General features: G+C 42.0%; 224 protein-coding genes, 4 tRNA genes, 3 rRNA genes, 3 pseudogenes, 2 riboswitches and 1 other annotated feature (2 of these 237 running past the window's edge). Of the genes and pseudogenes, 79 read left to right on the top strand and 155 right to left on the bottom strand.

Going from position 1 to position 230,686, the window contains the following annotated elements:
• Positions 1-135, bottom strand: the beginning of a protein-coding gene (locus MHI23_RS03960; protein WP_226015544.1) for a DNA-3-methyladenine glycosylase. 735 nt of this gene lie to the left of the window's left edge; 135 of the gene's 870 nt are visible here — the first part of the coding sequence; the start codon lies at positions 133-135; its stop codon lies off the left edge, out of view.
• A gap of 434 nt (positions 136-569) precedes the next feature.
• On the opposite strand from MHI23_RS03960, the gene MHI23_RS03955 reads away from it, so the two are divergent.
• Positions 570-1,079 carry a hypothetical protein gene (locus MHI23_RS03955; protein WP_024425256.1) on the top strand — a complete coding sequence of 170 codons (510 nt, stop codon included), beginning with the start codon at positions 570-572 and terminating at the stop codon, positions 1,077-1,079.
• Positions 1,080-1,212: 133 nt separating this feature from the next.
• Positions 1,213-2,172 (top strand): magnesium/cobalt transporter CorA, encoded by a 960-nt coding sequence (gene corA / locus MHI23_RS03950; RefSeq protein ID WP_025093503.1) that lies wholly within the window; start codon positions 1,213-1,215, stop codon positions 2,170-2,172.
• Positions 2,173-2,264: 92 nt separating this feature from the next.
• On the opposite strand, the gene pdaA is transcribed toward corA, so the two are convergent.
• Positions 2,265-3,056, bottom strand: a complete 792-nt coding sequence (gene pdaA, locus MHI23_RS03945; RefSeq protein WP_087977872.1) for a delta-lactam-biosynthetic de-N-acetylase — start codon at positions 3,054-3,056, stop codon at positions 2,265-2,267.
• 101 nt (positions 3,057-3,157) lie between these two features.
• Positions 3,158-3,349, bottom strand: coding sequence for an SE1561 family protein (locus tag MHI23_RS03940; protein WP_012009274.1), 192 nt, complete (start codon positions 3,347-3,349; stop codon positions 3,158-3,160).
• A 146-nt stretch (positions 3,350-3,495) separates the two neighbouring features.
• Here MHI23_RS03940 and yfkAB point away from each other — a divergent pair, with 146 nt between their 5' ends.
• The 4 genes from yfkAB to MHI23_RS03920 all read left to right on the top strand — a co-directional run bounded on the left by yfkAB (position 3,496) and on the right by MHI23_RS03920 (position 7,610).
• Complete coding sequence (yfkAB, locus tag MHI23_RS03935) at positions 3,496-4,617, top strand: radical SAM/CxCxxxxC motif protein YfkAB (protein ID WP_024425260.1); 1,122 nt, start codon at positions 3,496-3,498, stop codon at positions 4,615-4,617.
• A 7-nt stretch (positions 4,618-4,624) separates the two neighbouring features.
• Complete coding sequence (locus MHI23_RS03930; protein ID WP_041116197.1) at positions 4,625-5,461, top strand: mechanosensitive ion channel domain-containing protein; 837 nt, start codon at positions 4,625-4,627, stop codon at positions 5,459-5,461.
• Positions 5,462-5,682: 221 nt separating this feature from the next.
• On the top strand, positions 5,683-6,399 hold the full coding sequence (locus tag MHI23_RS03925; protein ID WP_212052949.1) for a YebC/PmpR family DNA-binding transcriptional regulator: 717 nt from the start codon (positions 5,683-5,685) through the stop codon (positions 6,397-6,399).
• 107 nt (positions 6,400-6,506) lie between these two features.
• Positions 6,507-7,610 carry a restriction endonuclease gene (locus tag MHI23_RS03920; RefSeq protein WP_212052951.1) on the top strand — a complete coding sequence of 368 codons (1,104 nt, stop codon included), beginning with the start codon at positions 6,507-6,509 and terminating at the stop codon, positions 7,608-7,610.
• Between the two features lie 58 nt (positions 7,611-7,668).
• Here MHI23_RS03920 and MHI23_RS03915 read toward each other — a convergent pair whose 3' ends face one another.
• From MHI23_RS03915 to MHI23_RS03905, 3 genes are all read right to left on the bottom strand, one after another.
• Positions 7,669-8,430: a YfkD famly protein gene (locus tag MHI23_RS03915; RefSeq protein ID WP_223255680.1), complete on the bottom strand. Its 762-nt coding sequence runs from the start codon at positions 8,428-8,430 to the stop codon at positions 7,669-7,671.
• An 88-nt stretch (positions 8,431-8,518) separates the two neighbouring features.
• Complete coding sequence (gene cax, locus MHI23_RS03910) at positions 8,519-9,586, bottom strand: calcium/proton exchanger (RefSeq protein ID WP_073204303.1); 1,068 nt, start codon at positions 9,584-9,586, stop codon at positions 8,519-8,521.
• Positions 9,587-9,651: 65 nt separating this feature from the next.
• Positions 9,652-10,029: an OsmC family protein gene (locus tag MHI23_RS03905; protein ID WP_342492303.1), complete on the bottom strand. Its 378-nt coding sequence runs from the start codon at positions 10,027-10,029 to the stop codon at positions 9,652-9,654.
• A gap of 75 nt (positions 10,030-10,104) precedes the next feature.
• On the opposite strand from MHI23_RS03905, the gene MHI23_RS03900 reads away from it, so the two are divergent.
• On the top strand, positions 10,105-11,286 hold the full coding sequence (locus MHI23_RS03900) for an MFS transporter (protein WP_339240950.1): 1,182 nt from the start codon (positions 10,105-10,107) through the stop codon (positions 11,284-11,286).
• Between the two features lie 210 nt (positions 11,287-11,496).
• Here MHI23_RS03900 and MHI23_RS03895 read toward each other — a convergent pair whose 3' ends face one another.
• Genes MHI23_RS03895 through MHI23_RS03885 form a run of 3 tightly spaced genes read right to left on the bottom strand, consistent with a single transcriptional unit; the run spans position 11,497 to position 13,157 of the window.
• Complete coding sequence (locus tag MHI23_RS03895; RefSeq protein WP_024425272.1) at positions 11,497-12,315, bottom strand: YhjD/YihY/BrkB family envelope integrity protein; 819 nt, start codon at positions 12,313-12,315, stop codon at positions 11,497-11,499.
• 27 nt (positions 12,316-12,342) lie between these two features.
• Positions 12,343-12,666, bottom strand: a complete 324-nt coding sequence (locus MHI23_RS03890; RefSeq protein ID WP_135032903.1) for a YtxH domain-containing protein — start codon at positions 12,664-12,666, stop codon at positions 12,343-12,345.
• Positions 12,667-12,686: 20 nt separating this feature from the next.
• Positions 12,687-13,157 (bottom strand): low molecular weight protein-tyrosine-phosphatase, encoded by a 471-nt coding sequence (locus tag MHI23_RS03885; protein WP_024425273.1) that lies wholly within the window; start codon positions 13,155-13,157, stop codon positions 12,687-12,689.
• 174 nt (positions 13,158-13,331) lie between these two features.
• Here MHI23_RS03885 and MHI23_RS03880 point away from each other — a divergent pair, with 174 nt between their 5' ends.
• Together MHI23_RS03880 and MHI23_RS03875 are read left to right on the top strand one after the other, a co-directional pair.
• The gene (locus tag MHI23_RS03880; protein ID WP_073204292.1) at positions 13,332-14,687 is read left to right on the top strand and encodes a sodium:alanine symporter family protein; all 1,356 of its coding nucleotides are present in this window, start codon (positions 13,332-13,334) and stop codon (positions 14,685-14,687) included.
• A gap of 77 nt (positions 14,688-14,764) precedes the next feature.
• Entirely contained in the window at positions 14,765-14,980 is a 216-nt protein-coding gene (locus tag MHI23_RS03875) for a DUF1128 domain-containing protein (protein WP_003214000.1), read from the top strand.
• Positions 14,981-15,088: 108 nt separating this feature from the next.
• On the opposite strand, the gene MHI23_RS03870 is transcribed toward MHI23_RS03875, so the two are convergent.
• Positions 15,089-15,607, bottom strand: a complete 519-nt coding sequence (locus MHI23_RS03870) for a type 1 glutamine amidotransferase domain-containing protein (RefSeq protein ID WP_024425275.1) — start codon at positions 15,605-15,607, stop codon at positions 15,089-15,091.
• A 254-nt stretch (positions 15,608-15,861) separates the two neighbouring features.
• Between MHI23_RS03870 and MHI23_RS03865 the strand changes: the two genes are divergently transcribed.
• On the top strand, positions 15,862-20,154 hold the full coding sequence (locus tag MHI23_RS03865) for a multifunctional 2',3'-cyclic-nucleotide 2'-phosphodiesterase/3'-nucleotidase/5'-nucleotidase (protein ID WP_339240947.1): 4,293 nt from the start codon (positions 15,862-15,864) through the stop codon (positions 20,152-20,154).
• Between the two features lie 86 nt (positions 20,155-20,240).
• Here MHI23_RS03865 and MHI23_RS03860 read toward each other — a convergent pair whose 3' ends face one another.
• The 7 genes from MHI23_RS03860 to MHI23_RS03830 form a co-directional block, all read right to left on the bottom strand.
• Entirely contained in the window at positions 20,241-20,675 is a 435-nt protein-coding gene (locus MHI23_RS03860) for a terpene synthase (protein ID WP_133744870.1), read from the bottom strand.
• A 70-nt stretch (positions 20,676-20,745) separates the two neighbouring features.
• Complete coding sequence (treR, locus tag MHI23_RS03855; RefSeq protein WP_133744869.1) at positions 20,746-21,474, bottom strand: trehalose operon repressor; 729 nt, start codon at positions 21,472-21,474, stop codon at positions 20,746-20,748.
• Between the two features lie 19 nt (positions 21,475-21,493).
• Positions 21,494-23,194, bottom strand: a complete 1,701-nt coding sequence (gene treC / locus MHI23_RS03850) for an alpha,alpha-phosphotrehalase (RefSeq protein WP_212052959.1) — start codon at positions 23,192-23,194, stop codon at positions 21,494-21,496.
• 15 nt (positions 23,195-23,209) lie between these two features.
• Positions 23,210-24,646, bottom strand: coding sequence for a PTS system trehalose-specific EIIBC component (treP, locus tag MHI23_RS03845; RefSeq protein ID WP_206533997.1), 1,437 nt, complete (start codon positions 24,644-24,646; stop codon positions 23,210-23,212).
• A gap of 164 nt (positions 24,647-24,810) precedes the next feature.
• Complete coding sequence (locus tag MHI23_RS03840) at positions 24,811-25,200, bottom strand: DUF1992 domain-containing protein (protein WP_024425281.1); 390 nt, start codon at positions 25,198-25,200, stop codon at positions 24,811-24,813.
• Positions 25,201-25,372: 172 nt separating this feature from the next.
• Positions 25,373-27,097, bottom strand: a complete 1,725-nt coding sequence (locus MHI23_RS03835) for a methyl-accepting chemotaxis protein (RefSeq protein ID WP_133744867.1) — start codon at positions 27,095-27,097, stop codon at positions 25,373-25,375.
• 31 nt (positions 27,098-27,128) lie between these two features.
• A complete protein-coding gene (locus MHI23_RS03830; protein WP_254968655.1) occupies positions 27,129-28,787 on the bottom strand; it encodes a pyridoxal-dependent decarboxylase in 1,659 nt (552 codons plus the stop codon).
• A 579-nt stretch (positions 28,788-29,366) separates the two neighbouring features.
• Between MHI23_RS03830 and MHI23_RS03825 the strand changes: the two genes are divergently transcribed.
• Positions 29,367-31,349 carry an LTA synthase family protein gene (locus tag MHI23_RS03825; protein ID WP_151040240.1) on the top strand — a complete coding sequence of 661 codons (1,983 nt, stop codon included), beginning with the start codon at positions 29,367-29,369 and terminating at the stop codon, positions 31,347-31,349.
• A gap of 98 nt (positions 31,350-31,447) precedes the next feature.
• Positions 31,448-32,035, top strand: coding sequence for a YjgB family protein (locus MHI23_RS03820; RefSeq protein WP_044334631.1), 588 nt, complete (start codon positions 31,448-31,450; stop codon positions 32,033-32,035).
• A 44-nt stretch (positions 32,036-32,079) separates the two neighbouring features.
• On the opposite strand, the gene MHI23_RS03815 is transcribed toward MHI23_RS03820, so the two are convergent.
• Positions 32,080-32,583 carry a DoxX family protein gene (locus tag MHI23_RS03815; protein WP_024424614.1) on the bottom strand — a complete coding sequence of 168 codons (504 nt, stop codon included), beginning with the start codon at positions 32,581-32,583 and terminating at the stop codon, positions 32,080-32,082.
• Between the two features lie 195 nt (positions 32,584-32,778).
• On the opposite strand from MHI23_RS03815, the gene MHI23_RS03810 reads away from it, so the two are divergent.
• Complete coding sequence (locus MHI23_RS03810) at positions 32,779-33,537, top strand: DUF817 domain-containing protein (RefSeq protein ID WP_254968651.1); 759 nt, start codon at positions 32,779-32,781, stop codon at positions 33,535-33,537.
• Between the two features lie 18 nt (positions 33,538-33,555).
• Here the strand turns inward: MHI23_RS03810 and nagE are convergent, their stop codons facing one another.
• On the bottom strand, positions 33,556-34,923 hold the full coding sequence (nagE, locus tag MHI23_RS03805) for an N-acetylglucosamine-specific PTS transporter subunit IIBC (protein WP_042968202.1): 1,368 nt from the start codon (positions 34,921-34,923) through the stop codon (positions 33,556-33,558).
• A gap of 189 nt (positions 34,924-35,112) precedes the next feature.
• Here nagE and map point away from each other — a divergent pair, with 189 nt between their 5' ends.
• The 3 genes from map (at position 35,113) to MHI23_RS03790 (ending at position 36,619) form a co-directional block, all read left to right on the top strand.
• Complete coding sequence (gene map, locus MHI23_RS03800) at positions 35,113-35,862, top strand: type I methionyl aminopeptidase (protein ID WP_024424611.1); 750 nt, start codon at positions 35,113-35,115, stop codon at positions 35,860-35,862.
• A gap of 323 nt (positions 35,863-36,185) precedes the next feature.
• Positions 36,186-36,347: a hypothetical protein gene (locus MHI23_RS03795; RefSeq protein ID WP_087978305.1), complete on the top strand. Its 162-nt coding sequence runs from the start codon at positions 36,186-36,188 to the stop codon at positions 36,345-36,347.
• A 134-nt stretch (positions 36,348-36,481) separates the two neighbouring features.
• On the top strand, positions 36,482-36,619 hold the full coding sequence (locus MHI23_RS03790) for a YflJ family protein (protein WP_064497716.1): 138 nt from the start codon (positions 36,482-36,484) through the stop codon (positions 36,617-36,619).
• Positions 36,620-36,659: 40 nt separating this feature from the next.
• Here MHI23_RS03790 and MHI23_RS03785 read toward each other — a convergent pair whose 3' ends face one another.
• The gene (locus MHI23_RS03785) at positions 36,660-37,310 is read right to left on the bottom strand and encodes an MOSC domain-containing protein (RefSeq protein ID WP_034623126.1); all 651 of its coding nucleotides are present in this window, start codon (positions 37,308-37,310) and stop codon (positions 36,660-36,662) included.
• Positions 37,311-37,432: 122 nt separating this feature from the next.
• Here MHI23_RS03785 and MHI23_RS03780 point away from each other — a divergent pair, with 122 nt between their 5' ends.
• Positions 37,433-37,705: an acylphosphatase gene (locus MHI23_RS03780; RefSeq protein ID WP_024426625.1), complete on the top strand. Its 273-nt coding sequence runs from the start codon at positions 37,433-37,435 to the stop codon at positions 37,703-37,705.
• Positions 37,706-37,969: 264 nt separating this feature from the next.
• On the opposite strand, the gene MHI23_RS03775 is transcribed toward MHI23_RS03780, so the two are convergent.
• Entirely contained in the window at positions 37,970-38,857 is an 888-nt protein-coding gene (locus tag MHI23_RS03775) for a LysR family transcriptional regulator (protein WP_024426626.1), read from the bottom strand.
• A gap of 117 nt (positions 38,858-38,974) precedes the next feature.
• Between MHI23_RS03775 and MHI23_RS03770 the strand changes: the two genes are divergently transcribed.
• Positions 38,975-40,384, top strand: coding sequence for an MFS transporter (locus tag MHI23_RS03770; RefSeq protein ID WP_197172178.1), 1,410 nt, complete (start codon positions 38,975-38,977; stop codon positions 40,382-40,384).
• A 308-nt stretch (positions 40,385-40,692) separates the two neighbouring features.
• Here MHI23_RS03770 and MHI23_RS03765 read toward each other — a convergent pair whose 3' ends face one another.
• Together MHI23_RS03765 and MHI23_RS03760 are read right to left on the bottom strand one after the other, a co-directional pair.
• Positions 40,693-41,799, bottom strand: a complete 1,107-nt coding sequence (locus MHI23_RS03765; RefSeq protein ID WP_342492302.1) for a nitric oxide synthase oxygenase — start codon at positions 41,797-41,799, stop codon at positions 40,693-40,695.
• A 104-nt stretch (positions 41,800-41,903) separates the two neighbouring features.
• Entirely contained in the window at positions 41,904-42,461 is a 558-nt protein-coding gene (locus tag MHI23_RS03760) for a PadR family transcriptional regulator (RefSeq protein ID WP_024426629.1), read from the bottom strand.
• 112 nt (positions 42,462-42,573) lie between these two features.
• On the opposite strand from MHI23_RS03760, the gene MHI23_RS03755 reads away from it, so the two are divergent.
• Positions 42,574-43,059 carry a phenolic acid decarboxylase gene (locus MHI23_RS03755; RefSeq protein WP_008341777.1) on the top strand — a complete coding sequence of 162 codons (486 nt, stop codon included), beginning with the start codon at positions 42,574-42,576 and terminating at the stop codon, positions 43,057-43,059.
• Between the two features lie 71 nt (positions 43,060-43,130).
• On the opposite strand, the gene MHI23_RS03750 is transcribed toward MHI23_RS03755, so the two are convergent.
• From MHI23_RS03750 to MHI23_RS03695, 12 genes are all read right to left on the bottom strand, one after another.
• Positions 43,131-44,762: a M14 family metallocarboxypeptidase gene (locus MHI23_RS03750; protein ID WP_342492301.1), complete on the bottom strand. Its 1,632-nt coding sequence runs from the start codon at positions 44,760-44,762 to the stop codon at positions 43,131-43,133.
• Between the two features lie 177 nt (positions 44,763-44,939).
• Complete coding sequence (locus MHI23_RS03745) at positions 44,940-46,238, bottom strand: citrate:proton symporter (RefSeq protein ID WP_024426631.1); 1,299 nt, start codon at positions 46,236-46,238, stop codon at positions 44,940-44,942.
• A gap of 342 nt (positions 46,239-46,580) precedes the next feature.
• A complete protein-coding gene (locus MHI23_RS03740) occupies positions 46,581-47,558 on the bottom strand; it encodes a tripartite tricarboxylate transporter substrate-binding protein (protein WP_024426632.1) in 978 nt (325 codons plus the stop codon).
• Between the two features lie 3 nt (positions 47,559-47,561).
• Positions 47,562-48,257: a response regulator gene (locus tag MHI23_RS03735; RefSeq protein ID WP_025092679.1), complete on the bottom strand. Its 696-nt coding sequence runs from the start codon at positions 48,255-48,257 to the stop codon at positions 47,562-47,564.
• Between the two features lie 3 nt (positions 48,258-48,260).
• Positions 48,261-49,856 carry a sensor histidine kinase gene (locus MHI23_RS03730; RefSeq protein ID WP_024426634.1) on the bottom strand — a complete coding sequence of 532 codons (1,596 nt, stop codon included), beginning with the start codon at positions 49,854-49,856 and terminating at the stop codon, positions 48,261-48,263.
• Between the two features lie 139 nt (positions 49,857-49,995).
• Complete coding sequence (locus tag MHI23_RS03725; RefSeq protein ID WP_342492300.1) at positions 49,996-53,130, bottom strand: exosporium glycoprotein BclB-related protein; 3,135 nt, start codon at positions 53,128-53,130, stop codon at positions 49,996-49,998.
• A 112-nt stretch (positions 53,131-53,242) separates the two neighbouring features.
• Positions 53,243-54,325: a bifunctional diaminohydroxyphosphoribosylaminopyrimidine deaminase/5-amino-6-(5-phosphoribosylamino)uracil reductase RibD gene (gene ribD / locus MHI23_RS03720; protein WP_224427211.1), complete on the bottom strand. Its 1,083-nt coding sequence runs from the start codon at positions 54,323-54,325 to the stop codon at positions 53,243-53,245.
• Between the two features lie 283 nt (positions 54,326-54,608).
• Positions 54,609-56,366 (bottom strand): WD40 repeat domain-containing protein, encoded by a 1,758-nt coding sequence (locus MHI23_RS03715; RefSeq protein ID WP_342492299.1) that lies wholly within the window; start codon positions 56,364-56,366, stop codon positions 54,609-54,611.
• A gap of 4 nt (positions 56,367-56,370) precedes the next feature.
• A complete protein-coding gene (locus MHI23_RS03710; RefSeq protein WP_024424597.1) occupies positions 56,371-57,174 on the bottom strand; it encodes an SUMF1/EgtB/PvdO family nonheme iron enzyme in 804 nt (267 codons plus the stop codon).
• Between the two features lie 32 nt (positions 57,175-57,206).
• The gene (locus MHI23_RS03705; protein WP_024426639.1) at positions 57,207-57,932 is read right to left on the bottom strand and encodes a GTP cyclohydrolase II; all 726 of its coding nucleotides are present in this window, start codon (positions 57,930-57,932) and stop codon (positions 57,207-57,209) included.
• A gap of 281 nt (positions 57,933-58,213) precedes the next feature.
• Positions 58,214-58,870, bottom strand: coding sequence for a methyltransferase domain-containing protein (locus MHI23_RS03700; protein ID WP_342492298.1), 657 nt, complete (start codon positions 58,868-58,870; stop codon positions 58,214-58,216).
• Positions 58,871-59,818: 948 nt separating this feature from the next.
• Positions 59,819-60,166: a general stress protein gene (locus MHI23_RS03695; RefSeq protein ID WP_024424592.1), complete on the bottom strand. Its 348-nt coding sequence runs from the start codon at positions 60,164-60,166 to the stop codon at positions 59,819-59,821.
• Positions 60,167-60,387: 221 nt separating this feature from the next.
• Between MHI23_RS03695 and MHI23_RS03690 the strand changes: the two genes are divergently transcribed.
• Positions 60,388-60,765 carry a YfmB family protein gene (locus tag MHI23_RS03690; protein WP_024426642.1) on the top strand — a complete coding sequence of 126 codons (378 nt, stop codon included), beginning with the start codon at positions 60,388-60,390 and terminating at the stop codon, positions 60,763-60,765.
• Positions 60,766-60,885: 120 nt separating this feature from the next.
• Positions 60,886-61,890, top strand: coding sequence for an NADP-dependent oxidoreductase (locus MHI23_RS03685; RefSeq protein WP_248351231.1), 1,005 nt, complete (start codon positions 60,886-60,888; stop codon positions 61,888-61,890).
• Positions 61,891-61,927: 37 nt separating this feature from the next.
• Here the strand turns inward: MHI23_RS03685 and MHI23_RS03680 are convergent, their stop codons facing one another.
• Complete coding sequence (locus tag MHI23_RS03680; protein ID WP_024426644.1) at positions 61,928-63,070, bottom strand: DEAD/DEAH box helicase; 1,143 nt, start codon at positions 63,068-63,070, stop codon at positions 61,928-61,930.
• A gap of 152 nt (positions 63,071-63,222) precedes the next feature.
• Here MHI23_RS03680 and MHI23_RS03675 point away from each other — a divergent pair, with 152 nt between their 5' ends.
• On the top strand, positions 63,223-64,776 hold the full coding sequence (locus tag MHI23_RS03675) for an ABC-F family ATP-binding cassette domain-containing protein (protein ID WP_024426645.1): 1,554 nt from the start codon (positions 63,223-63,225) through the stop codon (positions 64,774-64,776).
• 47 nt (positions 64,777-64,823) lie between these two features.
• On the opposite strand, the gene MHI23_RS03670 is transcribed toward MHI23_RS03675, so the two are convergent.
• Together MHI23_RS03670 and MHI23_RS03665 are read right to left on the bottom strand one after the other, a co-directional pair.
• Entirely contained in the window at positions 64,824-66,014 is a 1,191-nt protein-coding gene (locus tag MHI23_RS03670) for an MFS transporter (protein ID WP_135032923.1), read from the bottom strand.
• Positions 66,015-66,070: 56 nt separating this feature from the next.
• Complete coding sequence (locus tag MHI23_RS03665; RefSeq protein WP_024424586.1) at positions 66,071-66,496, bottom strand: MerR family transcriptional regulator; 426 nt, start codon at positions 66,494-66,496, stop codon at positions 66,071-66,073.
• Positions 66,497-66,639: 143 nt separating this feature from the next.
• Between MHI23_RS03665 and folE2 the strand changes: the two genes are divergently transcribed.
• A complete protein-coding gene (gene folE2 / locus MHI23_RS03660) occupies positions 66,640-67,536 on the top strand; it encodes a GTP cyclohydrolase FolE2 (protein WP_342492297.1) in 897 nt (298 codons plus the stop codon).
• A 31-nt stretch (positions 67,537-67,567) separates the two neighbouring features.
• On the opposite strand, the gene MHI23_RS03655 is transcribed toward folE2, so the two are convergent.
• On the bottom strand, positions 67,568-69,451 hold the full coding sequence (locus MHI23_RS03655; RefSeq protein WP_277722306.1) for an ABC-F family ATP-binding cassette domain-containing protein: 1,884 nt from the start codon (positions 69,449-69,451) through the stop codon (positions 67,568-67,570).
• 132 nt (positions 69,452-69,583) lie between these two features.
• Between MHI23_RS03655 and MHI23_RS03650 the strand changes: the two genes are divergently transcribed.
• Both MHI23_RS03650 and MHI23_RS03645 read left to right on the top strand, forming a co-directional pair.
• The gene (locus MHI23_RS03650) at positions 69,584-70,657 is read left to right on the top strand and encodes a glycosyltransferase family 2 protein (RefSeq protein ID WP_342492296.1); all 1,074 of its coding nucleotides are present in this window, start codon (positions 69,584-69,586) and stop codon (positions 70,655-70,657) included.
• A gap of 180 nt (positions 70,658-70,837) precedes the next feature.
• On the top strand, positions 70,838-72,229 hold the full coding sequence (locus tag MHI23_RS03645; protein ID WP_213404897.1) for an amino acid permease: 1,392 nt from the start codon (positions 70,838-70,840) through the stop codon (positions 72,227-72,229).
• Between the two features lie 36 nt (positions 72,230-72,265).
• Here MHI23_RS03645 and MHI23_RS03640 read toward each other — a convergent pair whose 3' ends face one another.
• The gene (locus tag MHI23_RS03640) at positions 72,266-72,499 is read right to left on the bottom strand and encodes a hypothetical protein (RefSeq protein WP_095407931.1); all 234 of its coding nucleotides are present in this window, start codon (positions 72,497-72,499) and stop codon (positions 72,266-72,268) included.
• 6 nt (positions 72,500-72,505) lie between these two features.
• Positions 72,506-72,763 carry a hypothetical protein gene (locus MHI23_RS03635; RefSeq protein WP_003213975.1) on the bottom strand — a complete coding sequence of 86 codons (258 nt, stop codon included), beginning with the start codon at positions 72,761-72,763 and terminating at the stop codon, positions 72,506-72,508.
• A gap of 65 nt (positions 72,764-72,828) precedes the next feature.
• On the opposite strand from MHI23_RS03635, the gene MHI23_RS03630 reads away from it, so the two are divergent.
• Positions 72,829-73,308 carry an Hsp20/alpha crystallin family protein gene (locus MHI23_RS03630; protein ID WP_024424582.1) on the top strand — a complete coding sequence of 160 codons (480 nt, stop codon included), beginning with the start codon at positions 72,829-72,831 and terminating at the stop codon, positions 73,306-73,308.
• On the opposite strand, the gene MHI23_RS03625 is transcribed toward MHI23_RS03630, so the two are convergent.
• On the bottom strand, positions 73,289-73,516 hold the full coding sequence (locus MHI23_RS03625; RefSeq protein ID WP_024424581.1) for a hypothetical protein: 228 nt from the start codon (positions 73,514-73,516) through the stop codon (positions 73,289-73,291). The two genes, MHI23_RS03630 and MHI23_RS03625, sit on opposite strands and share 20 nt — an antisense overlap.
• 92 nt (positions 73,517-73,608) lie before the next feature.
• Here MHI23_RS03625 and MHI23_RS03620 point away from each other — a divergent pair, with 92 nt between their 5' ends.
• On the top strand, positions 73,609-73,956 hold the full coding sequence (locus MHI23_RS03620; protein ID WP_327823317.1) for a hypothetical protein: 348 nt from the start codon (positions 73,609-73,611) through the stop codon (positions 73,954-73,956).
• Between the two features lie 5 nt (positions 73,957-73,961).
• Here MHI23_RS03620 and MHI23_RS03615 read toward each other — a convergent pair whose 3' ends face one another.
• Positions 73,962-75,377: a DASS family sodium-coupled anion symporter gene (locus MHI23_RS03615; RefSeq protein WP_342492295.1), complete on the bottom strand. Its 1,416-nt coding sequence runs from the start codon at positions 75,375-75,377 to the stop codon at positions 73,962-73,964.
• Positions 75,378-75,636: 259 nt separating this feature from the next.
• On the opposite strand from MHI23_RS03615, the gene MHI23_RS03610 reads away from it, so the two are divergent.
• Together MHI23_RS03610 and MHI23_RS03605 are read left to right on the top strand one after the other, a co-directional pair.
• Positions 75,637-77,676, top strand: coding sequence for a penicillin-binding transpeptidase domain-containing protein (locus MHI23_RS03610; protein ID WP_342492294.1), 2,040 nt, complete (start codon positions 75,637-75,639; stop codon positions 77,674-77,676).
• Positions 77,677-77,823: 147 nt separating this feature from the next.
• Entirely contained in the window at positions 77,824-79,062 is a 1,239-nt protein-coding gene (locus MHI23_RS03605) for an MFS transporter (protein WP_342492293.1), read from the top strand.
• Between the two features lie 204 nt (positions 79,063-79,266).
• On the opposite strand, the gene MHI23_RS03600 is transcribed toward MHI23_RS03605, so the two are convergent.
• From MHI23_RS03600 to rfbF, 5 genes are read right to left on the bottom strand one after another with little or no spacing between them, the layout of a single operon-like run.
• A complete protein-coding gene (locus tag MHI23_RS03600) occupies positions 79,267-80,196 on the bottom strand; it encodes a putative nucleotide-diphospho-sugar transferase (protein ID WP_041108624.1) in 930 nt (309 codons plus the stop codon).
• On the bottom strand, positions 80,197-81,387 hold the full coding sequence (locus tag MHI23_RS03595; RefSeq protein ID WP_342492292.1) for a glycosyltransferase family 2 protein: 1,191 nt from the start codon (positions 81,385-81,387) through the stop codon (positions 80,197-80,199).
• Positions 81,384-82,295 carry a putative nucleotide-diphospho-sugar transferase gene (locus tag MHI23_RS03590; protein WP_218677233.1) on the bottom strand — a complete coding sequence of 304 codons (912 nt, stop codon included), beginning with the start codon at positions 82,293-82,295 and terminating at the stop codon, positions 81,384-81,386. The genes MHI23_RS03595 and MHI23_RS03590 overlap by 4 nt, the downstream gene beginning before the upstream one ends.
• 12 nt (positions 82,296-82,307) lie before the next feature.
• Complete coding sequence (locus MHI23_RS03585) at positions 82,308-83,279, bottom strand: GDP-mannose 4,6-dehydratase (protein ID WP_025092661.1); 972 nt, start codon at positions 83,277-83,279, stop codon at positions 82,308-82,310.
• Between the two features lie 4 nt (positions 83,280-83,283).
• A complete protein-coding gene (rfbF, locus tag MHI23_RS03580; RefSeq protein ID WP_342492291.1) occupies positions 83,284-84,048 on the bottom strand; it encodes a glucose-1-phosphate cytidylyltransferase in 765 nt (254 codons plus the stop codon).
• Between the two features lie 355 nt (positions 84,049-84,403).
• Here rfbF and MHI23_RS03575 point away from each other — a divergent pair, with 355 nt between their 5' ends.
• A complete protein-coding gene (locus MHI23_RS03575; RefSeq protein WP_073204211.1) occupies positions 84,404-84,553 on the top strand; it encodes a DUF1540 domain-containing protein in 150 nt (49 codons plus the stop codon).
• A 200-nt stretch (positions 84,554-84,753) separates the two neighbouring features.
• The gene (locus MHI23_RS03570; protein ID WP_342492290.1) at positions 84,754-85,833 is read left to right on the top strand and encodes a DUF3900 domain-containing protein; all 1,080 of its coding nucleotides are present in this window, start codon (positions 84,754-84,756) and stop codon (positions 85,831-85,833) included.
• Between the two features lie 62 nt (positions 85,834-85,895).
• On the opposite strand, the gene MHI23_RS03565 is transcribed toward MHI23_RS03570, so the two are convergent.
• Positions 85,896-87,098, bottom strand: coding sequence for an MFS transporter (locus MHI23_RS03565; RefSeq protein ID WP_041108633.1), 1,203 nt, complete (start codon positions 87,096-87,098; stop codon positions 85,896-85,898).
• A 103-nt stretch (positions 87,099-87,201) separates the two neighbouring features.
• Here MHI23_RS03565 and MHI23_RS03560 point away from each other — a divergent pair, with 103 nt between their 5' ends.
• Positions 87,202-88,110: a LysR family transcriptional regulator gene (locus MHI23_RS03560; RefSeq protein ID WP_041108635.1), complete on the top strand. Its 909-nt coding sequence runs from the start codon at positions 87,202-87,204 to the stop codon at positions 88,108-88,110.
• Between the two features lie 32 nt (positions 88,111-88,142).
• Here MHI23_RS03560 and MHI23_RS03555 read toward each other — a convergent pair whose 3' ends face one another.
• The gene (locus tag MHI23_RS03555; protein ID WP_024426664.1) at positions 88,143-88,622 is read right to left on the bottom strand and encodes a YbaK/EbsC family protein; all 480 of its coding nucleotides are present in this window, start codon (positions 88,620-88,622) and stop codon (positions 88,143-88,145) included.
• Between the two features lie 145 nt (positions 88,623-88,767).
• On the opposite strand from MHI23_RS03555, the gene MHI23_RS03550 reads away from it, so the two are divergent.
• Positions 88,768-89,967: an MFS transporter gene (locus MHI23_RS03550; RefSeq protein ID WP_076841110.1), complete on the top strand. Its 1,200-nt coding sequence runs from the start codon at positions 88,768-88,770 to the stop codon at positions 89,965-89,967.
• Between the two features lie 17 nt (positions 89,968-89,984).
• Here the strand turns inward: MHI23_RS03550 and MHI23_RS03545 are convergent, their stop codons facing one another.
• Positions 89,985-90,716 (bottom strand): MurR/RpiR family transcriptional regulator, encoded by a 732-nt coding sequence (locus tag MHI23_RS03545; RefSeq protein WP_041108639.1) that lies wholly within the window; start codon positions 90,714-90,716, stop codon positions 89,985-89,987.
• A 199-nt stretch (positions 90,717-90,915) separates the two neighbouring features.
• Between MHI23_RS03545 and MHI23_RS03540 the strand changes: the two genes are divergently transcribed.
• Positions 90,916-92,244 (top strand): 6-phospho-beta-glucosidase, encoded by a 1,329-nt coding sequence (locus MHI23_RS03540; RefSeq protein WP_024424565.1) that lies wholly within the window; start codon positions 90,916-90,918, stop codon positions 92,242-92,244.
• 43 nt (positions 92,245-92,287) lie between these two features.
• On the opposite strand, the gene MHI23_RS03535 is transcribed toward MHI23_RS03540, so the two are convergent.
• Positions 92,288-92,935 (bottom strand): DUF3885 domain-containing protein, encoded by a 648-nt coding sequence (locus MHI23_RS03535; RefSeq protein ID WP_218677238.1) that lies wholly within the window; start codon positions 92,933-92,935, stop codon positions 92,288-92,290.
• A gap of 114 nt (positions 92,936-93,049) precedes the next feature.
• Here MHI23_RS03535 and MHI23_RS03530 point away from each other — a divergent pair, with 114 nt between their 5' ends.
• Positions 93,050-93,256 (top strand): hypothetical protein, encoded by a 207-nt coding sequence (locus MHI23_RS03530; protein ID WP_218677251.1) that lies wholly within the window; start codon positions 93,050-93,052, stop codon positions 93,254-93,256.
• Positions 93,257-93,266: 10 nt separating this feature from the next.
• On the opposite strand, the gene MHI23_RS03525 is transcribed toward MHI23_RS03530, so the two are convergent.
• On the bottom strand, positions 93,267-94,178 hold the full coding sequence (locus MHI23_RS03525) for an NAD(P)/FAD-dependent oxidoreductase (RefSeq protein WP_218677239.1): 912 nt from the start codon (positions 94,176-94,178) through the stop codon (positions 93,267-93,269).
• A 65-nt stretch (positions 94,179-94,243) separates the two neighbouring features.
• Positions 94,244-94,681 carry an Rrf2 family transcriptional regulator gene (locus tag MHI23_RS03520; protein ID WP_103132299.1) on the bottom strand — a complete coding sequence of 146 codons (438 nt, stop codon included), beginning with the start codon at positions 94,679-94,681 and terminating at the stop codon, positions 94,244-94,246.
• Positions 94,682-94,865: 184 nt separating this feature from the next.
• Here MHI23_RS03520 and MHI23_RS03515 point away from each other — a divergent pair, with 184 nt between their 5' ends.
• Entirely contained in the window at positions 94,866-95,237 is a 372-nt protein-coding gene (locus MHI23_RS03515; RefSeq protein ID WP_024426669.1) for a hypothetical protein, read from the top strand.
• A gap of 113 nt (positions 95,238-95,350) precedes the next feature.
• Here the strand turns inward: MHI23_RS03515 and MHI23_RS03510 are convergent, their stop codons facing one another.
• Both MHI23_RS03510 and MHI23_RS03505 read right to left on the bottom strand, forming a co-directional pair.
• The gene (locus MHI23_RS03510) at positions 95,351-96,676 is read right to left on the bottom strand and encodes a 6-phospho-alpha-glucosidase (protein WP_342492289.1); all 1,326 of its coding nucleotides are present in this window, start codon (positions 96,674-96,676) and stop codon (positions 95,351-95,353) included.
• A gap of 17 nt (positions 96,677-96,693) precedes the next feature.
• A complete protein-coding gene (locus tag MHI23_RS03505) occupies positions 96,694-98,283 on the bottom strand; it encodes an alpha-glucoside-specific PTS transporter subunit IIBC (protein WP_342492288.1) in 1,590 nt (529 codons plus the stop codon).
• Between the two features lie 148 nt (positions 98,284-98,431).
• Between MHI23_RS03505 and MHI23_RS03500 the strand changes: the two genes are divergently transcribed.
• Complete coding sequence (locus tag MHI23_RS03500) at positions 98,432-99,196, top strand: MurR/RpiR family transcriptional regulator (RefSeq protein WP_034623071.1); 765 nt, start codon at positions 98,432-98,434, stop codon at positions 99,194-99,196.
• Between the two features lie 134 nt (positions 99,197-99,330).
• On the opposite strand, the pseudogene MHI23_RS03495 reads toward MHI23_RS03500, so the two are convergent.
• The 4 genes and pseudogenes from MHI23_RS03495 to MHI23_RS03480 form a co-directional block, all read right to left on the bottom strand.
• Positions 99,331-99,780: pseudogene (locus MHI23_RS03495) on the bottom strand (SMI1/KNR4 family protein); the annotation flags it as partial.
• A gap of 108 nt (positions 99,781-99,888) precedes the next feature.
• A complete protein-coding gene (locus MHI23_RS03490) occupies positions 99,889-100,863 on the bottom strand; it encodes a tRNA-dihydrouridine synthase (protein WP_024424556.1) in 975 nt (324 codons plus the stop codon).
• A 250-nt stretch (positions 100,864-101,113) separates the two neighbouring features.
• Complete coding sequence (gene rlmD, locus MHI23_RS03485) at positions 101,114-102,493, bottom strand: 23S rRNA (uracil(1939)-C(5))-methyltransferase RlmD (RefSeq protein ID WP_208945881.1); 1,380 nt, start codon at positions 102,491-102,493, stop codon at positions 101,114-101,116.
• 61 nt (positions 102,494-102,554) lie between these two features.
• A complete protein-coding gene (locus MHI23_RS03480) occupies positions 102,555-103,463 on the bottom strand; it encodes a diacylglycerol kinase (protein WP_024424554.1) in 909 nt (302 codons plus the stop codon).
• A gap of 182 nt (positions 103,464-103,645) precedes the next feature.
• On the opposite strand from MHI23_RS03480, the gene MHI23_RS03475 reads away from it, so the two are divergent.
• Entirely contained in the window at positions 103,646-104,599 is a 954-nt protein-coding gene (locus tag MHI23_RS03475) for a nucleoside hydrolase (RefSeq protein WP_024426675.1), read from the top strand.
• 30 nt (positions 104,600-104,629) lie between these two features.
• Here the strand turns inward: MHI23_RS03475 and MHI23_RS03470 are convergent, their stop codons facing one another.
• Positions 104,630-107,854, bottom strand: a complete 3,225-nt coding sequence (locus MHI23_RS03470) for an efflux RND transporter permease subunit (protein WP_218677246.1) — start codon at positions 107,852-107,854, stop codon at positions 104,630-104,632.
• 131 nt (positions 107,855-107,985) lie between these two features.
• On the opposite strand from MHI23_RS03470, the gene MHI23_RS03465 reads away from it, so the two are divergent.
• Positions 107,986-108,831: a TetR/AcrR family transcriptional regulator gene (locus tag MHI23_RS03465; protein ID WP_025092652.1), complete on the top strand. Its 846-nt coding sequence runs from the start codon at positions 107,986-107,988 to the stop codon at positions 108,829-108,831.
• A 179-nt stretch (positions 108,832-109,010) separates the two neighbouring features.
• Here MHI23_RS03465 and gatB read toward each other — a convergent pair whose 3' ends face one another.
• From gatB to gatC, 3 genes are read right to left on the bottom strand one after another with little or no spacing between them, the layout of a single operon-like run.
• Positions 109,011-110,441 carry an Asp-tRNA(Asn)/Glu-tRNA(Gln) amidotransferase subunit GatB gene (gene gatB / locus MHI23_RS03460; protein WP_024426678.1) on the bottom strand — a complete coding sequence of 477 codons (1,431 nt, stop codon included), beginning with the start codon at positions 110,439-110,441 and terminating at the stop codon, positions 109,011-109,013.
• 13 nt (positions 110,442-110,454) lie between these two features.
• A complete protein-coding gene (gene gatA / locus MHI23_RS03455) occupies positions 110,455-111,912 on the bottom strand; it encodes an Asp-tRNA(Asn)/Glu-tRNA(Gln) amidotransferase subunit GatA (protein WP_342492287.1) in 1,458 nt (485 codons plus the stop codon).
• A 14-nt stretch (positions 111,913-111,926) separates the two neighbouring features.
• Positions 111,927-112,217 carry an Asp-tRNA(Asn)/Glu-tRNA(Gln) amidotransferase subunit GatC gene (gene gatC / locus MHI23_RS03450; protein ID WP_024424549.1) on the bottom strand — a complete coding sequence of 97 codons (291 nt, stop codon included), beginning with the start codon at positions 112,215-112,217 and terminating at the stop codon, positions 111,927-111,929.
• A gap of 423 nt (positions 112,218-112,640) precedes the next feature.
• Here gatC and putP point away from each other — a divergent pair, with 423 nt between their 5' ends.
• A complete protein-coding gene (gene putP / locus MHI23_RS03445; RefSeq protein WP_024426679.1) occupies positions 112,641-114,122 on the top strand; it encodes a sodium/proline symporter PutP in 1,482 nt (493 codons plus the stop codon).
• 160 nt (positions 114,123-114,282) lie between these two features.
• Positions 114,283-114,981, top strand: a complete 699-nt coding sequence (locus MHI23_RS03440) for an MgtC/SapB family protein (protein ID WP_169510856.1) — start codon at positions 114,283-114,285, stop codon at positions 114,979-114,981.
• Positions 114,982-115,024: 43 nt separating this feature from the next.
• Here MHI23_RS03440 and MHI23_RS03435 read toward each other — a convergent pair whose 3' ends face one another.
• The 6 genes from MHI23_RS03435 to MHI23_RS03410 form a co-directional block, all read right to left on the bottom strand.
• Positions 115,025-116,032 (bottom strand): phosphotransferase, encoded by a 1,008-nt coding sequence (locus MHI23_RS03435; protein ID WP_163115649.1) that lies wholly within the window; start codon positions 116,030-116,032, stop codon positions 115,025-115,027.
• A 127-nt stretch (positions 116,033-116,159) separates the two neighbouring features.
• Complete coding sequence (locus MHI23_RS03430; protein WP_224427106.1) at positions 116,160-117,329, bottom strand: CamS family sex pheromone protein; 1,170 nt, start codon at positions 117,327-117,329, stop codon at positions 116,160-116,162.
• Between the two features lie 42 nt (positions 117,330-117,371).
• Positions 117,372-119,378 carry an NAD-dependent DNA ligase LigA gene (gene ligA / locus MHI23_RS03425; RefSeq protein ID WP_024426682.1) on the bottom strand — a complete coding sequence of 669 codons (2,007 nt, stop codon included), beginning with the start codon at positions 119,376-119,378 and terminating at the stop codon, positions 117,372-117,374.
• Positions 119,379-119,418: 40 nt separating this feature from the next.
• The gene (gene pcrA, locus MHI23_RS03420; RefSeq protein WP_044335898.1) at positions 119,419-121,641 is read right to left on the bottom strand and encodes a DNA helicase PcrA; all 2,223 of its coding nucleotides are present in this window, start codon (positions 121,639-121,641) and stop codon (positions 119,419-119,421) included.
• Between the two features lie 57 nt (positions 121,642-121,698).
• Positions 121,699-122,391 (bottom strand): heptaprenylglyceryl phosphate synthase, encoded by a 693-nt coding sequence (locus tag MHI23_RS03415; protein WP_024424529.1) that lies wholly within the window; start codon positions 122,389-122,391, stop codon positions 121,699-121,701.
• 187 nt (positions 122,392-122,578) lie between these two features.
• The gene (locus tag MHI23_RS03410) at positions 122,579-123,094 is read right to left on the bottom strand and encodes a hypothetical protein (RefSeq protein WP_044335902.1); all 516 of its coding nucleotides are present in this window, start codon (positions 123,092-123,094) and stop codon (positions 122,579-122,581) included.
• Positions 123,095-123,648: 554 nt separating this feature from the next.
• Here MHI23_RS03410 and MHI23_RS03405 point away from each other — a divergent pair.
• Positions 123,649-124,014, top strand: a complete 366-nt coding sequence (locus tag MHI23_RS03405; RefSeq protein WP_024426685.1) for a DUF2283 domain-containing protein — start codon at positions 123,649-123,651, stop codon at positions 124,012-124,014.
• Positions 124,015-124,037: 23 nt separating this feature from the next.
• Here MHI23_RS03405 and MHI23_RS03400 read toward each other — a convergent pair whose 3' ends face one another.
• The gene (locus tag MHI23_RS03400; protein ID WP_024426686.1) at positions 124,038-124,268 is read right to left on the bottom strand and encodes a hypothetical protein; all 231 of its coding nucleotides are present in this window, start codon (positions 124,266-124,268) and stop codon (positions 124,038-124,040) included.
• Between the two features lie 139 nt (positions 124,269-124,407).
• On the opposite strand from MHI23_RS03400, the gene MHI23_RS03395 reads away from it, so the two are divergent.
• Positions 124,408-125,988 carry an FMN-binding glutamate synthase family protein gene (locus MHI23_RS03395; protein WP_342492286.1) on the top strand — a complete coding sequence of 527 codons (1,581 nt, stop codon included), beginning with the start codon at positions 124,408-124,410 and terminating at the stop codon, positions 125,986-125,988.
• A gap of 241 nt (positions 125,989-126,229) precedes the next feature.
• Here MHI23_RS03395 and MHI23_RS03390 read toward each other — a convergent pair whose 3' ends face one another.
• Positions 126,230-126,544: a YerC/YecD family TrpR-related protein gene (locus MHI23_RS03390; protein WP_024424524.1), complete on the bottom strand. Its 315-nt coding sequence runs from the start codon at positions 126,542-126,544 to the stop codon at positions 126,230-126,232.
• Positions 126,545-127,105: 561 nt separating this feature from the next.
• The gene (locus MHI23_RS03385; RefSeq protein WP_342492285.1) at positions 127,106-128,848 is read right to left on the bottom strand and encodes an adenine deaminase C-terminal domain-containing protein; all 1,743 of its coding nucleotides are present in this window, start codon (positions 128,846-128,848) and stop codon (positions 127,106-127,108) included.
• A gap of 125 nt (positions 128,849-128,973) precedes the next feature.
• Between MHI23_RS03385 and MHI23_RS03380 the strand changes: the two genes are divergently transcribed.
• Entirely contained in the window at positions 128,974-129,195 is a 222-nt protein-coding gene (locus MHI23_RS03380) for a DUF2892 domain-containing protein (RefSeq protein ID WP_024424522.1), read from the top strand.
• Positions 129,196-129,227: 32 nt separating this feature from the next.
• Here the strand turns inward: MHI23_RS03380 and MHI23_RS03375 are convergent, their stop codons facing one another.
• From MHI23_RS03375 to MHI23_RS03360, 4 genes are read right to left on the bottom strand one after another with little or no spacing between them, the layout of a single operon-like run.
• Complete coding sequence (locus tag MHI23_RS03375) at positions 129,228-130,493, bottom strand: peptidase (RefSeq protein WP_073204129.1); 1,266 nt, start codon at positions 130,491-130,493, stop codon at positions 129,228-129,230.
• 14 nt (positions 130,494-130,507) lie between these two features.
• Positions 130,508-131,173: a 3-oxoacid CoA-transferase subunit B gene (locus tag MHI23_RS03370; RefSeq protein WP_268422439.1), complete on the bottom strand. Its 666-nt coding sequence runs from the start codon at positions 131,171-131,173 to the stop codon at positions 130,508-130,510.
• On the bottom strand, positions 131,149-131,835 hold the full coding sequence (locus MHI23_RS03365) for a CoA transferase subunit A (protein WP_268422441.1): 687 nt from the start codon (positions 131,833-131,835) through the stop codon (positions 131,149-131,151). Before MHI23_RS03365 ends, MHI23_RS03370 begins: the two co-directional genes overlap by 25 nt.
• Positions 131,836-131,847: 12 nt before the next feature.
• Positions 131,848-133,212, bottom strand: coding sequence for an aspartate aminotransferase family protein (locus MHI23_RS03360; RefSeq protein ID WP_342492284.1), 1,365 nt, complete (start codon positions 133,210-133,212; stop codon positions 131,848-131,850).
• Between the two features lie 191 nt (positions 133,213-133,403).
• Between MHI23_RS03360 and MHI23_RS03355 the strand changes: the two genes are divergently transcribed.
• On the top strand, positions 133,404-135,062 hold the full coding sequence (locus MHI23_RS03355; RefSeq protein ID WP_342492283.1) for a PucR family transcriptional regulator ligand-binding domain-containing protein: 1,659 nt from the start codon (positions 133,404-133,406) through the stop codon (positions 135,060-135,062).
• On the opposite strand, the gene ablB is transcribed toward MHI23_RS03355, so the two are convergent.
• The 21 genes from ablB to MHI23_RS03250 all read right to left on the bottom strand — a co-directional run bounded on the left by ablB (position 135,057) and on the right by MHI23_RS03250 (position 154,496).
• On the bottom strand, positions 135,057-135,902 hold the full coding sequence (gene ablB, locus MHI23_RS03350) for a putative beta-lysine N-acetyltransferase (protein WP_125587213.1): 846 nt from the start codon (positions 135,900-135,902) through the stop codon (positions 135,057-135,059). The two genes, MHI23_RS03355 and ablB, sit on opposite strands and share 6 nt — an antisense overlap.
• A gap of 21 nt (positions 135,903-135,923) precedes the next feature.
• The gene (locus MHI23_RS03345) at positions 135,924-136,118 is read right to left on the bottom strand and encodes a hypothetical protein (RefSeq protein WP_125587212.1); all 195 of its coding nucleotides are present in this window, start codon (positions 136,116-136,118) and stop codon (positions 135,924-135,926) included.
• Positions 136,119-136,229: 111 nt separating this feature from the next.
• Positions 136,230-137,504 (bottom strand): phosphoribosylamine--glycine ligase, encoded by a 1,275-nt coding sequence (gene purD / locus MHI23_RS03340; protein ID WP_103132270.1) that lies wholly within the window; start codon positions 137,502-137,504, stop codon positions 136,230-136,232.
• Between the two features lie 12 nt (positions 137,505-137,516).
• Positions 137,517-139,055 carry a bifunctional phosphoribosylaminoimidazolecarboxamide formyltransferase/IMP cyclohydrolase gene (purH, locus tag MHI23_RS03335; RefSeq protein WP_025092624.1) on the bottom strand — a complete coding sequence of 513 codons (1,539 nt, stop codon included), beginning with the start codon at positions 139,053-139,055 and terminating at the stop codon, positions 137,517-137,519.
• Between the two features lie 15 nt (positions 139,056-139,070).
• Positions 139,071-139,640: a phosphoribosylglycinamide formyltransferase gene (purN, locus tag MHI23_RS03330; protein ID WP_095407892.1), complete on the bottom strand. Its 570-nt coding sequence runs from the start codon at positions 139,638-139,640 to the stop codon at positions 139,071-139,073.
• On the bottom strand, positions 139,637-140,677 hold the full coding sequence (gene purM, locus MHI23_RS03325; protein WP_342492282.1) for a phosphoribosylformylglycinamidine cyclo-ligase: 1,041 nt from the start codon (positions 140,675-140,677) through the stop codon (positions 139,637-139,639). Before purM ends, purN begins: the two co-directional genes overlap by 4 nt.
• A gap of 96 nt (positions 140,678-140,773) precedes the next feature.
• Positions 140,774-142,204, bottom strand: coding sequence for an amidophosphoribosyltransferase (gene purF / locus MHI23_RS03320; protein ID WP_327831409.1), 1,431 nt, complete (start codon positions 142,202-142,204; stop codon positions 140,774-140,776).
• Positions 142,180-144,411 (bottom strand): phosphoribosylformylglycinamidine synthase subunit PurL, encoded by a 2,232-nt coding sequence (gene purL, locus MHI23_RS03315; RefSeq protein ID WP_044335226.1) that lies wholly within the window; start codon positions 144,409-144,411, stop codon positions 142,180-142,182. The genes purF and purL overlap by 25 nt, the downstream gene beginning before the upstream one ends.
• Complete coding sequence (gene purQ / locus MHI23_RS03310) at positions 144,395-145,078, bottom strand: phosphoribosylformylglycinamidine synthase subunit PurQ (RefSeq protein ID WP_024424510.1); 684 nt, start codon at positions 145,076-145,078, stop codon at positions 144,395-144,397. The genes purL and purQ overlap by 17 nt, the downstream gene beginning before the upstream one ends.
• Positions 145,075-145,329, bottom strand: coding sequence for a phosphoribosylformylglycinamidine synthase subunit PurS (gene purS / locus MHI23_RS03305; RefSeq protein WP_003214349.1), 255 nt, complete (start codon positions 145,327-145,329; stop codon positions 145,075-145,077). The genes purQ and purS overlap by 4 nt, the downstream gene beginning before the upstream one ends.
• A complete protein-coding gene (gene purC, locus MHI23_RS03300; protein WP_046314143.1) occupies positions 145,322-146,044 on the bottom strand; it encodes a phosphoribosylaminoimidazolesuccinocarboxamide synthase in 723 nt (240 codons plus the stop codon). Before purC ends, purS begins: the two co-directional genes overlap by 8 nt.
• Before the next feature lie 72 nt (positions 146,045-146,116).
• Complete coding sequence (gene purB, locus MHI23_RS03295) at positions 146,117-147,412, bottom strand: adenylosuccinate lyase (RefSeq protein WP_008355754.1); 1,296 nt, start codon at positions 147,410-147,412, stop codon at positions 146,117-146,119.
• Entirely contained in the window at positions 147,409-148,551 is a 1,143-nt protein-coding gene (purK, locus tag MHI23_RS03290) for a 5-(carboxyamino)imidazole ribonucleotide synthase (RefSeq protein WP_111927667.1), read from the bottom strand. Before purK ends, purB begins: the two co-directional genes overlap by 4 nt.
• Complete coding sequence (gene purE / locus MHI23_RS03285) at positions 148,544-149,032, bottom strand: 5-(carboxyamino)imidazole ribonucleotide mutase (protein ID WP_024424506.1); 489 nt, start codon at positions 149,030-149,032, stop codon at positions 148,544-148,546. The genes purK and purE overlap by 8 nt, the downstream gene beginning before the upstream one ends.
• A 169-nt stretch (positions 149,033-149,201) precedes the next feature.
• A riboswitch (purine riboswitch) is annotated at positions 149,202-149,303 on the bottom strand.
• A 79-nt stretch (positions 149,304-149,382) separates the two neighbouring features.
• Complete coding sequence (locus MHI23_RS03280; RefSeq protein ID WP_012009137.1) at positions 149,383-149,583, bottom strand: NETI motif-containing protein; 201 nt, start codon at positions 149,581-149,583, stop codon at positions 149,383-149,385.
• Positions 149,580-150,134 (bottom strand): DUF2179 domain-containing protein, encoded by a 555-nt coding sequence (locus tag MHI23_RS03275; RefSeq protein WP_024424505.1) that lies wholly within the window; start codon positions 150,132-150,134, stop codon positions 149,580-149,582. The genes MHI23_RS03280 and MHI23_RS03275 overlap by 4 nt, the downstream gene beginning before the upstream one ends.
• Before the next feature lie 204 nt (positions 150,135-150,338).
• On the bottom strand, positions 150,339-151,130 hold the full coding sequence (locus MHI23_RS03270; protein WP_125587209.1) for a hypothetical protein: 792 nt from the start codon (positions 151,128-151,130) through the stop codon (positions 150,339-150,341).
• Between the two features lie 222 nt (positions 151,131-151,352).
• On the bottom strand, positions 151,353-151,532 hold the full coding sequence (locus tag MHI23_RS03265; protein WP_024424503.1) for a YezD family protein: 180 nt from the start codon (positions 151,530-151,532) through the stop codon (positions 151,353-151,355).
• Between the two features lie 11 nt (positions 151,533-151,543).
• Positions 151,544-151,705: a hypothetical protein gene (locus tag MHI23_RS03260; RefSeq protein ID WP_162860200.1), complete on the bottom strand. Its 162-nt coding sequence runs from the start codon at positions 151,703-151,705 to the stop codon at positions 151,544-151,546.
• 207 nt (positions 151,706-151,912) lie between these two features.
• Positions 151,913-153,238: an NCS2 family permease gene (locus tag MHI23_RS03255; protein WP_024424502.1), complete on the bottom strand. Its 1,326-nt coding sequence runs from the start codon at positions 153,236-153,238 to the stop codon at positions 151,913-151,915.
• A 144-nt stretch (positions 153,239-153,382) separates the two neighbouring features.
• Positions 153,383-153,484: riboswitch (purine riboswitch) on the bottom strand.
• A gap of 115 nt (positions 153,485-153,599) precedes the next feature.
• Positions 153,600-154,496 (bottom strand): LysR family transcriptional regulator, encoded by an 897-nt coding sequence (locus MHI23_RS03250; protein ID WP_125587208.1) that lies wholly within the window; start codon positions 154,494-154,496, stop codon positions 153,600-153,602.
• A 101-nt stretch (positions 154,497-154,597) separates the two neighbouring features.
• On the opposite strand from MHI23_RS03250, the gene MHI23_RS03245 reads away from it, so the two are divergent.
• Positions 154,598-155,785, top strand: coding sequence for an MFS transporter (locus MHI23_RS03245; RefSeq protein ID WP_125587207.1), 1,188 nt, complete (start codon positions 154,598-154,600; stop codon positions 155,783-155,785).
• Between the two features lie 18 nt (positions 155,786-155,803).
• Here MHI23_RS03245 and MHI23_RS03240 read toward each other — a convergent pair whose 3' ends face one another.
• Together MHI23_RS03240 and MHI23_RS03235 are read right to left on the bottom strand one after the other, a co-directional pair.
• Positions 155,804-157,258 carry a DUF4179 domain-containing protein gene (locus tag MHI23_RS03240; protein ID WP_342492281.1) on the bottom strand — a complete coding sequence of 485 codons (1,455 nt, stop codon included), beginning with the start codon at positions 157,256-157,258 and terminating at the stop codon, positions 155,804-155,806.
• Positions 157,227-157,772, bottom strand: a complete 546-nt coding sequence (locus tag MHI23_RS03235) for a sigma-70 family RNA polymerase sigma factor (RefSeq protein ID WP_041116055.1) — start codon at positions 157,770-157,772, stop codon at positions 157,227-157,229. The genes MHI23_RS03240 and MHI23_RS03235 overlap by 32 nt, the downstream gene beginning before the upstream one ends.
• Positions 157,773-157,951: 179 nt before the next feature.
• On the opposite strand from MHI23_RS03235, the gene MHI23_RS03230 reads away from it, so the two are divergent.
• Entirely contained in the window at positions 157,952-158,125 is a 174-nt protein-coding gene (locus MHI23_RS03230; protein WP_098676695.1) for a Fe3+ hydroxamate ABC transporter substrate-binding protein, read from the top strand.
• Positions 158,126-158,170: 45 nt separating this feature from the next.
• Here MHI23_RS03230 and MHI23_RS03225 read toward each other — a convergent pair whose 3' ends face one another.
• Positions 158,171-158,740 (bottom strand): hypothetical protein, encoded by a 570-nt coding sequence (locus MHI23_RS03225; protein ID WP_024426710.1) that lies wholly within the window; start codon positions 158,738-158,740, stop codon positions 158,171-158,173.
• 141 nt (positions 158,741-158,881) lie between these two features.
• Between MHI23_RS03225 and MHI23_RS03220 the strand changes: the two genes are divergently transcribed.
• From MHI23_RS03220 to MHI23_RS03200, 5 genes are all read left to right on the top strand, one after another.
• Positions 158,882-159,448, top strand: coding sequence for a GNAT family N-acetyltransferase (locus MHI23_RS03220; protein WP_342492280.1), 567 nt, complete (start codon positions 158,882-158,884; stop codon positions 159,446-159,448).
• 749 nt (positions 159,449-160,197) lie between these two features.
• On the top strand, positions 160,198-161,127 hold the full coding sequence (locus MHI23_RS03215) for a S8 family serine peptidase (RefSeq protein WP_024424495.1): 930 nt from the start codon (positions 160,198-160,200) through the stop codon (positions 161,125-161,127).
• Between the two features lies 1 nt (position 161,128).
• The gene (locus tag MHI23_RS03210; protein WP_125587204.1) at positions 161,129-161,977 is read left to right on the top strand and encodes an SAR2788 family putative toxin; all 849 of its coding nucleotides are present in this window, start codon (positions 161,129-161,131) and stop codon (positions 161,975-161,977) included.
• Positions 161,953-162,423: a hypothetical protein gene (locus MHI23_RS03205; RefSeq protein WP_024424493.1), complete on the top strand. Its 471-nt coding sequence runs from the start codon at positions 161,953-161,955 to the stop codon at positions 162,421-162,423. Before MHI23_RS03210 ends, MHI23_RS03205 begins: the two co-directional genes overlap by 25 nt.
• A gap of 72 nt (positions 162,424-162,495) precedes the next feature.
• Positions 162,496-162,705 carry a hypothetical protein gene (locus tag MHI23_RS03200; RefSeq protein ID WP_024424492.1) on the top strand — a complete coding sequence of 70 codons (210 nt, stop codon included), beginning with the start codon at positions 162,496-162,498 and terminating at the stop codon, positions 162,703-162,705.
• Positions 162,706-163,514: 809 nt separating this feature from the next.
• Here the strand turns inward: MHI23_RS03200 and MHI23_RS03195 are convergent.
• Positions 163,515-163,706, bottom strand: a pseudogene (locus MHI23_RS03195) (GMP synthase (glutamine-hydrolyzing)); the annotation flags it as partial.
• A 104-nt stretch (positions 163,707-163,810) separates the two neighbouring features.
• Between MHI23_RS03195 and MHI23_RS03190 the strand changes: the two are divergent.
• The 4 genes from MHI23_RS03190 (at position 163,811) to MHI23_RS03175 (ending at position 168,452) form a co-directional block, all read left to right on the top strand.
• Positions 163,811-164,698 (top strand): helix-turn-helix domain-containing protein, encoded by an 888-nt coding sequence (locus tag MHI23_RS03190; RefSeq protein WP_341319972.1) that lies wholly within the window; start codon positions 163,811-163,813, stop codon positions 164,696-164,698.
• 219 nt (positions 164,699-164,917) lie between these two features.
• Positions 164,918-165,182, top strand: a binding site (T-box leader).
• 57 nt (positions 165,183-165,239) lie between these two features.
• Positions 165,240-166,901: a 2-isopropylmalate synthase gene (locus MHI23_RS03185; protein ID WP_342492279.1), complete on the top strand. Its 1,662-nt coding sequence runs from the start codon at positions 165,240-165,242 to the stop codon at positions 166,899-166,901.
• A complete protein-coding gene (locus MHI23_RS03180) occupies positions 166,902-167,957 on the top strand; it encodes an AraC family transcriptional regulator (protein WP_342492278.1) in 1,056 nt (351 codons plus the stop codon). It begins immediately after the preceding gene.
• An 18-nt stretch (positions 167,958-167,975) separates the two neighbouring features.
• Positions 167,976-168,452 (top strand): YbaK/EbsC family protein, encoded by a 477-nt coding sequence (locus MHI23_RS03175; RefSeq protein WP_342492277.1) that lies wholly within the window; start codon positions 167,976-167,978, stop codon positions 168,450-168,452.
• Positions 168,453-168,534: 82 nt separating this feature from the next.
• On the opposite strand, the gene guaA is transcribed toward MHI23_RS03175, so the two are convergent.
• The 5 genes from guaA to MHI23_RS03150 all read right to left on the bottom strand — a co-directional run bounded on the left by guaA (position 168,535) and on the right by MHI23_RS03150 (position 175,628).
• Positions 168,535-170,076, bottom strand: coding sequence for a glutamine-hydrolyzing GMP synthase (gene guaA / locus MHI23_RS03170; protein ID WP_024424487.1), 1,542 nt, complete (start codon positions 170,074-170,076; stop codon positions 168,535-168,537).
• Positions 170,077-170,262: 186 nt separating this feature from the next.
• Positions 170,263-172,467: a transglutaminaseTgpA domain-containing protein gene (locus tag MHI23_RS03165; protein WP_125587201.1), complete on the bottom strand. Its 2,205-nt coding sequence runs from the start codon at positions 172,465-172,467 to the stop codon at positions 170,263-170,265.
• A 9-nt stretch (positions 172,468-172,476) separates the two neighbouring features.
• Positions 172,477-173,562 carry a DUF58 domain-containing protein gene (locus MHI23_RS03160; RefSeq protein WP_241218600.1) on the bottom strand — a complete coding sequence of 362 codons (1,086 nt, stop codon included), beginning with the start codon at positions 173,560-173,562 and terminating at the stop codon, positions 172,477-172,479.
• A 101-nt stretch (positions 173,563-173,663) separates the two neighbouring features.
• The gene (locus MHI23_RS03155; RefSeq protein ID WP_024424484.1) at positions 173,664-174,626 is read right to left on the bottom strand and encodes a MoxR family ATPase; all 963 of its coding nucleotides are present in this window, start codon (positions 174,624-174,626) and stop codon (positions 173,664-173,666) included.
• A gap of 102 nt (positions 174,627-174,728) precedes the next feature.
• Complete coding sequence (locus tag MHI23_RS03150; protein WP_044335634.1) at positions 174,729-175,628, bottom strand: cation diffusion facilitator family transporter; 900 nt, start codon at positions 175,626-175,628, stop codon at positions 174,729-174,731.
• A gap of 482 nt (positions 175,629-176,110) precedes the next feature.
• Here MHI23_RS03150 and gabP point away from each other — a divergent pair, with 482 nt between their 5' ends.
• The 3 genes from gabP (at position 176,111) to MHI23_RS03135 (ending at position 179,776) form a co-directional block, all read left to right on the top strand.
• Positions 176,111-177,499, top strand: coding sequence for a GABA permease (gene gabP, locus MHI23_RS03145; protein WP_024424482.1), 1,389 nt, complete (start codon positions 176,111-176,113; stop codon positions 177,497-177,499).
• A 97-nt stretch (positions 177,500-177,596) separates the two neighbouring features.
• Positions 177,597-179,129, top strand: coding sequence for a multicopper oxidase domain-containing protein (locus MHI23_RS03140; protein WP_024426720.1), 1,533 nt, complete (start codon positions 177,597-177,599; stop codon positions 179,127-179,129).
• Positions 179,130-179,404: 275 nt separating this feature from the next.
• The gene (locus MHI23_RS03135; RefSeq protein WP_342492276.1) at positions 179,405-179,776 is read left to right on the top strand and encodes a carboxymuconolactone decarboxylase family protein; all 372 of its coding nucleotides are present in this window, start codon (positions 179,405-179,407) and stop codon (positions 179,774-179,776) included.
• Between the two features lie 214 nt (positions 179,777-179,990).
• Here MHI23_RS03135 and MHI23_RS03130 read toward each other — a convergent pair whose 3' ends face one another.
• Positions 179,991-181,040, bottom strand: coding sequence for a hypothetical protein (locus MHI23_RS03130; protein WP_135033194.1), 1,050 nt, complete (start codon positions 181,038-181,040; stop codon positions 179,991-179,993).
• Positions 181,041-181,113: 73 nt separating this feature from the next.
• Positions 181,114-181,482 carry an RlpA-like double-psi beta-barrel domain-containing protein gene (locus MHI23_RS03125; protein WP_024424478.1) on the bottom strand — a complete coding sequence of 123 codons (369 nt, stop codon included), beginning with the start codon at positions 181,480-181,482 and terminating at the stop codon, positions 181,114-181,116.
• Positions 181,483-181,691: 209 nt separating this feature from the next.
• Between MHI23_RS03125 and MHI23_RS03120 the strand changes: the two genes are divergently transcribed.
• From MHI23_RS03120 to MHI23_RS03110, 3 genes are all read left to right on the top strand, one after another.
• Positions 181,692-182,366, top strand: a complete 675-nt coding sequence (locus tag MHI23_RS03120) for a hypothetical protein (RefSeq protein WP_024424477.1) — start codon at positions 181,692-181,694, stop codon at positions 182,364-182,366.
• Between the two features lie 125 nt (positions 182,367-182,491).
• Positions 182,492-182,959, top strand: a complete 468-nt coding sequence (locus MHI23_RS03115; protein WP_120208726.1) for a hypothetical protein — start codon at positions 182,492-182,494, stop codon at positions 182,957-182,959.
• 138 nt (positions 182,960-183,097) lie between these two features.
• Positions 183,098-183,448 carry a DUF4064 domain-containing protein gene (locus MHI23_RS03110; protein WP_024424475.1) on the top strand — a complete coding sequence of 117 codons (351 nt, stop codon included), beginning with the start codon at positions 183,098-183,100 and terminating at the stop codon, positions 183,446-183,448.
• A gap of 30 nt (positions 183,449-183,478) precedes the next feature.
• On the opposite strand, the gene MHI23_RS03105 is transcribed toward MHI23_RS03110, so the two are convergent.
• On the bottom strand, positions 183,479-183,913 hold the full coding sequence (locus tag MHI23_RS03105; protein WP_034622185.1) for a hypothetical protein: 435 nt from the start codon (positions 183,911-183,913) through the stop codon (positions 183,479-183,481).
• A gap of 245 nt (positions 183,914-184,158) precedes the next feature.
• Between MHI23_RS03105 and MHI23_RS03100 the strand changes: the two genes are divergently transcribed.
• A complete protein-coding gene (locus MHI23_RS03100) occupies positions 184,159-184,695 on the top strand; it encodes a hypothetical protein (RefSeq protein WP_024426726.1) in 537 nt (178 codons plus the stop codon).
• Positions 184,696-184,825: 130 nt separating this feature from the next.
• On the opposite strand, the gene MHI23_RS03095 is transcribed toward MHI23_RS03100, so the two are convergent.
• From MHI23_RS03095 to groES, 6 genes are all read right to left on the bottom strand, one after another.
• Positions 184,826-185,431: an FMN-binding negative transcriptional regulator gene (locus tag MHI23_RS03095; protein WP_034622183.1), complete on the bottom strand. Its 606-nt coding sequence runs from the start codon at positions 185,429-185,431 to the stop codon at positions 184,826-184,828.
• A 20-nt stretch (positions 185,432-185,451) separates the two neighbouring features.
• On the bottom strand, positions 185,452-185,970 hold the full coding sequence (locus tag MHI23_RS03090) for a GNAT family N-acetyltransferase (protein ID WP_125587199.1): 519 nt from the start codon (positions 185,968-185,970) through the stop codon (positions 185,452-185,454).
• A gap of 21 nt (positions 185,971-185,991) precedes the next feature.
• On the bottom strand, positions 185,992-186,444 hold the full coding sequence (locus MHI23_RS03085; protein WP_125587198.1) for a MarR family transcriptional regulator: 453 nt from the start codon (positions 186,442-186,444) through the stop codon (positions 185,992-185,994).
• Between the two features lie 118 nt (positions 186,445-186,562).
• Entirely contained in the window at positions 186,563-186,694 is a 132-nt protein-coding gene (locus tag MHI23_RS03080; protein WP_254968466.1) for a hypothetical protein, read from the bottom strand.
• A gap of 139 nt (positions 186,695-186,833) precedes the next feature.
• Positions 186,834-188,468: a chaperonin GroEL gene (gene groL / locus MHI23_RS03075; RefSeq protein WP_041108751.1), complete on the bottom strand. Its 1,635-nt coding sequence runs from the start codon at positions 188,466-188,468 to the stop codon at positions 186,834-186,836.
• Between the two features lie 55 nt (positions 188,469-188,523).
• On the bottom strand, positions 188,524-188,808 hold the full coding sequence (groES, locus tag MHI23_RS03070; protein ID WP_024426730.1) for a co-chaperone GroES: 285 nt from the start codon (positions 188,806-188,808) through the stop codon (positions 188,524-188,526).
• A 229-nt stretch (positions 188,809-189,037) separates the two neighbouring features.
• Between groES and MHI23_RS03065 the strand changes: the two genes are divergently transcribed.
• Genes MHI23_RS03065 through MHI23_RS03055 form a run of 3 tightly spaced genes read left to right on the top strand, consistent with a single transcriptional unit; the run spans position 189,038 to position 190,646 of the window.
• Positions 189,038-189,772, top strand: a complete 735-nt coding sequence (locus tag MHI23_RS03065) for a CPBP family intramembrane glutamic endopeptidase (RefSeq protein ID WP_024426731.1) — start codon at positions 189,038-189,040, stop codon at positions 189,770-189,772.
• The gene (locus MHI23_RS03060) at positions 189,769-189,963 is read left to right on the top strand and encodes a YdiK family protein (RefSeq protein ID WP_003213897.1); all 195 of its coding nucleotides are present in this window, start codon (positions 189,769-189,771) and stop codon (positions 189,961-189,963) included. The genes MHI23_RS03065 and MHI23_RS03060 overlap by 4 nt, the downstream gene beginning before the upstream one ends.
• A 56-nt stretch (positions 189,964-190,019) precedes the next feature.
• Entirely contained in the window at positions 190,020-190,646 is a 627-nt protein-coding gene (locus tag MHI23_RS03055; protein ID WP_326484011.1) for an NUDIX domain-containing protein, read from the top strand.
• A gap of 38 nt (positions 190,647-190,684) precedes the next feature.
• Here the strand turns inward: MHI23_RS03055 and tatC are convergent, their stop codons facing one another.
• From tatC to moaC, 4 genes are read right to left on the bottom strand one after another with little or no spacing between them, the layout of a single operon-like run.
• Positions 190,685-191,443, bottom strand: a complete 759-nt coding sequence (gene tatC, locus MHI23_RS03050; protein WP_073204051.1) for a twin-arginine translocase subunit TatC — start codon at positions 191,441-191,443, stop codon at positions 190,685-190,687.
• A 6-nt stretch (positions 191,444-191,449) separates the two neighbouring features.
• On the bottom strand, positions 191,450-191,629 hold the full coding sequence (locus MHI23_RS03045; RefSeq protein ID WP_008355689.1) for a twin-arginine translocase TatA/TatE family subunit: 180 nt from the start codon (positions 191,627-191,629) through the stop codon (positions 191,450-191,452).
• 27 nt (positions 191,630-191,656) lie between these two features.
• Positions 191,657-192,310, bottom strand: a complete 654-nt coding sequence (locus tag MHI23_RS03040; protein WP_008355687.1) for a redox-sensing transcriptional repressor Rex — start codon at positions 192,308-192,310, stop codon at positions 191,657-191,659.
• Positions 192,311-192,325: 15 nt separating this feature from the next.
• Positions 192,326-192,817, bottom strand: a complete 492-nt coding sequence (moaC, locus tag MHI23_RS03035) for a cyclic pyranopterin monophosphate synthase MoaC (RefSeq protein WP_024424463.1) — start codon at positions 192,815-192,817, stop codon at positions 192,326-192,328.
• A gap of 138 nt (positions 192,818-192,955) precedes the next feature.
• Here moaC and MHI23_RS03030 point away from each other — a divergent pair, with 138 nt between their 5' ends.
• Positions 192,956-194,878, top strand: a complete 1,923-nt coding sequence (locus MHI23_RS03030; RefSeq protein ID WP_342492275.1) for an ABC-F family ATP-binding cassette domain-containing protein — start codon at positions 192,956-192,958, stop codon at positions 194,876-194,878.
• 269 nt (positions 194,879-195,147) lie between these two features.
• Here the strand turns inward: MHI23_RS03030 and tsaD are convergent, their stop codons facing one another.
• The 12 genes from tsaD to MHI23_RS02970 all read right to left on the bottom strand — a co-directional run bounded on the left by tsaD (position 195,148) and on the right by MHI23_RS02970 (position 204,387).
• Positions 195,148-196,176: a tRNA (adenosine(37)-N6)-threonylcarbamoyltransferase complex transferase subunit TsaD gene (tsaD, locus tag MHI23_RS03025; protein ID WP_280149856.1), complete on the bottom strand. Its 1,029-nt coding sequence runs from the start codon at positions 196,174-196,176 to the stop codon at positions 195,148-195,150.
• Positions 196,169-196,597 carry a ribosomal protein S18-alanine N-acetyltransferase gene (gene rimI / locus MHI23_RS03020; protein ID WP_024424460.1) on the bottom strand — a complete coding sequence of 143 codons (429 nt, stop codon included), beginning with the start codon at positions 196,595-196,597 and terminating at the stop codon, positions 196,169-196,171. The genes tsaD and rimI overlap by 8 nt, the downstream gene beginning before the upstream one ends.
• 25 nt (positions 196,598-196,622) lie before the next feature.
• A complete protein-coding gene (gene tsaB / locus MHI23_RS03015; RefSeq protein WP_025092761.1) occupies positions 196,623-197,312 on the bottom strand; it encodes a tRNA (adenosine(37)-N6)-threonylcarbamoyltransferase complex dimerization subunit type 1 TsaB in 690 nt (229 codons plus the stop codon).
• A complete protein-coding gene (gene tsaE / locus MHI23_RS03010) occupies positions 197,293-197,769 on the bottom strand; it encodes a tRNA (adenosine(37)-N6)-threonylcarbamoyltransferase complex ATPase subunit type 1 TsaE (protein ID WP_044335667.1) in 477 nt (158 codons plus the stop codon). The genes tsaB and tsaE overlap by 20 nt, the downstream gene beginning before the upstream one ends.
• Before the next feature lie 13 nt (positions 197,770-197,782).
• Positions 197,783-198,760, bottom strand: coding sequence for a thiamine-phosphate kinase (thiL, locus tag MHI23_RS03005; RefSeq protein ID WP_212052884.1), 978 nt, complete (start codon positions 198,758-198,760; stop codon positions 197,783-197,785).
• A gap of 273 nt (positions 198,761-199,033) precedes the next feature.
• Positions 199,034-199,110: transfer RNA gene (locus MHI23_RS03000), tRNA-Asp, on the bottom strand.
• Positions 199,111-199,114: 4 nt separating this feature from the next.
• Positions 199,115-199,191, bottom strand: a tRNA-Met gene (locus MHI23_RS02995).
• Between the two features lie 18 nt (positions 199,192-199,209).
• Positions 199,210-199,325, bottom strand: a 5S ribosomal RNA gene (rrf, locus tag MHI23_RS02990).
• 61 nt (positions 199,326-199,386) lie between these two features.
• Positions 199,387-202,317, bottom strand: a 23S ribosomal RNA gene (locus MHI23_RS02985).
• A gap of 182 nt (positions 202,318-202,499) precedes the next feature.
• Positions 202,500-204,048, bottom strand: a 16S ribosomal RNA gene (locus MHI23_RS02980).
• Together the 16S, 23S and 5S rRNA genes with 4 tRNA genes alongside form the textbook arrangement of a ribosomal RNA operon.
• A 177-nt stretch (positions 204,049-204,225) precedes the next feature.
• A tRNA-Gly gene (locus tag MHI23_RS02975) sits at positions 204,226-204,299 on the bottom strand.
• An 11-nt stretch (positions 204,300-204,310) separates the two neighbouring features.
• A tRNA-Arg gene (locus tag MHI23_RS02970) sits at positions 204,311-204,387 on the bottom strand.
• 369 nt (positions 204,388-204,756) lie between these two features.
• Between MHI23_RS02970 and gltP the strand changes: the two genes are divergently transcribed.
• Complete coding sequence (gltP, locus tag MHI23_RS02965) at positions 204,757-206,007, top strand: glutamate-aspartate/proton symporter GltP (RefSeq protein ID WP_056768426.1); 1,251 nt, start codon at positions 204,757-204,759, stop codon at positions 206,005-206,007.
• A gap of 35 nt (positions 206,008-206,042) precedes the next feature.
• Here the strand turns inward: gltP and MHI23_RS02960 are convergent, their stop codons facing one another.
• Both MHI23_RS02960 and MHI23_RS02955 read right to left on the bottom strand, forming a co-directional pair.
• Positions 206,043-207,062 carry a S66 peptidase family protein gene (locus MHI23_RS02960; protein ID WP_342492274.1) on the bottom strand — a complete coding sequence of 340 codons (1,020 nt, stop codon included), beginning with the start codon at positions 207,060-207,062 and terminating at the stop codon, positions 206,043-206,045.
• 75 nt (positions 207,063-207,137) lie between these two features.
• The gene (locus tag MHI23_RS02955; protein ID WP_024425435.1) at positions 207,138-208,013 is read right to left on the bottom strand and encodes a DMT family transporter; all 876 of its coding nucleotides are present in this window, start codon (positions 208,011-208,013) and stop codon (positions 207,138-207,140) included.
• 296 nt (positions 208,014-208,309) lie between these two features.
• Here MHI23_RS02955 and MHI23_RS02950 point away from each other — a divergent pair, with 296 nt between their 5' ends.
• Both MHI23_RS02950 and MHI23_RS02945 read left to right on the top strand, forming a co-directional pair.
• A complete protein-coding gene (locus MHI23_RS02950; protein ID WP_024425434.1) occupies positions 208,310-209,035 on the top strand; it encodes an AzlC family ABC transporter permease in 726 nt (241 codons plus the stop codon).
• Positions 209,032-209,358, top strand: a complete 327-nt coding sequence (locus MHI23_RS02945; protein WP_025093547.1) for an AzlD domain-containing protein — start codon at positions 209,032-209,034, stop codon at positions 209,356-209,358. Before MHI23_RS02950 ends, MHI23_RS02945 begins: the two co-directional genes overlap by 4 nt.
• 36 nt (positions 209,359-209,394) lie before the next feature.
• Here the strand turns inward: MHI23_RS02945 and MHI23_RS02940 are convergent, their stop codons facing one another.
• On the bottom strand, positions 209,395-210,057 hold the full coding sequence (locus tag MHI23_RS02940; RefSeq protein ID WP_025093548.1) for an O-methyltransferase: 663 nt from the start codon (positions 210,055-210,057) through the stop codon (positions 209,395-209,397).
• 148 nt (positions 210,058-210,205) lie between these two features.
• Entirely contained in the window at positions 210,206-210,391 is a 186-nt protein-coding gene (locus tag MHI23_RS02935) for a CsbD family protein (protein WP_024427790.1), read from the bottom strand.
• A gap of 123 nt (positions 210,392-210,514) precedes the next feature.
• Here MHI23_RS02935 and MHI23_RS02930 point away from each other — a divergent pair, with 123 nt between their 5' ends.
• The gene (locus MHI23_RS02930) at positions 210,515-211,066 is read left to right on the top strand and encodes a GNAT family N-acetyltransferase (protein WP_024427791.1); all 552 of its coding nucleotides are present in this window, start codon (positions 210,515-210,517) and stop codon (positions 211,064-211,066) included.
• A 4-nt stretch (positions 211,067-211,070) separates the two neighbouring features.
• Here MHI23_RS02930 and MHI23_RS02925 read toward each other — a convergent pair whose 3' ends face one another.
• Positions 211,071-211,658 carry a LysE family transporter gene (locus MHI23_RS02925; RefSeq protein WP_024425429.1) on the bottom strand — a complete coding sequence of 196 codons (588 nt, stop codon included), beginning with the start codon at positions 211,656-211,658 and terminating at the stop codon, positions 211,071-211,073.
• Positions 211,659-211,768: 110 nt separating this feature from the next.
• Between MHI23_RS02925 and MHI23_RS02920 the strand changes: the two genes are divergently transcribed.
• Positions 211,769-212,332 carry an XRE family transcriptional regulator gene (locus MHI23_RS02920; RefSeq protein ID WP_342492273.1) on the top strand — a complete coding sequence of 188 codons (564 nt, stop codon included), beginning with the start codon at positions 211,769-211,771 and terminating at the stop codon, positions 212,330-212,332.
• 33 nt (positions 212,333-212,365) lie between these two features.
• On the opposite strand, the gene MHI23_RS02915 is transcribed toward MHI23_RS02920, so the two are convergent.
• From MHI23_RS02915 to MHI23_RS02890, 6 genes are all read right to left on the bottom strand, one after another.
• A complete protein-coding gene (locus MHI23_RS02915) occupies positions 212,366-212,659 on the bottom strand; it encodes a hypothetical protein (protein ID WP_277722400.1) in 294 nt (97 codons plus the stop codon).
• 350 nt (positions 212,660-213,009) lie between these two features.
• Entirely contained in the window at positions 213,010-214,062 is a 1,053-nt protein-coding gene (locus MHI23_RS02910) for an LLM class flavin-dependent oxidoreductase (RefSeq protein WP_342489838.1), read from the bottom strand.
• A 17-nt stretch (positions 214,063-214,079) separates the two neighbouring features.
• Complete coding sequence (locus tag MHI23_RS02905; RefSeq protein WP_342492272.1) at positions 214,080-214,703, bottom strand: nitroreductase family protein; 624 nt, start codon at positions 214,701-214,703, stop codon at positions 214,080-214,082.
• Positions 214,687-215,160, bottom strand: a complete 474-nt coding sequence (locus tag MHI23_RS02900; protein WP_342492271.1) for a MarR family transcriptional regulator — start codon at positions 215,158-215,160, stop codon at positions 214,687-214,689. The genes MHI23_RS02905 and MHI23_RS02900 overlap by 17 nt, the downstream gene beginning before the upstream one ends.
• Positions 215,161-215,268: 108 nt before the next feature.
• Positions 215,269-215,811 (bottom strand): dihydrofolate reductase family protein, encoded by a 543-nt coding sequence (locus MHI23_RS02895; RefSeq protein ID WP_025093553.1) that lies wholly within the window; start codon positions 215,809-215,811, stop codon positions 215,269-215,271.
• A 77-nt stretch (positions 215,812-215,888) separates the two neighbouring features.
• Entirely contained in the window at positions 215,889-216,440 is a 552-nt protein-coding gene (locus tag MHI23_RS02890; protein WP_024425422.1) for a TetR/AcrR family transcriptional regulator, read from the bottom strand.
• Positions 216,441-216,589: 149 nt separating this feature from the next.
• Between MHI23_RS02890 and MHI23_RS02885 the strand changes: the two genes are divergently transcribed.
• The 3 genes from MHI23_RS02885 to MHI23_RS02875 all read left to right on the top strand — a co-directional run bounded on the left by MHI23_RS02885 (position 216,590) and on the right by MHI23_RS02875 (position 218,213).
• The gene (locus tag MHI23_RS02885) at positions 216,590-217,213 is read left to right on the top strand and encodes a GNAT family N-acetyltransferase (protein WP_024425421.1); all 624 of its coding nucleotides are present in this window, start codon (positions 216,590-216,592) and stop codon (positions 217,211-217,213) included.
• A 68-nt stretch (positions 217,214-217,281) separates the two neighbouring features.
• A complete protein-coding gene (locus tag MHI23_RS02880; protein WP_024425420.1) occupies positions 217,282-217,677 on the top strand; it encodes a VOC family protein in 396 nt (131 codons plus the stop codon).
• Entirely contained in the window at positions 217,674-218,213 is a 540-nt protein-coding gene (locus MHI23_RS02875; RefSeq protein WP_024427798.1) for a GNAT family protein, read from the top strand. Before MHI23_RS02880 ends, MHI23_RS02875 begins: the two co-directional genes overlap by 4 nt.
• On the opposite strand, the gene MHI23_RS02870 is transcribed toward MHI23_RS02875, so the two are convergent.
• Positions 218,210-218,479, bottom strand: coding sequence for a YesK-like family protein (locus tag MHI23_RS02870; RefSeq protein WP_024425418.1), 270 nt, complete (start codon positions 218,477-218,479; stop codon positions 218,210-218,212). The genes MHI23_RS02875 and MHI23_RS02870 overlap by 4 nt on opposite strands.
• A gap of 41 nt (positions 218,480-218,520) precedes the next feature.
• On the opposite strand from MHI23_RS02870, the gene MHI23_RS02865 reads away from it, so the two are divergent.
• Positions 218,521-218,994, top strand: coding sequence for a GNAT family N-acetyltransferase (locus tag MHI23_RS02865; protein WP_125587419.1), 474 nt, complete (start codon positions 218,521-218,523; stop codon positions 218,992-218,994).
• On the opposite strand, the gene MHI23_RS02860 is transcribed toward MHI23_RS02865, so the two are convergent.
• The 4 genes from MHI23_RS02860 to MHI23_RS02845 form a co-directional block, all read right to left on the bottom strand.
• Positions 218,986-219,774: a GNAT family N-acetyltransferase gene (locus tag MHI23_RS02860; protein WP_125587420.1), complete on the bottom strand. Its 789-nt coding sequence runs from the start codon at positions 219,772-219,774 to the stop codon at positions 218,986-218,988. The genes MHI23_RS02865 and MHI23_RS02860 overlap by 9 nt on opposite strands.
• Positions 219,775-219,960: 186 nt before the next feature.
• Positions 219,961-220,989 (bottom strand): acyltransferase family protein, encoded by a 1,029-nt coding sequence (locus MHI23_RS02855; RefSeq protein ID WP_125587421.1) that lies wholly within the window; start codon positions 220,987-220,989, stop codon positions 219,961-219,963.
• A gap of 138 nt (positions 220,990-221,127) precedes the next feature.
• The gene (locus MHI23_RS02850; RefSeq protein ID WP_025093558.1) at positions 221,128-222,324 is read right to left on the bottom strand and encodes an MFS transporter; all 1,197 of its coding nucleotides are present in this window, start codon (positions 222,322-222,324) and stop codon (positions 221,128-221,130) included.
• 31 nt (positions 222,325-222,355) lie between these two features.
• Positions 222,356-222,961 carry a TetR/AcrR family transcriptional regulator gene (locus MHI23_RS02845; RefSeq protein ID WP_122631434.1) on the bottom strand — a complete coding sequence of 202 codons (606 nt, stop codon included), beginning with the start codon at positions 222,959-222,961 and terminating at the stop codon, positions 222,356-222,358.
• Between the two features lie 421 nt (positions 222,962-223,382).
• Here MHI23_RS02845 and MHI23_RS02840 point away from each other — a divergent pair, with 421 nt between their 5' ends.
• Both MHI23_RS02840 and MHI23_RS02835 read left to right on the top strand, forming a co-directional pair.
• Positions 223,383-223,835, top strand: a complete 453-nt coding sequence (locus tag MHI23_RS02840; RefSeq protein WP_024427804.1) for a helix-turn-helix domain-containing protein — start codon at positions 223,383-223,385, stop codon at positions 223,833-223,835.
• 56 nt (positions 223,836-223,891) lie between these two features.
• On the top strand, positions 223,892-224,785 hold the full coding sequence (locus MHI23_RS02835) for an alpha/beta hydrolase (protein ID WP_125587423.1): 894 nt from the start codon (positions 223,892-223,894) through the stop codon (positions 224,783-224,785).
• Positions 224,786-224,820: 35 nt separating this feature from the next.
• Here the strand turns inward: MHI23_RS02835 and MHI23_RS02830 are convergent, their stop codons facing one another.
• Positions 224,821-225,969, bottom strand: coding sequence for a type II asparaginase (locus MHI23_RS02830; protein ID WP_029707961.1), 1,149 nt, complete (start codon positions 225,967-225,969; stop codon positions 224,821-224,823).
• 277 nt (positions 225,970-226,246) lie between these two features.
• Here MHI23_RS02830 and MHI23_RS02825 point away from each other — a divergent pair, with 277 nt between their 5' ends.
• Positions 226,247-226,615 carry a UPF0715 family protein gene (locus tag MHI23_RS02825; RefSeq protein WP_025093561.1) on the top strand — a complete coding sequence of 123 codons (369 nt, stop codon included), beginning with the start codon at positions 226,247-226,249 and terminating at the stop codon, positions 226,613-226,615.
• A 24-nt stretch (positions 226,616-226,639) separates the two neighbouring features.
• Here the strand turns inward: MHI23_RS02825 and MHI23_RS02820 are convergent, their stop codons facing one another.
• The 6 genes and pseudogenes from MHI23_RS02820 to MHI23_RS02795 all read right to left on the bottom strand — a co-directional run.
• Entirely contained in the window at positions 226,640-226,765 is a 126-nt protein-coding gene (locus MHI23_RS02820) for a hypothetical protein (RefSeq protein WP_277600443.1), read from the bottom strand.
• Between the two features lie 85 nt (positions 226,766-226,850).
• A complete protein-coding gene (locus MHI23_RS02815) occupies positions 226,851-227,612 on the bottom strand; it encodes an SDR family NAD(P)-dependent oxidoreductase (RefSeq protein ID WP_024427808.1) in 762 nt (253 codons plus the stop codon).
• Between the two features lie 167 nt (positions 227,613-227,779).
• Positions 227,780-227,908, bottom strand: a pseudogene (locus MHI23_RS02810) (MmcQ/YjbR family DNA-binding protein); the annotation flags it as partial.
• 102 nt (positions 227,909-228,010) lie between these two features.
• A complete protein-coding gene (locus MHI23_RS02805; protein WP_342492270.1) occupies positions 228,011-228,904 on the bottom strand; it encodes an alpha/beta hydrolase in 894 nt (297 codons plus the stop codon).
• Positions 228,905-229,089: 185 nt separating this feature from the next.
• Positions 229,090-230,529, bottom strand: a complete 1,440-nt coding sequence (locus MHI23_RS02800; RefSeq protein WP_342492269.1) for a DHA2 family efflux MFS transporter permease subunit — start codon at positions 230,527-230,529, stop codon at positions 229,090-229,092.
• Positions 230,530-230,608: 79 nt separating this feature from the next.
• Positions 230,609-230,686, bottom strand: partial view of a TetR/AcrR family transcriptional regulator gene (locus tag MHI23_RS02795; protein WP_342492465.1) — the final stretch only. The gene runs 495 nt beyond the window's last position; 78 of the gene's 573 nt are visible here — the last part of the coding sequence; the start codon falls outside the window, past its right edge; its stop codon occupies positions 230,609-230,611.

Raw genomic sequence — 230,686 nt, 5'->3', positions numbered from 1 at the left:
TTTTTGCTCTAATCTGATCGGCACTTTGATTTCTCTTTGACTCAAATCGACTGCTTTTAATGGATCACTTGATAAGCGTCTAAGCACTTGATCGAAATGATACGGCGGCTCTACCGCAAGCTGTTTTTCCCACATACATGTCCTCTTCCTTTCTGCCAACATACGCAGATGTGATTGTTTCATTTTGCATGAATGATTCTCTAGATTGAATACTTTTAAACATAAAGAGTACAAGAATTTATCAGTTATATCTTCCTTATTTGTGGTCATTCTCCTTTTGGATAGATGAAAATTTTTAGTCGAATTCAGCTAAAATTCGACAGCATCCTTCAACATTTTAGGCTCATTTTCCTTAAATTAGAAATAGAACCTCTGGGTGATATCTTCCATTCTAAAAATATTTGTATAATTATGACATATCAAGGAGGTGAACAAAGAAATTAGCGGATTAGGCAATCATTTGTTTTATCTTGCAGGAACATATTTACCTCATTGATGACCGGCTTCACTTAGTTTCACATTTTACAAAAAAGAAGACCCAAAATTTTAAAACAAAGGAGATCCGACCAATGAAAAAAACAATTCTTTCTGTTGCCCTTGCCACTGCTGTTTCTTCGACACTGCCAGTATTCGCTGACGCTGCTGAGCCAAAAACTTCAGCACCTGTTTCTACTACATTACAGCAAACCGTTTTAAACAAAGCTGCTGAAGGTAAAGCATCTACAACTGCAGGAAACGTTAATATTAACTTTGACGTACTTGGTATTGCGAATGCATTAATCAATGCTGCAAATGCTAACACAAACCGTGAAGGCTTTGTGAAAGGATTAATGGAGTCTGCTTTCTATGCTGCTGGCGCAAAATACAATGTCATGGTATTTAACTTAAGCCAAGGTTATGAGACTCGTTTCAACGGCGTCAAAACGTTTGCTACTGTGAAATACGGAAGTATTACGTACGGAGTCTGGGTATTCGAAAATGGATCTTTCACAAACAAAGGTGACGGCGGCTACATCAACTGGGCATTTAGAGGCTGGTTCGACCGTAATGGTGGTTTCGTCAACTTCCGTCGCCCTTAATTCTCGGTTTTATCCATCAATCATACACGCACATTGAACCGATCTCAAAAATGAGATCGGCTTTTTTTATGAAGAAAACGTATAAGTTCACCGGTGTTGCTTCATGATATAATGCAAGTCTGGAGGGGTGCACATGCTGAGAAAACTTGCAGTGACAAAAAACGGCGACTTGATTGAACATGCAACATTGCAGCAGCTTTCAAGCCCCGATATCGCCTGGTATTGGATTGATTTTCATGCGCCAACGGAAAAGGAAGCAGCGCTTTTAAAGGAATATTTTCATTTCCATCCGCTTGCGATTGAAGATTGTTTTCATTATTTACAGCGTCCCAAGCTTGATTTTTATGAAGGATATTTGTTTTTCGTGCTGCATGCCCTTAATCAAAAAACGCTTCGTTCTGAGGAAGTCGATCTGTTTGTTGGTGAAAACTATATCGTGACCTTTCATTTGAAAGAAGCGCCGTACGTTGAACGTGTGATTCGAAAGCTCAAAGGGTCTGATAAAGCGAGAAACAGCGGACCTGAGCATATTGCCTACATGCTGATTGATCAGCTTGTTGATGATTATTTCCCTATTATTTATCAAATTGAAGACAGGCTGAATGAAATTGAGGATGAAGAAGGGCATAAAACGTATGGCACGTTGATGAACGAAGTATTCGGGATTCGCTCAGATTTACTCAAACTGCGAAGAACGATTATCCCGATGAGGGACCTTTTATATCGTATTGTGAACACAAATATGATGAAAAGCGATACAAACCGCCAAGCGTATTTTAATGACATTTATGATCATCTATTAAAACTAACCGAAATTGTTGAGTCAAACCGTGATATGACAGCCGATTTACGAGACAGCTATCAGACGCTGAATTCCAACCGGATGAATGCGATCATGATGACATTGACCATTGTGTCGACCATTTTTATTCCACTGACCTTTATTGTTGGGGTGTACGGAATGAACTTTGACAACATGCCTGAATTACACTGGAAATACGGCTATTTTGGCGTGCTGATATTCATGGGTCTCCTCGTCTCGGGGATGCTTTTGTGGTTTAAACATAAAGGGTGGTTCAGGATTTTTAAATAGTGTTGACTCTTTTTCAAATCATCACCCTCTTTTTTATCGTAAAAATAGAGAGGGATAATCAAAAAGCCTGCAGGTCTTCTGCAGGCTTCTTTCTACAGCTGTGGCAGATGCCATACTTTTTCAAGCATGAGATCGTCTAGACTTTTAAAGGAATATCCTTGTTTTTTGAGAGCGGTGATGGCATCATCCAGCGCTTCGGCATTGTCTCTTGAGACGGTATGAAGTAAGTAAATGGCACCTGGGTGCGCCTGCTTCATCATTTGATCGTAAGCATACTGTTTTCCTTTTTGATGATGGATATGCCAGTCCACAAACGCCACTGACCAGAAAACAGTTTGGTAGCCGAGCTGTTTTGTTTCTTTTAATACCCGTTCACTGAACACACCGCGCGGCGGACGAAGATAGAGGTTATCTTGTTTTCCTGTGATTTTGTACACAGCTTCATTGACACGGTCCAGTTCTTCTTTGATTTCTTTCGTGCTCTTTGTTGTTAAATCTGGATGATGATAGGAATGGTTGCCAATGATATGACCTTCTTCTGCCATACGTTTGACAAGCCCGGGCTGGTCCTTTACAAAGTGACCTGTCACAAAAAAGGTGCCTGGTACTTGATGTTTTTTCAGCACGTCTAAGATCTTGGGCGTGTACCCATTTTCATAGCCATTGTCAAAGGTAAAATAAATCTCTTTCTTTTTCGTGTTGCCTAAATAGAACGCATCATACTTTTTTAAAAGTGCCGTCAATTCTTTGCCCGCATCCGGCGGCCTGTGCTCTTTACTTTTCGCAAATCCCCAGTGGATGGGCTTATTAGACACGGCTGCCGCTTCTGAGAGAGGCATGGAAACAAAAAGCGCACATAAACAGATCAGCATGTATTTTTTCATTTACGTCACTTCCCGGTTTTTCTTCTATTGTGCAGAATAAGACCGAGACTCATACACCGATTCACCTGCCAATTTAAAGAAAAAAGCCCGCATCGCGCGAGCTATTCTTCCTTCCAATCGTTTTTAAACCGTTCATATTTCGCTTCCAGGTCATCAATCATCTGGATCAGTCTGTCTATATCCTCAACGTCTGTTGATTCGGGATCTAATGAATCAATCACATTCATAAACATATCTAATCGGTTCTTTAAATAATCAACCTGCTGCTCTTTGCTGTCTGCTGCCTTACCCATCGATACACTCCCTTTAGCATTTGTTTATAGCTTATCTTTTTTTCCCTTGCAAATCAATTGTGTCCCCCTTGCGTATAACCGTGATGAGGCTTAAAATTAACTGTTGGCGGGTCTACGTTTGCCCGAATGAAAAGGAGATAGATACCATGAACCAAAAAACAGCACTTCGTCCGATCACACCTGCATACGACCCTTGGGAAGCCTATCTCGATGTGCAGGATTACGGAGAAATGAAGCTGACAAATATTGAATTTACGACTACAACGCTGTGTAACATGAGATGCGAGCATTGTGCGGTCGGCTATACCTTACAGCCTAAAGATCCGAATGCACTGCCGATTGATTTGTTACTTCGCCGTTTAGATGAAGTTCCGCTTCTGCGCTCACTTAGTATTACAGGCGGAGAGCCCATGCTTTCTCTTAAATCTGTACGGGAATATGTCGTCCCTTTATTAAAGTATGCCCATGAACGCGGCGTCCGTACACAAATCAATTCAAATTTAACCCTTGATTTGGCGCGGTATGAAGAAATTATTCCATACTTAGATGTCCTTCACATTTCACATAACTGGGGCACTGTCGAAGAGTTTGCAACGGTCGGTTTTGCCATGATGGATCGAAAACCAACCTTTGAGCAGCGCGAGAAATTATTTAACCGCATGATTGAAAATAGTCAGGCACTTGTCAAAGCGGGCGTAACCGTATCCGCTGAAACCATGCTGAATAAGCGCACGCTTCCATATATCGAACACATCCACCGGCAAATCGTCGAGGAAATGAAATGCCAGCGCCACGAAGTTCACCCGATGTACCCAAGTGATTTCGCCAGCGCCCTTGAATCATTGACGCTTCCGCAAATGCGGGATGCGATTCATCAGCTGCTTGATATTCGTGATCAAAACACATGGATGCTGTTTGGCACCCTGCCGTTTTATTCATGCAGCCCAGATGAAGAAGACCAGCGACTCCTCAACCGATTGCGCCAGGAGAAAAATGTCACGGTACGAAATGACCCTGATGGACGCTCACGGTTGAATGTGAATATTTTTGATGGGAATATTATTGTGACAGACTTTGGCGATACTCCGCCGCTTGGAAACATTGCAACTGATACATTGCAATCAGCCTATACACGCTGGATGAACACAAAATTAGCAAAAGAACTGAATTGTCATTGCCCAAGCGTACAGTGCCTAGGTCCGAATGTTCTTGTGAAAAACAGCTATTATCAAGATGTTGATTTTACTTCTCGTACAGCCAGGGGGTAACCGATAGATGGACGATACATTTCTGACAGTGGTCAAAAACAAATACATTGAAATTCTCCTTGTTGGACTCATTCTTTGGCTTGCCGTCTTTATGATTAACAAAGCCCTTCAAATTTTCTTTAAACGAACTGAGTTTATCGAGGACAAGAAGAAGAAAACGATCGAGAGCTTGGTCAAATCGGTCACGCAATACACCGCTTCGATTTGCTTTGTGCTCTATGTCATTTCTCTGTTCTTTCATGACTTTGGGAAAATTCTTGCGGGTGCTGGTGTCGCTGGGATCGTCATCGGTTTTGGCGCACAGACGCTGATTCGTGATATTTTAGCAGGCGTTTTTCTTATCTATGAACGTCAGATTCATAAAGGGGATTATGTGACGGTGAATAACCTCTTTAATGGAACCATTGAAGAGATTGGTCTCCGCTCTCTGCAAATTAGAGAATGGAGCGGCAAGCTGTTAACCATTTCTAACGGGGATATCCGTCAAATCCAAAACTATAACATGCACTACATGCGGATTACGGAATCTGTGTTAATTAGTGCGAATCAAAACCCAGATATCGCCTTCCAAGCACTTGAATCAGCATGTGACAACTTAAATCAAATGCATCATGATTTTCTTAAAAAAGATGAATTCCAAAACGCCATAGAACCCTTTCAGGTTCATGGAATTATGGGCTTGAATAAGCTGAATCGCGGGATTGAAATCACAGTAAAGGGAATGGTCGAAGACGAAAAATACTTCGAAGCCGCCCTCGCTGTGCGAAAAGAAATGATCAAACAACTTCATCAGCATGATGTCAAATTGCTTGAGGATCTCGCTTATCCCCAGCCTGCAAAATAACCTCATTTATGATGGGGTTATTTTTTTATATACAAGTTGCCGGGCTGACTCGGGCTTGCGAGAAACTTGGAACACTTGAACATTCGCTAACAATTCTTTTCATTTCAGCCCTCTTACTTCTATCCTCTTGACTGATTCATGTATAATAGATAGCAGAATGATTTCATGCAGCATGGGGACCCTCATACTGTGTATTTTCTAAGTGAAAGAGAGTGAATAAGATGGGTCGTAAGTGGAACAACATTAAAGAAAAGAAAGCATCAAAGGATGCTAGTACAAGTCGTATTTACGCAAAATTCGGGCGTGAAATCTATGTGGCTGCCAAACAAGGTGAGCCAAATCCAGAATCAAACCAAGCACTTCGTTTTGTCCTAGAACGTGCAAAAACATATAGTGTCCCAAAACATATTGTGGACCGTGCCATTGAAAAAGCCAAAGGCGGTGCGGAAGAGAACTTCGATGAGCTGCGCTACGAAGGATTTGGTCCAAACGGATCAATGGTCATCGTTGATGCCCTCACCAATAACGTAAACCGTACAGCTTCAGATGTTCGAGCAGCATTTGGGAAAAACGGTGGAAACATGGGCGTAAGCGGCTCTGTTGCCTACATGTTCGACGAAACAGCTGTCATCGGTGTCGAAGGAAAAAGTGAAGAAGAAACGCTTGAGCTTTTAATGGAAGCAGACGTTGATGTACGTGACATCATGGAAGAAGATGAAACGGTGATCGTGTATGCTGAACCAGATCAATTCCATCAAGTACAAGAAGCATTCAAACAAGCTGGCGTAGAAGAATTCACTGTCGCTGAAATCACAATGCTCCCTCAAAACGAAGTGACATTAGATGATGAATCGAAAGCACAATTTGAAAAGCTGATCGATGTATTAGAAGAGCTTGAAGACGTGCAGCAGGTTTATCATAATGTGGATTTAGGGTAATAAGGAAATTGAGACAGACCTTTTAAAGGTCTGTTTTTTTAAAATAAATAACAGAAATTAAAGGAAATAATGTATAATTTTAATAAAAATAAACAACGAGGTGCTTAATGGAATATTTAACGAAAACGAAGTTATCCGAAGCTGTAGGCTGGTCAGAAAGTGGCGGAAGACGTTGGATTAATTTTTTCCAAGAATATATTCCAAGTGTCAAACGAGGTAATTCAATTTCTTTCACTCAACAATCAGTGGACGCTTTAAAAAGAATTAAGCAACTCAGTGAAATATTTTCAATGAAAGAAATGCAAGAATTATTTATTGATAAAGGCTTTCCTAAGAAGGATACAGATATTAAAGATTTAATTAATAGTTTTAGTTCTAGTACAAATGATATTCCATCTACTAAAAAAATCATCATAACATTTCTTAACGTAATAAAAGATCGTAAACCCTATACCTCTAGTTATATAACAGATGAATTGACTAAGTTGTTTAATTTAACTGAAGAACAAAGATCTCGATCCTACGAAAACAGTAAAGATTCAATTTTTATTACAAGAATACGTAGTGCTAGATACAGTCTTAAAAATTCAAACTATATAGAAGAAATTAGTCAAGCTACATACCAAATAACATCAACAGGTTTAGATTTGTTAAATGATAATCAAAAAGAAATGGAAGAAGAATTAGAAGACATTGAAGAAGTAATTGATCCATTTGAAATTATGTCAGAAAAGTCAGGTGAGTTAAGGAAAGAACTGGCACAATCACTCTTGCAACAGATTAAAAAAGCACATTGGAGAAAGCTCGAATATATAATAGTTGAACTACTTATGGCTATGGGTTATGGCGACGGGAAAATTACTGGTAAAACTAACGATGGTGGTATTGATGGTGTTATAAAAGAAGACAAACTTGGCTTAGATAATATTTATTTACAAGCAAAACGATGGGATAATTCTATAGGTAGAGAACTTGTTCAAAGCTTTTCAGGTGCCCTGGATGACATGGGGGCAAAAAAAGGTGTTTTTATAACTACTTCTCATTTTACTAAAAATGCAATTGATTATACAGATAGACTACAAAGTAAAAAAATTATCCTAATTGATGGTGAACGATTAGCAAAATTAATGATTGATTACGATATAGGTGTTAATTTAAGGGAGAAATTTATTTTAAAAAAAATTGACTTTAGCTATTTCAATGAGGAGTAAAATAAATATTAACAATTATAAACAAAACCTCTTTCATGATGAAAGAGGTTTTGTTTGTTTAATTCATCCCTTGAAACCCAAACGTCAAGTGATCCTGAACAGGAATCCAAGCGCCGATTCCTTGTGAGGTCACGTTTTTCACGACGAGTTTTCGTTTATTTCCTTTTAGTACAAGGTACACTTCTCCGTATGTGACCTTACCTTTTTCGTTAATCGCTGGTGCATAGGCATGAAGCGATGCTGCTTTTTTCGGAGAGACGTGGTATGACTGATCTCGTTTTGTTCCTGCACCAATCACGGTGTCAAAAGCGAGAGGCAGCTTTGTTTTTTGAATCGCTTTTTGCATCATCAATGTTTTCACATCTTCTGGGTTCGGCACTTTTGCTGTGAGGCCGCCGCTTACTTTCACTTGCTGCTTTTGAACGTATTTTCCGATAGCTGTTTTGTTGCCGCCTCTGTTATCAATGTGGTTCGTATTCACTTTTTTGTATTCCCAGTTGGCGACCGTTTCGTTTGAATCGTAGCTCAGCGCCCATCTCCCAAGGAAAATGGTCGCACGGTATCCAACAGCTAATGGCGTCCCTGAAATGCTGGATTCATTCAGCATTTTAATCAAATGCGTATTCTCAATCGGTACACTTGTTGTTTTGAACAATTCAGCCGTCAGCTCGCTCGGCTGGAGCAGCGGCTGATCCTGTGACGCGTTTGGATACGTATTCTCCTTGGAGATACTGGCGACAGAGGATGGCACTTTAAATGGCTTTGCCGCCTCCGCTGGAAAGCTGTATAGAAAACTTAAGGATAAGAGAACAACAAACATGATGCGGAGCATCTTTTTCATATCATCACTCTTTCTCATTCATTTTTCCATAGTATTTTCCGCAAAGACGTCCCTTATCCACAAAAGATTATAAAAGGAAAAATCCAATCGCCATAATAAAATAGGCAGCGAGTAATGTGGCGCCTTCAAACCAGTTTGTATCCCCATCATTTGATAAAATCACCGTGAGCAGTACAGAGGATGCCATCGCAATGAGTTCTGGCAAAGAGAAAATGAGCGGCATCTGCTTGTCGAAAAATAACGAGCTGATGACAAGGATTGGTGCGACCATCATGGCAACCTGAAGTGTGGAGCCAAAGGCAATTTCCACTGCTACATCCATTTTGTTTTTATACGCCATGATGACAGCTGAGGCATGTTCTGCGGCGTTGCCGACGATGGCCACAATAATGACACCGATAAACAGCTCACTCCAGCCAAACTGTTCTCCTACCGTATCAAATGTATGAACAAGGCGCTCTGAAATGTACGCAACTGCGATCGTCGAAAGCAGCAAAATCACGGTGGCAAACTTCCCAGACCATTCAGGTGTTTCTTCTTCCGTCTCCGCTTCACCTTGCACGCTCTCCTGCTTGGCAACATAAACACCGCGGTGGCTGACTAGTTTGAAATAAAGCGCCGCAACATAAAGCAAAATCATCACAATGCTGATCCCAATGCTTAAAACAAACTGTTTATTCTCTGCCATCTCCACCGAAAATACTTCTGGAACGACAAACGCTACAATGATGGCAAACATGAGCAAGCCTGAATTGTGCCTTGCATCATGGACATTGAACACTTGGCGCTTATATTTTAATCCGCCAACAAAAAAAGACAGCCCCGCCACAAGCAGTAAATTTCCGATGACTGATCCAGTTAATGAAGCAAGTACGATGGCCGTCAGTCCTTGCTTTAAGGCAAAAAACGATATGATTAATTCCACTGCATTTCCGAATGTGGCGTTTAAAAGTCCGCCAATTCTAGGTCCCGCAATGATGGCAAGACTTTCTGTGGCTCTTCCCATAAAACTAGCAAGACCAATAATGGCGATACAATAAACGGTAAACATGATGACCTGCGGGAAATGAAGAAAACTGCCAATCACCGATAGCGGAACACCGATTGCGACAATTACAAGAAACAAACGATTCATACAGCCATTCTCCTTTACATATGTCTGACTGTTATTCTTTCGTGAGTGCCGGCATCGTATACATTTTAGATTCGCGCGTGTGAGAAAGTGATATCAATACTCCCTTTCACGGACTGCACCATAGAGCAATGCTTCAATGCAAGGGTGATCACTTTATCGATTTGTTCATCAGATGTATTGATGTCTTCAAATAAGATATGTAAATGAATGCAGGAAATTTTGTTTACAGCTCCTGTCCTTGTCGTTTCAGGTGTGATCGTCAGCCCTTCATAGGATATTCGCTTTTTACGGCATACATGAATAAGCATTTCTCCAAAGCAGCCTGCAATGGCTGAGGTGAACAATTGAGATGGGCGGAACCCCAGTTCTTCTGTTCCTGAAATAGGCAGCTGCCTGTCCTCAATATGTGCGATCCAATGATCCTTTTTGTATGTCAGCGTCATTCGTTTTCCACCTTTCTATTGAAACCCCTATGGTTCCATTGTACGATGAAAGCATGAACTTGTAAGGAGCATCTTATGTCGAGAATTCACTTTATGATTTTAATTTTACTTGTATCCGTATCTGGTTTTTCACAGGGGGCATTACTTCCTGTCATTTCCATTATCTTTGAACATGCCGGTACTTCTCCTACGTTAAACGGACTGCATGCCACAGGCTTATATCTCGGTGTACTGCTTGCGTCTCCTTTTATGGAAGCACCGCTTCGCCGGTTTGGATTTAAGCCATTAATCGTCATTGGAGGCGCCGCTGTCTTTTTAAGCTTATTTAGCTTTGTGTTTTTTGAATCTTATGTCGTCTGGTTCTTCCTCCGGCTCATGATCGGGATTGGTGACCATATGCTGCATTTCTCTACACAGACGTGGGTGACCTATGCTTCATCATCAAGAAATCGCGGACGAAACATTTCATTGTATGGATTATCATTTGGACTCGGTTTTGCCGCCGGCCCTTTTTTAACGCCGCTCATTGAGATCAATCCAGCCTTGCCTTTTATTGTTTCTGGTGCCGTTAGTTTATGTATTTGGCTGCTTGTGTTTGTTTTAAAAAATACATATCCAGATACAGGCGAAGTGCAAACGTCAGAGCAGACAAACAGTTTGAAGCGCTTTAAAAAGGCCTTTCAATTTGGCTGGATCGCCTTTATGATGCCATTTTGCTATGGCTTTTTAGAAACGACGCTTAATAGTAACTTCCCTGTATATGCGCTAAGAAGCGGTGTGACAGTAGATGCGGTGGCATTTATTTTACCTGCGTTTGCCATTGGGAGCATTGTCTTTCAGCTTCCTCTTGGGATGCTCAGTGACCGGTTTGGCAGGCGCCGCATCATTTTATGTGTGACACTCGCTGGATCATTCTTTTTCCTTTTGGCAGGGATTTTCATTCAATCCGTTTTGGCTGTAGCCATCTGTTTCTTTATTGCCGGAATGGCTGTAGGCTCTACCTTCTCACTTGGCATCAGTTATATGACCGACTTATTGCCAAAGCATCTGCTTCCCGCCGGGAATTTGATGTGCGGGATGGCGTTTAGTGCAGGCAGTATTCTCGGGCCGGTACTCGGAGGATTCTTTGTGCAAACGTTTGAAGGAATGAATTTACTTTACCTTGTCAGCATCGTGATATTATTTGTGTTTTTCTGCGTTCGATTTGGGAGAACGCAGGCAGTGGTGGAAAGTCCCAATGAATCCATTTCTAATTAAAAAAACTCCTCTGCACCTATGCAGAGGAGTTTTTTTCATTTAATGATAACCATTTTGCCCGTTTGCACTGCCGCTTGTTTTGTGCTTTGGCTGCTGGCCTTTGTTTTGTTTCGTGTTGCTTCCGCCTTTTTTCGATTGTTTGGACATATGTGATTCCCCCATCCATCAAGATTGAACATGTTCGTTCTTCTTTAGGATGCCCGGATTTCTTCACACCTTGCCTGGTACGATTTTACGCTTATGTAAAAGCGCATTGAGCTCGCCGCCAAGGATAATCATGATGCCGGTTAAATAGAACCAGATCATTAAAATAATGATCCCCCCAATACTTCCGTACATCGCACTGTAATTCGCAAACTCGCCTACGTAAAATGAGAACAGCATGCTGACCAAAATCCAACCAATCGATGCAAAAATCGCGCCTGGCAGAACAAATTTCAATTTCAGTCTAATGTTTGGGGCGAAATAGTACAAGGCTGTAAACACAATCAATAAAATCAGCGGGCTAATGATCCACCTCATGGCCGTCCAAATGGTGAGAAAGGCATCTGACTGCCCGACTAGTTCAGCGAGAAATAAGCCAAGTTCTTTTCCAAAGACAGGCAGCATTAAGGCAAAAATAATCGTGAGAACCATTGCGATGGTTAAGATGATTGATGTTAAACGTACGAGAATGAAGGAACGATTTTCCTCAACTTCGTAAGCATGGTTAAATGCTCTGACGACGGCATTAATCCCGTTAGATGCAGACCAAAGGGCAGCAATAATCCCGAATGACAGCAATCCGCCGTTACGGCTGTTCAGTGTCTCTTCGGCAATGGATTCAATCATCGAAAGTGCTCCTTCTGGCGCATAACCAGAGATGACGCTTAGGACATCCTTCGACGTCAGCGGCAAATATCCAACGAGCGTCAGCACGAAGATGAGAAACGGAAATAATGAAAGCAAAAAGAAGTAAGCAAGCTCAGCAGATTTTGCCGGTCCTTCATGCAGCAAAAAGCGTTCAATTAACGCTTTGATAAAACCCATACGCCTCATCTCCAATGATCAATCTTTCTATTTCGATCGAAAGTGATCCTTTGTTTCTTCAATAATCTCTAATACTTTTGGGGTTGTTTCCTTTAACTGATTGACTTGTTCATTTAAAAATGACAAATCATCTGAGACTGTTCGCATCAGCTGCTTCGTTTCTTCCATTTTTTCTTTCATACAAGCAGAAATTCTGGCTGGCTCCTGACGGTATTCCGCCAGCTTTTCCTGACAGTCATCCCATTTGTCTTTGAGCGCGATTCTCGTTGGCCGATGAAATAATGTCAGCAGTGCGCCGCAAGCTGCTCCTATCATAGCTCCTCGAAGCATGATTTGATTTTTTTCTTCCATCTCGTCTGATCTCCTTTCAGTTAAAGGTGTTTCTCTTTTTTTACATACGTCAAAAAACGATCAATTCCTTTTTCAATTAAATCATGTACTTCCTCAAAGTTTCCAGTGTAATAAGGGTCTGGCACATCATCTCGATCGTCGTCTTCAACAAAGTCAAGAAGACGGCCAATAAAGTGATGTTTCCCATAGCCGGCTATACTGCGAAGTGCCCCTACATTTTCAGCATCCATCGCAATGATATAGTCGTATGCTGTGATGTCCTCATCTATGATTTGTCTTGCGGACATCCCTTCATAGCTGATCCCTTTTTCATCAAGCAGCTTTCGTGTTCCTTCATGCGGAGGACTGCCTTGATGCCAGCCGCCAATGCCTGCTGAATCAATGACAAAGTGCTCGCTTAGCCCCTCATCTTCTACTCGTTTTCTAAACATGGCCTCTGCCATCGGTGATCTGCAAATATTGCCAAGACATACGAATAATACATGAATCATCCTTCATTCTCCTCCTATCTTTTCCCTAAGAACTGCTTTCGAAAACCTTTTCTCTATCATATCAAGCCCTTTTTCTTTTGAAAACTTTGCAAGAAAAGCTCTCATCGCCATTGACAAAATACACAAAAACAGGAGAAACTTTAGGAGAATTACACAAACAAAGGGGGATATTAGATGGGAATAATTGAGCAGTTTGTCACGACGATGAACAATTTTTTGTGGGGACCTCCCCTGTTGATTTTAATTGTTGGTACTGGAATATACCTCACCTTTCGCATTCTCTTCATTCAAATTAGATTACTTCCTTATTCTTTAAAGCTCGCTTTTTCAAAACAAGACAAAATGTCAGAAGGAGATATTTCACATTTCCAAGCGTTAATGACGGCTCTTGCTGCCACTGTCGGTACAGGGAATATCGTCGGTGTGGCCTCCGCTGTTATAGCCGGTGGTCCTGGTGCAGTTTTCTGGATGTGGTTTGCTGCATTTTTCGGGATGGCCACCAAGTTTGCAGAAGCTGTTCTTGCTGTAAAATACAGAGTCAAAAATGAAAAAGGCGAAATGTCTGGCGGACCTATGTATTATTTAGAGCATGGATTAAAACAGAAATGGCTAGGGGTGCTATTTGCTGTTTTCGGCGCCAGTGCTGCCTTTGGGATCGGCAACCTGGTCCAGTCTAATTCCATCTCAGGCGTCATGAATTCTACTTTTCAAATTCCAACATGGGTAACAGGTATCATCATTACGGCTTTTACAGCACTTGTAATTTTAGGCGGAATCAAAAGCATTGGCCGGGTCACATCTATCTTTGTACCCGTCATGGCTTTATTTTACGTCATTTGCGGTCTAATCATTCTTGTTATGAATGCTGATCTTGTTCCAGGCGCAGTCAGTCTTATTTTCTCAGATGCCTTTACTGGTCAAGCCGTAGCAGGGGGTGCAATTGGGACTGTCATTCGCTGGGGTGTCGCACGAGGAGTTTTTTCCAATGAAGCAGGTCTTGGGTCAGCACCAATTGCTGCTGCAGCTGCGAAAACGGATATGCCTGCACGCCAGGCACTCGTCTCTATGACGCAAGTGTTTATTGATACCATCATTGTTTGTTCTATCACTGGCATTACCATTGTCATGGCAGATATGTATTTAACAGTGAAAAGTGATGCGCTGACTTCGTTATCCTTTGCTCACTTCCTCGGTCCAGCTGGCTCAACCATTGTGGCAATCGGACTGCTCTTGTTTGCCTATTCAACCATCATTGGCTGGTCCTATTATGGAGAGAAATGCTTTACATATTTGGCGAAGGATTCGTACGTCATGTATTATCGCATCGTCTTTGTGATGGCTGTCTTTTTTGGTGCTGTGTTTAAGAATGACTTCGTATGGGGCGTAGCAGATATGTTGAATGGTCTGATGGCCATTCCAAACTTAATTGGCCTTATTGGTTTATCGGGCGTTGTCGTATTTGAATCAAAACGAATCATTGAAAAAATTAAACAGGAGAAAAAGGAGAAAAACATCTCGGTGTCGTCTTAATAGCCCTTTTATTCTTTTGCTTTTCTGTTAAAATAGACATATTATTCAACACATATGCAGGAAAGGACGTGCCGCCCTTGTCAGAGCAAAAAGCGGCTGAAGTCAATCAGCTGATTGAAGACATTTCGCAAAAGTTAAATATGCTGAACATTGGAGTCATCAAAGCCGAGGACTTCAGTCCAGACAAGTACGAAGATATTGAATTTCTACACCAAATGGTGATGAAAAAATCTTCATTCAGCCCAAGTGAAATGCAAGCCATCGCAAGCGAGCTAAAAAACTTAAGAAAATAATCGTGCAAAGGAAACTAAGATTGCGGTTTACGCCGCTTTCTTCCAATCATGCGCAGAAAAAGCCAGCACCCCGCAAGGTGCTGGCTTTGTTTATCCTGTCAAAACTGCTTATTTTGCGAGCAGTTTTAATGATTCACGGTTAAATGCTGGAATGTCATCAGGTGTACGGCTTGTCACAAGCTGATCCTGACAAACAACAACTTCTTCATCTTTGAATTTTGCGCCTGCGTTTTCCATATCTACTTGGATGGATGTATATCCAGTCGCGCCTCTGCCTTCCAGCGTCTTTGCTGTAATGAGCAATTGCGGCCCGTGACAGATCGCAAATACTGGTTTTTTCTCGTCCATAAATGCTCTTGTGAACTGGACATAGCGATCATCTGCACGCAGAATGTCTGGTGAGAACCCGCCAGGAATCAGCAGTGCATCGAAGTCTTCAGGCTTCACGTTATCAATGGACGCATCCACTCTCACTTCTGCTTCTCCTTGCTTCCCTTTCACTGTTTTTCCTTTTTCGTTTTCAATTACTGTGATCTCATGGCCTGCATCTTTAAAGGCTTTTGCAGGCTCGGTGAATTCAACATCCTCAAAGTAATCTGTTAATACAACTGCAATTTTCTTACCCATGTAGAAACCCTCCTGCTTGATTATCGTTTACACTACACACTATACCCGGGGAGATTGAAATCAAACATCCTATCCCGATCAGATAACCCCTTATGGTGAAAATAAGCATTTAGACTTATTTATATTTCCTCAACAAGGTAATTCGTATGATTTATGTTATCTTTACAATAATCTGCAAAAAATAACTACAAAAGTTAACGAAACATTTCTACAATAGGTATTGTGGTCAAAAAAATTAGAAAGGCGGAGATCAGGTGAAGAAGCAAGCACATAGGTCTAAACGAAGGAAAAACCTGTCTATTCTGCTCACTTCCATTATGATGATTAGTCTCATTCTCCCAGCAGTACCTACTCATGCAGCAATAGAAAACGGCGATGCCGTAAAAGTCAGCATCTTAGCCACAACGGATGTTCATGCGAACATGATGAATTACGATTATTACAGCGACAAAGAAACAAATGAATTTGGTTTGGCAAAAACAGCTGAGCTGATTGAAAAGCACCGTTCACAAAATCCAAATACACTCCTTGTTGATAACGGAGATCTGATTCAAGGAACCCCTCTTGGAGAATACGTTTACAAAAATGAAAAAGACAGTATCATCAATCAAACAAAGGTTCACCCCATTATTCATACACTCAACAAACTAAAGTACGATGCAGGCACACTTGGCAATCATGAATTTAACTACGGATTATCATTTCTTGACGGTACTATTGCCGGGGCTAACTTCCCGATTGTCAATGCGAACGTCAAAAAGTTAAATGGAGAACACCGTTTTACCCCTTATGTGATCCAAAATAAGACCTTTAAAGATGCAAACGGAGCTTCCCAAACTGTGAAAGTCGGTTACATAGGATTCGTTCCACCTCAAATTATGACGTGGGATAAGAAGAATTTAGATGGACAAGTTCAAGTGCAGGATATCGTCGAATCTGCTAATGAAACCATTCCTGAAATGAAGGAAAAAGGCGCAGATATCATCGTCGCTCTTGCCCATACAGGAATTGAAAAAACCGCTTCGCCTAAAGGATCAGAAAATATGATCTTTGACCTTGCCACAAAAACGAAAGGCATCGATGCGATCGTGTCCGGCCATCAGCACGGCACATTCCCAAGCGCTGAATATAGCGGCGTCGACAAATTCGATGTCTCAAAAGGAACGATCAACGGCATTCCAGTCGTCATGTCAAAAAACTGGGGAAGCTACCTCGGAGTCATTGATTTAACATTAGAGCCTGACGGCAGCAAATGGAAGGTCACAGATGGAACAGGAAAGATTGAATCTGTTGCAGGAGTCACCTCTCAAAACAGCACTGTGAAAGATGCCATTCAAACAACGCATCAAAACACACTTGAGTATGTGAGAAAACCTGTTGGTAAAACAGAAGCAGACATTAACAGCTTTTTTGCTCAAGTGATGGATGACCCTTCTATTCAAATTGTGACAGATGCACAAAAATGGTATGCACAAGAAAAAATGAAGGACACGTCATACAAAAACTTACCGATTTTATCTGCAGGCGCCCCGTTTAAAGCCGGCGGCCGAAACGGTGTAAATTATTATACAAATATCGCAAAAGGTGATTTAGCAATTAAAAACATCGGCGATCTCTACCTTTACGATAACACCGTGCAGATTGTCAAACTGAAAGGCAGTGAAGTGAAAGACTGGCTCGAGATGTCTGCTGGACAGTTTAATCAGATCAAACCAAACAATTCAAATGAACAGCCTATTTTAAACGAAGAATACCGCTCGTATAACTTTGATGTGATCGATGGTGTCACCTATCAAGTCGATGTGACGCAGCCTGCTAAGTACAGCACAACAGGCACTCTTGTTAATGCGAATGCAAACCGCATCAAAAACCTGTCCTACAATGGGAAACCAGTCTCTGACAATCAAGAATTTTTAGTCGTAACGAACAACTATCGAGCTTCTGGCGGCGGGGGCTTCCCGCATCTGACGCAAGATAAAGTGGTGCTTGCCTCAGCTGATGAGAACCGCCAAGTGCTGATGGATTATATTATCGAACAAAAAACCATCAACCCAAGTGCGGATCAAAACTGGTCCATTGCACCAGTGAAGGGCGCAACAGTCACATTCGAATCTTCTCTTTTGGCTAAGCCGTTTGCTGAAAAATCAAGCAGCGTAGATTTTGTTCGTAACGCCAGCACAGATGGTCTTGGCGTGTACAAGCTAGCCTTTAAAGAGGATGGCACAACAGAACCGCCTGCATCAGATAACTGGAATTTAACGGTGATGCATACAAACGATACACACGCACACCTTGATGATGCGGCAAGACGTGCAACAAAGATTAAAGAAGTTCGAGCCGAAAGCAAAAACAACATTTTATTAGATGCTGGAGATGTCTTCTCTGGTGACCTATATTTCACAAAATGGCAAGGACTTGCCGACCTAAAACTGATGAACTTAATGAAATATGATGCCATGACGTTTGGTAATCATGAATTTGACAAAGGTCCTTCTGTTCTTCGTCAATTCCTGACAGGTGATGCATCAGATGTAGATGCGAAAAACCGTCATCAATTTGAAAAGCCTGCATTCCCGATTGTGTCATCAAACGTTGATGTCTCTAAGGAAAAACAATTGAGCGGCTTAGTGAAAAAGCCAGCCACATTCAAAGCTGGTGAGAAAAAAGAAGCTGGGATTTACCCATACATCCTGCTTGATGTAAACGGTGAGAAGGTGGCTGTATTCGGCTTAACGACTGAAGACACGGCCATTACGTCCAGCAGCGGTCCTAACATTCAATTCAAGGATGCATACAAGAAAGCAAAAGAAACAGTCAACACGATTCAAACAAAAGAAAAAATCAACAAAATCATTGCTTTAACACACATTGGCTATAACCGTGACCTTGAGCTTGCTCAAAAAGTAGACGGGATTGATTTAATCATTGGCGGTCACACGCACACCCTTGTTGAAAAATTAAAGGTCGTCAATAAGAAAGAACCAACGATTGTCGCACAGGTAAAAGACTACGGACAATTCTTAGGAAAAGTAGACGTGGCCTTTAATCAAAAAGGAGTCGTACAGCCAAAGGAATCTTCTTTTGACCTCATCACCATCGATGACTCTGTCAAAGAAGATGCCGATGCAAAAGCGATCCTCGATCAGTACAAGGCAGATATTCAAGATTTAAAAACGGAAAAAGTCGGGTCTACCGATGTCCTCTTAGATGGACAACGCGAGCATGTCCGTGCGAAGGAAACGAACCTTGGGAACTTTATTGCTGACGGTATGCTGAAAAAAGCACAAGAATCTGCTGGTGCTGATCTTGCCATCACAAACGGCGGTGGTATTCGAGGCAGCATTGAAAAAGGAGATATCACATTAGGTGATATTTTAACGGTCATGCCATTCGGAAACACACTCTATGTCGCAGATTTAAAAGGCAGCCAAATTAAGAAAGCACTCGAACAAGGGCTTTCAGGCATTGAGGAAGGCGGCGGCGCATTCCCTCATGTAGCCGGCATTGAATATACGTTTACGCTGAGTAAACCAGTTGGCAGCAGACTCATTGATGTCAAACTGAAAGACCAAAACGGCATACTAACAAACATTGATGATCAGAAAACATACCGCGTGGCGACAAACGCATTTGTCGGCACAGGCGGAGATGGCTACAGCGTCTTTACAGAAGCCTCTCACGGCGAAGACTTAGGCTATGTTGACTATGAAATCTTCAAAGAGCAAATTGAACAGGCAGACGGCGGGCATATTTCTCCTGTCATCGATCATCGAGTGAAAGAAGTGTTCCTTCCGCGTGCGAAAGGAAAAGGCGCCTATGACATTCAAGATGATGAAAAATTCCAAACGTATGTGCAGCATACAAACAAAGCATTGCTCTATTTAGACAAAGCGAGCGAAGCGAAAAACGTTCAATTGTCTCTATCAAAAGCGCAGGTAGCCGAGCTGAAGAAAAGAGAGCAAGATCCAAACGTCACCATCTATCATGACAAAGTGGGACTCGTATTACCGCTCTCTAATTTGTCCGAAAATAGCGCAGATATATGGATGAAAAAAACGAATAAGGTGAAAAATGCATTAACCGATACGTATGATTTCCAAATCAAACAAGATCAGAAAAAGGTTTCTACCTTTAAAGATCCTGTCACACTATCCTTTACATTAGATGAGCCTCAAAAGGCGAAGAAACCTGGTGTATATTATGTAGACCGCAAGAAAAACCGTTATGCCAAAACAAGTAACGGATCGTTCGAAAATGGGGTCGTATCAGGTCAAACTGAACACTTCAGCGAATATACCGTACTCAACCAAAGCGGGGCAGCTGGAACAACGCCAGATCAAACTGGCGGAGAAGGCGGTACATCAGCGCCAGGCGGAGGTTCAGGTACAGATCCAAACCAAGATGGAACCGGACTCCCAGGCGGCACACTGCCTAATACAGCAACGATGATGTATACAGCTGTATTGATTGGTGTACTTATGCTTGCCTTAGGCGGTATCCTATATTACTACCAGCGCAAGCGTACAAGAAAAAATGTATCATCCTAAAAAAGGACAGAGCGTATGCTCTGTCCTCATATTGTTGACAAAGGGCTAAAATGATCTTGATTTTAGCCCTTTGTCTTCTTTTCATCTCAATCTTGGGATAAATAAATCCAATTGCGCTTATCAAATTCTTTCACATTATCTGATCCTATATGACGCAGCATTCTATTGAAGAACGTGATATCATCTTCATCATCGATGGCATATAAATCCTCTTGAACATAATCTCTTATAATAAAATTCGTTAAGTTCGTATTATTCACAAAATCAGCAAAATAATCCTCTACAAGAGTTAAATCCTCTTCACTTAACTTTTCATCATTAATAATTGAAATATGAAACACATTCAAAATCGCTTGTATATCTTCTTCATCCATATAACATAATGGCTCTAGTTTTCGATCTTCTTCCGTAAACGGTTTTCGAGTATCTTCAATAATCACGTAACATAATATTCGATGATTTTTCATCACGCTAAAAATTTCTAAATCCCGTAATTTTAGTGGTCGATTCAGTCTAATCATTTTTCCTCCTATCAATCATGATCTTGTCGTTGTATATCCCCGCTTCTCCAAAAATTGAAACGGACAGAGCCTATGCTCTGTCCGTTTTTTCTCTTCTAGCAAAATCGACGAATCTGAAGCGGTCTAATCGGTGACGGCTTTCTGTGTATTGAAATAGACTCGTATCCTCTAAGAACACATAATTCTTTACCACGACGACATGGTCAAATCCCTTTAAATCAAGGTACTTCGCATCCTCTTCTGTACATGGCTCTACCACAAATTCCTTTTGAGCATAGCTGATTGATACACCGAGTTCTCCCTCAATATACTCGTAGATTGATCCTTCGCATATGTCTTTAGTCAAGACTTCAACATGCTTTTGCAAGAAGTAGTCCTTGTCTAAAATCACTTCTTCCCCGCTAATATTACGAGATCGAATGACTTTCCAGACGTCTGTCTGTTCATCAATTTTCAGCTGAGACTGAATATACTGGTCCGCTTTAATTAAGCCAAATTCATGAACCGTTGTGACTGTCTTTCGGCCAAGCGTTTGGGAAAGCTCTTTAAAGCTGACAAGACCCGATACAGGGAACTGCATTTTCTCCCGATTCAGCAATACAGAGCCTTTTCCGCGGATTTTTTGAATATAGCCATTTTGTACAAGAATATTTAATGCCTTTCTCACCGTCTCCCGGGACGTGTCGTACATGATAGAAAGTTCATGTTCTGATGGGAGAATGCCTTTATCCTGCCATTCACCTTGCTCAATTCGTCTTGCGAGCTGATCATAAATCACTCGAAACTTATTCTCTTTCATTTTCCCTCCGCCCCATTTTCTAGCGTTTGGTTAAATGATAAACGATTGACTCATATGGGCGCAACGTAAATCCCTTGATATGTGCCGGCACATCCTCATAATTGGATAACAGGACTTGCCCCTCCATCTCATCTACAGCCTGTACAAGCTCATCAGGAAGCGTAAAGTCCGCCTCCCCTGGATAAAAGTGATTGATCACGAGGAGCTTCTCATCCTTGCTTTCTCTAACATAAGCAAAAATCTTTGGATCTTCTGCTAAAAGTAAGGAGAAGCTGCCATATGTGATCACATCAAGTTCTTTACGCAGTCTGCAAAGGGCTTGGTAATGATAGAAAATGGACGTCCGGTCTTTTAACGCAGCTTCGACCGAAATGTCGTTATGGGCTGGCTCAATCCAAGGTGTTCCTGTTGAGAAACCTGCATTCTTCTCTGAGGTCCACTGCATTGGTGTTCTCGCATTATCTCTTGACTTGACCTGTAAAATGGCGAGTGCTTCTTCCTTTGATTTTCCCTTTTCAAGCATGACTTCGTACATATTGAGTGATTCGATATCACGGTAAGACGAAATGTCCTCAAAGCGAGGATTCTTCATGCCAATTTCCTCACCTTGATAAATATAAGGAGTCCCCTGCATCAGATGAATCGTGGTCGCCAGCATCTTCGCTGATTGCTGATGATACGTGTCATCATCACCATACCTTGAGACGATACGCGGCTGATCATGATTGCACCAGAACAGCGCATTCCAGCCGCCGCCCTCATGCATTTTCGTCTGCCATTCAGACAGAATCGACTTTAATTCTTGAAAATCAAATGGTGCGATCGCCCATTTTTCACCGTTTGGATAATCCACCTTTAAATGATGGAAATTGAACGTCATATCCAGCTCCTGCCGATCAGGTCTTGTATACCGAATGCAGTCTGCGATATTCGTTGAAGACATTTCTCCAACTGTCATGCTATCGTATTTCGAAAAAACCTCCTGGTTCATTTCATGCAGAAATTCATGAATTCTCGGCCCATCCGTATAGTACATGCGGCCGTCGCCTTGCACAGATTGTCCGGCGTCATCTAAGAAGCGCTGATCCTTTGAGATGTTGTTGATGACATCCAGCCTGAACCCATCAATTCCTTTTTCAAACCAAAAGTGCATGATGTCATATACTTGCCCGCGCACCTCATCCTTCTCCCAATTGAGATCCGCCTGAGTGACATCATATAAATGAAGATAATAATCTCCTGTTACTTCGTCAAACTCCCAGGCTGGGCCGCCAAATTTCGACTGCCAATCATTCGGCGGAGATCCGTCCGCTTTTGGCTCCTTCCAAATATAATAATCTCGGTAAGGGTTATCCTTTGACTCACGCGAGGCTTGAAACCACTCATGGAAAATGGATGTATGGTTAACGGCTAGATCCATAATGACTCGTATTCCTCTCTCATGCGCTTCCTTCAGCATGCGTTCAAAATCTGTCATTGTGCCGTACATGTCATGGATTTTTGTATAATTACTAATATCATAGCCATTGTCATGCTGCGGGGACTCATACATTGGCGTGAGCCAAATACAATCCGCCCCAAGCTCTTTAATGTAATCAAGCTTTTTCGTCACGCCATTGATATCCCCTGTACCAGAGCCCGTTGTATCTAAAAAGCTCTTCGGATAAATTTGATAGACCACCGCTTTTTTCCACCATGGTTCATTTGATTGCTGATTCAATTTCCTTCACCACCACTAGTTAAGTTCTTCTGAAAAATCCTTCTTCTTTTTTAGTTTTGCATATAAAAGAGTACCGATGAATGGAAGGATGAGGACAATCACCATTCCAATTGCAAATGCCCCCCAATATTTCGGGATAATGGAGAAGATTCCTGGAATGCCTCCAACACCAATTGAGCTTGCCAGCACCCCTTGAGAGGCGATAAACATACCGGCTAATCCTGAGCTGATCAGTGCAAAAATAAATGGGAATCGATAACGCAGGTTGACCCCAAACATCGCCGGTTCGGTAATTCCTAAATAAGCAGAAATACTTGATGTCAGCGAAAGTCCTTTTTGTTTTTCATCTTTTAAGACAAACATCATTGCCAGTGCAGCTGATCCTTGTGCGATATTGGACAGTGCAAGCATTGGCCATAGGAACGTGCCGTGCAGCTTTGAGTTAATCAATTGAATATCCACAGCAAGGAACGTATGGTGCATTCCTGTAATGACTAATGCTGCATACAGTCCGCCGTATAATAGACCGCCAAGTGCTGCGAATTGCTGGAATACGGCTACAAGTCCAGATGTTAAAACATTACCGATTGCAAATGTAACAGGTCCAATGACGATAAATGATAAAAATCCAATAACTAATAACGTAATCGGTGCAACAACTAACAGCTGAATACTTTCAGGTGTCCGTTTTGTGATAAATAATTCGAGCTTTGCAAGTAAATAGGAGGCGACGAGTATCGGAAGAACCTGTCCTTGATAGCCTACCTTCTGCACTTCAAGTCCAAACAAGTTCCAAACAGGAATGTCACCGGTCTTCTCAGCCGCTCCATAGCCCCATGCGTTTAACAAGTCCGGGTGTACAAGCATCAGTCCAAGGACCATCCCTAAAAGCGGATTTCCCCCAAACCGCTTCACAGCTGACCAGCCAATTAATGCTGGCAGGAAGGTGAAGGCAGTGCCTGCAATTAAGTTGATCATATTCGCTAAATCAGCCCATGCCGGATACACATCCACAATCGATTTTTGATCGAAGAAAATATCAGGAGCTGTTAAAATATTATTAATCCCCATTAATAAACCGGCTGTGACGATGGCAGGAAGAATTGGTATAAAGATATCCGCAAGCGTTTTCACAGCACGCTGCAATGGATTTAATTTTTGATCAGAGGCACGCTTGACGTCTTCTTTTGTGGCTTCCCCAATCCCCGTCCTTTTGACCATTTCGGCATATACTCGATTGACGACCCCTTGGCCGATAACCACTTGGTATTGACCGTTCGCTGAGAAAGATCCCTTCACTTCATCAATTTGTTCAAGTGCTTTCTCATCCACCTTGTCTTCATCTTTCAGCACAAAGCGCAGCCTTGTTACACAATGTGTCGCTTGATCAATATTTTCTTTGCCGCCGATGGCTTTCACAATCTGATCTGCTGCTGCCTGATAATCAGCCATACTATCCCCTCCGAGATCGTTTTTTTATATAAGAAAAAAGAACCAAAAAACTTGTATATACATGTTACTTTATATTTTATATTTGTATATACATGTAGTCAACAACAAAATGTAGCGCTTACATAAAAAAAGCTCCCTCAATGTGCTCAGGGAGAGGCAGCGTGTCATCCTCTTTTTTTATGCTCCGTTAATTTCTCGTAGACCTTATTTTTGTAAAAGGAGGAGGCTGGGCGGGCAAAAGTTTGGCGCTTAGATGTAAGTTCATCCAGACGTTTTTGTTTTTCTTCACAGATAAGAGACAGTTTCTTTCTTTCTTCTCCATCTATGCTTGATTGAAGTAATTCTTTGACAGTCATGAGTTCTTTTTTCAGCGCTGTTTCTTCCCCAGCAAATCCGGCATTTTTCATGATGCGGTAGCCCATTCTAAGTTCTTCTGGTACATGAGCAGCATCATCTTTTGGCAGAGGTTTCCCAAAGCCAGATAATCCTTCAAAAGCCCCGTTATCCATCGCTTTTTTGATCCGTTCTTCTGATAATCTCTGCGCAAAATCCATAGCGTTTCTCCTTTCGCCGCAAGTATTTGATTAAGCATAGCAAAAAAGCTGGCTCTCTCACAAGAGCCAGCTTTAGCGTCTAGACACCCCCTCGCATTCGGTGTCTATCCTGCGCTCAGGTGCTCGTTCGCTGAAAAGAGAAAAAGGGCTAAAATATTTTAGCCCTTTCTCGTTATTTATTGTCGACTTTGAAGGTTGAGACCATTTGTGCTAAGTCCTCTGACATGTCAGAGAGCTGTTCAATCGCACTTGAAATTTGCTGCATACCAGCACTTTGCTGTTCTGTTGCTGCCGCCACTTCTTGAGAGCTGGCTGCATGTTCTTCCGATACAACAGAAATTTGCTCAATCGATGTAGAAATCGTTTGATATGCTTGCTCAACTTGCTTAATAGAAGCAAGCAAATTGTTCGTTCTTCTTGAAAACTGAGATACACCGTCGTAAATCAAAGCGAAATTTTGTGACGTGCCTTCCATTTGCTCACGTCCTTCTTCCACTGCTTTACTACTTTCCTCTACACTTTCAAGAACGCGCTGACTGTTTTCCTGTGTGCCGATGACAAGGTCTGAAACGGTTTTAGCCGCATCCGCTGATTGCTCAGCTAACTTGCGCACCTCATCTGCCACAACAGCAAACCCTTTTCCTTCTTCTCCAACACGTGCCGCTTCAATTGAAGCATTCAGTGCAAGCAGATTCGTTTGGGCTGAAATGTCCGTAATAATTGAGATGACACTTTCAATCTCCGTTGAATGAGATTGTAATTCTTCTGCTGCCTGCTTTGAGTTGGTCATCTTGTCATGTAGCATATTCAGATGATCAAGCACATGGTTCACTAATTTTTGACCAGATTCTGATTGCTTTTGTACGTCAGATGAAACAGATTTCATTTCGTCGACTTCTTTTGTGACGCCTTCGATTTGAGTATCGATCTCTGCAACGGATGTCGTACAATCCGTGATATTTGCGACAGAATCATTGATTCCTTCACTCATATTCGTCATAGCTTCTGATACTTGCTGCGCACTTTGACTTGATTCGGTCGTCACCGTACGAAGCTGTGAAGACATTTTCGACACTTCACTAGATGAGTTTGAGATTTTCGAAATGAGCTCTTTAATCCGTCCCTGCATCTTTTGGAAGGATGCGGCAAGCTGGCCGATCTCATCTTTACTTTCAACCTCTACCATACCAGTTAAATCACCGTCAGCAATTCGATTCGCTGATTCCATCAAGGAACGTGCTGGTTTTGCAATTCTTCTTCCCATGAAGTATGAGAAGAGTAATCCACCGATAAGCACAATGGCAGATGCCACTGTGATATAGATCATCAACTTCTGCGTTGTTTGAGGCACGACAGACGCATCTAAATCAATGCCTAAAATCCCTGTCAGCTCACCGCCTGAATCCTTAATTGGCAAAAAGACTGATTTATGTGTACCAAATGAATCTTTGTAAATATCACTTTTGACCATTTTATCTTCAGAGAGCGCTTGTTTCATCTCTTCTGAAAAAGCATAATCTTGATCAAAGTCATTTTCTTCACCGGTTAGTATAATAATTCTTTCTTTGCCGCCTTTATTAGATAACACGTATAAGTTCTCAAGCGTATGATCTTTTTGAAGCTCTGCGAATTTCGTTTTGATCTCAGCATAAATAGGATCATCCTTCCCGCTAATGCTGAGTACGTTTCCATCGATGTTATCGATTTCTTTTTTGGCGGTATCAATATCTGTTGTTAATCGATAATCAAATTGCTTTAATAACTGGGATGATAAATCCTGGCTCACTAGATAAAAGGTTAGAACGAATAATGCAACGGTTGCGAGTAATGTTACGGTAACGACTGACATGATTTTAGAGGATATCGTGTATCCTCCAAATTTCCTTTGTTTCGCCATTTTTTCCTACATCTCCACTCTCAGATTTGATTTAAGCATGTACATTTTCAAATTGACCACAAACAGATGCAATCACATCTTTTAAATAAGATACGATATGAGGGATATGCTCTGGTAACGTATAAGGTGAGATGACAAAAAACTTACTAACACTTAGATAGAATTCTTGACCTTCTTTTGAGTTGACAAGTAAAAACTTCGTTGTATCGCCAAAGAACATCTCATCTCTTTTCTCTCCAAGTTTTTCAAACAGCATTTTGTTCAATTCATTGTTCCGCTCAATTTCCATTGAAGTTGCTTCGCCAGAAATCTCTTCTTGAAAACGCGGTGAGCCGTCTAGGTAAATTCTAAATAATGTAGCCATTCCGACGTTGTCATCATTCACGACTTCTGCTTGCGGAATTTCTCGGCTAAGTGCTTCTCTGAAGGCAAGGTTCACTTCTAAGAATTGACCGAGCAAGCGCTGATAGCCTTCAACCCCAAACGTTAAGAGCACACTCAGCATGCTGATTGAGCTTCCCATTCTTGAGCACTCAAGTGTATAACCCGTATGGTATTCACCGTAGCCTCTATGGCCAACATATGGCGTCTCTTGTTCTTCCAGATCCAAACGCTTTAAGTCAGCAGCGTTTTTCACTAAGAATAAACTGGATGTGTAAGGTGTTTGGCCGAGCTTTTGAAAATCAAAGCACATCGAGTCTGCAAGAGAAAGATGCTGGAATTTCGCTTTGATTTCTTTTAGCATCCGAAGAACACCGACTGAGAATTGCAGCGGGTTTTCTGATACATCATACTCATTAAAGAAAGCAAAGAATCCACCCAGCGCCGAATCTGCATGAATATGCGGCACCTTCAGATCATACTTTTCAGCAATCGCTTCTGCTGTTTCACGTACCCCTTTGACATCATCAATTGCAATGGCATCTGTTGTTCCGGTTGTTGCCACAATATAAACGGGAATCCCGCCACTCTGTGCAACACGTTCCATTTGACAACGCAAATCTTCCATATCCATTGAATGATCTTTATTCGTCTTAATTCTGATTAAGTTGTTTGTGCCTAGTCCTGTTGCTTCCATTGACTTAAATAAGCTGTAATGTGCAGCATCAGAACAAAACGCATAAAGATTTTGTGGAACTCCTTTTCGCAGTGACTCCGGCGCAGCTTTTGCGATCGCTAAACGAAGTCCTGAAAAAATCGCTCCTTGACCTCCCCATGTTGTGTATCCCCCGCTCATATTTGGATCATATCCGATGAGCTTAGACATCATTGAGACCACTCTGACCTCAGCTTCCGCACCTGCTGGTCCATAAACATCCCAAAGGTTGTTTCCGTTTACCAGCATAGCTGTCAGCATGCCTAAAATTCCTGGTGTACTTGCCATTGGCAAAATGTTCGTGAAGAAATACTTGGTGTGGTATGGATGGTTATGTAAAAGCTTCAGTAATTCTTCATTCACAAGTTCCGCTTGCTGGCCGTTCATCGGAATTTGACTTGTTTCAGTGAGCTTTTTGTAAAAGTCCTCCCCACGATTCTTTTCACCTTTAAGGTGTGCACGGTTGGGATCTTTCAGGTCATCGACCCCTGAAATGATCTGCTCCATCAATTTGATGAGTTCTTTACGCTCTCCTGCATTTCCGTCCTCACTCGGAAACCAGTTCTGAACGAGGTTCTCTGCTCGTACAGTCATATACTATCAATCCTTTCAATGGAAGATTTCCTGTCACTGTCTATATCGACCCCAATTCAGAAGTTTATAGTCTCGATATGTTCACTTAAGTATATTTAGATAATTTGTTCACTTATTAAAATAAATGAAACCCTTAAAAAACACATGAAAACCATTATGTTCACGAAACACAAAAATATATTGATATATTGTATAGGAGGAATTTTTATCCATCGTCTTATTCTATTACATGGCTCATTTTTTTTGTTTAACCTGCATAAACATTAATAAACAATGGAAATACTCTCTAAATGACCATTGTAGAAATTAAATTAATTCTTTAGACTTGTATCTTTTTACCTGTTTTATTGATATAGCAACTGGAAAATTGCTGAATTTTCTGTCAATAATAGGTCAATTTTCATAAAAAGTTTTTCAATGGGCGAATATTTTCATTTCCTCTCCTTTTATTGCTCGGACAGGCTTGCAAAGGCTCTTCACTGGTTATGACTTTTCTATTTGTGCATTTCGTGGTATATTCTAATGGTTCGTTTTCTTTCGTTCCGCCTCTTCCGTTTAACGGAGAAAAGGAGTGTTTATATGAAAACATTTATTCAAAAAAGAGGTCTCGGCTTCTTTCTGATTGCAGCCACCTTACTATGGCTCAAAACGTATTCAGCGTATTTAATCGAATTTAAACTTGGTATATCAAATGTGCTTCAGCATATTTTGCTTTTCGTGAATCCTATTAGCTCCAGCTTGTTCTTTCTTGGCTTTGCTTTATTGTTCAAGAAAAAATGGCAGCCTGCCGCTATCATTGTGATTCACTTTTTCATGTCTTTTTTACTATACGCAAACATCGTGTACTATCGATTCTTCAATGACTTTATCACGCTGCCTACAGTGATGCAGGCAGGAACGAATGGCGGACAATTAGGTGATAGTGCATTTTCACTCATGCGTTGGACTGATGTGTTTTACTTTATTGATACAATCATTTTGATTGTACTTGCAGTCCGCATGAAAAGGCAGCAGCAAACAAGTACAGCCACTGTACCTGTTCAAAAGTCAAAATCGTTTAGACTCGTCCTTGTGTCCTCTGTTGTGATCTTTGTTTTAAACTTAGTTGCTGCAGAGATCGATCGTCCAGAGCTTTTATCAAGATCGTTCGACCGCAATTATTTAGTTAAATATTTAGGTGCTTATAACTTTACTGTGTTTGATGCCATTCAAAATGTGAAATCAAACAGCCAGCGTGCTCTGGCAAATTCAAATGACGTGACAGATGTAGAGAACTATTTAAAAGCGAACAGCGCTGATCCTAACCCGGCTTATTACGGGAAAGCGAAAGGCATGAACGTCATTACAATTTCTCTTGAATCTCTGCAAAACTTTGTCATTGATTATAAGGTGAATGGAAAAGAAGTAACGCCATTCCTTAATTCATTGGCACACGATAACAAAACGTTTTACTTTGATAACTTCTTCCATCAAACAGGACAGGGAAAAACGTCTGATGCTGAATTTATGATGGATACTGGGTTATTCCCATTATCACAGGGCTCTGTTTTTATTAACAAAGCGCAAAACACATATCAAGCACTGCCTGGTATTTTGAAGAAGGATCAATATACGTCAGCAGAATTCCATGGCAATACGAAAACCTTCTGGAACCGTAATGAAATGTTTAAGTCGTTTGGGTATGACAGATTTTACGATTCTGAGTACTACGATATGAACGAGCAGGATACGAAGAACTATGGACTGAAAGACAAACCGTTCTTCAAAGAATCGATGCCAATGCTTGAAAACTTGAAGCAGCCGTTTTATTCGAAGTTCATTACCTTATCGAATCATTTCCCATTTGGAATGGACGAAGGTGATACTGATTTCGAACCTGGTGATTTCGGTGACTCTGTCGTCGATAACTACTTCCAATCGGCTCATTATTTAGATGAAGCGATTGAACAGTTCTTCAATGATCTAAAAAAGTCAGGTCTTTATGACAACACAGTCGTCATTATGTACGGAGATCATTACGGTATTTCTGAAAACCATAATGAAGCGATGGAAAAAGTGACAGGACAAAAAATTGGAGATTATGAAAATGCGCAGCTCATGCGTGTGCCGCTCTTTATCCATGTTCCTGGCGTAAAAGGCGGACAGATTCATAAATACTCTGGTGAAGTCGATGTCGCACCAACTCTTCTGCACCTGCTTGGCGATGATACGAAGAACTATTTAATGTCTGGATCTGATATCTTATCGAAGAACTTTAAAGAGCTTGTGCCATTTAGAAACGGTGACTTCGTGTCTAAGGACTACACGAAAGTAGGTAATAACTATTACAGCAACAAAACAGGCGAGAAAATCGAGCCAACTGACAAGGCATCCCAAGAAAATGAAACGGTGAAAAAGATGCTGGAGACATCTGATAAGATTGTCACCGAAGATTTACTCCGTTTCTACAAGCCTAAAGGCTTTACACCGATTGACCGCAATGATTATGACTATACAAAGAAAGTACAGGATGAAAAGGATTCCTCTTCCGCCAAAGATGAATCCAGCTCTTCTTCAAAATAACGTTCTCATGCTAAGAACCAGCCGATCCTTGATCAGCTGGTTCTTTTTACGTTTGATCATGATTACTCCGGGTATAGGAGAAGAAGGAGGGATATATCATGAAGAAATCAGCAGCTTTTGTCGTGACTGCCTCACTTGCTTCGTCTGCCCTTTTCGGTTTCAGCCCTGCTGTCTCAGCACACGCCATGACCAAACCGGCAGCAGAACAATCCGTTCCTCAAGGTCCAAATGCCGCGCTTACCAGCATTTATGAGCTGGCACATAAAGGACAAATGCCCTACTATGCTAAAGGATTGAAAATAGGCGTTCAAACCAAAAAAGACGTTCATCATCAGCTCGGAAATCCATATCCAGAAACAGGTCAAAGCAGCTTTGATTTGTATCATGCGGAAATGGGGAATCCCGGATTTGCTTTTCACTATGATGCAAAAGGCAAAATTGATGAAATCCGTTATTTCGGTACAAATGTAGAAAAAGAAACAAATATCGGCGGTATGACCCCTTCGTTACTAAAGAAACAGCTTGGACCAGCGGATTCAGTGAGCACCATTCCGCAGACAAAAGAGAAAAAATATGTGTATCGAACCGGTGATTATGAGCTTGAATTTATCGTTGGACATGATCCTGATATCAGCCAGCATGAACTCACCGTGCTGCATATCAACTTGATAAAAGCCAATTCTTAAATAAAAAAGCATCCTGAGCACATGCTCTGGATGCTTTTCTTTTATTATGATGCCACTTCTAATTGCGGCTTTCTTTTCAATTTTCGTTTGAGGACTGGACCTGCTACATAATCAAGACCAAGTTTTCCGGCGTTTCCTTTCGCTGCCATGATGAAGACTGCGATCAGAAGAAGCAGCGGGTTCACAGAGACAGTTCCAGCTAGTAGGAAAGAGACATTCATCACGCTTCCAAAAAAGGCTGCCGTTGTTGTAAACAATCCAACAATTAATCCTAGGCCTACTAAGATTTCTCCCCACATGACCATGGCACTAAATAATCCGGCATTCGGCAAAGCGACATTTTCTAAAAACCATACATATAACGGATACACAAGATGACCATCTTTGACGACAGGTTCAGATATCGCAAATTGCAAATAGCCTGATGCATCAAATCCACCTGTTAGTTTTCCAATACCAGATGTCAGCCAAGTCCATCCGATATAAAGTCTTGCTGCCAAAAGGATAACGGCTGCCCATACATTCGTTTGTAAGAATTTTGTAAACATGATGATGCCTCCTTTTAAATTATGTGAAATATTTCACATTTTCTTTATGATCTTATTATACTATGCTATATCTAATTTGTGATCTTTTTCACATATATATTCACAAATTGTTCATGAATATCTAGTTGAGGTAAACTTTTCCCTTGCGAAAACCGTCTAAGTCATTTCAGACCGTAAAAAGGGGTTTAATTTTGTATGAAAACACTATTTCATTTTGCTTATTTACAGGCCATCTCATGTCTATTCCCCGTCATGATCTTTGCGGCGCTTGCCCTATCAAAGACGGTGTCTATTCCTTTTCTTCACCGGTATGATTTCATTCTACTGCTTTGCCTCGCGGCTCAGATCCTGATGCTGACGCTGCGGCTGGAGACTTGGGCGGAGCTAAAGGTCATTTGTCTATTTCATCTCATAGGAATCTGTTTAGAAGTGTATAAAGTACATATGGGCTCTTGGTCCTACCCAGAAGAAGCTTATACAAAAATATTTGGGGTTCCACTTTATAGCGGCTTTATGTATGCGAGTGTGGCTAGTTATATTTATCAGGCATTTTCACGACTTCATGTAAAAGTGGCCGACTGGCCTCATCCATTTCTTTCAATTGGCATCAGTTTGTGCATTTATCTCAATTTCTTTACGCATCACTGGCTTTATGATGTCAGATGGTGGCTGACATGTCTGCTTGTTGTTGTGTTTCGGAAAACATCGGTTTCGTTTCAGGTTGGACCATCTTCCTTTCGAATGCCGCTTGTTGTTTCATTTCTCCTGATTGGCTTTTTTATTTGGATTGCCGAAAATGTCACCACCTTTTTAGGCGCATGGCAATATCCAAATCAGCAGCATGCTTGGTCCATTGTTCATCTAGGGAAAATTAGCTCATGGTTCTTACTCGTTGTGATCAGTATTGTGCTAGTGATCGAACAGCGTAAACAAAAAAACGTTCAGCCCATTTGACCTGGCTGAACGTTTTTTTTAATCTCGATCGACTTCCTTACGGAGATCATCTGCGACAAATTCTACATTCGTTCCAATAATAATTTGTACGGATGTTTTTCCAGAAGTCAGCACCCCTTTGGCACCTGCTTTTTTCAATGTACCTTCATTTAATAAATTAGTATCCTCTACTGTTAAGCGAAGACGTGTGGCACAATGATCAATGTTGGTGATATTGTCTTTGCCGCCAAGCCCCTCTACGAGCATACTCGCCCCACCTGCCGTCACCGCATCATCCGTTGCGATATCTTCCATGTCATCATCTTCCCTGCCTGGTGTTTTCAGCTTTAATAGTTTAATGAGGAAATAGAAAACGACAAAGTACACGACGCCATAAATGATTCCTACTACAAGAAGCAAGATCGGTTTTTGCGCAATACCGAAGCTTAAGACGTAATCAATCGCACCTGCTGAAAAGGCAAAGCCGCTATGAATCCCAAGGGTGTTCACAATAAAAAGCGAAAGCCCCGTCAAAATAGCATGGACACCATATAAAAGTGGTGATAAAAACATAAAAGAAAATTCAATTGGTTCAGTGATCCCTGTTATAAATGATGTAAGTGCCATCCCAATCATCAGACCAGCTGTTGCTTTTCGTTTCTCAGGTTTTGCAGTTACAACCATGGCTAGACATGCCGCTGGCAGACCAAACATCATCACTGGGAAGAATCCAGTCATAAAGACACCTGCACTTGGATCTCCTTTAAAGAATCGCGCTAAATCCCCTGTTGCCCCGCTGAATTCACCGAATTGAAACCAAAATAAGTTATTCAAGACATGGTGAAGTCCTAATGGAATGAGCAATCGGTTAAAGAAACCAAACAGCCCTGCACCTGTTGCACCAAGGCTTAAAATCCATTCTCCTAAATCATTGATTACACTTTGAATCGGCGGCCATACATATCCGAAAACGGCTGCTAATAGAATGGTGAAAAGTGCGGTCATAATAGGCACAAGCCGCCTTCCGCTAAAGAAACCTAAGTATTCCGGCAGTTTCGTATCCTTAAATTTATTGTAAACATAACCTGCCAAAAGCCCGCATAAAATACCGCCCAATACCCCCATATTATTGGTTGAGTTAATCGACGTTGTACCGGCTGACAAAATAAAATAAGAGATCGCTCCTGATAATGCCGCTGCCCCGTTCCCATCCTTTGAAATACCAATCGCTACACCCATCGCAAAAATTAAAGCCAAGTTCGCAAAAATTGCATTCCCTGCCGCATGAATAAACGGGATATTGAATACATCCTCCCGCCCAATGGCCAAAATAATCCCTGCTGCTGGAAGTACAGCGATTGGAAGCATAAATGATTTTCCTAGCTTTTGAAAAAACTGAAACACCATCTGATTTCCCCCCCCTTTGTCATCATCATGACCAAAGCATTCATGATGTTCATAAAAAATATATCATATGCACGTCTAGTTATCTATACCAATTTGTCCACATCCATTTGAATTCCGCTCTTTACTCTTTTTGCGTAAAATGTGGTAAGCTATTGAATAGAATGAAGATATAGAAAGCGGGAATGAACAGTGATTGTCAAACATGATCATGAGTTAGAAGCCTTAAAAAAAGTCGGCCGAATTGTCGCTTTGGCAAGAGAAGAAATGAAAAGCCAAGCGAAACCAGGCATGTCTACAAAAGAATTAGATTTGATTGGGAAAAAAATATTAGAAGAGCACGGTGCCAATTCAGCACCTGAAAAGGAATATGACTTCCCTGGTACCACTTGTATCAGCGTGAACGATGAAGTTGCACACGGTATCCCAAGTGAAAAAACCATTTTACAAGAGGGCGACCTCGTGAACATTGATATCTCAGCAGAACTGGACGGCTATTATTCCGATACAGGCATTTCATTCGTTTTAGGTACAGGTGATGCTCGTCTTGAAGCATTATGTAAGTGTGCGGAAGATGCGTTCCTTGAAGGATTAAAGCATGCAAAAGCCGGTAAAAGACAAAACCAAATTGGCCGTGCGGTCTACAATACAGCGAAAGAACAAGGATTTACCGTCATTAAAAACCTAACAGGACACGGCATTGGGAAGAATCTGCATGAAGCACCTAACCATATCTTGAACTACTATGATCCATTCGATAATGCTTTGTTTAAAAATGGCACAGTCATTGCCTTTGAACCTTTCATTTCAACAAATGCTGAATCGATTTATCAGGCTGATGATGGCTGGACATTTAAAACACCAGATAAAAGTCTAGTCGCACAGATTGAACATACGATTGTGATCACTAAAGACGAACCGATTATTTTAACAAAGCTGTAAGCCAGCTATCCCCTCCTTCACTGGAGGGGATTCAGATTGTTGACAAAGGGCTAAAATGATGTTGATTTTAGCCCTTTGTCTTCTTTTCAGCGTGATAGAAAACCTTTGCAGTCTAGGAAGGACGAGCAGCGGAGCAGAGCGAATTTGACATTCGTGAGCACCGGAGCGCAGACCTGACAACGAATGCGAGGGTTTGTCTACACGCTGTATCCCCTTCTTCACTGGAGGGGATTTTTTCATGCCCGTTTCACGAATCTGTCACGACTAAACAAAAAAGCCTGTGGTAAAATAGGCAAAGATATGCGAAAGGGGTCTTATTTGATATGTGGTTCATCATCATAGGTGTTATCTTTTTCATCGAAAGTATTATCTTAACGGTTGTAGGGATTAAGAAAAAACAATCCATGATGACCTATCTTGGTGTTGTCATCATGATTATGACGGTCGGCATGATCCTCGTTACCCTCAACCCGCCAAATTCATAAATCAATATTTCCAGCATATACATGGATCATAGGCAGATAGAATCAGTTTTCATTTCTTGACACCTGCACGCTTTTCACGTCCTTTTTTGAGATGTTACAATGCAGGCAGTTTCAATTGAAAGGAGTTTTCTATCATGCATTATGGTAGCAAAGGCTGGTATGTCGAAGAATTAAAGAAGCTTGGTGTGACTAAGCATGAAGGAAGAAAGCTTCAAAGCTTAAAAACATATTTCCTTGCAAATCTTCTTGAGCAAAAGAAACGCAGCTCATAAACGCTGAAAAGCCGTACATCTTAATGATGTACGGCTTTTTTTAAATGTGCTGAATTCGTTTTTCTAAAGACTTCCTCACCACATCTGCTAAAGCATCTACTTCAAGAACGGCTTTCAGTCTCTCTGGACTTGTTTGACGATATTTGACTTCGTTGACCTCATGGACCGTAATGTGATGGGACGCTTTTTCTACTAGTACTAGCGATGCATCAGGCGGCACCATGCCTTCTTTCAGTACACGTAAATAAAAGCCTGTATACCCTGTTTTTTGCACTTCCTTTACAAGCTTCATGTTGCCATGCTTAAGAGACAATTTCACACAAGGCTGTCTTGGCTGGCTCACCTCAACAAATGCATCTCCAAGCTGAAACACATCGCCAATATGCACATTCGTTTCGACTAGCTGGCGTACTGTTATATTCTCGCCAAAGGCAGCTTCCTGTAATGGCACCCCTAAAAATTGTTCAAAGTGAGCATAATGATCATACGGAAAGACGCAGACGGCTTTATCATAACCCCCATGATGAACCAAATCCCCCTGACCATCTCCTTCAAAATTGACCTGACTTAAATACACAGGCTCATGAATGCGCCTTTTGTTGATGGCTGTTTTGATTTCTTTTCCATTTGCATATGTAATGATAGGTTGTCCCACTTGGATTCCTTCTATGCCGTATCTCTTTTGTCCCACGATGGCCATCTCCTTTGGTTGTCTACTGGCCTTTATTTTACATCGTTTGACAATCAAATCATAGTCGAGGCGTGAAGATCAGATGCAGGCTATGGTACGATGTGAAAAAAGGAGAGATGACCATGATTCATTATCACGCCATTGTAAAAGGACGTGTACAAGGAGTCGGCTTTCGTTATTTTGTTCAGGGAGAAGCCGTCAATCGTGGAATGAAAGGCTGGGTACGCAACACAGATGAAGGTCATGTCGAGTTAAAGGTAGAGGGTGAGCAGCAGAAAGTGATTGATTTCTTAGAGACTGTCCGGAAAGGAAGTCCTTTTTCAAAAGTCACCGACATGCAAATGGAGCCGCTCACCGAGCTTGCTCATTATCAGGATTTTCGAATACGGTCATAAAAAACCTAGCTATATGTAAACATTATTCCTATTCATGATAGTTAGACGGAACTTTCGTATGATATAGTTCAGCCAGAACTTTCTGGTTGAACTTTTTTTATTTAGATTTAATCTATCAGTAGCCAGGCTAGAACGTACGGAGGCGTGGGACATTGATTCCGTCAAGTAAACTGTTCATCACCATCTACTTGTAGAAATATGTTTGAGGCTGGTTGGGACTTAGGCCTCGTAAAAACATCGAATCGGTACGAGTCATGCATAAGATTAATTGGACTGGTTCGATATTGCCTCAAAATAGTCTAGAACTACTTTACGGAATTCCAATGAAGCTTGCGTCATGTATCGACTTGTATGCCATAATAAAGCGATATCACGTACAAGTTCATGATTCTCAACTTGCAAATATTTAATCTTTCCCCATGATATTTTTGCTGTGCTTGGTATGAAGGCAAGTCCAATTTCAGCTTCTACAAGACTGATCAAACGTGTAGGTTCATCGCCCTCATACACATATTTAAGGTCAATTCCAGCCGATTTGCATACAGAGTCTACTAAATCACGAGTGCCGTATCCTCTTTTCATACCGACAAAGCATTCATCCTTAAGTTCTGTTAAACATACGCTAGTTCGGTCTGCCAGTCGATGCCCATTAGGAACTGCTACAAGAATGGGATCAACAAAGACAACTTGACATTCGATGTCTTCCCCTTGAAAAGGAGAGGACGACAAGCAAAAATCGACTTCGCCTCGATGTAAAAGCGTGACCATTTCCAGTGTGGTCAGCATTTGCACATGAAATTGGATATTAGGACGTTTTTTACGAAACTCTCGCATAATCTGAGGCAAAGTGCTTGCTGTGGTTACCGCAAGCTTTAGTGTGCCAGATTCTCCTCTAGACAAATCGCTAATCTCCTGTTTTCCCTGTTCCAACTCAAACAAAGCCCTTTCCGCGCGACGAATGAATTTGTTGCCAAATTCATTTAAACGCAGTTTCCTGCCTGTGCGATCAAATAAAGGCACCCCTAAATCTTCTTCCAGACGCTGAATCGTTTTGCTTAGCGACGATTGCGTAACGTGGAGGCTTCGTGCAGCTTCAGTTACATGCTCTAATCGAGCTACCTCTAGAAAATATTGTAGTTGAAGGAGTTCCATTTCATTTTCTCTCCAATCATTCCTTTTGGTCAATGATATCATAACTTTAAATGCGTTGGAATGAATGTAAAATGCCAAGTAAGATATCAATATAACAAATTTAAAGGGGGAGAAAAAATGAATTCTCGTAGCAGATGGTTAATGATATCCGTTGGACTAGGTATATTATTAAACCCTTTAAATTCATCAATGATTTCTGTTGCTATTGCTAGGTTGCAACATGTGTATAGCATTGATTTTACTGCTGTTTCCTGGATTGTGTTTTCATTTTATATCGCTAGTGCTATCGCCCAACCTGTCATGGGGAAGGCTAGTGATTTATTCGGCAGGAGGAAGATATTTCTGGCTGGTCTTGTTGTATCCTTAGTTTCTTCTATTCTGGCTCCATTTTCTCCAAATTTCGGATGGCTTATTGTGTTCAGAATCGTACAATCCATCGGAACTAGTATGCTGATTGCAGTTGGAACAGCTATAGTACGCATTCATATTACAGAAAAGCAATCAGATGCTTTAGCAGGTTTATCAATTTTCCTATCCGGTGCGGCAGCTATAGGACCTTTTGCCGGAGGAGTACTTATTCAATGGTGGGACTGGCCAGCGATCTTCATCGTCAATACCCCGTTTGTAGTGGCGAGCTTTATATTAGCTTGGAAAATGATTCCTAATGATGGGCCAGCAGCAACGGTTTCACGTGACATGTCGTTTCGAAAATTACTGGGTGTGATTGATGTGCCAGGAATTCTGCTCTTTGCGGTGGGTCTGATTGCCCTTCTAGTTGGCTTGCTGGCAGCGAAATCATCTGGGCATTTCTCTATGGGGAATATCGTTGTTGTGCTAATCGGGCTCGTTGCGGTGGGAATATTCGTACGACATGAGCTAAAAACAGTGTCGCCATTTATTCCTTTACGCACCTTCGCCAAATATCCAGGGATGACTTGGGTCAATATACAATACTTGCTAGTTAACTTCCTTTATTATTCACTCTTTTTTGGGATTCCGTCATACCTGCAAATGGTACGTCATGTCAGTGAATTCCAGACAGGGATTCTTATGTTAACCTTGGGCTTGAGCTCGATTGTAGCTTCGCCAATAGCAGGGAAATGGGTCGGTAAATCAGGACCCAGACCTGCATTGATTGTATCCTCATTACTGATGGTAGTAGGGGCAGTGTGGATCGTGACATGGACGCAAAGTTCACCAGTCATCAGTGTGTGCCTGGCGTTAGCCGCATTCGGTTTTAGCAACGGGCTAAACGCTGTTGGTATGCAGGCAGCTTTGTTTAAAAGCTCTCCAAAAGAAATTGCTGGTGTAGCATCTGGCCTATTTAATACATCAAGATACTTGGGTACAATTTTATCTTCACTGTTGACAGGTATCATTATGGGAGGTGCGTTCACCTTTACAGGATTCCGATTGCTTGGGGTTTTCCTAACGGTCATTGCATTGGTCTTAGTATTTATAAGTCTGCGGCTCAGATATTCTGAGCAATTGGATGAACCGAGTACAAGCAATTCAAACAAAAAATAAAAATTGGAGTTGAATGTTATAACAACTGTTAATATCAAGAATGGTCCTCATGGGATCAAACTTGGCAGGGAATGCAAAAGGATAAACAGCCTCAGGGTGAGAAAGTCATCCAGAAGTGGAATGCGAGAGCGCAAACTTTCGCCCATTGTTGTAGTAAGGAAGAGATCTTTTGTGGTCATCATAAATAAATAAAAAGGGATAGATATCTATCCCTTTTGTTTTAATCAATTTAAATGTTCAACATCATATGAGAGGACACATGTATTATGATAAAAGACATCTTTTTATGGAATTACATATAGCTCTCGCTAGGCTTTTTCTGTCCTGTGATAGGGCTTTTCCTGATAAAAATAGTTTGGTTTCACAATGGTATTGTCGTAATGCTTGTGGAAGATGTGGGTAGCAGCTGGTGATACTGGCGGAATCAGCCATGTCCAGTCCCCGGTCAGCTTGCGTTCAGCCTTTTCTTCCTGCTTTTCAAACTGCTTGAATTGATGTGCTGCTGTATGGTGATCGACAATGGTTACCCCTGCTTCGCGATAAGAATGGAGAACCGCCACGTTCAATTCGACAATGGCTTTATCCTTCCAAAGGGACGAATTCTTGGTTGTGTCCAGTCCTAAAAGAGAAGCGACTTTTTTCAGCATATTGTAGCGGTTTTCATCCGCTAGGTTGCGTGCGCCAATTTCTGTGCCCATGTACCAGCCATTAAACGGTGCAGCATTGTAATGAATACCGCCAATTTCTAATTTCATATCAGCAATAATCGGGACCGCATACCATTTTAGTCCCAAATCACGGAATCCATCATATTCAGGATGGGTGATCTCTACCTCTTGGACGATTTCTTTCGGAAGCTCATATAGAACAGGCGGCTGACCTTTTAGCTGAAACATGAGAGGCAGAATATCAAAATGTGTGCCCTCCCCTTTCCAGCCATGTGCTTCACATAATTTTGTTAATTCAAGAGATGCCTCGTCGCCGACGATGCCGTATTCCGTTTCATAGCCTGCATAACGAACGAGCTGATGATTATAAATGACGACTTCCTTCTGTCTGTTTTTCTCTGGGGGAAAGATCGTAATGGACGGTTTGATTTTCCCGCCATTTGTCGCATACTCAATATGATGAAAGAGCGCCTCCTTCACCTCATCCTCTGTCTTTACATGCCGGCAGTCATGCACTTGCAGGGTCGACCAAAACAAACGGCCAATGCAGCGGTTACTGTTGCGCCATGCCATTTTCGCCCCGTGAGCTAATTCCTCTAGTGTATGCGTATAAATTCCTTCAGACTCAATTTCTTTTTTTATTTCATGCAGACGTGCTGCTTTCTCTTCATTTGACTTGTTTAATTCTTCATAGCATACAGAAATAAAAGCTTCTGCTTCATTCCACAACGCTTCTTGATTACTCAAACATACTCGCCTCACTTTAATACGAATATATCCATTGTAGCGGTTTCTATTGATAAATTCACTCGTTTCAAACCATTTTTTATCAAATCATCCGACCATTGTCCTTAGATCATAGATGAATCAATTCGTTTAAGGGTCTTTTGGAGCCAGCGTACATAGCCTTTTTCCCTTTCGATTGCCCTTGTCAGCACTAAGTAATGCCCAAATTGCGCTGAATGCAGTGATTCAGCAGAAGGGTCTTCCTCTGTCAAAGCGTGCAGCTTTTGTTCCAGCACATCTACTTTCTTGGTGCGCTCTAAAAGTTGATAGGCAAACAGGTCAGCCGCTTCTTTTTTGTCCATGGAGGAGATGAAAAAGGTTTTGAGCATGAATTCATCCTTTGTTGTTTCCGGAATCGGATCTTTTGTTCTTAACCACTGACGCAATTCTTCTTTTCCTGCCGCTGTGATTTGATAGACCTTCTTCTCCAGCTTTTTTCCTTGTATGTGAATATCAAATTCAATAAACCCTTCCTCTGTGAGACGCTTCAGCTCAGGGTAAATCTGACTGTGCTTCGCACTCCAAAACTGTCCAAGGGAATCTTTAAAATGTTTCGTGATATCATATCCCGTCAGCTCATGCTGATCCAGCAAGCCAAGAATGGCATATTTTAGTACTCTCATGATGGGCCTCCAACGCTTATTCTTTGACAATAGTATATCATAGACTTTAAAATAAACATGTAAATCACAACATGTTTGAAAAAACATCATTCTAATGAAAGAAGGAATAAACATGGATCAATTCGTTGGACTTCATATGATTTATACGTATGAAAATGGCTGGGAATATGAGATTTACATTAAAAACGATCACACCATTGATTACCGCATTCATAGCGGAATGGTTGGAGGACGCTGGGTCCGTGATCAAGAAGTAAATATTGTGAAGCTGACAAAAGGCGTATACAAAGTCTCTTGGACAGAACCAACTGGGACAGACGTCTCTCTGAACTTTATGCCTGAAGAAAAACGCATGCATGGCGTCATCTTCTTCCCGAAATGGGTGCATGAACGTCCAGACATCACCGTCTGCTATCAAAATGACTACATCGATCTCATGAAAGAATCTCGTGAAAAATACGAAACCTATCCGAAATATGTTGTCCCAGAATTTGCGGACATTACGTATATCCATCATGCAGGTGTGAATGACGAAACCATTATCGCAGAAGCACCATATGAAGGCATGACAGATGAAATAAGAGCTGGACGAAAATAAAAAAGCGGCACGCCAAGTGCCGCTTTAGATTGGTGAAAAAGGGCTAAAATGATCTTTATTTTAGCCTTTTTTTATTGAATGCCTAACGTCTTTTGAGGAAGCACGAAACGATAGACTGGCAGTTCATCACCTGTTTTTGAAGCAATAAACCCTGATGACATATAGCTGTCCTTTGATTCTGGTTCAAGGGCAAGTGAGAGCAAATTGGTTTGCGGCTGTGCCGTGACATATACCTTTGTTCCTTTTGGCAGCTGACGTTTCTTGTCAACGAGTTTTGTTTCAAGCTGAATATCTGTTTTGCTCTTTTCCTCTCGCTTTGTCACCTGATAGGCTTGTACCGGCACTTTCATGCCAGCCGGCAATGTGACACTTTTTAATCCTAATGTTCTGAGTTTCTTTTCTACTCCTTCATGCCCCGGAAGAATGAGATAAGCTGTCGGCCGTTCTCTTGTTAAGACAGGAACAGCATCGCTCGCACTATGAAAGCGTACAGGAACTTGAGTCGTTTGTCCCTTCTCAATATCAACCATTTCCAGCGAGTCATTGACAGGTGCTTGGAAATCATCTTGAATGACCACTTGATCATCATCATTTGGCTGCAGTCCTTTTTTGACCAGCTTCAGCCGCTCCGTCACCATTTGCCGCTTCACCTGTTTGGCATGTTTCACCGTGGTCTCAATGATTTTTTCATGGGTGGCTACTTGCGCAGCGACGCGGCGGGCAAAATCCTCTCTTCCAATCCCAATCCCTCTGCTTTCTACAAGAAATGACAGGGCTGGCGAAAGTGCAAGGGCATTACGGCCAATTCGCGCATCCGTTCCACCTTCATAGATGTCGATCTTTCCATCCTTTCCTCTTGTGTTTGTATAATACAAATCGTTAGAAAACCCTTTATTCGTCAGCGTTTCACGAACTCCGTTAACGTATAACTCATTTGATGTCAGCCGGATGCTTTCAGGAATGTTTAAATTCTTCCCTGAAAGAATAAGCAAATCATGATATTTGAGAGCGCCTGATGAACCGATATTTTCAAACTGCTTTTGACCCACATCGTATTCATGGGCATCAATAACTACCTCTGGCGCATACCGATTAAATTCTTGATGCAGGGCTGCCAGTTCTGGAGATTCTAATGTCATATGATCACGGTTTCCGTCTAATCCGTTTGCCAGTCTGCGGTCAAACGCATAAGAACCATCAGGATTGATTCTTGGAACAATGATGATATTGACATGATTGAGTATACGCTCTCCTTCTTCACCTGCTAATCGTTTTGCAATGACGAGAGCAGATTCACCGGAGGCTGGTTCATTTCCATGTATTTGTGCTTGGAGCCAGATGGTTGGCTTTTTTGAAAGTGGCGTGATGGAACGATCCTTTGTAAAGTACAGGGCCGGAATGGATCTACCTTCAATGGATGTTCCAATCTGTTTCTGAGTGGCATATGGGCTTTTGCGGACAATGTCTTTTAAGAAAGCTTGAAGCTCTTCTTGTGTCGTAAATGCTTCTCCTTTTTTCTGAAAGGCAGGGGTTTCAAACGTCTCGCCAGACTTAGGGTATAGCTTTTTCACTGAAGCCGGCTGTTCATAACTCTTTCCATAATAAGGGGTTTCTGCATGAGCTGAAGCTGGGCTCACCATCGACAAACTGCCTGCCAAGAGGCATGCAGCAGCAAAAAGAATCGTGCCTTTTCGTTTGGACATGCTATCCTCTCCCTTCGTTGATTTGCATTATAAAGAAAAAAACAGAAAAAGTGTCAGTATTTTTCAAAAATAAATCTTTTGGAGGAACAGGCATATCTTTGTCTAGGGCAAATGAATGGAGCCTGCCCGGCAATATGACCTAAAAAAAGTGCCTGCCCGCAGCAGACACTTTTTTATTTACCAGATGGAAATGGCCCCAATGAGAACCGCCACGACAGTCATAGCGACGACTGCCAGTACCGCCCATTTCATCCCAAATTTCTGATGCTGATCCAGTGATACGCCAACAAGTCCAACAAGTAAATGAGTCGATGGAACAAGTGGACTTAACATATGAATCGGCTGACCAATAATAGAGGCTCTGGCAATCTCAATTTTATCGACACCGTATGCTGCCGCTGTTTCTGATAGGATCGGCAGTACGCCATAAAAGTATGCATCATTCGGCATAAAGAAAGTAAAGATCCCGCTTGTTAATGCGACAATGACTGGAATAAAGCCGCCAAGCTGCTCTGGAATTGCAGATACAATCGAAATCGCCATTTCATCGACCATTTTCGTTCCAGTTAGAATACCTGTAAAAACACCTGCCGCAAAAATCATCGAAGCAATGGCTAAAACGTTTGTTGAGTGAGCGGCAATTCGCTCACGCTGCTGATCTAAGTTCGGATAGTTCACGATAATTGCCACACAGAAAGCAAGAACAAATAGAACAGTTAAGCTGACTTTACCTGATACAAGCAGCAGCACTAATAACAAAGTCAATGCCAGGTTAAACCACCAAAGCTTTGGCCGTTTGATGTCATCTTGCAGTGCCGCTGCCATTTCATTTGCATGAATCGGCTGGTCAAGTTCAATCACACCAAGGCGTTTTCTTTCAGCTTTTCCAAGAAAATAAGCAACAATAATCATACTGAGAACCCCTGCACCAATGACTGGAATCATCGGTCCAAATAAAAGTGAAGGGTCAACGCCAAGTGCACTCGCCGCTCTAGGTGTAGCGCCTCCCCATGGAATTGTATTCATAATCCCCATGCCAACCCCGGCAATACCCGCTAAAATAATTGGACGGATGCCAAGCAGCGTAAATAGTGGAAGCATCGCTGTTGTTGTAATCATATACGTTGTTGTTCCATCACCATCAAGTGCAACAAGCATCGTCAGGACAGCTGTTCCGACCACGATTTTTAATGGATCGCCTTTAACGATTTTTAAAATTTTCGCCACCATTGGATCAAATAAACCCGCATCAATCATAATGCCAAAGTACAAAATCGCAAACATGATCATGACCGCTGTCGGTGCGACTTGCTGCACGCCTTTGACAATCATGTCTGAAATTTCAGTAAAATGAAAACCTGCAATAAGAGCAAATGCAATCGGTGTTAACACCAATGCCGTTAAAACAGACATACGTTTCGTCATAATCAAAACCATAAATACAATCATCATAAGAAATCCTAAGATTGCTAGCATATTGTTCACCCCTTATGTTGTATACGCTTTCATTAATGTGTTGGTATCCCATTTCCAACCCTTTTTGTCATCATATCTGAGGTGAGAATTGAAGTAAATATTATGAATTTTAATTCTTTTTCGGTCGATAAATGCTTTTTGTTCATTTTGTTCAAACATTGGGCTTTTTTGATTCCATGAAAAAAACAAAGGGTTTATTTTAGCCCTTTGTTTTCTTTTCAGCGTGATAGAAAACCTTTGAAGTCTAGGAAAGACGAGTACTGGAGCGATATGAGATTGGTGAGCACCGGCACGCAGGAATGCGGGCGAATGCAAGGGTTTGTCTACACGCTGGAAGCGGTCTCACTCGACCGCTTGTTCTCCTTGTATCAATTGCTCATATTGCCTTAATTGATTTTCCATAAAGATCTTTGCCTCTTTGCTGTTCATATAACGACTTGTCCAGCCCTTTTGCTTTAATCGCTTTTTCCAGGACTTCGTTTTCGTCATTTTTTGAAGAAGCTGATCCCATTCACGAATGTCATGCTGACTCATTTGTTTAGGGCCCATCACACCGCGCCAATGGGAAAAGATGAGCGGAATGCCCTGCTCTTTCCATGTCGGCACATCTTCAAATCCATCTAAGCGCTGGCTGGTTGTCGTCGCTACGAGCTTCAGCCTCTTTTTTTCATAATCATGACGAACCTCTGTAATGGTAGTCGTTGCTGCATCCACTTCATGGTTGATGAGCGCCTGAAATAAATCATCTGCACTGTCAAATTTCAAAAATTGAATGCGGTATGGATCAATCCCTGCCATTTCTGCTGCCCGGGCGAATGAGATTTGATCATCATTTCCAAAGTCAGGCGCAAACCCAATTTTTAAGGAATCTGGTTTTTTCTTGAGGGCGTGTAACAGCTCCTTCCCATTTGCAAAAGGAGAATCCATCGGGACTGCGACGACCTGCCACTCTTCTGCAAGGATTGCCAGCGGTGTCACATCATTCATCGTCACGTTACTGCTGCCAAGTAAATTACGGCTTAACAATAAACTTGAATTTAAACTGATATAGTTGGCTTCCCGCTCCATCATGTATGTCCATCCTTTATCCACCGTTCCGCCTCTTTGATAAAGAATGTTCACAGGCCGGTTCACCAGCTTCTCTTGTTCAAGCACTGATTTCATCACCTGAGCCGTTTGGTCAAATCCCCCCTCTGGTACACCCGACACCACAATATATAAGGAGCTTTGCTGCAGGAAAGAGTCTCCGGCTTTTTTTTCATTAAAGGTGAGTGTTATACAAAGGCAGAGCACGATCACAAAAAGTATTCCTTTTTTCATCTTTTAAGACTCCGCTTGTTTGGCAGGGTAATATTTACGTTCAGGTCTGCCAATAATTCCGTATGCAAGCTCTGCCCGGCATTCCCCTGTTGTCACGAGATACTCTACATACCGTCTCGCAGTTGTACGTGATGCGCCCATCTTTTCCCCGAGTTCTTCTGCTGTAATACCGCTATTCTCTGATGCCATCAATGTTTTCACTTTATCCAAGGTCAGTGAATTGATGCCTGTGGGGAGATCTCTGTCATCCCTTTGTTTTGGCTCTTCCTGCATCTGTCCAAAAAACAGATCGATCATCGTTTGATTGACTTCATCCTTTGAATTGATGATGTCTTTCTTCTCTTTATATTCGGTTAAAACTTGTGCAAACTTTTGTGCGGTCACCGGTTTGATTAAATAATGAACCACTCCGTAATGAAGCGCATCTCTTAAAAGCGTCGTTTCCGTTGCAGCCGTGATAATGATCACATCTACTTCAGGACAGCGTTCTCTTAAAAGCGGCAGCAGGTTTGTGCCGAGCTCATCAGGCATATACACATCAAGCAAGATGAGATCCACTTGTTCCCTTTGGAGCGCCTCCCACATATCTTTTGCACTCTTTGCCTTTCCAGCGACCTTAAATCCTTCTATCTTTTGTATATAAGATTCATGAATGGCAGCGATTCGAAAATCATCCTCCGCAATGAGTACCTTAATCACCATCTATTCCCCCTTTGTGCCTTTCGGTATGTATACAGTGAAGATGGCACCGCCTTCTTTTTGGTTCGCAACTTCAATCCAGCCCCCAAGCTCGTCCAATACTTCTTTCACATTCGCAAGCCCATAGCCTCGTCCTTCTCCCTTTGACGAATGGCCTCTTGTGAAAATCTGTGACAGTTCTTCTTCATTCACCCCATCACCTGAATCTGACACTTCTATGATAATATCAAACCCAATATCTGTGATGAACAGGTCTACCTCGCGCTTCTCCTTATTTAATACAGCTTCAAAAGCATTGTCTACGAGATTGCCAATGATGGTGATAAAGTGAGATAAACTTAAATGAGCTGGGAGCGGCTCAAGTGAGCTATTTTCATCAATGTGGAAATGGACTTTCTTCTCAGATGCTTTCCCTAACTTGCCAAGTAAGATGGCTTGTATTTTAGGAGACCGAATCTGCTTCATGAGTAAATCGTGCTGACGGTTTTGCAGATGATATTCTTCTTTAATTAAGTCGATGGCTTCATCGACTTGCTTCAGCTCAAGCAGGCCTAAAATGGCGTACAGCTTATTTGAGAATTCGTGCGTTTGGGCTCTTAGGTCTTCTGAATATTGGCTGACCTCTGTTAATGTATCCAGCAGCTTCGTCAGCTCTGTTTTCTCTCTGAAGCTCACAATCCCTCCGAATACTCGATGATCCTGCATTACTTTTTTCACATTTAAGACATAGGTTTTATCATTGACGACGGTTTCGATGTTAGGTTCAATCGTCTCTGCCTTTAAATAGAGAAGAAGTTTGGCATTTGGCAAGACTTGATCAATATGAAGAGGCAGCTTTGATGAGACGCGCAGCATGTGCTCAGCTGATGTATTCATCATCGTAATCGCGCCTTTCTGGTCAAACGCAATGATCCCTTCTTTTATAGCGAGCAGCATCGCTTCTCTTTCTCGATACAACGAAGCAATTTCATGCGGCTCAAGCCCTAATGTATCTTTGCGAATACTCTTCGTTAAAAAAATCGCACCGAATATGCCAGGCAAAAGCACGAGAAGGGCAATATAGCTAAGCTTCAATAGCTGATGAGCTGTCGCTTGATCAATTTCCTTTTTTAAAAATTCGACGGTGACTGTGCCGATAATTTCTTCATGCCCCTCTGTTTCTTTCATAATGGGTGCACTGCCTCTGACAACGGTTTCACCATTAGAATCATCAGTTGATATGGAGGTTCCTCCAAATAAGAGAGTACTTCTTCCTTCCGAAACACTGATGGTTTTTCCTACGTCCTCATGATTCGTATGAACAAGGACCTTTCCTTTTCGATTGGTAATGAAGATGGCATGAGCTCTTACTTGCTCCTTCATTTGCTCAAGCACTGCCTGTTCTTCATTTTGGGACGCTGATAGAGCCACCGATGCTTTAATGGGCGGCATATATGATATCGTTCTAGCGGTCTGCACCGCCAGCTGTTCAGCTTGCCCCTGCCTTTCTGATGTCTGCAAAAAACCAAAACAAATGGTTAATAATGCAATGACAACAAGCAAAAGCCCGATAATTAACCCCAAAATTTTCGTTTGTAAAGTGACTTTCCTTTTGCCCATTCTCACCGCTACAACCCCTAATTCAGTAGATTCACCGAATAGACTCTAAGAAAATGATATCATTTTTTCTTACTAAGTTAAGAGAAAATTCTTTCAAACAAAAAAGACGACTCAAAATCGAGTCGTCCCTGTATGCCTATTACGTGATCGATAAACCAGCACTCGCATAGCCTGCTACGGTATTCACTAAGGATAGACCTGTAGCTGATGCGGAGAATACAACAAGCAATCGTGTTTCAGGTGTGACTGGTACATTTAGACCAGTCGCAATACCATTTGCAATTGCACCCAGCGTTAAAACACCGGTTAAAGCTGGTGCTAAAGTGACACTCGCTACTTGAGTGAAACTGTTATTTGGTGTTGGTGAAGCAAACAAACTAGCTGTGACCGTAATACTTGTGCCAAGCAAAGAAAGAGCAGCTGTCGTACTGAAATAGCCGGCAAATGATGTGATTGTTCCGGCTCTAGGAACTGAGAACGCCATGTTGAGTAAAGTGCCTGCAGCGCCGGTTAAATCAATCACTCCGCCTAAAATACTGACACCTGTCGCTGAGTTACCAAATCCGATCAAGCTGGATGTTCCAACGAGACCGCCTGCAATTGTTGTCAGGACAGCAGGTGTACCTGAAGCAAACGGAATGATCGCACTCGATCCTGTCACTCCTGTTGGACCGGTGGCGCCTGTTGCTCCTGTACCTGTGACTCCCGTGGCGCCTGTTGCACCGGTTAGACCCGTTGCGCCGGTTAGACCTGTAACTCCGGTGACTCCAGTTAATCCAGTTGCTCCGGTGGCTCCGGTTAGACCTGTGGCTCCCGTGGCTCCGGTTACTCCAGTTGCTCCGGTTAAACCTGTGGCTCCCGTGGCTCCGGTTACTCCAGTTGCTCCGGTTAAGCCTGTGGCTCCTGTGACACCGGTCGCTCCGGTTACTCCAGTTAATCCAGTTGTGCCGGTCACTCCCGTGGCTCCTGTTACTCCTGTCGCTCCGGTTACTCCAGTTAATCCAGTTGCACCGGTCACTCCTGTCGCTCCGGTTACTCCAGTTAATCCAGTTGCACCGGTCACTCCTGTAGCTCCGGTGAGACCTGTAGCTCCTGTGACTCCAGTCGCACCTGTATCACCCGTTACCCCAGTTGCTCCGGTTACTCCAGTTGCACCCGTATCTCCTGTTACCCCGGTGGCTCCTGTGACGCCCGTTGCTCCTGTATCTCCAGTTGCACCGGTGGCTCCTGTGACGCCCGTTGCTCCTGTATCACCCGTTGCCCCAGTTGCTCCGGTGGCTCCTGTGACGCCCGTTGCTCCGGTCGCTCCTGTATCACCGGTTACCCCAGTTGCTCCTGTCGCTCCCGTGACACCTGTCGCGCCTGCGGCTGCTAATAACGTATAGTCTGAAGAAGTATCCGGTGTGCCTGTTGGCGGCGCTGTATTCACAACATAGGTTCCACCTTCATATGTCACCACTTGACCTACTGGATAGGTTGGCGCTGTTGCTGGGTCAAATGTCAGAATACCAGTTAATCCTACACCGGTTACTCCTGTTGCCCCTGTATCACCAGTTATCCCAGTTGCTCCAGTTGGGCCTGTGACGCCGGTTACACCCGTATCTCCTGTTACCCCGGTGGCTCCTGTGACGCCCGTTGCTCCGGTCGCTCCTGTATCACCGGTTACCCCAGTTGCTCCTGTCGCTCCCGTGACACCTGTCGCGCCTGCGGCTGCTAATAACGTATAGTCTGGAGAAGTATCCGGTGTGCCTGTTGGCGGCGCTGTATTGACCAGATATGTTCCTCCTTCATATGTCACTACTTGACCTACTGGATAGGTTGGCGCTACTGCTGGATCAAACGCTGCAACTCCAGATAAACCGACACCTGTCGCTCCGGTCACTCCTGTTGCCCCTGTATCACCAGTTATCCCAGTTGCACCAGTTGGTCCTGTGACGCCGGTTGCACCAGTTTCTCCTGTCGCGCCTGTGATCCCTGTTGCTCCTGTTGCTCCTGTGCCAGTAGCTCCGGTTGGGCCAATTTCCCCCGTCGCTCCCGTAACACCAGTAGCTCCGGTTGGGCCAATTTCTCCCGTCGCTCCCGTAACTCCAGTGACGCCGGTAGCTCCGGTTGGACCAACTTCCCCGGTTGGTCCTGTCACTCCTGTTGCGCCGGTGGAACCCGTGACTCCTGTACCGGTTGCACCCGTAACGCCAGTCGCTCCTGCAGCGGCCAATAACGTATAATCTGGTGACGTATCAGGTGTACCTGTTGGCGGCGCCGTATTGACGAGGTAAGTTCCTCCTTCATATGTCACCACTTGACCTACTGGATATGTCGGCGCTGCCGCTGGATCAAACGCTGTGACGCCGGCTAGACCTACTCCCGTCGCTCCTGTAATCCCTGTGGCACCGGTTGCTCCAGTTGCTCCTGTAACACCAGTAGTTCCGGTTGGGCCAATTTCTCCAGTCGCTCCTGTAACACCAGTGGCTCCGGTTGGGCCAATTTCTCCTGTTGCTCCCGTGACGCCGGTTGCTCCGGTTGGACCAATTTCTCCTGTTGCTCCCGTACCGGTAGCGCCTGTAACGCCAGTCGCGCCTACAGCGGCTAAAAGCGTATAATCTGGTGATGTATCTGGTGTACCTGTTGGTGATGCTGTATTCACAAGATACGTTCCACCTTCATATGTCACCACTTGCCCCAATGGATATCCTGGTGCTGCTGCAGCATCATACGGTACAACCCCAGTTAAACCCACGCCGGTGGCTCCTGTGGCTCCAGTTGGACCTGGATCTCCTGTGACACCTGTTGGCCCTGTACCTGTTTCCCCCGCTGCAGCTAATAATGTATAATCTGCCGACGTATCCGGTGTACCTAATGGCGGTACTGAATTGACGACGTACGTACTGCCATCGTATGTCACCACTTGCCCTACTGGGTAGGTTGGTGCTACTGCTGGATCAAATGCCAAGATGCCTGTTAAACCTACGCCTGTTGGACCGATTGGACCTGCTGGACCTGCTGGGCCTGCCGGACCCGCTGGACCCACTGCACCCGCTGGACCTGCTGGGCCTCTTCTTCCTCTCCCGCCTGGCGGACCTTGAATCACACAAACACAAGGATCTTTTCCGCAGCAAGGATTTTTTACTGGTTTCCTAGGCTTTTCTGATATCCCTTTTTTACAACTATCACATTCCCAGCCATCATCCTTATACGCATCATACCAGCTTCCTTTTTGGTAGTGGTCTGTCGAATGAGTTGGATATGTCTTACCACATTGCCTACATCTTTTCATGGAATCACCCCCATCCATCGTATTCATCATGACTGGGAAAGGTGTATGTACACTTTTATTTTTTTAAAATAATCAAAAGACCTTGCACTTTATGCACAAGGTCCTTCTTTCATTAAAGTCTCATCGTCATTTTTAAATCTTTTCCTACCATACTATAATCCATATCTACCGGACGGATGGCTTCTTTTAATGATTTCGTACCTTCTCCTTCAAAGAAAGTAGGTGCATCTTTCCCTCCAATTAATAATGGTGCCATATAAATAATGACTTCGTTCACAAGTGACGCTTCTAAAAAGGATGCGCTCACACTGCCTCCCGCCTCTACAAGCACCGACATCACAGAGCGCCTTTTCAGCATACGTAACACCGCATGAAGATCTGTCCGATTTTCTCCGCTTGTGACAAATACTTGATGTCCTTTTTGCACCAGTTGATGGTATTTTTTTTGATCGTACTTGTTTGAGGTACAAATGATGGTTTCTGCCATATGATCATTTAAACATTTCGCATGAAGCGGAATCCTTAATGTGGAATCTAAAATGACACGAATGGGCTGTGTCACGATTGAATCTTTTACAATAAGACCTGCATCATCTTGAATAATGGTTTCAACGCCTGTTATCACAGCATCTGCTTCTTGACGTAATTGCTGCACTTCATTCCTCGCTTCTGTCCCTGTAATCCATTTGCTTTCTTGATGAGCTGTTGCAATTTTCCCATCTAACGAAATGGCTGTTTTTAATATGACATAAGGAAGGTCTGATTGTATCGAATGAAAAAAAGGAAGATTTAAGCTGTCCGCTTCCCGCTTACATACCCCTTCTTCTACTTCTATCCCTGCCTGTTTCAACATCGTGACCCCTTTACCTGCTACAAGTGGATTTGGGTCCCTAGTGGCAATGACCACACGTTTCACCCCGCTCTTTATAATGGCTTCTGAGCAAGGGCCTGTTTTTCCATGATGCGAACAAGGTTCGAGCGTCACATATAGATGAGCCCCCTTCGCCTTATCTCCTGCCATTTGCAGCGCATGAATTTCAGCATGCGGCTCGCCCGCCTTCATGTGAGCACCAATTCCAACGATCTCACCTTTTTTGACTACCACTGCCCCGACAAGCGGATTTGGCGAGGTTTGTCCTTTCATGGCCTTTGCGTTGGCAATCGCTAGCTTCATATAAAAAACATCGTCTTTCATGTAAGTCTCCTTTCCTCTCTTTCAAGGGAAAGAACTCCTTCAGGGAATGAAGGAGTTCTATTCTCATGTGCTATATTTTTTCCATCCGTTTCTTTTCAGATCGATCATAGTAAGGCAAGGAATAAAAAAGTTTATAAGATGCTCGTTGTATACAAAAACAGCATTTGCGACATTCATATTTATTAATGAGGAGCACATGCGGACAATTGAGTACAGACAGACCTTTTTTCATATGTTCCTTGCAAACACTTATCATGAGAATCCCCCGCTTACATTCTTTTTCTTAATGAGAGATTACTTCTTTCGGAAATTGTTCAAATAAGCGTAATACTTCGGTATGCGTCCCATCTTCTCGAACGTGATAAATCCCGCCGTCATATGAGCTTGCATATACATCATTGCCTAATTGTCTGATGGCACTAATCCCATTTTGGGCAATTCTAATTGGGCCGGTGTTGACATCCAGCTCTGGATTCCACACAACGATATAGCCCCAATAATCACCGCTTACAATATAGCCTGAGTCTGTGACTGTGACCGATTTAATCGAATACTGGTGTTCGTTATGCTGGTCTAAAATTCTTCCTGTATGCAAATCAAACAATCTCACATTCTTGTCGCGGCTGACAATGGCGATACGGTCTCGTTTACTATCAATAAAGACATCATTTAACAGCTCTGTCGCACCAATGTATTCCGCTTTTAAGGACAAACTCTTTTTATCTAAAAGACAGATGGTTCCTTCAACTGCTGCTGTGATGATAAGATCTCCTTCTACCTTTAATGCTTTAACTGCACAATCGTGTGCTTTGGAACGGCCGATTTCCTTTAAGTGTTCTGTCGAAATGACATGGACATAACCGCCATAAGTTCCAATATAAAATTGACGATCCTCCTCGTGAAAATACACGCTGTTGACCGGACCTGTGTTAAGATCAAACGAAACCATTTGCTTTAATGACTCATGAACAATATGCACCTGACTTGCATGATCTCCCCACGCATAATAGCTTCCATCCCGTGCAACAGCTACTCCATTTGTTAAAACGCCCGTCGATTTGGCGATTTCAATCCCATTTTTTCTGAATTTTCCATCATCAGATGCGGTAATAATATCACCCGCATCAGTCAGCGCAATATCATTGATAGATGGTGTCGCCATTTCGATCTCATCTGATATGACTTTGCCCTTTTCGATCGACCATTCACAATATGTTTTTCCAAAGCTGGCCCCTAGTATTGACTTCTCATCCTCTGTCCAGACAAGTGAGCGCTCCCACTGATATTTATGAGGCAGCAGTGTATCGACTAAATCACCTGTTTCATAATTCCACAGCTTAATTAAATGGTCGTAGCCTGCTGTCAGCAAGTAATTGCCGCTTGGAGAAAAATTCACGCGCTTGACGCCCTGTAAATGGGCTTTGATGATTTTCTTCTCCTGTAAAGTAGCTGCATCGTAAATAATAACAGTGCCATCATCTCTGCCAAGTGCGAATACTTCTTTTTGATTGCTGCCGCTGATTGTATCGAGCTCATAATCAAACGGGCCGATTTCCCCTACAATTTCTCCGGTTTCATACAGCCATACAAGGACATATCCATCATCACCTGTTGTATAAGCTTTATCACCATGTATCCATACAGCTAATACATCTTTGCTATGGCCATGGAATTCTCTTAAAATAGCGCCCGTTTCGATATCCCAGACTAAGCATCTTCTATCTCTGGACACGGATACAAGTAAAGTATCCTGCTTCGCAAAAGCGACGGCTTCTACATCATCTGCATGACCAAACAACGTGCGGATTCGGGTATGTGTGCCTGTATCATACAATTGAATGGTATAGTCTGACGATGCACTTGCTAAATACTTTCCGTTTTCAGAAAGAGATAAAGAGTTAATGATATGCTCGTGACTGCCAATAAACGTTCCTTCTCCCGTCGCCAGGTTCCACTGATAAATACAGCGGTCATAGCCGCCAGTGTAAACAATTTGGTCGTGCTGAGTTGATAAAACAGATGTAATTGGTCCTCTATGCATAGTTTTACACTCCCACCTTTATATGTTGTTTTTGACGAGTCACTAAACGAAAACCAGTAAATCGAAAAACAGGATCTGGGTGCTTCCCGTGTCTTCTTGCGACTCTGCATAAATCTCCGCCTCTTGCGAAAGAGCCGCCTTTTAAAATGTAGTAGTCACTTCCGAGTGTTTCCGTTAAATCATCGACGACCTCGATGCCGCCTTCATAAACGTGATATTTGGTGTTGACCCATTCCTCGACGTTTCCTCCCATATCATAAAGACCAAATAAGGATCGGCCCTTTTCGTAATGACGGACAGGCGTCGTTTTTTCAATATTTGATTCGTGCGTATTGCAGTAAGAAGGATCAAACTCATCTCCCCACGGGTATTGATTTCTCGTGTTTCCCCGGGCAGCATACTCCCATTCTTCTTCAGTAGGAATCGAAACATCAATCCCAAGTTTCCCGCTCAGCCACTGACAGAACGAGAAGGCATCCTCAATGTCCATGCCCCAAGCTGGATGATCTTTTCCCCCGCCAAGCTCTTCGTTCGTTAAACTCTCCGGGTATGTCTGGCCTGTTTCATCACAATAGCTTTGATACAGTTCATTGCTGACGACCGTATCTGAGATAAAAAATTCGTTGATATACGGCTGATAGGACGGAAATTCTTTGTACAGCCATTTTTGAAATTTTTTCTCACGGCCGTAGGTTGGATTGAGCAGCTTGTCCTTCCAGAATTCTGCTGCCTTTTTCATATCTTCTTCATTACTTCCAATCGTTGCATAGCCGCTTGGGATTTGAATCCAATTGATATCAGGTTTCACGCTTTTCTCCCGCCTTCTTTCAATAAACTCGTCTATTGATTAATTAATTTCTTCTCATCGACCATATGCCCTGAGGCTGCTTTTGCCTTTAAATAGGCTTCATTGTAGAGAGAGGCTTCGACCGTATGATCAAACCGCAAAACAGGAAGACCGAAAGCTGCAATAGAATCGACTTTATCTGGATTGTTCGTTAGTAAATGCAATGGTTTTCCTTTGTTTAAATAGTGCAAAACAGCTGCTGCTTCCTCGTAATGCCGATCATCATCCCCGCAGCCGATCAGGCGGTTGGCTTCAAAAGTATCCAGCTGCATCTCCTGTAATTTATACGTCAACGCTTTTGCCATCAGCCCAATAGACCGACCTTCTTGATTGGCCATATACACAAGCATGCCTTTTCCGTAATCGGTGATTTTCTTCAGCGATAATGCAAGCTGTGGACCACAATCACATTTCAGTGATCCAAACACATCCCCTGTTTGGCAGACACTATGGATTCGCACAAGCGGCGGCCGTTCATTTTCAAAGTCGCCAAATAAGAGACAAGAGGAAAAGGTTTGCTGCGCGGTACTCATTTGGACAATAGATTCGATTGTTGGTTTTGTATCCCGTTCAACAGGCGCGAAGGCATACCACTTAAATGGCACTTCTTCATGTTGAATGGAAATTGGCAAATTCACAGGCCCCACGAGCAAATAGTGTTTATCTTGAAAGGTAAAATGATGAATCATTGATTGTAATTCATCTACAAACTTGTTCATTTGTCTCCCCCCTATTCATCACTGCACCCAAATCGACTCCCATAGCGCAGTGATGGAGTGATGAATATGTGTACGCACTCCCTTAGCCTGTGTGTTCCCGCAGAAGGAAATGGATGTGCAGTGTCTCTCATCGCTTTAGACCTTGTCCTTTTCCAGTACAAAGGAGCAGAAATCTTGGTTCATATGCTTTATTTTCTGGCAGAGCAGCAAACGCCCTTGATTGGCAGCCGCTCTTTCTTCCCATGAACACCTCTGCTAGCTTTGAATCAATCACCTTTGTACTAGATTTTGACGGCAATGACATGATGCTGGCTTATTCCAGCCTTCGCTTGTAACGGTGATATGGATACAAGCTCAAGACCTGATGTACAAATTTTTTCGCCAAGCTGAGAATCTGAAAATGAAAAATGGAAACGGCCATCTTCTCCGATTAATCCTGTTTTCCACTGTTCTCCCCAGACAACAAGTGAAAAGACACCGCCTTCATGAAGTAAAGAAGAGACCTGTTTTAAATAACGTTCATGATCATCAGGATGTTGATGATGAAAGCAGCCATGATCTAAAATTAAATCAAACTGCATCCCGCGTCCCTGATCCATGGACCATGACATAAAATCTTGATGAACAAAATGGACAGGAACTGTTTCTCTTTTCTGTAACCCTTCCCACTCCTCATGCTCATACAGGTCGATACCGACATATGCGGAAAGCCCGCTTAAATGTTCTAGTGCACGGCCGTTGCCGCACCCGATATCCAGCACAGAAGCAAGTGCATTCTTTTCCCTTGAACGCCATGCCTTTAATGACATCACTGCTGCGTCTGTTAAGGATGAATCAGTAGACCACATATCTGTTCTTTGCTCATAATGCTCTTGGAATGCCATGCGCATCTTTTCTAAATACAATCCACTGTCTTCATGGTACAAAGCCTTTTTCATCATGAAACCTCCTTCAATTCACAATCTTCTTTTCGGGCAAAGGTGGTTTTCAAGCCAAAAACCTTATGTTAAAATGAAAGATGGATTTTTTAGGAAAATCTGTTTTTCTGAAAAAGAAGAGAAGCACCCCACATGTTTACTCTTCTTTTTCAGCATTCATCCTCATATGCAGCCCTTCGAAGGCCGCATCGCCTCAGCTTGTTCTCTCTTTTTTTCATATGAGTTCACCTCCTTTACCGTTCGATCAACTCACATTTCTTATTGAAACCGCTTTCTCTTTTTTATAAGGACTTAACGTCTTTTGGACAATCTCTTACACTGTGCTTATCAATCTACTGTTTAGAATGGCGATCATTTTTTCTTCAAGTAAACGACGATTTGTTCAGTTCTAGTAGACATTTTTGTATCTAAGAGGCGCTTACGCTTTGGTTCTTGCCACCCCCTTTCACTAGATTATGCTTCGAATAAACCCGCCGGAAATTTAACAACTAATTCCATAATGACTGGATTAAGCCAAATATATTGTTTTTAGTTTATTTTGTCAACAAATTATTTCCTAAACATTAAAATGAATTTTCTAATTGAAAATACAGGTAATTTTCGTGGTTTTTTGACCTTAAAACACTTATTTCTACACAAAAATACAACTTAAACCAATAGAACTAAGAAATTTATCTACTAAATTACACAAGTTTTTTATTTAATTTTAAATCAAAATAGAAAGATACAATGATTATTTCCCGAATGGTTTTTTGTGATATTTCGACTATTTTTTCTGATTCTTCTTGATTTTCATTGGTATAACGGCATTTTCAATTAGAGAGTTTACTATTTATTCCATACTTCTGTATTTACTTAATATCGTAAAAAAGATATATGTCTCTCTTTCAGACATGGAAGCATGAAAAAAAGCCCCTTACAAAAGTAAGAGGCTTTTTCGGTTGGCGTTTACGCCCAGTTTTTCACTTTTTCATGATCTGTGACAAAGAGAAGGACTTTCCCTTCGTCTAAATGTTCTTCAAATGTCTCAGCTTCTTCTTTTGAGAAACCAATTTCATGAATTTTATTGCGGAGCTCATCGCCCTTTTTACTAAAGATGTTCCCAACCGCATGTTTGAGTCCAACTTCTCTTGAGCCAATCGTATTGGCATCTGCATTACTTGCAATACGCTCTGTTCGGTCATCGTCATGGGACAGAACATAAATGTCCTCTCTTGCAACACCGAGTGCCTTTAATTGCTCTACATCTTTTTGAAGTGTTTCATCATTTGAATACTCTCTTACAACAGGTTTCATTTTATATTCCTCCTTTAACGTCTTACGAATCTTTTACCCGTCACTTTTGACATTAAACCTTCCACGAGCACATCCAAATTGCTTGATCGACGTACCATGTCTATCGACTTATTTTTGACAAAAAGCCTGTAAAAATGACTAAATTTTCTGAATTATTATGTTCAATCCTGTTGATTTGTTGTACAATTCTTATACTGGAGGCTAGAAATGAGGGAGAGCTGATGTATTACTTTTCAGCGGAGCAGCAGTTTAATGCTTGGGTTGTCAGTGATTTGGTGAAACAGCTTTTTCAAAAGTGGAATCCTGAAGAAGCAAATACAAAGCCGCTTACATTGTTTGCCGAACAGCACTTTCACATCTCCATTGATTATCTCTTTTCCATCATTATTAACATTGGAGATATCGAGTCAATTGAACAAGATCCACAAGACATGTTGTCCTCATACTTGAATATCCTTTTTCCTTTTGTGACGCGCGATATGATGAAAGCCTCCATGCAAAATGCAAACGAATATTTGTTAAAAGAACGTGATGCGGATGTGTATCAGCTGTTTGGCTGTCTCCCGCCGCTCCTCTCTGTATCTTTTCAGAAAAAGTAGTCCCTTCGATGAGATGGCGGCTGCTTTTTTGTGTGTGTTTTGAAAAGACCGTATGTTTTGAACGAAAAGAAGCATCATGTTAATGTAAATCTAGGCTGTAAGTGAAAGGGAGGATTTTACATGAGTCAACAAAAGCAAATTCAATTAGCTAAACGTCCAAAAGGATTACCTACAAAAGATGTTTTTCATTTTGAAACAGTAGATATACCTGTGCCGCAAGATGGAGAGGTCTTGATTCAAACGAAATATGTTTCTGTAGATCCTTATATGAGAGGACGAATGCAGGATACAAAATCCTATACACCTCCGTTCAAGCTAAATGAAGTGATTCAGGGCGGTGTCGTCGGAGAAGTCGTTGAGTCGAAATCGCCTCAATTTGAAAAGGGTGATTTTGTCCTTGGATTCCTTGGATGGCAAGAATATTCCACTGCCAAAGCTGAATCTCTGACTAAAATTGATCCGTCCATTGCGCCATTGTCCTATTATTTAGGCATTTTGGGCATGCCAGGGCAAACCGCTTACTTCGGCCTGCTTGCGATTGGCCAGCCAAAAGAAGGCGAGACGGTTGTCATCTCTGGAGCCGCAGGAGCTGTTGGTTCTGTTGTAGGACAAATCGCTAAGATCAAAGGCGCACACGTCGTTGGAATTGCCGGATCTGATGATAAACTCGCTTATTTAAAAGAATTGGGCTTTGATGAAACGATTAATTATAAAACAACAAATGATTTAGATGATGCCATTGCAAAAGCCTGTCCTAACGGCGTTGATGTGTACTTTGACAATGTAGGCGGCGAGATTTCAGATGCGGTGATGAATTATTTGAACCGTTTTGCACGCATTCCAGTATGCGGCGCAATTTCTTCTTATAACATTAGCGCAAGCGAGGACATCGGACCGCGTGTGCAAACAAAACTCATCAAAACAAGCGCATTGATGCAAGGCTTCATCGTTGGCAACTATTCAGATCGTTTTGGAGAGGCAGCGAAAGATCTCGCACAATGGGTAAAAGAAGACAAACTCACATATAAAGAAACAATCATTGAAGGCTTTGACAACATTCCTGATGCATTCCTTGGACTATTCAAAGGGGAAAATGTCGGAAAACAGCTTGTCAAAATTTCATAATAAAAAAGGACCCTGCCAATAATGGAGGGTCCTTTTCTTATGCCTGCTTGGGCGCAAGGTGCAGCTGGCCTTGCTTATACACAATTTCTTCAAGCGAAAGATTCAGCTTTTTCGCCATTTTTTTCAGCATTGATTGCTCTTGAGGTGTGACAAGACTGATGACTGCGCCTTCTTTTCCTGCGCGTCCGGTTCTGCCTGAACGGTGGATGTATCCCTCTTCATTTGGCATATCTGCATGAATCACATATGGCAGATCATCAATATCGATTCCTCTTGCTGCAATATCTGTTGCAAGGAGGAGCGGGAATTCACGCTGTTCAAATGATTTCAAGATCACAGCACGTTCAGCTTTTTTTGCTTCACTATGAAGGACACCAAGGTCGACATGATGGTACGCTAATTTCTCTGCATAAATGCTTAAGTTCGTAATGTCACGCACAAAAACGAGCGCCTGCATGTCCTCAAGCCGTGATAGCTTTTGCAGCAGTTTCACTTTGTCACGCTGATCACATAACAGATAATAGTGACCCACTTTCTGCGCTTCTTCCTCGCTTCTAGCAATTTTCAATACTTCTGGTTCAGATGTCATTTCTTTGATCAGCTGAACGGTTTCTTCTTTCAACGTTGCAGAAAAACAAAGGATTTGTCTTTCTTTTAATGTGGACTTAATGATCCCTTGGATCGTTTTCATATGCTCTGGCACAAGAAGCTGATCTGCTTCGTCTAATACAATCGTTTTGACTTCGTGCATTTTCAGTTTCTTGATTTTGATTAATTCTTGTACTCGGCCCGGTGTCGCCACAACGATGTTCGGGTGTTTCTTTAGTTTTTCTTGCTGCTTCTTGATGTTCGCTCCACCAATCAAGGAGACCGCTTTGATGTCTGATCCTTGTTTGAACTCTTGCACGACATCAAAGATTTGCATCACAAGCTCTCTTGAAGGTGCCAAGATTAAGACTTGGGGATGCTTAATATTGACATCAATTTTATTTAAAAGCGGCAGTACATACGCAAGTGTCTTCCCCGTTCCAGTTGGCGATTCTGCGATCACATCACGCTTCTCCGTAATCCACTCTGCTGTTTTTTCTTGTATAGCTGTTGGTTTTTCGAAGCCAGCCGCTTGAAAGTTTTCCTGAATAAATGGCTTTGCTTCTTTCAAAAATGCCCAATTTTCCGTCATGTTGATCTCCTTTATCCTCATTCAATCTATCCTTTAGTATCTCAAAATCAGCTTTGAAACGCAATTTTTCTTTTGATGCTTTTATCGAGCCGGACAGTTCGATATAATCATGAGAGGCACTAGCCGTTTTGAATCTATTTGAGGTGTAAAAAATGATATTATCTGTTAAAGATTTAAGTCATGGCTTTGGCGACAGAGCCATTTTCCACGAAGTGTCCTTCCGTTTATTAAAAGGCGAGCATGTCGGCTTAATCGGCGCCAACGGTGAAGGAAAGTCAACGTTTATGAATATTATTACTGGCAAGCTGGAGCCAGATGCAGGAAAAGTCGAATGGGCGAAAAATGTCCGTGTCGGCTACCTTGATCAGCATACCGTGCTAGAAAAAGGAAGAACGATCCGTGAAGTCCTTCAGGATGCATTCCATTATTTATTTTCAATGGAAGCCGCGATGAATGACATTTATGGCAAAATGGGTGAAGCCGATCCTGATGAGCTGGAAAAGCTGTTAGAGGAAGTTGGCGTCATTCAGGATGCACTGACAAACAATGATTTCTATATCATTGATTCCAAGGTCGAGGAGATTGCAAGAGGTCTTGGGTTAACGGATCTTGGACTGGACCGTGATGTGACGGAGCTCAGCGGTGGTCAGCGTACGAAGGTGCTGCTAGCGAAATTGCTGTTAGAGAAGCCAGAAATTCTCCTTCTCGATGAGCCGACCAACTATTTGGATGAGCAACATATTGAGTGGCTGAAGCGTTATTTACAGGAATATGAAAATGCGTTTATCCTCATTTCACATGATATTCCGTTTTTAAACAGTGTTATTAACTTGATTTATCATGTTGAAAATCAAGAGCTAACGCGCTATGTTGGTGATTACGACCAATTTAAACAAGTGTACGAAGTCAAAAAGCAGCAGCTTGAAGCGGCCTATAAAAGACAGCAGCAGGAAGTGGCTGAACTAAAGGATTTTGTCGCAAGAAACAAAGCACGTGTCAGCACAAGAAATATGGCAATGTCCCGTCAAAAGAAACTGGATAAGATGGATATGATTGAACTGGCGGCAGAAAAGCCAAAACCAGAATTCCACTTTAAACCGGCACGTACGTCTGGGAAACTGATTTTTGAAACGAAAGATTTAGTCATCGGTTATGATGAACCGCTCTCTCGCCCATTGAATTTGAAAATGGAACGCGGGCAAAAAATTGCGTTGTACGGTGCTAACGGTATCGGAAAAACGACGCTGCTCCGAAGTCTTCTTGGGGAAATCACACCTATTTCTGGTGAGGTGGAACGTGGAGAATTCTTGCATATTGGCTACTTTGAGCAAGAAGTAAAAGAGCAAAACAGCAATACTTGTATTGAAGAAGTATGGAGCACCTTCCCTTCTTACACGCAATACGAAGTCAGAGCCGCTCTTGCAAAATGCGGATTAACGACAAAACATATTGAAAGCCGTGTGTCTGTATTAAGCGGAGGAGAAAAAGCAAAGGTCCGTCTTTGCAAGCTGATCAACGAAGAAACCAACTTACTTGTTCTCGATGAGCCGACAAACCATTTAGATGTCGATGCAAAAGAAGAACTAAAACGCGCGTTAAAAGAATATAAAGGCAGCGTCTTATTGATTTCTCACGAACCTGAATTTTATCAAGATGTGGCAACCGAAACTTGGAATTGCGAATCTTGGACGACAAAAGTATTATAACGACAAAAAAGCCTTATATCTTTTGCAGATATAAGGCCTTTTTCTAATTAATGACCTGCTTGGATATTCACCAAATGCTTACGTCCAAGGAGCAGAATAATCATGCCTAGAAGAACAACAACAGCCCCGACATAATAAGGTGTACTTGCTGTATAGGATTCAGCGAGAACTCCGGCAATCCAAGGAGCAATCGCGCCCCCAATAAACCGAACAGCACTGTAAGAGGATGAAGCAATTGAACGTTCAACCGGTGCTGACCCCATCACAGCTGTTGTGAGCACTGTATTGATCATACCGAGAATTCCCCCAGCAATGACAATTCCGCATATCACGACCACAACATGAGACGTCCATACCCCAATGCCGAATAAGATCACAGCAAACGAAGCAAACAGAACCACAAGCGAGGTCAATGTTCCAAGTTTGCGATGAATGACCGGCGCTGAGAAGACGGAGGTCACAGCTAAAAATAGACCCCAACCAAAAAAGACATAACCAAGTCCATGCTCATCAAGATGGAGCACAAATGGTGAATACGCTAAAAGCACAAAGAAACCAAAATTGTATAAGAAAGCAGCAGATGCCATCGTTAAAAGTCCTTTATATTTTAACGCCCCGACAGCCTCGAAAAATTTCACTTTTTTCTGCGGCTTTTGCATAGGTGGAAGCATAAAGGTAATCGCTAAAAGAGCAATGAGCATTAACACGGCAACGCCAAAGAAAGGCCCGCGCCAAGAAATTGTTCCAAGCTCACCGCCAAGCAGCGGTCCAACCGATATCCCAAGACCTAATGCTGCCTCGTATAAAATAATGGCCTTCGCACTTCCTCCAACAGATACACCGACAATGACAGAGAGTGCAGTTGAAATAAATAAAGCATTCCCAATGCCCCATCCGCCTCTAAAGCCAATCAATTCATTAATCGTTGAAGAAGTACCTCCTAAAGCAGAAAAAACAATAATAAAAATGAGTCCTACTAATAATGTCCATTTCGCACCAATCCGGCTAGAAATAAAGCCGGTGAAAAACATCACAAAGCCGGTCACAAGTAAGTAGCTTGTAAATAAAAGAGACACCTGACTTGGAGATGCATGTAATTGCGATGCAATGGCTGGCAGAATCGGGTCCACGAGTCCTATTCCCATAAACGAAATCACACACGCAAAGGCAACAGCCCAAACGGCTTTTGGCTGCCTAAGCAAACTTGTACGCTGTTTCAACACTTCTTCTTCCTTCATTCCATCAGAACCTTTCCTTCAAATGTTGACAAAATAAAATAAACACGCAGAGGTGTTTATTTTTGTAATTGCTCAATTGCATGAGCCGCTCTTTCTTTCATCGCTTCAAGATCCTTTTTAAAGGATTGAATGGTTTCAAGCTTTTTTGAAATCAATTGATGCTGCACAGTCAGCTGCGCCTCAATATCTAACAGCTTCTCTAATCGTTCCTTCGGATCAAGCGACAGCAAGTAGCCTTCTTTATTCAGCTCTAGCTGCTTTCCGATTTCCATAAACGATTGAAGCTCCTGTAAAGAAAAGCCGAGTACCTCTTTTGCCTGCATCACTTTCTCTAGCTCTTCCATGTCGTCCTCTGAGTAAAGTCTGACTCCGCCCTCTGTCCGCTTTGGTGCTGATAATAAACCAATCTCTTCATAGAAACGAATCGTCCGTTTTGTCAGTCCGCTTCTTTTCGCCACTTGATCAATTTTCATCCATTCCATCACCAGTGCCTCCTGCTCATCAATTCATGTTTTATTATACACCTTTATAACCTTAACGTAAACGTCAAAGTTTTAACCCTTGATTTCCTTTGTGTTTTATCGCAGAATAAATAGTAATAATTACGATTTATAGGAGGTAATATATGCGTTCATTTCCATCTAAAGAAGAGCGGCACCAGCTATTCGGATCTGTACCGCCAAGTCTTGGCACAAAGCCTTGGCAAAAAGAGGACATGACGGACATTCAAAAAACAGAGCAGGACTTTTATTTTCATCTTGAACAAGTCGGGATCTGCCGCATGTCCTATCCGGTGCATATCGTATCTAAAACAGCACCACAGCGCCAGACAACTACTGCTGAATTTTCACTGAGTACTTCCCTGCCAGCTCATCAAAAAGGCATTCATATGAGCCGTCTCACTGAACAGCTGCACTCGTTTTATGAGAGCAGCAAGCCGCTTGATGTGAATGCCCTAAAAGAATTGACGGCAGCGATCGCCCGGAAAATGAGTCAACCCTCTGCTTCCGTTCAAGTTTCCTTTCCATGGTACATGGAAAAACAGAGCCCAGTCACCGGGCAGTCAGGCTTGATGCATGCGACTGTCAAATATGACGTCCATTTTCATGAAAAGGACGGATGGACCTGTCACGTAGGCTGCGATGCACAGGTCACGACATTATGTCCTTGTTCCAAGGAAATCAGTGAATATGGTGCACATAATCAGCGCGGATCTGTTTCCATTCACGTAGAGTTGTTTGAACAAGCATCGCTTCCTGACGACATCAAGGCCGCTCTTTTACATATCATTGAGTCCAATGCGAGCGCACCGCTTTATCCCGTACTCAAAAGACCTGATGAAAAGAAAGTGACAGAAGAGGCTTATGAAAATCCGCGCTTTGTAGAAGATATCACAAGATTAATTGCCATTGAATTATATGAACAGCCATGGATTAAAGGCATTCAAGTTGAGTGCCGTAATGAGGAATCCATCCACCAGCATGATGCGTATGCCAAATGCTCCTATGAAAAAAACCTGTAGATCGCTCTACAGGTTTTTTATTTCCACTTCTTTATTCATTTAATTCTTCAATCATAAGAGATAGTTCTGTCCAGCGGTCCATTGCTTGTTCTAGTTCTTCCGCAACGGCTTTTTGTTCGTCCATCAGCTCTTGAATTTTTCCAAAATCACTGCCTGCCTCTGCAATGCTGTCTTCGAGCTGCTGATGTTTTTCTTCTAATGCCTGTATCCGGTCTTCAATCCCGTCCCATTCAAGCTGGTCTTTATAAGAAAGTTTTTTTCTCTTTTTCGGCGCAGCTTCTACTTGTTTTTCAGCAGGCTTTGCCTCTGTCCGCTTCTGCTCTTTTTCCTGTTCCATATAATCGCTGTAAGCACCTTGGAAGTGTGAAATGCGGCCATTTCCTTCAAAGACAAGCAGGCGGTGAACCACTCGGTCTAAGAAATAACGATCATGGGACACGGTGATGACGACGCCAGGGAACTGCTCTAAATAATCCTCTAAAATACTGAGGGTCTCTGTATCAAGGTCGTTCGTCGGCTCATCTAAAAAGAGAACATTCGGTTCTTCCATTAAGACCTTCAATAAATACAATCTGCGGCGTTCTCCCCCTGACAGCTTACGGATAAACGTCCGCTGCATCGATCTTGGGAAAAGGAAGCGCTCCAGCATCTGCTCTGCTGTGACAATGGCGCCATCAGACGTCTTGACGATCTCAGCTGTTTCCTTGATATACTCAATGATAGTCAGCTCATCATTCATTTCCTTGTGATCCTGCGTGTAATAGCCAATACGAACGGTTTGTCCAATGGTCAATTGTCCTGAGGTCGGTTCGATTTTACCCGCTAAACAGTTCAGCAGAGTGGTTTTGCCGACTCCATTCGGTCCGATGAATCCGATACGATCACCCGGCACGACTAAATCTGTAAACCGCTCCACAAGGGTCTGGCCAGCAAATGAAATCGATAAGTCTTCTGCCTCGATCACTTGTTTTCCCAAGCGGTGCGAGCCGATGGCAAAATCAAGCTCTCCCTTCGCATCAGGCCCTTTTTGATCCTTCAGCTCTTCGACTCTGCCGATACGTGCTTTCTGCTTTGTCGTTCTTGCTTTTGCTCCTCGTCTCAGCCATGCAAGCTCTCGTCTAAGCAAGTTTTGACGCTTCGTTTCTTTTACCTGAGCCTCTGCTTCCCGCTCCGCTCTTTTTTCTAAAAAGACTTCATAATTTCCTTTATACGTATAAAGCTGTCCTTGATTTAACTCATAAATCCGATTGGCTACCCGGTTTAAGAAATAACGATCGTGCGTCACGAGAATGACAGCACCGCTATATTGGCTTAAATATCCTTCAAGCCATTCAATGGTGGCATTATCAAGATGGTTGGTTGGCTCATCTAAAATCAGCAAACCTGCAGGCTGAATTAAATTTTTAGCAATGGCGACACGTTTCTTCTGTCCGCCTGATAATGCATGTACAGAGCGGCTCACATCTTTCACGCCAAGCTTTGTCAAAATCGTTTTGGCTGAAAGGTTCGCATCCCAAGCGTCTTCCTGATCCATTCGGTTTTGCATGCGCATCAGCACCTCTTGTTTTGCCTCATTTTGCGGGTCATGCTCTAAATCGGCGAGTGCCTGTTCATACGCCTTCATCGTTTGAATCATTGGTGCCGTTCCAGAAAAAATGTAGTCAAGAATCGTTTCATTTCCGCTCATTTCAGGATCTTGCTCAAGAAATTCGATATCAAGTGTCCCTGCTTTCGTGATGTCACCTTCCTCAAACGATTCAAGCCCCGCGATGACTTTTAGAAGCGTTGACTTCCCTGTACCATTTGGTCCAATCAATCCGATGCGCTCCTTCGGTTCTATATGAAACGAAATATGATCAAACAGCGTTTTCTCGCCATAGGTTTTATATAATCCTTCAACATTCAATAAACTCATTTTATCAGCCCTTACATAGATTCTTCCTTTATTTTAAATCAGCCAGTAGCAGAAAACTAGTTTTAAAAAACCCGCTGCTGAAAAGAATGTTTCCTTTTGATGCTCGATACACTATGAAGAGGTGATCTAAAGATGATAACCATTAGCTTATGTATGATTGTGAAAAATGAAGAGGAAGTGCTGGCAGACTGTCTTTCTTCTGTTCAAGACATTGTCGATGAGATAATCATCGTTGATACGGGATCAACAGATCAAACGAAGGAGATCGCTCATTCTTTTTCAGCAAAGGTACTGGATTTTGAATGGGTGCAGCATTTTGCAAAAGCACGCAACTTTGCTTTCTCACATGCAGCGAAAGAGTATATTTTATGGCTCGATGCTGACGATGTTCTGCTTGAAGAAGACCGCCAAAAACTGCTTCAGCTCAAGCAGACACTTGATCCCTCGGTGGATGCCGTTTCGATGTTTTATCATGTGGGATTCGATGAAGACGGTCAGGTCAATTTCAAATATAGAAGAAATCGCCTTGTGAAGCGTTCGTTGAACTTTCAGTGGTATGGGGCCGTTCATGAGTTTCTTCAAGTGTATGGAAACATCTTTCCAGCAGATATCGCCGTCACACATCAAAAACGCAAGAAAACAACTCTTGGTGAGCCTGAGCGCAACTTGCGAATTTATGAAAACATGCTGGCAAAAGGAGAGGACATGACGCCCCGAGATCTCTTTTACTTTGCCAATGAACTAAGAGACAACGGGCAGCATGTCAGGGCGATTCGTTTTTATCATGAATTTTTAAACACAAAACAGTGCTGGATTGAGGATGAAATTCGCACATGCCAATATTTAGCGGACTGCTATTATGCGGTAGGTTTCGAGGAAGCGGCCTTATCCTCATTATTACGATCCTTCTTATATGATCAGCCCCGGCCAGAGTTTTGCTGCCGGATCGGGGATCATCTAAAAATACAAAATAAACATCAGGCGGCCATCTTTTGGTATGAGCAGGCGCTGAAGGCTCCTGAAAACGAAACAGCCTTCACACTTACACAATATAAAACGTGGTATCCTCACCTTCAGCTTTGCTACTGTTATTATCAGCTCGGCGACCTGGGGCAAGCCAAAACACATCACCTTGCCTCCTCCGCCCATTACCCGACTCATCCAAGTGTGCTGTACAATGAAAAAATATTTGCTGAACAGACATAGATCGTCTGTCACCACATCCGCCTTCGATTTCACGGCGGATGTCTCTTTTTATACACTTATTCGGTTTTGACGTTTAACACTTTAGTGATTTAAAGCGTTTTTCAACCAATTGACTAAATTGTCATTTGCGCATATACTAACATTCGTCTTACGAAAAGATTTATCCATTAGGAGGTCAACATGAGTTCTTTATTTCGAAAAAAATCTCTCGACCAGCTCATGCTTGAAAGTCAAACAAAGCGGCTCAGCCGTTCGTTGAATACGTTTGATTTAATCTTGCTTGGCATTGGCTGTGTGGTCGGGACTGGAATCTTTGTCATTACGGGGGTTGCTGCGGCAAATGATGCGGGACCTGCGATTATTATATCTTTTATTTTGGCTGCGATCGCATGCGCCCTTGCTGCTTTTTGCTACGCTGAATTCTCCTCATCCATTCCTGTGTCAGGAAGCGTCTATACGTATTCCTACGCAACACTTGGGGAATTTCTTGCCTTCTTAATGGGCTGGGATCTCATGCTGGAATATGTTATTGCGCTCTCTGCTGTAGCAAGTGGATGGTCGTCCTATTTTCAATCACTGCTCAGCGGATTTGGCCTGCACATACCGAAGGCTTTATCAGCTGCACCTGGAGCCGCTGACGGGGCCGTCTTTAACCTTCCAGGCGCACTCATTATTTTGCTCATCACCTTTATCGTCTCAAGAGGCGTCAAAGAAAGCACAAAGCTGAATAACATTATTGTGCTGATCAAAATTGCCATCGTCCTTCTCTTTATCATTTCAGGCTTTGCTTACGTCAAACCTGAAAACTGGACACCGTTTATGCCAATGGGCTTCCATGGCGTGATTGCTGGAGCGGCAACTGTCTTTTTTGCTTACCTTGGATTTGATGCAATCGCTAATGCATCTGAAGAAGTTAAAAACCCGCAAAAGGCGATGCCAATTGGAATCATCGGTGCGCTCGGTGTTTGTACGATTTTATATATCGGGGTTTCATTCGTCTTAACAGGCATGGTTCACTATACGAAGCTGAATGTCAGTGATCCTGTCGCTTTTGCTCTTCAAGTGGTTGGCCTGAATAGTGTCGCTGGCATTATATCCGCAGGTGCTATTATCGGGATTACGACAGTGTTAATTGCACTTGTCTACGCTCAGGTTCGTTTAACCTTTGCCATGAGCCGAGATGGACTCATGCCGAAAATCTTTTCAAACGTTCATCCAAAATCTAAGACACCGGTTGCCAACACTTGGCTGACAGGCGCTGTTGCGGCCTGTATCGTTGGATTCGTCAACTTATCAACACTTGCTAATTTAGTCAGCATCGGTACACTTGCGGCCTTTACGGTGATCTCTATCGCTGTGATCGTACTCCGGAAAAAACATCCGAATATGAATACAGCTTTTAAAGTACCCTTTGTCCCTGTCCTTCCTATAATTAGTGCGGTCATTTGTATGATCTTGGCTTTCACACTGAAATGGGAAACATGGAGAGCCTTCCTCATCTGGATCATCATCGGTGTTGTTGTCTATTTCACCTATGCAAGACGAAAAAGCCATCTTAATGAAACACATTAGAAAAGAGACACGGGGATTCCCGGTCTCTTTTTTTGCTTAAATCACACTGTTTTTGACTGAATTTGAGTCCACCATATCTGGATCTAACACGCTTGAAATCGGAATGACAAGCGGTGAACAATCTCCATTGTCCTCACCAAAACCTTGATTCAATTTCATTGAGAGAAAATAATCAATCTGCTGATAAGGTCCTAGCGTCAGTGATGACCCCCGATCCATTGCATTGATTTTAAAAGCACCGACGTTGACGACTGAGGGTGAGAATAACATCACACGTCACTTCCTTTGAATGGGTTTAGCTGCTGGCGAAAAAGAGGCAGGTGAGTCCACTTGATCTCGATCATCTACATGGCTTTTTGTACCGACAAAACCGCTGGCATCTCCAAAATTCTGTCCGTAACCCTGATTTTTTTTATCTGAGTTTTGCCACTCTGCTAACAAATTTTGTCCGACATTCACCGCCGACGCATTTTCAAAGGAATTAATTTTTAACATGAAAATATTAATATTGATATACGGAGTTGGTTGAACCACAGATAAACCTCCTTTTTATAGGTATATGCAAGCACCCATCAAGTATGTTAACGGGAGGTCTTCACATGGACTTCGAAAAAATGAAGCAGTGGATGGATATTGCCCAGCAAATGCATGGAGATGATTTTTGGAAAATGATCTTCGATGATGAGCAAAGATCCCCCTTTATGGCAAACGGTCCATCTCCATTTACATTCACACAGCAGGATCAGCGGGGATCAGATGCGTCGTTTCCTCCAATCGACATGGTGGAAACCCATGCAGAAATTCAATACTTAATTTATTTGCCTGGCTACCGAAAGGAAGACGTTCAGGTGTTATCATATGGTGAATATTTGGTTGTGAAAGGACAGCGTTTTTCCTTCTTTAACGAGCAGGACTTTCGCCAAAAACAAGGGAAGTATGGTCCGTTTGAAAAGAAAATCCGCCTTCCAGAAATGATTCTCGGCCAAATGAATGCTGCCTTTAAAGACGGTGTACTTTACATCCGCCTTCAAAAAGATGAAGGAAAAGCGACTGCTATCATCATAGATGACGAATATTGATACTCACTGCGTCTATTTGATCACGATCATCAATTGTTTCAATTGGCAGGATCGTGATCACGCCATCAGCATTCTGTTCCCCAAAGCCATTGTTTCGTTTGATCGTACTGCAATGATTGCGAACAAACGTCGAGCCAAACGTCATAGATGATCCTGTGCCAATCGAATTCGTTTTCATATGAGCAATGTGAATCTGAGCAGGCAGCATATGCGTCTCCCCTTTCTTGTCATCTCTATAAGTATATATCAGATAGCTTTTCCATAGACTAGAGTAAGGCGGAAGAAAAGGTTGTGGTCTACTTGAAACATTTCATTCAATCACTCTTTAAAAAAACTGAATCCAATCCATCCCCATCTGTCATTGAGCTAGAAAAAAGACTCGCCGCTCTTGAGCATAAAATGTCTGCACCAGCTGCTCCTGTCTCAGAGGATACACACATCCATATTGAATCCCTGCGCGTGGACAAAATTGATTATCATTTAGAATTTGGGGAGCTTTCTATTGACCAGCTTCAAGGCAGGCTCAATATTGGGGCAACCTATTACACGCCAAAGGACACATGCATCAAAAAATCCACACAAACACCGAAGCCAAAAGAAACAAAAACACCGGTTGTCTCGATTCGATCAAAGCCATCCTCTTCTTAATTCGCTCAGCTCTTCAGCACGACCGGCAGCCAGAAATAGACCGCAAGAACAATCACCACAATACTGATGATATTTAACCAAAAACCCGCCCTGACCATATCAGATATTTTCAGCACGTCCGCACTAAAGACAGCGGCGTTTGGCGGTGTGGAAATCGGCAGCATAAACGCACAGGAGGAAGCCAAAGCAGCCGCGGCCATTAACCCATATGGCTCGATTCCAATCGCAAGACCAAGCCCTACCGTTATCGGAATAATCATATTGGCAACAGCCGTATTAGACATAATTTCAGTCATAAGCAGAATCGCTCCCGTTAAAATAATCAACAGCATGATATACGAAAGCCCGTTTAAATGCCGTAAATTTTCTCCGATCCATCCTGTTAGATTGGTTTCTGCAAAGCCCGTAGCGAGCGAAAGCCCTCCTCCAAACAAAAGCAAAAGTCCCCACGGCAGTTCTTTCATATCCTGCCATTCTAATATTCTCTCTCCATTTGTTGCTGGAATGAGAAATAACAGCATGGCACCGAAAATGGCGATAGACGTATCAGATACGGTCATCCCTCCAAACAAAAAGAGCTTAAAAATCCATAAGAACGCCGTCATGAGAAAAACAACAAATACCCATTTTTCCTCTCTTTTCATTTTTCCTAAATCCTCTAATCCCTTTTGAATGAACGCTGCACTCATTTCACCTTTGTGTTCTACCTTGAACTGTACCCTCGTCAAATACAAAAATAAGAGAATAAGCAAAATCATCGCAACTGGAAAACCAAACAAAAACCATTCGAAAAACATAATCTCTCGATCTAGCAGTTTTTTTGACATCGCAGCAAACACCGCATTTGGCACAGATCCGACAAGTGTCGCCAAACCTCCAATTGACGCAGAATACGCTACTGACAATAAGATGCTTTTACTGAATCGATCAAGAGATGGACCAGATAAGATTTCATTTGTCTTGACCTCTTTAATCACTGCAAGTGCCACTGGCAGCATCATGAGTGCTGTCGCTGCATTCGAAATCCACATAGATAAAAAAGCAGTCGCGATCATGACACCTAAGACAATGCGGTCACTTCTTGTGCCAATCACTCTTAAAATGTGTAAGGCCATTCTTCTATGTAATTTCCATTTTTCAATGGCAATTGCGATCATAAATCCTCCCATGTACATAAAGACGATCGGATCTCCATAAGACCTTGATGCCTGTTCCATAGAAAGCCCGCCAAGTGTCGGCAGCAAGATGATGGGCAATAAAGATGTAGCAGGAATGGGCAGTGCTTCAGACACCCACCATGTGGCCGTCCAAGCTGTAATGCCCAAGACTACCCTCGCAGCATAGGTCAATTCATCTTCAGGTATGAGAAAAAAAACGAGCAAAAAGAGTGTCGGTCCAAGAACAAGTCCAATCAAATTCACCTTTTTATAAACGATAACAATTCCCCCCTATTGAAAGCGCTTGTCATATTTTTTTTTTAACATTCGATGATCTTTTAAGAAATCCTTTAAATCATAAGAAAAAATGAAGATATCTTTCATGATGAATAGCTGTTATTTTACTCCCGTTACCCAAACCATGACATGATCCCTTGGTCTATTTTCATAGGAGAAACTATACAAATCACGACCAATCACTGTAAAATATAGAGGATCTAATCAAAAAATTGAGGTGTTTTCATTGTATACGGATCAAAAAAAATCATTTTGGAAACAGAAAAAAGTCATCATCCCTCTCCTTAGCATCATCGTCGTTGCTGCTGCTTTCTTTTTCTTAAAAGATACTCTTTTCTCAAAAGAAAAAGAGGCTTTAAAAGCCGCTCAAAGCTTTACGAAACATATGGAGAAGAAAGACTTTACGAAGCTGGCAGATGAGGTGACAAGTGCATCTTTGAAAGCCAATGACTTTTCAAAAAAACAACTAGCCGAAAAATACGACAATATTTTCAACGGCATTGGTGCTTATGATCTGAACATTTCAAAGCTCAACGTTGAAAAACAGGACAAAGGAGATGGGTATCAATTCTCCTATGATGTAACGATGAAAACGTCTCTTGGCAAGCTGCATAAGCTGTCTTACAAGGGCATTCTCACCGAAGAAGATGATAAGTGGAAAGTGGACTGGAAACCAAATCTCATCTTCCCGCAAATGGAAAAAGGAGATACCATCAAGGTCAAATCTGACCCTGCTGTCCGCGGAAACATTGTCGACCGAAAAGGACGTACGCTCGCAGAAACAACTGGTGGAAATGCACTTGGCATCATCCCAGGTAAGCTCGGAACAGGAGAAGAAAAAGAACGCAATATCAAAAAGATCAGCAAAGCTTTTGATATAGAGGAAGAACTAATCAACAATCAGCTGAAACAAGCATGGGTCACAGACGACACGTTTGTCCCGCTCAAATCGATGTTAAAACAAAAGCCAATTCCGAAGGACGTAAATGGCGTTACCTATCAAACGAAGGAAATGCGCTACTATCCATATAACAAAGCCGCCGCCCATCTCACCGGATATGTCGGAAAAGCAAATGCGGATGATATCAAAAGAAATCCAGCATTAAAGGCGGATCAAATCATCGGCAAAACCGGCCTTGAATTTACATTTGACAAAAACTTACGCGGACAAGATGGCGGAAGCATTCTCATTGTCCATGATGAAACAGGCATTGAAGAAACATTGCAAAAATCAGCTCGAAAAGATGGAAAAACAGTGAAGCTGACGATTGATGCTTCTTTACAGAAAAAAGCCTATGATCAGCTGAAAGGTGAAAAAGGGGCCGTCACAATCATGAATCCATCAACAGGTGATCTATTAGCGCTTGTCAGCGCCCCTTCCTACGATGTCAATCTCATGACAAACGGGATTACACCTAAGCAATATCAGGCATACAGTGAAAATCCAGACCTTCCATTCCAAGCTCGATATGCGAGCCGGTATGCACCAGGATCCACATTCAAAACCATTACAGCCGCCATTGGGCTGGAAACAGGTGTCACAAAGCCCGACAAAGTGCGTACCATTCATGGACTGAAATGGCAAAAGGATCAATCTTGGGGAAATTATCGCATCACACGTGTTCACGATAAAGAAAAAGTAAATATGGTCGATGCCCTTGTGTACTCAGACAATATTTATTTTGGACAGGAAGCACTCGAAATCGGCAAAGACACTTACGAGAAAAAAGTAAAAGCATTTGGATTTGGCGAAGACTTACACATGCCATTTACAATGAAGCCTGCACAAGTATCAAACGATGGTATTCAATCGGATATCTTACTGGCTGACTCGGCGTATGGCCAAGGCGAATTACTCATGTCACCGATTGAACAAGTACATGCCTATTCTCCATTTGCTACAGGAGGCAAGCTTGTCTACCCTCGAGTGATTCAAGATGAAAAAACAGCATCACCAAAACAAATCATCAAAGAAGGCTCGGCAGACACAGTGAAAGATGCATTGACTAAGGTCGTGACCAGTCCAAACGGAACAGCCCACTCCTTACAAATCGAAGGAGCGGATATTGCCGCTAAAACGGGAACGGCAGAATTAAAAAGCAAACAAGGTGCAACAGACGGCACTGAAAATGGATTTTTACTTGCGTTTAATCCTAAAAAAGAAGATTACGTCCTCGTCGGCATGATCGAAGGGGTGAAAAACCGCGGCGGCAGCGGACTCGTCGTTCAAAAAATGAAGCCTGTCATTGCTTCTTTTTACAAATAACTCTTTAGAGACACAAGCTCAATCAAATGCTTGTGTCTCTTTTTTTCTAAATCATGACAATTTGCTATTGTTTTATAGTTCACCTTATGAATAAAATGAGAAGAATGAAAAAATCAGAAAACAGATAAATGAAGGGAGGAAGTCTCATTGGCCATTGCTGCTCGTACAAAGGATAAACCTCAACATTCTGTTACCGGCTCAACGGTTTATCCTATCTTATTGATTATTGGTATTTGTCATATGCTGAACGACACATTACAAGCCGTTATTCCTGCGATGTTCCCTATTTTGGAACGCTCAATGGGGCTGACCTTTACACAATTAGGGCTGATTGCTTTTACATTAAATATGGTCTCCTCCGTGATGCAGCCAGCTATAGGGTGGTACACAGATAAACGGCCGATGCCTTATGCACTTCCGATTGCTTTATTTTCAAGTGCTGTTGGTATATTCGGACTCGCGTTTGCTCCGTCGTTTGCCACCATTCTGCTTTGCGTTGTCTTTATCGGACTCGGCTCTGCAATCTTCCATCCAGAGGGCTCCCGTGTTGCCAACATGGCAGCTGGTCCAAGACGAGGTCTTGCCCAGTCCATTTATCAAGTAGGCGGGAATACAGGTCAAGCCTTTGCTCCGCTTATCGCTGCATTAATGCTCGTCCCGCTCGGTCAGACAGGCGTGGCTTGGTTTACGATTGTTGGAATGATGGCGGTTGGTTTCCTTCTTTATATTTCAAGATGGTACGCAGGAAGGCTTCAAACCATTCGGGCCGAAGCGAAAAAAACACCTGCAAAAGCTGCTAGATCTGATATTCATCGTAAATCAGCACTCATTGCACTTGGCATTATCGTCTTTCTCATCTTCGCCCGCTCTTGGTATGGAAATGCCATTTCGAATTTCTATGCATTTTATGCGATTGAACAATACGGTTTGACGATTAAAGAATCACAGACTTATATCTTCTTATTTCTTATTCTAGGTGCAATTGGGACATTTTTAGGCGGGCCGCTTGCAGACCGCTTTGGCAAGAAAAACGTCATTTTAGTTTCCTTATTGGCATCCTTCCCGCTTGCCCTGCTGCTGCCATTTGCCGGACCGGTTTTTGCTTATGTTTTACTCGGACTGATTGGGCTCATTTTGACATCAAGCTTCTCTGTCACCGTGGTTTATGCCCAAGAACTATTTCCCGGGAAAATTGGCACAATGTCTGGTTTAACTGTTGGGCTTGCGTTTGGTATGGGTGCAATCGGATCGGTTGCCCTCGGCTCATTCATTGATGCCTTCGGCTTAACGCCTACCATGATCGGTGTTGCCTTTTTACCGATATTAGGCATCCTAGCCTTCTTACTTCCCAGCGACCAAACCATCTCTAAATGGAATGAATCATAAAAAGAAAACCGCTCAATAAATGAGCGGTTTTTTCCGATTGTTGACAAAGTGCTAAAATGATGTGTATTTTAGCACTTTGTCTTCTTTTCAGCGTGATAGAAAAACCTTTGCAGTCTAGAAAGGGCGAGCACCGGAGCACAGACCTGACAAAGAATGCGAGGGTTTGTCTACACGCTGAAACCGCTCAATAAATGAGCGGTTTTTTCATCTCTCATAAAAATGCGTGTCAGGAACATGCTTCCTTGCAATAAATCCTTGCTTAAATTCTGGAAATACCTTTTGCACCTGCTTAATCTTTTGATGAACCAAGTCGGCATACGGAATATACAAATGATCCACAAGCTTCTGTTCTTTCATATAATAATACCAATTAAGGTTAAAGGTATTCTCGTCAATGATCGTAAAGGCAGAAAAATGATAGAACAAGAGTGGACATTCGTCGAGATACATATCTCCTTTTACAACTGAAAGCTTGTAGTTTTCAATGTTCCAAATCGCCGCATTGGCTCCTTTAGATGCAACGATATGAACCCCTTCAAAATCATCAACCCATCTTTCCACATACCGCTGATCTCCGTACGTCTTTTTTTCTGTATCCATTTCTACAGTACAATGGGCAAGACAGTTTTCTTTCCATTGCGTGACTGCCTGTTTGGCAACATCTGTGTTACGGCAGCCTACAAACCCAGTATTAAAGCGGCCAGACAACTCATAAAAATGATAGAACCGCTTGGAATTCATATGATCCGTCAAAAATAAATGAGCGCTTGGATTTTCTGCAAAAATCGCCTCCGGATCATGATAAAAATACAAATCCGTATCCAGATGGGCAAGATAATCTGCATCTGAGGACTCAAGAATTTTGAGCAGAAAAGCAGGCTTTAATGTCCAGCAATACTCATGAAACGTTCGATCTTCTTTTGCCTTCCGCAGCGTATCATCTTCAATGTCCTCAAGCTGTTCATATTGAACATGCGGGTGAGGGAACTCCTTTAATACCTTATAAGCCAAAGGGTCTGCACATAAAACGGACAGCTTGAAGGCATGCGCGTTTTGTTCAAGCGAATGAATCAGCGCCAAAAGCTTAAAAACATGGGTATTCGACACAATGGTTGTAAAGTGATAAGACGCCATTTACAACACATCCACTTGGAACAAATCAACGCGCAACAGCTCTTTCGTCAGCCCTTGAATGGCTTCTACAAGCACCATGCAGCCATACTCCTCACGTGCAAGCTGCGCCGCTTCTGCCAGCTTTTTCAAAGGAACATGCTTGGCTGTCAACATATCTTTTTTATCCCGCTTGATGCCTACATTCCGTTCTGTGATCAAATGAAGCAGCTCTAAAAAATAGGATAACAGGTCATCAAATGCTGGATTCTCACGCAGCTGCCGAACTTCTTTCACAATATCATTTGTCACAGTGTGAGAAAACGGACCAGAGAAAGCCAAATGGACATCAATAGCATCAATATGATTGTACTTCTCACACATATACAAAATGTTGTATTTGATGTCATCAAATGACGTTAAATTACTTGGATGCTCTTGATGCACACTCATGATATCCTCTCGCAATTCAAAGGAGAGACCAAGCTGATTCAATCGAATCCCTAAATCATAATCCTCAAATCCGTACCGAACGATATTTTCATCAAACATCCCTAGTGCCATGACATGCTTACGTTTAACAGAGGAGTTATTTGTAATAAAAAATCGCCATGGCAGCTCATAAGAACCTAAATCATAGTGGTACGTTTCCAAAATGTCTTTCAGGATATCAATAAACTCAGACTGCAAATCGAAGCTTTTCTCTAGAAATACACCATTTTCGACTTCTTCCAATGATAAAAGAGGCGTTTTGTCCTCCATTTTCCGTTTATACAGTCCTTGCTTTTTCAACCGCTTCATATGATCCTTATCAAAAGCTTTGTAAAAATAGCGATAAATCCGCTTCCAGCACACACCGCAAATGACAAGATCCTCCCTGTCAGCATGAGCCTCTGCATGCTTTTGAATAAATCTCGGTTCTGCCAGCATATCACTGTCATGAAAAATGAGCAGATCTCCCTCCGCCTCGCGAATGGCATGATTACGCCCCTTTGCAATCCCTTGATTGACAGGAATACGCACCTTTTTAAATGGGAAGTTCACCTCAATATTCTCGAGCATTTCCATCGTGCCATCCGTTGAGCCATTATCGGCAACAATGACCTCAAATGGAATATCTGTTTCCTGAAGCGTTAATGAAAAAAGGCTTCCTTCTAAACGCTCTTTGGCATTATAGCTTGGAATAATGACGCTTACCTTTGGCTTTTCGTTCATGCGTCATCCTCCTCCCGTTTGGCATAGCCGTTAAACAGCGGATCGACCTGCTCCACAGATTCAATCACATGGCGAAGCACTTGCCGATAGGCTTCTTGGAAAAACGGCAGGTCATTTCGTCCTTTTTCATGAATTTGCTGCATCTCATCCTTGCTCACAATCCGAAAGCCGCTGTAATGATAGCAAATGAGCGGGTGCCCATCCTCCAGAAGAATACGTCCATTCTCCTCCCGATAAGAATGCTGCCCATAGTTCCAATGACCAATATTCACGCCTTTTGTCTCAATATCTTCTACTTTGTCAAACAGCCTCGGCATATGATCTAGATATCCTTGATCGCCAAACTTGCCTTCTCCCGGTGCATTTTTACATTCTTTTAAGCATTCTTCTTTCCACCAGCTAAGGCATTTTCGTCCGGCTTCATCTCCTTTAAAATGCAGAAAGCCTGAGTTATAGCGTCCTAAAAGCTTCTGAAGCATCTTCACTTCCTCTGCATCAAAGCTTGGAATGACAATATCCCCTCTCGAAATTAAAACAGAAGCATTCGGCTGATGTTGAAAAATCACCTGAGGGCTCTCATAAAAGAACAAATCCGCATCAAGATAGGTCACGCTCTCTGCCTGCTCCTGTTCAAATAACCACTCAATCCAAATCGGCTTTAAGGTCCAGCAATATTCCGATGCATCCCGTTCCTCTTTTTTCTCCAGCAGCTCTGGTGTTTCGAGCGCCCGTACATGAACAAGATCCACATGCGGAAAATTCATTTGATGAAGCAAATCAAATGCAGCATCATCCATGCATAACGTCTTGATGACAGCATCATCTTCTACTTGCTTCAACGATAAGAAAAACGCAATGGCTTGATAAAGTCTTCCACTTGAAAGAACCGTACAATATATGCTGTTCATCTTTTTACACCTCTATTTTTGAAAGAATTCGCGGTACCATTCAATCGTCTTCTCTAAGCCTTCATCAATGGAGTAATCAGGCTTCCAATCAAGCAGCTTTCTCGCTTTCTCTGCTGACAAATATTGATGCTTAATTTCATGTGTTCCTTGGTTGAGAATACGAGGCTTCAGTTCACTTCCCATTGCCTTTAAAATCTTATCCACAAGCTCAAGCACTGTCAGCTGAATTTCGTTACTAAAGTTAAAGGCTTCTCCCGCCAGCCCTTTTTCCTCCATCTTCTCAGCTAGCAGTAAATAAGCCTTCACTGCATCTTCAATGTAGAAATAATCACGAATAAATGTCCCGTCACTTCTAATTTCCGGCGCCTTTCCTTCTAACACAAGCTGAATGGTTTGCGGAATGATTCTGTTGAAATTCAAATCTCCGCCTCCATATAAATTACCGCAGCGTGTAATACAAACTGGAAGACCATATGTGTTGTAGTACGTATGAGAAATGAGATCTGCACAGCTCTTCGAAACATCATACGGATGTTTCCCGTTTAACGGCATGTCTTCATCGTATGGCAGCTGCTCTTGATCACCGTAGGCTTTGTCACTTGATGCCACGATCACTCGTTTGATCAGCGGCTGTCTTCTGCAAGCCTCCAGCACATTCCATGTCCCTAAGATATTCGCTTCAAATGTAGAAACAGGATGTCTATTTGCGACTCCAACAATGGCTTGGGCAGCCAAATGGAAGACGGTGTCAATTTCATATTCTCCTAACGCACGCTCAATCGTCTGCATATCCTCTAATGCGCCTTGCACCACATTCATTTTTTCAAATTGACTGCCTTGATATAAATTCGATCGAGGCACCTGATCACGCACAAGTCCAGTCACGTTTGCCCCTTGATCAATCAATTCCTTGACGAGATAGCTCCCTAACAGCCCTGTACATCCAGTTACAAATACGTTCTTTCCATTCCAAAATCCGCTCATGCTGTCACCAAACCTTCCATGGTTGTTTTCCATCTGTCCACATGTCGTTGATTTCCTTCAGGTTTTTATACGTATCAATTGCTGTCCAAAATCCGTGATGCTCATAAACGGCAAGCTCTCCATCATCCGCCAGGTTTTGAAGAGGCTCCGCTTCAAACACGCATTGATCATCATCTGTCAAATAATCAAATACCTTTGGAGACAACACAAAAAATCCTCCATTGATCATCCCGATACTGTCTGTCTTCTCAGAGAAGGATTGTGCCATCCCGTTATACACCTTCAGTGTCCCGTACTGGGACTTCTTTTCAATGCCTGTGACAGTCGCAGCTGCTCCAAGATCCTGATGACGTTTCAGCAAATGAAACATATTGATATTGGCCAGTCCATCACCATACGTCATCATAAAGGTCTCATCACCAATGTAATCCTGTGCCTGCTTTAAACGTCCGCCTGTCATCGTATCTTCACCTGTATCTAAAAAGGTGATTTTCCAGTTCTCCTTTTTCCCTAAAAGCTTCATTTCTCCTGTCGCCATATCGAGCTGCATGCTGTGATGCTGCCAGTCGTAGGTCAGAAAGTACTCTTTGATCTTCTCTCCTTTATATCCAAGCAATAGGATAAATTCGTCTACACCGTAATACTGATAGATTTTCATAATATGCCATAGAATAGGCCGATCTCCGATCATAGCAAGTGGTTTAGGAAGCGCTTGTGTGACCTCACTCATTCTCGTTCCCTTTCCTCCGCAGAGAATGACTGCTTTCATCTTCTCCCCTCATCTCTCTATGAAGATTTTTGATTAAAAACCCTATCTTTATGCGGAAAATCAGTACATGTACCCCCATACTTTGTCCGACATCAGGTTTTGAATCTACTCTATTCATATGTCGAAATGAGAGAGTGTGCCACCTAGCATTTAACTATTTTTACAAATAAAAAAAGAGCGAGATTCATATTCTCGCTCTTCCAAAGTTTAAATTGTATATTTTCAGGGTAGATGGTATGATAAACATGTGCATAACCAGCACAAACAGCCTCTTTCTACAAAGAGACTACTAGATTGAATGAATTCAAGTGGCAGCTTGTTTCATTCTCAATATGAATTACGGAGGTGAATTCCCTTGGCACAAAACGTTCTTTGTGAAGTGAACTCTTGCCGTTTTTGGGCTGAAAACAGCTGTACCGCTTCTACCATTAAAATTGGTAAAAACACGATGACTGAAGTGACTCGCAACGCTGAAACTGATTGCGAAACATTTGAAACAAAATAATCTATTTTTCTCTGAGATGAAGGAACTGGCAGGTTCCTTCTTTTCTTTTATCATTCTATCAAGAATGATAATTATTATCAAGTGTTTTTCAATAAACATTTCTCGGGAAATAATGACACGATATTTCTCCATTCGTTGACGATTTTCACTCCTTTTTCTATACTCAACATATCCGAAGAAGAAAAAGTGGTGACCAATCAATGGATTTTACGATACGTTTTCTATCATTCTTTGTCGTGGAAATCGAAGGCAAAGATGAACAAGCAAATAAACGATTTAAACATTATCAAACACTAGATCAAGAAGAATTTGAACAAAGTGAGCTGAAGGACTTTTTAGACGGTGAACTGAAAAAAATCGTCAAACGAAAAGTGGACAGACACCCTAAATCTGAACAAGTACCGACCAAAATTGGCCGATTTATTGTAGAGCCCGGTCATGAGCTCGATTCAAATCCAAACTACAACCTATTTCATCAAACGAGATTTGCAGATACAAAAGAATTGTTTAATGAATACAGTGAACAGTTTGTTCGCACATATTTAGATACAAGTGCTGTCAGAGGCGGCGTTTTTTTAGTTGCTTCTGCTGTTCCTAAAAAGTATTTCGATGATTCCTTTGTCTTTATTATGAAATGCGATTTCGAACAAAAAGTGGCTTCTATTGCTGATACATCTACCTTAATTAGAAAAGTCGAAATGGCTATTACGACCAAAAACATGAAATCGATTCAATACCCGTTTATGCCAGAAGAGGGAATGACTGAGGAAGCTGAAGTGAAAATTCACCAATCCTCACACGCTCGTTATTTTGAGGACTTTTTGAAATTCGTCGAATACGGTGAATCCATGCCTGAAATCATGAAATCACAGGTTATGAATATGGTACAGGAACAGGTTTTTGAAACATTACAGGATGAAAGTGAAGAATTAAAGCAGTTTGAAGAGGATCTTGAAATATGGGAAGCGAGTGAAAAGCGAGAAATTAGAGAAACACTCGATACAGAGCAGGTCACACAAGCGGCCTCCCATATTGTTGAACAAACCCCTGATATCACAATGAAAATGCGTCTAGGCGAAACGGAAATCAAAGGTCTTCTAGCAGACTTTGGCCACTCGATCCATATTGCAAAGCTCAACAATCGATATGTCGTGCTCGTTGAAGCAGATCAAATCGTCTTCGAAAAAGGAAGCACACCTGTTGAGTTTCATAAACCAAATGGGTTAAAAGAGGTGATCAGCCAGCTGACGCAAAAAGCCTATGATTCAGATCTAGAATAAAAAAACACGACTGCCTCTTGCATTCAGCGCATGAGGCAGTTTTTTGTATAACGCTTGATTTATTACGCTGGATCAGAAGTAACATGCAGCTCTCTGCCTCTTGCCCACATGCTGACAAGCAATAAGCTTATAATGAGCATCAGCCAAAAGACGCTGCTTGATCCAAAAAACTGAATCATCGTATACCCGCACAAGGGTCCTAGAGCTGCTCCCATATCTTGAACAAAGGAATAGCTTGCGAGGAAGCGGTTTTTATCTGTTTGAGCAGACGCTTTTTGAAAAGCAAGCGTATCCGTTAATGTCGTTAAGATTGTTGACAATAGCTGGATCAAAAGCAGCATCACAAGAAACCAGCCGCTTACCTTCAGCATGACCGCCAGAAGACTGAGACCTCCAAATGAAAGAAACATCCAGCAAAGCGTTCGTTCCTTCATCACAAGCCCATCAAACCATCTGCCCGTTTTCGGTGCTACAAATGGCTCCCACCCCCATCTAAGCGCTTGAATGATTCCACTTAAAGCCGAAGCTCCAATGACAAAGCCGAACAGAGCAAATTCACCATGACCGATCCTTGCTTCAATGACATGACTGAGGGTTGATGCGAATAACCCTTGGATCACAAGTGCGATCAGCATACCTGTCATTAATACTTTTACAACATCCCGTGCAAGCCACCTCTGTTTGATGACTTGATACACCTGCCCCTCTTCTCCCTTTTCAATCTCATCCAAAGAGACATAAAAAATGATTCCTAGTAATGTGAGTAAACCAAAAACAAGCGTCATGGACTGGAAGCCGATCAGGCTGGCGAATATTCCGCCAAATAACATGCCGAATAAACTGCCAAGCCGGTAAAGCCCATTATAAATGCCCGTATAATGCCCTTGAGAGCTTTCCTCCATCTCAGCAATTAATCTCATTCCACTCATACGCAATAACGTCCATGCCAGCCCCCAAGCGCAGCGGCAAATCAGCAGCAGCCAAAAACCGCTCACACCATATAGCATCGTGGTCACTGAAGCAATCAAAATAGCGATCAATACACCAGTCTTCATTGGGACAAACCGATAGAGCCACCAAACAACAGGTGTTAGCGGGATGCGGATGAATCGGTTGATGGACAGCAGCAGCCCGACCTCCCAAATAGATGATAAACCAATCTCTTTCCAATAGATCGGAAGCACAATATAAAGCATTGAATCTCCAATCAGTGCAAATGCTGTGATAAGCGATATTGACACCACTTGCTTTTGACGATGATCCATTTTCCCTTCCCCCTTCGCTATCTTTACAATAAGGGATGCCTTATAATAAATCTAATGAATGTTTTTGATTAAACCATCAAAATAATTGATAGGTGGTGCAAAGTTGAATTTACATGCCCTTCGGATTTTTGCAAAGGTCGCAGAGACAAAAAGCGTTACACAAACAGCAGACGTGCTATCTTTGACACAGCCAGCTGTGACAGCTCAGCTTAGAAGCATTGAAAGTGAGATCGGTTTCCGTCTTTTTAAACGAAATGGCAGAGGCATTACACTTACGGAAATGGGGAAAATTCTATACCCTTATGCCCGGCAAGTGTTCGAGGCTGAAAAAGAAGTAGAATATCAGATCACACTTTTACAAAACGGAAAAAAGGGGCGGCTCCGCATCGCTTCTACCTATGTACCACTCAACTTTTTACTGCCAGATTGGCTTGCTGCTTTTAAAACATCTTCACCACAGATAGAAATTGAATTAAAAAGTGGAAACTCCGCTCAGGTTTTAGAGAGCCTGCTTCAATATGAATCAGATGTGGCCATCGCCGTGATCGAGGATTTGCACCATGAGGAGATTCTCACTTCTCATTTAACGAATTTAAGCTATGATTTTATTGTGCCGGCAGACCATCCGTTAAACGGAAAAACCGTCCCACTGGAGCGCCTGAGTCAGGAGCCTTTTTTGATGCGTGAAGAAGGCAGTTCCACAAGAGATAAGCTCTTTTCTCTTTTTACTTCGAAAGGAATCAAAAAACCGACCGTTGATTTACAATTCAGCGGTGTTCATGAAGCGATTCAAATGATCAAAGCTGGATATGGCATCACACTTGTTCCCCGTGATGCGGTTCATGGCAGTCTCAAGCGGCAAGAAATTGGGCGCGTGTACATTGAAGGCATTGAGATCGTCAGACCGGTTGTTGTGTGCAAACGGGCGAATGATCTTGAAGAAAATAGAACCGTGGATGCCTTCCTGCAAATGAAAGGTATCGGTCCATTTACTACGTCTGCTACCAATTAAAAAAGTGCCTGCTTCTGAACAGGCACTTTTTTTTATTCGGCTGGCTGCACGATGTCAAACGGTACAGCTTTTGAGGCTTTCACTAATTGTTCTGGTGTGATGAGGATTTCATTTCCCCATTCGCCTGCCCCAACACCTAATATTTCCTCTTCTAATAACGAAGCCTCAATAATGGTGCGGAATCCTTCTGGCTGCCAGCAAAACGGCGGAATCGAGCCAATTCGATAGCCCGTCACTTCAAGAACCTTCTCCGGTGAAGCCATTTTAATATTACGGGAGCCGGCCGCTTTCTTGAGTTTCCCTGACTTAATATGCTGATCAGCGCCAACCATCACAAGCAGCTGCTCTCCTTCTCCTGTTTCAAAAATCAAAGTTTTAATCATTTGTCTTTCACGAAAACCAAGAGCTGCCGCTACATTTGCTGCTCCCTTTTCTGTTTCGGCAGAAAATGTTTTGACCTCGTATGGAATGCCATGTTTGTCCAAAAAGTCATGTGCCGGTAATTTTTTCAATCGATTGAACCCCTTTCCTTACAATGTCCTTCATTTAGCTTATCACAATCTTCTCATCCTTAAGATGTATTTTTCAATGAAAAGCCTCTGGACACACCATCACCATGCTATACTGAACTTGTTTTTGAAAAGGAGCCGGTTTGATATGGGAAACAAGTTTTGGTGTTATACAAGCAGTAAAAGCCTTCTCATGCTGAGTGATATTTTATTTGTGATGACGATCACGTTTGTCATTTATCAAGATACACAATCTGTTGCCTATGCGGCTGTATTTCCGCTGATTAGAACAATATGCCAGCTATTGGCTGGGCTCTTCTCTCCTGTTTTAACCGATTACTTTCAAGCTGGCCGGCTATTGAAATGGGTCCCGCTTTTACGTCTTGGGATGCTCATCGTGTTTACAGCCCAATTTCATTTGTTTCAGCAGCATATGGTCTGGCTGTTTAGTGCGCTTATTTTGATTTCCCTCACAGGCGGGTTCATCAGTCCTTTAATGCAGGCCATCATGCCGATGCTTGTACCAGCAAATCAGCTTGTGAAAGCAAACAGTACAGCCTCCATTTTTCATCAAATGATTCAAATCGCCGGCTATTCGTTCACTGGAATGCTCGTCCTATGGATTGGGCCATTTTATTTAATGTGGATCACTTGTGTCATGATTGTGTTGTCTTATCTATTATTCATCCCTGTCTTTCCTCTTCTCAAGCAAGAAGAGACGGTTCGAAAAGCAAATAAGATGAACAGCTTCAAAGATGGCTGGACGATCATTTGGAGAAATAAAACGGTGCGCACCCTGACCTTTATGGATGTTTGTGAAAATATTGCGGGTGCTGTGTGGATCGGGGCGATTACGCTTGCCTTTGTCACCCATGATTTAAAGCAAGGTGAGGAATGGTGGGGTTTTATCAATGCCGCTTATTATACAGGTGCCATCATAGGCGGGCTCTTAGCTGCATGGATGAGTCAGTTTATTCAAAAACAGCTTCTCCTCTATATGGCAGCTGGTTCATTCATTTATGCAGTGCTGACCATTGTCTATTCACTGAACAGCCTGCCGTGGCTTGCTTTGGTGCTTTGTATTTTGATGGGGCCTGCCTACCAAATCCGAGATGTTTCGCAGCAAACCATTCTTCAAACGGAAACGCCAGTACGTGATTTATCAAAGGTGTATTCGGCTCACTACGTCCTTTCTTCTGTATCGGTCGGTTTGTCTATTTTCTTTGTTGGATTGATGGCAGATGCATACGGGGCGAGGTCTGTGTATTTGCTGGGCGGTCTGTTTGTGCTCGTTTGTTCCGGCATTGCTATCCTTGCTTTTATGAAGCAGAAAAAAGAGAGCAGCTGATGTATGCAGCGGCTCTTTTACTTTTCTTTTAACATCGCAAACATGTCACGGGCCATGGCTTCTAAAATATACACAACTGGCGTCTGTGTGGTGATATTGGCTCTGTGGACCCGTTCATCTGTGACGTAGTAGGCAATATTTAAATCTGAAATACGCGAAATCGTGCAGTGCTGGTTATTCGTAATACTAATGATCTTGCTGCCTTCTCTTTTTAACTTCGAAATATGATCAATCGTAATACTGTTCTCCCCTGATACAGACAGCACAATGGTGACACTATTGTCTAGATACTGCATATTCATCGGGAAAAACGGATCGTTGATGTAAAATGAAAATTTCTCAAGACTTGAAAAGTACCTCGCCCCATACTGCGCCAAAATGCCAGAACTGCCAGTCCCAATAAACAGCACATTTTTTGCCTCAGCAATGAGCTTTGCTGCCTCCTTAATTTTCTCCTCAAAGTCTCCCTTCAATGTTCGTTCAATAAATTCATATAGAAAGTGCTGTGTACTTTTTAAAGAAGGTGTCTGCTCTGATTCTAAATACATTTTGAGCTTCACTTTAAACTCTGAAAAGCCTTCACAATTTACTTTTCGGCAAAAGCGAAGGACAGACGAGGTGGAAATATGTGCAGCATCTGCAAGATCTCGAATTCTCATGTACACGACCTTTTCACTGTTTTCCATGATATATCGGTATAAAGCGCTTTCTAGTTCATTAAAGCTGGAAATGACCTCACTTGAAAACATCTGACTTCCCCTTTCTCCAACAACATGTCACAATGTGTTTCTTTTATGTAACAAATCTCTAAATAGGGCACCCTTGCCTAAAGACACTGAAGTCATTTACGCACACGATGCTCTCACGATAAGCTAAAGATGTACAAACAAGAAAAAAGACTTTTCTCTATTATAACATTGCGCGTTACATTATTCGGAGGTGCAGAACATGGCAAAAGGATTAAAGGTTGTCACAATTGGCGGAGGATCAAGCTATACACCAGAGCTTGTAGAAGGATTTATTAAACGATACGATGAATTTCCGATTAGCGAGCTTTGGCTTGTTGATATTGAAGCGGGAAAAGAAAAGCTTGAGATCGTCGGAAACCTTGCAAAACGCATGGTCAAAAAAGCAGGGCTCCCAATCGAGGTTCATTTAACATTAGACCGCAGAAAAGCACTTGTAGATGCTGATTTTGTCACAACACAATTCCGTGTCGGACTTCTTGAAGCACGTATGAAAGATGAACGCATTCCTTTAAAATATGATGTCATTGGTCAAGAAACAAATGGTCCAGGAGGTCTATTCAAAGGACTTCGCACCATTCCTGTCATTCTTGATATTGTCAAAGATATTGAAGAGCTTTGCCCGAATGCATGGCTTGTGAATTTCACAAATCCAGCTGGTATGGTCACTGAAGCCGTTCTTCGTTATTCAAACCATCGTAAAGTCGTTGGTTTATGTAACGTGCCGATCGGCATTCGCATGGGAATCGCCAAAGGGCTTGGTGTCGACGCAAGCAGAGTCGAAGTCAGCTTTGCTGGATTAAACCATATGGTCTTTGGACTCAATGTATTCTTAGATGGCAAAAGCATCATGGATCAAGTCATCGAAGACATGGCTGATCCAAACTCCAGCATGTCGATGAACAACATTCAAGCGATTCCGTGGGATGCTGATTTCTTAAAAGGGCTTGGCGTCATTCCTTGTCCGTATCACCGTTACTACTACAAAACAAGTGATATGCTGGCTGAGGAAAAGAAAGCAGCAGCAAATGAAGGAACACGTGCTGAAGTCGTTCGCGCATTAGAAAATGATTTGTTCGAGCTTTACAAAGACCCTGATCTCGACATCAAGCCGCCACAGCTTGAAAAACGAGGCGGTGCCTACTACAGTGATGCGGCTTGCAACTTGATTGCATCCATTTATAACGACAAGCATGACATTCAGCCTGTAAACACCATTAATAACGGGGCTATTAGTGACATTCCAAATGATTCTGCGGTTGAACTCAACTGTGTGATCACAAAAGACGGTCCTAAACCAATCGCTGTTGGTGAAATGCCGGTCGCTGTCAAAGGACTTATTTCTCAAATTAAATCCTTTGAACGTGTAGCTGCTGAAGCAGCCGTGACAGGCGATTACAACACAGCTCTTGTGGCAATGACCATCAACCCGCTTGTCCCATCAGATGCCATTGCAAAAAGCATCCTAGATGAAATGCTAGAAGCTCACAAAGAATATTTGCCACAGTTCTTCAATAAAGTAGAAGCATAAAACTGTCTACCCGCTGACCGCACTTGTCGAAAGTGCGGGTTTTTTATTTGGCTGCAAACAGCCGGTCCATCTTAGGACGATCATAGTCTAATAGCAAGTGCTGTAAGCCTTCATAGACTGGGCGTAGACGCTCAGCATCTGCCGAAATGAGATCACAGCCTCGATCATCATATAAGTGAAAAATCATTTTTTTTGAGAGATTCATTAAGTAAATTTCATACCCCAGTTTTCCCTTCAAGATTTGATTCGGTGCATAGAAGTCCTCCTGGCACATCGCATGGAGAAGCGGACGCAATCGAATGTCTTGCAGCTGGCATTTGAGTGTAAATCTCTCTAATGTCAGTGAATCTTCTATTTCTGGACGTACATAAGTCAAAAGCTCGTGGCGCAATCTGTTCCTTACTTGCCGATGCACATACTTTTGATAGACAAGGAGCTTACGCTTCGTTAATTCATGTTCATGATCTGTATACACATCCGTCACAAGCAGCATCTCGTCTTCTGGATCAAAAGTATATTTCACAATCTCTAAAGCACGATCTCCCGCTTTTTCTAATACAATCGATTCTTTTCCTAATGACCAATCTGCCACTTCAAACCGAAGCCCAATAGGCCACTCATAAAAAAGAGGCGGCGTGAGGAAAAGATGAGGAAAATGATTTTTTAGAAACATATTTGTTTGATCACTCATTTGCTTTCCTTTCACTCGTTTTATTTTTCATTTTACCGTTAAAACATATAGGAAAACAAATTGGAAATAAACTGTCATTTCTTATATGATAGAAAGAGATGGAGGTGTGGTCAATTGAAAACATCAAAATGGTTTTTACAAGTGTTCCTTACAGCACTGATCACCATGTGGATACAGGCTGGACTTGATCAGGCGAACATCATTCAGATCACCAATGTATGGGTCGATGTCAGCAGCTGGATCCTGATCTTCTTTGTCATCTACGCACTTTTGGAATGGACAGCTCACGTCTTAGCAAAACGGAAAACCGTTCATCGTTGAACATCTCTTTTCATAGAGATGTTTTTTCTTGAAACTCTTCTTGCACCAGTTCATGAATGACGCCCATTCCTGCCTGGCTTCCAGCTGCTGCTGCGAGAACTAACTGAGCAGGACCGCCTAGATTATCACCACATGCAAAGACACCACTGACGGTTGTACGTCCAAGGATATCTGTTTCAATACCCGCATTCTTCGTCATTTGACAGCCAAGCTTTTCGGCAAATGGGGCTGACTGCTTGAATTCACTTGCGACAAAACCGCCTTCCCTATTCACTATCTCCCCATTCGCAAGCTGGAGAGAGCGCAGCTGCCCATTGTCATGATCAATCGACACAATTGGCACATCAATGACTTGAATAGAATGTGCCCTCAGAAGCGTCTTGTCCTCTTCAGCCAACACGTGCCCATTCGTAAACACGATCAAATCCTTTGTCCAATTGGAAAGAAGCTTAGCCATATGCAAGGCTCGCTGATTCTCTGCAATGAGGGCAAGTGCTTTGTCCTTTAATTCCCATCCATCACAGAAAGGACAGCTAAACAACGTTTTTCCGTACACATTATGAATTCCTTCGATCTCTGGCAATATATCCTGAAGACCTGTTGCCAAAATGATTTTTTTCGCTTCGAATGCATCCCCCTCGTGTGTCAGTAACGTAAAGCTTTCCTCTTTCTTTTGTATATCAACAATTCGACTTCGGTTGATTTTGATATTAGGGTATTTTTGAAGATCTGCCTCTCCGGCTTGTCTGATCTCAAATGGTGTCATTCCATCATTTGTAATAAATCCATGTGATTCCTGCGTCACTCGATTTCTTGGCAGCTCATCATCAAATACAGTGACCTGCTTTCTGCCTCTTCCTACAACAAGTGCTGCACTTAATCCGGCTGGTCCGCCTCCAATAATGGCACAATCTAATAACATATCAATCTCTCCTTTTCTATTCAAGACTTTAAAGACCCTTAATATCTATAATTAGTTCAAAAAAATCACATGTTGAAAAATGGATTTTTTTCTGTCTGTTCAATTTGGCTCGCTATATCAATTAACCGTTTTTGACTTAATGTCTCCTGCATTTTCGTTTCAACATCCTGCATAACTTGTTCAATCAAACAGCCATCATGAGGCATAAAGGAGTCATGCTCTAAGGAGCAGCGAAATAAATTCGTTTGTCCTTCTACAGCCTGAATGACATCTAAAAACGAAATGTCTTCCTTTCGTTTGATAAGGGTATAACCTCCCTTTGCACCAGGTGTTGATTCAATCAATCCCGCCTTCACAAGCTTTGTTAAAATTTTGGATAAATAGGTTGGTGAAAGGTCTTGCATCTTAGCAAGAGGCTCAACGCCAATCGCTTTACCCTTTGGCGCAAGAGTTAAAAACACCATCGTATGCAGCGCATAGTTGGTCGCTTTAGAATATTTCATGAGGAAACTCCTTTCTATCTATTATAGACCTTTTATATCTGTAATTGATCATAGATGATTCAAGAGAAAAAAGCAAGAGTTGTGAATCTGCTCCACTTTTCATTCCACATTTCACATTTCCTTCCGATAATAGAAGTAAGCACGAAAGAAAGTTTTGATTGAGAACGAGAAGGAGTGAAGAAAAATGTCAGATCAACAGCACAATGCAGCACACGAAGAAGAAGAGGAATTTAACGTATACGACATGCTTCCGCCCGCAGGTACAATCATCGGAGAAGCAACAGAAGAAGAAATGGATGCCGCAGCAGCACTTGAAGTGAGACATGTCGCGTTCATGCGCCTTCAAGATATGTTCATTCAATTTGATGGCTCGTCTTACAAAGACTTATTAAAAGACTTTCAAGAATTCGAAATGGATTCCACAAAATTCTGGAGAGCCATTGCTAGACGTCTTCAAATTCCGTACGAATGGCCAATCCGAATCGACCACGCAAACGGCCCTATTTATATTGGTGAAACAGAGGATAGCCGTGAGGTTGAGGAGAGCGCAGAGTAAGGAATGGCGGCCCCCTTTTGGTAAGGGGGCTTTTTGTCTCCATTACAATACATCGGTTGAAAAAACAAATAAGCAATATGAGCGCTGTCACGCCCATATTGCTTATTCTCGTGTTATGTTAACTCTGGCCAAAATGCTTGATTTGCCACAATTAAGTCGTCTAAAATATCTTTTGCTACTTTAGCACTCGGCACCGTTTTCGATAATGTGATAGCCTGCCATAGTTTTTGATAGGACCCTTCTTCAAATGCTTCTACTACTAGTTTTTCTACGCCAACTTGCTGCTCCATGAGACTTTTCTGAAATCTAGGAATCTCTCCAACTACTAATTTTTCTGGTCCATTGCTCCCAACGATACAAGGAATTTCGACCATAGCTGTTGGATCAAAGTTCCTAATGGCGCCATTGTTCTCTACAATCATCAGCATCCGTTCCTTTTTATTAAAAGCAATGGCTCTTGCTAAATCAACAATATAAGAAGCGTGCTCATCAATGGTCAGCTTTGTTTCCTTTGCAGTTCCTTTATCAATGATGGCCTGACATTCACTAAAAACAAAAGCTTCCCGCCCCTCCATCACTTCATTGGCACGCGTGAACTCAATATTTGAATGTGCCACTTCTTCATCTGGAAATATATAGTATTTCAAATACGTATTCGGTACCGTTTTTGGATCAAGTGCTTGAATATCTTTGGCCTTTTTTAATGTGCTGTTCCAGCTCTTCTGCTGTTCTAATTCAGATGTTCCATCTGTTGCATAACCATGCTGGCTTACATGCTTAATTACCTCAGGCATTAAGCTATTTCCTGATTTATCTCGAATATCTGTCCACCAGCCAAAATGATTTAAACCATAGTAATCGACTTCTAGTTCTTTCCGTGAAGATAAACCTAAATTCTTTGCAATTAATTCTTCGATGCCAATTGGCATATCGCATATGTTTAAAATCTTGGCATTCGGTCTTAGCTTACGTGTTGCCTCTGCTACTATCGCTGCAGGGTTCGAATAGTTTAACATCCAAGCTTCAGGTGAGTATTTTTCCATATAATCGACAAGTTCTAATACACCTGGAATGGACCGCATTCCGTAAGCTATTCCGCCTGGTCCGCATGTTTCCTGTCCGACGACTCCATGCTTCAATGGAATTTTCTCATCTAATTCTCGCATTGCATATTTCCCGACACGAATATGTGCCATCACAAAATCGACTTGAGTAAAGGCTTCTTCTGGGTCCGTGCTTGCCAGTAATCGTACTTCTGGTGCTCGTTCTTTTAACATAATCTCACATGCATCTGCAATCGTCTTTTGTCTAGCTTCATCATTATCATAGAGTTTAATTGTATGAATTGGGAACTCATCTAGATAGTCTAACAGCATCAAAATGATTCCCGGTGTAAATGTACTTCCGCCTCCAGCTATGGTAATATTAAATTTTTTCATCATATCCAGCTCCTTTTTCAATCTAATGATAGTTTTGTCTCAAAGGACTCTCTTACTTGCGGTACACTTAAGCCAACAATGATTTGAATGCTTTGACCACTCTTCGCCATGCCGTGGGCCAGTTTATTTTTTGTAAAGTAGTCCCTATCTTTCACCAAGCTAGGGTCAATCACTGTAATACGTAGACGTGTGGCACAGTTTGTCACATCTTTAATGTTTTCTTTACCGCCAAGGCCTTCTAAGAAATACACGGCTTTCTCTTCATACTCAGACGCATACACGGGCGCTTCTTTTTGGTCATGACCTTTTTTATGAGCATTCTCATAATCTTGTTTTGTATATAGCCTCGTCTCCTCCTCATGTTTTCGTCCTGGTAATGGAATATCGAATTTCACAATCATCCATCTAAATATGACAAAATACACTGCTGTAAAAAGAAGTCCAATCATCGCTTGGATCAGATAAGTCCCTCCATGATTTGAAGAGAGCGGAATCCAGTTCAATGCAGCTATTTCAATAAGCCCGGAACCCATCATTCCGACAACACCAAACATATTCATGATTGTCACCATGGTCGCACCAAGAAGTGCATGTATCACAAATAAATAAGGCGCGAGGAATAGGAATGTAAATTCAAGCGGTTCTGTAATTCCGGCAAATACCGCTGTTAATGTGGCGGGTAATACCAATGCCAAAACCTTTTTTCTGTTTTCTTTCGGTGTAGAAAAATACATGGCTAAAGCTATCCCTAAACAGCCAAACATCTTAATATTCCCATGCAATAAAAATCCGTATGGATAAAGATCCTTCAAATCGGAAGTGGAGGACGCAAATTCATTTAAGTGAGCAATCCAATATGGTTTTAACCCCCCATTTACAGCCGCTGGACCAAACTCAAAAGGTGTATAAATAAAATGGTGAAGTCCTGTTGGAATTAACACCCTTTCCAAGAAATGAAACAGCCAGACACCAATATAACCAGACTGTGCCATGAACCCTTGGAGAGATTGAATCCCCTGCTGAACATAGGGCCATACAAAAGCAACGATAAAAGCAATAGGAATCATCACAAAGAATCCGATGATGACAACAAATACAAGCCCCTGGAAAATCCCAAGCATTTCAGGCAGCTTTTGATCATAAAAACGATTATGGATCCAAATGACGATTCCAGATATCATCACCGCACCAATGATACTTGTATCCAGCGTAGGTATACCCGCAATTTCTTTTACACCCGCTACATTCTCGACACCTTGCGATAAATCAACGCCAAAAGTAGACGGCCAAAGTGTCAAAATAGCATGAATATAATTGTTAAATACAAGATAAATCATCAAAGCTGCGAGCGTCGCACGTGCTTGCGCTTTTTTTGCAAGTGAGATGGGCAATCCAATCACAAAGGCTAATTCCATATGATTGAAAATCGTCCATCCCCCGCTTTCAATCAGTGACCAAACCTTGTACCACATCGTACCTTCTCCAGCCATTTCCCCCATAATCGCTGGATTCTTACATAAAGTCGCGAGGCCGACAACAATACCAAAAAACGCGAATAAAAGTACAGGAACTACCATAGCACTGCCAAACCGCTTGATTACATTCATAAGCATAACCCCTTTGCTTGATCCATAACATCACTGTAAAGGTAGCGCTTACAAAAACCAATAGGTTTGACGTATTTAGAAATCAAGTTGTAACATTAGATTATATTTTCACAGGAAGAAAATATTTTCATGTTGGAGGGCACATCGCATGATACTGGACAAGCTGGTTAATAAACACTTCGAAGATTTAAACAAGAATGACCTGCACATTATTAAAACAATCCATGATCATCTTGAAGAAATGAAGACAATGAAAATTCAGGACCTTGCCCGTTATGCTCATACTTCCATCTCATCCATCCATCGGCTTGCTAAGAAAATAGGGTTCGACGGCTACAGTGACTTAAAGTCTTATGTGAAATTAAATGCTTTCACTGAAGAGACAACACAAGATTTAATGCAGCTGCTTGATCAAGATATCCGGCAGACAAGAAAATATATGGAGCAACTGGACTTTCATCAATTAAATCAACTGATTGATCGTGCACCGTATATTTATATTTATGGGACAGGAACAGCACAGCTTGATTTAGCAAATGATGTACAGCGGCAGCTATGGTCACTGCATAAGAAATCTCAAGTATTACGAAGCAAGCGGGATTTAACAGATGGAATCATTGAATTTGGTGAGGATGACCTTTTATTTATCATTTCTTTATCGGGTGAATCGAAGAATTTAGATGAAATCATTCAATTGGTGAAAACGAGACATATCAAATTTATCAGCATGACCACATTAAGGAATAACCTCCTTGCACAAAATGCCATGTTTAACATCTATGTAAGCAGCACCCCGTTTCACTTATATAACAAAGTGGACAACTCCAGCTTTCTGCCATTTTACATTGTGGCAGATATTATCGTCAGAAAATTTAGTGAGTGGAAAGTGAACCAATTGAATAATAAGACTTAAACATAACAGATACAGTTTTGGAGAGAGATTCAATGTTGCTTCGCAAAAAAAGAGAGACTCTTTTGTCTCTCTCAAAAAATACTGTATAACAACGGTTTTAATGAACTATATCTACTAGCGGCTGCCTTTTCCTATTCAGCAGTATAATGCCCAGCAATCAGTTCATCAAACGAATCCGCTAATTTGAAATCCGTCTCATCTTCTAGATCAAAGTAGTGAATCGGCGGATGCTCCTTTGTTTCTCTGTAATCCAATGCAATCCACGTATGACCATCCCCACAAATAAGCACAAGTCCCTCAGGCAATTCCCATTCTTCTATTAAATAATCACTATCCATAATGCCTTCGTCTTTGGCAATTCCTCTTAAATGATCAAATGATACATGATCCTCTGCCCATCCATTCGGCTGATCCGTTGGAAAAGCGTTATGCAGGGTATACCCGCCATTTTGTTCGAGGATCAGTTGCTTATATGTATCAGGCAGGATGACGCCTAGCTTCTTTTCCGCTTCTGCAATGCCTTTCTCATTGATTTTCTTAAATGTTTCTTCGCTTTCTCTATCTTTATCCCAAAATGGTTTCAAATAAAATACCTCCAATTGTTATTTCTATCTCATTTTACCATTTAAGAGAACTAGTTTAATAGTCCTATTTAATAAAAAAGAGAAGGGTTCCCCTCCTCCTCTTGTTGGTCATGATTGTTCTTGATTTCTCGCTTCAAATTCATCCAGCATGGCACGCACTTCATCTGTTGATGATGTGTTCATTAATTGATTTCTTAAGAAACTCGCTCCTCTGAATCCTTTTACATAAATCTTAAAGAAACGATGCAACGCCTTGAATGGACGCAAGCCTAATGAAGAATATTGATCATGAAGGTCAAGATGTAATCTTAAAAGACCAAGCAGTTCATCGCTTGTATGCTCCTTCGGCTCTTTTTCAAAAGCAAATGGGTTATGGAAAATTCCGCGCCCAATCATCACGCCGTCTATTCCATACTGTTCAGCGAGCTTTAAGCCTGTTTGACGATCAGGAATATCACCATTGATCGTCAAAAGAGTATCCGGTGCTACTTCATCACGAAGTTTTTTGATCTCAGGAATGAGCTCCCAATGCGCATCCACCTGGCTCATTTCCTTTCTTGTGCGAAGATGGATTGATAAATTCACAATATCTTGCTCCAAAATATGTCTAAGCCACCCGCGCCATTCATCGACCTCAGTAAAACCAAGTCTTGTTTTCACACTGACAGGTAATCCCCCTGCTTTTGCCGCTTGAATCAGCTCTGCCGCAACGTCTGGACGAAGAATCAAGCCGCTGCCCTTTCCGTTTTGTGTGACATTCGGGACAGGACAGCCCATATTAATATCAAGCCCCTGAAATCCCATTTCCGCCATTCCAATGCTCATTTGTCTAAAGTTCTCAGGCTTGTCTCCCCAAATATGAGCAACAATCGGCTGCTCATCCTCTGTAAACGTTAAACGCCCCTTCACACTTTGAATGCCATCAGGATGGCAATAGCTCTCACTGTTCGTAAACTCTGTAAAAAACACATCCGGTCTCGCCGCCTCACTCACAACATGACGAAACACAACATCTGTCACTTCTTCCATTGGTGCTAATATAAAAAATGGCCGCGGTAAATCACGCCAGAAATTTTTACTCATCTTTCATCCAATTCCTCTCATGACATAGCGCCTAAAGGGCTTGTCCTTCTGTAAATTCTTTCAGCAATTTTTATCATTATATACTTTAATATGAACCGTGCAAAATTGCAAAAAAGGACATTTGGTGATGAATTGCGGGATAAAAATATTAATTCCACTTCCAAATATCATTTTTTAGGCCGATTGAACATACAAAAATAAAAACATCCCGATATCAATGTTTTTCACAGAATCGGGATGTCACAATACATTACTGATTAATCACAAGACTTGCTACACATTCTACATGGTTGGTATGCGGAAACATATCCACAGGCTGCACTTCCTCTGTCACATACCCGCCATCTTCAAGAATTCTCAAATCACGAGCAAGCGTCCCTGGATTACAGGACACGTAAACAACTCGTTTTGGTTTCATCTTTAAAATGGTGTCAAGCAGTGCTTCGTCACAGCCTTTTCTTGGCGGATCAACGACTAATGTATCTGCTTTGATGCCTTCTTTGTACCAGTTTGGGATGACGGTTTCTGCTTCGCCGACTGCGAATTCAACATTGTTGATTCCGTTTAAGGCAGCGTTGCGTTTTGCGTCTTCAATTGCTTCTGGAACAATTTCAACCCCATAAACTCTGCCTGCTTTTTGTGCGAGAAATAAGGAAATCGTACCGATTCCGCAGTAGGCATCGATGACGGTTTCTTCGCCTTGCAGCTCTGCATATTCAAGCGCTTTGTCATAAAGCACCTTTGTTTGAGCTGGGTTCACTTGATAAAATGAGCGGGCTGAAATGGCAAATTTGATGTCGCCAATCGTGTCATAAATGTATTCTTCGCCCCATAAAACGGTTGTTTCGTCTCCGAAAATGACATTTGTTTTCTTTGAATTCACGTTTTGTACAATTGACCGAACATGTGGGAAGCGTGCTATAATCTGCTCAATCACCTGCTGCTTTTGCGGAAAGTCAGCTGTTCTAGTAACAAACACAACCATCATTTCACCTGTTGCAATACCGTAGCGAACCATCACATGACGCAGCCAGCCTTTGTGCCGCTCTTCGTTATATGCTTTGATGCCAAACGCATTGCATATGTCTTTTACTGCCTGTACCACTTCGTCGTTTTCTGACTGTTGAATCAAACATTTTTCCATATCAATGATTTCATGAGTACGCTGCTGATAAAAACCTGCAACAAGTCCGCCTTCTCGTTCGCCAACTGGAACTTGTGCTTTGTTTCGGTAATTCCAAGGGTCTTCCATGCCGAGTACAGGATGAACTTTTACACGGCTCATATCAAGCTTGCCGATCCGCTCTAAAACGTCCTTTACTTGTTTCTGTTTGAATAGCAGCTGGCCTTCATAGCTCATATGCTGAATTTGACAGCCGCCGCACTGTTTGTAAATGGGACATGGCGCATCTTGCCTGTGCTGACTTTCCTTTGTCAGCTCCATGAGTCGTCCAAAAGCAAATCCTTTTTTGACTCGTGTGACTTTGATTTTTCCTTGTTCGTCAGGAAGGGCATTCGGTACAAAGACAGGGAATCCTTCAATTTTCGCTACACCTGCACCTTCATGCGTTAAGTCTTCGAAGGTTACATTGTAGTATTCATTCTTTTCAACAGGCGGTTTCATTTTCACCAATTTTATCACCTCATTTGCAAAGAAAAACTTGGCCGCCATAAGGAACCAAGTTCAGTCTTCACCCTATTTTTTCAGCTGTTGCTTTTGGCACAATAAATTCAATATGGCGATACAGGTTTTCAAATTCACCTGGCAGCATGCCGCCGTATTCACCATCTAAATTCAATTGCATTTTATCTTTTACATCTACCTTCACGCGATTCGCTTTTGCGTAGATGACATTGTTATCATGAATATGCTCGCCTCTGAGTGCAAGGCTGACCACTCGAATGGCTTCTGCTAGATTGACCTTCTTTAGAATGATCAGGTCAAACATCCCATCATCTAAAATGGAATCTGGCGCTAGTTTTTCAAAGCCGCCTACTGAGTTTGTGAGTGAAACAAGAAACAGCATGATTTCTCCATGAAACAATTTGCCGTCATATTCAATTTCGACTTCTGTCGGGCGGATAGAAGGAAGCATCTCCATGCCTTTTAAATAATAAGCAAGCTGTCCAAGCATGGTCTTCAGCTTGCTAGGCACCTCATAGGTGAGCTCTGTTAACCGGCCGCCGCCAGCAATATTAATAAAATAATGGCCATTGACTTTACCGATATCAAGCGGCTTCGCTACACCCTCAATAATGGCATCTGTCGCTTTTAAAACACCTTCTCGTGGAATGCCAAGTGCTCTTGCGAAGTCATTTGTCGTTCCAACTGGAATAATTCCTAGTTTCGGTCTTTTTTCAAGCGGTGCTAGTCCGTTGACGACTTCATTGATCGTGCCGTCTCCACCTGCTGCTACAATTAAATCAAAATCTCTCTGTGCGGCTTTTTCTGCTGCTTGCGTGGCATCTCCTGCACATGTCGTCGCATGACAAGAAGTTTCATAGCCAGCTTGTTCAAATTTTTGCAAAACCTGCGGTAAATTCTTCTTGAAGAGTTCACGCCCAGATGTCGGATTGTATATAATTCGAGCACGTTTCATTCATCATCATCCTATATTCATTATGCAATCTATTTTCACCACTAACAACCTTTAATTATACTATGAGATTTGAAAATGGCAACAAAACAACCACCTAATTATGTGAAATCTCCTAGCCAATCTCCCTCAGCAAGAAAGCATTCTGATAAGATAAAAGAAAACGCTGTAAAGGATGATATGCGATGAAAAAGCCTGTCTATTTTAATCATGACGGCGGTGTTGATGACCTCGTCTCTTTATTTCTTCTCCTTCAAATGGAACATGTGAAAGTCATCGGTATGTCTGTGATACCTGCTGATTGTTATTTAGAGCCTGCTCTCAGTGCATCTCAAAAAATCATTGATCGATTCAGCCCTTATGAAATTGAAGTCGCTGCTTCAACTTCTAGAGGCGTCAATCCGTTTCCGAAGGATTGGCGTATGCATGCTTTTTATGTAGATGCTCTGCCAATTTTAAATGAAAAAGGCAATGTTGATACAAAAGTGTCCAAGCTGCCAGCACACCTTCACCTGATTGAAACGGTTAAGAAGGCAAAAGAACCTGTCACCCTGCTCTTTACTGGTCCGCTCACAGATCTTGCACGCGCTTTAGAAGAAGATCCTTCGATCTCTAATAAAATTGAGAAATTGGTGTGGATGGGCGGCACGTTCCTTGAAAAAGGCAATGTTGAAGAACCCGAGCATGATGGGACAGCAGAATGGAATGCCTTTTGGGACCCTTATGCTGTCAGCACTGTCTTTCAGGAACCGTTTCCTATTGAAATGGTCGCGCTTGAAAGTACAAATCAAGTCCCGCTTACACTTGATGTACGTCAGCGCTGGGCTTCTCTTCGTTCTCATATTGGAATAGATTTTATCGGACAGTGCTACGCCTTTTGTCCGCCGCTCATTCATCATGAAACGAACTCGACTTACTACTTATGGGACGTGCTGACAACGATCACTCTTGCTTCCTCTTCATTTACTCGCTCAAAAGAAGTGAACGCAATCGTTTATACCGAAACGCCTAGACAAGGTCGCACTGAAGAGCATCCAGATGGAAAATCAATTCAAGTGATTGACCATGTCGATCGTGATGCCTTTTTCCACGCATTTGAAGAGCTTATGAGAAAAGCTGTTTGTCAGATTTCAAAATAAAAAAGCCCCGCTCATTGGCGGGGCTTCCTCTTACTCTTCTTCTGCGTACTTTTTCTTACGTCTAAACTTGCTTAACATTTCATACACGATTGGAACGATAACCAATGTGAGAAGTGTAGAACTTGTTAAACCGCCAATTACGGTAACACCAAGTCCTTTTGATACGATCTGGCTTCCGCCTTCAAATCCTAATGCGAGTGGTAGCAGTGCACCAATTGTCGCAAGTGCCGTCATTAAGATTGGACGTAATCTTGTTGTACCTGCTTCAAGTAACGCTTCTCTTGTTGAGAGACCTTCTTGTTCTTTATGAATCACTCGGTCAATCAAGACAATGGCATTAGTTACAACGATACCGATCAGCATGAGCAATCCAATCATGGCATTTAAGCTGATGGTTTCTTTTGCTATAAACAATCCAAGCAGTGCGCCAATAATCGTAAATGGCAGGGAGAAAAGAATCGCAAATGGTGCAAGACCTCCGCCAAATGTGATGACGAGAACGAGATACACAATGGCAATCGCTGCAAGCATTGCAAGGCCCAGCTGTGTAAAGGATTCCTCAATATCCGCACTTACGCCGCCTGTGTCAATCGTTACGCCAGATTTTAGATCAAGCTTGTCGACTTTCTTCTGAACATCCTGCGTTACACTTGAGACGTCGTCTGTTGTCATGTCACCAGACACTTCTGCGTAGATTTTTCCATCACGTTTTGTCACCGTATTTGCAGTCGTACCATCTTTTACTTTGACGACATCACCAATTCGGACTTCTTGCCCTGTTGGTGTGGTGATCTTTTTATTTTCTAAATCTTTTTTGCTCTTATATTCATCTTTTTCCGTTTGAAGCTTCACATCAAGTTCTTTGCCGTCCTCTGTGACTTTCGTCAGTGTTGTTTCACTATTTTGAGGTGCAATTGCTTGAGCGATTTGTGAAGCAGTTAGACCTAGTTTCGCTAGTTTTTCTTGATCTGCATTAAACGTATATTCATCGTATTTCTCAGATAAGCTTGTGCTGACATTTTTCAGGTTTTTCTCATCTTTTAAGATGTTCTCAACATCTTTTACTGTGCCTTCAATATCACTTGCTTTGTCCCCGTACACATAGTATGTCACGGTATTATTTGCACCAGCAGATGAGAAGTTTTGTGATTTCCATTCCCCTTTAGACGCTTTGTCTTGAAGGGCTTTGACCACCCGGTCTTTTTCTTTATCAAAGTTTGGCGTGTCATCATCATATTGTACGAAGAATAATGCACCGTTAGAGTTACCGCCAACACTTGCGGTCATGGCATTTGAAGAGCCTAGTGAATACTGAACTGTATTGACATGGTCACGTTTCATCAAATATTCTTCAGCTTTTTTCGTTTCATCAATTGCTTGCTCTCTCGTTTGTCCAGGTTCAGGTGTATATGTTACCATGGCCGTTTTCTCTGCTTCCTGTGGTAAGAAGCTGACACCGACAAGTGGTGCTAAGAATAAGCTTCCGACAAGCATAAGAATGGCAATTCCTGATGTGATCCATTTATGGTTGAGTGTCCAATTAAGTACACGTCTATAACCGCCAGCAAGTTTGCTTGGTTTATGCTCTTTTACTTTTTTCGCTGTGCCGTAGAGATTCTTTTTAAATAGACTGTGTGCCATCATTGGAACAATTGTAATAGCGACAAGCAGTGAAGCAAGCAACGCAAACACAATTGTTAGGGCAAATGGGATGAATAGTTCACCAATCATTCCACCTACTAATGCTAACGGTAAGAATACTGCAATTGTCACAATCGTCGAAGACATGATTGGGATAAACATTTCTTTTGTGGCTTCTCTGACGAGTGCCTTACCTTTTAACGGTTCATCCTTTAACGCCATTCGTCGATAGATATTTTCTATGACCACTATCGAGTCATCGACAACACGCCCGATGGCGACGGTCATGGCACCAAGTGTCATAATATTTAACGTGATATCCAGCTGATTTAATATTAAAACAGCAATCAACAGAGATAACGGAATGGAAATGACCGAAATTAATGTTGATTTGATATCTCGCAGGAACAACATAATGATAATGATCGCAAAGATTGCTCCGATGATCGCCTTGTTCAGCATTGTGCTGACAGACTCTTTAATCGGCTCTGCTTGATCATATGTGGTGCTTACTTTGATGCCTTTGTTGTCTTTTTTGAATTTCTCAAGCTCTTTTGTCACTTCTTCTGCTACACTCACTGTGTTGGCATCAGAGCCTTTGACAATTTGCAGACCGATACTGTCTTTTCCATTCGTTCTAGAGATCGATTCTGCATCTTTTACGACTTTAATATCTGCTATCTCAGATAGCTTGATCGTCGGCAGCTCTACAGATTGACTGCTTGCTGCACCTCCACCTGCTGGCTGCTGAGCTGCTGCTTGCTGCTGACTTGCACTTCCAGCCTGCTGCTCCGCACCTTGCGCACCTGGGTTTTCTGAACCGCTAGAAGGTGCTCCAGCTCCAGCGCTTCCCGCACCGCCGCCTGCACTTGGTGTGACTGGAATACGCATGTTTTTCAAATCTTTGACGCTTAAAATATTGCCGTCCACGACAACTGATTTTTGTTTGTTGCCAAATGTGTATAGACCTAGTGGTACATTCACATCAGAGCCTTTGATCATGTTTTGGACGGTATCTTCATCTAGACCGTATTCTTTCAATTTCTTTTGTTTAAACGAAAATTCTACTTCTTTGATTTGCTGTCCTGAAGTTTCGACAGAAGAGACACCGTCTAATCCTTGAAGTGAAGGAACGAGATCATTTTCTACTTTTTGTGTAAGGTCTTGTAATGATTCTTTATCACCAGAGACACTTAGGGCTAGGATTGGAATCGCATTAATACTAAAGCGTGCGATTTTAGGTTTTTCTGCATTTTCAGGGAAATCGATATTGCTAATCGCATCTTCAATTTCCTTTTTTGCTTCATCCATGTCTTTGTTGTAATCGTACTCGATTTGAATGGATGATGCATTTTCAAATGAATTAGAAGTGACCACGCTGACCCCATTGAGGTTTTGAATCGATTTTTCAATTGGATCTGTCACCTTATCTGATACTTCGTCCGGCGTTGCGCCAGGGTACGTTGTAGAAACCGTAATGACTGGCGTGTTGATATTCGGGATTGATTCTTGTTTCATATTCAATCCGGCATATAGACCAGCAACTGTTACGATAATCGTCATGAGCCATACAGCGAACTTATTCTTTAATACAAAATTGATGATCGAATTCATTATATCCTCCATTTTCCTTTATGTATTGACTGACTGGTCATTCTATATCATAATAAACGGTGATATACAATGCCGTCAACCATTTCACTTGCGTTTGACGTAACATTCTAAAGCTGAAGGGGCCTTATTTCATGAACGAAAAAAAAGAAAAAATCATTAAAGCAAGCATCCAATTGTTTGCGAAAAAGGGTTTTTCTTCTACGACCATTCAGGAAATTGCAGATGAATGCGGAATATCAAAAGGCGCATTTTATTTACATTTCAAATCAAAAGAACAGCTTTTCAACCGAGCGTTTGAATATTATATCGACACTTCGATGCAAACTATCGAAATGATTCGAAAAGAGAATCAGCATCTCGCGCCGAGAGAGATCTTTCAGAAACAAATCGCTGAACAGTTCCAGCATTTTGCTGAGAACAAGGATTTTATCATTCTGATCCTCAGCGAGAACATTATTCCGGAAAACCAGCAGATTAAAAAGTATTCAAAAACTGTGAAAAAGCAAATGAACGATGAAATTCAAATTTCCATCTTGACCACTTATGGACAGGAGATCGAACCATATGTAACTGACCTGTCAGTCATGATCCAAGGCATTATCCAATCATATGTGCAGGTTCTGCTTTTACAGGATCAAATGCAATTATCATTTGATGAGCTCTCATCCTTTATACTCGAACGGTTTGATGATCTGGTCCACGGCTTGCTTCGTTCTCAGACGAAGCCGATTTTGAAGCAAACCATTTGGGATGATGAAGCGCCGAGTGCTGCTTCCCTTCAAGAGGAGCTTCGTTCGTTAAAGCTTGAGCATCTGCTTTCAGATGATACTGTTGTATCCATTGAAGTGATTGAAGAAGAGCTGGCAAAAGCTGAACCTCGTAAGCCAGTCATCCAAGGGATGCTGACGAATTTAGAAAAGTGTGAGGACCCTGCTGTTCTAAGAGCAGTGGAGCAATTGAAGCTGTTTCTTCAGTAACATGACGTGCTGTTTTCGATTTAGCTCACCTTTCCCCTTCGAATGTGCACTTTCGCTTATGCTTCATTATAAGAAAAGATTCTCTAAATTGATATACGGCGGTGGTCTGAATCTATGATAAGACCCTGTCATTTCAAGCAAAAAAAAACCGCCTATTACATAAGGCGGTTTTTTGCGATTTAGCGCTTTTTGATTTCTTCAAGGAGAATCTTGTTCACCATCGGCGGGTTAGCTTGGCCCTTCGATGCTTTCATGATTTGTCCGACTAAGAAGCCAATCGCGCGGTCTTTACCATTTTTAAAGTCTTCAATGGATTGCGGGTTGTTATCAAGTGCTTCTGTAACGAGTTTAAGCAGCGCACCTTCGTCAGAAATTTGGACAAGTCCTTTTTCTTTGACGATTGTTTCTGCATCTCCCCCATTTTCAATGAGCTCTTTGAATACCTTTTTCGCAATCTTTGAGGAAATTGTTCCTTTTTCAATGAGCTTGATCATGCCAGCAAGTCCTTGCGGCGTTAGCTTTGTATCGTTCAGCTCTTTTTGAGCAGAGTTTAAGTAAGCAGATACTTCACCCATGAGCCAGTTCGATGCTTGCTTCGCTTCTGCACCTTCTGAAATGGTCGCTTCAAAGAAATCAGACATTTCTTTCGTCAGCGTGAGTACCATTGCATCGTATGCAGGGAGTCCAAGCTCATCGATATAGCGTTTGCGGCGCTCGTCTGGAAGCTCTGGAATTGATGCTCTTACGCGTTCTTTCCACTCGTCATCAATGTACAGTTCCACCAAATCTGGTTCTGGGAAGTAGCGGTAATCATCAGATCCCTCTTTGACACGCATCAGGATCGTCTTTTTAGACGCTTCATCATAACGGCGGGTTTCTTGTTCGATCAAGCCGCCAGAAAGCAATACTTGCTCTTGACGCTTTTCTTCGAATTCAAGGCCTTTTTGTACGAAAGCGAATGAGTTCAAGTTTTTGAGCTCTGTCTTTGTACCAAACTCTTCACGGCCGATTGGGCGAAGAGAAATATTGGCATCACAGCGAAGTGAGCCTTCTTCCATTTTACAGTCAGAAACGCCTGTATATTGAATAATGGATTTTAATTTTTCTAAGTAAGCATACGCTTCTTCTGGTGTGCGAATATCTGGCTCAGATACGATTTCAACTAGCGGTGTGCCTTGACGGTTGAAATCGACGAGTGAGTAACCGTCGCCTGTATGCGTCAATTTCCCAGCATCCTCTTCCAAATGAAGACGCGTAATACCGATTCGTTTTGTTTTGCCTTCTACTTCAATTTCAATCCAGCCGTTTTCACCGATCGGTTTATCAAATTGAGAAATTTGATACGCCTTTGGGTTATCAGGATAGAAGTAGTTTTTACGGTCAAATTTTGTATCTGTTGCGATTTCACAGTTCAGCGCCATGGCCGCTTTCATCGCAAAGTTCACCGCTTCTTTGTTCAGTACAGGCAATACGCCAGGATATCCAAGGTCGATGACACTTGTTTGCGTGTTGGCAGCTGCACCAAAAGGTGTCGGCGAGCTTGAGAAAATTTTCGATTGTGTTTTTAGCTCTACGTGGACTTCAAGTCCAATTACCGTTTCAAAGTTCATTCTGATTCACCCCTTACAGTTCAGGTTTTGCTTTATGATGATCTGTTGCTTGCTCAAAAGCGTGAGCCACGCGGTACACTGTTCCTTCGTCAAAGTGCTTGCCGATGATTTGCAGTCCTAACGGGAGGCCATTTGCAAATCCACAAGGCACACTGATTCCTGGAACGCCTGCAAGGTTAACAGGGATCGTTAAAATATCGTTTGCATACATGGTTAGCGGGTCGCTTGTCTTTTCACCAATGTTAAATGCAGGAGTCGGTGTTGTTGGTCCTACAATGACATCATACTTTTCGAAAACATCTTCAAAGTCTTTTTTGATCAATGTACGGACTTTTTGTGCTTTTTTATAGTACGCATCGTAATATCCTGAGCTTAGCGCGAATGTACCAAGCATGATGCGGCGCTTCACTTCGTCTCCAAAGCCTTCAGAACGAGTATTTTTGTATAAATCAATGAGATTGTCTGCATTATCTGTACGGTAGCCATAGCGGATGCCGTCAAAACGAGCAAGGTTTGCAGATGCTTCTGAAGAAGACAGTAAGTAGTAAGTCGCAAGCGCATATTTAGAGTGCGGAAGAGATACTTCTTCCCACGAAGCACCAAGTCCTTCTAATACTTTTAACGCTTGAAGAACAGATTCTTTTGCTTCCTCGCCAACGCCTTCGCCAAGGTATTCTTTCGGCACAGCAATTTTCAAGCCTTTGATGTCGCCAGTTAATGAAGAAAGAAAATCTGGGACATCGACATTTGCACTTGTTGCGTCCATTTGATCGACACCTGCAATCGCTTGAAGAACATATGCGTTGTCTTCTACATTACGTGTAATCGGACCAATTTGATCTAATGATGAAGCAAATGCGATTAATCCGTATCTGGATACACGGCCATATGTCGGCTTAAGACCGACAACCCCGCAGAAAGATGCCGGCTGACGAATAGAACCGCCTGTATCTGAACCAAGTGAGAACGGTACTTCACCTGCCGCAACAGAAGCTGCTGATCCACCACTTGATCCGCCTGGAACAGTGTTTAAATTCCACGGGTTTTTCGTCGCTTTGTAGCCTGAGTTCTCCGTAGAAGACCCCATTGCGAATTCGTCCATATTTAATTTACCGATTGTGACTGCTTCAGCGTCTCTTAGGCGGTTCACAACGGTTGCATCATAAATTGGATCAAAGTTTTGCAGGATTTTACTTGAAGCTGTAGTACGCAAATCCTTTGTAACAATGTTATCTTTCACACCGATCGGCATACCGAACAATAGGCCAAGCTCGTCCTTTTCACCAACTGCCTCGTCCAATTCCTTTGCATACGCACGTGCTTTCTCTTCGTTCAGTGCAAGGAATGCTTGTACTTTTCCGTCTACTTCATTGATTCGTTTATAAGACTCGTCCACTAAATCAGAAACAGACAGTTCCTTTTTATGTAAAAGCTCTTTTAATTCAGAAATTTTGTGATCAAACAGTGACATGTCTCGGGCCTCCTTTAGTCCAAAATTGATGGCACACGAATATAGCCGTCTTTATGATCAGGCGCGTTTTTGACGACTGCCTCAATGGAAAGACCTTTATTCGGAACATCTTCTCTCATGACGTTTTTCATTTTTAATACGTGTGTAGTAGGTTCAACGTTTTCCGTATCTACCTCGTTTAACTGCTCTGCAAATGAAATGATGCTATCAAGCTGTTCTGTAAACATCTCAGCTTCTTCTTCTGTAATCGCAAGCCTTGCTAAATGGGCAACGTGCTTGACTTCTTCTATTGAAATTCTTGACATGCAGGTTCACCTCCAAAAATGATGCGTACTCGTGGTCATGATCATAAGTCATATACACTTTATCATATCAAATTTTACTGTTCTAAAGCAACTTTACGCAGGTGCCGTGAAAGGTTCGTTCCCTTGAAACCGTCTTTATAATCAAATCGATAAAAGAAATATTCATCAGGCGACTTTTATTTTTCAGAAAATTTTTACTTTTGTTTATTTTTGTAATCGCTTACATATTGATTCTTATCATCGATCGGTACATTTTTTCTTCAAAATGAAGAGGTTTAGGCAGGTTGATCACTTGGGAATACTCTGTTAGGTTAAGTAACCATAGCAGTGAGCGGGACAGTCAAGCAAAAAAGCTGCCTTCGCACTTCTGTATATTTTGATTGAGGTGATGTCAAATTAATACGAAAAAGGTGAGAACACAAAATGAGTATTGAAGTTACAATTTCCTTATCTATTTATTTTATCGGGATGCTTGCCATTGGTTGGTATGCATTCAGGAAAACACATAATTTAAATGATTATATGCTTGGCGGACGCGGGCTTGGCCCATTCGTTACAGCCCTTTCAGCAGGTGCTGCCGACATGAGCGGATGGATGCTGATGGGTGTGCCAGGTGAAATGTATAAAACGGGTTTATCGACAGCCTGGCTTGCGATTGGTTTAATCGTTGGTGCTTACTTGAACTACCTCATTCTTGCACCTCGTTTACGTTCTTATACAGAGATTGCGGATGATGCGATTACGATTCCTGATTTCTTTGATAAACGCTTCAAAGGTTCATCTGCTTTATTAAAAGCTGTTTCAGCCGTCATCATTTTAATTTTCTTTACGCTGTATACATCGTCTGGGATGGTATCAGGCGGACGTTTATTTGAGTCAGCATTCGGTGCTCACTACATGTTTGGACTGATTTTGACGTCAAGTATTGTCATTTTGTATACATTGTTCGGCGGATTTTTGGCAGTGAGCTTAACGGACTTTGTCCAAGGAGCTATCATGTTTTTAGCATTAGTGCTCGTGCCGATCGTTGCCTTTACACAATTAGGCGGACCTGTTGCTACATTCCAAGATATTCAACAGATTGACCCTAAATTGCTTGATATTTTTAGAGGAACGAGCGTCATTGGCATTATTTCCTTCCTTGCTTGGGGACTAGGTTACTTTGGACAGCCGCATATTATTGTGCGCTTTATGGCCATTACGTCCGTTAAAGATTTAAAACCAGCACGCCGAATCGGAATGAGCTGGATGATTATTTCAGTGATTGGATCACTGTCTGTCGGTTTAGTGGGTGTTGCCTATGTTCATGAAACGGGTATGAACCTTGCTGACCCTGAAACCATCTTTATCGTCTTTTCTAAAGTATTGTTCCATCCATATATCACTGGATTTTTACTTTCTGCCATTTTAGCTGCGATTATGAGTTCAATTTCGTCTCAGCTGCTTGTCACAGCAAGTGCCATGACAGAGGATCTATACAGAACGTTCTTTAGAAAAACAGCATCAGACAAAGAGCTCGTCATGATTGGCCGGATGTCTGTACTCGTTGTCGCTGTGATTGCTCTCTGCCTTTCACTTAACCCAAGTGATACCATTCTTGACCTTGTCGGTTATGCGTGGGCAGGATTTGGTTCTTCATTTGGTCCAGTCATCTTGCTTTGCCTATACTGGAAACGAATGAATCATCACGGTGCCCTAGTTGGAATGATCGTTGGTGCGGTTGTGGTTCTGACATGGATTACAACTGGCCTCAACCATGCGACAGGTATTTATGAAATGATTCCAGGCTTTACGCTTAGTGGATTAGCTGCCATTATTGTGAGCTTGTTGACAAGTAAGCCGTCAAAAGCATCAAAACAGCTTTTCAACAAAATGGAAGATCATCTTGAGGAAGAAACAAAATAAAGAATTGAAGAGTCATCTGCCCTATGCGGATGACTCTCTTTTTAAATAAAATAAAAAGCTTTTCTTTCTTCAGAAACTGAATAAAATAAGAGTTGTGCAGCCATATGGGCTGTGAGAAGATCATATACATGTTGTGAAACGTACATGAAGTGAAGGAGCGATACGCATGTTTTGGACAATTGAATGGGATACAGTCTTAAAATTAGCCGTGGCCACCTTAATCGGTCTGATTATCGGGCTTGAACGAGAGCTGAAGAAAAAGCCCCTCGGCTTAAAAACGTGTATTGTCATTGCTGTCAGCTCCTGCGTCTTAACCATCATCAGCATTGATGCAGCCTACAATTTCCCTCGAGTCTCTAAGCTTCAAATGGACCCACTCAGGTTACCGGCGCAAATTATATCAGGTGTTGGTTTTATTGGAGCAGGTGTAATTCTTCGAAAAAGCAATGATGTCATCTCAGGTCTCACGACTTCTGCGATGATCTGGGGAGCAGCAGGACTTGGGGTTGCAACAGGTGCAGGGTTTTATAAAGAAGCCTTCCTCAGTCTTTTCTTTATTCTCATTAGTGTTGAATTTCTACCATGGCTCTTCCAGCGGATCGGACCGATTCGCCTGCAGGAAAAAGAAATCCGCATCAGAATGTCTCTTTCTGATCGAAACCGCATGACCGATATTTTAAAAGAAATGAAAGCCCTCAATATCCGTATTCATTCTGTTCGAATTGATGATTTAAAGGAAAAGGATTATCCGATCATGGAAGTACGCGTACGTGTGCATAAAGACCGCTATACAACCGATGTGTACTTTGATATTAAAGATCTAGAAGGCGTCGTTGGCGTGAAGTGTGATACGGTGTAGTCATAAAAAACCCCTTGCTGTTTGACACAGCAAGGGGTTTCTTTTATCGGGCCAGCTGTTGAAAGTCAAAAGGAGTAATTGGTGTTTTTTGCTCAATTTCCTTTCGAAAACATGACAGCATGGCTTTTTGGTCAGAAGTCATTGTTTGGAGATCAAATGCTTGATGTAAAAGCCCATAAATAAGCATATGACGCAGCATGAGAAAATCAGGAATTGTTGCCAGCCACGCGTCATCAAGCTCATTTTCCTGTCGATAGCCTTTTAGAAAATGACTCATAAATTCTGCCGTAAATTCAGCTTTATCATCATATGGAATCACTGGATACCAAAGAACATTGTATAGCAAAATACTAATATCATTGATAAACCAGTGATATCCAATATCATCAAAATCGAATGCGATAATCTCTCCTTGATGATAATGGAAGTTTCCATGATGCAAATCAGCATGCACCAGCCCATACACATCCTTCGAAATTCGGAGCTGGTGAAGCTTTTGCATCAGTTCATCTTTTCTTCGCAAAACAACCGTTTGATCAGACGGAATATATTGATCCAGCTTTAATTGCTCCTCTTCATACCACTCTTGACGCTTATAAAGAGGATCTTTTACTTGATATCGTTTTGTTATTTGATGCATTCGTCCTGTATAGGACCCTAACGCTTCAAACAGCTTCCCATTCCAATCTCCTTCATTCACTTTTCTCCCTGGTGCTTTTTCATACACACGAAGTAAAAATGCGCCTCCGGCTTGATCAGGAATGGTTTCAACGTCTTTTCCTCTTGCTGATGAAATCGGCTTTGCTACGGAAATACCATGATGAGCCAGGAATCGAATCCAGTCCATTTCTCCTAAAATATATGTGGGTGAACGACGAATGGTATGGGTGATTTTTAATATATAATTCTCCCCATTCATTGCCTTATATTCATACACATAATTTTCTGCATCGGCTAGAAATGTGACTTGGTCAAGCTGAAAGTCATACAAATGAGCCGCTTTCTTTAAGACTTTCTGTTCATCGTATCGTGCTTTTACTTCTTTATGCATGCTGATTCTCCTTTATCGTCTTTTTAAATGTTCTTGACGGTAATCAGCATTATACGAGCATCAACATACCTGCCTTTCTTCTTGGTTTCTCCTAATATTTTGACAAGAGTTTGGAAATCCCTCTTATTTAGTCATATATATGAACAGTCGGTTCTTTGTCTTCAGCATTTTTCGTAATCAAGGCTTCTTGTTGATCAGAAGATGTAATGTTGATTTCGATATTGGTACTCTTGTAGTAATCCATGACTTCACCGGTTAAATATTGTGTGAAGGCTACGACTTCCGTTTTTCCATAGAACTGCATTGGAATTTCGATTTTCATTTTTTGCAGGTTGCCGTTTTTGTAAAAGCCTTTTCCTACAACACCAGTGTAATTCGGGAAGTAGTCTTCGACCTTTGTCTTGAAGCGGTCAAATCGCTCTGAATCATCTTTGTAGCTGCTTTTCGCATTATCTGAAGGGAAGAATACATTCTCCTCATCGATCGTATCCCAATTTCCGATATCAGCGGAGCCTGCTTTTACATCCGTTTTGGCGATAAAGTTACCTGGAACGATAGATGATTTTGGTGCTTGCTTATAAAGGGCAATCATGACAGGCACTTTTTGCAGTCCGTCCATTTGACGAATGCGCTTGATCACTTGTTCAGCGATTTTTTCACCCTCTGCCAAAAGTTTCTTTGAATTTTTCGATGAATCGATGGTCACCTCTTGCTGAGGGTCACCGATCTTTTCACGGTAATAATAAACAGAGTTCAGTGCAAGACCAATGACAACTCCGCCAAGCTGTAAGCTGTTTTTGTCTTTTCTAATTAAGTAATTATGCTCTAGCATCGAAGCTAAGTAGATGGGACTATTTTCATTTTTAGACTTTGTTGAACCTGAGTTTGGAAGAGCAGGATTTAAGCCTAGATTCTTAAAGTCTTTATCATCTTTTTCTGCCTTTTTCAGATCACTGCCTGTTTTTTTGCGTGCTAGCCAGCTGAGAACGGTGTCCTCATCTAAATGCTGTCCTTCTTGGAAAAGATAGTCGTTTGTATTAAATGACTCTGTTGCGAGGCGCATGAGTCCTGTTTCAAATTCATCAATGTCCAAGCGTGTGTTGAGACGCTCCGCTGTTAAACCTCTCGCAGCTCCTTGTTTAAACGGCAGCACCATTTTGTAATAGGAATCTGAGATATTGTACATCGGGATGATGGCTGTTTCCTTTGTTTCCTTCGTTTCATCCGTTTTTTGTGTGACCTCTTCCTCTTCCTTTCCCCCAAAAGGTGCACACGCTGACAATACCAGTGTGAGCATTGTCAGCAGCAATAACAACTTTTTCAATAGAAAACACTCCTCTTATTTCTTTAGCTCCTCGAGCATTTTAGCTTCGTCCCAAATTTCAATATTGAGTTCTTCTGCCTTTGTCAGCTTACTCCCCGCTGCTTCTCCGGCAATGACTAGATCTGTTTTTTTACTCACACTACCTGCCAGCTTGCCGCCTAACGCTTCGATCGCTGCTTTTGCATCGTTTCGCGCCATTTCTTCTAACTTTCCTGTCAGCACAATGGTTTTTCCTGCAAAGTAGGAATCACTTTCTTCTGCTTTTACCGGCTTTGGCCCTGTATAGGTCATATTGACTCCAAGCTCTTTTAGTTCGTTCAGCAGATCGAGTATTTCTTCTTTCTCAAAGTACGTGACGACGGCATCAGCCATTTTTTCACCAATTTCGTCGACTTCAAGTAATTGTTCTTTCGTTGCTTGCTTTAATTGATCGATGTTTTCGAAATGCATCGCCAAGGTCTTTGCCGCTTTTGAACCAATAAATCGAATGCCGAGTCCAAATAGTAAACGCTCAAGAGAGTTTTCTTTCGACTGCTCAATCGAACGCAGTAAATTGTCGACAGATTTTTCGCCCATTCGTTCAAGCTGAATGAGCTCTTCTTTCGTTAAACGGTAAAGGTCGGACACACGAGAGACTAGCTGTTCCTTAAAGAGCTGTGTAATGACCCGCTCGCCAAGCCCATCAATATTCATTGCATTACGGGAAACGAAGTGAATGAGTCCCTCACGTATTTGGGCAGGACACTCTGGATTGATGCATCGTAAGGCCACTTCGCCTTCGATTCGCACCAGCTCACTATGACACTCTGGACATTCAGTTGGCATGTGAAACGGCTTTTCTTCGCCTGTACGCTGATCGACAAGGACACCTGCGACTTCAGGAATAATATCGCCGGCTTTTTTCACAATCACTTGATCAAACAAGCGAATATCCTTTTCTTTGATCAAATCTTCATTATGAAGAGATGCACGCTGCACTGTCGTCCCTGCTACTTTGACAGGCTCAAGAATCGCTGTTGGTGTAATCACGCCTGTTCGCCCAACGCTTAGTTCAATATCAAGCAGCTTCGTTACGACCTCTTCAGCCGGAAACTTGTACGCAACCGCCCAGCGCGGGCTTTTTGCTGTAAAGCCGAGTTCTTCCTGCTGAGCCAGTGAATCGACTTTAATGACAATTCCATCGATTTCATATGAAAAATCGGCACGCTTTACTTTTAATGTTTCAATAAGGTCGATGACTTCTTCGATCGTTTGGCACATCCGTCTTTCTTTGTTTGTTTTAAAGCCAAGTTCGTCGAGAAGATCAAGTCCTGCGCTTTGCGTTTCAACACCAATTTCATCAAGCTCCGCTATACTGTAGACGAATATATCAAGGTTTCGTTTCGCTGCAATTTTCGTATCAAGCTGACGAAGTGAACCTGCAGCCGCATTACGCGGGTTTGCAAACGGCTCTTCTTCGTTTTGTATTCTTTTTTCATTTAATGCTTCAAAAGAAGGTTTTGGCATAAATGCCTCGCCTCTCACTTCAATCGACAGAGGGCGTTTGATTTTAAGCGGGATGGAACGAATCGTTTTGAGGTTTTCAGTAATATCCTCCCCTGTTGTTCCATCTCCGCGTGTCGCTCCTCGGACAAACACGCCATTTTCATAACGGAGAGAAACAGCGAGTCCATCAATTTTCAGCTCGACATTGTATGCGATATCGTCACCGACTGCTTGACGAACCCGGCGGTCAAAATCAAGAAGGTCCTGTTCATTAAACGCATTCCCAAGGCTGAGCATCGGTGTGCCGTGACGCACTTTTTGGAAGGCGTCTAAAACAGCGCCGCCTACTCTTTGTGAAGGAGAATCTGCTGCTTTTAAGTCAGGGTGTTCTTCCTCCAGAGAGATCAGCTCACGCATCCGCGCATCATATTCAGCGTCAGGAACACTTGGACGATCAAGTGTATGATATTCGTAGTTGTATTGATTCAAAATCTGGTGCAGTTCCTCGATCCGGCGTTTCGCTGCTTCTTTATCCATCTGCTTCTTCCTTTCAATTCAACCGTTTTGTCCTATCAGTTTATTGCTTCTCGATTGGTGCAAATGCTGCGAGAAGACGCTTAATGCCTGTAGGGCTTGGGAACGCAATGTCAAGCTCTGTGCTGTCTCCGCTGCCTTTCACACTGACAACCGTACCAACGCCCCATTTTTTATGGGCCGCTTTATCGCCCACAGCCCAGCCAATACTGCCGCCGCCTGTGTTTTGAATCGTTTGTGTTTGCGGACGTGAGACGGGTCCCCGTCTTTGCGGTCTTTCTCTTGTTTGGCCAAACGGTGTTTTTGTTTCTTTTTTCTCATTTAGGTTGTCCAATAAATCGGCTGGTATTTCTCGAATGAATCTAGATTCAAGATTCATGTTTGTCCGGCCGAAAAGTGTTCTCATTTTCGCACTTGATAAATAAAGCTCTTCTTCAGCCCGTGTGATGCCTACGTAAGCGAGGCGGCGCTCTTCTTCCATCTCTGCATCTTCCATTAATGAACGGCTGTGCGGGAAGACACCTTCCTCCATTCCCATTAAGAAAACAACAGGGAATTCTAGACCTTTTGCGGCGTGAAGTGTCATTAAGATAACGGCATCCTGATCTTCTTCTTCATTCTCATCCAGCTTATCAATGTCTGCGACGAGGGCGAGATCTGTCAGGAAGGTCACAAGTGACTTGTCTTCATTTTGTTCTTCAAAGTTCTTAGTGACGGATAGAAACTCGTCAATATTTTCTAAGCGGCTTTGTGCTTCAATCGTTTTTTCGAGCTTCAGCGCTTCACGATAGCCAGTTTTCTCTAGAATTTCTTCTGTTAATTCAGTGACAGATAAATAGTCCTGCATGTTCGTCATTTGATCAATGAGCTGTTTGAACTCATCAAGCGCATTGGCTGCCCGTGCACTCAGTCCAATGAAATCCACCTGACCAAGTGCTTCAAACATAGACAGGTCATTCATCTCCGCATATGCTGCAATTTTATCAACAGATGTCGCACCGATTCCGCGCTTTGGTACGTTGACAATTCGTGCAAAACTAATATCGTCATCTGGGTTTGCCACTAGGCGTAAGTATGCCAAAATGTCCTTGATCTCTTTTCTGTCATAGAACTTTGTGCCGCCGACAATGTTGTATTGAATGTTGGCTTTCATTAACGTTTCCTCTATGACACGAGACTGGGCATTTGTCCGGTAAAGGATCGCAAAATCGGATAATTTGCGCTTTCCGCTCTGATGAAGCTGACGAATCTTTCCTGCAACAAATTGACCCTCACCAAATTCATTATCTGCACGATAATAGGCGATCTTCGCTCCTTCATCATTTTCTGTCCAAAGATTTTTCGGCTTCCGGTTTGCATTGTTTTGAATGACCGTATTTGCGGCATGCAAAATGCGTTTCGTCGATCTGTAATTTTGCTCAAGCAGAATCACTTCACTGGATGGATAATCTTTTTCAAAGGAGAGAATATTTGTAATATCCGCTCCGCGCCAGCGATAAATAGACTGATCCGAGTCACCGACAACACATATATTTTGAAAGCGCTGCGCGAGCAGTTTCACAAGCATGTACTGTGCTCTGTTCGTATCCTGATACTCATCCACATGAATGTATTGGAATTTCCGCTGATAGTGCTCTAATACTTCAGGAATGCGCTCAAACAGACGAATTGTCATCATAATTAAATCATCAAAGTCGAGTGATTGGTTTTTGAGTAAACGCTTTTGATAATCTGTATAGACATCGCTGACCACTTGATCATAGAAATCACCAGCTGTTTTGGTGTATTCCTCTGCGTCAATGAGTTCGTTTTTTGCACTGCTGATTGATCCTAAAATACTGCGCGGGTCGAACTTTTTAGGATCGATATTCCGTTCTTTTAAAATGTTTTTGATGACTGAAAGCTGGTCAGATGTGTCTAAAATAGAGAAGTTGCGATTCACACCAATGCGGTCAATATCACGTCTTAAAATGCGGACACACATGCTGTGGAACGTAGAGATCCAGATGTCATCAGCGCCAGGCCCTAAAATAGCTTGGACACGTTCACGCATTTCACGTGCTGCTTTATTTGTAAATGTAATCGCTAAAATGTTCCACGGAGCCACATGCTTTTCTGCCATTAAGTAGGCAATTCGATGTGTGAGCACCCGTGTCTTCCCGCTTCCTGCTCCTGCCATCAACAATAAAGGACCGTCTGTTGCTTTGACTGCTTCTTTCTGCGCGTCATTCAGCCCTTCTAATAGATGATTCGATATTTCATTCATTCCATTCACCGCCAATTCGAACTTATGTTCTATTTTAACCCGTTTCGTCTTATTTGACTATGATGACTTTTTGACTGCATCCACTGTCTTTAATGCTTCTTTGAAATTGTCATAAATGACGTTTCCTACAACCACGACGTCTGCATGCTGGGAGAAGTCTTTTGCCTGCTTAGCGTTCTTAATGCCGCCGCCATAAAAAAGAACTGTTTCATCAAGCACTGCTTTTGTTTCTTTGACAAGCTCTATGTCTCCAAGCGTTCCGCTGTATTCCAGATAAAAAATGGGCAGCTTCATCAAATGCTCTGCCACTCTTGCATATGCCCTGACGTCATCGATATCCAGCGCTGTATTTGCCTCTGTGAGCTTGGCCGCTTTACAATCTTCATTTAAGATGACATAACCTTCAGGCACAATCTCTTCCATTGACATCAAATCACCGAATTCCTTCATCGCGTCTTTATGAAGCCCAACAATCCAGTCAGGGTGAGAGCTGTTTAAAACGGTTGGGATGAAATACAGATCAAAGCCAGGCACAATCATCTCATGTGTGGAGATTTCGAGCACACATGGCACTAGAAACCGGCGGACCTTTGACATCAATTGAAGCACGTTGTCCTCTGTCACATGATCACTTCCGCCAATCAATATGGCATCCGTCCCAGATTCGCAAATCGCTTCTAGCTGTTCATCGGAAATTTCTTTATTTGGATCGAGTTTAAAGACATGCTTCCACTCGGTAACATCATACATGAAAAACGTTCCTCCATTCGTTTCATTCCATTTAAATATTATAACAAAATCAAAGGCCGCAAAAAATGGGTAACCTCCTTTAGCTAAAAGTTTCATTCTTTTGAAAATGGGTGGCGTGATTTAAAGATTTAGAAACAAAAAAGCAGATGCTAAGCATCTGCTTTCTTAATAAATGAACACAGTTTTTTTATTTTTCAAGTGGAGCAACTTGTGCTGTTGGTGCACCACATAGCAAGAAAAAGCCAAATAATACAGGAGGTGATACCGCAATTCCAGTTAAAGTTAGGAACCCTAGAACACTTAACCATTCACCTTTTTCAATAGCCTTTTGAACCTGATTTAAAGCCCCCTTGGTTATACCAAGAGCATCTTCAAGACAACGTTGAACAGTGTTTTTTTGTGTAGTAGCAATACCTTTTTGTTGATTCATATAGTTCGCAAAAGCGATCATGCCTTCTTTTTGATAAACTGGGTATGAAGCTTTTTCTAATTCCTTTTCGTTAACAACATAACCTACTTCGTCATCAAAAACTAGAATTTCAGTAAAGATATACTCTATTTCAGCTACAGATTTTTCAATTTGTTCTTTTGTTAACCCTTTCAATCCAGCCTCAGGATTTACTGAATTTTCAGCTGATGCTACTGGCACTATTGTTGCAATAGAAAGTAATAAAGCCAATGTGAATACAAATAATTTTTTCAATGTATAAACTCCCCTTTTTCTTAAAATAACCTAACAAAAAACCATAAATTTGATTTTATGGTCATTTTTGATAATAAAATATAGTGTTAGTTTGGTTTTCGTTTTAAGGTAGAAATAATTTGTTTTTACATAAATAGTGCTACTTTTTTCGCAGAATTATAAGACTGTTAAAACCACAAATGAGATTCCCCAAGTTAATACTCCAAATAAAATAAAATATTTTATAAAAAGTTCAAAATTAGTGAGCTTCCTCTCATTTCTAGTTTTCTTCAGTCTCCAATAAAAAGCATATGCGCACAACACAAGTACTATATGGCTCAGTTCAGACATTTTTTCAAAAAAATACAAATCCGCCATTTATAATTCATCTCCAATATAGTTAATTTATCCCATTAAAGTATATACAAATATACATTCGTTGCACATCCTGCTATGTTCTTAATTTTAGTTTATTATAATAATTGATATTCTTTAATTTATCTTCGATACCCATTCATAATTTCAAATCTCGTTAATTAGCTACAGTTAAAATTAAAATGAAGCAGGTGACCCCATTGAAAAGAACGATCACATATGAACAAAATATAGACATCGGATACATCTATATCACCCCGCAAGCGGAGCATATGAAAATCAAAGAAACCATTGAATTAGATGTCAATGAATGTGTCAATGTAGATATCGATCAAGAGGGCCGAGTGGCTGGCTTGGAGTTATTTGCACAAGAATCCGAAGTGCTGCGGAACGTACCGGTTTATGAGGATGATCTTTCTTTACGTTTGACGAATCAGGAAATTCTCTCAACCTATCAACTGTCAGGCGTTGAATTCCAATTCTCAACACCTGATCACAATAGGCTGATCGGTTTTACTATTGTCGATCCTCTTCGCTATAACATCACAAGAAAAAAACCGTTTTGATCTTTCAAAACGGTTTTTTCAAACTATTGTCTCGCTTCATTAAAATAATGGACGGATGTCATGGCCCCTTCGTCGACCATTTTGTTGTCTTGGATATCTAATGGATCTGGGTGGCCGGCTTTTTCAGGAATCTTTTCATCTGACCGGAACATGCTTGCCCATTTTTTCAGATGCTGTTTATTTTTTACCGCTAATAACACAGCTCCTCCAACCCCTAATCCTGCAAGTACATACGCATTTGGACGCTTATTCATGTATGTTCCCTCCCCTTATGATCTTATTTGTAAGTTACCCCGCCTTTTCATTTCTAAACGTCACAATATGCTGGTGTGGTTTCTCTTTCATTAAAAAGTGGAATAACAACAGCAATGAAAGAGAAAAGAGGGGATCTTCGTGACAACAACTTTAATTGTCATCGGCGCATTGCTAGTCATTTGTTTGATCATTCCAATCATTCTATTGATCTGGATTTGGATGAGGGATGAAAAACAAGAGGAACATTCAGTTCTGCGAAATTATCCGGTCATTGGAAAGCTGCGGTTTATTTTTGAAAAAATAGGACCTGAGCTTCGCCAATATCTGTTTCTGAATGACCGAGAGGAGCTGCCCTTCTCAAGAAGAGAATACGAGCAGGCGGTCATGTCTGGAAAGTACAAAAGCCGGACAATGGGCTTTGGATCAAAACGTGATTTTGACAAGCCAGGCTATTACATTCGAAACGTCCTGTTTCCAAAGCAGCGAGATGAACTACGAATCGATCAATCTGAAAAAATCAAAACAAAAGTGTATCAGATTGATCAAGACAATTTACTGCGAAGAAGTGAACATTTCAAAGAAGTCGAAGCAAATCCTTACTTTCTCCATCAAGAGGATGTACAAGTCATTGGCGAACACACATGTCAAAAGCCTTTTCATGTGAAAGGACTGATCGGTCAATCTGCCATGAGCTACGGCTCCTTAGGCGACAGGGCGATTACAGCTCTATCCTCAGGATTAAAAATAGCCGGTGGGACGTGGATGAACACAGGTGAAGGCGGGCTTTCTCCTTATCACCTCAAAGGCGGCGCAGATATCATTTGCCAGATTGGGCCCGGTTTATTTGGCGTTAGAACAGAGGATGGCGCATTTTCCTTTGAAGAATTCAAGAAAAAAAGCGAACACGAGGAAGTCAAAGCCTTTGAACTCAAGCTGGCACAAGGAGCAAAAACACGCGGCGGTCATATTGACGGCGAAAAGGTGACGGAAGAAATAGCGAATATCCGTAAATTACCGCCTCACCAATCCATTGACAGCCCAAACCGCTTTGAGATGTTCCACTCCATTCCTGACATGTTTGATTTCATTGAACAGCTTCGGAGCATAGGCGGAAAGCCAGTTGGAATCAAACTTGTTGTCGGACATAAAGAAAATATTGAAGAGCTTGCCAGCTATATGAAAAAAAGCGGGAAACACCCTGATTTCATTACAGTGGATGGCGGAGAAGGCGGTACAGGGGCGTCCTTTCATGAATTGGCAGATTCCGCAGGGCTTCCGATTTTCACGGCACTCCCCATGGTTCATCAAATATTGAAAGAATACGGTGTCAGAGATCAGGTGAAGCTCTTTGCTTCTGGCAAGCTTCTCTCGCCTGATAAAATTGCGATTGCCCTTTCAATGGGAGCTGACTTTGTGAATATTGCCAGAGGTCTCATGTTTTCAGTCGGATGCATTCGCGCCCAAGTCTGCCACACGAATAAATGCCCAGTCGGGGTCGCCACGACTGATCCAAAGCTGCAAAAGGGTTTATCGATTGAAGAAAAAAAATACCGAGTGTGCAATTATATCCTGTCTCTTAGAGAAGGTTTGTTTAACTTATCCGCAGCTGCGGGAATAGAATCGCCTATTCATTTTAATGAAAAACATATTATTTTTAGACAAGAGAATGGCCAGACAAGCGAAGTGCCGATGTTCTCAGGCACACAGCCATCTGTCTAGCTCGAAAAGGTGCGGAAACGCACCTTTTTTTATTGACATTTTCGTATAAAGTTAGCAAGCAGTAGAGTTTAAGGAAATCATCTCAAGCGAAGATGGCATCTCCTATGAGGGAGAAAGATGGTTTATGGGCGAGCTAAAGTAAAAAACAGGGGCACTTTATCAGCCCCTGCCCGCCTTTTCATAAAAAAACTGCAAACAAGTCCATTTTTCGTAAAAAGGATTGTTTACAGTGAAAGCTGCTTTATTTTGTTTCGTTATTTTCCTGCTGTTCTGCTACGCGGTCAAGAGCCATCGTATAGGCATCGTTTCCGTAGTTCAAGCAGCGTTTAACACGTGAGATAGTTGCAGTGCTTGCACCTGTTTCCGTCTCGATTTTATGATACGTGTTTCCCTCGCGAAGCATACGCGCTACTTCAAGACGCTGTGATAAAGATTGGATTTCATTGATGGTACATAAATCATCAAAGAATCGATAACATTCTTCCAGGTCTTTAAGGGATAAGATGGAGTTGAATAACTGATCTAAGCTTTTGCCCCTTAATTTATCAATTTGCATCTTAATACATCTTCTCCTTTACTATTGCCACACCGCTTCGCACGATCTTCTTCTAAGAAAGCGGTATCTTTCCTGACTAATTTTTTTAAAACCTCAGCAATGAGCTTTGAACAGATCATGACAGGTTTGGTTCTACGCTGAAAATGCCGTCAGGTTCTTTCGTAAGCCGAAGCTTCTTTATCGTAAACAAATTCGACAAGTTCTGTCATTTTCCTTGTATGACAATCTGACAAACTTGTTTGCTTCCAGTATAAAGATGACTTCTGCTTGGTTAGGTCTTCTGCCCTCATATACAGGCTTTGCAGAAAGCTCGGCGAGACCACAAATATGCGCCCCGCCTTGCTCGGGTTATTCAAAATATGTTGGCCGGTCAGCGTAACCGGCAAATTCATTTTACAATTAGAGTACTTCATTCGTCATGTCAAAGCCCTCTGCTTTGTCAACAGCTCCACATAAGATCATGATCACTTACATGGCAGTGAAGAGAACCATGGCTCACTTCTGCCCTATAACAGCAGTCAGAAATGCAGCAAAGATGATACAGCTCCACTCTGTTATATTTTAACGCATTATAGACGGAAAGAGTACAGTTTTTTTCATGACATCAAATATTCCTCTTGGTGTCACTCGAATATACGGCAAATGTGTACTTTGGAAAAAGACAAGTGTATCAATTGGGCAGTCAAATGGATAGCCGCGCTCAATGAGCAGCTCGCGTAATGTTTGTTCCTGCTGAAGAACAGTCTCAAATGGTTCAGCCGATGCACAGCCTGATAATTGCAGCGGGATTTCGTGCAAAATTTTCCCGTTCTCTGTGAGTACGATTCCTCCGCCAATTTCTTTCATCCGCTTATGTGCCAGCATCATATCTTCTTTATTTTTCCCGATCACTAAAATGTCACCGGTGAGCGAAAATGAGCTAACAAAGCCCTGCACTTTATTTGCGAACCCTTTTAGCATCGTATTCACACGCCACTCGCCTTTTCGGTCAATCAGGCTAAAGAAGCTTTGATCATGGTCACATGAGAGCTGGTTGATTGAGTTATCAATTTCCACTGTATAAGGCTCCATGATGACGGCATTTCTCATCTTGACACCTAGCGGCATAGAGAATTGCAAATCACTCATCGTGAGGTCGTAGCTTAAATCTAATGGAAGAAGCCCGCCATTTTCCCATTTTGTTTCTTGGAATTGATGCTGGTTCTCGCCATCTAATTTGAGGATAATCCCTTTAGATATCACCGTTTCAGGATTTGGGTTCATTGGATCATCTAAAATATTTATAGAAGCCAGCCGGCCTGGGCCAACAACGCCTAATAAATCATCGATTTGATGGTATTTTGCAATGTTAAATGTCGCCATATTATACGCATCAATGATCGGCACGCCTTCTTCAAGAGCAATCGAAATCAAACGGTTAATCATGCCTTCCTCATAAAAGTGAGGAGCAGCACCATCTGTTGTATAGAAAAAGTGGTCATAGTGTCTAAAATCACGCTCATGCAGTTCTCTTAAAATGTTCACTAAATCTGGGCGGATGGAAGAATGCCGCAATGAAACATGATAGCCAAGGGACAAGCGTTTTAACACATCGTCCGCATTCATCGCTTCATGATCACTGTCCGCGCCAAACAGCTTCATTTTTGTTAGCGTTTTCTCAGAAGCTCCTGGGAAATGCCCTTCAATTCGTTTTCTCTGCTTCTTCGTTTCTTGCATGCAATATAAAATGAGATCATCACCGTCCATCAATCTTGGCCAGCTTGTTAATTCGCCGCCTTGGAGGACGTCAGGATGATCAATCCATTCCTTCCGGTAGTTGACTGGCAGCATCTCATCTTCATATCTGACTTCCGTTTGAAGATCGTATCTGGACCACCAGAAATACTGAAATGGCTGCTTTTTTAATTCACATAGAGTGGAAAGCGCTTTCTTTTCATTGCTTTGCAAAAGAAGAAATAAGTTATCGCTGACCATTGTTGTTGTGCCAAATTGAGACACATATTCTGCAAGTGATTGGGGATTATAAATATGGAACGGATGCGCGTGAGGCTCTATATACCCAGGCACAATGTATTTCCCTTCACAATCAATCACACGTTTAGCTGATTTATTTTGAGGAAGCTCTGCTCCGACATAAACAATTCGATCATCATGTATCCAAATATTTGCCTTCACCCATTGCTTCAAAAACGGGTTAAGCACGAGTCCATTCGTTAAAAGGAGTGTTGGAACTAATTTTGAGTCGACTACATCGATTTGTGTGCGGATGTCATTGTTTCTCCAATTAAAAGTACGTTCGGACATTCACATACTCTCCTTCATTTGTATTAGCCCTATCGTAACATAACGAACTACGTTACGCATTAATGAAACGTTACAATTTCTTGAAATCACACTTAAAATAATTTAAAAAAGGAGATTCACCTTCAATGAAACCTAATCTCGGCTTAATGGAAGCTCTCATTAGAATTGCCTGCGGAATGACAATATGTACTGTGGCTGGATCCTTATATGCTAGAAAACCATGGAGTAAAATGCTGCTTTTGGGCATCATGTTTGGCGGTATGAAACTAGGATCTGGCATTCTTCGTTTTTGTCCAGTGACATATATGTGTGAGCAGCAGGACACACATAAAGAGAAGGCTGAGTAAGGCAGCCTTCTTTTTTTGTGATCATTTTCATCTCATTCCGCTGCTTCACACCATTCTACTATTGTACCTGCAATAATTTCTGCTGCTTCAATCACATGCTCAATGTCGATGGATTCATTCGGAAAATGGGCAAGCTCCGTTGTTCCAGGTCCAAACACGATGATCGGAATACCAGCCGCCTGTGACAGTAATCCGCCGTCCGTTCCCCAAGGGGCGGCTTCGATCTTCGGCGGCTGCTTCATGACCGCTTCATATTGTTCCTTCAATAAACCTAAAAGCGGATGATCTGTATCGATTGAACCCGGAAGCCATCTTGCACCAAACCATTCGACCTCAACAGGATGCTCTTGAAACCATTCATCTTTTTCTCCGAGTCCTGCCATCCAATTTTCTAATTCCTTCTCTGCCTGTTCTACCGTTTCACCCGGCATCACCCCGAGCCTGCCTTCCATTGTGACAAGGTCTGCTACGGAGGATGGCCAATCACCGCCTTGAATTTTCCCGATATTGATTGGGATCGGGATTGGGATATGCTGAAACAGCGGCTCAGTGATTCGCTGATTTCTTTCTTCTTCAAGTGCCGCTATATGTGAAAGGACTATCGTGCTCTTTTCAATAGCAGAAACGCCGTGATATCTTGTTCCGCCATGAGCAGCCCTTCCTTTAATATGCAGTCTGAACCATTTAGATCCTTGCTGAATCGGAAAGATTTTCATATGACTTGGCTCTGGAATGATGGCTGCATCTGCTGTATATCCTCTCAGTATGGCTGCAAGGGTGCCTGCGCCGCCGCTCTCTTCTTCGACAACACTATGAAACACGACATCTCCCTTCAGCGGAATCTGAAGCGCATGCAGTGCTTCAAGTGCAAAGAGTAAAGAAACGTTTCCACCTTTCATATCTGTTGCCCCGCGTCCATAAAGTCTCCCGTTTATGATATGCCCGCTGTAGGGCGGATATGTCCATTGTTTGTGATCACCTGCCGGGACAACATCGACATGCCCATTTAATAAAATAGATTTGCCGCCGCCTTTACCTTTCAATCGTCCGGCGACATTGGGACTCCCTTTAAAGGAACGCCTCGGGGAATAAAAATACGGGTGGTTCAGCAAGTCATCCCCGCCAATGTCCCATACGTCAACATCAAAGCCAATGGCAGAAAGTTTATTTGCTACGATTTGCTGTACTTCTTGCTCATTTCCTTGTGTGCTGTCACATTGCACCATTTGCTGAAGAAGCGTCACGGCTTCCTCCTTATGCTCTTTCATCCAGTTTCTGATACGTGTGGTTGGCTGCAAGTCGGTCATCCTTTCTACACAACAGATTTGACATCAGGCGCTAAAATGAGCGGCGCCTCTGTCGCCCTCATGACATCTTCCGGCTGAAACGGCGGCATGACTTCACGCAAAATGAGCAGCTGTGATTTGACCTCAATGACTGCCATATCCGTAATAATCAGATCTACACAAGACTTAGCAGTTAAGGGCAGCGTGCAGGCTGCTTTTATCTTAGATTGTCCATGTTTATCAAGGTGGCTCATCACAACCACCACCTTTTTCGCTTTTTGCGCAAGTTCAATGGCTCCACCCATACCCGGCACTCGTTTCCCTGGCACAATCCAATTGGCAAGATCCCCATGACTGCTGACTTCAAGTGCACCTAAAATGGTCATATCCAGCATCCCTTTGCGAATGATGCCAAAAGCAGTTGTGCTGTCCATATATGATCCGCCTTTTGTTAACGTAATGGGAAAACCCCCGGCATTGCACAAATTCGGATCTTCTTCCCCTCGTACTGGTGAAGCGCCTGCCCCCATAATGCCGTTTTCTGCATGCAGCCAAACGTTGTAATGCGCTGGAATGTAATCAGCCGCAAGGGTTGGGATGCCGATCCCAAGATTCACAATCATGCCATCTTCAATTTCCTGTGCCGCGCGTTTGGCTATGCGGTGTCTTAAATCGATGTCTCCCATGCCCATGTCCAGTTCACTCCTTTTGATTGCACGATCTGGTTCACAAATACGCCTGGCGTGACGATTTCCTCTGGATGAAGCCCGCCCACAGGCACAATCTCTTCTACTTCCGCAATGGTCCAGTCTCCTGCCATCGCCACAATCGGGTTTGTATTCCGTGCACTTTTATCAAAAATCAGGTTGCCTGCTTCATCTGCTTTGAGGGCATTCACAATCGCGATATCCGCAGTCAGTGCAGGCTCAAGAATATACTTCTTTCCATCCAGCTGAACCAATTGTTTCTCATCAAGATTGAGGCTATCCATGCCGACATCTGTCACAATGCCCGCTAAACCCATGCCGCCTGCCCTGATCTTTTCTACTAGAATGCCCTGCGGGTAAAAAAGAACGTCTAGTGTACCTGCCTGCATTTTCTGCCCGGCAATTGGATTTGAGCCAATATGAGAGGCAATGATTTTCTTCACTCTTCCTTCTGTGATCAGCCTGCCAACACCGATTTGCGGGAAGCCTGCATCATTTCCGATCAATGTCAGGTCTTTGATATTGGCTTCTAGGATGGCATTGATCAATGATGGCGGGGAGCCTACACCGCCAAACCCGCCAAACATAATGGTCATTCCGTCCTTAAAATGGGTGATCACTTCATCAAGACTCGCTGTTTTGTTCATCCTCTTTCCTCCCTACATGGCAGATGGGAAAAACCCTCGATTGATGACTTCTTGCTCGACCTGCGTCATTGTCTGCCCGAATAAATGAATCAGTTCATCCATCTCCTGCTGCGTAATAGAAAGCGGCGGTGCGATCATGACCGCTGCACCTCCTACGCCATCCTCTCCAGCGCTTGCTGGGTAAACAAGCAAACCATTTTGTTTGGCCGTCTCCACAACTAAATGTGTCATTTGAGCATGGGCAGGAAATGGTGTTTTCGATAATCGGTCTGCGACAAATTCAATGCCAATGAGCAGTCCCTTTCCTCTCACATCTCCTATGATGGAATGATTTGTTTGCAAATTCTTTAAAGCATTCATTAAATATCGGCCAGACAGATCAGCTCGTTCTGAAAGCTGGTGTTTTTTCATATATCGAATGACAGCCAGTGAGACGGCTGCTGAAAGCGGATTGCCGCTATAAGTGTGGCCTGCCATCACAGAGCCCGAACCGCTGAGAATCGGTGCAATCACATGATCCGCTGAGACAGCTGCCGCAATCGGTGAATAGCCGGCGCTCATGCCTTTTCCGAGTACCATAATATCTGGTACGACGCCCCAATGTTCCATGGCAAACATTTTCCCAGTTCGTCCAAAGCCTGTCATGACTTCATCTGCAATCATTAAAATATCGTTTTCCTCACAAACTCGCTTCATCGCCTGAAAATATCCATCTGGCGGAACAAGCGCCGCGCCCGCTGCTCCAACAATCGGCTCTGCAATAAAAGCCGCAATCCTCTCTTTTCCTATACGCTGGATGACGGTTTTAAATTCCTGTACATACCATTCGACCTGCTTGCTTTCTTCCTTTGGCAGCCACGAACGATAGCTGTATGGCGAAGACAGCACCGGGTGTTTTTCGAGCAGTGGTTCAAAGCGCTCTCTCCTTGCAATATGTCCTGACATCGACAGCGCACCGAGTGTGATGCCGTGATAACTCATCCATCTTGAGATGATGTGATTCTTCTCAGCCTTCCCCTGCTCCTGCCAATGCTGAATGGCAATTTTCATGGCGGTCTCTGTTGCCTCTGATCCGCTTCCGACAAAAAAAGACCAGTTCAGGTTCCCTGGGCAGAGCGTACTCAATTCATAGGCAAGTTCTTCTGCTGGTTCATTTGTGAATTGTGATCTGTACGTAAAGCTCACCTTTTCCGCTTGCTCTGTCATGGCATCAATGATGTCCCGTATGCCATGTCCAATACTCGCCGTGACAGCACCAGATGAGCCGTCTAAATATTTTTTCCCGTCCCGATCATATAAATAAATCCCCTCTCCTTTCACAGCCACAGGATAATGCTGATTCAACATCGGTTTGATTAAGTAATCCCGGGTCTCCACTTTGTCATTCCTCCCTCTCTCGTCAGCAGCTGCATCTTTCTTTTTTCATGAATCGCAAGAAAATTTTGTATACTTGTTATAAGATTAGCTTAATCAAGAGGGCAGTCATCCTCCATTCGCCACATGCCCGAATTTCACACGCATTTTTTATACATCGTGTATAAGAGTGTTCAAAAGGAGGTCATGAGTCTATGGCGATTCTCGTCAAAGATGCACTCTCGCTCGATATCATGAAGGAAACAAAGCTGCTTGCTGGGGAAAATGGACTAGACCGCCTCATTCAGTGGGTGACCATCGTGGAAATTATCGAAGATACTTCAAGGCTTTCAGAAGGGGAACTGCTCGTCACAACCGGCTTTGGACTTGCAGACAATCAGGAAAGGCGCACCCGGCTTGAGGAGCTGATTCAATCTCAACGTCTATCGGCCATTGCGATTTATAAAGGCGTATACTTAACGGAAATTCCGGCATCACTGATCGAAGCTGCCAAAAACAGCGGCATTCCACTCATCGAGATTCCTTCACATGTCAACTTCTCAGACATTACAAAAGCCGTCCTAGAGCAAATCGTCAGCAGCCAGCTCCATCAGCTTAAATATTCTTCAGCCATTCACCAAAGACTAACCCATTTAAATGTCAGCAATAAAAATGTCACACAAATTACAGATGAGCTGGCACATCTCACTTCGGCGAACATCGTTGTGCTTGATGTTTTTTTACAGCAAACAGCAGCTCATCTCATCAAAGATGAAGTGACGTACTCTCCTGCTTTTGGCTTTTTGACAGATCATGAACCAATCGAAACGACGCCTCTTCTCAAGCAGGCTGAGGAGAAAGGAAGGCTCGTTTATGACACGTGCGGTGCGTTTGTCCTCGCTGCATGTCCGGTGATTGCGATGGGCGATATTTTCGGATTTATTGTATCTTTAAAGAAAAAGGATGCGTGGCATCATCTCGACGCGATTGCCATCGAGCATGCCGGGGCGGTGTATGCGATTGAATGGCTGAAGCAAAAAGCCATTCAAGATACAGAAAACCAAATGCAAGGTCATTTGTTAGATGATATTTTGCAGCAGCAATATACAGAAGAAAGCTATGTGGTCGAACAGGCAACAAATCTGCAATACGATATGAGCGATGAGCAGGTGGTCATCTACTTTCAATTTCAGCATCAGCACACACAGCTCGATCACCAAATGATGCAGCGCCTATCTCAATTACTCACGTCGATATTTGAACGCAGACATATTCCTTTTTTACTTAAGACAAGGCTCGATTCCATTTTTGTTCTTACACCAGCAGGAAAAAAAGCCTTTCAAGAAGCGGAGTGGTATCGTGCAGCAGAAGAGTGCCGGAGCACTTGGTCTTATTTTTTTCCCATCCACCCGATTGTGATTGGCATTGGGAGAGCCTATGACCAGATCGGTCTCTTTTCAAAAAGCGCGAAGGAAGCGCAGTATGCAGCAAGGCTTCTTCCGCTTTTAAAGACAGACGAATGCATCATTCATTATCAAAAGCTCGGCTTATACGGGATGCTGCTTGAAATGAATGAAGCGGGTATGAATTTGCATGACTTTTACGTGGAGCTGTTAAGTCCCTTGCTTTATACGAAAAAACAGGGCGCTGACCTGATCCATACACTCGAAGTGTATTTGGCACACAATGAAAATATTCAAAAATCTGCGGGAGAATTGTTTATTCACAGACATACATTAAGCTACCGGCTGAAACAAATTGAAACGAGAACAGGCTGCAGCCTCAAATCCACAGATGATCGGATGAAGCTGCAGCTCAGTATCATGGCGTACCGCTTATCTGGTCTGCTTGATCAGATGAGAACCATTTCATGATTCATTCGGCGTTTTCACCCATAGATTCATATCTTCAATTTTGTCAAAAATATAGCAGTTGTTTTGGAAACGCCCGGTATACGTATAGCCGAGCTGATAAAACACTTGGTTCATTCCATAGGACAGTGCACGTGCGAGAGAATAAAAGACATAGATGTGCATGGATTGAAGTTCTTTTTCGAGTGCTAGAATCAAATGATGCATGAATCCTAGTTTTCTGTATGATGGAAGGGTCGCACAATCTGTTAATTCCGCATGACCATACGGCGCATTGATTTCAGCGGATGCTGCACTCACAATGTGACCGTCATGTTCAACGGCATAAAAGACGGTCCCTTCCTCCATCACCTTTTGGATGTAATCTGGCTCATTCATTGGCGTAGGATACGTTTCAAAAACGGTATCATAGAGCTTTGCCAGCTTGTGAATATCCTGCGTATCTGCTTTCCTCATCACAAACTCATCCTGCCACGTGCCTTGGTCTTTTTTGAGAGGCTTTTCCTGAATAGACGCAACAATTTCATCTTCCTTCAGCCAATACAGGCTGTTCATCCGATCCTCCGTCAGAAAGAGCGACATGCCGTACGCATCACTTCCAAGAAAATAATGAGAAAACACGCCTTCAAGCCGAAAGCCTTTTTCTAAAAAAAGAGACATATGCTCACGCCTGACTTTCACAATGACCTTAGAAGCCTTGCAGTCTGCCGCTTCCTTAAGAACCGACTGAATCACATCCCGCACCTTGCCGCTGTAGTCATCCAAACGGATTCGCTCATTAAATGAATCAATACAGATCGAGGCAGAAAAACGCTCGTTCGCAAGTTCCTTCAATTGCACCATATACTCATCCTCTCTTATAAATCAGCTAATAAAAAAAATCCAAATGGAAAATGAAACAATGACGATACCAGAAAAAATCGACATGATCATATACCGAATGGCTGAGTCTTTTTTGGCTTTGTTTTGCTTTCTCGCTTCATACATGATGAGATTTGAGAACAGTATAAATAAAATAAGTAACACGATTGCAAATAGAATAATTCCTTGAATGACCATGCTGCCTCCTCATAAACTCGTCATCCCATACTACTTCTTCATATTCGAGCATCATCCCTTCTCATGAACAAAAAACACCTTTCCATCTCATCAGATAGAAAGGTGTTTTGATTAAACGTTTTTCCCCGCAGCCTTCAGTGCACGGGCACCGATGTCACGGCGATAAAATAGACCTGGCTGTATGATTTCTTCAACCGCTTCATACACTCTTGATCTTGCCGCTTCAAATGTGTCGTCAAATGCGGTCACATTCGCTACACGTCCGCCATTTGTGACGAATTGATCGTTTTCTTTTTTTGTTCCTGCATGGAAGGTCACGACATCAGAGACAGTCGTTTGCAAGGCACCGATCGGTGTGCCTTTTGCATAGTCTTCTGGGTATCCTTCTGATGCAAGAACCACACTGACAGCCGCAGTGTCTTTCCACTGTAAGTCCACATCTTTTCCATCAAGAATATCGAGGAATACTTGGACTAAATCTGATTCAAGACGAGGGAGAACCACCTGCGTTTCAGGGTCGCCAAAGCGTGCATTGAATTCAATCACCTTTGAGCCTTCTGGTGTCAGCATTAAACCTGCATATAAAATGCCTGTAAATGGACGCCCTTCCTGCACCATCGCGCGAGCTGCCGGTTTCACAACATCTTCCACGGCTTTCTGAACCACTTCATCTGAAATTTGCGGAACTGGTGAATAAGCGCCCATTCCGCCAGTGTTCGGCCCTTTGTCATCTTCAAAGGCACGTTTGTGATCTTGCGCAATCACCATCGGGTACACCTTTTCTCCGTTGACAAAGGCCATGAGTGAAAATTCTTCGCCTGTTAAAAATTCTTCGATGACAACAGATGCACTTGCATCGCCAAACTTTTCATCCTCTAAGAAATCATGCAGACAATCGACCGCCTCTTCGAGCGTCATGGCCACTGTGACGCCTTTCCCTGCGGCAAGCCCGTCTGCTTTAATGACAATCGGCGCACCCTTTTCTTCCACATATGCTTTTGCTTCTTCAAACGATGTAAAGGCAGCGTAAGCGGCTGTTGGGATATCGTAGTTCTTCATTAAGTCTTTTGCAAATTCCTTTGAGCCTTCAATGACCGCAGCTTTTGCATTCGGTCCAAATACTTTTAGACCTGCTTCTTCAAATGCATCAACGATACCTGCGATTAAAGGGACCTCTGGACCGACAATGGTTAAGCCGATTTCGTTTTCTTTTGCAAAATGAATTAATGACTCATGATCGCCTTCGTCGATTGGTACAAGCTTCGCAGCATCTGTCATTCCATCATTGCCGGGTGCGACAAATACTTGGCTGACAAGTTCACTTTGATTCACTTTCCATGCGATGGTATGCTCTCTTCCGCCTCTGCCGATAATTAATACGTTCACACTGTCATCCCCTTAATGTTTGAAATGTCTAACGCCAGTGAAGACCATGGCGATGCCGTATTCATCTGCTTTTTGAATCGATTCTTCATCACGAATAGATCCGCCTGGCTGAATGATCGCTGTGACGCCTGCCTTTGCAGCAGCTTCCACTGTATCGCCCATTGGGAAGAATGCATCAGAGCCTAGTGCGCTTCCTTTTGCCTTTTCACCAGCTTGCTCAATTGCAATGTTAGCTGAGCCCACGCGGTTCATTTGACCAGCACCGATTCCTGCTGTCATTTGATCTTTCGCAAGGACAATAGCATTTGATTTCACATGCTTGACTACTTTCCAAGCAAGCTTTAAGTCTTTCCATTCGTCTTCTGTTGGTTCTCTTTTCGTTGGAATAGAAATCGTTGCTTCCTCTAAGCCGTACGTGTCAATATCCTGAACAAGCAGTCCGCCATGAACACTTGTCAGCTGTTTTTCTTTTTTCCCAAGATCTGCTTCTACATCTAATGTTAATAGACGAAGATTCTTTTTCGCTGTTAACACGTCAAGTGCTTCTTGGCTGAACGATGGGGCGATGACAATTTCTAAGAAAATCGTATGCAGCACCTCAGCCGTTTGTTTGTCTACTTCACGGTTAAGTGCCACAATGCCGCCAAAAATAGACGTCTCATCTGCTTTGAATGCTCTGTCAAATGCTTCTGCAATTGTTTCTCCTGTACCAACGCCGCACGGGTTCATATGCTTCACAGCAACAGCTGCTGGCTCCGTGAATTCACGTACAATTTGAAGAGCGGCATCTGCATCTTTGATATTGTTGTAGGAAAGTTCTTTTCCATGTAATTGCTTTGCAGTAGCCAAAGAACCTTTGGCTGGAAGAGCATTTTCATAGAAAGTCGCCGCTTGGTGCGGGTTTTCTCCATAACGAAGGGATTGTTTTTTCTCAAACGTGACAGTGAACTGTTCTGGCTCTGTTTCGCCCACAAAGTTTGTTAAGTAATCCGCAATCAGAGCATCGTATGCAGCCGTATGACGGAATACCTTTGCAGCGAGCTCACGTTTTTTCTCGAGTGACACGCCGCCTTCTTTGATTTGCTGGATGACTGTATCATAGTCACGAGGATCGACAATTACTGTGACGTCTTGGTGGTTTTTTGATGCTGCACGAAGCATTCCCGGTCCGCCAATATCAATGTTTTCAATCGCTTCTTCATACGTCACATCGTCTTTTGAGATCGTCTCTTTGAATGGATAGAGATTCACGACAACAAGATCAATCGGCTGAATGCCATGCTTCTCAATCTGTGCCATATGCTCATCGTTTTCTCTCACTGCTAAAAGCCCGCCATGAATGTTCGGGTGAAGTGTTTTGAGTCGTCCGTCCATGATTTCAGGGAATCCAGTGACTTCTGAAATTCCAATGACATCAATGCCGTTCTCTTGAAGAAGCTTATGTGTACCTCCAGTTGAAATCACTTCAACGCCAAGTTCTGTTAATTCTTTCACAAAAGGTACAAGATTCGTTTTATCGGAAACACTGATTAATGCGCGTTTGATCGTCATGCCTTCGTCACCTCATTAAGATAATTCTAAAAGTGATTTGATCACTTTTGGATATAGTGTGTGTTCTAGTTCATGCATTCTTTTTTCAATCGATTCAAGCTCTTCCCCTTGTTCGATGTAAATCGACGCTTGGTCAATGATCGGACCTGTATCCATGCCTTCATCGACAAAATGGACGGTGATGCCCGCCACTTTGACGCCTGCTTGATAGGCTTGTCCAATGGCATCCAGCCCTGGGAAGGCTGGCAGCAAGGACGGGTGGATATTGACAATTTTCCCTCTGAATGCTTCAAGTAATGTCGGACCAATCAGTCTCATATACCCAGCAAGGAAAATCCATTCCACTTCATGCAGCCTAAGCTGTTCAATGATCGTTTGTTCAAAAGCGGCTTTATTCGGAAAAGCCTTCGGGGTAAAGGCAAAGGAGGGAATGCCCTCTTTCTCAGCACGCTCCAGCACCTTTGCACCCGGTTTATCACAAATCACAATGGCGGCCTCTGCCTGCCACTGTTCTTTTTTTAATGTATCAATAATGGCTTGAAAATTCGTCCCGCTTCCAGAGGCGAAGATCGCAAACTTCTTCATGAGAGGCTTCCACCGCCGAATGTGACACCTTCTCCTTTTTGAACACGGCCGATGAGAAATGCTTTCTCTCCGTCTTCTTCAAGTCCTCTGATCACTTCGACAAGGTCATCTTCTTTTACCGCTAAGACAAAACCAATGCCCATATTAAACACGTTGAACATTTCTTCTGCCTTTAACTGTCCTTTTTCTTGAATAAAGGAGAAAATTGGCGGTACTGGCCATGAGCCGTTATCAACCTCAACGCCAAGCCCTTCAGGCAGCATACGCGGTAAATTTTCAATAAAGCCGCCGCCTGTCACATGTGCCATGCCGTCAATCTTGCCGGCTTTCACTTGTTTGAGAACAGGCTTCACATAAATTTTGGTCGGTTCAAGAAGCTCTTCTCCAAGCGGTCTTGTAAAAGGTTCATACGTTTGATGTAGATCCAGACCAGCGTCTTCCAGCAATACTTTACGAACGAGAGAGTACCCATTGCTATGAATTCCGCTTGAGCTGAGTCCGATAAGCAAGTGCCCCTCTTTGATGCTCTCTCCTGTCACGATTTCATCCTTTTCAACGACGCCTACTGAAAAACCAGCAATATCATATTCATCTTCTGTGTAAAGACCCGGCATTTCTGCTGTTTCTCCGCCGACAAGCGCTGAACCAGACTGCTCACAGCCGTCAGCCACACCTTTGACGATTGATTCAATTTTTATCGGATCTGCTTTTCCAACTGCTAAGTAATCTAAGAAAAAGAGCGGCTCTGCCCCTTGTGCCAGCACATCGTTCACACACATTGCCACGGCATCAACACCGATCGTATCGTGTTGATCCATTAAAAAGGCAAGCTTTAATTTTGTTCCGACACCATCTGTTCCTGAGACAAGAACGGGCTTTTTGTATGGCAGCTCAGATAAATCAAACATACCGCCAAATCCGCCTAGAGCACCCATGACGCCTGCTCTTTTTGTACGTTCTACGTGTGTTTTCATTCGTTTGACGGCTTCGTATCCTGCTTCGATGTCGACACCGGCGTTTTTATATGCTTCTGACATCCCATTCACTCCTTTTAGCTGCTTCTCTTCCATTTATTTTCAGCAGAATGAAAGAGCAGCATATCAAATCATCTTGACTGCTGCTCCTTTATTCGATTATTTCGTCAGTGCTGTTTCCTTCACATGCGGAAGAACAGTATCTTCATAAATTTCAGTCGGGTATTTCCCAGTAAAGCATGCTAAACATTGACCGCGCTGCGGATCCTCATACTTTCTGCCAATCCCGTCCATTAAACCGTCTACAGATAAAAATGCAATGGAGTCTGCACCGATTTCCTGTCTAATTTCTTCCACTGAATGAGAAGAAGCAATCAGCTCTTCATGTGTGGACGTATCAATTCCATAAAAACAAGGATGTGCGATTGGCGGTGAACTAATGCGGACATGGACTTCCGTCGCACCCGCTTCTCTTAGCATCGTCACAATGCGGCGGCTCGTAGTTCCGCGTACGATGGAATCATCGACCATCACGACACGTTTTCCTTCGACGACCCCGCGCACAGCTGACAGCTTCATGCGCACGCCCTGCTCACGCAATGCTTGAGACGGCTGGATAAAGGTCCGTCCGACATAACGGTTTTTAATTAAACCGAGCTCATATGGAATACCTGTTGCTTCGGCATATCCAATCGCTGCAGAAATACTCGAATCTGGTACACCTGTCACGACATCCGCTTCGACATGCGCTTCCTCGGCAAGCTTTTTGCCAAGATTCTTTCTCGCACTATGCACGTTGATGCCATTGATATTGCTGTCAGGTCTTGAGAAATAAATGTATTCCATGCTGCACATGCTGCGGTTAATGTTCATGGAGAAGCGTTCAGATTTCAGGCCTTCATCATTAATGATCAGCATTTCTCCAGGCTCTACATCTCGTAAATACGTGGCACCGACAACATCAAATGCACATGTTTCAGAAGCAACAACATACGCATCCCCAAGCATACCAAGTGAAAGCGGACGTAAGCCGTTCGGATCAAGAGCCACAATCATTTCTGTTTCCGTCATAATTAAGAAAGCATATGCGCCTTTAAGCATGGACAGAGCATTTTTGATCTGCTCTTTCAATTCAACATAGCCGCTGCGCTTAATTAAATGAGCAAGCACTTCAGTGTCAGAAGATGTTTGGAATATACTCCCCTGGTTCTCTAGCTGCTGCTTTAATTGCGTTGCATTCACTAAGTTCCCATTATGAGCAAGGGCAAGACTGCCGTTGTTTTGCGAGCGGAAGAAGAGGGGCTGCACATTTTCAAAGCCGCCTCCGCCTGCTGTCGCATACCGAACGTGTCCGATCGCACCTTTTCCTTTCAAATCCTTTAGCTCACCGTTTTGAAAGACTTCCGTAATCAGTCCAAGGCCTTTATGTGCCGTCAGGTTTTCACCATCTGTTGCAATGATTCCCGCACCCTCTTGTCCTCGGTGCTGAAGGCTATGCAATCCGTAATATGTGATTTGCGGGGCTTCTTCGTGTCCCCAAACCCCAAAGACGCCACACTCTTCGTTTAAGCCTCTGATTTCAGCAAGCATGGGATCGCTCCTTTCCATGCGCGTTCAAGCTCGTTGACCGCTGCATGAATCCATTGTTGTCCTTCTTGATTTTTGACAGTGAATACCCCATCATTTGTGACCGTTCCAACTTCTTTCGCATCTTTGACAGCCGCAGCAAACGCTTCGCGATGCTCTGGTTTCACTGTGACGACAAAACGTGACTGTGTTTCACTGAATAATGAAGCTTCGCTGTTTAAATCAATTTGGATATGAGCGCCAAGACCGTCTGTTCCAAATGTACTTTCAGCAAGTGCAACACCAAGACCGCCTTCAGACACATCGTGAGCTGATTGAACAAGTCCGTTTTGAATCGCAGCAAGAAGGGCTTCCTGACGAGTGAGCTCTACATCCAAATCAATTTCTGGTGCTTTTCCGTAAATACGGCCTTCTGTCATCTTTTGAAGCTCACTGCCTGCGAATTCTTCCTTCGTCTCACCAATGACGAAAATCACATCGCCAGCCTGCTGGAACGACTGCGTCGTAATATGAGCTGTATCTTCCACCAAACCAACCATCCCAATGACTGGTGTTGGGTAAATGGCTGTTCCATTTGATTCGTTATATAAAGAGACGTTACCACCGATAACTGGTGTGCTTAGCTTGCGACACGCTTCGCTAATACCGTCAGCAGATTTTTCAATTTGCCAGAAAATTTCTGGTTTTTCTGGGTTACCGAAGTTCAGGTTATCTGTTACTGCAAGCGGACGAGCGCCTGAGCACACAATGTTACGTGCTGCTTCTGCGACTGCGATTTTCCCGCCGACCTCTGGATCAAGGTACAGATAACGTGCGTTACAATCGGTTGTCATCGCAAGGGCTTTTTTCGTTCCGCGGATTCTTAAAACGCCCGCATCAGAGCCTGGTGCAACGACTGTATTTGTCCGAACCATGTAGTCATATTGGTCATAAACCCATTCTTTACTTGCAATTGTCGGCTGCTGAAGGAGCTGCTTTAACGTGTCGGCTGCATCTGTGATAGCAGGTGCTTCAACTTTTGTTTCTAAAAACTCACGATAGTATGCAGGCTCACTTGACGGTTTGTGATAAACCGGCGCTTCTTCTGCAAGTGCATCAACAGGAAGCTCACATACCACTTCACCTTGGTGAAGTAAGCGAAGCATTTTATCGTCTGTCACATGACCGACTGATACTGCTTCAAGATCGTATTTTTCAAAAATATCAATGATTTCTTGTTCACGGCCTTTTTCAATAACCAAAAGCATTCTCTCTTGAGATTCAGAGAGCATCATTTCATATGCTGACATGCCTGTCTCACGCTGCGGGATGAGATCTAGATTCATCTCGATACCAGAACCTGCTTTACTCGCCATTTCCGCACTTGAGCTTGTTAAGCCAGCCGCTCCCATATCCTGAATTCCAACGAGTGCATCGTTTTTGATGACTTCGAGGCACGCTTCAAGTAGCAGTTTTTCCATGAATGGATCGCCGACTTGAACTGCTGAGCGTTTTTCTTCTGATTCATCAGAAAATTCCTCAGACGCAAATGTTGCACCATGAATTCCGTCACGGCCCGTTTTGGCACCAACGTACATGACCGTGTTGCCGACACCTTTGGCCTGCCCTTTTTTGATGTCTTCATGGTTGATTAATCCAACACACATCGCATTTACGAGCGGGTTGCCTTCATAGCTTTGATCGAAATGAACTTCTCCGCCGACTGTTGGAATTCCGATACAGTTTCCATAGCCTGCGATCCCTGCCACTACTTCTTCAAACAAGTACTTCACGCGCGGTGAAGTCAGTTCACCAAAACGAAGAGAGTTTAATACAGCAATTGGACGCGCACCCATGGAGAATACATCACGGATAATTCCGCCGACACCTGTCGCCGCTCCTTGATACGGTTCAATCGCAGATGGATGGTTATGTGATTCGATTTTAAATACAACCGCTTGGTTGTCTCCAATATCAACGATTCCAGCGCCTTCCCCAGGACCTTGAAGGACGTGCTCTCCTTTTGTCGGGAATTTGCTTAAAACAGGCTTTGAGTTTTTATAACTGCAATGCTCTGACCACATGACAGAAAAAATGCCCGTTTCTGTGTAGTTTGGCAGCCTGCCAATAATGGATTCGATTAAAGCGAATTCTTCATCACTCAATCCCATTTGCTGATACAATTTCTCTTCTTTAATTTGCTTGTGACTTGGTTCAAGCAGTAGTGACATGAGTGTCCCTCCAATTTTTCACGATAGATTGAAACAATTTAAGTCCGTCTGCGCTGCCTAGTAATGAATCAACCGCGCGCTCAGGGTGCGGCATCATGCCGAGTACATTGCCCTCTTCATTCGTTACACCTGCAATACGATTCACACTACCGTTAATATCGTCTCCGTAAGTGAAAGCGATTTGGCCGCGTTCAATGAGCTTCGCTAAAGTGTCTTCGTCACAGTAGAAGTTGCCTTCACCGTGCGCTACAGGAATCGTAATGGATTCGCCTTTTTGATAACCGCTTGTAAATTGCGTTTCGTTGTTTTCTACAATGAGTTCAACTGGACGACAGATAAATTTCAAGTCTTTATTTCGTCTCATCGCACCCGGAAGAATACCTAGCTCCTGAAGAATTTGGAACCCGTTACAAACACCAAGAACAGGTTTTCCTTCCTCAGCTGCTTTTTTCACCGCCGGCATGATGTTTGAGAAGCGGGCGATCGCACCACATCTTAAGTAATCCCCATAAGAGAAACCGCCTGGTACGAGTACACCGTCAAATCCGTCAAGACTCGTTTCGTCGTGCCATACATATTCAACTTGTTCACCTAACTCATCTTGAATCGCATGGTACATATCGATATCACAGTTAGAGCCAGGCAAGACGATCACTGCAAACTTCACTGTGCGACAACCTCCTCCACCTCATAGCGGTAATCTTCAATCACCGTGTTGGCAAGTAATTTTTCGCACATTTCTTTGACGACTGTGTCTAAATCACGATCTGATTTTTCAATGACAAGCTCCATGTATTTCCCGATACGGACATCCTTTACTTCCTGATAAGACATGCTGTGCAAAGCATGCTGCACGGCACTTCCTTGAGGATCAAGAACGCTCTCTTTTAAGCTGACAAAAATTTTCACTTTATACATGTTTATGGCCTCCAAGTCTTTTGAAAATTTCTTCGTATGCATTCGTTAAGCCGCCTAGGTTTCGTCTGAACACATCTTTATCAAGCTTTTCGTTTGTATCTTTGTCCCAAAGCCTGCACGTATCAGGTGAAATCTCATCAGCTAGCAAAATACGATTCTCGTGATCTATTCCGAATTCAAGCTTGAAATCAATTAAATTCACATGACAGTCTGAGAAGATTTGCTTTAACTCTTCATTCACTTGTCTTGTGATCTGTTTCATTTCCTCGACCTGCTCAGGTGTCGCTGCATGTAAAATGCGAATATGATCTTCTGTAATGAGCGGATCGCCGAGCGCATCATCTTTGTAGTAAAACTCAATCAAAGGTGTGTCCAGTTTCGTTCCCTCTGGAATGCCAAGGCGTTTTGACATGCTGCCTGCCACTACATTTCGTACAACCACTTCAAGCGGAACAATCTGTACCTTTTGAATGAGCTGCTCTGTTTCAGTAAGGCGTTTCACAAAGTGATTGTTGATTCCTTTCTCATGCAGCATTTGAAAGATTAAGCTCGAAATTTCGTTGTTCAGTCTGCCTTTGCCTTCGATTTCGGCTTTCTTTTCGCCGTTAAATGCTGTAGCTGAGTCTTTATATTCGACATATAAAATATGCTCGTCATCGGTCTGATAGATTCTTTTCGCTTTGCCTTCGTAGAGAAGTTCTTGTTTCACAGTCATTCAGGTTGGCCTCCTAATTTGAATGTTGGCAATTTTCAGGATTGGGCGCCTGGCAAGCAGGCGGCCCATTTCTTACGCAAGACCTAGACGTTCGAAAATCATATCGACATTTTTCAAATGATAGTTGTAATCGAAGCAGTCAGCGATTTGTTCCGGTGTTAAGCGTGACGTGATTTTTTCTTCTGCTTCTACTAATGAACGGAACGGTACTTGCTTCTCCCACGCTTCCATTGCCTTTGGCTGAACCGTGTCATATGCCTCTTCACGTGCCATGCCTGTATCGATTAATGCAAGAAGAACGCGCTGTGAGTAAATTAAGCCAAGTGTGCGGTCCATGTTGCGTTTCATATTTTCAGGGAAAACCGTTAAGTTTTTCACGATGTTTGAGAAACGGTTGAGCATGTAGTTCAGTGCAATCGTTGCATCTGGTAAAATGATGCGCTCAGCAGATGAATGAGAAATATCACGCTCATGCCAAAGCGGTACATTTTCGTAAGCTGTCAGCATATATCCACGGATCACGCGGGCAATTCCCGTCATATTTTCAGAGCCGATTGGGTTACGCTTATGCGGCATCGCTGATGATCCTTTTTGTCCTTTTGCAAAGAACTCTTCTACTTCACGTGTTTCACTCTTTTGAAGACCACGAATTTCAACAGCAAATTTCTCAATGCTCGTTGCGACTAAAGCAAGAGTAGCCATGTAATCTGCATGGCGGTCACGCTGCAAGGTTTGGGTTGAAATTGGTGCAGCTTTGATGCCAAGTTTCTCACATACATATTGCTCAACAAACGGGTCGATGTTCGCATATGTGCCAACAGCTCCAGAGATTTTGCCATATTCAATGCCAGCTTTTGCTTGTTTAAAACGTTCTAAGTTACGCTTCATTTCCTCGTACCAAAGAGCAAGCTTCAGGCCAAATGTTGTCGGTTCAGCGTGTACACCGTGTGTACGGCCCATCATGACGGTATATTTGTGCTCTTTTGCTTTTTCTTTTAGTATGTCAACAAATCTCTCAATGTCCTTGAGCAAGATATCGTTCGCCTGTTTTAATAGATATGAAAGCGCCGTATCCACTACGTCTGTCGATGTTAATCCGTAATGAACCCACTTTCTTTCTTCTCCTAGAGATTCAGAGACAGCACGCGTAAAGGCAACCACGTCGTGGCGCGTGTCTTGTTCAATCTCTAAAATACGTCCAATATCAAAGCTTGCATTTTTGCGCATTGTCACAACGTCTTCTTTCGGAATGACGCCAAGCTCTGCCCAAGCTTCACAAGCGAGAATTTCTACTTCAAGCCATGCATTAAATTTGTTTTCCTCTGTCCAGATTGCTGACATTTCTGGTCGTGCGTAACGTTCGATCATTTCCCGTTTCCTCCATCTCTTTCAGTCCATATCTTTGTGATGTTTGTCATCCACTCATCATCGAGCTGTTTCATAAACGTCATATGCCCCATTTTGCGGCCGGCTTTTACTTCATGCTTTCCATATAGATAAAGCTTCGCTTCTTTGAGAAGCTCAGGATGCTCTTTTGGAATGTCCACTTCATCGCCTAATAAATTCACCATCATTCCCTCTGATAAAAGGGCTGTACCGCCAAGCGGCAAACCACATATAGCGCGGACGTGCTGTTCAAACTGACTTGTCTCACATAAATCGAGTGTATAATGACCAGAATTATGCGGGCGCGGTGCCAGTTCATTGACGAGCAGCTTTCCGTCATTTGTCAGGAACAGTTCTACAGCAAGAGTACCAACCAGCCCCAGCTTTTCAGCTAGTGTTGTTGCCAATTCTTTCGCCTTCTCCTGAATGCGGTTCTCTACCCTTGCAGGCACAATGCTTTGGAACAAAATATTATGCTTATGAATGTTCTCAGCGACTGGGAATACTGCAATCTCTCCATGAACAGAACGAGTGACGATCACCGAGAGCTCCATTTGAAATGGAACCCAGCTTTCTAAAATACAAGTTCCATGTGTGAGCAGTGCAGCTGCTTCCTGAAGCTGTTCTTTTTCTTTAATGACGTACTGTCCTTTTCCGTCGTAGCCGCCTCTGCATGTTTTCAGCACGGCTGGCAAACCAAGCACGTCCACTGCGTCTTCCAGCTCTTTTTCATCATGAATGATGCGGTAAGGCGCTACTTCACAGCCTGCGTCTACAATTCCTTTTTTCTCGGTCTCACGATTTTGAGTTAAAAGGAGAAGGTCGCTTCCTTGTGGTAAATAGGCTTCTTCCTTCAGCTGATTGAGTGCATCATAATCAATATTTTCAAACTCATAAGTCACCACATCGCTGATGTCTGCCAGCTTTCGAATCGCTTCAAGGTCACTATATGCGGCTGTGATTTCTTTATCGGCAACCTGTCCGCAAGGAGATTGTGCAACTGGGTCTAGAACTGCTGCCCGGTACCCCATTTGCTTTGCGCTGACAGCCATGTATCTGCCAAGCTGTCCGCCGCCAATGATCCCGATGGTTGCGTTTGGAAAAATGGTCTGCTTAGCCAAGCTGATCACTGCTTTCTAGTACAGTCTGTTTTGTCTGTTCTCTTCTTTCTTCAAGGCGAGCTGCGACCTTTTCATCAAATGCTGAAATCATTTGTGCGGCAAGAAGGCCTGCATTTGTTGCACCGGCTTTGCCAATGGCTACTGTAGCAACTGGTACACCGCCTGGCATTTGAACAATGGATAATAAGGAATCCAGCCCGTTTAGTGCCTTTGATTGTACAGGCACACCAATGACCGGCAGTGTCGTTTTTGCTGCGACCATCCCCGGTAAATGTGCTGCGCCTCCAGCACCGGCAATGATGACCTTTAGTCCTTTACCTCTTGCTTCAGTCGCATATTCAAACATCAAGTCAGGTGTCCGGTGTGCGGATACTACCTGTTTTTCATACGGAATGTTTAATTCCTCTAAGATGTCGCACGCATTTTTCATTGTTTCCCAATCAGATGTACTTCCCATGATGACACCTACAAGCGGCTTCATTTTGTCCCCACCTTTAAGCTGATATTCGATTTTGTATCGTTTGACACGCTTCCCAAACCTAAGCAGCTTGTCAAACGCCGAACAAAAAGGCCCGGTCTGTATTGCAATGTTAGGAAGCAACACAAACCGGGCCATGGTAAGCGCTGTTCGCTTTTGAAACGCCATGTCAGTTTTGTTCACTATCCTGCATAGTCCAGTCATTTACGGTAACTGGGTAGAAACTTATGGGCCATATTCCCAAGATTATATGAGGCTCGTGTTTTGATTTCATGTTTATCTTAACAACGGATGTTCATGATGTCAACGGATTTATCGAACAATCTATGAAGTCGTCGTTTTAATGTTCGGATTTAGACTATTTTTCCTTCAAATACGATTTTTTTCCCAATCGGAATGATCTGAATCGACCCATTTTCCTTCTTTTCTTGAAAAATCGGTTCCTCCATTCGACGGACAGGCGAGTAGCCTTCCGCTGCCATCTGGGACAACACTTGATCAATCGTCATGTTGTCTTCCACATAGAATTTTTTCTTCTTTGGTTTTGCGGTCATTCTTTAATTCTCCTTTTCTTCACAGCCTTCACCCAGAAGCCGCCGTGAATCGATTTGGGCTCATATGAAATGATAAACGCCTTTGAATCCAGCGTCTTAATCGTTTCATATAATTGCAGTTCATATTTTCTCGGAGTTAAAATTTGCAATGCTGTCCGGTCTCCTTCAAGACCGCCTGCTACCCAGCTGGTGACACCATATCCTTTTTCTCTCAATTGTCTTGGGAGATCGACATCCAATTCTTTTGTGATCACGTTAACAGTTGTGTAGCCAAGTGCCAGCTTCTCTTCAATTTTCATCCCGACAATGATCCCCATCCCATAACCTAGCGCATACGCAATGACATTTTGTATTTGATCTAAGTTATCTAAAACGATACTTAACCCAATGACATAAATGAGCATTTCGATCGTACCCGCAAAAGCAGCTGCGTACCGTCTGCCTTTCATCGTTAAAATCAAACGCATGGTGGAAAAAGAAACATAAACAATATTAATCACTAAAATGATTAAAACCATGGTGAACGCATTGGATAAAAGTTGTTGAAGCACGATTCGAACCCCCTGCACTAAAAAATCAAATAAAGCACCCCATATTCTACTAGAGAACATACCTTGATACAATCAAATTTACGCGATCAAAACACATATATCTTTCGACAACAAGGATGGTGTTTGTTACCAAGAGTTTACCCGTTTTTTTCTCTTCTCAACATGAAAACCTCCTTTTTCAAAAAAGGAGGTTTTCAGTGTGTTTTATCCAAATCGAACAGGAACAAGTGATGGAATCAAATACTCCCCGACTATGCCCCAGAGCAGCGCGATGATAACAAGCTCAACCAATAAAAAGGCCCAGCCCGCATACATCAAATCTCCATGTTCGGCATCATGCTCCGATTGAATCGAGCGAAAGAGCACGATCGCAATCAACTGGAGGCCGACAAACATCATCACAGATATTATGACGGTCACATATGGAATATTCAGCATGGCAAATACAAGCCAAAGGATGGATAAAACCAACACCGGCACAAGCGCAGCACCAAACTTCATGATCACTTCTTTCAGTGATATGTTGCCTTTTAGCATGTACTTTCCGAGCAGCCAGACGGTAAGCATCATCAATGTCAACACAATGAGTGTAAAGACTGCCACTCTCAAAAAGGCGTCGCCAAAAGAATAATGAATGCCAAAGCCTAATAAACGGGTCTTTGACGCCTTTAATTGAACATAGTTGCCTAAAGCAAAAAACACGCTGAATAACACAATCGAGATCCAGGCGTACTTCATACGCAATGTTTCCGCTTGATTAATGGCCCGGCTCGGTGATTTTAACATCGCCAGTCCATATGAACCATACCGCTTAAACGCGCCTCCTACACCTTGCAGTATACGCTGGATAGCTGAGCGCTCATCATCCGCTGTTTTTGAGGTTCTTCCTCGTTTTGCAGCGCTGCGGCTGAGGCGGGATTGCCTTGTTTCTTGATCTATTGATGACTCTTCGTTTTTCTTTTCAGATGTCCCCTGATCTTGATCTTTCTCTAACATCTCATATCAACTCCTATCCAATCCTTACAGTGCTAAAAGTGCATGAACTGTTCGGATGACTCCTCTTAAAGTAGCGGAGTCTCTCTATTCAGTCAAGATTCCTTGACGTTCATACGAATAGACGGATAAAAGGCAGCAGAGGTTTTAAAATGGAGAGAAAATAAGACAAAACAAAAAAGCTGACGGCCTCCATCAGCTTTTTATCAATGTTGAAATTCATGATCAACGATATTGACTCCGCTTTCCTTGCTGAACCCGGAGATTCTCCTGATGAGCGGGGAACCGAGTCTTCTTGGTCGTATCAACCTGTGTAATATGTCCATTATGAATGGTGATGACCACTGATCCATAGTCGATCCCTTTTAAGGCAGATAAAATATAATTCAGCTTTTGTTCATCCATCGCTCATCCCCCTATTTTTGTTTTCGCTCTTTTAAATAGAGAACCTCATTTTCCAGCTCATGAATCGTGTAATGCATGAGTGCTTCCTGCCCTTCTTCATGCCCCCATAAAAGGAGCTTTTGAATCAGCACCTGCTTTTTTCGTTCAATCACCTGTCGAAGCCAGCGTGACAAAAGACATCTCCTCCCCTTTTGAATGTCTGCAAGAAAAAAAGGCACCCTGAAACCTTCTATTAAAAAGGAAATCAAAGCGCCTTTGGTGATCCAATCAGCGAATTATGTCTTTTTATCATAAACACATAATTCCTATAAGTCAACTATGTTTTGATTTTTTTAACAAAAAAACAGCAGCTCCCATGAGCTGCTGTTTCAGATGTTCAATTAATGATTTAAGAAAGCAAAATATAGAATAAAGATGACAAACAATCCGTACATAATTGGATGCACTTCTTTGGCTTTCCCTTTAAAGATCATCGTAATCGGGTAGAAAATAAAGCCAACCGCAATCCCTGTTGCAATACTGTAAGTCAGTGGCATCATAATCATCGTTAAGAAAGCTGGTACCGCAATTTCAAAACGATCCCATGCAATCTTCGCCAGCGGAGCAACCATCAGCGCACCGACAATGATTAAAGCAGGTGCTGTCACATTCGATGTAACGATGGATAAAAGTGGTGAGAAGAACATCGCAAGCAAGAAGAAAATGCCTGTGACGACAGCTGCAAAACCAGAACGCGCACCAGCAGCAACACCTGAGCTAGATTCAACATAAGATGTCGTTGTAGATGTACCAAGAATAGAACCTACAACAATAGAAGAAGAATCCGCCAGAAGCGCTCTTCCTGCACGAGGCAGCTCATTATTTTTCATTAAACCAGCCTGTGTTGCCACAGCCACAAGTGTACCAGCTGTATCAAAGAACCCAACGAATAGGAACGTTAAAATCACGACAAGCATTTGAATGGAGAAAATTTCTGGCAAGTGAATCAAGGCTTGACCAAAGGTTGGAGACAAGCTTGGAATACTTCCCACAATTTGAGATGGTACTGGCACAAGACCAAAAATCATCCCGGCAATAGCTGTCACAAGCATCCCAATGAAGACACCTGCATTCACTCGAAGTACCATTAAAATGACCGTCACAACGATACCAAATACCGTTAACAGAACAGGACCACTATGAATATTTCCAAGCGAAACGAGCGTATTATCATTATTGGCGATAATCCCAGAGCCTTGAAGGCCGACAAACGTAATGAACAAACCAATACCTGCACCAACTGCCAGCTTCAGCTCAGCCGGAATGGCATTGATGATTTTTTCACGGAAACCTGTTAAAGAAAGAGCAACGAAAATCAATCCTGAAACGAACACACCTGAAAGTGCAGCTTCCCATTTAATGCCCATGCCAAGCACAACCGAAAAGGCGAAGAACGCATTCAGACCCATACCGGGTGCAATCGCAATCGGATACCTGGCGATCAATCCCATCAGGATACACCCTGCAGCAGAAGCTAACGCCGTCGCTGTAAAGACTGCCCCCTGATCAATTCGTAATTTATCTGGAAAATCCGGCACAGACACTAATGCAAGTGTGATCGGATTAACAAACAGAATGTAAGCCATCGACAAAAATGTGGTTAAACCACCGATGATCTCTCTGCGGTAATTCGTACCTAATTCATCAAACTGAAAAAACTGTTTCAAGCCAACTGACTCCCTTCATGTCCTTTTGCTTTAGCCTGCCCCATTCACTAGTCAAATAAAAAACGCCCCAACAATTTTGGGACGCTTGACTACATATGTGAATTCAGACTGTGACATAAAACAAGAACAATGCATGATTTATATCAAACGAGTGTGAATTGACGTAGTCAAGCCATTTACGGTAGCTTGGTAGAAACTTGCGGGCCATATCCCCGCGATTATACGACTTCTATCTATTTGATTTCTGTGTCTATTGTACCAACTTCATTTTTAAAACACAATACGAAAAGCGAACATTTTTCAAAGAAATGTCCGCTTCATTCGTCTTATTACACGAATTTGGAAATTCACAGCTAGTTCTTTATACACCCTTCCCCAAATCCTTCTCTTTTGCAAAAACCGCTTCGGCTACATGGAAAAACTCTTTCACTGCCGGCGAAGCTTGAGAGAGCGACGGACAGGCGAGCGCAACCTCACGATGATGAGAGACATTCAGCTGGCGAATATGCACAAGCTGCTGCGTTTTTAAAAACAACTCCGGACCTATCGTGACACCAAGTCCTTCCCCGACCATACGGGCAATGGTCGTACAATCATGAACTTCAAATAAAACAGCCGGCTTCATTTGCGCCTCTGAAAAAATATCCTCTACATGTGATTGATACATGCCAGTCGGCATAATAAATGGTTCACCCGCCAAATCTGTTATATCCACAATGGGCTGCTGTTCATATCGATGATTTGGGTGATAGGCGACGACCATCTCATCTTTCATAAGCGGCATTAAATCAAAGGCTTCATCCGCATGACCTTTTACAACGAATCCAACATCAATGATGCCAGAATCCAGCCACTCCAATATTTCTTCATACGTTCCCTCATAGAATTTAAATTCGATTTTCGGATGTTTTTTCTGATAGCTCACAAGCAGTTTAGGCAATAAACAAGCAGAGGCACTGGCAAATGTGCCGATACGAATCATACCTGTTTCAATATTTTTCGTTAACGCAATTTCTTGCTGGATTTTCTCCACTCTATTTAACACTTCTCTAATATGCGGGAGAAGCGTTTGACCAATGTCCGTTAGCATAATGCCCTTTTTTCGGTCACGAATGAATAAAGACACACCCCACTCTGACTCTAAATTCGCCACTGCATGACTCACAGCTGACTGCGTCATATTTAATGCTTCAGCTGCTGCTGTAAAACTGCCAAGCTCCACAACTTTTGCGATAATATCAAAGCGAACAAAGCTCATGAGTATTTACTCATCTCCTTCATGAAAAACATCAATTTTACTTATGTTAGCACGGAATTTAAACTAAAGACAACGTATCAACATGAAGGAAGGGTTCAAAAATGAAAAACACATCTCATCAGCTATTGATTATTCTTTTAGCTGTCGGTTCATTTGTCACAGGCACGTCAGAATTCGTCGTGTCTGGCATTCTAGATATCATTGCTGTTGATTTACACATCTCCATTCCTGCTGCCGGTCAGCTCATCACCGTCTATTCTCTTTTTTATGCAGTAGGCGCTCTCTTTTTAGTCATGGCAACATCGAAACTGAACCGAAAAAAGGTTTTGTTATCAGCTATTTTTGTGTTTATTTTAGGCAATATGCTCGCCTTTTTCAGCCATCATTTTGTGCTGCTCCTGCTCTCTCGTGTCATCATGGCCATGAGCGGCGGTTTATATATTGTCGTCGCCACGAATTATGCAGCGCAGATCGCCCCGCCAGAAAAAAAGGGAAGTGCAATGGCAACTGTCATCACTGGATTCACCGTTTCACTCGTACTTGGTGTGCCTATTGGGACATTTCTATCAGGTCATGTGGATTGGCACTATATTTTTCTCATCATTGCACTAGGTACTGCTTGTCTCTTCTTGCTTCTTTATCAATTGCTGCCACGCATAGAGGGACATTCACATCTACCTTTAAAGCAGCAATTACACATTCTTCAAGACCGCAGAGTGATCAGCGGCTTAGCAACGACCGCCCTTTGGATCTTAGGCTACACGATGGTCTTTGCTTATATCTCTCCTTTATTGCGACAGACCGCCGGCTTTTCACTTGAAATGACAAGCATGGCCTTGCTCGTCTTAGGCATTTCTGCTTTTATCGGCTCACGCTTTGGCGGCTTCGCCGTTGATCAATGGGGACCAAACCGAACCATCTCGATCAGCATCATGATCCAGATGTTCGCTCTCTTTGCCTTATTCTTTACGCAATTCTCTACAATTAGCGTCTTGATCACACTCGCCATTTGGGGCATCGCCACATGGACAACAACACCAGCGAAGCAATTTTATCTGATCTCCCTTAAACCCCAAGCATCAGAAACCGTGCTGAGCTTTAATACAGCGATTATGAACATCGGCATGATGCTTGGATCGTCAATGGGCGGCGTGATTATACAGTATACAAATGTGACTAATTTAAGTTGGATAGGCGGGTTAGCTAGTTTTGTGGCGTTGATGTTGATTAGGTATTCGTTCAACCGTAATCGACTGGCGGAACAGCAGACAAAAAGCGAACATGTATAACCATGTTCGCTCTCTTATTTATTGACTAGCTTTTGAAGTTTCTTTTTTGACTGGAATGGTTACCTTTATTGCTTTCTGTGGTGCCAACATATTCAGTTCTGACAAATCAAGGTAAAGCCCATATTCTTTAAAAGAAAAATGCTTTAATGATAAAGTTTCTAAATTCTTATCATCAAATTCAAAGGTGGATTGCATGGAAGCTGTCTTTAAATTCGTCATCTTCGCATGGTTCCCCTTCAAGTAATATCCGCTTTCATAGTCTGCTTGTGGATCGGGCCATGATTTCATCTTTTCAACATCGCCTAATCCAATGAATTCACCTATATTCTCCATCACATCCTGATCTAATTCTTTTTGATCTACTCCAGTAAATTGATAATCAACAATCACAGAACGGTCTTTTTGCTCTATCTTAATGATTTTGATTCCGATGCCATGGTGTTTTGTTTTGAACTGAACAGGCAGCTTTGTCTTGAGAGGAATGATGTGGCTGTATTCTCGTTCGTAGCTCACATCTGTGTAAAATGTCAATTCAGTCGCCTTTGGATTGATCGGCTGATTCAAAATTGTCAAATGATCTTTTCTAGTTTTGTCAGAAGTCAGTTGTTTTTTTCTTAAAACGGTTCCAATCTCAAGCTCATACTCATTCCCTAAATTATCCTTCATTCTATCAATACTAACTCTATCATCTTTGGCAAAACCATTGTAATCAATGGCATATTGAATAGCAGAGCCTTTCACTCCATTTTCTACCTTTACGTTTCTTATTTGATAACGTCCATTTAAAATAGACACGTCTTTTTGTCCCGCTAATAAAGTGGTTTTTTGCTTCACTACAGGTAATTCAAAACGCCAATTCCCTACAATATCTCCAATTTTTGAAATGACGAGTGGCACTTGCTGACCTTGTTTGATCGTTTGTCCATTTGTATAGACTTCCGTCTGCCCAACATAGCGGCCATCTTTTAATTTTTTCAACTCTGTTTTATCATAATTAAGTTGGAAGTTTCCATCGATTTTTTCTGCATTCACTCTGAACGATACAGAATCTTCTTTTGTATGGAGATTCTCCACCGTAAACGTATAAACAAGCCGCCCGGCATCATAGTACACGCTGTTTACTTTCACAGTCACCCCTCTTGATTCAGCCCCTTCATTGACATGCTTCACCAAATCACTCTGAAAAAGAGACATTCCTACTTTATCGTGAAACATCATATAAAACTGCCCAATAATCGGTACACGTGCCATTGCTGTATTAAGAGAAGGAAAAAGAAAACCTGAAGAAAAATAAAGGACGATGAGGACGATGAGAACAATGACAGAGTATATTGGCGTTCTCCAGTTCCATTTGAACCAATGTCTTTTCTGTTCCGCTTTTACATCTCCTATTGCTTGGCGAATCGCAGAGGTTACTTCAACCATTGGTACATCAATCTCATCATAAAGCTTTTTCATTTCTTTTCGTTTCATCGACACTCTCCTCCTTCTCCAATGTTTGCTTTAATAACTTTCTTGCTCGATACAAATGAGTTTTAACCGTTCCTTCAGGCACACCCATCTGCTCAGAAATCATCGAAATTGAATAATCTTGAAAATAAAACAACTGAATGACCACCTGGTATTGCTCATCTAACACTTCAAGTGCATTTTTTAAATCGAGCTTGTCTTCCAAAAAATCATGACGCTCCACGCTTTCGTGTTGCTGTTCAAACGGAACAACATCTTGCTGTTTTTTCTTCATCGCAAAAATTGTATGAATCAAAATTCTCGTCAGCCAGCTAGAAAAATAAGCCGGTTCTTTCAAACCAGATAGATGCTTAAACGCTTTAAATACCGTCTCTTGAACAGCATCTAACGAATCCTCTTTATTTCTTGTGTAGAGAAAAGCTGTTTTATATAAACGCTCTTGATACATCAGCATTAATTTCTCAAATGCCGGGACATTCCCTTTTTGTGCTTTTTTAATTAGACGCACTTGCTTCATCACACTCACACCTCCTACACCTGTTAGAGCAAGCTTTCTTTCAAACGGTTTCAACAAATGGAAATTTCTTTTACTTAGCATATGTCGGATAAAAATAGAGAAAGTGAAGAACGAGCCGCAAAGAACATGTCGAACATTTGATATAATGGAAGAAATATGTACAAAAAGGAGTAAGTCGATTGTTTCTATTTGAAGAACCCACGTGTGCTAGCTGTCAGAAAAAGATAGAAGGAAACGAAGAAGTGTACGTCAAGCTGACCTATCCAAAGAGAAAAGGAATGACAGAGGTAAAGGCTTGGCTCAGGAATGAAGGGGTTTTTTATTGTAAGACATGTTATGGAAAAGAAACATAAAAACAAGCATTTCAATTGAAATGCTTGTTTTTACTTTCTACTTTTTTATTTCCGCTTACTACGAAGTTCAATGAGTGCTAGTTTATTGTCATTGAAAAAGAACTCCAGAATGATACCGTTTGATTGATCTTGATATTGTATACCTTTGCTATACCCTTCGACAAACCAGAGCTTCTTGAATTGATCTCCATATGTTTGTAGCACAGATGAATAATCGTCTCCAATAGTGATTCCCTTAGATGTTTTGAGTTTTTTCTGTTTTGACTGATTGTAAATAGATGTAACTCGATGATGTTGATCAACTGATACTACAAAATCTTGATTTTCTTTTTCCATATAGACCCTCTGTTTAGGATGGGAGAATTGAGTATTCTCCACAAAAGTATGATCTCTCTCAAATTTTTCACCAATCTTAAAATGACCTAGCGATTCATTTGTTAAAGATACAGAGTGAAAATTAAAAAACATAGCCACCCAAACAAATAGTGCGGTTCCTCCTAAAACAGAACCTACAATCACTAACACTTTAGAATGGATGATTCCCTTTTTAAACAAATAGATCGCTAAAGATACGATGATCATCACGATGACGATCATAATTAGAAAAATACCCATTTCAATTATCCTCTTTTGCTTTTAATCGAATTCTGTTTGTGAATTATCCCCGCAATCACATTCTCACATATTATACCAAAGCATTACACAAAATCGACCAGTACAGGTATAATTTAAATAAAATTGCACGAGGAGAAAAATATGTATAGACATAAACTGATATTCCCGCAATCATTTCCAACCATACATACCGAAAGACTAATCTTAAAACAAGCAACAATCGAAGACGCTGAGGATATGCACATCTACTTATCCAATGAAACCGTGTGCCGCTACATGGGCATTGATGCTCATGAAACGATTGAAGACACAAAAGGAGAAATCAAGTGGTATCACGACATCTTCAAAGAACAATCAGGCATCCGCTGGGGCATTTCTCTAAAAGATGATCCTGCGATCATCGGCAGCTGCGGCTTTCTCAACCTAGAAAAACAGCACTGCCGCACGGAAATCGGCTATGAATTACACCACGATCATTGGAGAAAAGGCATCATGAGCGAAGCAATTGCTGCGGTGTTACGATATGGGTTTCAGGAAATGTATCTGAATCGGATTGAAGCGATTATTGATCCAGCAAATACGTCCTCTGTTCAATTATTGGAGAATGTTGATTTTGTTCGAGAGGGTTTATTAAGGGAGTATGATCTTGGTCAGAATGGGTTTGATGATGTGTTTATGTATTCGATTTTGAAGAGGGATTTCAAATAAACTGAATGATTTTTAAACAGAAGCGTTAAAGTGAATGAATTAAAATTGCACAATTACCCAGTAAGAAACCTCTAGTCAAGTTTATGACTAGAGTTTCTTTGCATGGTAACCCTTCTAATTTACTTACAATTCCAGCAATATTCAACACCCTTTCTATAATTATAGTATCAGTAATAGTAAAAATTTTTGAACAAAATGCAGATCCACACTTAAGTAATTACACTATTTCACTTACTTTTCTTTTCTAAGTACAAGATTCAAATAAAAATAGCCTATTCTTTAATCTGTTTTAGTTGGAATAATTCATATTCCAAAAAAAGAACTTTTGTCCATTTGCAATTTCACTGATTAATTTAGATTTTTCATTTTCAAAATCTATTTTAGTGACATTATTTTTACGTTTACTTGTTTCGCTTTCAATTTTGGAGAACGTTGGACATGTGGAGTTGGAGTGAGGTTACAACAAGTAATGAATAAACTCATTGTGTTATCAGGTCATAGTTGGCAGTGGCAAAACATTTTTAATCAAAAAAATCATAGATAATTATTAAGTAAACGAGTCAAGAAGAAGAACTGGCATATTTACAGTAGTACACGCATGGGAAATTTTAAATATATAAGGATATATTACCTTAAATAACATTTACATCAAAATAAATATAGGTTAATATATTCTTGTATTTCATAAAAAGGGAAGGGAGGTATATTCTGTATTAATTCTAAATACTGCATGTGAGAAGGAAGCTTGAATGAAAAAGTCAAAAGCCTTATTACTATTTGTTTCGTGCCTAGTGATTCTTGCAATTGTATTATGTTGGGGACTATCTGGCGATGTTTCTGAGGATAATAGTAAATCATACAAGACAGAGAAGGAAAAAGACCTGCTATGGGGATATAAAGTTATAGGTCATGAAAAACCTAATAATCATAAGAATTATGTCAAAATTGCTATCCTTGATAGCGGTATTAATAAGTCACATAAAGAGTTTAAAGATTTAACTTTTTATGAGTACAATGCTATTAAACCAAAAAAATCTATCGAAGATGATTATGGTCATGGTACAGCAATTGCCGGAATAATCGCTGCAACTGGTGAAGAAATAAAAGGTATTTCACAGAATCCCATTATTTATGATGTCAAGGTACTAAATAAAAATGGCAAAGGAAAAGTTGAAGATGTTGTCAAAGGGATTAAATGGTGTATTGAGCAAAAGGTAGACATAATTAATATAAGTTTCGGATTTGGAAAAGACTACGATGAATTACGAAATGTTATAAAAATTGCTTTAGATAACAATATAACAATTACAGCTGCTTCTGGAAATACATTAGGTCTAACTGTTGAATACCCTGCAAAATATGAAGGCGTCTTATCGATATCCTCACTTAACGAAAAACTAAAAATTGATCCAATTTCAGCAAAAGGAAAAATTGACTTTTCTGCGCCTGGAGTAAATATTAAAACAACTGATATACACGGAGGATATACAAAGGTAAAAGGTACATCCTTTGCAACTGCGTTTGCAACAGGTGCTATAGGCTGTTTGTATTCTAAAAAATACAAATCTAAAGAGAATGTTCATCAAACACTCAAGAAAAATACAGTTGATCTTGGAAAGCTAGGTTATGACAGAGAGTATGGCAATGGGATGATTATTTGTAACAAGGGAGAGAATTAGATTGAAAAAGGTTTTAATAAAAATTCTTGTGTTAACATTGTTTTTGTGTGGAGTTGTTCCTGAATTTGCAAGTGCAAAATCAGGCGAAATTAATTCTGATGCTTTAAGAATAGAAGAGAATGCTAGTAAAGAATATGAAGTGAATGTTGAAAAAGAATTGGGGATAGAGCTAGAACAAGATATGTTAATGGAAGTTAAGGAAAGCCTAGATGAAGTTAATATATCTACTCAGCTTGAAGCTGAGAGTATGAATGTCCAAACTGACATGAAAATTAATCATGAGACAGGTGAAATCACAGTTGATGGTATTACAGAGTTAGAAAATGGGGAAAAAGAAACTAACAAATTCAACGTGTTAATTGAAGAGATTGAAGGAAATGATTTTACAGCAACCTTTGTGGATGATGAAACAGGAAAAGAGTATAAAGTTAGCACCATAGAAGCTCAGTCATCAATTGTTCCAGCAATAATAGTTGGAATTGTTTCTAGGTTTGGTATTCAATATGCTATTAAAAAATACGGAAAGAAGCTAATAATAAAAACTTTTAAAAAACAGGTAATTAAACAAGGTATAAAAAAAGTTTCTAAGTTTTCTGTTAGCAACAAACATCTTAGTAATGCAAAAGGTAGATACAGAAAATTTGATACCAAAAGCAAGAGCACAGTAAATAAATGGATAAAAGAAGCTTTACAATCTAAAAATGTTTCGTTTACTATAAACAATAATAAAAAACTATCCTTTGTCATCACTGCAAATCTGAAAAAGAAAATCGGAACAAAAGGTGAGACAAAAATAAAAATAGTTATAGGTTGGGATGGTAAAATATGGACAGCTTATCCAATCAAGTAGAATTTGATTATATGTTCACATCTGATGAGAAAGATATTCCAAAGAACATGAAGAAAGATCCATCAACAGCTCTAAGAGTAGAGGGAGAGTTTAAAATAGTTATAAATGGCGAAGTATATTTTGAAGAAAATATCGCCTTATTAGAATTTTATGCATCTTTGCACGACTGGATTAAAAAGATAAAGAAAAAAAACAAAGTTACAGAGTATAGATATTACACAATGGAGTATGAGGAAGACGACCCCATTATTTCAGTAATACCATTTGATAATAAGGCTCGACTCACCACTATTTGGGAAACTCAACAGTTATATAATGTATTCGATCTTAATTATATAATTGAACAAATGAAGGTATTACATGAAAACCTTGGACGTGACATTGAACAACATTATAAAATTTCACTAAAAAACTTTATTGGAAATATCCCATTAAGAAAATATTGAATAGAGAAAGGAACTCCTGGTTAGGGGTTCTTTTCAATGTTTTAGTAGGATGTTTTTAGAGGAGGTGTATTTTTGATTTTATATTTCTTAGCTGGTTTTATAGGAATCATAATAGCCACAATTATGCTAGGTATTGAAATCGAAGGATATACATTTTTGACAAGTTTTATTTTAAAGATGTTTGGGATGTCTATATTTGTAGGATCGATATGGCTAATAAATCAAAACAGAGAAGAATGCCCAAAAATAGCAATAAAAATGAAGAATGAAAGCTCATTGTAAAATTCGTCGTTACAAATATCTTTTATACCTATATCTCGAATTGCAAGCGGTCTTCCATCATTAATTACAAAAACCTTTATTTGATTTATTTTAGATAACTCATTAAAAGCATCATCTCTTGAACTGAAATTATGATAAAAATATCTCTTCCTTATTACTATTATCTATAAAAAAAGATTGTTCTATTAATCTTACATGGTAAATATCCCAAACTGTATTTAAAATGGGCTCAACAGTTTTTTTAGAGTACCCTCCAAATATTCTTATCAACACCACTTATATCGGACATTGAGCGTTCCATTAATGCAGTAGTAATATTATAATTGAATTGATTATTTTTAAAAAAATTTAGATAATCGAGAAATTCATTCTTCTGAATATTTTGTCTATAATCATTTAATAACCTGTTTAAATACGTCAAAATATTCAAATCAAAATGTACAACTTTACCAACTTTTATTTTCGGTAATCCCCTCCAATATAATTACTATCAAGAATCCACATTTTTGTATAGTCAGGAGAAATATTTTATAACCGTTAATTTCCCTATTTTTAAAACTTTCATTAATATTTGAATATTTTTATATGATCTGATTTATTAAAAAATTTTTCGAATATGATATTCTTTTCAATTGTATTATCTGCTTTAATTATGAGATCAATAATAATTTTAAGTTGTTCATTCATTGTATCCCCTTCACATCTGATTTTCCTTCAATATCCCTCAACCTACATTTATCTAATTAAATATTTTTTGCAGTTCTGCTGAAACTGTAATTAATCAAAGTGATAGCACCGATACCAATTGTTTAGTCGTATATTCTGGCGTCATCCATGGCACCTTTGTTGTGGATGTCTGGGAGAACCTCAAAATATTGTCAGATGTCTCACTCAAAGCCTAAGATGGAAATTTCTTCGAGTAGAATTAAATCTTATTCCCGGACGATTTCTAGATTTTCTTCAGAAACTCCACCCAGTACACGGATACCCAGTCCTGAACCTAGGACTAAAAGGTACATTCTATAATTACAACACAGCACAAAAAGTCAAGTTTCCTAAAAAGCATTTCCGCTATACTAATTTCGTAAGGCAAGGAGGTGCTCGGTTGTCCTATCAAGAACATGAGAAAACGATTCAAGAAACATTGAATTATATTGAACAGCATCTGAAAGATGATTTACCGCTTCAAACTCTAGCGAAACACGCTGGTTATTCTAGGTTTCACTTTCACCGTATGTTCAAAAAAGTGATTAAGAAGTCAGTTGTTGATTATATACGGGAACGTCGAATGACCCAAGCGGCGAAGGATTTAATTCATACGGATCAACGGGCGATTGACATTGCATTGCAGTATCGATTTAGTTCACAAGAATCCTTCACTAGAGCCTTTAAGAAGATATATGATATGTCACCCGCACGTTATCGGAGATTACTAAGGAATGTCATTGATAAGGAGGAAACGAATATGGCTGCAAATAAGAACACACCTACTGGCTGGATTATGACGGGAGAAACACCATCTGATTATGAAACAGGTTTGGATAACAGAATTGTACACAGTGGTACTACCTCAGCTTACTTGAAATCAAAGGATGAAAAAGCACGAGGATTCGCGACCTTGATGCAGCAAATTAAGTCTGATCGTTACCGTGGAGAACGCCTTCAATTTTCTGCTTTTGTCAAAAGCGAAGATGTGAAAGGTTCAGCTGGTTTATGGATGAGGATTGACCATTCTTCAGGTGAAGTTCTTGCGTTTGACAACATGATGAACCGCCCCATTACAGGAACAAACGGCTGGAATCATTTTAGTGTAGTATTGGATGTTCCAGTCAAAAGTGAAGTCATTGCGTTTGGCATATTACTACATGGACAAGGTCACATTTGGATGGACGAACTTAGTTTTAAAATTGTAGATGAAAGTGTGCCAGTGACAGAACAAAATACTGTGGATCATTTAGAGGATGAACCAGTGAATTTAAATTTTGAAGGCTAGCAGACTGAATTTAAGAGGAGGTTCATTGCCATGAAAAAAATTGGTGCGATTTTATTGTTCGCTATGAATTCACTCACCTTTATTTGTGGCCTTGGAATTTTATTTGGTGAAGAGGATTAAAGATAAGCACCCATAGAACAAAAAAAATCAATTAAAAAAGATATCCCTATCACTATCTCTTTTTTGTAGACTTGGTATAATAGAAAAAATCAGAAAAATGAGAATGCGATGATAAGGAATAGTACTTGCCGAAATGTTTTCAGAAAGTTGCTGGCTGATGAGAAGCAATAACAAAAAAGCAGGGAACTCACCTTAGAGTAGCCTTAGTGAAATGAAAAGTATTGATGTAGTTAAGGTCGGCACCCCACCGTTATATGGGAAGGATATAAGATCAAACAATCTATATCCGAATAAGGGCATGATAATGTTTGTTTATCATGAAACAGGGGTGGTACCGCGTAAGAAGAAGTCTTTCGTCTCCAAGTTAAATCTTGGGGATGAAAGGCTTTTTTTATATTCTATTTTCTAGGAGGAATCGATGATGTTTAACCACAAAAAATACGAAAAGAAATACTTTTTGCCACCGAAGCTTACTTATGATTGGGTGAAGAAAGAAACATTAGAAAGTGCTCCGATATGGTGCAGTGTGGACTTGCGGGATGGTAATCAAGCATTACCTATTCCTATGAACTTAGAAGAAAAATTGGAAATGTTTCAGTTATTAGTAGAGATAGGTTTTAAAGAAATTGAGATCGCATTTCCAGCTGCTTCTGATACGGAGTTTAGGCTATTACGGACACTGATTGATCATCATATGATTCCAGACGATGTCACAATTATGGTGATCACACAAGCGAGAGAGCATATTATCCGCCGAACCTTCGAAGCCATTAAGGGAGTACCGAAAGCGATTGTTCATTTATATAATTCGACTTCAGAAGCGCAGCGCAGACAAGTATTTAAGAAAACAAAAGATGAAATTAAACAAATTGCCATTGATGGAGCTATTTTAGTAAAAGAACTTGCCGAAAAAACAAATAGTGATATTTATTTTCAATATAGTCCAGAAAGCTTTCCAGGAACAGAAGTTGATTATGCGTTAGATATTTGTAATAGTGTTTTAGATATTTGGAAACCGACACGAGCTCATAAAGCCATCATCAATATTCCGACAACAGTTGAATATTCAATGCCTCATATCTTTGCAAGTCAGATTGAGTATATACACAAAAATCTGTCTTACCGAGACAGTGTGACATTATCTGTTCATCCTCATAATGACCGCGGCTCTGGGGTGAGTGATGCAGAATTTGGTGTTCTGGCTGGCGCAGAAAGAGTCGAAGGTACATTATTTGGTATCGGTGAACGTACAGGGAACGTTGACTTGATTACCTTGGCGATGAATATGTATTCACAAGGTTATGATCCAAAATTGAATTTCAATAACCTAGAAGCGATTCGTAAAAAATATGAAAAACTAACAAAAATCACTGTTCCTGAGAGGCAGCCCTATTCTGGGGAAATGGTTTTCACCGCATTCTCTGGGTCACATCAAGATGCGATATCTAAAGGTATGAAATATAGAAAAGAAAATAAAGTTGATAAATGGGACGTTCCGTATATCCCAGTAGATCCCGTTGACTTGGGGAGGAATTATCAAGCGGATGTGATTCGAATCAACAGCCAGTCTGGAAAAGGCGGCATAGGCTATATACTAGAAACAAATTATGGCATTCAACTTCCTTATCAAATGAATGAAGCCATGGGATATGAAGCGAAGAAAGTATCTGATCAGGCAAGTAAGGAATTGTCTGTCGAAGAAATATATCATGTTTTTAAAGAACAGTATGTTGATTATCACCCTCATTTCCAGCTGCTTGATTATCAATTTCATAAAGGAGAGAAGCAGGAAGTCACCTTAACTTTGCTGAGAGATGATCAACAAATTGAAATACAAGGAACTGGCACTGGAAGTTTAGATGCCATCAGTAATGCGTTAAAAGCATATTTTCATCTCGAATATGTTTTGGAAGTCTATGAACAGAATTCTTTGGGCAAAGATTCCCAAGCAAAAGCCTGTGCACAGATTGGAATTTCATATGAAGGAAAAATGCATTGGGGTGCTGGAATTGATAAAGATATTATAGAAGCAACAGTGAAGGCCCTGGTGGTTGCAGTAAATAAACTAGAGGTTTGGATGTAGATGGAAAAAGATAAACTTGAAAAACATGAAGTGATGCAATATTTAAGAGAATATAACGAGCAAGAAATTTTTTATCAACAATACCTACAGAAAAAGCATGACAATCAATCATTGCAATTATTTTTGAAGGATTATGATAAACACAATTTAATGCATAAGCAAATATATATAGAAGAATTTTTGCAAAAAGGGCAGAACGAATTTGAAAAAGAGGATACCATGTGGTTAGGTCAGGAGAAAGATATCGAAGTGAGAAAGTATAGCCGTTTTATGCCTCAATTGTCGGCTATCCATGATTTCTTTGAAATAATCTATGTTCTGGAAAATGAGATGTATGTAGAAGTGGAAGATAAAAAAATGACTTTAAAATCAGGAGATATTGCCTTTATTCCTCCTGACACCATACACAAGCCAATTGTAATGGAGAATACAATCGCTATGCAAATCATGATCCGTAAGAGTACTTTTCAAAGAGTGTTTTTTAAAATGTTAAAAGGAAACAATGTCATTTCAGAATTCTTTTTGAATGCATTGTATATAAAAGAAAATAAAAATATTCTTATTTTCCATAGTCACTTGGATAAACATTTGCTAGACTGCTCTCTTCAACTATTTACAGAAAATTATAATCGGTTTCCTAGTTACCAGTTGATTATGAATAATTTGTTTGAGATATTATTATGTCTCTTATTAAGATTCAAACCTAGTCATATGAACGTAAATCAGGTCAAACAATATCGTGATATACGTATTATTCAAATGCTCCAATATATTCAGCAATGTTGTGAGCATATAACAATTCAGGAGATGGCAGAGAAATTTAACCTTTCACAATCTTATCTGTCAAAATATATAGCTCGTAAGCTTGGCAAATCATTTAGTGAGATTCGACAAGAAATAAGATTGGAAAAAGCCTGCGAAATGCTCACTGGCAGCAATTCACAAGTAGATCATATTGCGGCAGCCGTTGGTTATCAAAATGTAGAGCATTTCATTCGTTTATTTAAGAGAAAGTATCACCTAACACCACATCAATATCGATTAAATAATAGATAATAAAGAGGAGAAATGATAATGTCCATCAAACAAGTAAAAGATTATTTTAAACAATATGATATGGATACTCGAATTAAAGAATTTTCAGTGTCTAGTGCCACCGTAGACTTGGCTGCTTCTGCATTGGGCTGCGAACCTGAAAGAATCGCAAAAACACTCTCCTTTCTAGTAAATGGACAAGCTATTTTAATTGTGACCTCTGGCGATGCAAAAGTTGATAACAAAAAATTCAAGGAATATTTTAAAACAAAAGCTAAAATGCTTTCTCCTCATGAGGTCGTTGACTTGGTCGGTCATGAAATTGGCGGAGTATGTCCTTTTGCTATAAAGAATGGCGTTTCTGTTTATTTAGATATTTCACTCAAACGTTTTGAGACAGTCTATCCAGCCTGCGGGAGCAGTAACAGTGCTATTGAACTCACAATAAAACAATTAGAAAAATACTCCGGTTATTCACAATGGATTGATGTGTGTATGGGATGGAATGATGAATAAAAATATGGAAGGAAAAAGTGCAGTTAAAAATAAAAAAGAGCTAGAAACCCTTGATACACAAAGGTTTTTAGCTCTTTTACATTTACTCCCACTCTATCGTAGCAGGCGGCTTACTCGTAATATCATACACCACGCGGTTAATATGCTTCACTTCATTGACGATACGAGTTGAGATCTTTTCAAGCACGTCCCAAGGGATTCTTGCCCAGTCACTCGTCATACCATCGATAGATGTAACAGCACGGATACCGATTGTGTAGTCGTATGTTCTTGCGTCACCCATGACACCTACGCTGCGGATGTCTGGGAGAACCGTGAAGTATTGCCAGATGTCGCGTTCAAGGCCGAAGTTGGCAATTTCTTCACGTAGAATCGCATCAGATTCACGGACGATTTCTAGTTTTTCTTCAGAAATTTCACCTAGTACACGGATACCTAGTCCTGGACCTGGGAATGGCTGTCTCCAGACGATGTCATCAGGAATGCCAAGCTCTGAACCTAGGGCACGGACTTCATCCTTGAATAGCGTATTGAGTGGCTCAATCAATTCGAACTGCATGTCTTCTGGAAGACCGCCTACGTTGTGGTGAGATTTGATTGTTTGTGCCGTTGCTGTTCCGCTCTCAATGATGTCTGTGTAAAGTGTTCCTTGTGCTAAGTAATCGATTCCTTTTAGCTTGTCCGCTTCATCATCGAATACATAGATGAATTCGTTACCGATGATTTTACGTTTTTGCTCAGGATCAGACACACCTTTTAGCTTGTTTAAGAAACGATCTTTCGCATCTACTTTAATCACGTTCATGTTGAAACCTTCGCTAAATGTTTTCATAACCCCTTCTGCTTCGCCTTTGCGAAGAAGACCGTGGTCAACGAAAATACATGTCAGCTGATCGCCGATGGCTTTGTGGATCAATACCGCCACAACAGATGAATCCACACCGCCGCTTAGTGCGCACAATACTTGCTTGTCGCCTACTGTTTCACGGATTTTCTGCATTTCGATTTCAATGAAGTTCTCCATTGACCATTTGCCATCGCAATCACACACGCCGAAGACAAAGTTTTTCAATAGGTCATTTCCGTACTCAGAGTGACGAACCTCTGGATGGAATTGAACGCCATAGAAATTCTTCTCAGCTAAGCTCATGGCTGAGTTTGGACAATGTGCACTTGTTGCATCGACTGTAAAGCCCTCTGGTACTTCAACAACGAGGTCACCATGGCTCATCCAAACGACTTGATCAGTCGGAAGGTCTTTGAATAAAGCAGGTGTTCCGTTAATATGGATATCTGCTTTTCCATATTCACGCTGGCTGGCCGCTTCTACTTTCCCGCCTAAATAGTGAGTCATGAGCTGCATGCCGTAGCAAATGCCTAGAACCGGAATGTCTAGATCAAAGATCTTTTCATCACAGCGGAAAGATCCTTCATCATAAACACTGTTTGGTCCACCAGAAAGGATGATTCCTTTAGGTGCCATTTCTTTAATTTCTTCAGCAGTTAAAGTGTGCGGATGAAGCTCACTGTACACACCAAATTCACGAATACGGCGTGTGATCAGCTGATTGTACTGACTGCCGAAATCGAGAACCAAAATCATTTCATTTACTAAATTTGTCATGGTGTCACCTCTATGTCCAATATAGTTTTTTATAAACGCACAGAAAAAATGAGAGGAGAAAACCTGCTCTCAGTGTGAATCACGCTTTTGAAGCGCCCAGACTCACATCCGAACGCTTCAATTTCATGTATTTTAGAAGGTTTTAATATTCACCTATTCTAACAACAGGAAGGTACGCGGTCAAGACTATCTCCTGTTTATTAAATTTTCCCATAACTTTGCCGATTGCTGCCAAAGCGCCGAGGCATCCTCTCGCCGGTAGAGCGCACGTTCATAAAGCTGGGTCAGCTCTGACATATGATGATCTCCATTCTTCTCATCAATCAACGAAGCGAATTCTCTTAGCGTCATACCTGGCTTTTTCTCGATTCCTCTGCGCCCTAGCTGCTTTAATAGAGCTCCATACGCATAGAAGAATGCTTCATCCTCTGGCAGACGTTTCACCTTTCTTACAATAAAGAATGGCAGCCATCTTGTTCTAAATCGATAAAGCATCCAGCTGATGAATCCAAGCAGGACAATAGCTCCTGCCGCATAACTTATAACCCAACCAACATGCACCATATTTGGCTTTGCCTGCGCTGTTTGTTCCTTTGGTTGTGCCGGCTGCTCTGTCTCCTGCTGCTTCGGCTGGTCTTGCTGCTTTTCTTCACTTGCATCAGAACTAGACTGATCTTCTTCTTCCTTTTGATCATCCGTTTGATCGCTTGAAACAGCTTCATTCGTAAAAGTCTCTGGGTTTGTAAATCCTTTTGTCGGTTCAAAGGTGACCCAGCCTCTGTTTGGAAAATAAACCTCTACCCATGAATGCGCATTGTTATTGGTCACTTCATACACATTGTTTCCATCCATTTGTGTTTCATATAACTGGCCAGACGTATACCCTTTCACCCATCTCGCCGGAATTCCGATCGAACGAAGCATCACAATCATAGAGGTTGAAAAATTATCACAATAGCCGATCATCGTATCAAATAAAAATTGATCCACATAATCTTCATTACGACCAGGCACAGCGACATTCTGCGTTTCATATGAAAACTTCGCAGATCCTAAATAATCCTCGATGGCTTTCGCTTTATCATACATATTATCCTTCGTTTCCGTTAAGCTGTTTGCCAAAGTTTTCACACGCTCTGGAAGTGACGATGGAAGCTGCAAGTATTCACGGCCAACCTGCTGATTCACCTGCTTCTTTGTCGGTACTTTGATTCTCTGCAAATCCTCCAGGATAAATGTAGGAGATAAAAAGCTGACTTGATAGTTCCCCAAATTTTTAGGTGGGTTTTGCATAGACGGGACAATTTTCTCCGTTTTGCCCATGATTTGCAGCGGAATGTTTTCCATTGGCGTCAGCATGATCGTTCCAATAGGATAAACAGCATGATTAAATCGATAATCCGATTCTATATCAATTCTTGTTTCATGCTCCTCTGTTTTCACTCGCTCAGTAAACCACCGATTCGGCACAGTGTCGTCCTTTAGCCGAGTAGGCTTCGTATCATTTGAAGCATCCTCCCAGCCCTTTCCTGTGTAAATACTTTTTGTTTCTACACGAAAGTATGATGGCTCCTTTCCGCTCCATTTAAAAACAGGTGTGCGGTCCTCACTAAACGGTCCGCCTAGCGCCGAATCATCTGCACTATATCCCACTTTATTCTGCCCGGCTGTCCCATCTTGATTCGTGACCGCCTTAAAAAACGGAACAGGATCGGGCCATTTCGGATCAGACTTTGGCAAAGAAGCACCCAGTGACGCTGATAGAAGGACAAGCGCCAGCATAGGCAAAAACCACTTTAGACGTGCTTTCTGTGACACCCGAACGCCCTCAGCTGAACGCAGTCGATCAAAATACAGCAATCCAAGCAAACAAAAGCCAAATACCATAATACGAACGATCGCAAAAGTCGCATCATATGGCGTAAACGTATCAAGAATCGTGACATACACAATCGTCATCAGTAAAAAGAAAAAGATACGCTGCTGATAGACCACCCAATAATGTAGCAAGTAGACAAGCAGCCACAGCAAAATATAAAACAACAATGTGCGGAAAGACGGGTACATATCACTCCACATGCCCATGCTCATTAACGTGATATTATCCTTGATATCAGCAAACAAAGCAGCCGGATAGCCTGGCGCTGATTGATAAAAGATCAAATATAAGGCGAGCAAAATCAGTCCAGCACAAATAGGAAACGTCACATACCACTTCAGACGAAAGAACGTAAACAAACACGTAAGCCCGATAAAAATGATGAAATAAGACGTATGGCTCGTCTCTGTAAAATCTTGAAGCGGTCGAAGCCACTCCCATAGCAGCAGAAAAGCTACAGCATAATAGATGAACAATTCAAAACGGCTTTGCCGCAGATGCGAATGCAGCATAAATGTTTGTCACCTCACAGTTCTTTCGTGCAGCCGGTCTTCAAATAAAAGGGTGATGCGTATTCCAGAGGCCTTGAGCCGGTCTACAAGCTGTTTTTCTTTTGTCGTGAAATGGTCAACGGCTTTCTTCACTAAAAGCACGGTGATGTTCTTTCTGTTTCGATTTCCAAAGAGACTTGCCGCAAGCTCCTCCTGCAGCTGACCCGTGACGACATATTTTCCTGAGTGCTGGTACTCACTCGCTGCTAACGGTTTATATTCTAGTGCGCGGGAAGGCTGATGCTGCACCCTTGTTAAATAATAAAGCATGTCCTGTAAATGAAGTTCTCCTTGATCGACTCGAAAGGCATGCTGATCTCCTAGAGAGACAAGACCTGACGGCACTCCTTTTTTCACAGCCGTTTGAAGAACAGATGCCGCAATAGAGACGACTGTTTCAAAAACAGCTTGATCAGTAAAATCAGCAAACACAACAAGGTCCTTTGCTTGATTCTGTTCAAATTCCTTCGTCATCAGCTGGCCTCTTCTGGCCGTCGTCTTCCAGTCCACCCAAGCAAAACGGTCTCCTTGCTGATATTCCCGTACGCCTGTTGTCACATGGGCCGGTTCATTGAACCACGAGTGAACCGCTTTGCCTCCATTTTCACTCACTGACTCAGCAGGCTCTACAGGGATATCCAGTACTTTTGGGTAGACAAGCAGCTTTTTCTCTAACGGAATGATGATTTCTTTTTCAACAAACCCAAACATATCACCCGTTTTGATTCTAACCGCTGTCAAATGATGCTCTCCCCGCATGACATCATTCAATTGATAGGAAAATCGCCAAGTTTTCCGAAACCAAGGAAAAAGCATTTGCTTCATTTCAATCTGTTCCTGTAAGTGAAAGGTATCTGGCGGAGCATCCTCTATCATGACGTAAACGTACGGAAATGGATGTGTCCGCTTGATTTCAAGGTCAACGGACAGCACATCCCCCGCCTTTAAGCTTGTTTGCTGTATTGTCCTCTTGGCTGTCGCGCGAAGCGGAATAAGTGCAAACAGCAATGCATACAAAGCATATGGTAAAAATGCATAAAAAAGGAACCAACTCACAAACCCTCCCTGAAACATGGCATAACAAAAGGCTGCCGCAGTGAGAATGATGAGCATCATCACCCTTAACCATAATGAAATTGCTACACGATGACGTGACTTCATTGAGTCATCGACTTTTGAACTGGCACGCCAATTTGCTCAAGCATTTGCCGCAGCAGTGTCTCCGCCTTCTTCCCTTCATATGTCGCTTCTGATGTCAAAATCATACGATGCGGTAATGTATAAGTCGCCAAATACTGTACATCATCAGGAATCACATAATCGCGCTGATTCAAAAGTGCATACGCCTGTGCCGCTTTCATCAAGGCGATCGATCCCCTTGGACTCACACCTAGATAAACAGATGGGTGTTTACGCGTCGCTTGAGCAATTTCAACAATATATTCTTTTATGGATGCATCCACATGAATGGTCTGAACAGCCTGCTGCAACGCATGGATATGTTCCTTTGTCATGACAGCTTGGAGCGTATCAATCGGGGATTGTTTCTCCTGCAAGTTGAGCACCTCCAGCTCCTCGAGCATGGTCGGATATCCCATCTGCAGTTTGAATAAAAACCGGTCCATTTGCGCTTCTGGCAGCGGATAAGTCCCTTCATATTCCACTGGGTTTTGTGTCGCCATGACGAAAAAAGGATCCGCAAGCGGCATCGTTTCTCCGTCCACTGTGACACTGCCTTCCTCCATCGCTTCAAGCAATGCTGATTGTGTTTTAGGAGAAGTCCGGTTGATCTCATCAGCTAAAATAATCTGCCCCATGATCGGTCCTTGCCTAAATTCAAATTCATTCGTCTTTTTATTGTAAATCGACACGCCTGTTACATCTGAAGGCAAAAGGTCAGGAGTGAATTGGATTCTCTTAAACTCACAGCCAATGGATTTTGCCAAAGCACGAACCATCATCGTCTTCCCTACACCAGGCACATCCTCGAGCAGCACATGCCCCTTCGCCAAAATCGCTACAAGGCTTAATATCGCAATGTCTTTTTTCCCAACCATGACTTTATTGATGTTATCTACGATTTTTTGTAAATCTGAATGCATCGGTTCATCAAATGCCATCCTGATCCTCCTATCACGTTTCTGTCAAATTTCATATAGTCTAACTTTACCATACAACGCGCATTTGCATATAACATCAGCACGTATAAAAAAGAAGCCTTCTCACGATGGGAAAGACTTCTTCTCTTCTTTTGACTTACTTGCTGGCTCCATATGAACATGAGAGTGTAAAATATCATGCTCCTGCTTCATTCTTCGTTCAATTTCATCTGCAATATCATGGCTTTCTGCTATGTTCAAGTTAGGCTCGACCTCAACCACTACATCCACATGGACTGTACTTCCAAGATAACGCGCTTTTATATCCTTTAAATCGCCTACTCCTGGTGTTGCTTCAATGGTCTCTTTATATTTAGACATATCTTTGATATGAAAACCGTCTGTTAACGAATGAGAGGCATCTCTGAAAATCTCCCACGCAGTTTTACAAATAATTAAGCCAATGACAAAGGCTGCTAGCGTATCAATCCATGCCAGCTGAAATTGAGAGGCCATAATTCCTACAAATGTTCCAATACTCACATACGCATCTGATTTATTATCAGCAGCTGCCGCATGGAGAGCCTGGCTATTAATTCGTTTGGACAGATTGCGGTTATAAATATACACACCGTACATCACAACAGCACTTCCTGCTGCTGTCCAAGCCGCGATCATATCCGGCGTTTGATGCTCAGATGAGAAGAGCGACTGGCCTGCACTCAGCAAAACTTGAAGTCCAACAAGCATCATGATAAAGGAAGCCACAAGAGACGCAATATTTTCCGCTCTAAAATGACCATACGGATGATCTTCATCAGGCGGCTTTTGAGAAATACGCAGCCCAATCAACACAGCAAGGGATGCAATAATATCCGTCGTGTTATTCAATCCATCTGCTGAAAGAGCCTCTGAATGAAACACATACCCAATAATGAGTTTGACCGCAGATAAGATCACATAGGCAATGATGCTGACCCAAGCACCTGTTTCACCTTGTCTTAATTCGTTATAGCGCTCCATGTTGAACCGCGCCTCCTCACACATCACTTTTCTATTATTTATCTTACAAAGCAAAGCCCGTGTGGGTCTACAGCAACATGATTCGCTTATGTCAGCAAAATAGGATAAATAGAAATGTGTTGACCTAAGTAAACTTATTTTTACAAGGTCAAATGACCTCAAGACCTACTCCCATCAACCTTTTTCCAATTCTCTTCGAAATGGACATATCGTCAAATCACTCTTCTCTGGTAAATTATCAGAATAATTTTATTTTGAGACACAACTTCCCTCCTTCCTTTTTTATGCTATTTTAAAAATAAACAGAGGGAAAAGAGGGAACATAATCTCTCAAATCCTTTCTACTTTTTAACATCATGTTAAGAGGTTTGAAATGTCAGTTTGATAACCTGTCCAATGCTGAATGACAATTCAGTATGATAAAATTTAAAATATTCTAAAAACAAATTCTCTATTCATGAGAAATGTTTGGAGGTAAAGAAATGTCCAACATGACAAACGGTCTTCAAAAAAACCTTAAAACAAGACATATTTCGATGATTTCCATTGCTGGGGTCATTGGGGCAGGGCTATTTGTTGGTAGTGGTGCTGTCATTCATTCTGCAGGGCCTGGATCCATTCTTTCCTATTCTTTTGCCGGACTTCTGGTGATCTTTATTATGAGAATGCTTGGAGAAATGGCATGTGCCTATCCGACAAGCGGTTCTTTCTCACAATATGCGAGCGATGCCATCGGTCCATGGGCCGGGTTTACAATCGGCTGGCTTTACTGGTTCTTCTGGGTGATCGTCATCGCCATCGAAGCCATTGCCGGTGCTGCCATTATTCAATATTGGTATGGAGATGCACCTGTTTGGCTCACAAGTCTTATCCTCACAATCCTCTTAACATTAACAAATATCTTTTCTGTTAAATCTTTTGGCGAATTTGAATATTGGTTTTCATTAATTAAAGTCGTCAGCATCATTCTCTTTCTACTCATTGGTTTTGCATTTATCTTTGGTTTTGGCGGTCATCATACTTCAGGTCTTGCCAATCTAACAGGGAACGGCGGTTTTCTTCCAAATGGATTCAGCTCTGTGTTACTCGGAATCGTCGTCGTCATCTTTTCCTTCATGGGAACGGAGATTGTGGCCATAGCGGCCGGTGAATCAGCAGACCCAGTCAAATCTGTGACGACAGCCACCCGCTCTGTTGTATGGCGTATTATCGTATTCTATGTTGGATCAATTGCTGTCGTTGTCACCTTGCTTCCTTGGAATTCCGCAAGTATTTTAACAAGCCCGTTCGTTGCGGTATTAGAATACATTGGTGTTCCATCAGCCGCTCAAGTCATGAACGTCATTGTCTTAACAGCTGTTCTATCTTGTTTAAACTCCGGTTTGTACACAACGTCCAGAATGCTTTATTCATTAGCAGAAAGAGGCGAAGCGCCAAAACGCTTTATGAAAATCAGCAAACGTGGTGTTCCTGTAGCGGCTACAGTCGCAGGTACCTTCTTTTCCTACATTGCCGTCATGATGAACTACTTTTATCCTGAAACCATCTTTTTGTTCTTAGTCAACGCATCTGGTGCCATTGCCCTTCTTGTTTACTTGGTCATTGCCGTTTCACAATTAAGAATGCGACGCAAAATCGAAAAAGAAAATCCAGAACAGCTCAAAATCAAAATGTGGCTGTTCCCATACCTCACGTACTTTACCATTTTGGTCATTTGCGCCATCTTGGCATCGATGCTGTTTATCGAATCCATGCGGCCACAGCTCATTTTGACGAGTATCATTACCTTTGGCGTACTGGCTGCTTATTTCATCTTTAAACCGAATAAAAAAGTGCCTGCAAATGCGGCGCTTGAAAATAAACACCCTTAATTCTCCCGCTGAAAAGCGGGTTTTTTTATTTTATTCACCTATTTGGATGTCCGCACTTATACTGTATCAAATTGAATTTAAGTGAGGATTAGTCAACATGAACCTAGAAAAATTTGTTGACGAGCTTCCAATTCCAGAAGTCGCGGAGCCCGTCAAAAAGAACCCAAGACAAACGTATTATGAAATTGCTATGGAGGAGGTATTCTTAAAAGTTCATAGAGACCTGCCCCCAACCAAGCTATGGACCTATAATGGCAGCTTGCCTGGACCAACCATTAAAGCTAATCGAAATGAAAAGGTCAAAGTGAAATGGATGAACAAATTGCCATTGAAACATTTTCTGCCTGTCGATCACACCATCCACTCCGGTCATCACGATGAACCAGAGGTGAAAACAGTCGTTCATCTGCATGGCGGCGTCACACCAGCAAGCAGTGACGGCTACCCAGAGGCCTGGTTTTCACGGGACTTTGAAGCAACCGGTCCTTTTTTTGAAAGGGAGACTTACGTCTACCCAAATCATCAGCAAGCCTGCACATTGTGGTATCACGATCATGCCATGGCATTGACACGACTAAATGTGTATGCCGGTTTAGCTGGGTTTTATTTGATCTCAGATGCATTTGAAAAGTCTTTAGAGCTGCCGAAAGATGACTACGACATTCCTTTAATGATTATGGACCGGACGTTTCAGGAAGATGGTTCACTGTTTTATCCTAGCAGACCAAACGACACACCAGAGGACAGTGACATACCAGACCCATCCATCGTGCCCTTTTTTTGTGGAGAAACAATTTTAGTCAATGGAAAAGTATGGCCGTATTTAGAAGTAGAGCCGCGAAAATACCGTTTTCGTATTTTAAATGCGTCCAATACTAGAACTTACGAGCTGCATCTAGATAACGACGCTACAATCTTGCAAATCGGTTCCGATGGGGGCTTTTTGCCAAGACCCGTTCGCCATCAATCCTTTAGCATCGCGCCTGCTGAACGTTTCGATGTCATCATCGACTTTTCAGCTTACGAAAACAAAACGATCACTCTCAAAAATACAGCCGGCTGCGGACAGGATGTGAACCCTGAAACAGATGCGAACATTATGCAATTCAAAGTCACACGTCCACTAAAAGGGAGAGTACCTAAGACATTACGTCCGATTTTCAAACCGCTGCCACCGCTTCGGCCAAGTCGAGCTGATAGAGAGCGTAAACTCACACTTACCGGCACACAGGATAAATACGGCCGCCCTATCCTATTGCTCGATAACCATTTTTGGAATGATCCTGTCACTGAAAATCCTCGTCTTGGCAGTCTAGAGGTATGGTCTATCGTCAATCCAACCAGGGGTACACACCCTATTCATTTGCATCTTGTTCAATTTAGGGTTTTAGACAGAAGACCATTTGATACAGAAGTCTATCAATCGACAGGAGAAATCGTGTATACAGGACCAAACGAAGCGCCTCCTTTACATGAACAAGGCTACAAGGACACCATTCAGGCGCATGCAGGTGAAGTCATTCGGATCGTTGCTCGTTTTGTTCCATACAGCGGCCGGTATGTGTGGCATTGTCATATTTTAGAGCATGAAGATTATGACATGATGAGGCCAATGGATATCATTCAGTAAAAATGAAACCACTCTTCCGCTAAAAGCGTAGAACTTGTATGAAACTGCTGATTACAAAGGGGCTAACGGACATCTATTCATTAGCCCTTTTATGATCCATTTCAACATGGAAAAATAAATCGCATGAATCATTCCTTTGAAGAGCGTTCCATACTTAAAAAGTTGACGCAGCAAACCGATAATACTACTATATACCCATTACATCTATCAAGAGGCACATAAGCCATAATGAACGAACAAATGGAAAATTGCGATAAAAAACGGAGGAGTTCAATTTGAATGAAGAAAAAGAGACTTGCCAGGTCAAACAAGAAACAGCGGCAGGTAACAGAGAGAAGCTTTCAATTCATGAGAACGAGAGCATTCGGTCAAACATTGAACAACTAACCATTGAACTCAGTGAACAAAAAGAATTCAATCACTTCATATTAGATGAAAAACAAAAGGCCATCAGCACATTATCTTCCCTCATCACAAAAGGCAATTGTGATGAAGAGTTAAAGACTCATTTTGAACAAGCATTACATATCGGACTTTCTGTTATAGAGATTATGGAGATTATTAAACACTGTACAAAGGTTGCTGGCTTTCCTCACTCCATTAATGCCCTGTTTATCTTTCAAAACTTATTAGATAAAAACAAATAAAACAGAGAAAACGAGATGTCATCAGTCCTCTCGTTTTTTTATGTTCACTCATATTACTCTTTTTCTTTTCCTCTGTCACATAAGCAAAATATGAAAATAGCCCTCGTATCACTGCTTAAAAATTGATTTTCCATCTATAAATCCACCATTTCTCCAGCATTTCAAGTGACAAAATAAAAAAACGTCCAGTTATATAAATAACTGAACGTTTCCTTTATCGATTGACAGTGAAATTGTTAACAATTCCGCCATCCTTCTCCCAAGCGGCTTCCACCGTTTTCTTCTTCATATTGTATTCAAAAATCGTTCTTACCTTCGCCTTTCGTCCGGTGTCATCCTTTAATTCTTCTGCGTTTTTTGCAACACCTAAGAAATAAACAGACGACCCGTCCGTAGAAAATTGCGGCTGTGCAGCACTTAAAATATGGACATTCTGGCTGTTTTTAACGAGTGTCGTCGTTTTCCCAGTTTCTACATCAAGCAACTTAATCGAGGATATTTCTTTTTCTTTACGAACCTTTACTTCTGTATAAATCAATTTCTTATGATCTGGAGAAAATGAAATATCATTGATCGTTTGTGAGATACGTGCAATGCGTTTTCCCTTCTCACCTGTTTGAAGGGTGATTTTCATGGTTGTTGGTTCAGGATCTCTGCCCTTTTCATTCGCTTCATCGGTTTTTTGATAATCTTCTTTTAAAGAATAATGCTGGATCGCCAAATCATTTGAAGTCGGATCATATGCAAATGAACTCACCGTATCATCCTTGCTTTTTTCCGGATACAGCTCTTTCATTTTGTGTGTTTTCAAATCAAAAGATGCGACATAAAATTGCTCTCCAGAATCCTTGTTATACCTTAGAAATAACTTCTTTCCGTCACCAGACATCCTCATACTGTCGATAGAATCATCACTCGTAAACAGTGTTTTTTCTTCGTCAGATTTCACATTTAATTCCCGAATACTCACCTTTTGCGTGTCTTCATCCGTATACGTGTAATATAAAACTTGTTTCGTAGAATCATAAGCAATCGAAGGATATGCTGTCAGTTTCTCCGTATGAAGCGCCCGATCATGCAAGTAATAAGTATTGTTTAACTTTTGATCTGTAAATGAAACGAGCAATTCGTCTTTTGCATCTTGATTTGTTTTGACTTTTCCTGTATGTTTCGCCTCTTGCTCAGGCTTCATCATGAAGAAAATAACTGCCGCAATCACTGCGACGCCAATGACTGTGATGATCCACCATGTTGATTTTTTCATTGCCTTTCAGACCCTCTCTACAAGAAAAGAAGCCAGAAAATGAACTTTTCCCGCTTCTTTGCATGCCTATGTATTAATAAGTGTAATGCCCTTTTACGACACCTTTACTTGTTTTATACCCAAGTGCTTTGAATGCTTTTGGACTTACGTCTAGTACAGCATTTGGCATTCTGCCTACATCATATTTATATACTGTAATCACTTTATGTGGTTTCGCTTTTGTTGTCACTCTTAGTTTTGTACCTTTTTTCGGTACGTCAAAGCCCATTTTAGTTGCTGCATCCCAATGACCGAGTTTTTTTCCATCTGCGCCTTTTTTGCCGACACCATTATACCAAGTAATATTGCCGCTTACTTTTTTTGCACTTGCTCCATGTGAGAAACTGAATGCTAAAAATAAACTAGCTACTGTTACGATTGTCGTGATAAGCTTTTTATTCATTAAGAAATCCTCCGTTTTTGGTTTCTGCACTCATTATACATGAAGATGAACCCAGTTATTTTACAGACACATTACAATTCAAATACAAGTTGACCACTTTATGACCGATAAAGTTCATAAATACTACCAAAAACAGTCAGAACATTGTAAGCAGCCCCCCTCTTTCATTTTATATAATAAAAGTGAATCAAATTTAAGGGGGAATTTTCATGAAAAAGTGTTTCACCGTTTTGATTGTAAGTTTGGCCTTCGTTTTGATGTTTTCAAGTCTTCCTGCCTCAGCGGCTAGTCCTCGTCACGGCGCCATTGTGACGCAAACAGATGAAGCCAAATGGTCAGGTATCTCTGCTGATATTGTCCTGCCGAAAACAGCCACCATTAAAAACGGCTATGCGGACTGGTATCTCGGTCTCGGCTCTGCTGTAGTAGAGAGCGGTATTTCAAAAACGTCTTCTGGCTATAAGGTGTTTCTAGGCAGCGGCTCACAAGGCGGCAGTAAATACTGGAACAGCGAATACGATACAAGCATTAAAGATGGCGCACGTGTCAACCTAAAGCTCATCAACAATGGTGATGGTACGGTGTCACTATATGTCAACGGGAAACTGCGCTATAAGCAGCCTGTTTACAACCCTAGCCGTCTGAAAAACCTTGATGTTGTCAAAATGGTACATGGCGTACAGGATAATGGAACAAACAGCTATTCACAAGCAAGCTTTTCGAATGTACAGCTTCGTGCAAATACATCAGGAAGTGTCTATAAAAATTGGGACGGGTCAATCAAATCGTCACTTTTACGTAAAAATTTAGAATCCGGTGCCGCAGCTCCTAAATTCACCGTCATTTCTTCTATCCCATTAAGTACAAGCCTTTCAGCACAATAAGAAATAAAGCACCCTCCATTGGGTGCTTTTTATTGTTCACAGCTTATCAACACTTCTCTTTTAATCAAAACAAAGATTCGTGGTAACATAAACATACATCATTCGAAGAAAAAAGGAGAACGAACGTGAAAAAAAGTCTACTTGTTTTCATGAGTCTAGTTGCAAGTCTCTCCATTCTAGCAGCTTGCTCAAATACGACAAAAGAACAAAAACCAGAATCTAAGGCACTTCCTACGATTAATGAGCGCATTCAAAAAGAAACAAAAGAAGTAATGGAGCAGTCTAAGCTCATCAAAAACACTGACATCACCGTGGATCAAAAGAAAAAAGTCATTTCTTTAAACGTAACGGCTTCCTCTGATACCAATAGTGATTACGCTGAAGTCATCGGTTTAAACTTTGCAAAAACGCTGGCCATTGGAGCATCCACTGAAAAAGAAAACAATCTTCATAAACCGGAAAATGACAGCCTCGGCGCCCTCTATTCCTTTTATGACCTAAACATCACCGTGAAACAAGAAAACGGCAAGGTACTAGCAAAAGGAAAGAAAACAACAAATGAAACAAAAATCACTTGGGAAAGAGCCCAATAACTGGACAAGAAAATCCTTTATGGATTTTCTTGTTTTTTTTAACAAAACTATTAACTTTATGAAAAGAATGCCGATTAGTAAGATTGTGTTGGTTCTTAAGTACCAATAATTCTTATTTACATATCGGAGGAAAGTATGATGAAAAGAACGACAGAATTTGTTTTAGGTTTAATTGGAGGTATTTTTGGATTTTTCGGCGCAATGTTTGCTCTTGCTTTCGGAGGAATCGATGCAGCATTTAGCGATTCAGGTACGAGTGAAATTACAGGATTAGGCTGGGCAGCAATGCTTTTCTCTATTCTTGCCATTGTCGCATCTGTCATCGTAAAGAAAAAAGCAAAGCTTGGTGGAATTTTATTATTAGTATCTGCTGTAGGCGGCATTATTTCTATTTCTATGTTCTTCATCCTTCCAGCTGTATTAATCATCATTGCAGGCTGCATGGGCGTGTTTAGAAAAGAGCCTGTCGTCAATAACACAACTGCATAAGAATAGAGAATAAAGCTTGTAGAGATTGCTCTACAAGCCTTTTCTCTCTACTCTTTGTAATTCATATTGAATCGCATCAACTAACTCTATTATGTTTTCATCTGTCCAAAGATCCAACATAAATAATATATCATTCACCATGTGTGACAAATCTTCTTGGCTCATCAATTCTTCTTTGTAAGCAGGGACAACAAAGAAATAGAGTAGATCAGCCAATTCAAGAACGACACGTACATCTTTTTCATCCATGATGGCTTTATGCAAAGAATGAATCAGCCATTTGAGGTCTTCATGATTTTCAATAGGAACATACATCAATTGGTGTATTTCATCGGTATCCCTATCACTTAGAATCCTCTCAGCAGATTCCTTTGAAAGAGCTCCAACTGTATTTGAAGATATATTCAGAAACAAGAATTCATGTTGATCCTCTCTATTAACCGTCTTGATTGACGAACCTTCCATCTCAATCACTCCCAATCCCTTATAATAATTCTATTATAAGGAAATTCAAGTTCGTTTTAAGTCACAAGAAGTGGATTTTATGTAATTTTAAGCTAACTGGTTTATAAAAAAACACTCCAAAACAATTATTTTCTATTTTTATCATTTTTTGTTGATTTGAAAGTACTTTTGTCCTATTATAATAGTCGTGGTCAATGTATAAGCACATGGCGCTTATATAAATTAAACAAAAGGGGATTTTCATTTTGAAGAAATTCTATGCTTTATTTTTAGCTTTAGGGCTAACATTTACACTGGCTGCTTGCGGCTCAACAGAAGATGTGTCTACAGGTGCATCTAAAGAAAAAGAGTCTACAAGCACAAAAACACAATCAAAAAACAAAAAAGACGATGGTTCAAAGAAAATAAATGCGAGCAAACACAAAACAACTGCTCAAGGAATGAAAGTAAACCTTGGCGAAATTAAAATTATGAAGGATAGAATCAATGTTGGAATGAATATCGAAAATACGACAGATAAAGTTCTAAACTTCTATCCAGATCAAGGTAAAGTTGTAGCTGGAAGCATGCAATTAGATGCGAATATGTTTATGACTGACGGTGATATTGGTGGCGAAGTTGAAGGTGGCGTTAAACAAGATGGTGTTATTCAATTCTTAGCTCCTGAAGGCAAAGAGATCAACATTAAAAACATCAAAGAATTAAAACTGAAATTTGGAAATGTCACAACTGACGATTACATGAATAGTAAAGACGTGACATTCACAGTTAAAGTAAAATAAACTTTCACTCATGCCCTTGAATGATGAGGGCTTTTTTTATCACCACTAAAAAACACTTTCCTAGAAGAAAGTGTTTTTGTTTATAAGTAACGTTTCATTCTTTTTATTAACTAATCTTTCGAGAAGTCTCTTAAATGGAACTCTTTTTCATCTCCTCAGCCATTTCCACTTCATCCTCTGCTTCCAGCTGTTCAATGATGCGGATATAATCCCTTTCGTGGCGATTTTGGCTTAATTTAAAAGCAGCCTGAACTTCATCAATGATGATCTTAAAGCCTACAATGCCTTTCATTTGCTTCTCTAACAGTTCCTCAGACAACGTATCCCATAGCACCGGCTGTTCTCTGTGACTTTCGTATGTCTCCAGCATTGTGGTTAATTCCTTAACCAGTTCCGATTTTTCAAGCAGTTCCGCCTTTCCATAAACATGAACAGCCTGGTAATTCCATGTTGGTACTGCTTCTTTTTCATACCATGAAGAAGATATGTAGGCATGCGGGCCTTGAAAGATGACGAGCGTCTTCTCGCTCTCTTCAAACGTTTTCCACTGAGGATTCCCAATCGCCATATGCCCTGAGATCACATACGAATCTCCAACTTGATGAAAACTCACTGGAATATGTGTCGCAATGGGCTTTTCATTCATTGTCGTCACAACTGTAGCAAATGAATGAGATTGAATAAATGATTTGATTTTCTCCATATCTTTCACTCGAAAAAATGATGGGATATGCATGTACCCTTCCTCCTTTTTGATCAGCTCAATGTTTTGGTCATAATGAAATCCATTTGCTCTTCGTCCCCCATGAGAAAAGCGTGCACCCCTGTTTGAACAAACCCAAGCTTTTGATAGAAAGCGATGGCCGCTTTATTGTGCTCCCACACCCCAAGCCAAACATCCTGTTTATGATGATTTTTCGCAATTTCAATGGCTTGATCGATTAAATATCTGCCTAATCCTTGCTTTTGAAAGGACTGCTTGATATAAATTCTTTCAATCTCTAACGCTTCACTCCCCATCTCTTCTGATTGGGCATCATCCATATTGATCTTCAAATAACCAGCTACTTCCCCATTCACTTGAACAAAATAAAACTGTGAAGAAGGGTGCTGTAATTCCTTTAACAGCTGGTTTAGGTGAAAAGCTGTCTTCACGTACGCTTCGATATGTTCCACTTTGTTTTGATCCAGAAAGGTTTCTATAAATGTATCGGTTCCAATTTTCTGAAGCTCCTTTACATGTTGTTCATTGCACCGAATGAAAGTGACGGTCATAAAGTCGTCCCTCCTTATTTATTAGTAGTCTCTCTTTATCCCTTTTTTCACACCTTCCCAGTCCTTTTCTATATTCTTTCGCACCCTGAGAAGATACTCATAAATCTGTTCCGCTTCTTCCTTAGAAAACCCATCCAGCGCCACTTGATTCGAATAATCATGTTCTCGTTTAATCATTGGGTAGACTGCTTCCCCTTTTTCAGTTGGAAACAGCTTTTTGATTTTTTTATTCACACGATCATCTTTTTTCTCAATAAACCCATTCAGTTCTAATTTTTTGATAGCCCGAGCCGCCGTAGTTCGATCCACTTTAATCATTTCCGCCAGCTTTTCCTGAATGATACCAGGCTCCTCACAAATACGCACAAGATACAAATACTGCCCCTTCGTTAAATCGTACTCTCTAAATTCAATATTACTTATAGAATCAAGCGCCCGAGCTATCACACCGATCTCTCGCAATATTTCTTTCATGTATTTCAACTCCTTTTGTTGTATTTACAACAATTCACTATAGCTAATATAACTGATAAAAGTTGTATTTGCAACAAAAACCCACTCCTTAATTGGAAGTGGGTTTTCAACTCTTTCCTTATTTATCACGCTTCTTCGATCCAAACAATCCAAACACGACAGCCAGTGCAACAATAATCGCCACCCATGTAGTGAAGCCCATATGATCACCGCTTTTCTTTTTAAAATACCGTGTCGGGTAAAGACCCATGAAATCACTTGCTCATATTTTAACGATTGAGAAGCAGTAAGGGTTTCAATTCATCAGCCTTGATACTTTTTATTGCATGTGATCAAAATCATGAAGACATAACAAAAACCCCTATATTTCAAGGGGTTTTCGAGGGTGTTTACATCATACCACCCATTCCACCCATGCCGCCCATATCTGGCATTCCGCCGCCTGAGCCGCCTTCTTCTGGTTTGTCAGCAACGACTGCTTCAGTTGTTAGAAGCATTGCTGCTACAGAAGCTGCGTTTTGAAGTGCAGAGCGAGTTACTTTTGTTGGGTCAACGATTCCTTTTTCGATCATGTTTACCCATTCGTTTGTTGCTGCGTTGAAGCCTACGCCAATTTCTTCGTTTTTCAAGCGCTCAACGATAACGGATCCTTCAAGACCTGCGTTGTGAGCGATTTGACGAATTGGCTCTTCAAGAGAACGTAGAACGATGTTTACACCTGTTTGAACGTCACCATCTGCTTCGATTGAAGCGACTTTGTTGTATACATTCACAAGTGCTGTACCACCACCGGATACGATACCTTCTTCAACTGCTGCACGAGTTGAGTTCAGTGCATCCTCGATGCGTAGTTTACGCTCTTTTAGTTCTGTTTCAGTTGCAGCACCAACTTTGATGACAGCGACGCCGCCAGCTAGTTTTGCAAGACGTTCTTGTAATTTTTCTTTATCGAATTCAGAAGTTGTTTCTTCTACTTGTGCACGAATTTGGTTCACACGTGCTGAGATTTGAGCAGAATCTCCTGAGCCCTCTACGATTGTTGTGTTTTCTTTTGTCACAACAACTTTAGACGCGCGGCCAAGCTGACCGATTTCAGTTGATTTCAGATCAAGTCCTAGGTCTTCTGTGATTAATTCTCCGCCAGTTAGAACAGAGATGTCTTCAAGCATTGCTTTACGACGATCACCGAATCCAGGAGCTTTTACTGCTACTGCGTTGAATGTACCACGAAGTTTGTTCACAACAAGAGTTGCAAGTGCTTCGCCTTCTACATCTTCAGCAATGAGCAATAATGGTTTTCCTTGTTGTACAACTTGCTCAAGTACAGGAAGGATTTCTTGAATATTTGTGATTTTTTTATCAGTGATTAAGATGTAAGGATTTTCAAGAACTGCTTCCATCTTATCAGAATCAGTCACCATGTATGGTGAAGCATATCCGCGGTCAAATTGCATACCTTCAACCACTTCTAGCTCAGTTGTGAATCCTTTAGATTCTTCGATAGTGATGACACCGTCGTTACCTACGCGTTCCATTGCTTCTGCGATTAGGCTGCCGACTTCTTCATCTGCTGCAGAAATAGCCGCAACTTGAGCAATTGATTCTTTGCCTTCGATTGGTTTAGAAATCTCGTGCAAGCCTTCAAGTGCTACTTTCACTGCTTCTTCGATCCCTTTACGAACGCCAACAGGGTTTGCACCAGCTGTTACGTTTTTCAGACCTTCACGGATCATCGCTTGAGCTAGAACTGTTGCAGTCGTAGTACCGTCACCAGCTACGTCGTTTGTTTTGCTTGCAACTTCAGCCACAAGTTTTGCACCCATGTTTTCAAATGCATCTTCTAATTCGATTTCTTTTGCGATCGTTACACCATCATTTGTGATAAGTGGAGAACCGAATTTTTTCTCAAGAACCACGTTACGTCCTTTAGGTCCTAAAGTTACTTTTACAGCATCTGCAAGTGCATCTACACCGCGTAACATCGCGCGACGTGCTTCTTCACTGAACTTAATATCTTTTGCCATAATAACGAAACCTCCTCAGTCTTTTTAAAAATTTATCTCAATGTTTTTTATGTGATTAACCAATAACAGCTAAAATGTCGCTCTCACGAAGGATTAAATATTCTTTGCCTTCATATTTCACTTCAGTGCCTGCATATTTTGAGAAGATAATGCGGTCGCCTGTGCTTACTTCTAACGCAACGCGCTCACCACTTTCAAGTACACGCCCTGAACCTGCTGCAACAATTTTACCTTCTTGCGGTTTTTCTTTTGCAGAATCCGGTAAAACAATACCGCTAGCGGTTTTTTCCTCAGATTCAACGAGTTCAATGATTACGCGATCGCCTAATGGCTTTAACATAAGAAACAACCTCCTCAATTTTTATATGTAGTCTTTTTTAGCACTCATCACCAGCGAGTGCTAACACATTTATTATAATAAAGAATGTCTTCTGCAATTTCAAGTGAAAACCTTTAAAAATTTTTACGCTTTCACGATCTTTTTTGGTCTCAGATTCTTTCCTTTTCATCGAAAAAGGAGACTTGTGTTACAATAAATCTAGTTCTTTTAGTAAAGGGGTTTTCGTTACTTGAAAAAACAATATTGGTACATCATCTTAACGTATATATTGGTGCAGGTTTCTGCGTTTCCTTATGTGCTCATTATGAAATGGCTGGGATTCATTCAATCACCGATGACTCAAACAGAGCTTTCAAAATTATCAGGAACGTGGACAATCATCAGTTTTTGTATCGGATTGATCATTATTCTGCTCATCCTTCGAACCGTCCCAAAAGCTTCACTGCGAAATGAAGCGCCAGTTTCAATCGGTTCTGCTATCGCATGGATCATTGGCGGTTTCTTTCTTTCTCTCTTTGCACAATCGATTGCGGGGGCGATTGAACAATATGCATTCGGCATTGGCCGTGAGTCAGAAAATACGCAAACCATTTTATCCATTATGGATGCCGTTCCTTGGCTTGTGATCGTCATCGCCCTGATTGGTCCAATCTTAGAGGAAATCATTTTCCGTAAAATCATCTTTGGTGTGATTTATGAAAAAACGAATTTCTTCATTGGAGCACTTGCCAGTTCAGTGGTTTTCGCTACTGTACACTATGATTTTCCCCATATCTTGCTCTATACCGCAATGGGCTTTACCTTTGCCTTTTTATATGCGAAAACAAAACGAATCATTGTTCCAATCGGCGCTCATATGCTGATGAATTCACTTGTCGTTCTTGTGCAGATTGAGCCAGTGAAAAAAATGATTGAAGAACAATCTCAAACCATGCAAATGATTATTGGAGGCTTTTTCTCATGAGAAACCCAGTCGTATGGGGCATCATTTATTTTGCCGTAGGTGTCGCTTTCACCTATATGGCCATTCAAAACCCAGGTGACATGTGGTCATTTTACAGCATTTTGCTGATGGTGTTTGCGGCCTATAATATCAATATCGCGCTTAAAATGTTTGCCTTCTCTGTCAAACTCAAAAAACAGCAGCAAAAATAAATCAAAAACCATTTTCCGCGGTTGGAAAATGGTTTTTTTATGGAGGATGTATCTTTATGGAACATGAAAAACTTCGCATCTTCAATGATCAACATGAAACGATTGGAGCTGCCGCTCGTTCAGATGTCCACGCCCAAGGTCTTTGGCATGAAACATTTCATTTCTGGCTTCTTAAAAAAGAGCATGGCACCGTATATCTCTATTTTCAGCTAAGAAGTCCCGCAAAAAAGGATTTTCCTTCTATGTTTGATATCACCGCAGCGGGCCATCTTCTCGCAGATGAACAGCCTTCTGATGGCTTAAGAGAGGTAGAAGAAGAGCTTGGTCTTTCCATCCATTTTGAGGACCTCACCTTTGCAGGTGTCATACAGGATGAAATCCATATGCCTCCGTTTATCGACCGTGAGTTCTGCCATGTGTACCTTTATATGTATCAAGAAAAGTACATGGAAGTTTATCTACAGAAAGAAGAAGTCGCTGGTCTGTACAGAGCCAAGCTGCTTGATGCACAGCAGCTGTTGACAGGAACTTGTGAAAGAATTCGAATCGAGGGCTTTCAAGTTGATGCAAACGAAGAACGACGTGAAGAAAGCATCGAAGTGGGTGTTCATGATTTTGTCCAGCATGAGCACGCCTATTATGAGCACCTCTTTCATGCGATCAATCAATTTCTTTCACAATAGAAAAAGCATCGTGATCCTCATAGGATCATGATGCTTTTTTATGAGACATAATGACTTTCTTTCTCCTCTGTTTGCTGCATTTTGCGGTAGGTCACTCTTGAAATGATAATGCTCACTTCGTATAAAACGAGCATTGGCAAGGTGACCATGAGGTGAGAAACAAGCTCTGGCGGTGTAATGAGTGCGGCAATGACAAGGAGGACAAAATAGGCATACTTCCGTATTTTTGATAAAAACATCGGTGTGATGATGCCAAGTCTTGTGAGAAACATCAACACGACGGGCATCTGAAACAAAAAGCCAAATGGAAGTGTTAACTGCATCAGAAATGTAAAATACTCATGAATCCCAATGACTTGCTCTACATTTAAATCATTCGACATTCGCATCATAAAGTCGACGACAAACGGAAACAAAATAAAATAAGAGAAAGCCACACCGCTCAAAAATAAAAGCAGTGCAATCGGAATGTAAGCAAGTGTCACCTTTCTTTCTTTCTCATATAAGCCTGGACTCACAAACGCCCACAGCTGATATAAAATAACGGGACACGTCAAAACCAAAGCAATGACAAATGCGAACTGCATAAACACGTACAGTGGATCTGTAAGCTTAAATGCGTTCAGCGTAAGTGTTGCCGCTTCATCGGTATTTTGTAAATACACAATGACCGGCTTAGCGAGAAAAAAACCAGCCACCATAAAGGCGACAAAAAACATCGCAATGATCACTAAACGTTTTCGCAGTTCCACAATATGCTCCATAAGCGGCATATCTTTGACATTCATGAAGCTCATCCTATTCTACTGATCTTCTTTTTTCTTTTTTTCTTCCTGATCATCAGCTAAGCCTTTTGTGGCATTTTTGAATTCACGTAATGTATCTCCTGCTGCTCTTCCTAATTCAGGAAGCTTTTTCGGCCCAAAAATAATGAGCGCTACAATCGCAATCAGAATCAAACTCCCAGGACCGATTGGACCCATTTGCTCCACCCCCTTTACCCCTTTTCGTCAGTCCTCCTGCGTAACAGAGTAATGCTTTAAGAAATACACAAGAGACTGAAGTTCAACCGCCAAATCTATATGATGAATTCGAATGTGTTCCGGCACATTCAATCGAGCCGGCGTAAAGTTAAGGATTCCTTTGATGCCAAGAGCAATCAAACGATCTGTAATGGATTGAGCTGCTACGGCAGGTACTGTCAAAATCGCAACAGGGATATCTCCTACCTCTTGAACATGCTCTTCAAGCTTATCCAAATCATAGACAGGCACGCCGCCTATCTCACTTCCTATTTTACTCTCATTGACGTCAAAAGCCATTGAAATTTTTGTATTATTATTTTTTATGAAATTATAGTGTAAAAAGGCAGTCCCTAAATTCCCGACACCGATGAGCATGACATTGGTCATTTCATCTTGGTCAAGGGTCTTTCTGAAGAAGGTCAAGAGATAATCGACATTATAGCCGTACCCTTTTTTCCCAAGTGCACCAAAGTACGAAAAATCTCGGCGAATGGTAGCAGAATCCACTTTGACTGCATCACTAAGCTCTGCTGATGACACCCTTTGTTTTCCTGATGCATGCAGATTTTTTAAAAAACGGTAGTATAGCGGCAAACGTTTGGCTGTCGCTTGTGGAATTTTTGACTGATCTATATTCATATAAGGTCCTCCAACTTAAATATCAGATGCTCTGTGAAAATCACCGTTTTTCCCGCCTGTCTTTTCAATTAGATAGGTAGGACCGATGATCATGCCTTTATCAATCGCTTTGCACATGTCGTAAACGGTCAGTGCACATACTGAAGCAGAAGTGAGCGCTTCCATCTCCACACCCGTACTTCCTTTTGTTTTTACCTGTACTTGTATGTTCAGGATGTGCGCATTTCCGTCTTCCTCCCAATGAAAGGAGATATCCACACCTTTTAGTGCAAGCGGATGACACATTGGAATGATGGTAGATGTTTGCTTTGCTGCCATGATGCCAGCAACCTGTGCAACAGACAGCACATCTCCTTTTCCAATTTCACGTTGCTCTATTTTATGAAACACTTCTTTTATCATACGAACACTTGAAACAGCAACGGCGGTTCTCACTGTAGACGATTTGTCACTAATGTCGACCATCTTTGCTCTTCCCTGTTCGTTAAAGTGGCTAAATTGACTCATCTTTCAACGCTCCCTCACTCAAATGATACACTATTTTTTCCTATCTGTCTTTCATTTGAATATGGCGATTGTATGTAACATTTGCCGGTTTACTGCTGATAAGCTACACTTAACATATTATAGCAGAGGTGAAGTTACATGATGATTCTACAAGTGAATCAGCTGTCCAAATCGTTTGGCGCTGATACCGTTTTAACGAATATAAAATTGGAAGTCAAAGCAAGGGATCGCATTGCCATTGTAGGTCGTAACGGTGCAGGCAAATCCACGCTTTTGAAAATCATTGCCGGTCAAATGTCTTACGAGCAAGGTGAGATCATCAAACCAAAAGACCTATCGATCGGCTATTTAGCACAGCATACCGATGTGACGTCTACACGTACGTTAAAGGACGAATTATTATCGGTTTTTGATCATTTAAAAGTGATGGAACAAGAGATGAGAACCATTGAGGAGAAAATGGCTTCCTCCACAGGTTCTGAGCTGGATGCCTTGATGAAAACCTATGACAGGCTGCAGCAGGAATTTAAAGATCAGGGCGGCTATCAATATGAAGCAGATGTCCGCTCCATTCTTCATGGACTCGGCTTTAGTCATTTTGAAGATGAGACAACCGTCCAATCCTTAAGCGGTGGTCAGAAAACCCGTCTAGCGCTTGGAAAGCTCTTATTAATGAAACCAGAACTCTTAATTCTGGATGAGCCGACCAACCATTTAGATATTGATACCTTATCATGGCTGGAGCAGTATTTGCAAAATTATACAGGTGCCATTCTCATCGTGTCCCATGACCGCTATTTCTTAGACAAAGTCGTAAACCACGTCTATGAAGTCTCAAGAACTTCGATGAAAAAGTTTGCAGGGAACTATAGTAAGTATCTTGAGCTGAAAGCAGAGCAGCTCGAGCGGGATATGAAACTATACGAAAAGCAGCAAGAAGAGATCTCAAAGCTTCAGGATTTCGTGGATCGCAACCTAGCAAGAGCTTCAACTACAAAGCGCGCTCAAAGCAGACGCAAGCAGCTCGAACGAATGGATCGTTTAGATAAGCCTTTAGGTGACGAGAAATCCGCAAACTTTCATTTTGATATTACGAGACAAAGCGGCAATGATGTGCTGAAGGTACATGATCTCGATATTCGTTATGATGAAAAAACACCGCTCCTATCCTCTCTTTCTTTTCAGATTAAACGCGAGGATAGTGTGGCACTCATTGGTCCTAACGGGATCGGGAAATCAACCCTTTTAAAAACGTTAACGAACACATTAACACCAGTAAAAGGCGACATCACTTTTGGATCTCATGTCACGATCGGCTACTATGACCAAGAGCAAGCCAAACTGACATCCTCGAAAAAAGTGCTCAATGAGCTTTGGGATGACTATCCTCATATGAATGAAAAAGAAATTCGGACATGTTTAGGAAACTTCCTTTTTTCCGGTGATGACGTTTTAAAGCCTGTCCATGCATTAAGCGGTGGAGAAAAAGCACGCCTTGCACTGGCAAAGCTGATGCTCCAAAAAGCCAATTTTCTTATTCTCGATGAGCCGACAAACCATCTGGACTTAGATAGTAAGGAAATTTTAGAGAATGCACTAATCGATTATCCAGGAACCATCTTATTTGTTTCGCATGATCGTTATTTTATCAATCGTCTTGCTACGAAAGTATTTGAGCTGTCGCCTACAGAAACAAGAGAATATCTCGGTGATTATGACTACTATCTTGAAAAGAAAAATGAACAATTAGAGCTGGAAGCACTTCAAGAAAATGAGCCGCTTAAAAAACAAGCTGCACAGCCAGCAGAAAAGGCAAAGCTTTCTTATGCGGAAGAAAAAGAACTGAAAAAGAAAGAAAGACAAAAGCAGCGCAGAATCGAAGAAATTGAAGAACGCATTGCTGTCGTCGAAGACAAGCTCGGTGAAAATGAAGAGCTGCTATGTGATCCTGATATTTTTCAAGATCACGAGAAGGTCCAAGCCATTCAGACAGAAAATGATACGCTCAATCAAGAGCTGGAATCACTTTTTGCGGAGTGGGAAGAGCTGTCAGAAGCTTAAAGAGTGCCTTAAAAGGTACTCTTTTTTCTTTCAAAGAAAATTCATTATCCACAATGATACCCACAATAACTTCTTGATTATTCTTAAATACATTAGACTTATCCACTTTATCCACAGAGTTTTAATCACATATCCACAAAAAAGATCGTGTTTATACACACCCTCTTCATTTTAAAACAAAATTTTCTAACAATTGTGGATATATAACGTTTACATGTGAATAAATCGCTTTCATAAAAAATAAAAACCCCTGTCATCCACAGGAGTTTTTATTCATATGAGACTAGCGGCAGCCCTGGCTGGCCATTCATCGCCATATCGCCTCTGATTCCTTTTTCAAACGCAATGGTTCCAGCGGCAGCGATCATGGCTGCATTGTCTGTGCAAAGAGATAATGGCGGAATAATGACTTTCACTTCTGGCAGCTTCGTAAATGTTGAGGTTAAAGCTTTTCTTAGTCCTTTATTGGCAGCGACTCCTCCAGCTAGAACGACCTGCTTCACACCATAGGCTTCAGCTGCTTTCAATGTTTTCCCAACAAGCACTTCAATGACGCTTGCTTGAAAACTTGCGGCCAAATTCTCTGAGGCAATCGTTTCTCCCTTTTGTGACGCATTGTGTAACGTGTTGATCACAGCTGATTTTAAACCACTAAAGCTAAAGTGATACGATCCTTCTTCAAGCCATGCACGAGGAAGCTTAATTGTCGGCTCCCCTCCATGCGCTAACCGATCAATGTGAGGTCCGCCTGGGTACGGGAGACCCATCGTCCGGGCCACTTTATCGTACGCTTCTCCAGCTGCATCATCTAAAGTTTCTCCGATGACCTCAAAAGATCCATGTTCCTTCATTAAAACAAGCTCAGTATGTCCGCCGGAGACAACAAGAGCTAAACATGGGAACTCCAATTCATCAACAAGCTGGTTTGCATAAATATGCCCTGCAATATGATGAACACCAACAAGAGGAATTTGATGGGCAAAGCTCAGTGCCTTTGCTGCATTGACACCAATCAGCAAGGCACCGACGAGGCCAGGTCCTTCTGTGACAGCAATCGCATCTAAATCCTTAAAGCTCATACCCGCCTGTGCCATCACTTCTTCTAATACGATGGTGACTTGCTCCACGTGATGCCTTGAAGCAATTTCGGGTACAACTCCGCCAAATCGTTTATGACTGTCTATTTGCGAGGCGACCACATTCGCCACGATTTCCTTTCCATTTTTGACAATGGACGCAGCTGTTTCATCGCAGCTTGTTTCTATACCTAATATGAATCGATCTGTTTGTTCACTCATTTATATTCACCCACATGACTAATGCATCTTCTCCATTATCCGTATAATAATTCTTTCGAATAGAAGCTGGTCTGAAACCGAGCTTTTCATAGAGGGATTGTGCTGGTGTATTCGAAACCCGCACCTCTAAAGAAAGATGATCTGTCTTTTTTTCTTTGCAAAATTCCATGACATATCGAAGCAATGCTTCCCCGTAGCCTTTTCCTCTATGCTCAGGGAGAATCGCAATGTTCGTAATTTGTGCATCGTCCATGACAATCCAGACCCCGCAATACCCAACAGGCTGCTTATCTTCTTCAATGAGGAAATAATGGCTGTATTGGTTATGAAGAATCTCATACACAAACGATTCCTTTTTCCAAGGCGCTGTAAACGAATGCACTTCAATCGTATACACCTCTGGAATATCCGCTACTGTCATTTGTCGTATCTCTGCTATGTGAAGATTATTTTTGTCCTTCAAGCCATTTCACTTCCGCTTCTGCCAAACGAATATAGTTAGGAACAAGCTGATGGACATCTTCAGCAGGACGATCTGCGCCTAAAAATGCAAGCACTGAAGGTCTTGGGTTATGGAATGTCCCCTCTGCCAGTACAGCCGTTTCTCCTAAAATGGAGCGAATGCTCTCTTCATGAAGATGCACATCTTGTCCAAGAAATAGAACAGGCTTTCCTGTCTGCTTCAGTTCATGAAGCCAATCCGTGAGCAGGATATTTTGATCTGGTTCTACCTCTTTGATCTTACCCTTTTCAAACATATATAGTCCGGTATAAACTTGGCCTCTTCTCGCATCAAATAAAGGTGAGATATATCCATCAAAATATTGGCCATTTGCCGCAAGTGTTTCTAAACTCGAAACAGCTGATATCGGGATAGACAGCGTCCACGCAAGTGTTTTTGCGATGGTAACACCGATTCTGACGCCAGTGTAAGAACCAGGTCCTTTTGCTACAACGATTTTGCTTAGTTCGCTTGGTGATACACCACATTCTTTCATCAATGCTTCAACAGTAGGCATCGCTCGGACGGAATGGTTCTTTTTTAAATACGTAATGCTCTCCCCAATCACAGTGAAGTCTCTTACAAGAGCAATTCCTAGTGTATGGTTTGATGTATCAATGGCCAGTATGGTCAAATTCTTTCATCTCCTTACAAAGGGTCTCATAACGCTCCCCTTTTGCATCAAACGTGAGATGCCGTTCTTCTTCACGTTCTGTTCTCAACATTTCAATTTTTAAATAGGAAGAAGGCAATTGAGGTTCAATAAGATGTGCCCATTCAACCAAGCATACACCTTCACCCTCAAAATATTCTTCGAGGCCGATCTCTTCTTCTGCATCTTCCATGCGGTACACGTCCATATGATAAAGTGGCAGTCTGCCATCGGTATATTCTTTAATAATTGTAAAGGTGGGGCTGTTGACGATACGGGTAATTCCTAAGCCTTCCGCAAAACCTTTTGAAAAAGTGGTTTTACCTGCACCTAAATCTCCTTCTAATGTCAATACATCGCCTGGCATCACAAGTTTGGCCAATGCAGCGGCAATTCGTTTCGTCTCATCCGCACCTTTTGTCGTCCATGTTAATTTCACCGTTGATGTCACCTCATTTCTTAAAATGATTATATCCTTTTTTCATTAACATTGTTTGTTGATCATTGTCTTTTAACATAACACTGGCTGCTTGATCATCTTTGACTTGTCCAATACGTGTGATCTGAATGCCTTCTTTTTGACATTGCGATTCAAAGCTTTCCCAATCACATTCTGGTATCGTACCAGTTAAAACAAAATCTTCTCCCCCAAACAACACCCATTCAAGCCAGTCTTTGCGCAGCACCTGTAAATCTGGATGAATTGGAAGCTTATCAGCTTCTATCTCGATCATCACACAGCTCGCTTCGGCTATCTCATTCAACTCACTCGCTAATCCATCACTCACATCATTCAAGGTAACACGCGGGAAACTTGAACAAATGTGTCCAGCAGCAATATGAGGCTGAGGCATTTTATGACGCTTAAGAAAAAAATCAGCATCGACCGCCTTAGAAGGGGCTGCTTCGTTCATTAAGATTGATAACCCAGCAGCTGATGAACCAAGTTCACCTGTGACAAAGACAATGTCTCCAGTCTGAGCACTGTGACGATAACAAGCTTTTCCCTTTGAAACCTCACCAATGACCGTCACGGTAATGACAAAGTCACTGCGGGTGGCCACTGTATCTCCACCAATCAAATCCATATGATAAGAGTCAGCCAACGCTTTCATTCCCTCGTAAAGCTCCGTAACAATTGTCTCATCACCATGAGGCGGGATCGCAATTGAAACAAGATAATATTTTGGGGTCCCTCCCATTGCAGCGATGTCACTGACATTGACTGCCAGTGCTTTAAAGCCAACTTCAAATGGTGTTGAAAAGTCAAAACGAAAATGAACATGCTCCACCATTGTATCAACACAAACGACCTCTTCACAATGTGAATGAGGTTGATAAACACTTGCATCATCACCGATGCCCATGATCAAAGAGCGCTGATATGTATCTTTAGGTGTGATTCGGCGAATAAGATCAAATTCATCCATAAAAAGACAGCCCCTTCTTGCAATCAATTGGTTAAGTAGACATGAGGTCAAACACAGTTAGTATTAGTGTAGCGAATATAAGTCTCAGTTCCAACTAAAAATGATATAAAGAAAGCCTGGTGTGAAAAAACCAGGCTGAGTTGAAATAATCTATCTTTTCTTTCTTATAGTGTAGCCAAACACATATCATTTCATTGCATCTTGGGTACTTCTAGAAAGAAAAAGACATAAAAAAAAACGAAACTATACGTTTTCGTTTACAAGTCATAAAAATGGCGGTCCGGACGGGACTCGAACCCGCGACCTCCTGCGTGACAGGCAGGCATTCTAACCAACTGAACTACCGGACCATTTTGGTTGCGGGGGCAGGATTTGAACCTGCGACCTTCGGGTTATGAGCCCGACGAGCTACCGAACTGCTCCACCCCGCGATGATATAAATATAACAAGCTTGGCGGCGTCCTACTCTCACAGGGGGAAACCCCCAACTACCATCGGCGCTGAAGAGCTTAACTTCCGTGTTCGGTATGGGAACGGGTGTGACCTCTTCGCTATCGCCACCAAACCTGATGGAGAGAATGTTCTCTCAAAACTAGATAACAATGTTCATGCTTCACATTAGAATATAGGTTAAGTCCTCGATCTATTAGTATCTGTCAGCTCCACGTGTCACCACGCTTCCACCTCAGACCTATCAACCTGATCATCTTTCAGGGATCTTACTTCCTTGCGGAATGGGAAATCTCATCTTGAGGGGGGCTTCATGCTTAGATGCTTTCAGCACTTATCCCGTCCGCACATAGCTACCCAGCGATGCCCTTGGCAGAACAACTGGTACACCAGCGGTGCGTCCATCCCGGTCCTCTCGTACTAAGGACAGCTCCTCTCAAATTTCCTGCGCCCGCGACGGATAGGGACCGAACTGTCTCACGACGTTCTGAACCCAGCTCGCGTACCGCTTTAATGGGCGAACAGCCCAACCCTTGGGACCGACTACAGCCCCAGGATGCGATGAGCCGACATCGAGGTGCCAAACCTCCCCGTCGATGTGGACTCTTGGGGGAGATAAGCCTGTTATCCCCGGGGTAGCTTTTATCCGTTGAGCGATGGCCCTTCCATGCGGAACCACCGGATCACTAAGCCCGACTTTCGTCCCTGCTCGACTTGTAGGTCTCGCAGTCAAGCTCCCTTGTGCCTTTACACTCTGCGAATGATTTCCAACCATTCTGAGGGAACCTTTGGGCGCCTCCGTTACATTTTAGGAGGCGACCGCCCCAGTCAAACTGCCCACCTGACACTGTCTCCCTGCCCGATAAGGGCAGCGGGTTAGAAGGTCAATACAGCCAGGGTAGTATCCCACCGATGCCTCCACCGAAGCTAGCGCTCCGGTTTCCAAGGCTCCTACCTATCCTGTACAAGCTGTACCAACATTCAATATCAGGCTGCAGTAAAGCTCCACGGGGTCTTTCCGTCCTGTCGCGGGTAACCTGCATCTTCACAGGTACTATAATTTCACCGAGTCTCTCGTTGAGACAGTGCCCAGATCGTTGCGCCTTTCGTGCGGGTCGGAACTTACCCGACAAGGAATTTCGCTACCTTAGGACCGTTATAGTTACGGCCGCCGTTTACTGGGGCTTCAATTCGCACCTTCGCTTACGCTAAGCGCTCCTCTTAACCTTCCAGCACCGGGCAGGCGTCAGCCCCTATACTTCGCCTTACGGCTTCGCAGAGACCTGTGTTTTTGCTAAACAGTCGCCTGGGCCTATTCACTGCGGCTTCTCGGGGCTTTAACACCCTAAGAAGCACCCCTTCTCCCGAAGTTACGGGGTCATTTTGCCGAGTTCCTTAACGAGAGTTCTCTCGATCACCTTAGGATTCTCTCCTCGCCTACCTGTGTCGGTTTGCGGTACGGGCACCTCTCACCTCGCTAGAGGCTTTTCTTGGCAGTGTGGAATCAGGAACTTCGCTACTAAATTTCGCTCGCCATCACAGCTCAGCCTTTATGGGAAACGGATTTGCCTATTTCCCAGCCTAACTGCTTGGACGCGGATATCCAATACCGCGCTTACCCTATCCTCCTGCGTCCCCCCATTGCTCAAATGGTGAGGAGGTGGTACAGGAATATCAACCTGTTGTCCATCGCCTACGCCTTTCGGCCTCGGCTTAGGTCCCGACTAACCCTGAGCGGACGAGCCTTCCTCAGGAAACCTTAGGCATTCGGTGGACGGGATTCTCACCCGTCTTTCGCTACTCATACCGGCATTCTCACTTCTAAGCGCTCCACCAGTCCTTCCGGTCTGGCTTCACAGCCCTTAGAACGCTCTCCTACCACTGTTCGTAAGAACAGTCCGCAGCTTCGGTGATACGTTTAGCCCCGGTACATTTTCGGCGCAGAGTCACTCGACCAGTGAGCTATTACGCACTCTTTAAATGGTGGCTGCTTCTAAGCCAACATCCTGGTTGTCTAAGCAACTCCACATCCTTTTCCACTTAACGTATACTTTGGGACCTTAGCTGGCGGTCTGGGCTGTTTCCCTTTCGACTACGGATCTTATCACTCGCAGTCTGACTCCCAAGGATAAGTCATCGGCATTCGGAGTTTGACTGAATTCGGTAACCCGGTAGGGGCCCCTAGTCCAATCAGTGCTCTACCTCCGAGACTCTTACCTTGAGGCTAGCCCTAAAGCTATTTCGGAGAGAACCAGCTATCTCCAGGTTCGATTGGCATTTCACCCCTACCCACACCTCATCCCCGCACTTTTCAACGTGCGTGGGTTCGGGCCTCCATTCAGTGTTACCTGAACTTCACCCTGGACATGGGTAGATCACCTGGTTTCGGGTCTACGACCACGTACTCATGCGCCCTATTCAGACTCGCTTTCGCTGCGGCTCCGCATCTTCTGCTTAACCTTGCACGGGATCGTAACTCGCCGGTTCATTCTACAAAAGGCACGCCATCACCCGTTAACGGGCTCTGACTACTTGTAGGCACACGGTTTCAGGATCTATTTCACTCCCCTTCCGGGGTGCTTTTCACCTTTCCCTCACGGTACTGGTTCACTATCGGTCACTAGGGAGTATTTAGCCTTGGGAGATGGTCCTCCCGGATTCCGACGGAATTTCACGTGTTCCGCCGTACTCAGGATCCACTCTGGAGAGAACAACATTTCAGTTACAGGGCTGTTACCTTCTTTGGCGGGCCTTTCCAGACCTCTTCGCTTATATCGTTCCTTTGTAACTCCGTATAGAGTGTCCTACAACCCCAAGAGGCAAGCCTCTTGGTTTGGGCTGTTCCCGTTTCGCTCGCCGCTACTCAGGGAATCGCATTTGCTTTCTCTTCCTCCGGGTACTTAGATGTTTCAGTTCCCCGGGTATGCCTTCTCATACTCTATGTATTCAAGTATGGATACTACTCCATTACGAGCAGTGGGTTTCCCCATTCGGAAATCTCCGGATCAAAGCTTGCTTACAGCTCCCCGAAGCATATCGGTGTTCGTCCCGTCCTTCATCGGCTCCTAGTGCCAAGGCATCCACCGTGCGCCCTTTCTAACTTAACCATTTCTTACTTTAGAAAGAATCACTATGTGTGATGAACTTTGCATTGCATTCAATGTGAATGTATTACTTATTGTTATCTAGTTTTCAAAGAACAATCCTGTCTCGCTAGAGACATGTTTTGAAGGAATGATCCTTCAAAACTAAACAAGACGAAAACGTACGCTGCTCCATATATCCTTAGAAAGGAGGTGATCCAGCCGCACCTTCCGATACGGCTACCTTGTTACGACTTCACCCCAATCATCTGCCCCACCTTCGGCGGCTGGCTCCATAAAGGTTACCTCACCGACTTCGGGTGTTGCAAACTCTCGTGGTGTGACGGGCGGTGTGTACAAGGCCCGGGAACGTATTCACCGCGGCATGCTGATCCGCGATTACTAGCGATTCCAGCTTCACGCAGTCGAGTTGCAGACTGCGATCCGAACTGAGAACAGATTTATGGGATTGGCTAAACCTTGCGGTCTTGCAGCCCTTTGTTCTGTCCATTGTAGCACGTGTGTAGCCCAGGTCATAAGGGGCATGATGATTTGACGTCATCCCCACCTTCCTCCGGTTTGTCACCGGCAGTCACCTTAGAGTGCCCAACTGAATGCTGGCAACTAAGATCAAGGGTTGCGCTCGTTGCGGGACTTAACCCAACATCTCACGACACGAGCTGACGACAACCATGCACCACCTGTCACTCTGTCCCCGAAGGGAAAGCCCTATCTCTAGGGTTGTCAGAGGATGTCAAGACCTGGTAAGGTTCTTCGCGTTGCTTCGAATTAAACCACATGCTCCACCGCTTGTGCGGGCCCCCGTCAATTCCTTTGAGTTTCAGTCTTGCGACCGTACTCCCCAGGCGGAGTGCTTAATGCGTTAGCTGCAGCACTAAGGGGCGGAAACCCCCTAACACTTAGCACTCATCGTTTACGGCGTGGACTACCAGGGTATCTAATCCTGTTCGCTCCCCACGCTTTCGCTCCTCAGCGTCAGTTACAGACCAGAGAGTCGCCTTCGCCACTGGTGTTCCTCCACATCTCTACGCATTTCACCGCTACACGTGGAATTCCACTCTCCTCTTCTGCACTCAAGTTTCCCAGTTTCCAATGACCCTCCCCGGTTGAGCCGGGGGCTTTCACATCAGACTTAAGAAACCGCCTGCGAGCCCTTTACGCCCAATAATTCCGGACAACGCTTGCCACCTACGTATTACCGCGGCTGCTGGCACGTAGTTAGCCGTGGCTTTCTGGTTAGGTACCGTCAAGGTGCGAGCAGTTACTCTCGCACTTGTTCTTCCCTAACAACAGAGCTTTACGATCCGAAAACCTTCATCACTCACGCGGCGTTGCTCCGTCAGACTTTCGTCCATTGCGGAAGATTCCCTACTGCTGCCTCCCGTAGGAGTCTGGGCCGTGTCTCAGTCCCAGTGTGGCCGATCACCCTCTCAGGTCGGCTACGCATCGTCGCCTTGGTGAGCCATTACCCCACCAACTAGCTAATGCGCCGCGGGTCCATCTGTAAGTGACAGCCGAAACCGTCTTTCATCCTTGAACCATGCGGTTCAAGGAACTATCCGGTATTAGCTCCGGTTTCCCGGAGTTATCCCAGTCTTACAGGCAGGTTACCCACGTGTTACTCACCCGTCCGCCGCTAACATCCGGGAGCAAGCTCCCTTCTGTCCGCTCGACTTGCATGTATTAGGCACGCCGCCAGCGTTCGTCCTGAGCCAGGATCAAACTCTCCGAGGTATGCAGGATGCATATCACACATGCGTTGCTACACGATGTAGCGAACTTAGCATGTGATCACTTCCTGCCTCGCCAGTTTGACTGACTACCTATGAAGTATCATAGGATTTTTTTATAAAAAATCGAATTAACAGGTACGTTTTGTCTTGTTTAGTTTTCAAAGATCATGTTCAAAAATGGAGCGGGTGATGAGAATCGAACTCACGACATCAGCTTGGAAGGCTGAGGTTTTACCACTAAACTACACCCGCGTGGTTTGTATTGGCGCGCCCGAGAGGAGTCGAACCCCTAACCTTTTGATCCGTAGTCAAACGCTCTATCCAATTGAGCTACGGGCGCTTAATCAGGCGACTTAATTATCTTAACATATCGTTTTTCTTAAGTCAACATCTTTTTAAAATTTGTTTGCCGCATGTGTGTGAACGTCTCTGTTTCAAATACGTCATCAGCGACGAATAAAAATATACCATGAATCATATAAAAGGGTCAATACATTTTTCTAAAAAAGTTTCATGTTTTTTAAAATTGATTTTTTCTTAGATCAATAGACATGTAATAGCCCTATTTTCTCCTCTTTCTTCATAATTCCAATGATTCTTAAATAAAATCTTTCTAAATACAAAGGAGGACAAAACATGGCCACATAGAATTTTTATTTATTGGAAAATTCTTAATATTTTTCCAAGCATTTAAAGGAGGTAGGAGATGATGAAAAAGTTTATCGCTTTTCAAATCATGATCGCTTTGGTGATAGGAGCTCTTATCGGCCATTTCTTCCCTGACTTCGGAATGGCCCTCAGGCCAATTGGAGATGGATTCATCAGGCTGATTAAAATGATCGTTGTTCCAATCGTGTTCTCTACCATTGTTATTGGTGCAGCCGGCAGCGGCGGCATGAAGAAAATGGGCAGCCTTGGATTAAAGACGATCATTTGGTTTGAGGTCATCACAACCATTGTTCTTGGGATCGGGCTATTATTGGCAAATGGGCTAAAGCCTGGCGTTGGCCTCGATTTCTCTAAATTAGCTAAGAAAGATATTGGGGAATTAGATGGTTATACGGAGAAGGTCGTTGACTTTAAACAAATGGTATTAGATATCATTCCAACCAATATCGTCGATGTTATGGCTCAGAATGATTTACTTGCTGTCATTTTCTTCGCCATCTTATTTGGTGTAGCGGCAAGCGGAATCGGTAAAGCCTCTGCTCCTGTTCTCGCCTTCTTTGAATCAGTGGCACAAATTATGTTTAAGCTCACACAGATGGTGATGGTGACAGCACCTATTGGGGTTCTTGCATTAATGGCTGCTTCTGTCGGCCAATATGGCATTGTTTTATTAATCCCAATGATGAAGCTTGTCGGAACAGTATTTTTAGGATTATTCATTATTCTCTTTGCTTTATTCCCTCTGGTCGCACTGATCTTCCGTTTTAACTACTTCGAAGTATTAAAAATGATTTGGGATTTGTTCCTTGTTGCCTTCTCTACTACGAGTACTGAAACTGTCCTTCCTCAATTGATGGAACGAATGGAGAAATACGGGTGTCCAAAAAGAATCGTTTCCTTTGTGATTCCATCTGGTCTTTCTCTCAATTGTGACGGATCAAGTTTATATTTATCGGTTGCCTGCGTATTTCTTGCACAAGCGTTTGGTGTCGACATGAGTCTGTCACAGCAGCTTTTAATGATGCTTGTTCTTGTGTTAACGAGTAAAGGTATTGCAGCTGTGCCATCCGGTTCACTCGTTGTTCTTTTGGCAACCGCTCATGCAGTCGGTCTTCCCGCAGAAGGCGTTGCCATCATAGCCGGTGTTGACCGAATTATGGATATGGCACGAACAGGCGTGAATGTTCCAGGGCATGCCGTTGCATGTATTGTCGTATCTAAATGGGAAAAAGTATTCCGTGAGTCGGCGTGGGAAGTTCCAAAAGCAGGTGAAGAAACAAAAGGGATGTAATGTTATATGAAGGAAAGGGTTCGCCCTTTCCTTTTTTATGCTAAAAATGTTTGCTTTAGTACGGCTTTTCCTTGAGGATGCAGCTGTACTTCTGCATATGCCCCATTAATCAGCGTCATTTGCGGCGGGACATGCCCACAATCTATGTCGTAAAAAATGGGGATTTGTAATTCCTTTTGTAATTCTTCATATACATCCTGATACTGATACCCTTCAACAGGCACATTTACTGCACTACGCCCAAACATGATACCTGAACAGTGATCAAACCAACCTGCTAGTTTTAATTGAACAAGCGATCTCTTCACGCTTGCAGCATTTAATTCGCAGTTTTCGAAATACCAGAGAATCGGTTCATCTTTTATGAATGTTTTCTGAAAAGTTTTGACGTCCCCACAAGGTGTCCCTGCTAAATGACGTATGACATCAATGCAGCCACCCAGCAGTCTGCCCTTTACCATCTTTTCTTGTTGATCAACCGTATGCCATGCGGTAGGTTCTGTTAAATGAAAGACATGTTTAATCGGATCGTCACGCTGCCATTCCTTTTGATACATAGATGAAGAAAACTGGCTTATGTCCATTTCTTCTTTTGTTGAAAGTACTTCTTCCCACATAACAGTCGTTTGATCAAGGTCTTCTCCCTGAAGATCGACTAAGTTCGGTCCATGCGCTGTGGCAATGCCTGTTTTTAATGTCAACGCCAGCAGAAGTGCACTCGTATCTGAGTAACCAAGAATCCACTTTTTTTTCATCGATGAGAAATCAAGGTGCTCTAACACTTCCATAAGCAGCTGTCCTCCCCATGGCGGGATGATGTGATCAATCTCCTCACATGTCATCATGTACTGAAGTTCGTTTGCTCGTTCTATCGCAGGCGCAGATTTTGCCTTTTCCTGCTGCCAGACCGTCTCTCCACATATGACATCGTATCCTCTATGTTTCATTCGTTCACATGAAAGCTGAAACATGTCATGCAAAGATGGCCGTACACCTGAGGAAGGTGCTGTAACGCCAATTGTTTGTCCTTTTTGCAAATGCGGAAATTGTATCATTCTGCTTCCCCCAACCTCTACTCTCTTCCCTGTCCATTTTAAAGAAAATGCCCCTTTTATAAGGGACATCTCTTCTTATTCCTTTTGACGCAGTACAGTATAGACTCCTGCAAAGATACATAGAATCCCAATGAATGAGCGTATCCCCATCTCTTCACCTAAAAGCAGCCAGCCGAGAGCTGCCCCTACGATCGGTTGAAAGAAAAAGAACAGACCGCCGCTCGAGGCATCCATCAATTGAAGCCCTCTATTCCACAAAAAGAATGCTAAAGCTGTTGAGATGATGCCTAGATAGAGAATGCCGCCCCAAATCTCTGGCCTTGCCATCTGCTCCACATCTAGATGAGGTAAGCGAAATAAAACAGCTGGTGTTAAGACAATGAATGCAATGATGATCGCATATGTGGTCGTCACGACTTGAGGGTATTTTCCTGGAACTCGTTTCAGCAAAACAGACATCAGTGCCCAAGTTAAAGCAGCGAAAACTAATGAAAGACCGCCAACAAATTCATCTGAGTGCACTGCGACTGGTCCAATCATGAGCCATACACCTGCTGTAGCAAGCAGGATGGATGCGCACTTTCGAACAGTCATGGCTTCTTTTAATAGAAAGAAAGCAAACAGCACCATAAAAGCAGGGGTCGCAGATGTGATCACAGCCCCCATTTGTGCCGACGTATACATGGTGCCAATTTCTTGGGTCACAATTGATAGGAAATTTCCGATCAATCCGATCATGACAACAAGCGGGATATCTTTTTTATCTAATCGAAAGGAATAGCCCAAGCGCCAAATGGTGCACACCAGCACGATTCCTGCTACAGCATATCTCATCCATACAAGCTCAAGCGGCGGAACCACCGCTACTGTTACTTTGACAACAACGTACATGCCGCCCCAAATACTTGCAGCGATTGCTAGGTAAAGGGCGCCTATATATTTTTCCTTCATCTTTTCCCCTCCGTTACTGGATATATTGATCGCCATATCCACAAACGGAGATCACTCTCCGTTATGGACGGAGGGTGTTTGGTACATCATGTTCAAATAAAGGCTTCCATAGCATTGTCGTCACCTCATTTATTTTTATTTTCAGACTACTTTATAACAAATTCTGGTTGACTTCAATCCTTTTTTGTCACCATTTTTCTTCATATAATAGAAGATAAATGGGTATTGACATGCTGAATTCGTTTTCATATAGTAAGAAAACTATAGGTGGCCACGGAGAAAAGGAGTAGAGGACGTTGGATATTGAAGCGAGGAAACACATTCCCAGCACGGAACATGAACCGTTTCTCGAGGGAATAAAAGATTGTGTGCCAACCCTGCTCGGTTATATGAGTATTGGGTTTGCCTTTGGAATTGTTGGAATTAGCGCACAGTTAAGTATATGGGACATTGCGCTTTTATCGATTTTTATTTACGCAGGTGCTTCACAGTTTATTATCTGTGCACTGCTTGTGACAGGGAGTCCCCTTTCCGCTATTATTTTCACCACATTTATTGTCAATCTGCGGCATTTATTGCTCAGCCTGACGCTTGCTCCTCATTTCACACGCTACTCTGTGAAACAAAATATAGGATTCGGTCTATTGCTGACTGATGAATCCTTCGGTGTAGCGATAAATAAATTAGCGCAGAAAGGAAAGCTGAATAACAGGTGGATGCACGGACTGAACTTAACGGCGTATTTATGCTGGATTGCGGCCTGCATACTTGGCGGCATTTTTGGACATTGGATTTCAAATCCTGAAGCGCTTGGTCTTGATTTTGCTTTATCAGCGATGTTTGCTGCACTGTTAGTCCTTTCGTTACAGACAGTACCCAAAAATAAGTTAACTCATCGCCTGTCGCTTGTGTTGTATATGGTCATTGCTATGTTTGTTCTGCTTCATTTTGTTCCATCACATGTGGCTGTTCTCATAGCAACTGTACTTGTCGCAACTATTGGGGTGGTGACAGATAAATGATTAGCAGCTTTATGTTATGGCTCATTGTTGGTTGTATGATCGTCACCGTCATTCCGAGAGTCGTACCCTTTATATTTGTACGGAGTATTCAGCTGCCTGAAGTGGTGCTGAAATGGTTATCGTTTATTCCTATTTGTATCTTTACAGCTTTGATTGCAGAGCATCTCTTCATCCATACATCAACAGGCACAGGCGTCACCATTCACTGGATGTATCTTGCTGTCTTGACTCCTACTGTACTCATTGCTGTTTGGACAAAAAGCCTGTCACTTACTGTTCTTGCCGGCGTCATGCTGATGGGCACTGCTAGATGGTTTTTCTAAAAGAAAAAGCTTAACCACATGTGGTTAAGCTTTGTTTCATTTGACGATTCCGTATACAAATCCATCATAACCTTTTTCCCCAACAGTTTGAATCGCTGTTGCCTCTATTCTCGGCTCTTGTTTGAGTAAATCGAAAAATTCACGAGTTCCTTGTACTCGTTCATCCTCATCAGAGTCATGAAGGACTGCACCATTTCTGACGACATTGTCTGCAATAATGACTGTTCCCTTTTTCGAGAAATCTAACGCCCACTTCAGATATTTCGGATTGTTCGGTTTATCTGCATCAATGAAAATGAAATCGAATGGAAGCGCAGCCTTCTCTTTTAACTGAGATAACGTATCTAATGCCTTTCCTTCCAAAATGCTCACCCGTTCTGATAAGCCCGCTCTGCTGATGTTTTGCTGTGCGATCTGTACATGATGGCTGACAGCCTCTAATGTGATGAGTTCCCCATCCTCTTCAAGAGCACGAGCCAGCCAAATAGTACTGTATCCACCGAGTGTCCCGATTTCTAAAATGCGCTTTGCATTCTTCGTTTTTGCTAATAAATAAAGCATTTTCCCTTGGGCTGGTGACACATCAATTTCTGGCAGACCCGCTTGCTTATTATGAGTAAGGGTTTGCTCCAATACATCATCTTTAGGAATCAACTTGTCTGTGATATACTCGTCAACTTTTCCCCACACGTGCTCCATTTCATCCATCTCCCTTGATCATGTCTTCTCTCTCAAGTCTACATGATGATCGTGAGAACGTATAATCAATTCTTTTCACACATCTATTCATTTTTTTGATGAAAGACATGTGATGAGGAATACATGAAGCAACGCACTTGTTTCGGTTCTACTCGTTCAGCTTATTTTTGACATCCCCTTTTTTATCTTGAAGCTTTCCTTTTGCTTGATCCTTTTTCCCTTCTGCTTTCAAGTTTTGATGATCGGTTGCTTCACCAAGCTTTTCTTTGACTTGACCTTTGACTTGATTTGTTTTTCCTTTCGCTTTATCCATATGTCCTTTTTCTTTACTCATTTGTTCCACCTCCACGTTTGATACTATTCATTTAGCCTTTTTGAAAGATACAAAACATCTGAGTGTGCGATGTACACGTTTCAGGTATGATAGACATTAGAAGAAGGGTTGGTGTTCTATTTCATGATCGTCTCTGAAAAAATATTCACAGTTCGTGGGTTGACCTATCATATTCGGTCCGCTTCAGCGGCCGATGCCAAACAGTTATCAGCTCTCAGACTGAAAATCGATGGTGAAACAGAGTATTTAGACCGTGAACCGGGCGAAGCCTTTCTTGATGAAAAAGCATTTGAGGCTTTGATTCAAGAGGATAGCAAGCAAAGCCGGCATTTATTTTTGGTCGCTGCTATTGAAAGAAAAATTGTCGGTTTTTCAAGATGCGAGGGCCATTCACTCAAGCGATTTGCTCACAAAGTGACATTTGGCGTCGCCATCCAGAAAGATGCTTGGGGCTATCACATCGGGAAAGAGCTTTTAGCCGCTTCAATCGACTGGGCAGATCAGCAGGGTATACAGAAGATGTCACTTCAAGTGCTGGAAACGAACAAAAAAGCTATTCGGTTATATGAGAACCACGGCTTTTTGATTGAAGGCGTATTAAAAAACGATAAACGGCTGAGTGACGGATTATATTATGATACTGTTGTGATGGGCAGACAGCTGCCAAGCTCCTGACTACTTACATCACATAGCCCCATATCATCGAAATCGCACTGTATATCAGAAGCAGCCCCATCACATACTGGAACGGTTTTTCGTAAGCAGTCAAAAAACGCTTATACAAAGAGCCAAATAAGCTCCAGCTGAATGTACCAAGAAAGCCAATGAGTGCGAGAATCAGCGTCCATATGACATACTGCATATTAGATTGTCCATATGGCAAAACAAATGTTGAAATCACAGTCAATCCATACAAAATCGCTTTTGGGTTGATAAATTGCAGCATCATACCAGGGATAAAATGATTGTAGCGATCAAGTGTTTCGTCATCCCCGCCTTTACTTTTCATGATTTTGACCGCTAAATAAATCATGTATGCAGCTCCGATGAACGCCATGACCCATCCTATTTTCGGCATCACTTGATAAAGGATGAGATTAAAGAAGCAGCTCAAACACAAAATGACGAGAAATCCGATACCTACACCTAAACAAAATCGAAATGTTTGCTTGACCCCATATTTATTCGTAAAGACCATGGCCATGATGTTGTTGGGCCCTGGGGTAAAGCTGCTAACAAAAGCATAGATCAACATGGATACAATCAAAATGCCGCCTCCCTTATACGTTATTTAGACTTTAATTACTTTATTGCGTACATTACGTTTTATTGTAACGTTCGGTCTTTATAAAGTAAATAGAGAAAGGAGCTTTTTTCATGGAAGACGTACAATCGATTATTTCTAAAAATGTGAGGCTTCTGAGAGATCAAAAAAAATTAAGCCTCGAAAAGATGGCAGAATTAACTGGTGTCAGCAAGACGATGATTGGACAAATTGAAAGAGGAGAATCGACCCCTACCATCACGACTTTGTGGAAAATCGCCAACGGATTAAAGGTATCTTTTAGTGAGCTCATTCACGCACCACAGCCTGAAATCAAGGTAGTACGCAAGGAAGATGCACAGGTTTTAACTGAAGATGATGGAAAATATCGTGTATACACGACTTTCCCTTTTGACGACCGGGGGAAATTTGAAATGTACCGAGTGGAAATTGATCGAGGCGGGTCGCTTCGTGCGAGTGAACACATTGGGGGAACAGAGGAATTGATCACTGTTTTTGAGGGAGTCCTTGATTTATCCATTGGTGATGAACAATACACCTTAAAAGCCGGAGACTCTATTCGTTTTAAAGCGGACCGGACGCACACGTATAAACAAACCGGAAAACAAATGGTACGGATGCAAATGATTCTTTATTATCCTCATGAAAAAAGCTGACAGGCTTGTCCACCTGTCAGCTTTGCGTTTTATTTAATTAAATCCCGGATCGCGTACCACTGTTCCAGTAAATGTGACTCTATATTTTCCTAATCCTAATTCTTCAATAGAGGTTTGTTTTAAAATCCCGACCCAGCCATCCTCTGCATATACAATACTTTCTGGGATGTTTGATGTCGTATATGTTCTTGTTACTGAAACAGTTCGACTGGCCTGAGCCGTTACTTCACTGTTTGTTTGCTCCTTTGCTTCCACTGGAGCAGTTGTGACCCCAGCACCCGTTAAGACAATTACTCCAACCAAAACAGAAGACATGACCTTTTTCACAAAAAAATCCCTCCCTTTTTTGTTGAACGTATAAACTATACCATAATTTAGAACTTTTGTAAGTTTATTTTTTCATTTTTTTGAAAATTATGATATCATTGTCTTATGCTGGATAGAGTGCGTTACATACTTCTATGCATTTATCCTCACCTCAATCTAGTGAAACAATTGTGAACGGAGGTGATTTCATGAAAAAATGGCTCATCTGTTTTCAACTTGTTTTCCTCTTCTCCTTGGCGATCACACCATTTGCTTCTGCTGCCAAATGCCCTACAGTAAAACCATGTATCACTGATCCTTAAGCATAAGAAAAGGCCGATCAAGCCTATTCTCTTGGTCGGCCTTTTTATTTATTTTTGCTCTGCTTCCCAGCGGGCAACCTCTTCTCTTACTTTAGGAGCCACTTCTTTTCCAAATAGCTCAATGGCTTTCAGCACTTGATCATGCGGCATTGAACCAACCGGTACATGAAGCATAAAACGTGTGATGCCTACATTTTTTCTAAGGTGAATGACTTTCTCTGCCACTGTATTTGGATCTCCTACATACAGCGCCCCTTCTAAAGTTCTCGCTGCATCAAACGTAGAACGAGTATAAGGTCCCCAGCCGCGCTCTCTCGCTAATGTGTTCATCACATGCTGTGTAGATGGGAAGAATTGATCTGCTGCCAGGTCTGTTTCTGCCGCAACAAATCCATGAGAATGTGATGCTACAGTTAATTTCTCAGGGTCATGTCCAGCGTGCATTGCCGCTTGCTTGTACAGCTGAACGAGCGGTGCGAACTGTCTAGGACTTCCGCCAATGATGGCAAGTACAAGCGGTAACCCTAGTAATCCAGCACGTACGACAGATTCACGGTTTCCTCCACTGCCGATCCAGATTGGAAGCGGATCTTGAACAGGTCTTGGGTATACCCCAACATCCTGAATGGACGGGCGATGCTTTCCGCTCCATGTTACACGCTCTGACTGCTGTAATTTCAACAGCAAATCAAGCTTTTCTTCAAATAATTCTTCATAGTCATCAAGGTCATAGCCAAAGAGCGGGAATGATTCAATAAATGAACCACGGCCTGCCATAATTTCTGCACGTCCGTTTGATAGTCCATCCAGCGTTGCAAAATCCTGAAATACACGAACAGGATCTGCTGATGAAAGGACTGTCACTGCACTTGTCAGACGAATATTTTTTGTTTGTGTGGCTGCAGCTGCTAAGACGACAGCTGGATTCGATGCGGCGAAATCCTCACGGTGGTGCTCACCTACGCCAAATACATCGAGACCGACTTGATCTGCTAAAATAATTTCTTCTACTACTTCTCGAATACGCTGTGCGTGACTGACTGTTTTTCCTGTTTGAAAATCGGGTGTTGTTTCAACAAATGTACTAATTCCTAGTTCCATGATGGGAACCCCCTGTCTTATAAATATGTCACAAATTCAGAAACTGGCTTTCTATAGCCTCTCGCTTGTCTGCTCTCTACTTTTTCTTTTCCGAGTGTAATCATTAACACAGGAACCAAATCTGATTGAATGTTTAATACCTTTTTCATTGCTTCGGGATCAAATCCGATCATCGGGCAAGTATCCCAGCCTTTATTTTTAGCGGCAAGCATAAACAGCATGGCAGATAAGGAAGCATTGCGGATCGCCTCTTCCTTCTGGAAATCGGCTCCTCTCTGCACATAAAAGCTCATGGTCTCTCTGACCATTTCTTCATATTGCTGCGCATTGATAATGCCTAGCATTTTTAGGCCTTCATATATGTTCCCTGCGTGCTCATAAGCTTTTGGATCTCCGAGTACGATGATCGCTGCTGAAGCAGAGTGCACTTTATATTGTCCAAATGCCGCTTTTCTTACTTGTTCTTTCAGCTCTTCTGTTTGGACGACAACATATTGTGTATGCTGCAAGTTAAAAGCGGATGGTGCCAGCTTGACCTCTTCAAATATGCTGTTAAGCTCTTCTCTCGAAATCGAGATATTTGGCAAAAAATTTGATGCGGATCGTCTTTCACGTACCAACGTATCAAAGCTGAGTGTCATCTTGTTTCCCCTTTTCGCGAAGTTGTTTTGCACCTAAACCGATTTTTTTCAGTAATTCAATGAGCTGCTCTTTTTCTTCTTTTTCAATAAAGGCTAGATTTTGCGAAATGACCTCTGTGTGTTTAGGGAAAATATCGTCAAACAATTGCTTCCCTTTTTCCGTCAGCCATACATGAAATACCCGCTTATCTGAAGTCGCACATTGCCTTTTCACCAGTTCTTGTTTTTCTAGTTTGTTCACGACATATGTCATGCTTCCACTTGGGATTGAGAGGATATCGCTAATTTTTTGAACAGGCTGAGGCCCTTTACTGTAGAGCAATTCAAGGATCTGAAAGTTCTCAAATCCGATATCATAACGTTCAATGTCTTTTTGGATATTTGTAAAAAGGGCTTGATAGGCTTTCATCCACACGCGGAATAGCCTTAAATCTAATTCATGATCATGCTGCACCATGGCAACTACTCCTTTTTCAAGAAATCCTAAAACTAGGATAAATTTATCCTAACACTAGGATATTTTCTTGTCAACGAGTTTATTTCATAAAAAAAAGACCACCTTGGTTCAGTGATCCTCTTCTTTTAAGATAAAATGCATTTCAGCAATTTGTTTATATTGATGTACATCCTGTAATGAAAACTTGGATTCCAGATCCGCCGGCGAAAAGAGAGGAATTCCTCTTCCAATGATGACAGGTACGATTTGAAGAAAAAGCTCATCAACCAATCTTTCTTTTATGAAAGATTGAAGCAGTCCCCCGCCGCCGACAATCCAAATATTCCGGCCTGTTTCATTCTTTAATTTTTTCACAAATGATAAGACATCTTCGCGAATGATATGGGTTCCTTCCAGACTGTCTTGTAACGTACGTGACATGATATAACATGTCTTTCCTTCATAAGGAAACTCATCTGGTGACAGCTGAAGAACTTGTTCATATGTATTGCGCCCCATGATCAGCGTATCGACTGACGCATAAAAGGTGTCGTAGCTCGTTTCTTCTTCGCCCTCTGTCCCTATCAGCCAATCGAGCCGATGATCCTCTCTCGCTAAATATCCATCGATACTCATCGCCCCATAAAAAAGCAGCTTCCTTTTCTCACTCACTCCCACCACTCCCTTACTTCAAATAAGAACATATATTCTATTTTATCAAAAAGGAAAGACAAAAGCTACATAACTTTTTACGATTCCTGTTCCACCTTGAGGAGAAGCTCGTATAATTTATGCGCGAGCTTGCCGGCATCAATGGTCATTTCTTCGTGAATCCATTCCTCGAGTACACCCACGACACCAGACACGACAAAAGAGGCCTCTATTTGCTCATTCTCTGTAATCGGCCGCTGATCAAGCTGCCATTCTTTCATGATTTTTTCTTTGAAAAATGCTTTGAATTGGTTTGTTGTTGGACCATTTGGTTTTACAAATAACGTCAACATATATTGATTCTCTTTCAAGTACTCCGTCGTTTTGTTTAAAAAGGAAAGCATATCAAGAGGGTCCTGACTTGGAAAGGTTTCATCATATAACCCTCCGAGCTGATCGAATAGTTCTTTCTCAAGCTGTTCATATAAATCAAACACATCTTGATAGTGCAAATAAAAGGTTCCCCTGCCTAAATCCGCTTTCCTTGATAGCTCTGATACCGTAATCTGCTGCACTTCCTTTTCCTTTAACAGCTCAAGGAAGCTTTCCCGAATGGCTCTTTTTGTTTTGATTGTTCGTCTGTCCTTCATGACAACCCCTCCATTGTTGAACAATCAGGCGCCAAATGTCTATTTATGAACAGGATCTCATCCATTGCCGATGTTCGATTGGTTTACTTCTTATTATACTCAACACATGTTCAATAATCTATATGTGTTCAGTAAAGGAGGACCAATATATGTTTCATTTTAGACTTGCTAGAGAGGATGAACTGCCTCAAGTGGCAGAGTTGTTAGATGATTCGTTTCAGGACTATTCATTTTTTGACCTATTATGTGAAAAGGTCTCAAACCGGTCTGCTTTCGCTCGTCAGCTGCATTTGGTCAATACAAAGGTGTATTTTCAGCATCAAATCTGTTTGGTCGGGGTTGAAAACGAGAACATTGTGTCTGCTGCCCTTTTAAAGCATCCGCGTCTTCCTGAACCAGGCTTCATGGATTATGTGTTATCAGGTGGGTTAAAGCTGCTCTTCATTGGCGGTATATCGGCGGTTCAGCATGTGTTCCGTGTGTTAAAGGAGGCGAAAAAAGCATGTTCTTCCTTAAAGCAGCCTTACTGGTATTTAGAAGCACTTGTCGTGGCAAAAGACCAGCAAGGAAAAAAACTCGGAAGCCGCATGTTAAAGCAATGCCTTTTTCCCTTTATCGCCCGGCAAGGCGGCGGACTGTTTACACTGATGACACACAACGAGGCCAATCGTCAGTTCTACCGAAAAAATGGCTGGATGGAATTTGATGAAAGGGTACTGCGCGGAAAGGAAATGTCCTTGGAAAGCTGGAGCTATAAAACCGTGATTAAATAAGGTATCCTCTTCAGGTGATGATATAATAGAGTCAGTTCAATCAATGATCATACTTGGAGGAGAGACTGATGATACGACGACTTGATCATATCGTGTTGACTGTACAACATATGGAAGACACCATTCGATTTTATACAAACGTATTAGGGATGAAGGAAGAAACTTTTGGTGAAGGCCGTAAAGCGCTTCGTTTTGGTTTACAGAAGATCAACCTTCATGAAGCTGGTCATGAATTTGAGCCAAAAGCGGCTCATCCTCTTCCTGGTTCTCATGATTTGTGCTTTATCACCGATTTAGACATGGACAGTTTGCTGCTGCACCTCCGGAAGCAAGTGGTCCCCATTGAAGAGGGGCCGGTCAGACGCACAGGTACATTAGGTCCTATTGAATCTGTTTATATCCGTGATCCTGATCTGAATTTAATTGAAATCTCTCGATATATAGAGGAGGGTGATCCGTCATGACTCGTATATTTTTGAGACCGATTGAAGAACAAGATTATCCTGGTATTCAAAGAGGATGCCAGCATGCAGAAACACTTTATATGACTGGCACACGCAAAACGTTCACACTAGAAGAAATTCGCTCCGCCTATACCCGCTTTTTGCAGGATGACAGCAGACGAGATTTCGCCATTTGTCTGCTAGACACGAAAGAGATGATTGGAGATGCGGCGATTGTGGACATTGATCCAATCAATCATACGGCAAGCTTCCGCATTGCGCTTCACGGGCCAGAGCATTTTCAAAAAGGCTATGGCACTGAAGCTGTTCGGATGGTTCAAGCATTTGCCTTTGACACATTAGAACTCAACCGTCTTGAGCTTGAAGTCTTTTCCCACAATCCAAGGGCCTTTCGAAGCTATGAGAAAGCCGGATTTCAATACGAAGGGAAAAGACGCCAAGCGCTCTATTTCAACGGTACATACTCAGATGTCATCATCATGGGCATCCTTCGTGAAGAATATAAAAACATGATGAATACAGATGCTCCTGCTTAAGAAGGGTCATCTTTTTTAAAAAATTGAATTCCAGTGACGATGATTAAACAAATGATGGAAGAGAGAACTATAGAGATACTCGCTAGACTAAGCACCATGCCTTCCCATCTGCCAATAAAAAAACTAACAATCAATAAAACCAAACCAAATAAAATCAAGCATATTGGGACAATGAACCCCGCATGGCGCTGCCGGCGTCTTTTCCCTGCCCACCATGAGAGACACAAGACAACGATTGTAAAAAAGGCGGTTTGCAGCCAGAACATGTGATATCAACTCCTAACCCATAACAATGGAGGTACTTCAAATGAACATTAGACCCATTGAGCAAAAAGACAACCCGTATATCGCAGCGATTATCCGCCAGTCACTAGAATCAGCGAATCTAGCGATTGAAGGAACAGCCTACACTGATCCCCAACTTGACCAGCTTTTCGAATACTATCAATCATTGACTCATGCAGCCTATTGGATTGCTGAAGAGCAGGGTGAGATTGTGGGCGGTGTAGGGATTGCTCCATTTACAAAGGGAGTATGTGAATTACAAAAGCTTTATTTAAGTCCAAAAGCACAAGGAAAAGGTGCGGGCAAAAAACTGATGGATACGGCACTGGAATATGCCTCTGCATACTACGAAGCGTGTTATTTAGAAACCCGCCGGGAATTAACAGCAGCTATAGGCCTTTATCAGCGATATGGCTTTTCTCTTCTTTCAGAACCGCTTGAAGGCTCTGAGCATTCTGCAATGGATGCTTGGTTTCTCAAAACCTTCTCATCTTGAACCATAAAACAATCGATAGGTTTTGAGCCTCTGAAAGCCTAACTTCTCTGCTAGTTTGATTGAAGCTAGGTGATGGACATCGCAATCCCAATGCGGCGTCCTCTCTTTTTCAAGACAGATGCTGATCATATGCTGAGCTGCCAGCAGCGCCAAATCTTTTCCGCGATAAGACTCATCTGTCCAAATATCTATCTCCGCACGATCCATACTTGAAAAAATAGAGACGCATTCACTTACCACGTTCTCTCCATTTAAAATGGCAATCCCGATTCCCTTTGATAGAAAACGAGCTGTTTCTCCCCAATAGGCTTCGTAATAGCTAGGAGGGAAAGCACTGCTTGCAGTCATCACCTGCTCATTTGTCCGCTCTACTCTATAGCCTGGATGAGGCTGAGTGGCATGAGAATATGCCTGTGAATAAACGTACGCATGTCTTTCCATTTCATTCAGATGTAACCCAAGACATTTTTTCATCATTGCATCTGTTAATGGATTTGCTGAAAATAAGGTGAATCGGCCGTTTTGTCTTTTCTGCCTTTCGTACACATCCACAATGAAGGCTGAGCAGCGTAACAGCTCCGCTTCACTCCTTCCTGCTACATAATAAATGCCGCATGAAGCTTCGAGAAAATAAACAAGCGGATGCGCTTCATCATCTACATAAAGATGTCCTTGTATCATGCCATCCATGACCGCATCTACAAACACTGGATATGCCGGATCGATCTGTCTAATTCCTTTTTTCATTAATGGTGTCTTTTGCTGCTTCAATAGATGCACGATGCTCCCTCCTATCCTTCCATTATAAAGAAAAAGCAGCTGACATAGAGAATTCTTTGCAAAAAAAGGGATTTTGCAAAGGCGCAATTTTTTTAAAAAAGAGACCTCATTTAAAAGGTCTCTTACATTCTGGATGATATTATTCTACTCATGCTTCTTCTGTCACCTTCCCCTTCCAAATCAGGGTTAAGCGACTGTTTTTCGTCTCGTTCTGTTGATTTTACCGACAAACATATAGCCATATTTATAATGATTCGCTAACCATGACAATAGGATAGATCCAGCAATTGCTAGTGCTGATATTATGATTGTCCCTACAAAGAATGGATAATCTTTTAATTGTCCCCATAGCAACACAGAGATACCTAGAAAATACCCGTGAAGCAAATAGATGGTGAATGAATATTGACTAATGACAGCTACGAAAGGTGGAACGCTTTTCACTTTAGAAAACAAGAGAAAACATAAGAAGACAATACTGATTGTATAAAGAACAACGTCTGGCCTCTTAGAAGAAGGCTCGAAAAAGCCTACATATGAATTGCTTAGAAGGGTCGCTGCGGAAATCAAAACAAGTCCATACACGGCATACTTAAAACGATGAAGTCTTGTGATAAACTGCTGATAATTCACTCCACAATAATAGGCTAAACAAAAATAGAATAACCACCCTGGAAATGGAATCCATTCTAAGCCAAACATTGGATTAGGTAATTGAGGTTGTGGGATTTTGACGAGGTTCATGACACTTAAATAACCAACTGTGATGATAAAGGAGATCGGCAATACCCATTTGGCTGAGGTACGCTTAGCAATTTTGTGAAAAAACATATGCAAAAAGTAAAATTGAAAAATAATCAGAACAAAATAACCAATATAATTTCCCAATAAGACATTTGCTGAAGCTCTTTTAAAAAAGTCAGCTGCCCCTCCATTTAACGATGCCGAATGCATAAATCCATCGACAATCCCAATAAATACAAATGGGAAAAAGATGGCTTTCACTCTCTTCCACATAAATCCTTTAGGTGTACCATTTGGATAAGCATGCGCCAATAAAAACTCAGAAATGAAAATAAAACTCGGTGTACTGAACATGAGTAGTGCTACAAGAATCGATGATGATTGAGGACTAGATAAAATGGCTATTGCATGAATGAGCACAACACTCAAACACGAGATACACCGAATAAAAAAAATCTCTTTAATTTGCATTGAAAATCCCCCTCCTGTATTTGGTAAAACATGTATTAGATTAACATGAATAACACCTTATCAACAGGGACCTTGTGATTATATTCAAAAATCTATCCAAAAGGAACAAAAAAAAGAGCCCTAGTTAGAGCCCCTAATCTAATCAGATTCAACCGTTGCCTTCCCCTTCCAAATAAGGGTTAAGCCTAATCCAAGAAATAAGACAACACCTGCGAATAAAAATGGGAAATGAATATTTTGATCGAATAAAATGCCGCCAAGTGCCGGCCCGAAAATCGTACCTAGGCTTGTGTAGGTAGAGTTCATCCCTGCGACAAATCCTTGCTGGTTGCCAGCGATTTTGGATAAGAAGGTCGTTAATGCTGGACGCAATAAATCAAACGCAAGGAAAATGACACATGTGACAATCAGAACAACCAAAAAGCCTGAAACAACGGTTGAAACGAAAGCAAGGACAGCCCCGATAATCAGACATAGCTGAATGACTCTTTTTTCTCCTAGGGCATTTACCAGTTTACCAAACACAAGTACTTGGATGATGACTGCCACAATCGAACTGACGGTAATGATGACGGCAATATCTTTTGGACCAAATCCAAACTTATGATTTGTGAACAAGCTAAAGACTGTTTCATATGCAGATAGTCCAAATGCGAGGACAAACACAATGATAAAGGCGATGAGGTAGCTTGGATGAATTGATTTTTTCAAATCTTTAAAGAAAGTCGATTCTTTCACTTCATTCATTTGCTTCTCTCGCTCTTCTTTTGTTAAAGGCTCCTTCAGCATAAACATAGACGAAATGACGGCAATAAACGCAATCCCTGCCGCAAAGAAGAATGGCAGGCGTACGCCGTATTCTGCTATAAACCCGCCAATTCCCGGACCGATGATAAAACCGGTACTAATGGCCGCAGAGACATAGCCCATCGCCTTTGATCTTTCTTGAACGGTCGTAATATCTGCGACATATGCAGTGACAGCCGGCATAATAAATGCCGCACTAATACCGCCTAGAAGCCTTGCAAAATACAGAACATACACGTGTGTACCAAGACCAAAAACGAGTTCTGATAACGCGAATAGAAACAGCCCAGACACAATCATAATCTTTCTTCCGTAGCGGTCTACCCATCTACCTGCAATAGGTGATGCGATGAGCTGGGCAACGGCAAACGCCGCCACAAGGTATCCCATTGTACTCCCTGTTAGATGCATGACATTCATGAATAGCGGCATGACAGGAATAATGAGACCAATGCCTAAAAACGCAATAAATATATTACTTAATAAAATCACGAGTACTGCTTTTTGCTCACGAATCGGTTTTTGCATGATGTTTGTTTCCCCTTTACTGACTCACTTGTTACTCATGATGGTTGATCCCGTGAATAAACAATGAGATCGCCTCTTTTTGTAACTCTTTCTTCTGCTCAATGGTGTCATTTTTATATAACACGTCTAATCCATAAAAAACGGAAAGTAATATTTTCACTTTTGACTCCACATGCTGGATCGACCAGCTGCCATCTTCATTTCCCTCAAGTAAGATATCTCTCATCACATCATCAAAATCGACATCAATCTTGTTCAGCCGCTCCATGACTTCGTCTGATGTAAAAGCACTGGCACAAAATTCCTCACTCGCTCTCATTAATGGGTAGTTAATGCCCATTTGACTGAGCATCTCTGCAAATGCAGCGAGCTTATCGACAGCCCGGTGCTGTGTTTTCTTCTCCTCATGCCACGTTTCCATCATCAAACGGTGATCCTCTTCCATAATATGAAGAAACAAAAACTCTTTTCCTTTGAAATGATGATAGAGATTGCCTTTACTCACCTCAGCAGCCTCTAAAATATCGCGCACGGATGTTTCTGAATATCCTTTTTTCGCAAATAAATCACGAGAAGCGGTGACGATTTTTTGCTTCGTCTTCTCACTCTTTCCAGCCCCGCTTTGTGTACTTGTCATGTGTCACAATCCCTTTCTACCCTGCATTTCTTCATACGGACAAAATAAAACCGACCAGTTGGTTTATTTTTTTATTATAAATGGATTTTTATCATAATACAATGAAAAAAGCATTGGACTTCATAAGGAGTGATTCATGTGAAAACAAACAGAACAGTCATTTGCGCTATCACAAAAAAGGACTTATACGTATTTTTCTTCTGCGACCTTTTCATGGCTACTTTGGCGTACTACGTGTTCAAATTCAAGCCAACGACATTTTATGAATGTGCGGGAATCATGGGAAGTATTCTTTGTCCCTTTTTGATGAAAAAGTGAATATACCGATGATCTCCCTTTCAGTATATCCGTCATTCATTTAACTTTTCTTTATATTTAACTTCACTTAAATATAAAGATTACCTATAATAGAAAAGAGGTGATGTCATTGGATGAGGAAATCATTCATTACGGTAAAAAGATCATTGAATACTCGAATGCTCTAGGCTCAATTTATGTAGAAGAGTATCAGCGATTTTTAAAACATGAGTATGCAGATTTATCAGCCAAACAAGAGCTGACACTTGAGCTATTGCGCACGAAAACGAGAACAATCAATGAATTAGCTGATTACTTTTCGATTTCTGCCAGCGCAGCTAGCCAGCTTGTATCAAAGCTTGAGAAGCTCGGCTATGTCAAACGAGAAATTAATCCACATAACCGAAGAGAAATCATTGTTGATTGTGCTCAAAAGGGCCATGACTATCACAAGAATACGGAAGACATTCAACTGCACCTTATACAAAAATATTATGCAAAGCTTCCAAAAGAAGATTTAAAAACATTACTATCTCTATACGAAAAAATCTATCAGATTGCAAAAGAAGCGCCTTAATACGGTGTTTCTCTCATCAACACTTAAGTTATCTAAACTATTAAGGGGATGAAAATATGCAAAGCATTCATTTACAAGATGGCCGGTACATCGGTTTGACTCAATACGGTGATCTTGAAGGGTTTCCAGTATTCTTTTTTCATGGGACACCTGGATCAAGAGTGATGTTTTTAGATGATGATCCAATCTCTCAAGAACTCGGCATTCGTCTCATCTGTGTTGATCGACCTGGATTTGGTTTATCTACCCCTCTACCTGACCGTACAATTTTAGACTGGGCAAAAGACGTGCTAGAAGTGGCAGATGATCTTGGTATTCAACATTTTTCAGTGATGGGTGTATCTGGAGGCGGCGCATTCGCTGCTGGTTGTGCCTATCAATTGCCGGATCGCGTCCTTTCAGCTGCACTGATCTCAAGTACAACCCCTTTTCAGAACGGGAAACCGCCGAAAAACATGCTGAAAGAAAATAAATTAGCCTTTTTCCTTAGTAAGAAGTTTCCTTGGCTATTGAAAGCAAGCTATCATTCCCAAAAGAAAATGATTGAGAACAAACCAGAGAAATTTAAGAAGCTGGCCAAAAACGGGAACAAGCATTTACATCCGTGGGATCGGCAATTCCTTCAAACCGATGAGCAGTTAGAGATGATGATGACCCATTTATACGAAGCAACTCGTCAATCGGTGGATGAATGTATTCGTGAACCCATTTTACTCTCGAAACCATGGGCATTCGATATGAAAGATATTCAAATCCCTGTTGATGTCTGGCATGGAAAAGAAGATACAATGGCTCCATTTGTAGAAATAGAAAAAATAGCTCAGGCGATTCCAAACGTCAAAACCCATTATATCGATCAAGCAGGGCACTTTCTTACTGATGTAGACGATATTTGGCGAGATATTTTACTCTCTTTAAAGGAACGTGCTGAACTTCAGGAACATGCATAAAAAAAGACCCAATATGACTTGGGTCTTTTTCTTCATTAATACTGTTCATAATACCTTTGCACTTTAACTGGATCTTTTGTCTTCGTTAGTGCCAGCATGAGCAGAATACGTGCTTTTTGCGGGTTTAATGAATCAGACGACACAAAGTGATGTTCATCATCCGTTTTTTCATGGGTGACAATTCCATTACCCGTACGGCTTGACCTCACAAGAACCACATCTTTTTTCACTGCATCTGTTGCCCCTTTGATGGCTTCTGTTGACATCGTTCCATTTCCTACTGCAGCGACGACAATCCCTTTCGCACCTGCTTTTACTGCTGCATCATACATATATTTTTGATCATTTTGATAGCCATATAAAATATCGACTTGCGGTAATTCTTTTATCTTTGATACATCAAATTCACTTTCAGTCGTATGTTTTCTTGTCGGTTCGTTATAAAAGGACACCACTTCACCAGTAACTTCTCCGATGTATCCTTGCTCAAGTGACTTGAACGCATCGGTTGTGGTCGTGTTTGTTTTCGTAACAAATCGAGCTGATGCAATTCGGTCATTTAATGTGACCATGACCCCTTTGCCCTTTGCTTCTTTGGTTGATGCAATTTTCACCGCATGATACAAGTTAAGCGGACCATCCGCACTGATTGCGGATGCTGGTCTCATTGAGCCAACGACCACCACAGGCTTATCACTTTTAACAACCAGATGTAAAAAGTAAGCTGTTTCTTCAAGTGTATCTGTTCCATGCGTGATGACAATGCCATCTACTTGATCATCTTTTAATAGTTCATTCACTCGCTTGGCTAATTTTAAAAGAAGAGCGTTATCAACATTTTCACTGCCGACATTCGCAACCTGCTCACCCGTGACATTTGCAATATCCTTCAGCTGTGGAACGGAAGCAATGACTTTATCAATGCCGAGTGAACCAGATTTATAGCCCGTCGTATCTGTATCACTGTCTGAACTGCCAGCAATCGTCCCGCCCGTGGCTAATACCTTAATATTTGATAAGGACTTATTCCCTGTTTCAACCGCCTTGTTTTTCTCTTTTGTTTCATTGGATACGTTTTCTTTTTCGCTTTGAGTATTCTCTTGAGTGCCTGTGTTCGCACAGGCTGCTGTCACCAATAATAAAACAGAAAGAAGGACAGCACCTAACCATTTTGTCATGTTCATTGGATCATCTCTTTTCCTCATTTGATGGATTTCATGGCTAAATCTCTTTCTATAGGCTTTACTTTATACCATACCTTCATTCATCGACATGAGGCTAAAGATATAGAACCAAATAAAGGTAAAAAGGTCGTTATATTAATGATTTATTCAATTCTTATTACCTAAATTTGCTGTAATTCAGTTGAGTATTGAAGGTAGCGTATTTTAAAAATAACCGATGCTTGATAATGAATTTATGATAAAATATAGTAAATTTTACAAAAAAGGAGTATACATTTTGCATTCGCTTCAACCCTTTTACAAAATCCTCATCACACTATTCATCAGCTCTATTTTACTCGGCTTGTTTGTCTGCTTATTTCCACCTATTCAAGCTGAACCTGCGTTTCTGATATTTTATATTCCTATCTTTTTTGTTTTTTATTTCGTCTTTGCGGTTCCTTTGCAGTTATTGTTTTCTTTGCAGCCAAAGGCTTTCCATCCTCTTTATTTAGCTGCGTATTTACTGATTGCAATGGTTGTCATGCTCTTTTTCATCGATGGTATTGGGAGCCAGGCGTCTTTACCAATTATCATCATGAGCAGTCTTATCTACTGGACTTGTGATTCTTTGTTTTATCAAAGAATGCATGAAAAAAACACCTAACGCGAAGGTGTTTTTTCATTTTCTTTAAAGCATGTCTATCTTTTTCCCATCAAATAATCGGTATCCATCTTGAGCGATCTTCCTAGGACGTACAAAATCCTGTTCTGTATAGTAATGAAGGGCAATTTTGTGATGCTTCATCGCCTTCACTTGTTACATTCCTCCTTTGCTTGACCACACAGTCAATCACACCATAAAAAAATCACTGAGGATATCTACCTCAGTGATGGAATCTTTATTTCATAACTGTACCAGCGTGTGAAAAGATCGGATCTTTTAATTCAAATTCGAATGTCTTTCCGTCCACAATACCGACTGTTTTTTCACTGTCATAAAGCTCAAGCATACAAGCTGCCATTTCTTTTGATGTATGATATTTCTTGAAATTGCCTTCATATTCAAATTCGTCAACATCCAATGAACGCTTTGCAAATTCTGATTCTGTCGCGGATGGCGCTAATACTTTTGCCTGTAATTTGGCTCCTTTTCCTTTCAACTCTAGGGCCAGCCCTTCTGTAAAGGCGCTCACGTAAAACTTCGTTGCTGAATAGGTGACGGCATTGCCGACGACTGTATAACCGGCTCGTGAAGAAATGTTAATGAGCTGCGCTCCCTCTACTTGCTCATAATCACGAACAAATAAAGTGGATAGAATCGTTAATGCTTCGATATTCAGATGAAGCATGTCCCCAATTTTACTTAAATCTTGTTCTCCTATAGAGCCAAAGTGACCAAACCCTGCATTATTTATAAACGTATCCAGCTCATAATCTGATAATGATTCATAAAATGAATACACTTGCTCTTTGTTTGTTAAATCGACTGACTGTATGACTACTTTGATATCGGGATATTGATCATGAATCTTCATCTTCAATTCTTGGAGTTTATCAAGCCGGCGTGCAGCTAATATAAGATTTTCCCCTCGTGCTGCAAAGGCGAGAGCCGCCTCATATCCAATACCTGAGCTTGCTCCTGTAATGACTGTATAGCCCATTTTATATCCCCCTATTCGTGTCTTCTAACTGGTTAAATTATAACGACAGCGTTTCGCTCAAGTCAATTTTGAAGAGAGTCAAAGGGCATTATGTCTAACTGAGATACAGCTCCTCAGTCACTTCCTTTTGAATCATTTTGGAGGATGTCATGTTGAGATTTTTTTGTTCATTTTTGAAAAACCAATTGGTAGGAATGTTCAATTACCTCCACTACAAATGAGGATGGAATGTCTGCATGAAGGTAAATGGAATTCCAATGAGTCTTATTCATATAGTAGCCAGGGATAATTCCTTGAGGAAAGATATCTGACCCTTTTTACATTCACTTTTCTTTTTCAGAAACAGTAATAAAAGCACAGGCTCATTGTCTCCTGTGCTTTTGAATCACTCTGCTTTTTTATTCAAACGCTTTCTTTAGTTGATCCCCCATCAGATGCCAAGCCCCTTCAGCTATGGCTAAATCTCCGGCGTGCGTGAAGCCGTGTGGAACGCCTTTAAATTGTCTGTACGTGACGTCTATCCCAGCTTCTTTTAACTTGCCAGCATATTGCTCAGCTTCATCAGCCAGCGAATCCTTCTCTGCTGTGATGACGAGAGCTGGAGGCATTTGTGCCAAGGATGAACGATCTGCAAAAACCGGAGAAACGAGCGGATTGCGCGGATCTTGGCCTTGCAGATAGAAGGAATTAAAGAGTCTCGCCAATTCAACTGGAATCGCTTCTTCAAACGCTGGCTTTTGTGCTGGATCAGTGGCTAGATCAAGCGGCGGATAATCAAGCACCTGATAAACAATTGGGAGTGTATTTCCTTTTTGAATATTCAATAGACAAGCAGCCGTTGCCAAATTTCCTCCTGCACTATGTCCGCCAACGGCTAATGCATTCCGATCGATTTGAAGCTCGTCAGGATGTTCATACAACCACTTCAGTACATCGTAGCATTCATGAAGAGCGGCTGGGAAAGGGTGCTCAGGTGCAAGCTGATACTCGACATTGACGACGATACATTGCGCCCGGTCTGCAATGACTGGACACCATGGATTATCCATTTCAGCACTGCCCATGATAAATCCGCCACCATGTAAATTCACAAAAACAGGAAGCGGCTGCTTTGATGTGTTCACTGGCTTAAACACCCACACCTTTGTTTCGCCAGCACTTGTTGGAATGTCATATTCCATTTTGTTCACATCAGGAGGATTTACTGGCTTTAGTTCCGATTGACTCGCTAATGAATCTTCAGATGGCTGGCGTAATGAAGCAGCGATTTTGATTTGTTCTTCTAAGTTCATGATCTCAGACTCCTATCTTATTCATTTCTTAGTTACTCATTCGTTTCCTTTTCCTCCTACTGAATCAGCAGCAATTTTCATTTGTTCACTTTTTACCTATCTCCCCTTTTTCTCTCTCTTTGAAACAACCATTGAACAAATAAAAAAGCACTGCGGCGCTATGTCCACAGTGCTTTTCATTTCTCTTATGATACTTGCTGTTCTACCTTCACTCGTTTAATGAAGAAAGCAATAATCAATCCAATGACGGTCATGATCACGGCAAAGATAAATGCATGCTGGACACCATTTGTAAAGGCGAGCAGCTGATTCACCGGATTTGCGGGATCAGATACATTTTCCATAAAGCTGCGAGTTCCTGATGAAAGGATCGAGATACCGATCGCAGTACCAATAGCTCCTGACACTTGCTGCAAAGTATTCATAATCGCTGTACCATGCGGATATAGCTCTGGCGGAAGCTGATTTAATCCATTGGTTTGAGCAGGCATCATGATCATCGCGATTCCGATCATTAAGGTAATATGAAGAGTTACAATAAATCCAATCGACGTATTCACACTTAGATTCGTAAAGCCAAACATCGTCGCTGCGACAATGACAAGACCTGGAATGACAAGCCATTTTGGACCAAACTTATCAAATAGACCACCCATGATTGGAGATAGCAATCCGTTGATAATTCCACCTGGCAATAGCATTAAACCTGCTGTAAAAGTGGAAAGCGCCAAGGACGTTTGTAGATACAATGGCAAAATCATCATAGCAGACAGCATCACCATCATACACACTAAAATCAGAAGTAACCCAATGACAAACATCGGATATTTAAACGGGCTTAAGTTCAGCATTGGTTCTTTCATGTTTAGCTGTCTTAAGGAGAATACAAGAATCCCTATGACACCAACTACAATTGCAACGATGACATGCATACTGCTCCAGCCGCCGCCTTCACCGGCACTGCTAAAGCCATATACTATTCCACCGAAACCAATGGTTGAAAGAACAATCGATAGAATGTCGATTTTCGGTCTTGTTGGTTCTGTAATATTTTGCATAAAGATAAAACCAAAAACAAGTGCAGCCATTAATAAAGGAAGTGAAATCCAGAAAATCCAATGCCAAGTCAACGATTTCAAAATAAGACCAGAGACTGTCGGGCCGACAGCTGGTGCAAACATAATCACAAGACCAATAATCCCCATTGATCGGCCTCGTTTATGAGGCGGGATGATGACCAAAATCGTATTAAACATCAATGGCAGAAGCAATGCTGTACCGACTGCCTGCACGACACGTGCTACCATTAAAATACTAAAGACCGGGGCAACCGCCGCAATAAATGTTCCGATGATCGAAAAGACGAGCGACGTAATGAAAAGCTGTCTTGTTGTAAACCATTGAAGAATGAGTCCTGAAATCGGTACGAGAATACCAAGTGTTAATAAATATCCTGTTGTCAGCCACTGAGCAGTCGTCGCTTCAATTCCAAAGTCTAACGTTAAACTTCTCAGCGCCATGTTTAATGCCGTTTCACTGAACAGGCCAATAAATCCAGCCGTGATAAAAGAAATAATAATGGGCAGCGTTCGAATTTCAGAAGCTGCTGCTTTCTGTTTGTTCATATTAAGTTGGCTCCTTTTCTTTTTCAATTTAGATGAACCTTAGGAAGTCAGGGTGGTCAGAAATGAGCCACTTTCATGTCTATTGAAAGACGGATAAAATCTGTTTTTCTGCAGCAAATTGAGCAATTTTTTCGATTGAATAGCCAGATTCATGTAT

The organism is Bacillus sp. FSL M7-0003 (assembly GCF_038628485.1).
Classification (GTDB): domain Bacteria; phylum Bacillota; class Bacilli; order Bacillales; family Bacillaceae; genus Bacillus; species Bacillus safensis.
This window is presented reverse-complemented; position numbering and strand designations above follow the sequence as displayed.

What these genes read in the sequence shown, in the direction of transcription:
- MHI23_RS03955 (WP_024425256.1), top strand. Translation starts at nt 570, where the DNA reads ATGAAAAAAACAATTCTTTCTGTTGCCCTTGCCACTGCTGTTTCTTCG.
- corA (WP_025093503.1), top strand. Translation starts at nt 1,213, where the DNA reads ATGCTGAGAAAACTTGCAGTGACAAAAAACGGCGACTTGATTGAACAT.
- pdaA (WP_087977872.1), bottom strand. Translation starts at nt 3,056, where the DNA reads ATGAAAAAATACATGCTGATCTGTTTATGTGCGCTTTTTGTTTCCATG.
- MHI23_RS03940 (WP_012009274.1), bottom strand. Translation starts at nt 3,349, where the DNA reads ATGGGTAAGGCAGCAGACAGCAAAGAGCAGCAGGTTGATTATTTAAAG.
- yfkAB (WP_024425260.1), top strand. Translation starts at nt 3,496, where the DNA reads ATGAACCAAAAAACAGCACTTCGTCCGATCACACCTGCATACGACCCT.
- MHI23_RS03930 (WP_041116197.1), top strand. Translation starts at nt 4,625, where the DNA reads ATGGACGATACATTTCTGACAGTGGTCAAAAACAAATACATTGAAATT.
- MHI23_RS03925 (WP_212052949.1), top strand. Translation starts at nt 5,683, where the DNA reads ATGGGTCGTAAGTGGAACAACATTAAAGAAAAGAAAGCATCAAAGGAT.
- MHI23_RS03920 (WP_212052951.1), top strand. Translation starts at nt 6,507, where the DNA reads ATGGAATATTTAACGAAAACGAAGTTATCCGAAGCTGTAGGCTGGTCA.
- MHI23_RS03915 (WP_223255680.1), bottom strand. Translation starts at nt 8,430, where the DNA reads ATGTTTGTTGTTCTCTTATCCTTAAGTTTTCTATACAGCTTTCCAGCG.
- cax (WP_073204303.1), bottom strand. Translation starts at nt 9,586, where the DNA reads ATGAATCGTTTGTTTCTTGTAATTGTCGCAATCGGTGTTCCGCTATCG.
- MHI23_RS03905 (WP_342492303.1), bottom strand. Translation starts at nt 10,029, where the DNA reads ATGACGCTGACATACAAAAAGGATCATTGGATCGCACATATTGAGGAC.
- MHI23_RS03900 (WP_339240950.1), top strand. Translation starts at nt 10,105, where the DNA reads ATGTCGAGAATTCACTTTATGATTTTAATTTTACTTGTATCCGTATCT.
- MHI23_RS03895 (WP_024425272.1), bottom strand. Translation starts at nt 12,315, where the DNA reads ATGGGTTTTATCAAAGCGTTAATTGAACGCTTTTTGCTGCATGAAGGA.
- MHI23_RS03890 (WP_135032903.1), bottom strand. Translation starts at nt 12,666, where the DNA reads ATGGAAGAAAAAAATCAAATCATGCTTCGAGGAGCTATGATAGGAGCA.
- MHI23_RS03885 (WP_024425273.1), bottom strand. Translation starts at nt 13,157, where the DNA reads ATGATTCATGTATTATTCGTATGTCTTGGCAATATTTGCAGATCACCG.
- MHI23_RS03880 (WP_073204292.1), top strand. Translation starts at nt 13,332, where the DNA reads ATGGGAATAATTGAGCAGTTTGTCACGACGATGAACAATTTTTTGTGG.
- MHI23_RS03870 (WP_024425275.1), bottom strand. Translation starts at nt 15,607, where the DNA reads ATGGGTAAGAAAATTGCAGTTGTATTAACAGATTACTTTGAGGATGTT.
- MHI23_RS03860 (WP_133744870.1), bottom strand. Translation starts at nt 20,675, where the DNA reads ATGATTAGACTGAATCGACCACTAAAATTACGGGATTTAGAAATTTTT.
- treR (WP_133744869.1), bottom strand. Translation starts at nt 21,474, where the DNA reads ATGAAAGAGAATAAGTTTCGAGTGATTTATGATCAGCTCGCAAGACGA.
- treP (WP_206533997.1), bottom strand. Translation starts at nt 24,646, where the DNA reads ATGGCTGATTATCAGGCAGCAGCAGATCAGATTGTGAAAGCCATCGGC.
- MHI23_RS03840 (WP_024425281.1), bottom strand. Translation starts at nt 25,200, where the DNA reads ATGGATTTTGCGCAGAGATTATCAGAAGAACGGATCAAAAAAGCGATG.
- MHI23_RS03835 (WP_133744867.1), bottom strand. Translation starts at nt 27,097, where the DNA reads ATGGCGAAACAAAGGAAATTTGGAGGATACACGATATCCTCTAAAATC.
- MHI23_RS03830 (WP_254968655.1), bottom strand. Translation starts at nt 28,787, where the DNA reads ATGACTGTACGAGCAGAGAACCTCGTTCAGAACTGGTTTCCGAGTGAG.
- MHI23_RS03825 (WP_151040240.1), top strand. Translation starts at nt 29,367, where the DNA reads ATGAAAACATTTATTCAAAAAAGAGGTCTCGGCTTCTTTCTGATTGCA.
- MHI23_RS03820 (WP_044334631.1), top strand. Translation starts at nt 31,448, where the DNA reads ATGAAGAAATCAGCAGCTTTTGTCGTGACTGCCTCACTTGCTTCGTCT.
- MHI23_RS03815 (WP_024424614.1), bottom strand. Translation starts at nt 32,583, where the DNA reads ATGTTTACAAAATTCTTACAAACGAATGTATGGGCAGCCGTTATCCTT.
- MHI23_RS03810 (WP_254968651.1), top strand. Translation starts at nt 32,779, where the DNA reads ATGAAAACACTATTTCATTTTGCTTATTTACAGGCCATCTCATGTCTA.
- nagE (WP_042968202.1), bottom strand. Translation starts at nt 34,923, where the DNA reads ATGGTGTTTCAGTTTTTTCAAAAGCTAGGAAAATCATTTATGCTTCCA.
- MHI23_RS03795 (WP_087978305.1), top strand. Translation starts at nt 36,186, where the DNA reads ATGTGGTTCATCATCATAGGTGTTATCTTTTTCATCGAAAGTATTATC.
- MHI23_RS03790 (WP_064497716.1), top strand. Translation starts at nt 36,482, where the DNA reads ATGCATTATGGTAGCAAAGGCTGGTATGTCGAAGAATTAAAGAAGCTT.
- MHI23_RS03780 (WP_024426625.1), top strand. Translation starts at nt 37,433, where the DNA reads ATGATTCATTATCACGCCATTGTAAAAGGACGTGTACAAGGAGTCGGC.
- MHI23_RS03775 (WP_024426626.1), bottom strand. Translation starts at nt 38,857, where the DNA reads ATGGAACTCCTTCAACTACAATATTTTCTAGAGGTAGCTCGATTAGAG.
- MHI23_RS03770 (WP_197172178.1), top strand. Translation starts at nt 38,975, where the DNA reads ATGAATTCTCGTAGCAGATGGTTAATGATATCCGTTGGACTAGGTATA.
- MHI23_RS03760 (WP_024426629.1), bottom strand. Translation starts at nt 42,461, where the DNA reads ATGAGAGTACTAAAATATGCCATTCTTGGCTTGCTGGATCAGCATGAG.
- MHI23_RS03755 (WP_008341777.1), top strand. Translation starts at nt 42,574, where the DNA reads ATGGATCAATTCGTTGGACTTCATATGATTTATACGTATGAAAATGGC.
- MHI23_RS03750 (WP_342492301.1), bottom strand. Translation starts at nt 44,762, where the DNA reads ATGTCCAAACGAAAAGGCACGATTCTTTTTGCTGCTGCATGCCTCTTG.
- MHI23_RS03745 (WP_024426631.1), bottom strand. Translation starts at nt 46,238, where the DNA reads ATGCTAGCAATCTTAGGATTTCTTATGATGATTGTATTTATGGTTTTG.
- MHI23_RS03740 (WP_024426632.1), bottom strand. Translation starts at nt 47,558, where the DNA reads ATGAAAAAAGGAATACTTTTTGTGATCGTGCTCTGCCTTTGTATAACA.
- MHI23_RS03730 (WP_024426634.1), bottom strand. Translation starts at nt 49,856, where the DNA reads ATGGGCAAAAGGAAAGTCACTTTACAAACGAAAATTTTGGGGTTAATT.
- MHI23_RS03725 (WP_342492300.1), bottom strand. Translation starts at nt 53,130, where the DNA reads ATGAAAAGATGTAGGCAATGTGGTAAGACATATCCAACTCATTCGACA.
- ribD (WP_224427211.1), bottom strand. Translation starts at nt 54,325, where the DNA reads ATGAAAGACGATGTTTTTTATATGAAGCTAGCGATTGCCAACGCAAAG.
- MHI23_RS03715 (WP_342492299.1), bottom strand. Translation starts at nt 56,366, where the DNA reads ATGCATAGAGGACCAATTACATCTGTTTTATCAACTCAGCACGACCAA.
- MHI23_RS03705 (WP_024426639.1), bottom strand. Translation starts at nt 57,932, where the DNA reads ATGAACAAGTTTGTAGATGAATTACAATCAATGATTCATCATTTTACC.
- MHI23_RS03700 (WP_342492298.1), bottom strand. Translation starts at nt 58,870, where the DNA reads ATGAAAAAGGCTTTGTACCATGAAGACAGTGGATTGTATTTAGAAAAG.
- MHI23_RS03695 (WP_024424592.1), bottom strand. Translation starts at nt 60,166, where the DNA reads ATGAAACCTGTTGTAAGAGAGTATTCAAATGATGAAACACTTCAAAAA.
- MHI23_RS03690 (WP_024426642.1), top strand. Translation starts at nt 60,388, where the DNA reads ATGTATTACTTTTCAGCGGAGCAGCAGTTTAATGCTTGGGTTGTCAGT.
- MHI23_RS03685 (WP_248351231.1), top strand. Translation starts at nt 60,886, where the DNA reads ATGAGTCAACAAAAGCAAATTCAATTAGCTAAACGTCCAAAAGGATTA.
- MHI23_RS03680 (WP_024426644.1), bottom strand. Translation starts at nt 63,070, where the DNA reads ATGACGGAAAATTGGGCATTTTTGAAAGAAGCAAAGCCATTTATTCAG.
- MHI23_RS03675 (WP_024426645.1), top strand. Translation starts at nt 63,223, where the DNA reads ATGATATTATCTGTTAAAGATTTAAGTCATGGCTTTGGCGACAGAGCC.
- MHI23_RS03670 (WP_135032923.1), bottom strand. Translation starts at nt 66,014, where the DNA reads ATGAAGGAAGAAGAAGTGTTGAAACAGCGTACAAGTTTGCTTAGGCAG.
- MHI23_RS03665 (WP_024424586.1), bottom strand. Translation starts at nt 66,496, where the DNA reads ATGGAATGGATGAAAATTGATCAAGTGGCGAAAAGAAGCGGACTGACA.
- folE2 (WP_342492297.1), top strand. Translation starts at nt 66,640, where the DNA reads ATGCGTTCATTTCCATCTAAAGAAGAGCGGCACCAGCTATTCGGATCT.
- MHI23_RS03655 (WP_277722306.1), bottom strand. Translation starts at nt 69,451, where the DNA reads ATGAGTTTATTGAATGTTGAAGGATTATATAAAACCTATGGCGAGAAA.
- MHI23_RS03650 (WP_342492296.1), top strand. Translation starts at nt 69,584, where the DNA reads ATGATAACCATTAGCTTATGTATGATTGTGAAAAATGAAGAGGAAGTG.
- MHI23_RS03645 (WP_213404897.1), top strand. Translation starts at nt 70,838, where the DNA reads ATGAGTTCTTTATTTCGAAAAAAATCTCTCGACCAGCTCATGCTTGAA.
- MHI23_RS03640 (WP_095407931.1), bottom strand. Translation starts at nt 72,499, where the DNA reads ATGTTATTCTCACCCTCAGTCGTCAACGTCGGTGCTTTTAAAATCAAT.
- MHI23_RS03630 (WP_024424582.1), top strand. Translation starts at nt 72,829, where the DNA reads ATGGACTTCGAAAAAATGAAGCAGTGGATGGATATTGCCCAGCAAATG.
- MHI23_RS03625 (WP_024424581.1), bottom strand. Translation starts at nt 73,516, where the DNA reads ATGCTGCCTGCTCAGATTCACATTGCTCATATGAAAACGAATTCGATT.
- MHI23_RS03600 (WP_041108624.1), bottom strand. Translation starts at nt 80,196, where the DNA reads ATGGCGTCTTATCACTTTACAACCATTGTGTCGAATACCCATGTTTTT.
- MHI23_RS03595 (WP_342492292.1), bottom strand. Translation starts at nt 81,387, where the DNA reads ATGAACGAAAAGCCAAAGGTAAGCGTCATTATTCCAAGCTATAATGCC.
- MHI23_RS03590 (WP_218677233.1), bottom strand. Translation starts at nt 82,295, where the DNA reads ATGAACAGCATATATTGTACGGTTCTTTCAAGTGGAAGACTTTATCAA.
- MHI23_RS03585 (WP_025092661.1), bottom strand. Translation starts at nt 83,279, where the DNA reads ATGAGCGGATTTTGGAATGGAAAGAACGTATTTGTAACTGGATGTACA.
- rfbF (WP_342492291.1), bottom strand. Translation starts at nt 84,048, where the DNA reads ATGAAAGCAGTCATTCTCTGCGGAGGAAAGGGAACGAGAATGAGTGAG.
- MHI23_RS03570 (WP_342492290.1), top strand. Translation starts at nt 84,754, where the DNA reads ATGGATTTTACGATACGTTTTCTATCATTCTTTGTCGTGGAAATCGAA.
- MHI23_RS03565 (WP_041108633.1), bottom strand. Translation starts at nt 87,098, where the DNA reads ATGGATCATCGTCAAAAGCAAGTGGTGTCAATATCGCTTATCACAGCA.
- MHI23_RS03550 (WP_076841110.1), top strand. Translation starts at nt 88,768, where the DNA reads ATGGGAAACAAGTTTTGGTGTTATACAAGCAGTAAAAGCCTTCTCATG.
- MHI23_RS03545 (WP_041108639.1), bottom strand. Translation starts at nt 90,716, where the DNA reads ATGTTTTCAAGTGAGGTCATTTCCAGCTTTAATGAACTAGAAAGCGCT.
- MHI23_RS03540 (WP_024424565.1), top strand. Translation starts at nt 90,916, where the DNA reads ATGGCAAAAGGATTAAAGGTTGTCACAATTGGCGGAGGATCAAGCTAT.
- MHI23_RS03535 (WP_218677238.1), bottom strand. Translation starts at nt 92,935, where the DNA reads ATGAGTGATCAAACAAATATGTTTCTAAAAAATCATTTTCCTCATCTT.
- MHI23_RS03525 (WP_218677239.1), bottom strand. Translation starts at nt 94,178, where the DNA reads ATGTTATTAGATTGTGCCATTATTGGAGGCGGACCAGCCGGATTAAGT.
- MHI23_RS03520 (WP_103132299.1), bottom strand. Translation starts at nt 94,681, where the DNA reads ATGAAATATTCTAAAGCGACCAACTATGCGCTGCATACGATGGTGTTT.
- MHI23_RS03515 (WP_024426669.1), top strand. Translation starts at nt 94,866, where the DNA reads ATGTCAGATCAACAGCACAATGCAGCACACGAAGAAGAAGAGGAATTT.
- MHI23_RS03510 (WP_342492289.1), bottom strand. Translation starts at nt 96,676, where the DNA reads ATGAAAAAATTTAATATTACCATAGCTGGAGGCGGAAGTACATTTACA.
- MHI23_RS03505 (WP_342492288.1), bottom strand. Translation starts at nt 98,283, where the DNA reads ATGAATGTAATCAAGCGGTTTGGCAGTGCTATGGTAGTTCCTGTACTT.
- MHI23_RS03500 (WP_034623071.1), top strand. Translation starts at nt 98,432, where the DNA reads ATGATACTGGACAAGCTGGTTAATAAACACTTCGAAGATTTAAACAAG.
- MHI23_RS03490 (WP_024424556.1), bottom strand. Translation starts at nt 100,863, where the DNA reads ATGAGTAAAAATTTCTGGCGTGATTTACCGCGGCCATTTTTTATATTA.
- MHI23_RS03480 (WP_024424554.1), bottom strand. Translation starts at nt 103,463, where the DNA reads ATGAAACGTGCTCGAATTATATACAATCCGACATCTGGGCGTGAACTC.
- MHI23_RS03475 (WP_024426675.1), top strand. Translation starts at nt 103,646, where the DNA reads ATGAAAAAGCCTGTCTATTTTAATCATGACGGCGGTGTTGATGACCTC.
- MHI23_RS03470 (WP_218677246.1), bottom strand. Translation starts at nt 107,854, where the DNA reads ATGAATTCGATCATCAATTTTGTATTAAAGAATAAGTTCGCTGTATGG.
- MHI23_RS03465 (WP_025092652.1), top strand. Translation starts at nt 107,986, where the DNA reads ATGAACGAAAAAAAAGAAAAAATCATTAAAGCAAGCATCCAATTGTTT.
- gatB (WP_024426678.1), bottom strand. Translation starts at nt 110,441, where the DNA reads ATGAACTTTGAAACGGTAATTGGACTTGAAGTCCACGTAGAGCTAAAA.
- gatA (WP_342492287.1), bottom strand. Translation starts at nt 111,912, where the DNA reads ATGTCACTGTTTGATCACAAAATTTCTGAATTAAAAGAGCTTTTACAT.
- gatC (WP_024424549.1), bottom strand. Translation starts at nt 112,217, where the DNA reads ATGTCAAGAATTTCAATAGAAGAAGTCAAGCACGTTGCCCATTTAGCA.
- putP (WP_024426679.1), top strand. Translation starts at nt 112,641, where the DNA reads ATGAGTATTGAAGTTACAATTTCCTTATCTATTTATTTTATCGGGATG.
- MHI23_RS03435 (WP_163115649.1), bottom strand. Translation starts at nt 116,032, where the DNA reads ATGCATAAAGAAGTAAAAGCACGATACGATGAACAGAAAGTCTTAAAG.
- MHI23_RS03430 (WP_224427106.1), bottom strand. Translation starts at nt 117,329, where the DNA reads ATGCTCACACTGGTATTGTCAGCGTGTGCACCTTTTGGGGGAAAGGAA.
- ligA (WP_024426682.1), bottom strand. Translation starts at nt 119,378, where the DNA reads ATGGATAAAGAAGCAGCGAAACGCCGGATCGAGGAACTGCACCAGATT.
- pcrA (WP_044335898.1), bottom strand. Translation starts at nt 121,641, where the DNA reads ATGAATGAAATATCGAATCATCTATTAGAAGGGCTGAATGACGCGCAG.
- MHI23_RS03415 (WP_024424529.1), bottom strand. Translation starts at nt 122,391, where the DNA reads ATGTATGATGTTACCGAGTGGAAGCATGTCTTTAAACTCGATCCAAAT.
- MHI23_RS03400 (WP_024426686.1), bottom strand. Translation starts at nt 124,268, where the DNA reads ATGAATAAGCGTCCAAATGCGTATGTACTTGCAGGATTAGGGGTTGGA.
- MHI23_RS03390 (WP_024424524.1), bottom strand. Translation starts at nt 126,544, where the DNA reads ATGCAAATTGATAAATTAAGGGGCAAAAGCTTAGATCAGTTATTCAAC.
- MHI23_RS03385 (WP_342492285.1), bottom strand. Translation starts at nt 128,848, where the DNA reads ATGTCCGAACGTACTTTTAATTGGAGAAACAATGACATCCGCACACAA.
- MHI23_RS03380 (WP_024424522.1), top strand. Translation starts at nt 128,974, where the DNA reads ATGAAACCTAATCTCGGCTTAATGGAAGCTCTCATTAGAATTGCCTGC.
- MHI23_RS03370 (WP_268422439.1), bottom strand. Translation starts at nt 131,173, where the DNA reads ATGGGCATGGGAGACATCGATTTAAGACACCGCATAGCCAAACGCGCG.
- MHI23_RS03365 (WP_268422441.1), bottom strand. Translation starts at nt 131,835, where the DNA reads ATGAACAAAACAGCGAGTCTTGATGAAGTGATCACCCATTTTAAGGAC.
- MHI23_RS03355 (WP_342492283.1), top strand. Translation starts at nt 133,404, where the DNA reads ATGGCGATTCTCGTCAAAGATGCACTCTCGCTCGATATCATGAAGGAA.
- ablB (WP_125587213.1), bottom strand. Translation starts at nt 135,902, where the DNA reads ATGGTGCAATTGAAGGAACTTGCGAACGAGCGTTTTTCTGCCTCGATC.
- MHI23_RS03345 (WP_125587212.1), bottom strand. Translation starts at nt 136,118, where the DNA reads ATGGTCATTCAAGGAATTATTCTATTTGCAATCGTGTTACTTATTTTA.
- purH (WP_025092624.1), bottom strand. Translation starts at nt 139,055, where the DNA reads ATGACGATCAAACGCGCATTAATCAGTGTTTCCGATAAAACGAATCTT.
- purN (WP_095407892.1), bottom strand. Translation starts at nt 139,640, where the DNA reads ATGAAGAAGTTTGCGATCTTCGCCTCTGGAAGCGGGACGAATTTTCAA.
- purM (WP_342492282.1), bottom strand. Translation starts at nt 140,677, where the DNA reads ATGTCAGAAGCATATAAAAACGCCGGTGTCGACATCGAAGCAGGATAC.
- purF (WP_327831409.1), bottom strand. Translation starts at nt 142,204, where the DNA reads ATGCTTGCTGAAATCAGAGGCTTAAACGAAGAGTGTGGCGTCTTTGGG.
- purL (WP_044335226.1), bottom strand. Translation starts at nt 144,411, where the DNA reads ATGTCACTACTGCTTGAACCAAGTCACAAGCAAATTAAAGAAGAGAAA.
- purS (WP_003214349.1), bottom strand. Translation starts at nt 145,329, where the DNA reads ATGTATAAAGTGAAAATTTTTGTCAGCTTAAAAGAGAGCGTTCTTGAT.
- purC (WP_046314143.1), bottom strand. Translation starts at nt 146,044, where the DNA reads ATGACTGTGAAACAAGAACTTCTCTACGAAGGCAAAGCGAAAAGAATC.
- purB (WP_008355754.1), bottom strand. Translation starts at nt 147,412, where the DNA reads ATGATCGAACGTTACGCACGACCAGAAATGTCAGCAATCTGGACAGAG.
- purE (WP_024424506.1), bottom strand. Translation starts at nt 149,032, where the DNA reads ATGAAGCCGCTTGTAGGTGTCATCATGGGAAGTACATCTGATTGGGAA.
- MHI23_RS03280 (WP_012009137.1), bottom strand. Translation starts at nt 149,583, where the DNA reads ATGACCGCAAAACCAAAGAAGAAAAAATTCTATGTGGAAGACAACATG.
- MHI23_RS03270 (WP_125587209.1), bottom strand. Translation starts at nt 151,130, where the DNA reads ATGTTAGAGAAAGATCAAGATCAGGGGACATCTGAAAAGAAAAACGAA.
- MHI23_RS03265 (WP_024424503.1), bottom strand. Translation starts at nt 151,532, where the DNA reads ATGGATGAACAAAAGCTGAATTATATTTTATCTGCCTTAAAAGGGATC.
- MHI23_RS03250 (WP_125587208.1), bottom strand. Translation starts at nt 154,496, where the DNA reads ATGAGCTTTGTTCGCTTTGATATTATCGCAAAAGTTGTGGAGCTTGGC.
- MHI23_RS03245 (WP_125587207.1), top strand. Translation starts at nt 154,598, where the DNA reads ATGAAAAACACATCTCATCAGCTATTGATTATTCTTTTAGCTGTCGGT.
- MHI23_RS03240 (WP_342492281.1), bottom strand. Translation starts at nt 157,258, where the DNA reads ATGAAACGAAAAGAAATGAAAAAGCTTTATGATGAGATTGATGTACCA.
- MHI23_RS03235 (WP_041116055.1), bottom strand. Translation starts at nt 157,772, where the DNA reads ATGAAGCAAGTGCGTCTAATTAAAAAAGCACAAAAAGGGAATGTCCCG.
- MHI23_RS03225 (WP_024426710.1), bottom strand. Translation starts at nt 158,740, where the DNA reads ATGGGTATTTTTCTAATTATGATCGTCATCGTGATGATCATCGTATCT.
- MHI23_RS03220 (WP_342492280.1), top strand. Translation starts at nt 158,882, where the DNA reads ATGTATAGACATAAACTGATATTCCCGCAATCATTTCCAACCATACAT.
- MHI23_RS03215 (WP_024424495.1), top strand. Translation starts at nt 160,198, where the DNA reads ATGAAAAAGTCAAAAGCCTTATTACTATTTGTTTCGTGCCTAGTGATT.
- MHI23_RS03205 (WP_024424493.1), top strand. Translation starts at nt 161,953, where the DNA reads ATGGACAGCTTATCCAATCAAGTAGAATTTGATTATATGTTCACATCT.
- MHI23_RS03185 (WP_342492279.1), top strand. Translation starts at nt 165,240, where the DNA reads ATGTTTAACCACAAAAAATACGAAAAGAAATACTTTTTGCCACCGAAG.
- MHI23_RS03180 (WP_342492278.1), top strand. Translation starts at nt 166,902, where the DNA reads ATGGAAAAAGATAAACTTGAAAAACATGAAGTGATGCAATATTTAAGA.
- MHI23_RS03175 (WP_342492277.1), top strand. Translation starts at nt 167,976, where the DNA reads ATGTCCATCAAACAAGTAAAAGATTATTTTAAACAATATGATATGGAT.
- guaA (WP_024424487.1), bottom strand. Translation starts at nt 170,076, where the DNA reads ATGACAAATTTAGTAAATGAAATGATTTTGGTTCTCGATTTCGGCAGT.
- MHI23_RS03165 (WP_125587201.1), bottom strand. Translation starts at nt 172,467, where the DNA reads ATGCTGCATTCGCATCTGCGGCAAAGCCGTTTTGAATTGTTCATCTAT.
- MHI23_RS03155 (WP_024424484.1), bottom strand. Translation starts at nt 174,626, where the DNA reads ATGGCATTTGATGAACCGATGCATTCAGATTTACAAAAAATCGTAGAT.
- MHI23_RS03150 (WP_044335634.1), bottom strand. Translation starts at nt 175,628, where the DNA reads ATGGAGCGCTATAACGAATTAAGACAAGGTGAAACAGGTGCTTGGGTC.
- gabP (WP_024424482.1), top strand. Translation starts at nt 176,111, where the DNA reads ATGTCCAACATGACAAACGGTCTTCAAAAAAACCTTAAAACAAGACAT.
- MHI23_RS03140 (WP_024426720.1), top strand. Translation starts at nt 177,597, where the DNA reads ATGAACCTAGAAAAATTTGTTGACGAGCTTCCAATTCCAGAAGTCGCG.
- MHI23_RS03130 (WP_135033194.1), bottom strand. Translation starts at nt 181,040, where the DNA reads ATGAAAAAATCAACATGGTGGATCATCACAGTCATTGGCGTCGCAGTG.
- MHI23_RS03125 (WP_024424478.1), bottom strand. Translation starts at nt 181,482, where the DNA reads ATGAATAAAAAGCTTATCACGACAATCGTAACAGTAGCTAGTTTATTT.
- MHI23_RS03120 (WP_024424477.1), top strand. Translation starts at nt 181,692, where the DNA reads ATGAAAAAGTGTTTCACCGTTTTGATTGTAAGTTTGGCCTTCGTTTTG.
- MHI23_RS03110 (WP_024424475.1), top strand. Translation starts at nt 183,098, where the DNA reads ATGAAAAGAACGACAGAATTTGTTTTAGGTTTAATTGGAGGTATTTTT.
- MHI23_RS03105 (WP_034622185.1), bottom strand. Translation starts at nt 183,913, where the DNA reads ATGGAAGGTTCGTCAATCAAGACGGTTAATAGAGAGGATCAACATGAA.
- MHI23_RS03095 (WP_034622183.1), bottom strand. Translation starts at nt 185,431, where the DNA reads ATGCATATCCCATCATTTTTTCGAGTGAAAGATATGGAGAAAATCAAA.
- MHI23_RS03090 (WP_125587199.1), bottom strand. Translation starts at nt 185,970, where the DNA reads ATGACCGTCACTTTCATTCGGTGCAATGAACAACATGTAAAGGAGCTT.
- MHI23_RS03085 (WP_125587198.1), bottom strand. Translation starts at nt 186,444, where the DNA reads ATGAAAGAAATATTGCGAGAGATCGGTGTGATAGCTCGGGCGCTTGAT.
- MHI23_RS03080 (WP_254968466.1), bottom strand. Translation starts at nt 186,694, where the DNA reads ATGGGTCTTTACCCGACACGGTATTTTAAAAAGAAAAGCGGTGATCAT.
- groL (WP_041108751.1), bottom strand. Translation starts at nt 188,468, where the DNA reads ATGGCAAAAGATATTAAGTTCAGTGAAGAAGCACGTCGCGCGATGTTA.
- groES (WP_024426730.1), bottom strand. Translation starts at nt 188,808, where the DNA reads ATGTTAAAGCCATTAGGCGATCGCGTAATCATTGAACTCGTTGAATCT.
- MHI23_RS03060 (WP_003213897.1), top strand. Translation starts at nt 189,769, where the DNA reads ATGAGAAACCCAGTCGTATGGGGCATCATTTATTTTGCCGTAGGTGTC.
- MHI23_RS03055 (WP_326484011.1), top strand. Translation starts at nt 190,020, where the DNA reads ATGGAACATGAAAAACTTCGCATCTTCAATGATCAACATGAAACGATT.
- tatC (WP_073204051.1), bottom strand. Translation starts at nt 191,443, where the DNA reads ATGAGCTTCATGAATGTCAAAGATATGCCGCTTATGGAGCATATTGTG.
- MHI23_RS03045 (WP_008355689.1), bottom strand. Translation starts at nt 191,629, where the DNA reads ATGGGTCCAATCGGTCCTGGGAGTTTGATTCTGATTGCGATTGTAGCG.
- MHI23_RS03040 (WP_008355687.1), bottom strand. Translation starts at nt 192,310, where the DNA reads ATGAATATAGATCAGTCAAAAATTCCACAAGCGACAGCCAAACGTTTG.
- moaC (WP_024424463.1), bottom strand. Translation starts at nt 192,817, where the DNA reads ATGAGTCAATTTAGCCACTTTAACGAACAGGGAAGAGCAAAGATGGTC.
- MHI23_RS03030 (WP_342492275.1), top strand. Translation starts at nt 192,956, where the DNA reads ATGATGATTCTACAAGTGAATCAGCTGTCCAAATCGTTTGGCGCTGAT.
- tsaD (WP_280149856.1), bottom strand. Translation starts at nt 196,176, where the DNA reads ATGAGTGAACAAACAGATCGATTCATATTAGGTATAGAAACAAGCTGC.
- rimI (WP_024424460.1), bottom strand. Translation starts at nt 196,597, where the DNA reads ATGACAGTAGCGGATATTCCAGAGGTGTATACGATTGAAGTGCATTCG.
- thiL (WP_212052884.1), bottom strand. Translation starts at nt 198,760, where the DNA reads ATGGATGAATTTGATCTTATTCGCCGAATCACACCTAAAGATACATAT.
- gltP (WP_056768426.1), top strand. Translation starts at nt 204,757, where the DNA reads ATGAAAAAGTTTATCGCTTTTCAAATCATGATCGCTTTGGTGATAGGA.
- MHI23_RS02960 (WP_342492274.1), bottom strand. Translation starts at nt 207,062, where the DNA reads ATGATACAATTTCCGCATTTGCAAAAAGGACAAACAATTGGCGTTACA.
- MHI23_RS02955 (WP_024425435.1), bottom strand. Translation starts at nt 208,013, where the DNA reads ATGAAGGAAAAATATATAGGCGCCCTTTACCTAGCAATCGCTGCAAGT.
- MHI23_RS02945 (WP_025093547.1), top strand. Translation starts at nt 209,032, where the DNA reads ATGATTAGCAGCTTTATGTTATGGCTCATTGTTGGTTGTATGATCGTC.
- MHI23_RS02940 (WP_025093548.1), bottom strand. Translation starts at nt 210,057, where the DNA reads ATGGAGCACGTGTGGGGAAAAGTTGACGAGTATATCACAGACAAGTTG.
- MHI23_RS02935 (WP_024427790.1), bottom strand. Translation starts at nt 210,391, where the DNA reads ATGAGTAAAGAAAAAGGACATATGGATAAAGCGAAAGGAAAAACAAAT.
- MHI23_RS02930 (WP_024427791.1), top strand. Translation starts at nt 210,515, where the DNA reads ATGATCGTCTCTGAAAAAATATTCACAGTTCGTGGGTTGACCTATCAT.
- MHI23_RS02920 (WP_342492273.1), top strand. Translation starts at nt 211,769, where the DNA reads ATGGAAGACGTACAATCGATTATTTCTAAAAATGTGAGGCTTCTGAGA.
- MHI23_RS02910 (WP_342489838.1), bottom strand. Translation starts at nt 214,062, where the DNA reads ATGGAACTAGGAATTAGTACATTTGTTGAAACAACACCCGATTTTCAA.
- MHI23_RS02905 (WP_342492272.1), bottom strand. Translation starts at nt 214,703, where the DNA reads ATGACACTCAGCTTTGATACGTTGGTACGTGAAAGACGATCCGCATCA.
- MHI23_RS02900 (WP_342492271.1), bottom strand. Translation starts at nt 215,160, where the DNA reads ATGGTGCAGCATGATCATGAATTAGATTTAAGGCTATTCCGCGTGTGG.
- MHI23_RS02890 (WP_024425422.1), bottom strand. Translation starts at nt 216,440, where the DNA reads ATGAAGGACAGACGAACAATCAAAACAAAAAGAGCCATTCGGGAAAGC.
- MHI23_RS02885 (WP_024425421.1), top strand. Translation starts at nt 216,590, where the DNA reads ATGTTTCATTTTAGACTTGCTAGAGAGGATGAACTGCCTCAAGTGGCA.
- MHI23_RS02880 (WP_024425420.1), top strand. Translation starts at nt 217,282, where the DNA reads ATGATACGACGACTTGATCATATCGTGTTGACTGTACAACATATGGAA.
- MHI23_RS02875 (WP_024427798.1), top strand. Translation starts at nt 217,674, where the DNA reads ATGACTCGTATATTTTTGAGACCGATTGAAGAACAAGATTATCCTGGT.
- MHI23_RS02870 (WP_024425418.1), bottom strand. Translation starts at nt 218,479, where the DNA reads ATGTTCTGGCTGCAAACCGCCTTTTTTACAATCGTTGTCTTGTGTCTC.
- MHI23_RS02865 (WP_125587419.1), top strand. Translation starts at nt 218,521, where the DNA reads ATGAACATTAGACCCATTGAGCAAAAAGACAACCCGTATATCGCAGCG.
- MHI23_RS02855 (WP_125587421.1), bottom strand. Translation starts at nt 220,989, where the DNA reads ATGCAAATTAAAGAGATTTTTTTTATTCGGTGTATCTCGTGTTTGAGT.
- MHI23_RS02850 (WP_025093558.1), bottom strand. Translation starts at nt 222,324, where the DNA reads ATGCAAAAACCGATTCGTGAGCAAAAAGCAGTACTCGTGATTTTATTA.
- MHI23_RS02845 (WP_122631434.1), bottom strand. Translation starts at nt 222,961, where the DNA reads ATGACAAGTACACAAAGCGGGGCTGGAAAGAGTGAGAAGACGAAGCAA.
- MHI23_RS02840 (WP_024427804.1), top strand. Translation starts at nt 223,383, where the DNA reads ATGTCATTGGATGAGGAAATCATTCATTACGGTAAAAAGATCATTGAA.
- MHI23_RS02835 (WP_125587423.1), top strand. Translation starts at nt 223,892, where the DNA reads ATGCAAAGCATTCATTTACAAGATGGCCGGTACATCGGTTTGACTCAA.
- MHI23_RS02830 (WP_029707961.1), bottom strand. Translation starts at nt 225,969, where the DNA reads ATGAACATGACAAAATGGTTAGGTGCTGTCCTTCTTTCTGTTTTATTA.
- MHI23_RS02815 (WP_024427808.1), bottom strand. Translation starts at nt 227,612, where the DNA reads ATGGGCTATACAGTCATTACAGGAGCAAGCTCAGGTATTGGATATGAG.
- MHI23_RS02805 (WP_342492270.1), bottom strand. Translation starts at nt 228,904, where the DNA reads ATGAACTTAGAAGAACAAATCAAAATCGCTGCTTCATTACGCCAGCCA.
- MHI23_RS02800 (WP_342492269.1), bottom strand. Translation starts at nt 230,529, where the DNA reads ATGAACAAACAGAAAGCAGCAGCTTCTGAAATTCGAACGCTGCCCATT.